The organism is Ruegeria sp. A3M17 (assembly GCF_003318255.1).
Taxonomy (GTDB): domain Bacteria; phylum Pseudomonadota; class Alphaproteobacteria; order Rhodobacterales; family Rhodobacteraceae; genus Ruegeria.
The window spans coordinates 1-184,931 of the sequence record NZ_QOCF01000013.1 but is presented as its reverse complement, the minus strand read 5'-3'; the positions used below and the strand labels follow the sequence as shown (position 1 = coordinate 184,931).

The window sequence follows — 184,931 nt, the reverse complement described above, 5'->3', positions numbered from 1 at the left end:
AGTAAGCAAACGCCGCGAGGCGCACCTACTCCTCCCAATCGGTGCTATCGCGCAGGGCAGGTCGAAAGACCTGCCCTTTCTTTGTTGGTGGAGCGTCTTCTAGGTGCGCGTCTTGACCACAGTTCGCCCTTGGTTGCGAAACGCCGTCCGGTGCAGTAAGCCACCTATTCAGTGTACACCGAGACCCATCCATGACCGCATCGTCAAACCCTGTTTTAAAGCGCCGGTCGGCTTCAACAGGCCTTGTCACCAAGGCCGCGAGGCTGTCGGTTGCACCCATGATGGATTGGACAGACCGGCATTGCCGATTTGTGCACCGACTGCTGAGCCAGCAGACGCTTCTATACACGGAAATGGTAACCGCCCCGGCGTTGGTGCGAGGTGGCGCATTGCATTTGTTGGACTTCAGTTCGCAGGAACACCCCGTCGCGCTGCAATTGGGCGGTTCTGACCCAAAGGAACTGTCGCAGGCGGCCCGGCTGGGCGCGCAAGCGGGGTATGATGAGATCAACCTGAACTGCGGTTGTCCCTCGGATCGGGTGCAATCGGGTACATTCGGGGCTGTTTTGATGCAAGACCCCGCCCGTGTTGCTGATTGCGTTGCCGCAATGCGCGATGCTGTTGATGTCGACGTGACGGTCAAATGCCGTATTGGGGTCGATGATCAGGATCCGGAACAGGTCCTGCCTGAATTTCTGCAAGCCATTCATGCGGCCGGATGCCGACGCGTAACAATTCACGCGCGCAAAGCATGGCTGCAAGGGCTTAGCCCCAAGGAAAACAGGGATATCCCGCCCTTGGACTATGATCTTGTGCATCGGATGAAAGCGGCGTTCCCGGACCTGCATGTCTCGATCAATGGCGGAATCACGTCTCTGGAACAAGCAAAGACGCAACTGGACGCCGGGCTGGACGGTGTCATGGTTGGCCGCGCGGCCTATCACCAACCCACGGATATTCTGGCCCAGGCGGATGCCATGATCTTCGGCAGCGGGCAGGTGGCTGATCCTATTGATGTCGTTCACAAAATGGTGCCCTATGTCGAAAACCACCTTGCCGGGGGCGGTCGTCTGCACCAGATCACGCGTCACATGCTGGGCCTGTTTGCCGGTCGTCCCGGTGCGCGCGCGTGGAGGCGGTCCCTGTCCGAGGGAGCGGTTCACGACGGGGCAGGCCCCGAGGTGATGCTGCGGGCGCTGGACAGCATCGCGCCTTTGGCAGAGGTTTGACAGCAACAGGATACGGCCAGTTGGCCGGTTTGGGGGGATGATGCCCGAGACGATGTTACTGGCCCAGATGCTGGGCCTTTTGCTTGTAATCGGGGCGCTGGCCGGTGTCTTGGCCGGAATGCTGGGTGTCGGTGGCGGTATCGTTCTGGTGCCCGCGTTTTTCTATGCGTTCCAAACACTTGGATACGGCGGCCCGCAATTGATGCAGTTGTGTCTTGCGACCTCGCTGGCAACTATCATCATCACCTCACTGCGATCCGTCTTAGCGCATAACAAGAAAGGCGCGGTGGACTGGGATATCCTGCGCGGCTGGGGGCCAGGAATTGCAGTGGGGGCCATTGTCGGCGTGCTGGTCGCCTCGGCGCTACGAACCGAAGCGTTGCAGGCGTTGTTCGGAGTGTTGGGTATGGTCATCGGCGCTTACCTGGGCTTAGGCAAATCGGAATGGCGGCTTGGTGATGTGATGCCAAAAGGCGTGAAGCGGGCCGTTTTGTCGCCCTCGGTCGGGTTCCTCTCTGTTCTGATGGGCATTGGCGGCGGCAGCTTTGGCGTGCCGCTGATGAGCCTGTTCAACACACCCATCCACAGGGCGGTTGCAACGGCGGCCGGGTTTGGCGTGATCATCGCCGTGCCTTCAGTTCTGGGCTTCCTATTCTTGGACATAGCACCAGAACACCGCCCACCATTCACAATTGGCGCTGTTAATTTGATAGCATTTGCAATTGTCGTGACCATGACCATGATTACCGCGCCGTGGGGTGTGAAACTGGCGCATGCGATGGACCCCAAGCCATTGAAGCGCGTGTTTGCGGTGTTTCTGACGCTGGTCGCCCTGAACATGCTTCGCAAGGCGCTGGGGCTATGACCGATTTTTGGGACAAGGGCTGGATCAGGTTTCCACACGATCCGACACTTGCCCAATGGGTCGAACACGCTTTGCCGCAAGCCCGCGCCTCGGTCACAGATCCAACCTATGCGGAATGGCTGGATTGCGAAGGCACGTGGTTCATCGGTGTGGATGCGCTGGATAACGATCCAGAGGGCAGGGTGGGGCAATCAGACCTTTTGTCAGGTCAGGCCATAGACTTTATCGCCGAACATTACGGGCGGTTGCCGCTGCACAAGGGGCAGGTCTCGGTCGTTTATCCCGGTTATCCCCGCCCGCGTCGTGGCGAAAACGAAGCCGCCAGCAGATACCGGCGAAACCGTGACGCGGCGCATGTGGACGGGTTACGGCCTATGGGGCCGGATCGCCGACGCCGGGTGGATGAGCCACACGCATGGATTCTGGGCATCCCGTTGACCGAGGCCAGTGCGGATGCCGCGCCGATGGTTCTGTGGGAGGGCAGCCACAAGATACTGGGGGCAGCCTTTGCGCGTGCCATGGAAGGCCAGCCCAAGGACAGCCTTCACCAGATCGACATCACCGATATTTATCAGACCGCCCGTCGAGAGGTGTTTGAAACCTGCCCCCGTATCGAGCTGCCAGCGAAGCCGGGTGAAGCCTACCTGCTGCATCGCCACTGCCTGCACGGTGTCGCACCCTGGGCCAAAGCGGCGACCGCCGGGCCGGATGGACGGATGATCGCCTATTTTCGTCCGGAATGCGCGGGGGGAGTAGCCGTGTGGGTCGAATCCCCGTAACCTGTTGCCATTATTCAGGTTTGGAGGTTTTCGATGATTACGGTTCATACGCATTCTGACGGGGCCCAGATTGAGGTCGAGCTGTCCGGTGAAGTGACGAGTAAAGATTACAGCGAGACATTGGTCCCTGCGATCGAAGCGGCGTTAGAAGCTCATGATGCGGTGCGTCTGTTGGCAATCGTGCAGCCAGAGTTCAAAGGCTACGACCTTGGGGCGGCATGGTCCGATACCAAGCTGGGCCTCAGTCATTGGCGCGGGTTTGACCGTATCGCGGTTGCGGCTGATCAGGGCTGGGTGCAGACCAGCATCCGTCTGGCCGCGCCGATCCTGCCATGCCCCGTTCAGGTGTTCGAACTTTCGGAACTTGAGGCCGCGCGCCGTTGGATGCGCGAGTCGCTGGGGGCCATCCATGTGACCGATCTGGGTGGACCCTGCGTGCAGATCAGCCTGATGGGCAAACTGGACCCCGAAGAATACCAGCAGGCTGAGCGTGATCTGGATACCTTGCTAAGCTCGAAGAACGGGTTCCGTCTGTTGATCGACTTGCGCGAGTTTGACGGTTGGCAGGGGCTGACCGCACTGGCCGCGCATTTCCGCCTGGCCCGAGGGCATGTAGGAATGCTTGATCGCGCCGCCATCGTCGGGGATAAAGCGTGGCAGCATATGGCCCAGCGTGTCGCCAGTCATGTTCTGGGTGCTCGCACGCAGTTCTTCCCGTCTGAGGATTTCGAAAACGCAAAATCCTGGCTTGCAGCGGGGTAGGGAGACCCTGATCAAGACGTCAGTTCTCGCCTGACTTAACCATTACGTAAGGTTAATTTACCGACCGTTCAATTTTTCTTGATCGGTTGGTCAAAAAACGCTTAAACCTGTGTTGTTCTTCCGCCTGACCACGTCGGAAGACCATTTTGCTGAAAGGCGCTGCTGTGGGTTGCCACTCACTTACGCATGTCTTCGAACTTGATCCCCCCTCGGAGTTCAGACCAACCCGCAGCGGCGCGAATTCAGCCTAAAAGCCAGAAGTGGATATCAGGATTTGTTCAAACGCGCAGCCCGTCCACCGCGCCGTTTGGCGAGGCGAGGTTTGCGCGCAGGCAGATCTTCCATGATTTCAGCGCGCTCAATGCTATCCATTTTCGACCAGCGCGTAATCTCATCAATGGTTCGATAACAGCCGGTGCAGATGCGCTCGGTCGGGTGCACGACGCATATCTGGATGCAAGGGCTTTCGACCTCGTTCCTTTTCCAGACCATGTTTGTCATCGGTGTACCCCGTTGCCCTTAAAGAAAGCGCAGCCTATCCAGCGCCCCTTGTAGAATATAGCCTGCCGCAACGTGATCGATAACCTGTCCGCGACGTTTTCGTGACGTATCCGCCTCAAGAAGTGCCTTTTCCGCCGCGACTGTGCTTAGCCGTTCGTCCCAGAAGCTGATTGAAACCTCGGTCAGGCGTGACAGGTTTCGGGCAAAAGCGCGGGTCGATTGGCAGCGGGGGCCTTCGGTGCCGTCCATGTTTTTGGGTAGGCCGAGTATGATGCCACCAAGCTCTCGGTCCGCGATTATTTCCAGCAGGCGGGCCGAGTCTAAGGTGAATTTCTTGCGCCGCACGGTCACAAGCGGGCTTGCCACGCCGCGCATCCGGTCGGACACGGCCACGCCGATGGTCTTTTCGCCCAGATCCAGCCCCATCAAGGCGGTCATGGGGGATAATGCAGCGGCGAAGTCTTCGAACTCGTCGTAAATCATTGCGCAATACCTGCCTGAAGTGCGGCAGCGTCGATGATCTCCAGCGCATCGGCGTTTCCGGCAAAGACTGCCATAGCTTCGTTCCTGATGTCGATGGCGCGCTGTCCTTCGCCCAGAACGCCCAGTGCCGCGATCAGACGGGCCCAATCCTCGGGCGCGCCACCTTCGGTGGCCAGCCGGTCTGAAAGCTGGTTGACCATGCCTCGGATCATCTCTTGTCGTTCTTCCGGGGTCAGCGCAGCGGCGGCTTCGACGTCATCCTGGCTTGGGCCGGGTCCAGTGGGGGCCGCAACCTCGGGCGCGTTGAACACCCCTGCGCGGAAGGCCAGCTCATCCAGTTGCGCCAGAATTGCGTCGACCCATGGCGCGCCGGCTGGTGCGTTGCGCAATGCGTCGGTCCAGATGCGATACCCTATGTCGGGGCGCCCGACCTGCACCATCATTTGGCCCAGATAATACAGTGCCGGGCCATGTCGCGGATCGCGTTTCAACGCTTCGCGCAATGCAGCTTCGGCTTCGGGGGACACATATCCACCCGCCGACAAGATCATCATTTCAGCCAGATGCGAATAAGCATCTGCTGGGACAGCGTCACCGGACAGGTCGATCACACGTTGTTGGGCCTTGTATGCGGCCGGAAAGTTGCCTGCGTTCGCTTCGTGTTGCGCCAATAGGATATGGCCTTGCAGGTCATCAGGGCGCGCTTCGACGGTTTCACGCAACTGCTCCAAAAGCGCCGCATAGCTCTCTTCCAGCTGCGGCAGGGGGGCTGGTGTTGTGGTGGCTTCGAATTCAGCCTGGCTGGGGCGTTCCGCGCGCAAGTTTTCCGCCTGCGCAATACGCAGCGACAGGGGTTGGTCCGGCAGCCCCGCCGCACCCATCCGATCGTACATCCAGGCCGCACCGCCGACCAGGATAAGACCCACGGCTGCGATCGCGGTGGCCGAGGCCCAAAGTGGCGGTCCCGGTCGGGTCGACCGTGCCTGCATTTGGGCGTCTGCGGCCAGAATACGGCGCGAAATCTCGGTGCGAACACGCTCGGCATCGGCTTCGCCGATGACACCTCGGGCCAGATCCTTGTCGACACTCGCCAGCTGTTCGCGATAAACGCGCAGGTCATAGGCCGCTGCGGGTTCGCGTGCGTCGCGCGTTCGCAGGATGGAATAGCCTAGGAACACTGCAGTCACGGCAGCTGTTAGGATGATCAGGGCCCAGAACGACATGGTTTCTCCGATTTGGCTGCCCTGACTTAGACCTCTCGGCGGGCCGACAAAAGGGACAAATGGCCGCTGGCCGACTTCGTGTCGCAATAATGGGGCCTATGTCGCAATAGTGCGATATTACGGCGTTGAGCGGCAGGGGCGCGCTGGCGTTACGCGGCATATCTTCGCGCAATCACCGAACCGGATGGATTCGCCTATGAAACACTATTCAGCCTTTGCTGTAGCGCGCGAAGCACTGCGCTATCACACCGGATGGGAACGCGCCTGGCGTTCGCCCGAACCCAAGAAAAAATACGACGTGATCATCGTCGGTGCGGGCGGTCATGGTCTGGCCACGGCCTATTATCTGGGTAAGAACTACGGCATCCAGAATGTCGCCGTGATCGAAAAAGGCTGGCTGGGCGGTGGTAACACCGGTCGGAACACGACCATCATCCGCTCGAACTACCTGCAGGACCCTTCCGCAGCGATCTACGAAAAAGCGCGTAGCTTGTACGAGGATCTGAGTCAGGACCTGAACTATAACATCATGTTCAGCCCCCGTGGCGTTATGATGCTGGCCCAGACGCATCACGAAATTCGCGGCTATCAGCGCACGGCACATGCCAACGCTTTGCAAGGTGTTCAGACCGAATGGATCACCCCTGAACGCGTCAAAGAGCTGGTGCCGATCATCAATATCGACGGCCCGCGCTATCCGGTTCTGGGCGCATTGTGGCAGGAACGCGGCGGCACAGCGCGTCACGACGCTGTCGCCTGGGGCTATGCGCGCGCCTGTTCCGCGATGGGCATGGACATCATCCAGCAATGCGAAGTCAAAGGCGTCCGGTCCGAGAATGGCCGCGTTGTCGGTGTCGATACCACCAAAGGTTCGATTGACTGTGACAAGCTAGGTATGGTGGTTGCGGGCCATTCCGGTCAGCTGGCCGAGATGGCGGGCTTCCGTTTGCCGCTTGAGGCGATTGCCTTGCAGGCGTTGGTATCCGAGCCGATCAAACCCTGCATGGACGTGGTGGTGATGGCCAACACCGTGCATGGCTATATGTCTCAGTCCGACAAGGGCGAGATGGTGATCGGCGGCGGCACTGACGCCTTCAACAACTACACGCAGCGCGGCAGCTTCCATCATATCGAGGAAACCGTTCGCGCACTGGTCGAAACCTTCCCGATGATCTCGCGCCTGAAGATGCTGCGCCAGTGGGGCGGGATTGTGGACATGACCGGTGACCGGTCTCCGATCCTGTCGAAAACGCCACTGGGCGGTTGCTTTATCAACTGCGGCTGGGGCACCGGTGGCTTCAAGTCGATCCCTGGATCGGGATGGGGCATGGCGCAGCTGATGGCCACAGGTCACTCACCGCTGACCGAAGCCTTTTCGCTGGACCGCTTCAAAGAGGGCCGCTTCATCGACGAAAGCGTCGCGGCCGGGGTGGCACACTGATGTCAGTCGCCCCAATGTGCCCCATGAATCGTTTCGGAACTATTCGGGCTGTCAGATCTTGGTTTGATGGTTTTCGTTTCCTCGGATCGGAAAATGAAAAAGGCGATCAGGCCAAAGAAGACGAGCGTGCCGACTACGGTCAATACAATGGTCAAAATATCCATGCCTACAATCTGGGCGTGTGGTCCAAAGAATTCAAGCGAGGAGTAGCCTCATGCTGATCCTGAACTGCCCGTATTGCGGCGTCGACGCCGAAGAATCTGAACTGTCCGGCGGAGGTGAGGCGCATCTGAAACGCTTCGGTCCCGGCTCGTCGGATGGCGAATTCCACGACTACCTGTTCATGCGTGAAAACCCCAAAGGCGTTCATTTCGAACGCTGGCGCCACAGCAACGGCTGCGGCAAGTGGTTCCACGCCGCACGCTGCACGCAAACGCTCGAAGTGTTCGGAACCTATTCCGCCCAGACCACCGAGCCGCCGAAAGAACTCAAGGACGCGATCACTGCAAAGCGCCCTGGCTGGACGTGGAGAGAGTACGAATGATCCGCGCCGCCATCCCTAATTCCGCCTGCGAAAGGTTCGCAACATGAGCACCCGTCTCGCAAAACAAGGCCGGCTGATTGACCGGTCGAAACAGGTCACATTCAACTTCAACGGCACTTCGATGCAGGGGTACGAGGGCGACACGCTTGCCTCGGCCCTGCTGGCCAATGATCAGATGATGATGGGCCGGTCGTTCAAATACCACCGCCCGCGCGGTGTTGTGGCCAGCGGCGCGGAAGAGCCGAACGCTCTGGTCGGCCTGGGGCAGGGCAACCGATTCGAGCCGAACCAGCGCGCCACCACGACCGAGCTGTTCAACGGTCTGACCTCAATTTCACAGAACCACTGGCCGAACCTGGAATTCGACATCGGTGCGGTGAACACTGCACTGGCGCGGTTCCTGCCAGCGGGCTTCTATTACAAGACGTTCATCCACCCCAAGCCATTCTGGAAACACGTCTACGAGCCGATCATCCGGCGGTCGGCCGGTCTGGGTAAAGCACCCGACAAGGACAACCGCGACGCAGATACCTATGAGCACTTCTATGCCTTCACCGACGTTCTGGTGATCGGTGGCGGTGTCGCCGGGTTGCAGGCGGCTAAGGCGGCGGCCGAGACCGGCGCCAAGGTTCTGCTGATCGAGCAAACCGCGCATTGGGGTGGGCGCGCTCCGGTTGATGGCGGGACCATCAATGATGAACCTGTGGATAAGTTCGTGGAACAATTGGTTTCCAAACTGGAAACAATGGACAACGTTATCATGCGCAACCGCTGCATGGGCGCGGGCGTCTACGACCATGGTTATGTGCTGGGGTATGAGCGTCTGAACGACCATAAACCGGGCACACAAGGTCCACGCCATCGCCTGTGGCGTATCCGGGCCAAGCAGGTCGTCACCGCGACAGGCGCAATCGAACGCCCCCTGTCTTTTGCGGGCAACGATGTTCCGGGCGTCATGCTGGCCGCGGCCATGCGCGACTATGTGGTGAATTGGGGCGTCACCCCGGGCGAACGTGTGATCGTTGCGACCAACAATGACGACGCTTATCGCACAGCGATCATCCTCAAACAGGCAGGTGTTGATGTTCTGCGTGTGATCGATGCGCGCGCTGCAGCCGGACCGCTGGCCGAAGAGGCGCGACAGCTTGGCATCCGGGTCGACCCCGGCAAGGCCATTGCCAAAGTTAAAGGCGGCAAGCGCGTCAAAAAGGTCGAGATCAGCAATCAGGAAGGCATCGGTGGCGCTCGCGAAGAAGTTGAGTGTGACGCGATTGCCATGTCGGGCGGCTGGTCTCCGGTTGTTCACATGTGGTCGCATTGCGGTGGCAAGTTGATCTGGGACGACGCAAACGCACATTTCCGCCCCGATCCTGCGCGCCCTCCGCTGGGCGCGAATGGCGAAGGGTTTGTTGTGGCCGCAGGTGCCTCAAATGGCCCATTGGCGCTGGGTGATGTGCTAACTGACGCACATGCCGCAGGCAAAGCGGCTGCCAAGGCGGCTGGCTTCAAGCCCAAAAACACCAAGGCTCCGGTTGGTGAGACCACGCAAGAGGCTGCTATGGAAGCGGTCTGGTTGATGCCCGCGAACGCCGATGTGCAGCTGCGCATGAAATCGTGGCTGGATTTCCAGAATGACGTCAAGGTCTCGGACGTGCAGCTGGCTGCGCGCGAAGGCTATGAAAGCGTCGAACATACAAAGCGTTACACCACGCTGGGCATGGCGACGGATCAGGGTAAATTGAGCAACATCAATGGTCTGGCGATCCTGGCTGATGCGTTGGATTCGGAAATCCCGAAGGTTGGCACCACCACCTTCCGCCCGCCCTATACCCCCATCTCGATGGGTGCGATTGGCGGCGAAGCGCGGGGTGAGGTGTTTCAGCCGATCCGCCAAACACCGATGCATGGCTGGCACGACAAGAACGGCGCCGATTGGGAACCGGTTGGTCACTGGCGCCGGACCTATGCCTATGTGCGACCCGATGAATCCGTGCACGATGCAGTGAACCGCGAGGTGAAGAACACCCGCGACAATCTCGGTTTGCTGGATGCCTCGACACTTGGCAAATTGATCGTCAAAGGCCCCGATGCCGGCAAATTCCTGGACATGATGTACACCAACATGATGTCCACGCTGAAGATCGGCAAATGCCGTTATGGCCTGATGTGTTCGGAAAACGGGTTCCTGATCGACGACGGCGTTGTCGCCCGCATCGACGAGGACACCTGGCTGTGCCACACAACCACCGGCGGAGCGGAACGCATCCATGCCCATATGGAGGAATGGCTGCAGACCGAGTGGTGGGACTGGAAGGTCTACGTCGCCAACGTGACCGAGCAATACGCTCAGGTGGCAGTGGTCGGCCCCAACGCTCGGAAGGTGCTTGAAAAGTTGGGCGGCATGGATGTCAGCCCCGAGGCACTGCCCTTTATGGAGTGGCGCGACGGGCAGATCGGTGGTTTCGATTGCCGAGTCTACCGGATTTCATTCTCAGGTGAACTGAGCTGCGAAATCTCGGTTCCGGCCAGCCAGGGGCAAGCCTTCTGGACCGCTCTGATGGAGGCAGGTAAGGAATTCGGAGTGATGCCGTACGGCACCGAATGTCTGCACATCCTGCGGGCCGAGAAGGGCTTTATCATGATCGGGGACGAAACCGACGGCACCGTGATCCCACAGGATCTGGGGCTGCACTGGGCGCTTTCGAAAAAGAAAGAGGACTACCTTGGCAAACGTGCCCATTCGCGCAGCCACATGGCCGATCCGGACCGCTGGAAACTGGTCGGGCTTGAGACTGTGGATGGTTCTGTCATCCCTGACGGAGCTTACGCAGTCGGCGAGGGCGTCAACGCCAATGGTCAACGCAACATGATCGGGCGCGTGACCTCGACCTATTACTCGGCCAATCTGGGTAAGGGCATCGCCATGGGTCTGATCAAGCACGGTCCCGACCGCATGGGCGAGATCGTCGAGTTCCCGGGCACCGATGGCAAAACCTACAAAGCTAAGATCGTGGACCCGATCTTCTTCGATAAGGACGGGGAGAAGCAGAATGTCTGAACCCATTAGCGCACTGAACCACGCAAGCTATGACGGCATTGCCAAGGTCCAGGAATGTGGCCTGCAGGGCATGATTACCTTGCGCGGCGACCTGTCCGATAAGGTGTTGGCAAAAGTGGTCAAGGACGCAACGGGTCAGAAGATGCCCGGTCAGCGCGAAGCTTTGGTCGACGGTGAGTCCGGCGTCTGCTGGATGTCCACCGATGAATTGCTGGTGCTTGTTCCCTACGCCGAGGTTGAGGCCAAACTGGCCGCAATGACCAACGCGCTGAGCGGTACACACGCGTTGGCCGTCAACGTCTCGGACGCCCGCGCGGTGTTCAGTATCTCGGGCAGCAATGCGCGTGAGGTTCTGGGCAAACTTGCCCCGGTCGAGCTGTCGGCTGAGGAATTTCAGCCAGGTCAAATCCGCCGCTCGCGCCTGGCGCAGGTGGCCGGGGCATTCTGGATGGATGACGCCGAAACCTTCCGCGTTGTCTGCTTCCGGTCGGCCGCTGACTACGTGTTCACGCTGCTTAAAGTTGCGGCGCAGCCCGGCAGTGAAGTTGGGGTTTACTGAACCGAAGTGAACAGAAAAGCCCCGGCTAAGCCGGGGCTTTCTTTACCCGGTGAATACGCTGCAAACTCCAGATCCATAAGGTTTGTTGGCAGCGCTTGTATGCGCAAAACTGGCGCGAACTTTGACAGTGTTTTTTGCTGAATTAAGATTTGCCTGATATTTCATGCGCAGATTTTGCCCTTCGCTTGACCGGAGGGTGACGTTCCAAAGCATGCGATATTCGCCACTTTTTTTCACTTTGAGTTGAGCGCTGGTCCAATCGTGATGACCGCTGACAACTTTGGCCTCACGTGTGTCAGTATCTACTTGAAAATAATACTCGGGCGCGATCCAACCATGGCCATCCGGCTTCGTGATTTCACATTTGTATTCGACGGTACCAGCCAAAACTGATTGCGCGGAAACGATCATCGCAGCAATCGCCGTAAGCGAAGCTTTCATTTTTGTTATCCTTCAAACTATTCCGTGGGTGCACTTCAGCAAGCTCACGCTTGGGTTGCAAGCGGGGAAACACCTACTTCGACAGGGCTAATGGCCGCATTCTATCCAGTAAACAAAATCGTACGGTACCGTGTCATTTCCGTTGGGCTGAGCGCTTTCTGAACATCCAGCGGGCGCCCGGTTTCGTCGGTAATTTCAGAATAAAAGGAGAGACTGTTCAGCAGGTCCGATGTCCGTTGGTACCTGTCCTCTTCGGCTAAAAGAGGCGAATGGAGCGAGAGATACAGAGTAGGTCGTGTCCGTTTCAACCAGGGCAGGATCGTCGGCAGCACAAAAAACTCAGCCCCCTCAATATCCATTTTGACCAGAGATACACCCGATAGGTCATTCGCGGCCTCGAACTGGTCCCATGCGATCGTCAAGGCGTCGTTGCCATGTGTTCCGTCATGCAAAAGTGAACTGGTGGAATCGCCCGGCTCGCCGCGCACTGACGCCATGCGGGCCACTCCGAACTGGTCCGACAACGCAACGCCAAAGGCCGAAACGTTGTGGATGTTGTTCAGGTCGAGGTTCCAGGCCAGATGCCGAAAAGCCGTCGGGTCCGGTTCGAAACACCAGACGTGCCGCGCCTTGCGGGCACCGTACAGGACCGTGGGGCCGATCCACGCGCCGATGTCCAGATAATCCCGATCTGCCGACAGATACCGGTCGAGTACCGCGAAGGTTTCAGGCTCCCACTTGCCATCAGACGCCTTGCGCCAAAATTTCGAATGATAAGGGTCCAGCCGAAACGGCTCGCCATTCAACTGGCCCGCATAGTATCCGCGGGCGCGGTAAAACATCTTGCGCGCCTGTGTAAGCATCGCCTGCCTCCGGGTTTTCTTGTCTCGGCTCTTGACCTGCGGCGGCTGCCAAAGCATTTAACCTTGGGAACCGCAACTTACATTTTTAACAGGGGGCCGATATGGCTTTTGAACTTCCTGATCTTCCTTATGCACATGACGCGCTGGCAGCCAAGGGTATGTCCGCGGAAACACTGGAATATCACCACGACCTGCACCACAAGGCCTATGTCGACAACGGCAACAAGCTGATCGCCGGCACCGAGTGGGACGGCAAGTCGCTGGAAGAGATCATCGTTGGCACCTACGACGCAAATGCCGTCGCGCAAAACGGCATCTTCAACAACATCAGCCAGCTGTGGAACCACAACCAGTTTTGGGAAATGATGGGCCCCGGCGGCAACGCAATGCCCGGTGAGCTGGAAAAAGCCCTGACTGAAAGCTTTGGCTCGGTTGACGAGTTCAAGTCGCAATTCAGCGCTGCTGGTGCCGGTCAGTTCGGCTCGGGCTGGGCATGGCTGGTCAAGAACGCAGATGGTTCGCTGGCTGTGACCAAGACCGAAAACGGCGTCAACCCGCTGTGCTTTGGTCAAACCGCTCTGCTGGGTTGCGACGTGTGGGAGCACTCCTACTACATCGATTTCCGCAACAAGCGTCCGGCTTACCTGTCGAACTTCCTCGACAATCTGGTGAACTGGGAAAACGTTGCATCGCGGATGTGATTGTTAACCCGATAAGGGTTTATCAGGGCCTGCTGGCGGTGACGCTGGCAGGTCTTTTCTGTTTGGCTGGGTGTTTCTAGTACCTGTTTCGCGCTTGCAACCAACATCGAACGATTGGTTGGAACGCAAAGTGTATGATGCTGCGATGCTCATAAAAGATTGTTTTGACGTTGAAAGATCTCAATAAGAGCGCTGAAGTACTTTCGACATATTGACGCTGCCCTTTGTGCAATCCTGCGACCAAAGTTCATAACGAATACCAATTTGTGCAAGCGCCAGAAATACTCGGTGTGGGTTGATGCCTGTGGCTTCGCGATCAAAGATCAGGACGCGGCCATCGGTCAAATGAAGCTCGAAGCGTTGGCTGGTTTCGGTGTACTCACCATCGCTGTCTCTACCCGTACGGCTCGTTTCCAAACGCAGCGCCTTCACAATACACCCGAGTGCGACATCCATCGGTAAATTCTCGCAAGGTATGGCTGCATCCCACATTAGCCTGCCTCCGCCGATTGTGACTTTCCAATTGCCCGGTGTGTTGAAAACGCGCCAAATTCTTCGGCCTGCGCGCATTGCAATAGCACCACTCGCCAAAGCGCAAAGAGCGAACAATGCTTTGATAAATGTCCCGATATGGTCAGCGGGGTGAATTGCGAAAATGTAAAGTAAAGGCCAAATTAGTCCCAAGCAGGTCCACACGATAGGCATGCTGGCGACGCGTAGCTTCGATGATTGGATGACGGTTTGTTCTATCACAATCTTACGCTTGCACGGAACTGTATCAAAAATATGACAAAACCTCCGTTAGATTGAGGGGTATTCGCCCTAACCGAATTAGATACCTGTCATTCTTCGCAACACCCGAAATAGCACCTCTGTTCGGATAGCTGACTTCAGTGGAACAGTGCCATTCGATGTTCCTTATTCGGCCTTGTGACGCCACCGGTGGAAATCTGCCCATACGTCAACTTTCGAATTGAGACCTATTGTACGCCGCCCCGCAATACCTAGCTAAAGTATGCGGAGGGAGAGAACCGCAAACCACTAAGAAGACGGTCAGGCAACGCGCTGAAAGACTTCGGCGCGTCTAGGGTAAGCTGTGCCTGACGCATGAGGGATGGCCAAAAAAACGCCATTACAGGAGAACAAAATGGTCGAACTTGCACAGGGAACATGGGTTGTCATCGCTGACGGGGAAAAGGCGCTGTTCATGGAGAATATAACCGACGCTGAAGATCCCAATCTGGTTGTCGTATCCGTAGAAGAAAGCGACGGACCAAGGACCAAGCCTTCGGACCGGGCCGGTCGCCGTTTTGACACGGCGCCACATCAGAAATCGGCCGTGGAAGAGAGCAAGTGGAAATCCCACGCGAAATCCCTGTTCGTGCAGGATGTCGCCAACCTGTTGAACCGTAAAGGTTTGAAAGGGGCTTATAAACGTCTGGTCCTGGTGGCCAGCCCGCATGTTCTGGGGTTGCTGCGTCGGCGGTTGCACAGCGAAGTGCTGGGAAAAGTGGTTGCCGAGGTTGATAAAACCCTGACCAATCATCCGCTTCATAAAGTCGAACAGGTGTTGCGACAACGCCTTGCCCCTGCGACTTGAATTCGGCGAAAACAAACGGGCGGTCGTGACCGCCCGTATACCGGCCAACCTAAGTGAGAACTTTCCTGAGCTCTGACATTGCAGCGTCAGGGCCATCGACCCACGTGATGAAGTCCGACAGCGATGCGTCTGCAAAGCCTTGGCCGATGACCTGTTGCAACAGCGCGTGCAGCGTATCCCAATAGCCATCCACATTCATGACCAGAATGGGCTTGTCGTGCAGGCCCAACTGCCGCCAGGTGAGCGCCTCGAACAACTCGTCAAGCGACCCAGGGCCGCCGGGCAGGACAATGACCGCATCGGCGTTCATGATCATGACCTTCTTGCGTTCGTGCATCGTCTCGGTGACCACGAAACGGGTCAGGTCCGTTTTGCCGACTTCGCGTTGCAGAAGGTGCACTGGGATGACGCCGAACGTGTCACCACCGGCGGCTTGCGCGGCCCTTGCGACCTCGCCCATTAGCCCCACATCCCCGGCCCCGTAGACCAGCCGCCAGCCTTCTTTGGCCAAAAGGGTTCCGAAGTGTTGCGCCGCGTCGGAATAGGCCGGATTCGCGCCATTTCGTGACCCGCAATACACACAGACAGATTTCTGAGACATGGGATGGCTTCTCCGGGCTTGTATATGGTGTTTTGACCCGTGATAGCGGGATTGATAGATTGGCTCAACCGTCAGGCAGAATGTGTTATACTCAAAGCACTTGCGCTGCGGAGCGAAAGGAAAAGAATGGACTCCAATTCGGGAAGCGAAAGCTCCGGGACATTCACCTGGGGGGTGATCGCCGGCATCGTTGCATTGGTCGGGGCGGGCGGGTTGTACCTGTCTGGCGTCTTCGGGACGGGTCCTCAGGAGGCCTCACCGCAGCAAGACACCGCCGTTCAAACCACGGAAGAGGCCAGTTCGGTTTCCACCCCGGCCGAGGATCAGACCACGGCAATTGAGAAACCGGAAACCGCCGACCCATCTGATTCCGCGGCCGCACCAGCGACGGAAACGGCCGAGGCCGACCCGGGTGCCGCGCCACCGACTCTGGACCAGATCTTTGTTGAGCCGGACGGCAATACCGTTCTTTCCGGAAATGCAGAGCCAGGCACGGATGTTCGTGTCCTGTTGGATGGTGAGCAAGTGCACAGCTTTACCGTCGACAACACCGGTCAGTTTGCCGAGTTCCTTTCGATTCCATTCTCAGACGATGCTCGCGGGCTTACGCTGGAGACTGCGGGCCAGGATCAACCCGTTCGTTCCGACGATTATTTGATTGCAGCCTTGCCTGAACCGGAACCGACGACCGAGCAGATCGCCGCCGCCGAAACAGATGACGCCGCGCCCACCAGTGATGGATCGGCAGAGACGCAAGACACATCCTCGTCAGAGCCAACAGATGAAGCGACAACCACAGGTGATGTTGAAACGGCGGATGCAACTGCGGAACCGTCTGCGGATCAGTCTCAAGAAACCACTGAAGAAGACGCTGAAAGTCAACAGGTTGCCATTCTGCGTTCGGGTGAGGACGGGGTTGAACTGGTTCAATCCCCAACTGCCGAACCCAACACCTCGGACGAGGTGGCTTTGGACACGATCGGCTATTCCGACGTTGGTGACGTAGAGCTTACCGGCAGGGTCCCGGACGGGTCTGCGGTACGGCTGTATCTGGACAACCAGCTTGTCGCCGATCTGCCGCTGGTTGATGGTGGTAAATGGCGCAGCGAGTTGGAAGGGATTGACCCCGGGATCTACACCCTGCGTGTGGATGAGATCGCCACGGATGGCACCGTGGTCAGCCGGCTGGAAACGCCGTTCAAGCGCGAACCGCTGGAAGTACTGCGCGCGGCAGAGTCCAGTGATGAGCCCGAGGGCGAAACAGTTACGCCCCCGATCCGCGCGGTCACCGTGCAGGAAGGCGACACGCTTTGGGCCATTTCGCGCGATCGGTTCGGTGATGGTATCCTGTACGTGAAGCTGTTCGAGGCCAACCGCGACGCGATCCGCGATCCTGATTTGATTTATCCCGGTCAGATATTCACCATCCCGGAATGAACTATTGCTGCTGGCCCTTGGTGGGCCAGCGGTCTATCTCTGACCGCAGATCAGGTACGTGATGAGACGAGCAGCGCCAATGACCTCAGCCGATACGCCCACGCCCGACGACCGCCGCTCTGGCTGGCGCACGATCCGGAAGGTTGCGCCTTATATGTGGCCCGAGGACGAGCCTTGGGTAAAACGACGCGTTGTTCTGGCCATGGGCATGCTGGTGCTGGCCAAGCTGATCGCCGTCTATACCCCTATCCTTTATAAGGGCGCTGTCGATGGGCTGGCGGGCGAGGGTGTTCCGCCTCTGGCCTTGGGCGCTGTTGGCCTGACCGTGGCTTATGGCGTCGCACGTATGATGACCGTTGGTTTCCAGCAGTTACGCGATGCGGCCTTTGCCCCGGTAGGGCAGCGGGCCTTGCGCGCACTGGCATTGGAGACCTTCCAGCACATCCACCAGCTGTCCATGCGTTACCACGTAACGCGCCGCACCGGGGGGCTGAGCCGGATCATCGAGCGCGGGGTGAAAGGCGTGGAATTCCTGCTGCGCTTTTTGTTGTTTTCCATCGGTCCGTTGATCCTGGAACTGCTGCTGGTCGCGATCATTTTGATGTGGCTGTTCGACGTCTGGTATCTGGTTGTCGTTGCTGTCACCATCGCGCTTTACATCTGGTTCACTTTTGCGGTGACGGAATGGCGCGTGAAGCTGCGCCGTGAGATGAACGATCAGGATACCGAGGCCAACCAACGCGCCATCGACAGCCTGCTGAATTTCGAAACCGTCAAGTATTTCAATGCTGAATCGCGCGAGGCGGCACGGTACGACGTGTCGATGAAGGCCTATGCCGGAGCAGCGCTTAAGACGGCGTATTCGCTGGCATTCCTGAATTTTGGTCAGTCCCTTCTGATCACTTGCGGGCTGATCGGCGTGATGGTTCTGGCGGCTATGGGGGTGCAGCAGGGTACGCTGACTGTCGGCGATTTCGTCATGGTCAACGCCTATATGATCCAGATCACCGTGCCGCTGAATTTTCTGGGCACCGTCTACCGGGAAATCCGCCAATCGCTGGTGGATATGGGACAGATGTTCGACCTGCTGGAACAACCGACCGAGGTGCAGGACAAACCCGGCGCGCCAGATCTGGTGGTCAGAGGTGGTGAAGTGACATTGGACAATGTGCGCTTTGGCTATGATGAGGACCGCGAGATTCTCAAAGGTGTATCGCTGACGGTACCTGCTGGCCAGACTGTTGCAATTGTCGGTGCCACAGGTTCGGGTAAGTCAACGATAGGCCGCTTGCTGTTCCGGTTCTACGATGTCACCGGGGGCGCGTTGAAGATCGACGGGCAGGACGTGCGCGACGTGACCCTGAACAGCCTGCACGCGGCCATTGGCGTCGTTCCGCAGGACACAGTGCTGTTCAATGATACCATCCGGTACAACATCGCCTATGGCCGAGACGGGGCCACTCAGGAAGATGTCGAAACTGCTGCCAAAGCTGCGCAGATCCATGATTTTATCGTGACGTTGCCAGAAGGCTATGACACCACGGTTGGAGAGCGGGGCCTGAAGCTGTCGGGTGGTGAGAAACAACGGGTGGGCATTGCGCGTACCCTTCTGAAGAACCCGCCGATCCTGCTGTTGGACGAGGCGACCTCGGCGTTGGACACGGATACCGAACAGGACATCAAGGACGCATTGGCGCGGGCTGGTGAGGGACGGACCGTGCTCACGATCGCGCACCGTCTTAGCACCATTGCCGAAGCGGACCGCATTGTTGTTCTGGAACGCGGTGAAATCCTTGAACAAGGTACCCATGACCAGCTTTTGCAACGCGAGGGCCGTTACGCGCAGCTTTGGAGTCGTCAGCAAGCGGACGCCGCCTGATCCCGTCATGAGGGTAACTCCTGAGACCAGGCAGAACAGCACTGCAAAAATACGTTCATTCCTCCAAGTTTAATTTGACGTTCATTTTCCTTGGTGACAAATCACCTAAAGTCACGGTGCCAGGTTCTTTGGCCGGACCTTATTTTAAGGAATATCTAATGAAAATGCGTGCAGCAGCAGCCTTGGCCGCAACTGTTCTTACGGCGACTTCGGCATTTGCCGAGGATCTTGAATTTCTGGTTGTGAATGAATCCAGCGCCGATTTGGTCGAGTTCAATGTCTCACCTGCATCTTCCGGCAGCTGGGAGGGGAACCTGCTAGGCGGTGGCTATGTCGCGCCCGATTATGAAATCGATGTTGTCATCGCGGATGGTCTGACCACATGTGTCTACGATATTCGGGGGGCGTTCGACGATGGATCGTCGGCTGAAGACTTCGGCCTGAATCTGTGTGATTTGGGTGAATATGTATTCACCGACTAAGTCTTAGAAAAGAAAAATGGCGAACCCTGGGGTTCGCCATTTATGTTACTCAGCCGCCTTGAGGGGCGATTTCGGTGGGTGATCGGGACGTTCATCCTTGTCTGCATCCGGTGCGGTCGCGGTCGGCGTCTCATCACCCCAGACAACCTCGGTGGCCTGTACCTGACGGGCAGCGTGACCAACGGCCATATCCTGGGCGATTTGACTGGAACGGCCTGCAGTGGCCCGAGCTATCGCCTTGGCCAGCCGTACCGCATATATGGTGACCCACACCCGCAACGCCAGGAACGATGGCGTCACGATCAGGGTCAGAACAGTTGCAATACCCAGCCCGAACACAACCGCCGTCGCCAGCTGTTTCCACCACAGCGCAGTTGGGCTGTCGATGGAATAACCGCCATTGATGAAGTCCAGCGACAATCCGAACATCATCGGCGTCAGACCGGCCATCGTGGTCAAGGTGGTCAGCAGAACCGGCCGGATACGCGCCTCAGCCGTGCGGATGATCGCTTCGATCCGGGGCATATACCGGCTGTATTCCTGATAGGTGTCGATCAGAACAATGTTGTTGTTCACCACGATCCCCGCCAAGGCTACAATCCCTGTCCCTGTCATGATGATCGAGAACGGCTGCTGCATGACCATCATCCCGATCAGAACGCCGGTGGTCGAAAGCACAACAGCCAGCAGAACCAGCACCGAGTTGTAGAACGAGTTGAACTGCGCCAGCAGGATCACGAACATCAAACCCAGTGCACCGGCAAAGGCGTTGACGAGGAACGCACCGGACTCAGCCTGATCTTCCTGATCCCCGGTCCATTCCCAACTGACGGTGTTGCCGAAGGGATTGGTTTCAAGCCATTCGGTCAGCACCGCAATGCGTTCGTTGGGGTTGATCAGGCTGATCCGGGCGTCGCCGGATTCAATATCAGACCGCATGACGTCGACGTTTTCTGCGCCTGTCAGCGTCACCAGCTCATAGATATTGCCTGTCGGGGCGGTTAGCGTCGCGCCGGTAGGTTCGGCCCCGTCGACAACCTCGCGCACGATTGCCAGCCGTTGCTCGGTGCCATCTGCATTGTCTACCACAACTTTGCTCAAGCCTGCCTCAACATCCGCTTTCACATCGTAATAGCGCTGTTGGTTGATCCGGTTGATCTCGGCCAGTTTGGCCACCGGCTTGCGCGTGACAAAATTCGACAAAGGCACCAGCCCATCTGGTGTACGCACCTTGAGCGTATCCAGTGTCGACAAAACCCGGTCTTCATCGGGGAGGCGAACGCGGATTTCGATTTCCTCGTCCACACTGTCGGGCCGCATTTCGCCCAGCAGCAGCCCGCGCGTGACCAGCTGCACCATCGCGCCGACGGTTGCCACGTCCGCGCCGAAACGACCCGCTTTGGCAACATCCACGTCGATCTGCCAGTCGATGCCAGGCAAGGGCAGGGTGTCTTCGATCTTGATCAGGCCGGGTGTTTCATCGAACATCTCACGGGCCGCAGCAGTGGCAGAGTTCAGTTCTTCCCAGCCATCCGCCTTGATGCGCAAATGAACGGGTTTGGCCGAGGCCGGACCTTGTTCCAGCGGCAGGATTTCCACGATGAAGCCCGGAATCTTCGCAAGTTCGGCGTTCAGCTGTTCCAGCACGAAGTCACCGTCATATTCCGGGGCAACCGTTTCACGGTCGATCAACCCGCCGAAGATCGGTTCGGACACGTTGGGCCGGTCTTCCCACGGGATGATTTCGAACTGGACGCGACCGACGGTGTCTGCCGGTGCTTGTGCGCCCCCATTGTTTTGGTTCAGCCCGCCTTCTCCGGCAAAGGAAAACACGTTCACGACTGCGGGATGTGCGCTGATAATTTCTTCGGCCGCCAGTACCATCTGGTCCTTTTCGACCAGCGATATGTTGCCGCGTGCACGAACATAGGCCGTGGCTTGCTCGGGTTCGCTTTCGACGAAGAACTCTACACCCCGATTGTTGTTCCCAAATGCGGTCATGACAGACATCACCGCGAAGCCAATGACGACAATCGAAACAATCGGCATGATCGGGTTGCCGACCAGGAATTTGATGACATAGCCAAAGGGTGTGTGTTCGCGCGCCGTATGCACATGCTGATCGGGCGCGCGTTCTATTTTGGCGGCACTTAACGTAACGGAACCGGCAAATGCCCCAAAAATGAACAGGAAGGCACCAAGCAGAACTGCACCGAATGCGCCTTCGGGCAACAGATATGTCGGATTCAGCAGTTGCATCGCACCAAGGAAGATCAGGTACAGCGATGGCGGCACCATAACCGCACGAACCCACCACCGGGTGCGCGCGCGCAGCCAGTCGGATGTGCGGTCAAAGACCCGGCTCAGGCGGCCCGAAACACCACCCATGACAGGTAGATAGATCAAGGCGACGATCAAAGAGGCGGACAGAACGAAGATCAGCGTGACGGGCAGCATGCCCATGAATTCGCCCGGGACACCCGGCCAAAACAGCATGGGCAGGAAGGCACATAGGGTTGTGGCCGTGGATGACACGATAGGCCAGAACATACGCTGCGCAGCCTCGACATAGGCGTGCATCGGGCCAACGCCCTCTTTAATGCGCCGGTCCGCGTATTCCACGACAACAATGGCCCCGTCGACGAGCATACCCACCGCAAGGATCAGGCCGAACATCACGATGTTCGAGATGCTGATGCCCATGACTGCCAGGAACGCAAAACACAGCAGGAATGAGGTCGGGATCGCAAAACCCACCAGCAATGCGGCGCGTGTGCCCAAAGAGGCCAAAACAACGATCATCACCAGCGCGATGGCCGTCAGAACCGAGCCTTCCAACTGGCTGACCATCGAGCCGACGATGCGGCTTTGGTCGTTCGAGGTGCCTAGCTGGATTGCAGCCTGCATCTCGGGCGGCCATTTGGCCTGCGCAGCGGCAATGGTTTGTTTCACGCCCTCGACTGTGTCGATCAGGTTGTAGCCCTTGCGCTTGACCACCTGCAACGCGACGGTTTGTTCGCCGTTGAAACGGGCGGTGCCTTCGCGGTCCTCAAAGGTATAGTTGATCTGCGCCAATTCCCCCAGGGTGACGACCCGGTCGCCGTTCACTTTGACCGGCAGGCCATAAACATCCTGCGCGGTTTTGAAGGAAGAGGGGATCTTGACCGAGAATGTGCCCTGTGCGGTTTCAACCTCACCGGCAGCGATCAGCTGATTGTTGTTGCGCACCACATCGATAAGCTCGGCAGCGGTGACATTGTAGGCCTCAAGCCGAAGAGGGTCGATGATGACCTCAAGCAGTTCGTCGCGGTTGCCCGCGATACCGGCCTCGAGCACCGAATCCATCGCCTCAAGGTCGTCCTGCAAAGCCTTGGCGACCCGCGCCATAGTGCGCTCAGGGACTGCACCCGTCAGGTTGACGATGACGATTGGGAATTCTGAGAAATTGATCTCGGTCAGCGAGTATTGCTCGGCCCCGTCGGGGAAATCGGCTTGCGCGCTGTTCATCGCGTCGCGCACATCAGCCATGATCGCGGTCTTGTCCCAGCCAAAATCGAACTCCAGCGCCACGCCCGCATACCCTTCGGCGGCGGTCGAGGTCATCTCTTTCAGCCCATCAAGGTCCGCAAGCTCGGTCTCCATTGGTTTGACCAACAGATTTTCCGAGTCCTCGGCTGAGATGCCCGGAAACTGAACCGAGACAAACAGGGCAGGGATTTCAATGTCTGGCTCGCCTTCTTTCGGTAGGCTGACATAGGCAAAGCCACCAATCACCAATGAGATGGCGATGAAGGCCAGAACCATTCTGGCCCGGCCGGCGGCCCAACTGACGATTCCGGTCATTTCGAAGCTTCCCGATATGTGGGTTCAACTGTGACGCCGCGGGTCACGAACTCTTGCCCGATGACGATGATGTCCACAGTTTCCGGCAGGCCACCGACCCAAACGCCTTCGGCGGTATCACGCAGAAGAACGACGGGCTGGAAATCGACCACGTTACTCTGGCCAATGGTGCGGACACCGAGTTGACCGTTATTGCTCAGGGTCATTGCCGATTGCGGCAGGAAATGCGCCTTGGCACCGGCGGCCGAAATGCGGATGTCGGCGGTTTGACCGTCCCGAATAGCCAGTTCCGTGTTTGGAACAGTGATTTCGACCTCAAACGTGCGGGTTGTTTCATCGGCTGAACGGCTCAGGAATGTCACACGACCAGAAACCTGCAGGCCAGTGACCAACTGCGCTGTGGCTTCGGACCCGACAATGATGCGGTTCACCTCGGTTTCGGGCACAAAACCGACCAGCTTGATCGGATCCAGTTGGATAACGGTCGCGCATAGCGCACCGGGCTGCATCAGGCTGCCCAATTCTGCGGTATCGCTTTCCAACAACCCTTTGAAGGGCGCTTTGATGGTCTGGCGGTCGATTTCGCGTTCCGCGGCTTTGACCTCGGCGGTTGCGGCTTCGATCCCGGCGCGGGTGGCCTCAAGACCGGCTTCGGCGGTCTTGATGCCAGCCTCGGCGGTTCTCATCGCAGCCTCGCTTGAGATTCTGCGTGTCTCTGATCCAAACCCGGAGTCAGACAGTTTATTCGCAGCCGTCAGGTTGATCTCGGCCTCGGCGACACGCGCATGTGCTTCTTCCAGGCGGGCTTCGGCTTCTGGAATGCGGCTTTGGGCTTCTAACTTGGCAGCCTTCGCTTCGGCCAAACTGGCGGGGCGGGTGCCTGGGTCAAGCTCGCACAGAAGATCGCCGGCTTCGACGAACGTGCCTTTGCGCTTAGGCTCTGAGACGACGGTCGATGTGGTTTCGGCCAGTACTTCGACTTGACGATTGGCCTTTGTCTGGCCCCGCAACAACACGGCGCTGTCAATTTCACGTGCAGTTGACCTGACGGCAACGACGCCAATCGTCGCCTGATCCACGTCCGCGACTTCGCCAGATTCGCTGGCAACCTCAGGGCTGGCCTCGGCCTCCGCGCGCCCGGCGAAAGAGAACAGGCTGTCCCGTTCGAAAACCAAAAAAAACAAAACAACAATAACCAAAGCGGCGTTTACTAATGAAATCAATCGCATGCAGGACTACTCCCAGAATTCTGCGCCACATTTTTTTTGCGGTCATGCTAGAAAGTGGGGACGATTATGTATCGTTTCCACACTAAACTGAATAGTTCGGTTTATTTTTTTCTACAAGAGGGCAGGCGACCGGCGGGATTGTAAAAAATCGGGCTCTTGGCTTGGCGATTGCGCCGGGGTATGACATGGCACCATACACCAAGGATGCAGCCCCGGAGGGCAGGGATGAGCGACGTCGACAGTTTTATTGATGAGGTGACCGAAGAGGTGCGCCGGGACCGCCTGTTCTTGCTATTGCGCAGATGGGGTTGGGTCGGTGTGCTTGTGGTTGTCCTGATCGTGGGCGGTGCTGCGTTCAATGAAGTCCGCAAGTCGCGCGCAACCAGTCAGGCGCAGGATTTGGGTGATTCAATCCTGACGGCGCTGGCACAGAATCAGTCGGAAGACCGTGCCGCCAGTCTTGCCGCCGTCGAAACGCAATCGCCGGGTGGGGATGCGGTTCTTAACATGCTATTGTCGGCCTCTCAGTCTGAGGCCGGATCGGAACAGGATGCGGTCGCCAGCCTGAATGCCATTGCGTCCCAAGGGGATCTGCCAGAAATCTACCGCGCGATCGCGGCCTTCAAGGCGCTGCTGTTGCAGAGCGACACTCTGCCTGCGGCCGATCGCCGTCTTCAGTTCGAAGCGCTGGCTGCACCGGGTGCTCCGTTGCGGTTGCTGGCCGAAGAACAGTTGGCTCTGATCGATGTGTCCGAGGGCAATATTGACGCGGCCATCACGCGGCTTCAAGCCTTGCGTCAGGACGCAGAAGTTAGCGTGGATCAGCAACAGCGTGCGGCTCAGTTGATTGTAGCGCTGGGTGGCGAACCAGAGCCGTTGATCGCCCGGCAGGGCTGATCCTGTGGCGGCAGGAAAACTTACAGGCGAGTTCAGAACATCATGGTAGCAAGTCTATTCTCCCGCATTGGATTGCCGATGGCAGCCCTTTCATTGACCCTGGTCGTCGCCTGCCGGGAACCCGAGGTTATCTTGCCAGGGCCGCGAGAAGATATCCGGCCCACTGCCGATACCGAAACGGTGGAAACCCGGGGCTCAAAACCGATCAGCCTGCCGGCGCAAAGAGCCAACACGAGTTGGCCGCAAAGCCCGGGCACGTCCGCGTTCCGGACGACCAATGCACAGTTGCGGGCAACGCCGCAGCGCGTCTGGTCCGCATCAATCGGTCAGGGTGACTCGCGCAAACAGCGGATCACGGCTGATCCCGTGGTTGCGGGCGGGTTGATCTATACGCTTGATGCCGGAGCAACGGTGTCTGCCGTGTCGCCGCAAGGGCAGGTCGTTTGGAACACCGATCTTATTCCGCCAAGTGATGGCGACTCGGATGCCACGGGTGGTGGCATGGCCTATGACAACGGTGTGCTTTATGTGTCTTCCGGTTATGGCCGCCTGACAGCACTGAATGCAAAGACTGGTGCAGTTCGTTGGCAAAAAAGGTTGAACGCGACCGGTAGCGGCGCGCCTTTGGTCAGTAACGGGCTGCTGTATCTGGTGGCCGGTGACGAAACCGGTTGGGCGGTCAACACCAAGGACGGCCGCATTGCCTGGCAAATTCAGGGCACCCCAAGCGTTGGAAACGTTCTGGGTGCGCCTGCGCCAGTGATTGCATCAGATTTCTCCGTATTCGCCTTCGGCTCAGGTGATGTCGCAGCGACGTTCCGTCGAGGGGGTATTCGCCGCTGGAACGCTTCAGTGGCCGGGGGACGTCGCGGTCGGGCGGCAGCGCAGATCGTCGATGTAACCGGTGGACCAATGGTTGCGGGCGATAAGATCTATATCGGCAACCATTCTGGGCGCACAGTCGCGTTTGACGCCAACTCCGGCGAACGGATATGGACCGCAGACGAAGGGGCCGTCGATACGGTTTGGGCCGCTGGCAACAGTATTTTCCTGATCAGCGACCGCAGCCAACTGGTGCGGCTGGACGCTGCGACCGGAGCGATCGTCTGGGCGCAGGACCTGCCGGGTTTTGTCAAGGATAAGCCGGGACGCCGCGGTCCGGTCTACGCGCATTATGGTCCGATCATGGCGGGTGGGCGCATCGTTATCGCCTCGAATGATGGCTATGTTCGGTTCTTCAGCCCTGTTGACGGAGCACTGGTGAACCGTGTCGAAGTGCCGGGTGGCGCGACCACGGCGCCGGTTGTGGCGGGTCAAACACTGTACGTCGTGTCGACCAAAGGTGATTTGCACGCTTTCCGTTGACCACAAGATGCGCTAAAGGGCGCGTCTGAGTCTTGAAAGTTGAGTATCATGTCGCTGACCCTCGCCATCGTGGGGCGCCCGAATGTGGGCAAATCCACCCTGTTCAATCGCCTTGTGGGCAAACGTCTGGCTTTGGTCGATGACCAGCCCGGCGTGACGCGCGATTTGCGCGAAGGCCAAGGGCGTTTGGGGGATCTGCGCTTTACCGTGATCGACACTGCGGGGCTTGAAGACGCAACCGACGACAGCCTTGAGGGTCGCATGCGCCGCCTGACCGAGCGTGCGGTGGACATGGCAGATGTCTGTCTGTTCATGCTTGACGCGCGCGTCGGGGTCACGCCAACCGATGAGATGTTTGCCGAGATTCTACGCAAACGTTCCAAACACGTGATCCTTGCGGCCAACAAGGCCGAAGGAAACGCGGCGGATGCGGGTGTGCTTGAAGCCTATAACCTTGGTCTGGGTGAGCCGGTGCGCCTGTCGGGCGAGCATGGCGAGGGGATGACCGATCTTTATTCCCAGCTTATGCCATTGGCCGATGCCGCCGAGGAACAGGCGGTCGAGGAAGCGCCGGAAACCGATATCGAACTGGATGAAGACGGTGAGGGCGAGACGCCAATGATCACCGCCGAAAAGCCGTTGCAGGTGGCAGTTGTTGGCCGCCCGAATGCGGGCAAATCCACATTGATCAATAAGATCATTGGGGAAGACCGCCTGCTGACAGGGCCAGAGGCTGGTATTACGCGCGATGCCATCAGTCTGCGGATCGATTGGGCCGACCCGGACGGGGACAGCACGCCGATGCGTATCTTTGATACGGCCGGTATGCGTAAAAAAGCCAAAGTGCAGGAAAAGCTTGAAAAGCTTTCAGTCTCGGATGGTCTGCGTGCTGTGAAATTTGCTGAAGTGGTGGTGGTTCTGCTGGATGCTGCCATCCCCTTCGAACAGCAGGACCTGCGTATTGCCGATCTGGCCGAGCGTGAGGGTCGTGCCGTTGTTGTCGCCATCAACAAATGGGATATCGAAGAAGACAAACAGGAAAAGCTGCGGGATCTGAAAGAATCGTTTGAGCGATTGCTTCCGCAACTGCGTGGCGCACCGCTGGTGACGGTCTCGGCAAAGACAGGCCGGGGGCTGGAGCGCCTGCGTGCCGCTATTCTGCGAGCTCATGACATTTGGAACCGCCGTGTGCCGACGGCCGCGTTGAACCGCTGGCTGACAGCCATGTTGGAGCAGCACCCGCCGCCAGCCCCGCAGGGTCGTCGGATCAAGCTGCGGTATATGACGCAGGTCAAAACCCGCCCGCCGGGCTTTGTCGTCATGTGTTCGCACCCAGACAAGATGCCAGCCAGTTACACCCGGTATCTGGTCAACGGTCTGCGCGAATCTTTTGACATGCCCGGTACTCCGATCCGCCTGACTTTGCGCGGACAGGGGGACAAGAACCCGTACAAGGGACGCCGTAAGAAAAACGCGGGCGCCTTGGCCAAACATCTCAAGGGTCGCGCGTAACTGCGCCAATTTTCAGCATTTTCGGCTGAGGGGCGTGACAGCCCCATTTCCCCGCGCTAGCATTCACTGGCGTGCATCTGTTTTTGTGTGCGCGTAATTTCACGCGGAGCTTCCGCACCAGTTTTTGATAACCATTGGACCTAACCAACGTGAGGAGCGGCTGGATGGATCTGAGGGAATACACTCGGCAATACGCGGTTCAGGACAACAGATTGGCCGCGCTGAGCTATTTTGGAACCTTCGCGATGTACTTCACATCGCTGGCGCTGGCGGTCATCTATGTGGATCGCTGGTATGTCATGATCCCGGCCGGGGTCGTCTTTGCCTTTTCGGCGGTGCGCCTGTACGTGCTTCAGCACGATTGCGGGCATCACTCGCTGTTTGAGACACGTCGCCAAAACGAGTGGGCGGGCCACGGGCTTTCGCCATTCACCTTTGCGCCCTTCGAGGTGATGAAACAGAATCACAACTTGCACCACGCCGGAATCGGCAATCTCGAGCACCGCGAGACGGGCGAAATCCACACAATGACCGTGCGGGAATGGAACAAGGCAGATTGGAAAGGGCGCCTGTATTACAGGCTCTACCGAAATCCCTTCATCCTGGTTCCGGCTGGGGCGCTGTTTACGTATTTCATCCGCTATCGGTGGCCCAAGAACACAGTTAGATTTGGCGCGAAGGGTGTATTGCTGCACAACTTGTCGATCATCGTCTTTCTTGGCCTTCTTTACTTGATAGCTGGCACCACGGGTATTCTAGTCTGGTTGGTATTTTCGCTTTTGGGCGGGATGCTGGGTGTTTTTCTTGTCTACCTGCAGCACAATTTCGAGGACACGTATTGGGACCGTCGTCCGGATCTGGACCCGCAACTAGCGGCGCTGCAGGGATCATCGGCGCTGGATTTCGGGTGGTGGTTCGACAATGCGGTTGCCTGCATCACGCTGCACGACATCCATCATTTCAATGCGCGCATTCCGTCTTATCGGCTGCGTGCATGCCACTATAACCTACCGCCTGAATTCACGCCCCGCCGGATCAAATTCCCCGAGGCTGTTGCCGCTTTGAACCTGAAACTGTGGGACGAAGACGCCAAGCGGCTAGTTCCGTTTCCCGGAAAGGATCAATCCGGTAACCTTGCACACAGTAGTTGACACAAATGACCTGCATCTCTGGGCACTGGCTTGTGAGAGCGTTTATCTGGTATACATAAGATAATGCAGGGAAAATCGGAAAGGACAAAGAATGACCGCAGTGACCGCAATAAAAGGCGTTGGAGAGGGGCTAGGAAAGTCACTTACCGCCAACGGTTTCAAAACCGCTGAAGCCGTTGCCAAGGCAACCCCCGCTGCACTGGTCAAAGTTCCTCGTATCGGCAAAGCCCGCGCAGCCGTTTTGATCGCCACCGCGAAAGAGGCGATTGCGGCGAAACCGGCAGCCGCCAAACCCGCCGCGGTGAAACCAGCCGCCAAACGCCCTGCTGCGAAAACAAGTACGCGCCGCGCGCCTGTCAAAAAGCCCGCAGCGCGCCGAACAGCGCCCCGCAAGACCATCGCCGCCGCCGCTGCCGAGAAGCGGGCGGAAGAGGCTGCGCGCAAAGCGGCTGAGGAAAAGGCCGCAGCCGAACTGGCAGAAGCCAAGGCAAAAAAGAAGGCTAAGGCCAAAGCCAAGGCTGAAAAGGCCGCTAAAAAGCTTGAGGAAATGGAAGCCGTCTTTTCAAAAGCCAAGGACAAGGTGAAGGCCAAGGCGAAGAAAGATAAGAAGAAAGACAAAAAGAAAAAGGCCGACAAGACGGACAAGAAGAAAGATAAGAAAAAAGATAAAAAGAAGGATAAGAAAAAGGCGAAGAAGTAAGCCTTCTCCGCCCTTAAGCCTCTTGAACCGGCGCCCTGTTGGCCGCCGGTTTTCTTATGCCAGCGTGCCGTCCAGTTGCAGCGTCAGCTTACCACCCAGATAGGGGGCCAGAACCTCGGGCAGGGTGACGGTGCCGTCTGCGTTCTGGCCGTTTTCCAGCACGGCGATCAGGCAGCGCCCAACAGCCAGACCCGATCCGTTCAGCGTGTGAACGTATTCCGGTTTGCCCCCTGCCTCGGGACGGAAGCGCGCGTTCATCCGGCGCGCCTGAAAATCACCACAAGTCGAGACTGAACTGATCTCACGGTACGTATCCTGACCCGGCAGCCATGCTTCGATGTCAAAGGTACGGCGCGCGCCAAAGCCCATGTCGCCTGTGCACAGGATCACGGTGCGATAGGGGATGCCCAGCTTTTCCAGAATACCCTCGGCACAGCGCAGCATGCGTTTTTGCTCATCATCCGACTTGACGGGATGGGTGACCGAGACCATTTCGACCTTTTCGAACTGGTGCTGGCGCAACATGCCGCGCGTGTCCCTGCCAGCCGATCCGGCCTCAGACCGGAAGCACAGGGAATGCGCGGTGTAGCGGCGGGGCAGGTAGCTTTCTTCAATCATCGTGTCGTTGACGATATTGGTCAGCGACACCTCGGACGTCGGGATCAGCCACCAGCCTTCGCGGGTCTGATAGCTGTCTTCGCCAAACTTCGGCAATTGGCCTGTGCCCTGCATCATCTCGGACAGAACCAGAACCGGAGCATTCACTTCGGTCAGTTCGTTTTCGTTGATGTGCGTGTCCAGCATGAACTGCGCCAGTGCGCGGTGAACGCGGGCGACGCCGCCGGACAACAGGACAAAGCGCGAGCCGGACAGCTTTGCCGCCGTTTCAAAATCCATGCCGTTCTGAACGGCCTCGATTTCAAAATGCTCTTTCGGGGCAAAATCCAACTCACGCGGAGTGCCCCAGCGGTTGACCTCGACATTGTCGTTCTCGTCCGCACCTTCTGGTGCGTCCTCGGCTGGCAGGTTCGGGATGCGGATCAGCTGATCAGTTAGCAGCGCGTCCAGATCCTTGGCCTCGGTCTGCATCCGGGCGATTTCGGCCTTTTTCTCGGCGACCAGTGCGCGCAGGCGTTGGAATTCATCCTCGTCGCCGCGTGCCTTGGCGGCACCGACTTCTTTGCTGGCCTTGTTCTGTTCGGCTTGTGCCGTTTCTGCGGACTGAATCTTGGCTCGGCGGCTTTCGTCCAGTCTCAGCAAATCTGACGACACCGGCGCGTCCCCACGGCGCGCAAGTGCGGCGTCGAAGGCGGCGGGGTTTTCGCGAATGGCGCGGATGTCGTGCATGGTTCAGATCCTTAAATGCGTGAATCACTGAAACTGCTTATGCACCATCTGAAAGGCGGGGTGTAGCGCCGGTTACGACTTATCGGCATCCTCGTGTGTTTCATGCGCCAGATGGCCATCCCAATGCTCGGCAGGGATCTTCGGTTCGGGCGGATCAGCCATGTAAGAGGGCGTCATGATCTGCACACTGTTTTCATTGAACACGGCGACGATATTGCGATGCAGGTCCGACCGGATCTTCGGAATGATGCTGCCACGGGTCGTATAGCCGTTGATCTGGTAGTTGATGGCGTAATCCGCCAATGCGGTCCACAAAACAAAGGGTTCAGGCTTGGCCTTGATGCCTTTGGTTCGGTTGGCGGCCTCAATCAGCATCGCCTCGACCTTCTCGGGCGGTTCTTCGTAGCCGATGCCAACCGTAGTGTGCAGCAGCAGCCCGCTCCCATCGGTTCTCTTCGAGAAATTCACTACATCCGAATTCATCAGTTGCGCATTAGGGATCGAGATCAGTTCGTTCTTGATGGATTTCAGATGCGTCTCCATCAGTTTGATCTGAACCACATCGCCGATGTGGTCGCCAATCTGAATCCGGTCACCGATCGAGGTTGACCGGCGGTAAATCACGAAAAGGCCGGCCAGCATGTTGGAGACGACAGAATTTGCACCCAGCGACAGCATGGCACCCACCAGGATCGTCAACCCCTGGAACGCGGCCGAGTCGGACCCGGGGATGTAGGGAACGGCAAAGACCAGGGCGATCATGATCACCACAACACGGGCAATGTTGAAGGTTGGGCTGACCCAGTGCTTTTCGAAATCGCCCATGTCGAATGAACCCGCTTCGACCGCGTCAAAGAACACCCGCATCCCCTTGATAATGTACAAGTTGATCCAAGTTATCAGGCTCAGCATAATCAGATTGGGGAGATAGCTGAGTATGCCCTTGAATATCAACAGCACGGGTTCGGTCAGATAGGTAAGCAGAAGTTGTGCGAAATACCGTGTTTCTGCAAAGGCCAGCAGTACAAACGAGAGGTAGTAGTAAAACCCGAGAAAGAAGATGATTAGGAGAACGAAGTTCAGCCCATAGCGTACCAGCGCGGCAATCGCTTCGGCCTGAACGCTTTTGGCTGTGACAGTTTCCACGTCCTTAAGATGGCGCGAGACAAGTTGTAGTGTCTTTCGCCGAATCCTACGGTGCAGCCAAAGGATCATCAGCACGAAAGCGGCAAAGCCAATGGTCCATGCTGCGGCCTCAATCGCACCGGACACACGCGCCTGCTCGGTGCGATTGGATCGATAGGCGAGGATAGCTTCTTCGATGGCCTGACCATGGAGGAAACTGAGAACGTCCAGCTCCATCTGGTCCAGCTCGGCGTCTGCAACAGTCACAATTGATACGATCACATCGTCGGCACGGATGCGTATGCCCAAATCGGTGTCTTCGAAGGAGATATCGACCGTGGGGTTCTCCGAGGCTTCGGCCACCTCAATGATCTTGTTCTGAACGCTTTCTGCCCGTTCCGGCGCAGGTAGGGCGCTGGAGCCACGCAGGAAGAACAGCATGTCACCGTCCACAATAACGGGTGCTTTGAAACTGTCCGTTTCTTCTGCTTCGGGCTTGGCGATTTCAGCGGGTGATTCCTGTGCCCAAAGTGGCGTTGCCAGACACAGGGCTAAGGCCAGTAGAGACAGCAAAAGCGTCAACGATTGGAATGGTTTGTAACGAGCTCTCATTGTCCCTCCTGATGCGTGACTATAGCCAAATAAAGACATCTGCATAGGACATATCTGCAACGATTGGTTGGTTGTTGTTGCACCTGTGTCAGGTTCCTGTGGGACACATCAACGCCTTTGCTTGCAAACAGACATTTCAAAGCATAGGTTCCGGCCAAATTTGCGGAACGGTGCCGCAAGGTCTGAACAAAGGAATATCCCATGGAAGGTGGCGCAATCGCCCAGTTTCTCCCGCTGATCCTGATCTTCGCGATCATGTATTTTCTGCTGATCCGTCCGCAGCAAAAAAAGATGAAGCAACATCAGGCCATGGTCGAAGCGGTGCGTCGCGGCGATCAGGTCGTCACCCAGGGTGGAATGATCGGCAAGGTGTCCAAGGTCAAGGAAGGCGACAACGAGATCGAAGTTGAAATCGCCGAGGGTGTGAAGGTTCGTGTGGTCAAGTCGACCATCGCGCAGGTTCTGAACAAGACTGAACCAGCGAAGTAACTTCGCGCTACAATTCCTTGAAAAGGCAGGGTAATGCTGCAAATTGATACCTGGAAGCGGGTTCTGATCTGGCTGGTCTGCGTGATCGGTCTGATCCTTGCCCTTCCGAATGCGTTTTATACGCGCGTCGAGCAATCCAACGATGCCAAGGCTGCAATTGAGCTTGGCATCGACACTCCCGAAATGCAGGCTGAGGCGGCGCAATGGCCGAATTGGCTGCCGTCATCGCTGGTCAATCTGGGCCTCGATCTGCGCGGTGGTGCGCATCTGTTGGCCGAAGTTCAGGTCGGCGATGTGTACGAATCCCGGATGGAGGCCATGTGGCCCGAAATCCGTGATGCATTGCGGGATGAACGCGCCACCGTAGGCACCATCCGCAAACAAGAGTCGGCTCCGGATGAGATTCGGGTGCGCATCAGCCAGCCCGAGGGGATGTCGCGCGCGCTTGAAGTTGTGCGCGGCCTGGCCCGTCAGGTGCAAACCCTGACCGGGGTAGGTGCGACCGATATCGAGGCACGGTCTGAGGGCGACACAATCGTCGTTCAGTTGTCCGAGGCGGAAAAACTTGCCACAGACGACCGCACTGTGCGCCAGTCGCTTGAGATTGTGCGCCGCCGGATTGATGAGGTCGGAACGCGTGAACCCACGATCCAGCGCCAGGGTGCGGATCGTATCCTAATACAGGTGCCGGGTATTGGCAGTGCTGGCGAACTGAAAGAGATAATCGGCACCACTGCTCAACTGACTTTCAATCCCGTTGTGGGGCGGGGCACCAACCCGGACGCAGTGCCAGGGATTGGCGAAAAGGTCCTCCCCTCCATCGACGAAACCGGTTTGTTTTACACAGTCGAGTCGGCCCCAGTCGTCACCGGTGAAGAGCTGGTAGACGCGCAGCCAGCCTTCGACCAGAACGGTCGCCCAGCGGTCAGCTTCCGGTTCAACACATCGGGAGCACGCAAATTCGGCGACTATACGCTGGAAAACATCGGCCAGCCGTTCGCCATCATTCTTGATGATGAGGTCATCTCGGCCCCTGTCATTCAAAGCCACATTCCCGGCGGTTCGGGCATCATCACCGGCAACTTCACCGTTGAGGAAAGCACCAATCTGGCCGTTCTGTTGCGTGCAGGCGCGCTGCCTGCCGGGCTGGAATTCCTCGAAGAGCGTACCATCGGCCCCGAACTGGGGCAGGACAGCATCGACGCGGGTAAGGTCGCAACTATTGTGGCCTTTGTCGCGGTACTGGCCTTTATGGCGCTCAGCTATGGATTGTTTGGTCTCTTTGCCAACATCGCCCTGATCATCAACGTCGGCCTGCTGTTTGGTCTGTTGTCCCTGATCGGCGCCACCCTGACACTGCCCGGTATTGCCGGTATCGTGCTGACGGTTGGTATGGCGGTGGATGCCAACGTGCTGATCTTTGAGCGTATCCGCGAAGAACTGAAATCCGCCAGAGGCCCGGCGCGCGCAATCGAACTGGGTTATGAAAAGGCGTTGTCGGCCATTCTGGACGCAAACGTGACCACATTCATCACCGCTGTTATCCTGTTTGCGATGGGCAGCGGTCCGGTGCGCGGTTTTGCCATCACGCTGGGTCTGGGCATTCTGACCTCGGTCTTCACCGCGATCTTCGTGACGCGCCTGATGATCGTGATCTGGTTTGAACGCCGCCGCCCGAAAACGATCGAGGTTTGACATGAGACTGAAACTCGTACCCCAGAATACCTCGTTCGATTTCTTCAGCCGATGGAAAATCTGGCTGGGTATCTCGGCCTTGATGATGATCGTGGCGTTCACGTCCTTCATGCTACAGGGGCTGAACTTCGGCATCGACTTCCGCGGTGGCACAACGATCCGGACGCAAAGCACCCAAGAGATTGATGTCGGAGTCTATCGTGACGCCCTTGCCCCGTTGGAATTGGGGGATGTGACAATCACAGAGATCTTCGATCCAAACTTTGGACCGGATGAGAATGTCGCGATGATCCGTATCCAGGCGCAAGAAGACGCCGAGGCAGTTACATCGGACGTGATCACTCAGGTCGGTGAAGTGCTTGCCGCTGCTGATCCGGGCCTCAAATTGCCATTTGAAAGCGTTGAATCCGTCGGCCCCAAAGTCTCGGGTGAGCTGATCCAAACTGCCGTTATCGCGGTGGTATTGGCGATCGGCGCGGTGCTGGTCTACATCTGGCTGCGCTTTGAGTGGCAGTTCGCCTTGGGCGCGGTGGCCGCATTGGTCCACGACGTAATCCTCACCATCGGCATCTTCTCGGAACTACAAATCCGGTTTGATCTGGCCATCATTGCCGCGTTGCTGACCATCGTGGGGTATTCGCTGAACGACACCGTGGTCGTGTTTGACCGTGTTCGCGAGAACCTGCGGAAGTACAAGAAAAAGGACCTGAAAGAGGTTCTGAACATCTCGATCAACGAAACGCTCAGCCGGACGGTGATGACCTCGGTCACCACGCTGCTGGCGCTGATCTCGCTTTACATACTGGGCGGGGACGTGATCCGCGGCTTTGTTTTCGCGATGATCTGGGGTGTGATTGTAGGGACGTATTCCTCAGTCTTTGTGGCCTCAACCATCCTGCTGTGGCTGGGCGTCAAGCGCGACTGGTCGAAGCCGTCCAACAACGCGGGCAACCAGTTCGCAAATGTGGATGCCTGATCTGCTCGGCCAGTCCCCCACGGGACTGGCCGTTATCTTTTTTGCAGCGACGCTAGGCGGCATCGTACGCGGGTTTTCCGGCTTTGGGACCGCGCTGATTTTTCTGCCTCTGGCCACACCGTTCCTCGGCCCGTTTGGGGCGCTGATCGGATTGACGATCATGGATATCTTCGGGCCACTTCCCAACCTGCGACGGGCGTGGCGCGCCGTGGACCGCGGCGACCTGGCACGGTTGCTGCTGGGCTGCGCTTTGATTTTGCCTGTTGGCTTGAGGGTCCTCACGCAGGTCGAGCCTGAGGTTTTTCGATACGCGGTCAGCTTCCTGGCTCTGTTCATGCTCGCAATCCTGATCCTCGGATTACGCTACCAAGGCCGCGTGCGGCGCGCGATGGTGACCGCGATCGGTGGCGCTGCGGGTTTTCTCGGCGGCGTTGCGGGGTTGCCTGGACCGGCGGTGATCTTGTTCTACATGTCGCGCCCGCTTCCTGTCGAAGTCATTCGGGCCACGATCCTGTTGTTCCTTTTCGGATTCGACTTTCTCATCTTTGGCTTCCTGTCCGGTATGGGGCGTGTGACCCTCGACAGTGTCGTTCTGGGTTTGGCCCTGTCGGTCCCGAATTTTCTGGGAAATTGGTTGGGCGGCTGGCTATTCAATCCGGAAAAAGAAAAGCTCTACCGCGCTGCGGCCTATGTGGTGATCGCGCTGGCCGCCTTGTCGGGCCTGCCGCTTTGGGGCATAGAAGATATCCATGCGGCTGAATGAGATCACATATAACAACGCAACACCGGTCGATGGCTACGGGCCCGGCTTTTTCCGTATTGGTGGTCAGGTCTACGGAGGTGCGGTTCTAACTGGCCCCTCCGGCACCGCCGGTTGGGGCGGGTACGACGATCAATCCTCTTTGCTTGCACTGGCTGGGCATGTGGATGTCCTGTTGATCGGAACGGGCGCTGATCTGGCCCACATCCCCTCTGACCTGCGAGCGGCGCTCGAGCAGGCCGGCATGGGGGTTGAGATCATGAACTCACCCGCAGCCTGCCGTACCTACAATGTACTGCTATCCGAAGGCCGCCGCATCGCGCTGGCTTTGCTTCCCACCTGACGGGATCCGCTTCATCTGGCCAAAATATCCCGGGGAGCGCGAGGGGCTGGCCCCTCGTTTCGATGCTTATCCCAAAGCGGGTCGGGTATTGCCCTGCGGCAAATCCCGCCTTTTGCCCCTATGCGCAATAAGATAAGCGGGACCGTATGACACTGACCGTAACCGATCTTGCCATCACCCGCGGGGGCATCCCCGTGCTCGAGGGGCTGAACTTCTCGCTTCAACCCGGGCATGCACTGATCCTGCGTGGGCCAAACGGGATCGGCAAAACGACCTTGCTGCGTACACTGGCGGGGTTGCAGCCGGCATTGAGCGGAACCATTGACGGGGCCGAGGATCAAATTGCCTACGCCTCTCATTCCGATGGGTTGAAGCCAACGTTGACGGTTGTGGAAAACCTGGCCTTCTGGGCCTCGGTCTTTGGGACAGATGACATCCAACCCGCATTGGATGCCTTTGCGTTGAACGAGCTGTCGGACCGCCATGCGGGAAATCTGTCCGCCGGTCAGAAACGCCGCCTTGGACTGGCCCGGATGCTGGTCACCGGACGGCCGATCTGGATGCTGGACGAACCGACCGTGTCTTTGGACAAGGACGCCGTACAGATGTTCGCAGATGCCGTTCGTGCCCATCTGGGGCAGGGCGGCTCGGCCTTGATCGCTACTCATATCGACCTTGGTCTGGACGGCGAGATTATGGATGTGGGTTCCAACAAAGCCAAACCAAAACCCATCGACGACTTTGACGGAGGCTTCCTGTGATCGCCCTGCTGCTGCGCGACCTGAAACTGGCCTTCCGCGCGGGCGGGGGTTTTGGCCTTGGCCTTGCATTCTTTCTGATTGTGACCGTTCTGGTGCCGTTCTCAGTCGGCCCGCAATCCTCGCTGCTGTCGACCATTGCGCCGGGTGTGCTTTGGCTGGGCGCGCTCTTGGCTTGCCTTTTGTCACTCGACCGCCTGCTTGCACTGGATTGGGAAGACGGATCGCTTGACCTGGTGGCCACCGCGCCCTTGCCGCTTGAGGCGGTTGTGTCGATCAAGGCGCTGGCCCACTGGCTGACGACGGGTTTGCCGCTGGTTCTGGCTGCGCCGTTTCTGGGTGTGCTACTGAACTTGCCGGTGCCAGGCTTTTTCTGGCTGGTGATCTCACTTTTGGTCGGCACCCCGGCCATGAGTGTGATCGGGACCTTCGGCGCAGCTCTGACAGTCGGCCTAAAGCGCGGGGGGCTATTGTTGTCATTGCTTGTTCTGCCGCTTTATGTTCCTACGCTGATCTTCGGGGCCGAGGTCGCACGCCGCGGCGCCACGGGGATGGAAACGCAGACACCGCTGTTGATGCTGGCGGGGATCACGGCGGCCACGATTGCGCTGTTGCCTTTTGCCAGCGCAGCAGTATTGCGGATCAACCTTCGGTGACGCTGTCGCAGTTTGATTGATGTCAATTGAGAACGAACACGAGTCGGACTAAATAGAGCCCATGTCTATCGCAGCCAAAGCCAATACCCTCTGGGAATACGCCAACCCGCGCAAATTCCTCGCGACCAGCGAGCGGGTCCTGCCGTTCTTCTGGATGACTTCTTTTGTGTGTCTGGTCGTTGGGCTGACCTGGGGCTTTTTCTTCACGCCGGATGATTACAAGCAGGGCTCGACGGTCAAGATCATCTACCTGCATGTGCCTGCGGCGTTGATGGCGATCAATTGCTGGCTGATGATGCTTGCCACATCTTTGGTGTGGCTGGTGCGCCGCCACCATGTCAGCGCACTCGCTGCGCGAGCGGCAGCTCCCATCGGTATCGTGATGACCCTGATCGCGTTGGTAACCGGCGCGATCTGGGGGCAACCGATGTGGGGCACGTGGTGGGCCTGGGATCCTCGCCTGACCGCGTTCCTGATCCTGTTCCTGTTCTATCTGGGCTACGTGGCGCTTTGGGAAGCGATCGAAGATTCCGACACAGCCGCCGATCTGACCTCGGTCCTGTGTCTGGTGGGGTCGGTTTTTGCCTTGCTCAGCCGCTATGCGGTGAACTTTTGGAACCAAGGCCTGCATCAGGGGGCATCCGTGATGCGCGCGGCAGCCATCACCGGCGCGGATACCGAAGAAAAAGTCAGCAACATTTATTTCTACCCGCTGTTGCTGTGCATCATCGGATTTGTGCTGCTGTTCATCGCGTTGGTTCTGTATCGCACAGGAACAGAAATCCGGGCGCGACGGATCAAGGCGCTGCTGGCGCGAGAAAGGCTAAACGGATGATCCCTGATCTTGGAAAATATGCCGACGCGGTCCTGTGGTCCTATGCGGCCTCGCTGGGGTTGCTGATTGCACTGGTCGTTCTCAGCGTAATGCGCGGGCGCAAAGTCCGGGCGGAAATGGAAAAGCTCGAACACAGGATGTCGCGCAATGGCTAAAGTCTCACCCCTGATGATTGCGCCGCCGTTGATTTTCGGCGCTTTTGCCGTTCTGGCAGGCATTGGAATGTTCCGAGATGATCCTAACGCCTTGCCATCTGCACGCGAAGGGCAGCCCGCGCCACCGGTTGTTCTGACCGAGTTTCCGGGCAAGACGATATTTGACGATGCCACGCTGCGTGATGGTGAGGTCAAGCTGGTCAACTATTGGGCCAGCTGGTGTGCCCCCTGCCGGGCCGAACATCCCAACCTTGAGGCGCTGTCCGAAGAGGGCATCCCGGTCTATGGCATTAACTACAAGGATCAATTGGCCAATGCCGAAGGTTTTCTGACCGAACTTGGTGACCCCTACAAAGCCATCGGACGGGATGAGCAAGGGCGCATGGCGCTAGACTGGGGCCTCTACGGTGTTCCGGAAACTTATGTAATCGACGGCGAGGGCACGATCATTCTGCGCTTTGCCGGTCCGATCACGCAACGCGTTATCGAAAGCACGATCCGCCCTGCCTTGGAAAAAGCTGGCCAGTGATCTGAACCGTTGCCAAGCAGAGCGTGCCTGTTGCACGCGCTCTATTTCTTATTTCTGCTAGTTGCGCTGGCATTCAAGAAAAAGCCCCGGCGCATTGGCCGGGGCTTTGTTGCTTTAATCTTCCTTGGCAAGGTTCCGCAGCACATATTGCAGCACGCCACCGTTTTCGATGTATTCGATCTCGGGCGCGGTATCGATCCGGCATTTCAGCGTGATCGTTTTCTCGGTTCCGTCGCCGAAGATGATGGTGCAGGGCACCTCTTGCAGCGGCTCGACCGAATCCAAGCCGTGGATTGAGACGGTTTCGTCGCCCGTCAGGCGCAACGTCTTGCGGGTGTCGCCGCCGGTGAACTCGAATGGGATCACGCCCATTCCAACCAGGTTGGACCGGTGGATACGCTCAAAGCTTTCGGCGATCACGGCTTTGACGCCCAGCAGGGCCGTGCCCTTGGCAGCCCAGTCGCGCGATGAGCCAGCGCCGTATTGCTCGCCACCAAAGACGACCAGCGGCAGGCCTAGTTCCTGGTAGGCCATCGAAGCATCGTAGATTGAGGCCTGTTCGCCGTCAGGGCCTTTGGTATAGCCACCTTCGACGCCGTCCAGCATCTCATTCTTGATGCGGATATTGGCGAATGTGCCACGCATCATAACCTCGTGATTGCCCCGGCGGGAACCGTAAGAGTTGAACTCGCGTGGCTGCACCTGACGTTCGATCAGATACTGACCGGCAGGCGAGGTGCTTGCAAAAGACCCTGCGGGTGAGATGTGGTCGGTCGTGACCATGTCCCCAAGAACCGCCAACACCTTGGCCCCTTCGATATTTGAGATCGTGCCCGGCTCGGCACCCATTCCCTGAAAATAGGGAGGGTTCTGGATATAGGTCGATGTCGGCGGCCAGTCATAGGTTTCCTGTTGCGGCACCTCGACGCTTTGCCATTTCTCATCGCCCTTAAAGACGTCGGCATATTTCGAAAGGAACGCTTCACGGGTAACGGTTTCCTGCACCAGCTCGGCAATTTCGCTTTGGGTTGGCCAGATGTCTTTCATGAAGACGTCATTGCCGTCCTTGTCCCGCCCAATCGGCTCGGATGTCAGATCGATATCCATCGTGCCAGCCAACGCATAGACCACGACCAGAGGCGGTGAGGCCAGATAATTTGCCCGCACGTCCGGCGAAATCCGGCCTTCAAAGTTACGGTTGCCCGAAAGAACCGAGGTTGCGACCAGATCGCCTTCGGCAATCGCTTCGCTGATCTCCCTCTGAATCGGGCCAGAGTTGCCGATGCATGTGGTGCAGCCATAACCAACCAGGTTGAACCCGATAGCATCCAGATGTTGCTGCAGGCCAGCCGCCTCAAGGTATTCCGACACCACCTGCGAGCCGGGGGCAAGCGATGTTTTGACCCAAGGTTGGCGGTTCAGGCCCAGCTCATGGGCCTTTTTCGCGACCAAGCCAGCACCAATCATCACGTAGGGGTTCGAAGTGTTGGTGCAGGAAGTGATCGAGGCGATCACGACCTTGCCCGATTCCATGCCGTATTCTTCACCTTTGACTTCGATCTGCTTACCCATCGGGCGCTTGAAGGTATCCGCCATTTCCTTGGTAAAGGCAGCCTTGGCACCGGTCAGCGCAACATAGTCCTGCGGGCGTTTCGGGCCCGAGATGGCGGGAACGATTGTGCCCATGTCCAGAGTCAGAGTGTCAGTGTAAATGGGCGCGTAATTCTCATCACGCCAAAGGCCGTTTTCCTTGGCATAGGCCTCAACCAGAGCCAGACGATCTTCGTCCCGGCCGGTGTTACGCATATAGCGTAGGGTCTCGCCGTCAATCGGGAAGAAGCCGCAGGTTGCGCCGTATTCAGGTGCCATATTGGCAATGGTTGCGCGGTCGGCCAGCGGCAGACGGTCCAGACCGCTTCCGTAGAACTCGACGAATTTGCCCACCACGCCTTTCGCGCGCAGCATCTCGACGACCTTCAGAACAAGGTCAGTGCCAGTGGTGCCCTCGAGCATCGCTCCGGTCAGCTCAAAACCTACAACCTCGGGGATCAGCATCGAGATCGGCTGGCCCAGCATCGCGGCTTCGGCTTCGATCCCGCCAACACCCCAGCCCAGAACGGCCATACCGTTGACCATTGTGGTGTGGCTGTCAGTACCAACCAGCGTGTCGGGGTAGGCGACTTCGTCGCCATTCTGGTCGGTGTCGGTCCAGACGGTCTGGGCCAGATATTCCAGGTTCACCTGATGGCAGATGCCGGTTCCAGGGGGAACAACACGGAAGTTGTTAAAGGCCGACTGTCCCCATTTCAGGAACTGGTAACGCTCCATGTTGCGTTCATATTCGCGATCCACGTTCATCTGGAACGCGCGGGGGTTGCCGAATTCATCAATCATGACCGAGTGGTCGATGACCAGATCAACCGGGTTCAGCGGGTTGATCTTCTGCGCATCGCCACCCAGCCCCTTGATGCCATCGCGCATCGCAGCCAGATCGACAACGGCCGGAACGCCAGTAAAGTCCTGCATCAACACGCGGGCAGGGCGATACGCAATCTCGCGCGGGTTCTTGCCGCCATTGCGTGCCCATTCGCCAAAGGCTTTGATATCGTCGACCGCGACGGAAAAGCCCTCGTCCTCGAACCGCAGCATGTTTTCCAGAACCACTTTCAGCGCGGCGGGAAGCTTGGAAAAATCACCCAGACCGGCCTCTTGCGCGGCAGGGATCGAGTAATATGAAATGGATTTGCCATTCACGCTAAGGTTGCGGCGTGTTTTGGCGGTATCTTGTCCGACTTTGATGGGCATCTGTGGCCTCCCTCTGAAATGACTTAGATCCCGGGATTCGCTAATAGTTATCTGCATCACCAAAGCCTTTGATTCAAGGGCCAAGGAGGTGAGTTTGTCGAGTTATGTATACCATTGCACACAAAATTTAAGGGTCGCGATGGTCGCATGTCTCAAGAAACGTTGATTGGAGGTTGAACGGGCTTGCGTTTAAACCGGGCAGTACATCCAGCTAAATGTCCGAGATCCATAATGTTCAGATCCATTCGCGCAACAGCGCTAGTTTCCTTGTTTCTATCCACAGCAGCCCTGGCCGAGGGCGATCCGGTTGTGGTTGAACTGTTCACATCTCAGGGCTGTTCGTCCTGTCCGCCTGCCGACCGGATCATGCATGATTTGGCCAAACGCGACGATGTGATCGGCCTGGCACTGCATGTGGATTACTGGGACTACATCGGGTGGAAGGACGAATATGCCGACCCGGACCACACTCTGCGCCAGCGCACTTATGCGCGGGAAGGGGGGCGGTCGATGATATATACGCCTCAGATGGTGGTGAATGGGCAGCAGGATGTGGTCGGGGCGCAATCACGGGAATTGGATCGCCTGATAAATGCGCATCTAAAGGCAGCCCCGCAAGCGTCCGTGACGGCCGTGCGCTCGGGTGATGATGTGACCGTGGATGTGACGCCAGTCGAACTGCCGGCCGGAGAAACTTATGACATCCGGGTCATTCAGTATTCACCTGTGCGCCATGCCTCGATCCGGCGCGGAGAGCTGGCCGGCCGCGATCTGGACTATGCCAATGTCGTCGAGGCCTGGCATATCGCGGGTCAATGGGACGGCGTCGCGCCTCAGGCGTTTTCGGTAACCGTCGACGCAGATTTTCCGGCAGTTGTACTGGTGCAAAGGGCAGGGCACGGCCCGATTGTGGCAGCCGCGCGGGTCAAGTAATCAGGGCATATCCTCCGGCTGAACCCCCAAACCGTTCCAGGCTTTCCAACGCCGGTGGATCCAGAACCACTGGCCCATATGCTGTCTCACCATGGCCTCAAGATCGTCATTGGTGAACTGGGTCATGGTCCTGGGGTCTGTATGCGGCACCGGGTCGTGCAGCACGATTTCAAAGTCCACGCCGTTTGGTTGCCGCACCGCATAACACGGGATCAGTACGGCGTTGTATTTCATTGCCAGTTCTGCATTCAGGACTGAGGTCACGGCGGGCTTGCCAAAAAATGTCAGCTCTTCACCGCCATGGGCGTGCAGATCGGACACGATCGCGATAATCCCACTTTTCTTGAGGGAACGAACCATCTCGACCATTCCGCGGCGGCCCTGTTCGAACATCGGCGAGCCGGTCTTATGGAAGGCCTCGACATACATGTCATTGAAGTAAGGATTCGCCATGCGGCGATAGAGGCACCCAATTGGTTTACCGCTGCGTTCCTGCAGGGCGATGCGTGCTGCCAGATAGTGACCAAAATGCGCGGTGATCATCATGATCGGTCGCCCTTCGGCCACGGCTGAGTCAAATGCAGCGACACCCGAACCGCTTACCTTTGCCGTGCGCTGACGTTCGGTGAACCCTTCGGGCGAAAAATGCTCCATAATCGCGCGACCGGCATTATCCGGAACGGCGCTGCAAATTCTGTTGACGTCGGCCTCTGACAGGTCAGGGCGGGTCAATTTCAAGTTGCTGCGCACGCGTTTGGTAAAGCCGATCAAGGGCGAAAGCCCACGTGCGATTGCGCCCATGGTCGCCAGGCGTGTTTCATAGGGCAACAACCGCAAGGTCCCGATCACGCCCTTCATGAACAATCCAGTGATGTAGTATTTTCTAAGCTCTGTGCGGCTTAGTTCCGACTTTTCGACGGGCATGAATAGGTCTCACCGGCTGTTGCGATTTGCCGGGCAAGACATACAAGGCGGAAACCGCAACCACAAGCGCTGCAAACCAAAGCCTTGATCCGACATACCGGATCGGGCTTGCCCGTCACTCTTCGCTATCCTCTTCGGTCAACGCAATTGCGCCTTCGTCGACAAGCCCGCGAATTGCGCCAATGACTAAAGTCATCGCTTCTTCGGCTTCGGACAGTTTCACCTTGCCGCGTTCAGTGATTTCCTCGCGCAGGTTATCCGCCATACGCGTCGACATGTTGGACAGCAGAAACTCGACTGCGGTTTTGTCATCTTCGCCCTGGGCTCCGGCCAGGGCGGTGACGAGATCAGCCTGATCCAATCCACGCAGAATCGCAGGCACGTCCTTTAGCAGGATGCGGGCCGGGATATGGGCGAAGGTGAATATCGATTGGCGCACCAGAGATGCGAAGTCGGTGTCTTCCTCGTCCAGGGCCGTCAAAAGCCCGTCGCGCGTTGCTGCGGCTGATTGGTTCAGAATCGCACCGACCCGCGCGCCGGGGCCATCCAAAAAGGCCGTGGCGGGGCGTCGATCAAGTTGCGCCGCCAGCGACCAGCCAATCCGTTCAACCGCCTCGGGTGTGATGTTGGCCGTTTTGGACACGGCATAGGTGATGCGCCGCGCGACCGGGCCGGGCAGGTGACCCAGAAGTTGCGCGGCATTCGCAGTTTCCAGCTTGGACAACATGACCGCTGCAATTTCAGTGCTTTCGGCCAGAGCGATGGTGGCCAAATCTCCTGTCGGGATTTCGTGCAGCCGTTGCCACGGATCGCCGATCTGGCGCACCCCGGCTTCCTTCCGCAACCTGGCCGCTGTTGCCGGCGTAATCTTGTCGCTGACCGCATCCAGAGCGCCGGCCAGCCCATGTGGAAAGGACAGGCCGACACTGTCCAGCGCTTCGGCAAATTCATGTGCGACGGATGCTAGCGTGATGCGATCCACAAGGCCCATCTGACCCAGCTGGTGTGTCAGCTTTTCCTGCAAATCGTCGGGAAGCTCTTCCAGGGGGATATCTGCGCCCTCATTCAACAAAAGGCGCACAACGACGGCGGCTTTTTGTCGGCTGCTCAGCGCCTTGGGGACGACGCGGGGAGCGTCGTTCTGGGCGTCGGCTGTGGGTGTTGATGTCCCCGGTGCCAGTTGAACCAAAGAGTTTGTGTCCTGCATCTGCCTGTGGTGCCAAGATTCTGTTCCACAGGCAGATTACGGAGAGTCGGGTAAAGAAAGGCTGAAGTTTAGTAGTTGTAAGTCAGCCCGGTGCGGATCGCCTCGCGCAGGGATGCCTCGGCCCAGGTGCCTTCACCGCCGCGCGCCTTGATCTCGCGCCACTGGACGATGGCAAGATCGGTTTTGCCCTCGGTGACAAAGCCCTGACCCATATAGCTGCGCGCCAGTATGTTGTCGGGATTTGCTTCAATGGCGTTCGAATAGAAGGCATTCGCCAGATCAAGCTCACCCATTTTGCGGTAGGTGAAACCCCAGTAGGTCAACACGCGATCATCATCCTGATCCATGATGCGCAGGATGTCCTGTGCATTTTCGAACTGTCCGTCATAGGCCAGTTCGCGCACGGCGTCATACAGCTCTTCTTCAGTAAAGTTGGTCTTGTCCGGCTTTACGCACCGTCCGGCGTCTTTGTCATAGACGCGACCGAAGAAACACTTCTTGGTCGTGTTGGTCGGTTTTGGCGGGCTGCTGTCACCGCCAGCGGCGATCGCGACCGGCGCGAATGCAAAGGCCTGAAGGGCGATGGCTGAAGCGAGTACTAGGCGCATTTTCCTACTCCGTTGTCTGGGCTACTTACAGAAAGCATAGTGCGTTTCTCTCAAAAGCTAACAACCGAAGGCTCGCGTTTATTCACGAATAAGGAATTTTTTTCTCAGCTATTCACAATTTTGGCGCAGGTTTGGGCTTCTGCATCCCAATATGTGCCCGGCGCGCAGGACTGGGTCTGCTTGGAATGGCCACTACAGGCCAAGGCAACGGAGGCTGAACAACTAAGGGCCAAAGCGCAAATCAAAGTGCGGATCATCGTGTTTCTCCTGTCCGGACATACGCGGGCATCATAGCCGGTTTTGGCCTGTCTGGCAAAAGAGCAGGGCCCGGATCGCGTGGTGCGAACCGGGCCCTGTGAACCAATTGATCAATCGTGGTTTATTCGCCGAACACGCGGGCGAAGATCGTATCAACGTGTTTGGTATGATAGCCGAGATCGAATTTCTCTTCGATTTCTTCAGGGCTCAGCGCGGCGGTGACGTCCGCGTCTGCCAGCAGTTCCTCTTTGAAATCGGTGCGGTGTTCCCAGACTTTCAGCGCGTTGCGCTGCACCATGGCATAGGCATCTTCGCGGCTGACACCTGCTTGGGTCAACGCCAGCAGAACCCGCTGGCTCATCACAAGACCGGGGAACTTGTTCATGTTCTCAAGCATGTTCTCGGGGAAGATCAACATCTTGTCGATCACGCCTGTCAGTCGCGCCAGTGCAAAATCCAGTGTGATCGTGGCATCCGGCCCGATCATGCGTTCGACCGAGGAATGCGAGATATCGCGCTCGTGCCAGAGCGCCACGTTTTCCATCGCCGGGATCACTGCCGCGCGCACCATGCGGGCCAACCCGGTCAGGTTCTCAGTCAGGATCGGGTTTTTCTTGTGTGGCATGGCCGAAGAGCCTTTCTGACCCATCGAGAAGAACTCGGCCCCCTCAAGCACCTCGGTGCGCTGCATGTGGCGGATTTCGATGGCGACGTTCTCGATGCTGCTGGCAATGATGCCCAGCGTGGCAAAGAACGCAGCATGGCGGTCGCGCGGGATGACCTGAGTGCTAATCGGCTCGGGCACCAGACCCAGCTGGTCGCAGACATGCTCTTCCACACGCGGGTCAACATTGGCGAATGTGCCGACCGCGCCGCTGATCGCGCCCGTGGCGATTTCAGCGCGGGCGTCGCGCATGCGGGACAGGTTGCGGTCCATCTCGGCGTAGAAACGCGCGAAAGTCAGGCCCATGGTGGTGGGTTCCGCATGGATACCGTGGCTGCGGCCGATGCGAACCGTGTCCTTGTGTTCGATCGCGCGGCGTTTCAAGGCAGCCAGCAGACCTTCTAGATCTGCGATCAACAGGTCGGCGGCGCGGGTCAGTTGAACGTTGAAACATGTGTCGAGGACGTCCGAGCTGGTCATGCCCTGATGGACAAAACGCGCCTCTTCACTGCCGACATGTTCGGACAAATGGGTCAGGAAAGCGATGACGTCGTGCTTGGTAACCGCTTCGATTTCGTCGATGCGCGCCACGTCGAATTCCACGTCTTTGGCTTTCCAGACAGCCTCGGCATTCTCGCGCGGGATCACACCCAGATCAGCCATGGCGTCGCAGGCATGAGCCTCGATCTCGTACCAGATGCGGAACTTGGATTCGGGCGACCAGATGGCGACCATATCGGGGCGGGAATAGCGTGGAATCATTGGCAGCGGCACCTTATTGTGATTTGGCAGGAGGCGTTGCGGCGGGGTTTAAACCCGCGCAGACAAAGGAACAAGGCGCGAGTGCGAATATGAGACGGTTTGCCCTGATTTTGGCCCTTTGGCCCGGTTTTCTGGCGGCTGAGGAGTTCAGAACGCTGACGGGGGATGAAGTTCTGTCAGCATTGACCGGACAGAAACTCGATTACGGGGAAGGTATCTGGCAGACCTTCGAGGATAAGATGCTGACACAGTATTTTTCGGGCGGACCTAGCGCCGGGCGGTGGGCGGTGCGCGGGGATCGCTATTGCTCGGTCTGGCCGCCTTCGGATTTTTGGGCCTGCTATGATGTCCAGCAAAGTGGCAAAGTGATCCGGTTCGTTGATGATAACGGTGCCACGACCGACGGGACACTCGCCGAATGAGCCTGCCGCGCAGACTGTCGGATTTCGAAGGTCGTTGGGCCTTGACCCGGACCATTCTGGACGCGCAGGCGGGGCAGGTGGTGCAGGCCGATGGTCACGCGGTCCTGAGCCCGACCGAGGACGGCTTGATATACGACGAAGAAGTCACGCTGCGTGTGCCGGGGCAAGCCGAGATGAAAGGCACGCGCAGGTACCTGTGGCACGCGGCGGGTGAGGCGATTGCCATACATTTTGACGACGGCCGCTATTTTCACCGGCTGGCCTTGGGTCAGGCACATGCGTCTGACCACCACGATTGCCCGCCCGACAGCTACGATGCTGTCTACGATTTTTCGGCCTGGCCAGTCTGGTCAGTGCGCTGGATCGTCTCGGGACCCAGAAAATCTTATGAAATGAGCACCGATTATCGGTTAAGATAGCGTAATCATGTTGCAGTCAGAGCTCTAAGCGGGCATTTCTGCGGTTGAAAATAGGTGGAGACATAAGAATGAATGCGAATGTACTGGCCAATGCGATTGGCCCGCGCGAAGGCACCGCGCTGCGCGTCAAACAGGTTGTGCTGGTCGCTCTGGGTATTCTGGCGCTGGCAATTGCTGCCAAGATCAAGGTTCCGATGTGGCCTGTCCCGATCACAATGGGCACCTTTGCCGTGCTGACCATCGGCACCGCCTACGGCACGCGTTTGGGTCTGGTCACCATGCTAGGTTACCTGCTGATCGGCGCGTTGGGCTTTGACGTGTTCGCGGGCTCTTCGGCTGAGAAATTCGGTTTGACCTACATGATGGGCGGCACCGGTGGCTATCTGGTCGGCTACCTTCTGGCAACCGTTCTGCTGGGCGCACTGGCCGCGCGTGGTTGGGATCGCTCGGTTGGAAAAATGGCACTGGCGCTGGTTCTGGCCAACGTCGTGATCTACGTCCCCGGTCTTGTGTGGCTGGGTCAGCTTTATGGCTGGGACCAACCGATCCTGCAGTGGGGCCTGACACCATTCCTGGTGGGTGACGTGATCAAGCTGGCGCTGGCAGCGATGCTGATCCCTGCGCTGTGGAAACTGGTCGGCGACGCTCGTTCGTAAGGTTCGGCCAATCTAAGTCTGACGAAACCGCGCCCGGAGATATCCCGGCGCGGTTTTTTTGTGCCCTCACATCGGGATGCTGGACAAAAGGGGCCACTACAGGCCAATCTGCACTCAATGAAATCATCAGGTTATTGATATATGCGTATTCAATTAGCTTCGGCACTCGCGGTTTGTGCCTCGCTTTTGCTGAGCGGCGGGGCGGCATCCGCTGATACTCCGGTCACGTATACGGACAACGGGCGTGCACTGTTCGGCTTTTCTGTACCCGACTTCTGGGCGCTGCGCACCGGTGGCCCGCGCGAAATTGAGGATACTGAGCTGGGCGATGCACGTGCCGTTGCCCGGGTCATGGGGATGCGGCCAGTCACGGACGATAATGTCTGGATGGGCTTTGTGTCGCCTATAGGTGTGGCCTCGATCGAGGGCGGTCTTCGGTATCTTGAAGATATCGACAGGTTTCTGGTCAAGGATCCAACAGTGTCCGAGACCACCACGACGCGCATTGGCGGGTTGCCCGCGCGTGTTATTCGCGGGACCGGCAGTCGCGAAGGGCACGGCGTGAACTTCACTGTTTCCGTGATTGACTTGGCGAAGGGGCGCGTGGCCATCGCCGTTGCGATCCTGCGGGACGGCGCCGATCCGGCTTATGTGGACGATCTGAACGCCGTGTTCGCGTCGTTCCGGTCCCTGCAGTGAGGAGGCGCACATGACCCGCAAACTGATCAAACGCGCAGCCCTTGCCCTTGGATTGGGGGCAGCAAGCCTGACGCTTTCGGCCTGTGACGGCGTAACCGTCGGGGTAGGTTACGGGTATGACCCGTTCTACGACTCGATGCTGTGGAATGACTATTATCATGACGTAGACGTGGATATTGACATCGACCGGCCGGATCGCCCCAGACCGCCAGATGGTCGCCCACCGGCGCGCCCTGTTCCACCTATCGCCAAGCCACCGAGCAGACCACCGGTGTCGCGGCCGCCGAACCGGCCACGACCACCGGTTGCGCGGCCACCGGCGGCCCGGCCCCCCATTCACCGTCCCGCAGGGCGGCGGTGAGCTGAGGGGTCAGTCCAGTAATTCAGTTGTGATCTGGGCTGACCCTTCCAAGGTTCTGTGGACCGGGCATTTGTCCGCGATCTCCAGCAAACGAGTGCGCTGCTCAGCCGTCAGCGGACCTTCAAGGCGGATCTTGCGGCGGAACTGATCGACTTTTCCTTCGTTGGCTAGCCCGGCATCTTGTGCATGGACCTTGTTGTGGCACACATCGACTGAAACGGTTTTCAGCGGCCAGCGTTTGCGCCGCGCATACATGCGGATGGTCATCGACGTGCAAGCCCCCAGTCCAGATGACACGAACCCGTAGGGCGACATGCCACGGTCGGTGCCACCGTATGAGGCGGGCTCGTCCGCGACAGCGTGGTGTCGGGGACCGGATTGTATGTCCTGCAGGAACCCCTCCGGATCAGCTTCGGTCACACGTACGACACCTTCGGGCGCGCCGGGTGGCGGCGCGGGCGGGCAGAGCTTGACGTAGCGCGTCACCCACGCGGTGATCACGTCTGCCGCGTATTCCGCGTCGGATGCGCGGGTAATCAGGTGATCGGCATCGTCGAGGGTCACAAAGCTTTTGGGATGTTTGGCGGCCAGGAAGATTGTGCTGGCGTTGTCGATGCTTACGGTCTCGTCCCGAGGTGCGTGCAAGATCAGCAACGCGGCCTTCAGGTCTGCAATAGCAGGCATCAGAGCTGCTTCGGAAATGTCATCCACAAACGCTTTGCCAATGCGGAAGGGTCGCCCGCCCAACATCACGTCTGCTGACCCCGCCTGCGTGATTTCAGGCAATGCATCCTCAAAGTGATGGGCGACGTGTCCCGGATCTGCAGGTGCCCCCAGAGTGACCACGGCCTTGACGCTGGGAATGCCAGCACGGGCGCGCAACACAGCCGCACCACCCAGCGAATGGCCGATGAGCAATGCCGGAGCCATGTTGCGGCCAGCCAAATAATGCGAGGCCGCGATCAGGTCTTCGACATTGGAGGTAAAGGTTGTGTTGGCAAATTCCCCACCGGAATGCCCCAGCCCGGTAAAGTCAAATCGCAGAACGGCGATGCCCATCGCCGCCAGTCGGGCGGCAATCCTGCGCGCGGCCGGGATGTCTTTGGAACAGGTGAAACAATGCGCAAATAGGGCTGTCGCCAGGACCGGACCGTCCGGCAAATCCAGGCGCGCGGCCAATTGGTTGCCGTCGTGACCGGCAAAGGTAATGCGTTCGGTGGGCATGGCAGTTCCTTGTTCGTCGGGATGACTAATAGTGTGTGCTTCCGACTGGCCGCTCAACCCCATTGTAAGAAGCGTCACGGGAAGGTGAGTACGGTGAACAGATTGCGCGCAAATCTTTGTCCGCCCTGTGATCCCATATCATCAATTTTTGTGAAGCATACCTTAAAAAATATTCGTTTTACTAATTTATATCACCTCCCCATCTTACGACCATCGCACACGTGCAACCCAGGAGGTTCAAATGGCACATACTGCAATGGATCCAAGGGGCGTGGTTCTACGCCCGGGTATATTGGCCGTGATTGCCCTGACCGGCGTGATCGGATTTGCGCTTGGTCAAACCTTGCCGCCGGTGGTATCTGCTGAGGCGCAGGTTTTTAATCCCGTGTCCGAAGACTGGCACGGAAATGTCAGGCGGTCACATTGGTCGAACTGAAACGTCAGCTCAACCCCATGAGCTGCGGATCAAATGGATAAGTGGTCAGGTTCTCATATCCGTATTCGGTGATCAGAACCTGATCCTCCAGCTTGATCGAGAAATTTCCGCCAACCTCTCCAACGGCAGCCTCGACACACAGGACCATGCCGGGCTCGAGCGCGTAGTCGTATGAGCCCGCCACTGCCTTGTCCGGATAAGCAACCAGAGGCCACTCATCGCACAAGCCGACGCCGTGCATCAGGCATCCGTATTTCTGTGCCAGGAACTTGTCGTCCAACTTGTGTGCATTGGCCGTCAGTTCCGGGATCATCACGCCGGGCTTCAGCATCTCCATATTGGTCATGATATGCTCATGCGCGTGCTGCATGGCATAGACCATGTCGGGCCGGGGTTTTTCGTCGCCGATCCACCATGTGCGCGAGATGTCGATGCAGATGCCATAGGATCCGATCAGGTCGGTATCAAAGGCGATGATCTCATTCTGTTGCGTGATCCGGGGACCGCATTCCTGAAACCATGGATTGGTGCGCTGACCCGAAGCCAGCAGGCGGGTTTCGATCCACTCGCCGCCGCGCCGGATGTTTTCGGCATGCAGAACCGCCCAAATGTCGTCTTCCGAGGTTTTGCCGTCACCCACATTGGCGCGCGCGAATTTCTCCATTTCAGCCACGGCGGATTCGCAGGCATGGTTGGCGCAGCGCATGGCAAGGATTTCGTCCGGGCCTTTTATGGCGCGGGTCTTTTCCGTAGCCTCTTCGCCTTCCATGATTTCGAACCCTTGCGCCTCAAGCGCGCGCAGGCCGTGCAGCATGATCTTGTCCACGCCGAGGCGCTTGTTGCCGCCACCATGTTCGTCGATCAGAACGCGCACCTCGTTTGAGAACACGTCCGCGGCCACGTCGACTTTGTCACCGCGGTCAAAGTAGAACAGATCAGCTCCGGATCGCTGCTCGCGCACCAATGGGTTAAACGTGGAAAGGAACGGAGAGTTCTTATAGTCCCAGATCACCATGTAGCCATCGGCGCACAGCAGAACTGCGCGGAACGGGTTATGCGTGTTCCACAACTGCATGTTGGTGCTGTCGGTGGCGTAACGAATGTTCAGCGGATCGAACATCAGCAACCCGCCATAGCCGCGGTCGACAATGGCTTGCGTCAGTCGTTGCCACCGGTGTTCGCGCATCCGGGCTAGATCGGGCAGGGCAAGGCCGGCTTTTTCCCATTCCGAGAACGCAAGCTGCGTCGGGCCAATCTCGATCCGGTCGTTTTCGTTCGGGGTGCCATCACCAAGGGTCGTACCTTTGGTCGGGTCGATCTTGCGGCTATCGCGGTAGTGTCGGTTCATGGTGGGTCTCCCTGCCTGTACTTTGAGCGTGAAGAATCAATCGTCCGACGTCTTGAAGGTTTGCGACTGTGCGTTCGTCGCTTTTTGACCGACAAGCGGAAATTCTGATGATACGTCAAATTCATGACGACCATTCTTCAGACTTCAATTCCGTATGACCCGCTGGACAAGCGCCCCTTGCCAGGCATTCAGCCAGCAAGCATGAACAACTGGCTGCACCGCGATGATGCGTTCGCCGCCCAGATGCAAAGACGCGAGGACCTGTTGGTCAGTCATCGTTCGGATGTTCTGGCGATGGATGCAGGCGCTAAACCCGCTGCGCAGGAGTTGTTGGATCTTGTCCTGAACCAAGTCTATCCCGAGTGCACAGATCACGTCGCCCGCCCGGATGGGACAGGTGTTACGATCGATCAGGATCAGCCATTGGATACGCTGTGCCGATTGGTGCAGGAAGATTTCTGCATCCTGCAAAAGCAGGGGGATGAACACGTGCTCTCCGGAGCCATCCTGTGTTTTCCTGCCAGTTGGCGTTTATCCGAGAAATTCATGCGGCCTCTGATCGATATCCATCTGCCTGTTGACAGCTACAACTCCGACATCGCCCGGCGCGTTCAGCGATTGTTTGACGGGATACAACCGGGACGCCCTCTGTGGCGGTTCAATGCGCTGTGGTATGAGGACGCCGAGTTGCATCAACCCCGCAGTGCAAACGACCGACGGGCCCCGCAAAAGCCAGGACACGCGCGGTTCCTGCGAAGTGAGCGGCAGACGCTGTTACGACTACCTGAGACGCAGGCCGTGGTTTTCTCGATTCATACATATGTGCTGGCGGCAGAGCAGGTGCCAAAAATGGAAAACCCCGCCTGACGGCGGGGCCTCCAAGGAGGGTCATTTCATACCAGGCTACATGCCCAGCGCGCTGGCTGCGCCCGCAAGTGCCCCGCTTGTGCTGAGAGCGGAGATCGCGACCGAATATACCAGCACCTGAGTATTGAGGCGGAAGTCTTCGCCCCTAATCAGGTTCACAGCGGCCAAAGAGGCCGCAATCGGGACAGACACGCTTGCCACGGCACCCGTCAATCCCCAACTGGTCAGTCGGAGGATATCGCTGGGTTGCTCGTGGACGAGGGGGGGCGTGTCGTCCCGATCGGTAGGCTGCTCGATAGGTTCTGTCCGAAAAGCGATGCTGAGCAACTGCTCATCCGACAGCTGGATTGGCCGGGCTACTGGGGTCAGTGCCTTTTTTTGTGGCTCATCCAGGTCTTCTGCGTCAGTGACATTCAGTCCGGCAAACGGGCCTGTCACTGCCTCGAAAATCTGTTTTCTGTCACGCGGCCTGCTTGGGGTCAGCGTGTCAAATGCACTCATGAATTGTTCGATGGTCAAAACGGTATTGGGCGACAGCCATTCGACCCGCTGGGTCGCGCAGACGTCAACCATTCTGTAAAGGATCACGACCAGCATCAGCTCGGAAACTTCGCTGTCATCCAATAGGGGGGAAACCGGGGTCACAGTGATCGTCAGCCGGTTACTCGGCAGGGTGACGATGGGTCTCTGGATTGTCTTCAGACCTGCGGCGCGGTTGAGGCGCTCGAACCGGTCCTCGGTTTCGGCGACCTTAGTATCCAGCGTCAGGCGCACCAGATACTGACTGGACACAATGCTGGCTTCGGTGTCGTTCAGCAGAGACTTGCGCTCGACCAGGTGACCATAGTCCGCAAGGGTCTTGGCAACGATGTCGCTGAACCGCTCGATCGCGTCTTCGGTCTTACCGTCGAATTGCAGACCACCGTGATAGCTGTGCTTCGGAGTCACTGCGCTGTCCTTTGTCGCATCCTGTGTTTGGAAACAATCTAGCAAGCGATCTGGGGCAGATTTGGGCAAAAATGGAAAAAAATGAGAAATCGGGCAGATTGATTACGCTATGGAAACCTAGGCATTTTAAGGGCCTTTTGACGTCTGTGGCGACAATGTGGCCAAAATCGGGTGTTAAGCCCGGAATCCCAAGCCAGCTTCAACCGTCGATTCGGGCAGCCATTATTGCAATGGATTGTTGGTAAACCGAGGCAGCATTCCACTGTTGAATGACTGCAAAGTTTGGCTGACCCTGTTGATAGCCCCGACCGGGTTTCCAGCCCTTCTTACGCAGAAAATTGGCAGTTGAGGCCAATGCATCGGTCATATTGTAAAAGTCGACCTGACCGTCGCCGGTGGCATCAACCCCGTATTGCATGGCATTGCCTGGTAGGAACTGGGTGTGCCCAAGTTCGCCATGTTTTGCCCCTTTTGTCGCTGTCGTAATGCTGCCTTGATCGACCAGCTTCAGCGCCCCGATCGCGTGAGGAATGAAAAACTCGGACCTGCGGCAGTCATAGGCCAGTGTTGTGATTGCGGAAACAACCTGACTGTCCCCCATGAAGTTTCCGAACCCGGTTTCCATTCCGTGAATGGCGATCAGCACCCCGGCCGGTACGCCGTATTGACGTTCGAGTGCCGCATAGAATTGTGGGTTGCGCGCTTTGCGTTTGCGCCCTTGCGCCACGATGGTGTCTGCCCCTCGGACGCGCATGAACTTGTCTAACGAGTATTTAAAGCTCTTTTGATTGCGGTCCGCCGCAATGGTTCGCGTGGCGTATTGGGATTGGGCTAGTGCCTGCAATCCTTTCTTTTTGACACCCGCGCGTTTCGCCTGTCTGGCAAAGTCTACTTTCCATACCTCAAAGCCGCTACTTGTGTTGCCGCAAGGAGCAGCGACGCTGATTGCTGGCAGGGTGACGGCAATGACAAACGAAATGGCAAGGCATCGCATGAATATTTCCTTCGATGGGTTTAAGCACAACCGGTAATAAGTAGAACGCGGTCTACAAAGCACGCTGTAAGTCTTCAGAAGTTAAGACAGGCTGGATCTCAATATTGGCGTCCAGAGCCGCGAACAGCGGTTCGTTGATGGCTGGCATGCGCGCTTGATCACTTTCCTCAAAGATGACGATCCCCATGCGTTTTCCATGCTCTAGTGCGAAATACGCGGCCTCGGCATTCACGTCTTTCACCAGCGCTTCGATTGCTGGCCTAAGGGTTCCGTCCCGCTCTGCCTGATTGCCCTTTTCAACTGGTATCGTGAATTTCAACATCAGGCGCATCGTTCTCTCCCAAAAATGCATAAGCTAATATGTCAGAGAAAGGCTCTGACGTTCCTGCGCCTCAGTCAAGGTAGTTGGAGGGTGACGGTGAGAAACGACAAAAGGGCGCCCACTGGACGCCCTTCCGTTCGATCTTTCGCTAACCCGCAGCTTAGCAGCTGTAGTACATGCCGTATTCAACCGGGTGCGGGGTGTGCTCGTAGGTTTCGACTTCTTCCATCTTCAGTGCGATGTAGCCGTCTATCTGGTCTTTGGTGAACACGTCGCCCTGCAGCAGGAAGTCGTGATCCGATGCCAGAGCTTCCAGAGCTTCGCGCAAGCTGCCGCAGACGGTCGGGATGTCGGCCAGTTCTTCGGCAGGCAGGTCGTAGAGGTTCTTGTCCATGGCTTCGCCCGGATCGATCTTGTTCTTGATGCCGTCCAGACCGGCCATCAACAGCGCGGCAAAGCACAGGTAGGGGTTTGCTGCCGGATCGGGGAAACGGGCCTCGACGCGCTTGGCTTTCGGGCTTTCGGTCCACGGAATACGGACGCAACCCGAACGGTTACGGGCCGAATAAGCGCGCAGAACGGGGGCCTCAAAGCCCGGGATCAGACGCTTGTAGCTGTTGGTCGCCGGGTTGGTGAAGGCGTTCAGCGTCTTGGCGTGCTTCAGGATGCCGCCGATGAAGTACAGTGCCTCATCCGACAGGTCGGCGTATTTGTCGCCAGCAAAGAGCGGCTTGCCGTCTTTCCAGATCGACATGTTCACGTGCATGCCGGTGCCGTTGTCACCTGCGATCGGCTTCGGCATGAAGGTGGCCGATTTGCCGTAGGCGTGCGCGACATTGTGGATGATGTACTTGTACTTCTGCAGCTCGTCAGCCTGTTTGGTCAGGCTGCCGAAGATCAGGCCCAGCTCGTGCTGGCACGACGCAACCTCGTGGTGGTGCTTGTCGACCTTCATGCCCAGGCGTTTCATCGTCGACAGCATTTCCGAACGCAGATCCTGCGCTTCGTCGATCGGGTTCACCGGGAAGTAGCCGCCCTTGACGCCCGGACGATGGCCCATGTTGCCCATCTCGTATTCGGTATCGGTGTTCCACGACGCGTCAGTTGCATCAACTTCGTAGGATACCTTATTGATGCTGTTCGAGAATCGGACGTCATCAAACAGGAAGAATTCCGCTTCAGGGCCCATGTAGGCCACATCGCCAATACCAGAGGCTTTCAGATAGGCTTCGGCTTTCTGGGCGGTGCCACGCGGGTCACGCTCATAGGCTTCGCCAGTGTCGGGCTCAACAACCGAGCAGTGCACGCAGATGGTTTTTTCGGCGTAGAACGGATCGACATAGGCGCTCTCGGTGTCGAGCATCAGCTTCATGTCTGATGCTTCGATCGACTTCCAGCCCGCAATGGACGAACCGTCGAACATAAAGCCTTCTTCCAGGAAGTCCTCGTCAACCTGGTCAGCCATCAGCGTGACGTGCTGAAGCTTGCCGCGGGGATCAGTGAAGCGAACGTCGACGTATTCGGCGTCCTCGTCTTTGATCAGCTGAAGAACTGCGTCCTTGCTCATAACTATATATTCCTCTGCTTTGAGTTTGTTCTGTTACAGTGCATCCGGGCCGGTTTCCCCGGTCCGGATGCGAATGGCTTGTTCAACGGGCGAGACAAAGATCTTGCCGTCGCCGATCTTGTCGGTTTTCGCTGCCGAGACGATGGCGTCGATGGCCGCGTCGACCTGATCGTCGTCCAGCACAACCTCGACTTTCACCTTGGGCAGGAAATCGACGACATATTCCGCGCCGCGATACAATTCAGTGTGGCCCTTCTGACGGCCAAAGCCCTTAACCTCGATCACGCTGAGACCCTGGACGCCGACATCCTGCAGCGCCTCTTTAACCTCATCGAGTTTGAACGGCTTGATGATCGCTTCGATCTTCTTCATTCCGGGCTCCTGTTAACTCTTGTCAGCTTGGCACTGACCACGTCTAAATTCGGGCGGCAATGTGATAGCGATATCGGCCCGAGCCGGGCGCTGAGAAAATGGGCGTCGGGTCAATTTTTGATCAACTTGCACAAAAAGTAAGCGAAACTGAATCGCCAGAGGATTTGAGATGACGGAATTGCTAACAGCGGCGCAGATGCGAGCAATTGAAACAGCGGCGATTGAGTCCGGTCAGGTGACCGGTCTGGAACTGATGGAGCGCGCCGGTCGCGGGGTTGTCGAGGCGATTTTTGAGGAATGGCCTGAACTGTCGAAAACGTCTGGCGCTGCCGTGGTTTTGTGCGGTCCCGGCAATAATGGTGGTGATGGGTTCGTCGTTGCGCGCCTGTTGAAAGAGTGGGGCTGGGAAGTCGAGGTTTTTCTGTATGGGGACGCCGACAAGCTGCCAGCAGATGCGCAAGTGAACTATGATCGGTGGCAGGAGTTGGGGGAGGTTGTTCCGCTGACTGAGCAGGACATGCGCAAGTGTGGTTCTGTCGATCTTTACGTTGACGCTCTGTTTGGGACGGGACTGAAACGCGGCTTGGACGGTGAACTGTTCAAGGTTGTTCGGCATCTTTCTGGTGTGAATGGGGACCATTACACCGACCGCCTGGTCAGCATAGATGCCCCATCTGGTTTGTGTTTGGACAGCGGGCGGGTGTTGCATCAAGAGCCATTGAACCTAAAGCCTCGCGAATTTCTGGACGGTTTGCCCGCAGAGATGCGAAACAAGGTTGCTACTGCGGGCGGCGCGCGTCCATTGCATGACCGTTTTGCTTGGTTGACCGTGTGTTTCGATAGCCCAAAGCCCGGGCATTTTCTGGCGCAAGGGCCGGATTTGTGTGGCAAGCTCGTTGTTAAAGACATAGGCATTTCCACGCAGCGTTGCCGCTTTAACGGTGAACCATATGACGATGCTTTCACGTTAGGACCAAAGCCTTTTCGCAGGGCGAGCCGACCTGCTTTTCTAACCCTTGCCGAGGCACCTGGCCGCGTGAAGGACGAGCGAACATGGATTGGGTTGCCGCTTTATCGCTTGCCCAAATTCAAACAACAACACAAGTATTCCCATGGCCACGCCCTCATCTTATCGGGCGGTTCCGGCAAATCCGGCGCGGCGCGATTGGCAGCGCGCGGTGCTTTGCGGATTGGGGCCGGGTTGGTAACATTGGGGGTTCCCCCGGCGGCGCAGATGGAGGTTGCGGCGCAGGTGATGGCAATCATGCTGCAACGGGTTGAGGGTGGCGACGGGTTGTCCGATGTTCTCAACGATGAGCGGTTGAATGCGCTTTGTCTTGGCCCCGGTCTGGGATTGGAGCGTGCGCGGGATCTGGTGCCGGTTGCTCTGGCGGCAAATCGGGCGACGGTTTTGGATGCCGACGCTTTGACCGCGTATGCGGATGACCCTGCGACTCTGTTTGACCAATTGCACGATAAATGCGTTCTCACACCGCATGGTGGAGAGTTCGCACGCCTGTTCCCTGACATATCTGAAAAGTTCAAGGCTGTTCCCACCAAAGGCCCGGCCTATTCCAAGGTCGACGCAACGCGTGAGGCGGCCAAGCGGGCAGGGTGTGTGGTTCTGTTCAAGGGGCCGGACACGGTGATTGCCGCGCCGGATGGGCGCTGTGCGATCAATTCGGCCCATTATGAGCGTTCGGCACCGTGGTTGGCGACGGCTGGCTCTGGCGACGTGCTCGCCGGGTTTATCACCGGGTTGTTGGCGCGAGGGTTCGCCCCAATGCAGGCTGCGGAAACGGGTGCGTGGCTGCATGTGGAATGCGCGCGCCATTTCGGCCCCGGGTTGATTGCCGAGGATCTGCCCGAGCAACTACCTGCGGTCTTTCGGCATCTGGCCAAATGACGCATGGGCGGAAATTAGCCGCTTTTTTCAGCGTTCGGCAAGAAATGGCCGCACGTATCCGCATCAATGCATGTCATTCCTTTTGAAAGACATCAGACAGAGTGGCAGACTTGTACCTAGATTTTCCTGCCTACGAAATCTTGGTGGCCAAATCTTTGATATGATTAAAATTTACTTTCTGCCGATTTGAGCCGTAAGGCAGAAATCCTAAACACGACTAACTCGGTTCCTTGCGGAGTGGGCTGCCTCATCGGTTTTTCTTTTGACGGTTCCCACAAACGAAACGTTCAAGGTGAATAAAATGACAGTGAATTTGAAACTCCCCTCGGTTGCCGCTGTTCTGGCGATGACCACGGCGATACCTGCCGCCGCTGAATTGAAGTACGAAAACAACAGCGGCGGTTACGTGGTACTGTACGGTCAGCTCGATCCGGTGATCGTATCGGTCGATGACGGCCAGGAGACCGAGACCCGGTTGCTGGACAATGACCTGTCCAACAGCCGCGTGGGTTTGCGCGTCATGCAGCCCTATGGCAGCAATGAGTTCATGTTCCGGTTCGAAACGGGTCTGGGTCTGCCAAGTACCGGGACAGCCAACCAGGATGGCACCAACACCAACGGTTGGAGCCGTGAAGATATCCGCCACGTCGATTTCTCGCTCAAGGGTGGATACGGTAAGTTCTCTGCAGGTCAGGGCAGTATGGCCTCGGACGGGGCCGCCGAGACTGATTTGTCCTACGTCGGGACGGCTTTGTATTCTTTTACAAACGATGAAAACGGCGCGTTTTTCTACCGCGGAGCAGACGGTATCCTGAGTGGCATCACCGTTGGCGACTCGGCTAGCAACTTTGATGGCGCACGTCGGGGCAGGGTGCGGTATGACACACCCGATTTCAACGGTTTCTCAGCGGCGATTGCTTATGGTCAGAACATCCTTTCCAGCAGCGATGACGACGATTATTACGATCTCGCGGTCAAGTACCGGAACACGTTCACCAACGGTGTCGAGTTCGCAGCGAGCATTGCCTACGCAGTAAGGGACTTCGACGGCCAACCCGGCGAGCGCAAGGATACTATCGGGTCCGCGTCGGTCCTGTTGCCCAGCGGGTTCAGCTTTACTGCGGCCCTCGGCACGCGGGACGATACCTCTACCGGCGCCAGCGACCCGGATTACTGGTACACCAAACTTGCCTATGAAGGGGATTGGGTGTCCTGGGGTAAAACCGGCGTTGGTATCGACTATTTCGACGGTTCTGATTTCGAAAATCAAGGGTCCAGCACCAAGTCCTGGGGTATTGCCGTTGTTCAGCGGATCGACGCGATCAACACGGACGCCTACCTGAAATACCGTAACCACGACTTCGACGACACGGTCGACTTTGACAAGAACGAAGCCTGGGTGCTGGGTGCACTCTGGAAGTTCTGACGACGTTTCCCCGGAGCTAACGGCGCCCCGGTCTGACTGGGGCGTTCTTTTTGTTCAAATCGGCGGCAAAACAAGGCTGATCCGGCCATTGCCTCTTGCACGTAAGCGGCTGGGCAAATAGAAGGCGTCAAATTTGTCCGGCGCGCCGTTTTGCGCGCCCCGAATCCTATGGGGACTACCATAATGCAGGTTACCGAGACGCTGAACGAAGGTCTGAAACGCGGCTACAATATCGTCGTATCCGCAGCCGAGCTGAACGACAAAGTTAACGAGAAACTGGTCGAAGCGCAGCCGGAAGTCGAGATGAAGGGTTTCCGCAAAGGCAAAGTGCCGATGGCGCTGCTGAAAAAGCAGTTCGGTCAGCGTCTGTTGGGCGAAGCGATGCAGGAAACCATCGATGGTGCGATGAACCAGCACTTTGAGGACAGCGGCGAGCGCCCTGCACTGCAGCCCGACGTCAAAATGACAAACGAAGACTGGAAAGAAGGCGACGATGTCGAAGTCGCAATGTCCTATGAGGCACTGCCTGCGATCCCCGAAGTTGACCTGAAATCGGTTGAGCTGGAAAAGCTGGTTGTCAAAGCGGACGACGCAGCCATCGAAGAAGCGCTGAACAGCCTGGCAGAAACCGCGCAGGACTTCAAAGCACGCCGCAAGGGTTCGAAAGCCAAGGACGGCGATCAGGTTGTGATCGACTTTGTTGGCAAAGTTGACGGCGAAGAATTCGAAGGCGGTTCGGCTGAGGACTATCCGCTGGTTCTGGGTTCCAACAGCTTCATCCCCGGCTTCGAAGAGCAGCTGGTTGGCGTGAAGGCCGAAGAAGAAAAAGACGTCAACGTTTCCTTCCCCGAGGAATACGGCGCAGAACATCTGGCCGGCAAAGACGCCGTATTCACCTGCACCATCAAAGAGGTGAAGGAACCTGTTGCTGCAGAAGTAAACGACGAGCTGGCAACCAAGTTTGGCGCAGAAGATCTGGCCGCGCTGAAAGGTCAAATCGCCGAGCGTCTGGAAGCGGAGTATTCCGGTGCATCGCGCGCGGTCATGAAGCGTGGCCTGTTGGATGCGCTGGACGAGAAAGTCTCGTTCGACCTGCCTCCGTCGCTGGTTGAAGCCGAAGCCAAGCAGATCGCACATCAGCTGTGGCACGAGGAAAACCCGGAAGTGGAAGGCCACGACCACGCCGAGATCGAGCCCACAGACGAGCACAACAAGCTGGCCGAACGCCGCGTGCGTCTGGGCCTGCTGTTGGCTGAACTGGGCCAGAAGGCCGAAGTTGAGGTCACCGATTCCGAGATGACCCAGGCGATCATGAACCAGGCACGTCAGTACCCTGGTCAGGAACGTCAGTTCTTTGAGTTCGTTCAGCAGAACGCTCAGATGCAGCAACAGCTGCGCGCGCCGATCTTCGAAGACAAAGTCATCGACTATGTTTTTGAACTGGCTCAGGTCGCGGACAAAGAAGTCAGCAAAGACGATCTGCAGAAAGCCGTTGAGGCACTGGACGAGGAGTAATCCTCGTCCGCCCATCCCCATGGGCGTAAAAAAATACGGAGCCGTCTGAAAAAAGACGGCTCCGCTTGGGTGGCTTTAACTTATGAGGTGAGGGGGTCAGGCCTCATGAGCAAAAGCACGGGGGGTTCTTAACAGAGCGGTTTTCTGCTCTGGCGTAAAGCGGTCTGAAAGCGCCTCGATCAGCTTCAGGACAGACTCGACTTCGGTTTTCGATGTTGCCGAACTCATTTGTTCGACAAAATACTTTTCCAATTGAGTCAGCGGCTGGTGGTCGTAGTTTGCGGCACTTTGCTTGGCCTTTGCGCCTTCAAACAGCTCCAGTGCCTGTTCTTCGGTCAGGAAGACATCGTGTTCAATGCCTGCATAGTCCCGAACACCCGAGATCCGTTCATCCGAACAGTCCATAAGGGCGGCCATGGCCACAACCTTGCCCATTGGCTTGGCAGTTCCAAGATAGTCATAAGGCGCGTTGCCGGACCGTTGCAGGACGCGGTTCATCACAGGGTCAATCACGGCAATCGAGTCCAATACGCCGGCCATCTTGGCATATTCGAACGAGCCGATCATGATCTCGCTGGTGACATAGGATACCGAGTTTTCCCCGCGTCCTCGCCCAAGCTTTTTGGTGTCAACGCAAAACCGGGTTGCTTCCCAGACTTGCGCACTGCGGATCGGCGGTTCGCCGTCCAGGATTGAATAAAAAACGTCCGAAAGCATGTGTGGCCCGGTCGTTTGCAGTAGTCTCATGCACCCAACAACGTCCCCCTCGTCGTCGATGCTAACTACATGTGCTGGATGAAGGTCGTCAAAATGGTCGCGTTCGCGCCCATCGACAATGTTTACATCCCAACCAAGGCGATCGCCGAAAACACGCGCACGCAGTTTATACATCTCGTCCAAGACATGCTTAAACTTATTCTGGTTAATACCATCAATTACGATGATCATTTCCATCCCCCTACAGTCTGGTTACCGTAAGGATGACGTTAACTAAGATTTGAGCTAAGACTATTGGGGGTTTCCCGTATTTTTTATCTTTTTTGATTATCCTGGGGCGATTAAGCCCAGTCCGATAGCCCTTCCAATGGCTTGCGGCGTTGTCAATGCACCCAGTTTTTCACGGCCGGACCGCATGTGAACTTCGACAGTACGGTGTGAAATTGACAAAATATCGCCGATATCCTGTTGAGATTTGCCGCCAGCGACCCATTGTAGGATCTCTTTCTCTCGGGTCGAAAGGGCTGGTAGATACAGCGCTTTGGCCAGCAGACCGGACTGCATCACAGTATCATGTGCCGTAACTGCAGCCATCTGCAGGTCCCCCATCACATGTTTCTTCAACTTCTCCCACTCGGAATCCGAGCATTTTCGGGTCACATTCAGCAGGCCGCATTCCCCGTACGGTCCCCGTACCGGTACTGTTAACCCACGGGACGAAATGCCAAAATCATGCGCATCCCGAAAAACCGAATGGAACTTTTCGTCACGATTAAATCTGCCCCAGTCTACCGGAGCGATGCTGAGCGCAGATTGATATAAGGTCGGGTCGAAATGGTGGAATCCTTGGCTGCCGTAGTGAATCTTCCATTCGTCCGGGAAGTTGGCATATCCCTGAACATCACCCTTTACAGGGTTAAAAGTTGCATAAGACGCGTAGTCGAAACCCAATTCATCGCAGACAGCATTAATTATGTCGGCTGCCGACTTTTCCTCGTGGTCGATCGCGGCCAAGTCTATTAGTTTCACCTGTCCAACCCTTGCGGCGGCAAATCTTTCCCCAAAGACATGCCAAATCTGTCCAATTCACCGAATACGTTGCGTCAACTGTGGTGCCTGACGCAAGCTAATTGTGCATAACGCTTAGGCATAATGCGTGGTTCTGGCAACAGAATACCTTAGCGATTGCATAAGTCATTATTGCAACCTTTACGCTAATGACAAGCTATATCCTTACCTAACGTCACTCCGACCTTAGGCCAGTTTCAACGAGCATCCCGGCGGCCTTAGCCTCGGGGTAGTAACCTTTGGCATAAAGGAAGATGGCCCGCTTTTGGTCGCCGTCTGACAAGAGCCACGCCCCACGTAGATATTTTCCGGCGAATTCCAGATTGGTGTCTGCGTCCAACAATCCCTGTGCGTTGCCTTTGTACCCCATTGATCGTGCTGTCGCGGGCAGGATTTGCAGCAACCCGTAATAGGGGCTGTTAACGGCCCAAGGTCGGTGCGTGCTCTCCCTTATGGCGAGCTTGTGCACCAGCTCGCGTGGCAATTCATAATGGTCAGCCCACTTGTTGATTGATGCGCGCAACTCGGGGGTCTCGTTGGGGTATAGTGGCGGATCAAAAGGGGCATTACGTGAACTGTGCCTGCCATCCTGGCCGCCGCAAGCAGCCAGGGCAGGTGCGCCAAGTAGTGTAACAAGTAGAGCGCGGCGCGTGTATTGGGGCATATGTGGTCTCCGGATGGGGTTGGGCGCATGATAGTCCCGCCGGACGCAACCGCAAGCAGACAGCCAACCCGCGCGCTGATTTATGCCGTGTCTCGTCGCGTCACTTTTCGACGCCGGAGTGTTCCGTTTTGGTCGGGCCGGAAGGGCGCGTTGTCACATTTCGACCTGGAACCACAAAATGATATCGGCAAACCAGATTTTGTTCTCCGTCGCGCGAAACTGAACGGTGTTATTGATCCCTGGGTTCAGAACGGTTCCGGAGAAGGTCTCCCATAATCCACGAATGTCGCCGCCCGACATGGACGGGCCATAAATAAAGGTATCGTTTATCTCGATCTGAAAGGCCCCTCCGGACGGCGTTGCCCAGGCTTTGAAGGCAAGGATCGGTTTCGCGCGGTTGGTTCCGATGATCAGGTTGGAAGGGATCGGGTCGCTGAAGGTCTGGCTTTCACCGGGGTTTAAAGAAAAAGAACCGTCATTCACGACGATGTAGTCGCACAAGGATGCCATAATGGTTTCTCCTGCCGGATCGCGATCCGCCCAGATGCGCGATCACGCAAATTGCTAATAAATGAACTTCAAAAAAAATGCGGCTGGGGCGGCAGAGGCCGCGTGCCCCTAGGATAGCACAATTTCCATCCTAATTCGTGGTCACATCCGACGCCGCGATCTATCTTGGCCCAGGATACGAACAAAAAAAGGCCGCGCCTTTCGGCGCGGCCAATAAATCGTTCAAATGCAGCCGGATCAGGCTTTGGCTTCGTCTTCCTCAGCCGGGGCTTCTTCGGCGACCATATCGTCGTCGTCAGACGCTGCGGAACCGATATCGTCGAACAGTTCGGCGATTTCGAATTCTGCGGCTGCCTCTTCTTCGGCAGCCAATTCCTGGATCGATTTACCCGACGCCTGCAGTTCTGCTTCTTCTTGCGAACGGGCGACGTTCATCTTGATCTGGACTTCGACCTCGGGGTGCAGTTTGACTGCGACCGAGTGCACACCCAGATCTTTGATAGGTGCGATCAGGATGACCTGCTTCTTGTCGACTGTGAAACCAGCCTCGGTTGCGGCATCTGCGGCGTCACGCGGGGTGACCGAACCGTACAGAGCGCCAGCATCCGATGCCGAACGAATCACGATGAATTGCTGACCATCCAACTTTTCAGCCAGTGCTTCAGCTTCTTTCTTGGTTTCCAGGTTGCGGGCCTCAAGCTGCGCTTTCTGGGCTTCGAACGACGCGATGTTGGCGTTCGATGCGCTCAGTGCTTTGCCTTGGGGCAGCAGGAAGTTGCGGGCAAAGCCAGACTTGACGTCAACGACGTCGCCCATTTGGCCCAGTTTCGCAACGCGTTCCAGAAGAATAACTTGCATATCAGTCTCTCCTTACTTCACAGCGTAGGGCAGCAGGGCGAGGAAGCGGGCGCGCTTGATAGCACGGGCCAATTCACGCTGCTTTTTTGCCGAAACGGCGGTGATGCGCGACGGAACGATCTTGCCACGCTCAGAGATGTAGCGCTGCAGCAGACGGGTGTCTTTGTAGTCGATCTTCGGCGCGTTGTCGCCCGAGAACGGGCAGACTTTGCGGCGGCGGAAAAATGGTTTTGCGGCCATGGTATATGTCCTTTCGTCAGGCGTTGATCAGCGGCGCTCGCGGCGGCCTTCGCGCTCGTCGCGCTTCTGCATCTGGACCGAGGGGCCCTCGTTGTGCTCGTCGACCTTGATGGTCAGAACGCGCATAACATCGTCATGCAGGCGCATCAGGCGCTCCATTTCCTGAACGGCGCCAGCGGGGGCGTCGGTCTTCAGGAAGGAATAGTGACCCTTGCGGTTCTTGTTGATCTTGTAGGCCATCGTCTTGACGCCCCAGTACTCGCTTTCGACGACGTTGCCGCCGTTGTCAGCCAGAACGGTGCCGAAATGTTCGACGAGGCTTTCTGCCTGCGCGTTGGACAAGTCCTGACGCGCGATCATTACATGCTCATACAGTGGCATGTGCACTCCTGTTTCTATCAAGGCGCATTTCAAAGGCGGGGCCGGTTCGTCCTTCGCGACCCTGCCACGAGAGGCTGCGCGATTCATAACTCTTGCGAAGGATGGCCCCATATACACCATTCGCGTCGGGGGGCAAGGGCCGTCACACATGCCTTGGTGAAGTCGCGCTATTTCCTTTGCGCTGCCCAATTCCTGACGCTTTTCGGCTCAAAGTTGTTTTGCATACCGGGAACTAACCGGACAGAGCGAACCAAAGACGGCAACGTGAACTAGGGTACAGAGAAATGACCGCGATGAACACGAATACCTTCGAGAAGTCTGCGACCAGCACGACTTATGATCAATCGGTTCCAGTTCTTATCGCATTTGCGCCGAACTGGAGGGCACGCACCATTCTGGCACGCGTCGCGGGGGCGTTTTTGATCGTTGTCGCGTTTTCCATGTGGCTGATGTCGGGCGCGGTGATGGCAACGGAAGTTTGGCCGATCAAACTGGCTGCGTCGCTGACGTTCCTGCTGATCGGTGTCAGTCTGCTGACTATTCAGGTGCTCGATGCGCGCCCCGATGCCTATTTTGATCCAATCCGCCGCGAAGTGCGTGTGCTTCAAAAGAATGAGAACGGGCGTCCTCAGACGGTCCTGCGCCGCAGCTACGACACCCTGGGTGGTGCACGCTTTGATGATGATCAGGTTGAACTCTATGACGTGGACGGCAGCCTGCTGATGAAACTGCCGCTGCAATCGGCGGATGTTGGCCGAGTGCTGAAGGGCCAATTGAGCGGAAGTGTAACGATCTTCGCTTGATTTCTTCTCTGTTCATTTAAGAACAGAAAATGTGAGAGAATAAGTCTTGTGTGCCGCCCTTGGGCGGCACATTTTCTTTATCGAGCATTCCGATTGGTTTGCATTCACAACATTTTTGGAGATTTTCATGAAATCCACCCTTCTTGCTGCTGCACTGGCCGTATCGGCGACCTCGGCATTTGCCAGCGCCGAGAAATACGTTCTGGACCCCAGCCACAGCCAGGTAGTTTTCAACTATAACCACCTCGGTTTCTCTACCACCTACGGCATGTTCTCGGGCTTTGAAGGCGAGATCATGTTCGATCAGGAAAACCCGGCTGATTCCAGCGTGAGCGTTTCGATGCCCGTCGTCGAAATGATCACCGGCTGGAAGCCGCGCGAAGATCACTTCATGACCGAAGACTTCTTTGGCGTCGCCGAGGGTGACCTGATTTCGTTCACCTCGACCGGTATCGAAGTCACCGGTGACAACACCGCGAACATCACCGGCGATCTGACAATGAACGGTGTGACCAAGTCGGTGGTTCTGGACGCCAAACTGAATCAGGTCGGCGAGCATCCGATGGCGGGCAAGCCCTGGGCCGGATTTGATGCGACCACCACATTGGTTCGCAGCGAGTTTGATCTGGGTCAGTTCGCACCATTTGTGAGCGACGAGGTCGAGATTCGCATTTCGGTGGAAGCACAGAAAGCCGAATAAGCCTGCCTGATAGACAAAAAGAAACCGCCGGGACCGTCAGGCCCCGGCGGTTTTTTTGTTCGAATCACTGCTACTCAGCTTTGGTGGCCGTCAGTTCAACGGCTACTTTGACGACAAAGGCCAGCGAGTCTTCGGTGGGTTGTGACGTGCCGACGTCATAGTCCAAACGGTTCAGCTCCAACTCTCCCTGCATCTTGGCGGTCCCGTCCTGCAGGTCCAGCTCGAACGGCAGGACGACGTCCATGGTTTTGTCGCGAATGGTCAAAGTGCCGTGTGCCTCATAGGCCAGATCGGTCTTGAACAGATCTGCGGTGAAATTTGCAGTCGGGAACTGAGTGCTGTCAAAGAAATCCGCGCCAAGGGCTTGCTGTGTCACGGTGCCGATGGTCAATGAGCCTATGGCGATTGTCACATCAACAGCCCCGGCCGGTCCCGGTTCTGTCGGTTCGTCGAATGTGATTGCCGCAGTCCAGTCGGAAAACGCGCCGCTGACGGGGCTGCCCAATTGGGTGATCGTGATCGCCAGCGAACCTTCCTGCACCTGCCAGTCGGATTGTACCGCCTCCAATTCGGCTGATGCATGATCACCGGTCGGATGTGCCGAGTAGGCTCCGTCGAACCACCCGATGCTAATAGCAACGGCCCAGATCAAGACTGCTGCGACGACGGGGGCAGGTGAGTGCCATTGCGTTGGCGGTTCCGGTAAATCAACCCGTCCGGGCAGCATACGGCGCAATGTGCTGTCTTTGTCGATCACGTGGTGCTTGAGCGCGCCAACGATATGCAAACCCAGAGCACCCACCAGCACCAGCATCAGGACGAAGTGTAACCCGGCGCTTGTTTCGGCCAACGCGGGGGATTTGGGCACAAAGGGCAGGTTCTGCCCGAACGGCCAAAGGATCGGCGCAAACCCTTCGGTGGCCGCATGGTGAATCCAGCCTGTCAGGGGAACCAGAACCAGCGAGCCATACAACAGCCAGTGGACGGTTTCCGCAGCAAATGCCTCGGGCTTGTTTTCAGCATTGAGCAATCCTGGTTTGGGCTGGCTGATCGCCCACAGGATACGGGCAAGCGCCACGAAGAAGACCGTGACCCCGATAGTTTTGTGTAGCGAAAACAGCTGCGCGGCCTGTTGCAGGTCTTCCGGTGTCGTTGGAATGGCCGGGTCTTCGATTGCGTGTGCCAGTTCGTTCGCAAACCACCCAATCGGAAGAGCCGTCAGAATGAGCAAGGCCGTCAGCCAGTGGAAGGTTTTCGAAACGCCTCCATAGCTTTGGGTGGTGTTGGCAAGGGGCATGGGTTCACGACTCCGATCTGTTTGCTATGGCCACCCTAAATGCAGCGTGGGCCGACACAATAGCCTCTGACGCACAGAATACGTGTCAGGATGCAGAGCTTGTGCCGCTCGTTCACTCGGTTTACACCCCATCGCAACCTAACGTCATCCAAGAGGTTGCAATGACACGCGCGTTCGTTTTTCCGGGGCAGGGCGCCCAAACCATCGGTATGGGCAAAGCACTGGCCGAGGCCTATCCGACTGCACAGGCAGTTTTCGACGAGGTCGATGAAGCGCTTGGTGAAAAGCTGAGCACCCTGATTTGGGAAGGTGATATTGCAGAACTGACGCTGACGCAGAATGCACAGCCGGCGTTGATGGCAACCTCGATGGCCGCGATGCGCGCTTTGGAGGCCGAAGGTGTTGCCGTCACGGACGCTGCATTTGTAGCTGGGCATTCGCTGGGGGAATACTCAGCGCTTGCAGCAGCTGGTTCGCTGTCGATTGCGGATACGGCGCGTTTGTTGCGGACACGTGGTCAGGCGATGCAAAGCGCCGTTCCCGTTGGTGAAGGCGCAATGGCCGCAATTCTGGGGCTGGACCTTGAAGCGGTGCGTGCCGTCGCAGAAGAGGCTGCGCAGGGCGAGGTCTGTCAGGCGGCGAATGACAACGACCCTACACAGGTGGTTGTGTCGGGTGCGAAGGCCGCGGTGGAACGTGCTGCCGAGATTGCCAAAGAAAAAGGTGCCAAGCGCGCTGTGATGTTGCCCGTGAGCGCCCCGTTCCATTGTGCGTTGATGCAACCCGCCGCAGATGTGATGGCCGAGGCGCTGGCCGCAGTTGAAGTCAAGGCACCGGCAGTTCCGCTAATTGCGAACGTGCGCGCTGAGGCTGTTGGAGATCCGGACTTGATCCGTCAGTTGCTGGTCGACCAGGTCACAGGTTCCGTGCGCTGGCGCGAGAGCGTGCAGTACATGGCGGCACAGGGCGTGACCGAGACATGGGAGATCGGCGCAGGCAAGGCGTTGTCGGGCATGATCCGCAAGATCGACCGCGCGATTGCTGGCAAGGCTGTTGGCAGGCCGGACGACGTGCAGAATGTGGTTAAGAGCGAATCATAAGAACAACGTGCGACGCAAGTTGCGCTGCAAAGGGAAGATCGAATGTTTGATTTGACAGGTAAGAATGCGTTGATCACCGGTGCGTCCGGCGGGATTGGTGGCGAGATTGCGCGCGTGCTGCACGGTGCGGGGGCCACGGTTGCGTTGTCCGGCACACGCGTGGAACCGCTCGAGGCATTGGCCGCCGAACTGGGTGAGCGGGCGCATGTTCTGCCATGTAACCTGAGCGACGGCGAAGCTGTTTCCGCGCTGCCGAAGCAAGCTGCCGAGGCGATGGGGTCGGTTGATATTCTGGTCAACAACGCCGGGATCACCCGCGACAACCTGTTCATGCGTATGTCGGACGATGAATGGCAGAGCGTGATCGACGTGAACATGACCTCGACCGCCAAGCTGTGCAAAGGCGTGCTGCGGGGCATGATGAAGGCCCGTTGGGGCCGGATCATCAACATCTCGTCCGTGGTTGGCGCCACCGGGAACCCCGGTCAGGCAAACTATGCAGCGTCCAAGGCCGGTATGGTCGGCATGACCAAATCCCTGGCCTATGAGGTTGCCAGCCGCGGTATTACGGCAAACGCGGTTGCGCCGGGTTTCATTACCACGGCCATGACCGACAAGCTGACCGACGATCAGAAAACGGGTATTTTGGGGCAGGTTCCGGCTGGTCGCATGGGTGATGCATCGGAAATTGCGGCGGCTGTTCTGTATCTTGCCAGCCCCGAAGCCGGATATGTTACCGGAACCACCTTGCATGTTAACGGCGGTATGGCCATGTTGTGACCGCGGACAGGGGCCGGTGCGAAAGCGTTTGCCTCGCGCGTTGTCTATGCTATAGGCGGCGCATAAATGCTGGGGTCGACCAAATGGTCGGCCTTCTACTTTCCCGGTCATCCGGGACCCAACCGCCCGCACCGGGCAAATCAAAGCCAGCCTGAGCGGGCAAGGGCAGAACCGGGCACTAGGCCCTGAAAACGGAATGAGGAATAGACATGAGCGACGTCGCAGATCGCGTTAAAAAGATCGTTGTTGAGCACCTGGGTGTTGAAGAAGACAAAGTGACCGAAAACGCGTCCTTCATCGACGATCTGGGCGCAGACAGCCTGGACACTGTTGAGTTGGTTATGGCCTTCGAAGAAGAGTTCGGCATCGAAATCCCCGATGACGCAGCCGAGACCATCCAGACATTTGGCGACGCCGTCAAATTCATCTCAGAAGCTTCCTAAAGCTTCGAAATAATCAAAAAGCGGCGCTTCCGGGCAACGGAGGCGCCGTTTTTTTGTGCCTTGTTCAATTCTGCCTTGCAAGGTGCCGTATTCGTTCGCAACCTTTTGCCCGAGGCACATAATTCAAAGCGGGCAGGGCATGATACGATCCACCCCTATGATCAATACGGCCCGTTTGACGCTGTGCGCCATGCGGCCAGAAGATTTCAACCGGTTCGCCGAGATTTGGCGCAACCCATGCATCGTGCGACACATCGGCGGCAAGCCGCGGTCGCGCGGAGAGGCGTGGGATTCATTCCTTCGAAATGCCGGGCACTGGCAAATGGCCGGTTTCGGGCAATGGGCCGTGGTCCAGCAGTCGAATCGCCAGATGGTCGGTCAGGCAGGGTTCTTTTACGGTAACCGTTCGATTGGCGAGGATTTCGACAGTTTCCCCGAGGCCGGATGGATTCTGGTCCCCGAGGCACAGGGACAGGGATTGGGGCTGGAGGCCGCGCAGGCCGCGCATGATTGGTTTGACCGGATCATGCCCGGTCCGTTGGTCGCGATGGTGAATTCGGCGAACTCAGTCTCGCAAAAACTGGCGGGCAAGCTGGGCTATACCCCGATGCGCGAATGTGCGTTCAACGGCAGCGACGTCACGCTTATGCGCCGCAACGGGCCGCCGCCGCGCCACTGACAATTTGAGACTTCCCGAATGCCGCAAACCGGCCGTAGTTTGCCGATCCTGGTAATAACGGACCGATCTTCCGCGTGTATGGTACTCTGGAATTGCAGAGCGATTGAGCGGAGGAGAATGCTCATGAGGATTTACCCCACGATGGAATTGCAGAACGGCCGGTGTGTCACACTGGACAAGGGCCGTCTGGACGACGCGATGATCTGGCATGTGAATCCGGCGGAAACGGCGCGCAGCTGGTCTGCAGCCGGTGCCATGTGGATGCACCTGACGGATTTCGATGCGATCGAAGGCCGCGACACCAACGCCGAATTGGTCGAGGAAATCATCCGCACGTCCGAGATGTCGGTGCAACTGGCCGGCGGTATGCGGACGCGGGAACAGGTCGAATACTGGATCGACAAAGGCGCTGGACGGGTGGTGATTGGTACGCTTGCCGCCTGGGACCCGAATCTGGTCAAGGAACTGGCCAAGCTTTATCCGGACCAGATCGTTCTGGCTGTGGACGTCTGGCAAGGTCAGGTGATGACCGAAGGCTGGCGCAGTCAGAGTGCGTTTACGCCTGAGGCGTTTATTCAAGCGTTCGAGGGCACGCCCTTCGCGGCGATTCTGGTGACCGATATCGACAGCGACATCGAAGACGTAGATGCGCAGCTGGGTCTGATTTCGGGTCTTGCACAACTGTCGCGCACGCCGGTGATCGCCAGCGGTGTCGTTCGGACATCGGATGACATCTCGCGTCTAGCATATGTGCACAACATCTCGGGTGCATTGATTGGGCGGGCTTTGTTCCGCAAGGCGATTGACTTGGCAGACGCGCTTAACGTGGCCGAGCAGGCCCACGAACCGGTCGCTGAATTCCAGTAAGCCAGTCTTGCACGTCGTTGCCCTGGCCTTTCAATTCCTTGAAAGGGCCGGGGCAATTTGTTTTGGTACATCCCGCACAGACGGGCCGCCCGGCGAAATGGTGCCGGGTGGGAATGTGCCGTTGCTCTTGCCCCCGGACCCCGGGCCGGGGTATGAGCGGTTCTCAAATAGGAAGCAGGCAAGAGGCATTTCATGCGCAGAGTCGTTGTAACCGGTCTGGGATTGGTCACTCCTTTGGCCAGCGGGGTCGAGAAATCTTGGTCACGGCTGCTGGATGGGGAATCCGGCGCTGGCCCGATCACGAAATTTGATGCCGAAGCAAGCGGTGTCACCACGACCTATGCCTGCGAAGTTCCGCGCGGCGATGGAACTGACGGGACATTCAATCCCAACGATTGGTTGCCGCCAAAAGAGCAACGCAAGATCGAAGACTTTATCCTGTATTCGATCGCTGCCGCTGACATGGCTTGTCAGGACGCCAATTGGTTGCCTGAGGATGAAGAGGACCGACTGCGTACAGGCGTTCTGATTGGTTCGGGTATCGGCGGGCTGGGTTCTATTGCTGAAACGGCGAACCTGATCCGCGACAAGGGTCCGCGTCGTGTATCGCCGTTCTTTATCCCAGGCGCACTGATTAATCTGGCGTCCGGCCAGGTTTCGATCCGCCACGGGTTCAAGGGGCCCAACCACTCGGTCGTGACGGCTTGTTCGACAGGTGCGCATGCAATCGGCGACGCCAGCCGCATCATTCGCGCAGGCGACGCGGAAGTCATGGTTGCTGGTGGCGGCGAAGGCTGCATCTGCGAGATCGGTATCGCTGGCTTTAACGCGTGCAAGGCGCTGTCGACCAAATATGCCGACGATCCGAAGAAAGCCAGCCGCCCATATGACGTGGACCGTGACGGCTTTGTCATGGGCGAGGGCGCAGGCATCGTGGTTCTGGAAGAATACGAGCACGCCAAGGCGCGCGGTGCGAAGATCTATGCCGAAGTACTGGGTTACGGCATGTCCGGCGACGCTTATCACATCACCGCGCCGTCCGAGGATGGTGATGGCGCTGAGCGTTCCATGAAAGCCGCATTGCGCAGCGCTGGGTTGGAGCCTTCGGATCTGGACTATATCAACGCGCATGGCACATCGACCATGGCGGATACGATCGAACTGGGCGCGGTAGAGCGCCTGTTAGGGGATCACGCCAGCAAGGCCACCATGACCTCGACCAAATCGGCCACCGGTCACCTTTTGGGTGCGGCTGGCGCGATTGAGGCTATTTTCTCGATCCTGGCGATCCGGGATCAGGTGGCCCCGCCGACGATCAATCTGGATAACCCCGCCGTTGAAACCCCGATTGATCTGGCACCCAACGCCAAGCGTGAGCGTGAGATCAACGTGGCGCTGTCGAATTCGTTCGGCTTTGGCGGCACCAATGCCAGCGTGATCTTCGGAAAGGTCAGCTAAATGTTGCGGGCTCTTGCTTCGAACGCGCTGACTCTGCTGATCGTAGGCTTGTTCCTAATGGGCGGGCTGGTTGTGTGGGGGCAATCGCAATACAAGGCCGAGGGTCCGTTGGAATCCGCGATGTGCCTGCAGGTCAGAAGCGGGTCGAATATGACCCGTGTCAGCCAAGAGCTTGAAGATGACGGAGCCATCAGCAGCGCCATGATCTTTCGCATGGCTGCGGACTACACAGATAAATCGCAGCAGCTGAAGGCCGGTAGCTTTCTGGTGCGCGAAGGCGCGTCGATGGAGCAGATCATCGACGAGATCACAAGCAGCGGTGCCAGCACCTGCGGGTCTGAGATTGAATACCGTATCGGTGTCACGCGCATCCAGACGCGGGTACGCGAGTTGGACCCGGCAACGCTGGAATTTGTCGAGATCGCATCGTTTGATGTGACGGACGAGGACATCCCTGCCGAATACGGTCAAAAGCGCGAAGAGGCCGACACCCGATACCGTGTGTCCGTTGCTGAAGGCGTGACCTCTTGGCAGGTGGCGCAAGGCTTGCAGGCGATTGAACCGCTGACTGGTGAGATTGCCGAGATCCCGGCCGAAGGGATGTTGGCGCCTGACAGCTATGATTTGGCACCGGGCGATGATCGGACGGCCGTTCTGCAGGCGATGCAAGACAAGCAACAATTGCGCATCAATGCAGTGTGGGAGAACCGCCAAGGCGACCTTCCTATCAGCAGCCCAGAGGAAATGCTGATCCTTGCGTCGATCATCGAAAAGGAAACCGGTGTTCCCAATGAACGCGGGCAGGTTGCAAGCGTCTTTGTGAACCGGCTTGAGCAGGGCATGAAGCTGCAGACAGACCCGACGGTCATCTATGGCGTCACCAAGGGTCAAGGCACGCTGGGGCGCGGTCTGCGTCGCAGTGAGCTGCGCCGTGCAACGCCTTGGAATACTTATGTGATAGACGGTTTGCCGCCGACACCCATTGCCAATCCAGGTCTGGCCAGCCTTGAGGCTGCCGTTGCCCCGGAAGAGACCAACTTTGTCTTCTTTGTTGCGGATGGCACCGGCGGGCACGCATTCGCGGAAACCTTGCAGGAACACAATCGTAACGTCGCCAAGTGGCGTGAGATTGAGGCAGAGAGAAACAGCTCAAGCAACTAAGAAAAAGGCCGCGTCGAAAAACGCGGCCTTTTCTTTTTGTTATGCGGCGGGGCGTCCGCGTGGACGACGACGTTTCGAGGACGCGGGCTTCGATGTCGAATTGGCTCCCTGCGGTTTACGCCCCCGGAACCCTCCGCGATTGCGGGTTTTCTTGGGTTCGGAAAATTCGGGCATGGTGCCGCTGGCGACCGGAATTTCGATCTTCATCAGCTTCTGAATCTGACGCAGCTGATCCACCTCGTCCGGTGAGCAGAAGGCGATAGCTTCACCCTCGCGACCAGCACGGGCTGTGCGCCCGATGCGGTGGACATAGTTGTCGGGCACCTCGGGCAGGTCATAGTTGATCACATAGGCAACACCGGGAATGTCGATGCCACGCGCGGCCACGTCGGTCGCGACCAATACGTTGATCTCTCCGGCCCGGAACGCCTTGATCGCGCGGTCGCGTTGTCCCTGGCTTTTGTTGCCGTGGATCGAGGCCGCGTTGAAACCATCAGCCACAAGGCCTTTCATCAGTTTCTCGGCGCCGTGTTTGGTACGGGAAAATACCAAGGTCAGAGCTTCCATGTCAGCGGACAGAATTTCGCGCAGTTTCCGCGGTTTGCCGGCCCTGTCAACGAAATGCACAGACTGCGTGATCTTGTCAGCCGCTTTACCTGGAGGCGAGACCTGCACCCGCTGCGGGTTGGTCAGATAGGATTGGCTGAGTTCCTCCATCTGCTTCGGCATCGTGGCCGAAAACAGCATGGTTTGACGCGGCGTGCCCAGCTTGGGTGCGATTTTGCGCAGGGCGTGGATAAAGCCCATGTCCAGCATCTGGTCAGCCTCGTCCAGTACCAGATGGCGCACCGAGCCGAGGTCAACGGCACCGCGTTCCATCAGGTCGATTAAACGCCCAGGCGTGGCGACCAGAATGTCGGTGCCGCGCGACAGGAACGAAATCTGTCTGCCGATCGACTGGCCACCGACCACGGTGGCCACACGCAGCTTGGTCTTGTCGGTCAGGTTGCGCAGGCTATCCGCGATCTGGTTGACCAGCTCGCGCGTGGGGGCAAGGATCAGCGCCTTGGCGGTTTTGGGCGCGGGTTTGCCGGACTGCGCCAGCAAGTGGTCGATCAGCGGCAGACCGAAGGCCAGCGTCTTTCCGGTGCCGGTCTGCGCCAGGCCCAGGATGTCGTGACCGTTCAGCGCCAGCGGTATGGCCTGGTTCTGAATAGGGGTCGGTTGTGAGAAATTGGCACGTTTCAGTGCATCGTTGAGGGCTGGTGCAAGACCCAGCATGTCGAAGTCGAACAAATAACTATCCTTTGTAATCCGCAAGGCGATAGCCGTACGGACAAGACGTGTCTGGCCACGCAGCGCGTGACCGGCAGAGTTTCCGCTAAACCTCGGGACGTGCAGGCGAACCCTGCGCCATCTGGCGTCGCGTCAAGAACCCTGCGTGAATGGGAACTAGGAGATGTAGTGATGCGCTGTTGGGGCCAATAGAGGCCACGAATGCTCACGCGTCAGCGCTGACTTATGGGGCACATGAGGCTTAAGCGCCGTTTTGTCAAGCTTTAGCCGGTTTTGCTGCTAGATGTTCTGACGCAGTTGCAAACTTGTCCGCATTCTATCGATGGTCTGGCGAACCTCGGGCAGGTTTCTGTCGTTCTGATGCGTCACTAGCCACTGGCCGTAGGGCAACTCCGGAATGATCTGGCCTGCGCGCAAGAGCGAGTCGTGCGTGTCCCCAATGAATGTTGGCAAAACAGCAATGCCCAAACCCGCCAAAGCGAGATCCAGACTGCTGCGGGGAGAGTCAACTTCGCATACGGCATTGCTGCCAATCCGCTTGTCCAACCAGCGCGCCGAAGGTGTGTCAGCCAGTACCTTGATCCATTGGTCAGGGGTCGAGGTGGTGGCATAGGGCGCGAACTGGACGTTTGCCAGCCGTTGAACTCGGACTATGGTGGACACCCAGGCCGTACTCTCACCGTCTTTACGCCATTGTGAAGGTAGGGGCCGAAGTTGGCCATTTGCGCTCGCATCAGCGGAAACAGTTCCTCTCTCGGCAAAGCATCAACTGCCTTGGGCACAAGTTGGTACTCCAAGAAGTGTTCACTCTTCATGTTTCGAAATCTGATTATCCATAATCCGTTGCCCTTTTGTGTGCATACAGAGCAAATGTTCCTGATCTGGAAACGTATCGTTAAACGCGGAGTCACAGAGTATAGAATTCTTAGGCAGCACTTCTGTCTGGGGTTGACGCACGTTCGTTAGTCATTGTTTCTTATCAGAAATTTCCACCAAGGAGTATGTTGTATGAACATGAGAGTTTCTGACGCGCAGATTGATCTAAAGGATGAGCGGTCAATCATAGGTCAGCTAAAGGCTGAGGCCGTTCAAAGTTCAGATGAAGCTTACGCGCGTAAGAAAAGCATGCTTGGCATAGCAAAAACTCAACGGAATTTAGGCTGGGCTTCTCTCGTAATGACTGTGCCGGGCCTGCTGCTGTTTATCTTGCCAGGAATTTTCATGTTTGGCCTAGCCATCTTCTCGTTTCTAAGCGCTTCCAAAAAGAAGACCGCAATAATCAGGGCCTTCGATAGATTTCATGAGGAAACCGGTATTCCTGCCGTCTGACATCTTCGATGTGTACAAAGCACCCCCAACCAAATGGCTGGGGGTTCATGGTGGCACAGGCGCACGTATTTTGTTTCTGCTTCTCGACCTGCCGGCGCGGATCAGAGAATTGATCCGCAGAAAAAATTGACATTGGAGATTTGTTACAAACAGATGCGCGGTCATCCATTTTTTGAGCGGGCAGAAAACTAAGAATCAGTAAAGCTTGCGCGGTCTCCGTTGCATGAATGTTGCGTAAGTCGTTGACATTGCGCTCTTTAATTCATATGAATTGTGTCATGCTAGAAGAGGTGGGCGACGGCCCCGGGGCGACCCGGTGGCCGTTTTTCGTTTCTCTCGTGCGGAGATCACTCACGCATGAGGTCACAGGCACACATGACTTTGATTACCCCGGAAGAGCGGATGTCCCAGACGGCTGATTTGTTGCAGTCGCTTGAGAGATCCATTCGCGATCTGCGCCAAGCAGCGGAAGAACTGCGCAAACAGATCGGTGCCGGGGAGGATGCAGATCTTGCTGGTTCAGCCAAGCAACTCGGGCAGTTAGAGGGGCTGATCCGAAGTTGTCAGAAAGTGGAGACAAGCTTTGTCGAACAACATCACAGACAAACCGGAATTGCCCAAGGGGGGTATGCGCTCGACCTTGAGCGCGCTCGATTTGAGGTTGGGTGCAGGTTGGCTCGCCTCCGCGCCTGCTGCGGTTCGGGACAGATTTCTGAGTGAGATCGGGGAGGGGGGGCTGTGCGCCCTCCCTTTCCTGTTCGAGTTCTGGGCGCTGCCGCATCAGTTGCCGCCGGAAGGCGCCTGGCGGTCCTGGGTGATCATGGGGGGGCGTGGGGCTGGTAAGACGCGGGCCGGGGCCGAATGGGTGCGACAGGTGGTCGAGGGATCTCTGCCGCTGGATCGCGGCGAAGCGCGTCGTGTGGCGTTGGTGGGTGAGACATTCGATCAGGTGCGCGATGTGATGATCTTTGGCGATAGCGGGATATTACAGTGTTCGCCGCCGGATCGGCGACCTGTCTGGAAGGCGTCCGAACGGAAACTGATCTGGCCAAACGGAGCTGAGGCGCAGGCGTTTTCAGCGCATGATCCCGAAGGGTTGCGCGGGCCTCAGTTCGATGCAGCCTGGGTGGATGAGTTGGCTAAGTGGAAGAAGGCTGGCGAGACCTGGGATATGTTGCAATTTGCGTTGCGGTTGGGTGAGCGGCCTCGGGTCTGTGTGACGACCACACCTAGAAATGTGAAGGTATTGAAGGAATTGCTGGCATCTCCGTCCACCGTGCAGACCCATGCGCCGACCGAGGCGAACCGCGCCAATCTGGCGGATTCGTTTCTGGAAGAGGTACGCGCGCGCTATGCGGGCACGCGACTGGGGCGGCAGGAGTTGGACGGCGCGCTGCTGTCGGATGCCGAGGGGGCGTTGTGGACCGGGTCAATGCTGGATGCGGCGCGAGTTGAGAAAGTGCCAGAGTTGGACCGTTTAGTAGTGGCGCTAGACCCGGCGGTGACGGCGGGAACGGATGCGGATGCCTGCGGGATCGTGGTGGTCGGCGCTCAGGTGCAGGGGCCGCCCGAGGAGTGGCGCGCCTATGTGCTGGCCGATCGCACGGTGCAGGGCGTAGGTCCGGCGGGCTGGGCGCAGGCGGCAATTGACGCGATGGATGAATTCGGGGCCGAGCGGCTGGTGGCCGAGGTCAATCAGGGCGGGCAACTGGTGGAAGAGGTCGTGCGGCAGGTGGACCCTTTGGTCCCTTATCGCGCGGTGCGGGCATCACGCGGCAAGGTGGCGGGGGCCGAGCCTGTGGCGGCACTGTATGAGCAGGGGCGAGTTGCTCATGTGGCCGGGCTGGACGCGCTGGAAGAGCAGATGAGCCAGATGACCGCGCGGGGTTTCGAGGGGCAGGGCTCCCCCGACCGGGTCGACGCGCTGGTCTGGGCGTTACATGAGTTGGTTGTGGGGCCAGCGGGGGCGTATCGGCGGCCGAGGGTGCGAAGTTTGTAGAACCGAGCCAACAAGAGATGGATACACAGAAAATAGTCTAAAACTTATGCTTGAGCGAGCGTAAGCGATTGATATAGATAAATTGTATTGCTTAAGGTGATGGCAGCCATAAGTGAGGCTGTTGGATATGGGTTTGTCGTTTTGAAACAATGTTATACTAAACTGACTCATATAGTCCTCTCTTCGATATTCGTCGTATGCGCTGCGGGAGCAGCCACCGCCTGCAGCGGCGCTCCAAGCTTATCGGAAACTGAGCGAGAACTTCGCTTGTTGATCGAAACTTCCGACCACGTTGTAATCGGAAGAGTTTCACATGTGCTGCGTCGCCGATGGAATGAAGACGACACACCGCCAAAATTTCCTGCTAGCTGGATTGAACTGGCCGAGAAAAGCAAAGCTGGTGAAGCGGTCGGTTCCCAACAGTATTTAGCTAATTTGGTCGAATTTTCAGAAGCAACGGCATACCTTGAAATTGAGCATGAGTTGTTTTGGACCGGTCTTGGAGGCGGACGGCGCATCTTTGGGAAAACAGAGCTGGTACCGATTGATCTTTTACGGCCATATTCAGTCGCAGGTCATGGGCCATGTAATAGTTTTCCACAAACTTGCCCTTGGGATATTCAACCCGGCGAATTAGTTGCGCTGGCAATCAAAGAAAGTACTTTTGGAGCCGCCAGCGCATTGGTTTGCAGCAGAGTTCCGCGCCCTAATCGCAAAGACGCGGAGAAAATTCGTCAAAACAGCAAATTCGTTACAAAGTATGATGCGCTGCTTCCTTTCCTTGAACAGTTTCCAAACCTTCAAGAAGTAGATGAAACCATCCTTCGGTAAAACGGCACCACAGACTGGGAAGTAGCAATCGCCGACCCGTTGCCCACCCCCCGTACGCCCCATTCCCATGCCCTAAACTTCTTTCCGTCATAACTCCTTTCAACAAGCCGGGCAGAGCGGCGGCAGAAAGGAGCACAGATGGTATTCGATTTCTTGCGTCGTGGAACGGCTGGTGAGGCGCCTGAGGCGAAGGCGAGCGCGGCGGGGCCTGTGGTGGCGTGGCAGACCGGTGGGCGCGTGGCGTGGAGCCCCAGGGATGCGGTGTCGTTGACGCGGACGGGGTTTTCGGGGAACCCGGTGGGGTTTCGCTCGGTCAAGCTGATTGCCGAGGCGGCGGCGGCTTTGCCTCTGGTGCTGCAGGATCAGACGCAGCGCTATGATGTGCATCCGATCATATCCCTGATGCGCCGTCCGAATGCGGCGCAGGGGCGGGCGGAGTTGATGGAGGCTTTGTTCGGGCAATTGTTGCTGTCGGGGAACGCCTATGTCGAGGCGGCACAGGCCGAGGATGGATTGCCGATTGAACTGCACGTCTTGCGCTCTGACCGGATGAGTGTGGTGCCGGGGGCGGATGGGTGGCCCAAGGCGTATGACTATACGGCGGGCGGCAAGACGCATCGTTTCCCGGCTAATGCGATCTGTCATATCAAGTCATTCCACCCCCAAGACGATCACTATGGGTTCTCGCCAATGCAAGCTGCGGCGATGGCGATCGATGTGCATAACAGTGCATCGCGGTGGTCGAAATCTCTGCTGGACAATGCCGCGCGGCCTTCGGGGGCGCTGGTGTGGAAGGGCGGCGATGGCCATGGGGTGATGGCCGAGGATCAGTTCCGCCGCCTGTCCGATGAGATTGAGCAGAACTATCGCGGGGCGCGCAATGCCGGGCGACCGATGGTTCTGGAAGGGGGGCTGGATTGGAAGCCGATGGGTTTCTCACCCTCGGACATGGAGTTTCAAAAGACCAAGGAAGCCGCCGCCCGCGAGATCGCACTGGCCTTTGGGGTCCCGCCGATGCTGCTGGGGATCCAAGGCGACGCGACCTATTCGAACTATCAGGAGGCCAACCGGGCGTTCTATCGCCTGACCGTTCTGCCCCTGGTGACGCGGGTGGCGGCGGCGGTGTCAGAATGGCTAGTGGGCTTTACTGGCGAAGAACTGGTGTTGAAACCCGACCTGGATCAGGTACCAGCGCTGTCGGCGGAGCGGGATGCGCAATGGGCGCGGGTCAACGGCGCCGAGTTCCTGACAGATGCCGAGAAACGCGTGATGCTGGGGCTGCCGGAGCGTGCCGATGGCTGAGGGGTATCCGCCATTTGACTGTGCGCCGGGCCTGCGTCTGGCTGCGCATGAACGGGTGGCCGAGATCCAGCACGCACATCTATGCAGGCGGCTGGATCAGATCGAAGAGATGATGGAGCGGCTGGAGAAACGGCTGTGGCTGACGGTCTATGGGGTCGTAGCGGTGATCCTGGCGCAAGCGCTTCAGTCAATTCTGGTGGTGTCGCCATGAATTCAAAGGCTTATGAGGAGGTGTTCATGGATTTGGAGCACAAGTTCGCGCGGTTTAGCGATGGATTGTCGGTGACCGAGGATGCGGTGATCGAGGGCTATGCCAGCCTGTTTGGGCAGGTCGATCAAGGGAGCGATGTGGTGCAGAAAGGCGCATACCGCAGGTCGTTGGCCGGGCTGAAAGCGGCAGGTCAGCGGGTCAAGATGCTGTGGCAGCACGACCCGGCGCAGCCCATCGGTGTCTGGGACGACGTGCGCGAGGATGCGCGCGGGCTTTGGGTCAAGGGACGTATGTTGGAAAGCACGCAGAAAGGCCGTGAAGCCGCGGAATTGATCCGGGCCGGGGCCATTGACGGGCTGTCGATCGGCTATCGAACCAAGCGAGCCGTAAAAAATGAAAAGGGCCATCGGGTCCTGACCGAACTGGAGCTGTGGGAGGTGTCGCTTGTGACTTTTCCGATGCTGCCCAGTGCGCGGGTGGCGGCAAAGGGGACGACCCCAGATGCCGAGGACACCCTGCGCAGTATTGCCGAGGTGTTTGATCACGCCCGGCAGGAGCTGGCGCGAACCTAGCGCGCCTCAATCCCACCCAAACAAGGAAGTTCTGATGAGCAAGACCGAGACCCCGGCCTTGACCGGAGAGGGTGTGCCCCTGGTTCAGGAGGTGAAGCGGGCGATGACTGGATTCATGAACGAATTCAATGGCCTGAAGGCTGAAATTAAAACAAAACTGCAACAGACAGAAGAGCGACTGACCATGCTGGATCGTAAATCAATCACCGCGGCGCGACCGCATCTTGCGGCATCAATCGAGGACGGTGCGCCGCATCAGAAGGCTTTCGACGCCTATGTACGATGTGGTGATGATGACGGCCTGCGTGGCCTTGATATGGAAGCTAAATCGCTGTCCAGCGCCGTGAACAGCGATGGCGGCTATCTGGTCGACCCGCAAACCGCCGAGATGATCAAGTCGGTGCTGAAATCCACGGCCTCGATCCGTTCGATCGCTTCGGTGGTGAATGTCGAGGCAAACTCGTTCGACGTGTTGATCGACCACACCGACGTGGGCGCGGGCTGGGCGGATGAGAGTTCAGCGGCCACCGAGACAGCGACCCCGTCGATTGATCGCATCTCGATTGCCTTGCACGAGTTGAGCGCGCTGCCCAAGGCGTCGCAGCGTTTGCTGGATGACAGCGCGTTTGATGTCGAGGGATGGCTAGCCGGTCGTATTGCCGATAAGTTTGCCCGTGCCGAAGCGGCGGCGTTCATCTCGGGCGATGGCGCGGACAAACCCAACGGCATTCTGAACCATGCCAAGGTCGACAATGATGTCTGGACCTGGGGCAATCTGGGCTATGTCCCGACTGGCATTGACGGTGGTGTCGATGCGGATGCGATTGTCGATGTGGTCTATGCGCTGGGCGCTCAGTACCGGGTCAATGGCACCTTCGTGATGAATTCAAAAACTGCCGGTGTGATCCGCAAGCTGAAAGACAGCGATGGTCGCTTCCTGTGGTCAGACGGTCTGGCCGCAGGTGAGCCTGCGCGCCTGATGGGGTATCCGGTGCTAATTGCCGAGGATATGCCAGATGCGGGCACCGATAGCTTCTCGATCGCATTCGGTGACTTCCAGGCCGGCTACACCATTGCCGAGCGCCCTGATCTGCGCGTCTTGCGCGATCCGTTCAGCGCCAAGCCGCATGTCCTGTTCTACGCGACCAAACGTGTGGGCGGCGACGTGAGCGACTTTGCCGCGATCAAGCTAGTGAAATTCGGCACCGCCTAAGCGGTGACGGATCCGGGGGGCCATTGGCCCCTCGGGTGCGGGCGCGGGCCGGGGTGAGATCCCCTGCGTTGTCTAGCTGCTCCCCTCCGTCCGAGCAACGTGGGGCGGCGCGTGCCCGTCATTTTCTTGAGTGAGGCCCCCGGAGGGGTCCGAGATTGCGGAGTAAATGGATGATGTTGATCGAAGAAACCGCCATCGCGGATGCGGCGCTGCCGGTGGATCAGTTTAAGGCGCATCTGCGGCTGGGCACGGGCTTTGCCGAAGACAGCGTACAGGATGATGTGCTGAAAGGATTTCTGCGCGCAGCCGTTGCGGCAATCGAAGCGCGCACCGGCAAGGTTCTGATCGAGCGCGATTTTTCCTGGAGCCTGACCGCCTGGCGAGATCAGTCGGGAGAGGTGCTGCCGGTGGCTCCGGTCACCGAGCTCAAAAGTGTGACGCTGGCAGACGCAGACGGTGCAGAGACTGTTGTCACGCCGGATAGATACCGGTTGGAAAAAGATACTCAGCGCCCCCGGCTTAGGCCAATGGGGTCATTGATGCCGAAGATGCCAAAGGGTGGTTCTGTCAGGATCGTCTTTGCCGCAGGGATGGCAATGGATTGGGGCGGGTTGCCCGCCGATCTGGGGCAGGCGGTGCTGCTGCTGGCCGCGCACTACTACGAATACCGCGACGAGACAGCGTTGGGTGCTGGGTGCATGCCTTTTGGCGTCACCAGTCTGATCCAACGCTATCGCACAGTTCGGTTTGGCGCTGGGGTGATGCAATGAAAGCGCCGAGGTTGCACAGAACGCTGGTGCTGGAGGCGCCGGTACGCGTGGCCGATGGGTCAGGCGGATACACCGAAACCTGGGTGCCGCTGGGCACGGTATGGGCCGAGGTGACCGCGCGCAGCGGGTCCGAGCGGCAGGTGGCTGGCGTCCCGATATCGCGGGTCGGCTATCGCATCGTGGTCCGGGGTGCGCCCACAGGTTCGACCATGCGGCCATCGCCGGATCAGCGCTTTGCAGAGGGCACACGTCGCTTTGTCATCCGCGCTGTAGCTGAGCGTGATCCACGCGGCCAATACCTGACATGTTTCGCGGATGAGGAGGTGGCAGCATGAGCTATGGCGTTTCAGCCGCCCTGCAAGCAGCGGTTTTCCAGCAGCTGTCCGGTGACACGCGAGTAAACGATCTGTCAGGAGGCGCGATTTATGACGCAGTTCCCGTCGGTGCAGTACCACAGACCTACGTAGCCCTGGGGCCCGAGGAAGTTCGTGATGCCTCTGACCGATCGGGTGGGGGTGCGGTGCACCGGTTCACGGTTTCGGTCGTGTCCGAAGCCGCAGGGTTCGGGGCCGCCAAGACCCTGGCCGGTGCGGTGTGTGACGCGCTGGACGGTGCCATGCCCAGCCTTGATCGCGGGTGTCTGGTGGGCCTGTGGTTCGAGCGCGCCTCGGCCCGGCGCGCCGGGACCGGTGGAGCGGTCCGCCAGATCGACCTGAAATTCCGCGCCCGCGTGGAAGATGACTAACCAATCAACGGAGAGAGCATATGGGTGCCCAGAACGGCAAGGACCTGTTGGTCAAAGTGGATATGAACGGCAGCGGTCTGTTCGAAACTATCGTGGGATTGCGCGCTACGCGCGTCAGTTTCAACGCGGAAAGCGTGGATGTCACTAGTTTGGAAAGTCAGGGTGGCTGGCGCGAACTTCTATCGGGTGCTGGGGTCAAATCGGCGTCGATATCCGGTTCAGGCGTGTTCAAGGATGCCGGGACCGATGAACGCGCGCGGCAATTGTTCTTTGACGGCGAAACACCGGATTTTCAGGTCATCATCCCCGATTTCGGCATTGTCGACGGGCCGTTTCTGGTCACAGGTGTCGAATATGCGGGCTCGCACAACGGCGAGGCGACCTATGAGATGAGTTTGGCCAGCGCCGGCGCGCTGAGCTTTACGGCGCTGTAAGTCGATGGCCAATCCGTGGACGGGCGAGGTGGCTTTGACCATCGATGGAGAGCGGTGGGTGCTCAAGCTGACGCTGGGCGCTTTGGCGGAATTGGAACAAGAGCTGGGTGCCGGTTCGCTGGTGGAACTCGTGCAACGGTTCGAAAGCGGAGCTTTTTCCAGTGGTGACGTATTGGCTCTGATCGTGGCCGGGTTGCGTGGCGGTAGCGGCGACGTCAACCGCGCCGATCTGCTGAGCGCCGAAATCGAGGGTGGCCCGATGGCAGCTGCGCGTGCGGCAGCCGAGTTGTTGGCGCGGGCCTTCATGGTGCCGGATCCGGCATGAGCGGGTTCAATTGGCCCGCCTTGATGCGGGCCGCGCTTGTCGGTCTGCGTCTGACGCCGGATCAGTTCTGGCGACTGACCCCGGCCGAATTGCAACTGATGTTGGGGCAGGGCGCAGGGATGCCGTCGATGAACCGGGCTGGCCTGGATGCGTTGCTGAAGGCTTACCCGGACAAATTACAAGGAGAGCGTGATGACGGATCGTGACGGGTATGATGACCTGCAGGAGCGCGGCGATGCGCTGGGCGACTCGCTGGGCGACGCGGCATCTATGGCGGCTGCTTTTGACGGCCAGATGAAACGGATCAGCGCGGCGTTTGAGGAAACCGGCAAGGATGTCGCGACGCTGGAACGCGGCATGTCCAGCGGGTTGCGCAAAGCCTTCGATGGCGTGGTGCTGGATGGGATGAACCTGTCCGATGCGCTGGACGTTTTGAAGAACTCAATGATCCGCACGGCGTATTCGGCGGCGATCAAGCCGGTGACGGATCACTTTGGCGGGATGCTGGCCGGAACCGTTGGCGGTCTGGTGCAGGGGCTTTTGCCATTTGCCGACGGCGGCAGCTTTTCGCAAGGGCGGGTGATGCCCTTCGCCAATGGCGGCGTTGTCAGCGGCCCAACCACATTTCCCATGCGCGGCGGAACCGGGTTGATGGGGGAAGCCGGCCCCGAAGCGATCATGCCTTTGGCGCGCGGGTCGGACGGTAAACTTGGGGTGCGCACCTCGGGCAGTGGGCGTGCCGTCAATGTCGTGATGAACATCACCACCCCGGACGTACAGGGGTTCCGTCGCAGTCAAAGCCAGATTGCGGCGCAGATGAGCCGCGCGCTGGGGCGCGGCAATCGCAACAGGTAACTTGAGGGAGCAGGCCATGAATTTCCATGAGGTTAGATTTCCCGCCAGCCTGAGCTTTGGTTCGGTAGGCGGCCCCGAGCGGCGCACAGATATCGTGACGCTGGCCAATGGGTTTGAAGAACGTAACACGCCCTGGGCCCATTCAAGGCGACGCTATGATGCCGGGCTGGGGATGCGCTCGTTGGATAATATCGAAGCGCTGATTTCGTTCTTCGAGGCGCGGCAGGGGCAGATGTTCGGATTTCGGTGGAAAGATTGGTCTGACTTCAAGTCGGGCGCAGCAACGGCTGAGGTAGAGAATGCCGATCAGGTCATCGCGCGTGGCGACGGCAAGACGACCGAGTTCCAATTGGTGAAAACCTACAGCTCTGGCGGGTTCAAATACGTCCGACCAATCATCAAACCAGTTCTCGGGACAGTCAAACTTGGTCTTGAACAGGACGAAATGCGCGAAGGCGTGGATTTCGAGGTGGATCTGGCGCGGGGCCGGGTCACGTTCACGATCGCACCTCCGCAAGATGTGGAAATAACGGCCGGGTTCGAGTTTGACGTGCCTGTTCGGTTCGACACCGACATGATCCAGACCAGCGTGGCCAGCTTTCAGGCAGGCGACGTGCCCAACGTTCCGGTGGTCGAGGTGCGGGTCTGATGGGGGGTAATGCACAGGGATTGCAGGAGCATCTGCAAAGCGGGGTGACCACCACCTGTCGGTGTTGGGCAATTACCCGCACGGATGGGCAGGTCTATGGGTTTACCGATCATGATATGGAGTTGCGCTTTGACGGGCTGACATTCAAAGCAAGCTCTGGCCTGACCGCAGCTGCGATCGAACAGGCAACCGGGCTTTCGATTGACAACTCTGAAGCGATGGGTGCGCTGTCTGATGCGGCAATCAGGGAAGAGGACATTGAGGCCGGGCGGTTTGACGGTGCTCAGGTTCGGGCTTGGTTGGTGAACTGGGCAGACCCTGAACAAAGAACTCTACAGTTTCGTGGTTCGATTGGGGAAATGCGTCGTGGTGGCGGGGCGTTTCATGCTGAGCTGCGAGGGCTGACGGATCTGCTGAACCGGCCCTTGGGGCGGATTTACCAAAAACCTTGCACCGCAGTGCTGGGCGACGGCGCTTGCCGATTCAACGCGGCAGCACCTGGTTTTCAGGCAGAGGCTGAGATCGTCAGCCTGTCGGCGGGCAGTGTGCTGCAGCTGAAAGGCGCGGACGCGCCGGATATGGCATGGTTCGAACGTGGCCGCCTGGATGTGATTTCCGGCACGGCCTCGGGTCTTTGGGCGTCGGTCAAACAGGATAAGCGTGTCTCGGGTGGGCGCAATGTCACCTTATGGACGGGGATCAGTGGCGGACTGACAGTCGGTGATCGTGTCCGGCTGACGGCCGGGTGCGACAAGCGCATGGAGACCTGCCGAAGAAAATTCAACAACCTCATCAATTTTCAAGGTTTTCCGGACTTGCCGGGTGAGGATTGGGTGATGGCTGTTCCCAAGAAAGACAAACCGAACAAAGGGGGCAGCAGACGATGACAGTAGACCGGCAGGACATAGTTGCAGAAGCGCGGCGTTGGCTAGGCACGCCGTACGTGCATCAGGCGTCCGTCAGGGGCGCGGGGGCGGATTGTTTGGGATTGCTACGCGGCATCTGGCGCGCGTTGTACGGAGCTGAGCCGGAGTCCGTGCCGAGCTACAGCATGGACTGGTCAGAGCCGCAGGGTGATGAACGCATGTGGGATGCCGCCCGCCGAAATTTGACATCAAAGCGGCCCTCGGAACTGGCAACAGGCGACGTATTGCTGTTCCGCATGCGCGATGGCGGCATCGCCAAACATGTGGGTGTTGCCAGCGAAATCGGCGCGGTCCCGCGGTTCATTCACGCATATTCCGGGCACGGCGTTGTAGAAAACGCCCTGAGCGACCCTTGGCGTCGCCGGGTTGTCGCCTGTTTCGCATTTCCGCTGGAGGTCAAGTAAATGGCTACGATTGTTCTTTCCGCAGCCGGGGCTGCCCTAGGCGGTTCGATCGGTGGCTCTGTCGCGGGTCTTTCCACGGCAATCATTGGCCGGGCCGTCGGCGCGACCTTGGGGCGGGTCATCGACCAGCGGTTGATGAGCCAATCTGTGATGGGTGGCGGCAGCGAAGTCGTCGAAACCGGCCGTCTGGATCGTTTCCGTCTGACCGAAACCGGCGAGGGGGCTTCGGTCACTACAGTGTTCGGCCGTATGCGTGTTGGCGGGCAGATCATCTGGGCATCGGACTTCCTGGAAACCCGCAGTACCAGCACGACCACCCAATCTACGCGGGGCGGGAAAGGGTCGCGTCGGCCAAGTTCGGCCACAACAACCACGACCACGCATACCTACAGCTATTCGATCTCGCTGGCGATTTCGGTGGGCGCTGGGCAGATCTCTGACATCTCGCGTATCTGGGCCGATGGTGAAGAGCTTGAGCGCGCGGGGCTGAATATGCGCCTGTATAACGGTACTGACGATCAGTTGCCTGATCCGCTGATCGAGGCCGTCGAGGGCACCGGGCAGGTCCCTGCGTACCGGGGCACGGCCTATGTGGTGATCGAGGACCTTCAACTTGCCGCGTTCGGCAACCGCGTCCCGCAGTTTTCCTTTGAGGTTGTCCGACAGGAACAGCCGGGGCTGCCAGACACGCCCGGTGCCGTTTCCCGGATCGTGCGCGGCGTGGCGATGATCCCGGGTACGGGTGAATACTCACTGGCCAGCAGGCAGGTGAACTATTCCAAAGGGCAGGGGCAAAGCTGGGCTGCGAACGTGCATTCGGCTTCGGGCGTTTCCGATCTGGTCACCTCAACTCACGCGCTGAATGCTGAATTGCCCGCCTGCGAAGCTGTGTCGCTTGTCGTGTCGTGGTTTGGCGACGATCTGCGGTGCGGTCAGTGCAAGGTGCAGCCAAAGGTCCTGCACAAAGAGTTTGATGGCGAGAACATGCCGTGGAGCGTATCAGGCGTATCCCGGGCAGCTGCCCAGGTTGTTCAGATCGAAAATGATCGACCAGTTTATGGGGCGACACCTGCGGATGCGTCGGTGGTCGAAGCGATCCGGCATCTGAACACATCCGGCAAGCGAGTGATGTTCTATCCGTTCATCCTGATGGACCAGTTGCGCGGCAACGGCCTGCCCGATCCTTGGTCTGACGCCGCCGATCAGCCGCACCTGCCATGGCGCGGGCGGATCACGCTGAGCGAGGCACCGGGGCGCAACGGATCCCCGGACAAGACAGCCGGGGCTGACACTCAGATTGCGCAATTCTTTGGCCAGGCCCGCGCAAGTGACTTTGTCGTCGGCGATGGCACCGTCACCTATACCGGCCCGCAGGAATGGGGTTTGTTCCGGTTCATTCTGCACTATGCGGCGCTCTGCAAGGCAGCCGGTGGTGTGGCGTCGTTCTGCATCGCATCTGAGATGCGCGGCCTGACGCAGATCAGGGGTGCGAACGGGTTTCCGGCCGTGGCGCAGATGCAAATCCTCACGGCGGAAGTGCGCAAAATCCTCGGGTCGGACACCAAAATCGGCTACGCCGCCGACTGGAGCGAGTATTTCGGTTACAAACCCGTCGATGCTGGCAGCGACCGGTACTTTCATCTGGATCCGCTTTGGGCCGATGACAATATCGACTTCGTTGGTATCGACAATTACATGCCCCTGTCCGATTGGCGGGACGGAGAAGATCACGTCGACACCAAAGCTGGCGTAGATGCGATCTATGATCTGGACTACTTGCGCGGTAATGTTGAAGGCGGGGAAGGCTACGATTGGTACTATGCCTCGACCGAGGAATCCAAAGCGCAGATCCGGTCTGCGATCGAAGATCAGGCGCATGATGAGGCCTGGATCTGGCGATACAAGGATATACGCAACTGGTGGTCGCAGCCGCATCACGAACGGATCGGAGGCGTGCGTCAAGCTAATCGGACCGCATGGGTGCCCATGTCCAAGCCGATCTGGTTCACGGAACTGGGCTGTGCGGCCATCGACAAAGGCACCAATCAGCCGAACAAATTTCTGGACCCGAAATCCTCGGAATCCAAGCTGCCGCGCTATTCCAACGGTCTGCGGGATGATTTCATTCAGGTTCAGTATCTCAAGGCGATTTTGGGCTATTGGTCCCAGGCAAAAAACAACCCGGTTTCCAATACTTACGGCGGCCACATGATTGATCTGTCCAACGCCTATGTTTGGGCCTGGGATGCGCGACCATATCCAACCTTCCCGAACCTGCAAAGCCAGTGGAGTGATGGTGAGAATTTCGCGCGAGGGCATTGGTTGAACGGGCGGTCGGGGTCGCGCACGCTGGCGTCAGTGGTGACCGAGATTTGTCACGGGGCTGGCGTGACCGACATCGACACTTCGCGTCTTTATGGTGTGGTGCGCGGCTATGCTATCGAACAGGTCTCGGACGCGCGATCCGCCTTGCAGCCGTTGATGCTGCGCTACGGTTTCGATGCGATCGAGAGGGATGGCGTATTGCGGTTTCAGATGCGCAATGGGCAACGCGCCATCGCGCTGGATCAGGAACATCTGGCGCTCAGCTCTGATATTGAAGCCGGTATCGAACATCGCCGCGAAGCCGAGGCTGAAATGACTGGCCGGGTGCGCTTGCGCTTTGTCCAATCGGATGGGGATCATGACATCGTCGCGGAAGAGGCCGTTCTGCCCGACACGCGGACCCATTCGGTGTCTGTCAACGAGATGCCCCTGTCAATGACACGTGCCGAAGGTCGCCAGACGGCGGAACGATGGCTTAGCGAGGCGCGGGTGTCCCGCGAAACCGTGCGCTTTGCGCTGCCGCCTTCGTTGGGGCACATCGGCGCGGGGGATGTCATCAGCCTGGATGAGGGCGGGCAGGGTGCGCGTTTCAGGATCGATCGACTGGAGCAAGCCGAGATGCAATTGGCGGATGCCGTTCGGATCGAACCGGGAATATACGCGCCGTCTGACCTGCCTGATGACATAGTCTCGACCAAGCCCTTCGTCGCCCCGGTTCCGGTTCTGCCGGTGTTCATGGATCTGCCGCTGATAACCGGCTCAGAGGTGCCGCATGCGCCTTACCTGGCTGTGTCCGCCGACCCCTGGCCAGGAAGCGCCGTAGTATTTTCGGCCGTGAATGATGAGGATTATACCTTGCAAGAGGTTATCTCGGCACAGGCCGTCATCGGGTTTACCCAAACACCTCTGCGGCGGGCCGGCATAGGGATTTGGGACGACGGTGCGCCGCTGCGCGTCAGGCTGGTCGATGGCTTGCTGGAATCGCGCCCGCGCGACGCTTTGTTGAATGGTGCCAATCTGGCCGCATTAGGGGACGGGACGCCCGGCAACTGGGAACTGTTCCAGTTCGCCAGCGCCGAACTTGTGGGTCAGGGGACCTATGCCCTGTCGGGGCGCCTGCGCGGGCAATTGGGGACGGACAGTGTCATGCCCGACACCTGGCCTGAAGGTTCAACTTTTGTCTTGCTGGATGAACGAGTGTTCCAAACCGGGCTGCTGCGGTCTGAACGGCGGGTGGCGAAACATTATCGCATTGGGCCGGGAACGCGTGCCTATGACGATCCTTCTTTCCTCCACCAGCTTCACGCCTTCGACGGAAACGGATTGCGGCCTTACGCTCCGGTGCATGTCAAATTGGCGAAAACCGGAGCGGGTGACGAAATCTCGTGGATCCGTCGAACCCGGCTGGACGGCGATGACTGGGGTGGATTTGACGTGCCGCTAGGGGAAGAGACTGAAGCCTATCTGGTGAAAATCAGGATAAACGGGTCAGTAATACGCGAACAGGTTACGTCAGAGCCGCGCTGGACATACCCATCAACGATGAAAGCCGCCGATGGCGTAACCGGCACTTACGAGGTTGATATTGCACAGATCTCTGCCAGCTATGGGCCGGGTCCCGCCGCACGCCTTCTGGTTGGGTAAGGCAAGCATGCGTCCTGTTCTTCATGGTGATGTGAGTTCCGCGGCGCGGGCGTTACTAAACGCGGCGCCTGCCGACCGGGAACGCCTGTGCACCAGAATGATCAACGAAGCTGAACTGGCCGACATTTATGTCGGCCAAACAGGCCGGTTACACCCGCTGTTTGGCAATGGATCATTGATGGCAGCGGCCCGAACCCGGTCATTGGTCGACGAGCCAAGCTTTGACGATTTTCAATATTGCCAGTGTTTTGAGATGGTTCTGCGATGCCTGGTTCAATTCCGCGTTACCCGGATGCGCAGCTGACGCACTTGCTGGCCGCTGGGTCAAGGTTCAGGCGACCCTCCGGAATCTCTTCGCCGCAATCCTCGCAATAGCCGAATTCACCATCTTTGATCCGGGTCAGGGCCACTAACAATCGGCGTGTTTCGATATCCCGATTTGCTTGCTGAGCCTTGGCCATGGCCTGATTTTGCAGGGCGTCCATCCGGCTGAGCCGCCCGACGGCCTGTTGGTCCAGTTCAACAACTGCCTGTGCCTCGGTTCCAAGCGCAGAGTGCTCGGCCAATTCGTCCAATCGCGCGTGGATACGGGCTTCGAAATCCTCTAACTGGGTTTCATTCATTTTCGTTGCCCTGCAGATCACGGGTTTGCGTTTGGTGATTTTCCAACTAAATGGCATTCTAGGCGCAGCAAAGGATGAAAAGCCATGTTCGAAACGCGCAGTCACGTGACCACCGTAGACCCTGTTTGGGATCGCATCACGATCGAAGCTCAGACGGCCGTCGAAATCGAGCCTTTGATGGGCGGGCTAGTGCATGCCTGTATTTTGCACCACCGCAGCCTGGAACGGGCGCTGTCCTACCGGATTGCAGCCAAGCTGTGCTCGAACGAAATGTCGATGATGGTACTGCGCGAGATCGTGGACGAAGCCTATGCCAACGACGCCACGCTGATCGAGGCCGCGCGCGCGGATCTGATGGCCGTCTATGAACGCGATCCGGCTTGCCACCGTCTGTTGCAGCCAATCCTGTACTTCAAAGGGTATCAGGCCATGCAAGCCTATCGCGTGGGGCACTGGTTGTGGCGCAAAGGGCGGCATGATCTGGCGTATTTCTTCCAGATGCGCTCGTCCGAGATTTTCGGGATCGATATCCACCCTGCGGCTAAGATCGGCAAGGGGATCATGATTGACCATGCGCATTCGATCGTGATTGGTGAAACGGCGATTGTCGGCGACAACGTCTCGATGTTGCATTCGGTGACCCTTGGCGGGACCGGAAAAGAAGAAGAAAAGCGCCACCCCACAATTGGCGACGGTGTGCTGATCGGCGCGGGTGCCAAGGTCCTGGGGAATATCTTAGTCGGCCATTGCAGCCGTATCGCTGCGGGTTCCGTGGTGCTACAGGAAGTTCCTGCGTGCAAAACCGTGGCTGGTATTCCGGCGAAAATCGTCGGAGAGGCCGGGTGCGATCAGCCGTCGATCTCGATGGACCACATGCTGGGCAAGGACCAGTAACTCAAATCAGTTCAAGCGATTGTTCTTTTCGATCAATCGCTTGCGACGCCGTTCTTCACGCCTCATTTTCCGCTCTTTTTTCCGTTTGGCGCGCTCGGCTTCGCGCTTGGCAGTTTCGACCGGGTCAGAGCTGAAGGCAGAATGTTCACCCAAATAGCTGTTGGGCTTTGCATAGGTGCCGGTTGGTACAGCGATCGCAATGGCTGCGACCAGCAAGAGTTTTGTCGAATGGTCGGAGAACATGGCGCACCAGTGTTTGAAGTTCCTGTACAAACAAGCTGGGTACTGCGTGTGATTGCGCAACAAATGCGTTGATCACAAACGCTCACGTTACAGTTGTGAACGGGGTGGGCCGCGCTGGTGGTTTTCAGCGCGGCCCGCTTAATTTCAGGCCAGCATGACCATCGGGTTTTCCAGATTGTCCACGATGGCCTTGAGCAGTTCAGCCCCAAGGGCACCGTCGATGACCCGGTGATCAACCGACATGGTGACGGACATCACGGTCGCTACGGCCAGCTCTCCGTCATCTCCGACGATCGGTTTTTTGACACCTGTTCCAACCGCGAGGATGCCCGCATGCGGCGGGTTCACGATGGCGTCGAAATTGTCGATTCCGAACATGCCGAGGTTCGAGACCGCGAACGTACCCCCCTGGTATTCATGCGGGGCCAGCTTGCGCTCACGCGCGCGACCGGCGAGGTCCTTCATTTCAGCCGAGAGCGCGGACAGCGACTTGGTATCGGCATCCTGCAGGACCGGTGTGAACAGGCCGCCTTCGATGGCAACCGCGACCGCTACGTCCGAGGGTTTCAATTGCAGAACCCGGTCACCGGCCCAGACAGCATTGCAGGCGGGAACCTGTTGCAGCGCGTTGGCGACGGCCTTGATGATGAAGTCGTTGACGCTCAGCTTTACGCCACGGCTTTCCAGCTGCTTGTTCAGCTGGCTGCGGAACTTGAGCAACGCGTCCAGCTTGATATCGCGGCGCAGGTAGAAATGCGGGATCGTCTGCTTGGCTTCGGACAGGCGGGCGGCAATGGTCTTGCGCATCCCGTCCAGCTTGATCTCTTCGTACGCGCGGCCCTCGTACATCCGGGCAACGGCATCCGCAGATGGTCCGGCAGGCGCGGCAGCAGCCGGGGCAGGTGCTGGCGCAGCAGCCGGAGCTGGAGCAGCGGCAGTTGCCGTGGCGCCTTCGACATCGGCCTTCACAATCCGTCCATGCGGGCCGGAGCCGGTGATTTGCGTCAGGTCCAGACCTTTTTGGGCTGCAATGCGACGGGCCAACGGTGACGCAAAGATGCGACCGCCATCCGCCTTGGCCGGAGCAGCCGGGGCAGGCGCCTCGGACGCCGCTGGCGCGGCAACCTCGTTGCCCGCGGCGGCTGCGGGCGCAGCCGCGGGTGTTGCAGCTAGTGTGGCCGCGATGTCACTGGCGCTCTCGCCCTCTTCCAGCAGCAACGCGATCGCGGTGTTGACCTTGACCCCTTCGGTGCCTTCAGAGATCAGGATCTTGCCGATTGTGCCTTCGTCGACGGCCTCGAATTCCATCGTGGCTTTGTCGGTTTCAATCTCGGCCAGCAGGTCGCCGGACGAGACGGTGTCGCCTTCCTTGACCAGCCATTTGGCAAGGGTGCCTTCCTCCATGGTCGGTGACAGGGCGGGCATCAGAATTTCCGTGGGCATCTGTCTGTCGCTCCTTACCGGTAGGTCACTTGTTTGACGGCTGCGATCACTTCTTCGGTTGTGATCAGGGCCAGTTTTTCCAGATTTGCGGCATAAGGCATCGGAACATCTTTGCCGGTGCAGTTGATGACCGGCGCGTCAAGGTAATCGAACGCTTCCTGCATCACCACGGATGAGATGTAGCCGCCGACCGAGCCTTGCGGCCAGCCTTCTTCGACGGTCACCAGACGGTTGGTCTTCATCACCGAGTTGATAATCGCGCCGGTGTCCATTGGCCGGATGGTGCGCAGGTCGATCACCTCGGCACTGATACCGTCCTCGGCCAGTTTATCAGCGGCTTCCAGCGCATATTGCATGCCGATGCCAAAGCTGACGATGGTGACGTCCGAACCTTCGCGCCAGATACGCGCCTTGCCCAGCGGGACCGTCAGATCATCCACCTGCGGCATGTCAAAAGAACGACCGTAAAGGATTTCGTTTTCCAGGAACACGACCGGGTTGGGATCGCGGATCGCTGATTTCAACAGACCTTTGGCGTCAGCCGCCGAATAGGGCATCACAACTTTCAGGCCGGGCACTTGCATATACCACGCAGCGTAGTCCTGGCTGTGCTGCGCACCGACGCGAGCAGCGGCACCGTTGGGGCCACGGAACACGATGGGGCAACCCATCTGACCACCGGACATATAGAGCGTCTTGGCTGCCGAGTTGATGATCTGGTCAATCGCCTGCATGGCGAAGTTGAAGGTCATAAACTCGACAATCGGTTTCAGTCCGGCCATGGCGGATCCGACGGCGATGCCGGCAAACCCGTGTTCGGTAATCGGGGTGTCGATCACGCGCTTGCTGCCGAACTCGTCCAGCATGCCCTGGCTGATTTTGTAGGCGCCCTGATATTCTGCGACTTCTTCGCCCATCAGGTAAACGTCTTCGTCACTGCGCATTTCTTCGGCCATCGCGTCACGCAGCGCTTCGCGCACGGTTTGCTGGACCATTGGTGCATCCGCTGGCCAGTCCGGGGAAAGATCCACCTTGGGTGCCGCAGGTGCGGTTGCAGCAGGGGCGGGGGCCTCTGCTGCCACGGGGGCAGCCTCGACCGCCGCCGCGCCTGCGGGCGCAGCCGCCGGAATGGCCGAGGCGTCTTCGCCTTCTTCAATCAGCACTGCGATGGGGGTGTTGACCTTGACCCCTTCGGTGCCTTCGGCGATCAGGATCTTGCCGACGATGCCTTCATCGACGGCTTCGAACTCCATTGTCGCCTTGTCGGTTTCGATCTCGGCCATGATGTCGCCGCTGGATACGGTGTCGCCTTCCTTGATCAGCCACTTGGCCAATGTGCCCTCTTCCATTGTGGGCGAAAGGGCGGGCATGAGAATTTCGGTTGCCATGTCTTAGTCGTCCTCTCAGGCGTAAATGTCGGTCCAGAGCTCTTCGACGGAAGGCTCGGGGCTTTCTTTCGAGAATTCGGCGGCTTGATTGACGATCTCTTTGATCTCTTTGTCGATCGCCTTCAGATCATCCTCGGTCGCATGTTTGCCGGTCAGCAGCAGCTCGCGCACATGTTCGATCGGGTCACTTTGCTCGCGAACTTTCTGAACTTCTTCGCGGGTGCGATACTTGGCCGGGTCGGACATCGAGTGGCCGCGGTAGCGGTAGGTCTTGATCTCGAGGATATAGGGGCCTTTGCCCGCGCGACAGTGTGCGACAGCCTTTTCCCCTGCGGCTTTGACAGCCAGCACATCCATGCCGTTGACGATCTCACCGGGGATGCCGAACGCTTCACCGCGGTGGTAGATATCCTTGGTCGAGGTCGAGCGCGCCTGCGCCGTACCCATGGCGTATTGGTTGTTCTCGATCACGAACACTACGGGCAGGTCCCAAAGGGCGGCCATGTTGAATGTCTCATAGACCTGGCCCTGGTTTGCTGCACCGTCACCGAAATAGGTAAAGGTCACACGACCGTTGCCCTTGTATTTGTCGGCAAATGCCAGGCCCGCACCCAGCGGAACCTGTGCGCCAACGATGCCGTGGCCGCCATAGAAATGCTTCTCTTTCGAGAACATGTGCATAGAGCCGCCCTTGCCTTTGGACAGACCACCAATCCGCCCGGTCAGTTCGGCCATCACACCGCCCGGTTCCATGCCGCAAGCCAGCATGTGACCGTGGTCGCGGTAAGAGGTAATACGCTTGTCACCTTCTTCAGTCGCAGCCTCAAGGCCGACGACAACGGCCTCTTGGCCGATATAGAGGTGGCAGAAACCGCCAATCAGACCCATGCCATAGAGCTGACCGGCCTTTTCTTCGAATCGGCGGATCAACAACATTTCACGGTAATATTCGGTAAGTTCTTCCGCAGAAACGTTTGGTTTCTTTGTGGTTTTTCGCGCAGCCATGTTGGCGATCTCCCCCTCTCGGCAAGATAGTTTAGCGTTAAACTATTTCATAAAGCATTTCCTGCTTTCTGGCGAGTGGAAATGTGACGCAGCATAGGGACAATCAGGGCGCGCCTAGATACATGGACTGGCATGTAAAAATCGCTGGATTTGTCGACGAAAACCCGGCCGCCGGGTCAGCGGATGACGATCTCATCCGAGCGGATCATGCCCAGCACGGACCGCGCCTGCTGATCCAGAAGATCCAGATCCAGGTAATTGTCCGACAGGCGGCGCGTCAGGTTTTCCATTTCCGTGATCTCGGCGTCAAGCTTGGTAAGGTCGCGCGACAGGGCGTCCCGTTCCGCTGCAATCTCGACCCGTCGGAACAGGCCATAGTCGCCCTGCACGGCGGCGAAGGTGAAATAAACACCCAGCGTTAAAGCCACCATGAAGAATACAACTGAGCCCAAACCGGGCCGATGGGAACGGGACACTCTGTTTACCGCCGTATGAAGTCTGCCTCAAAAACGTGCCCTTTTCGGGCATCTGCTTGCACTATGTCACAGGTGATTCGGCTTGTGAATCCCTCGATTCGCAATTTTTGAAGATCAGCAGAAAAAATATGTTCGCATGATGAATTTGTCTGGCGTGAAATGCGGTTATCGCCAGGCTTCAAGCGCTTGATTGCGCTGCAGGGTTTGTTCTTCCATGCAGGCCCAATAGAACATGGGGGCCGCGCTACCGTCGCTTTCCAGCTCAAGGTCACAGGTCGCGTCACGGCGTTTCAGCCAGGCGCGTTGCTCGGTCAGCAGGGTTTGGCCATCACCGCGTGTGTCCGATGCGGGTTTGACCTCGGACCAAAGGCGGTTCAACTCTTGATCTGCAACTTCCCATTTCTCTTTGGCGCAGAAATTGAGATCGAGCTGTGTGTGCCCTTCGCAGTGGGATTGAGCGAACGCGGCAGAAGGCAGAAGCATAGCGGTAAGGGCGGCAACGGCTTTCATGGCAGATCTCCCGGTTTAAGGGATAGTGTACCATGAACGCCGATTACCAGACAAAAGGGGCGTTACTGATCCAACGCGGCAACGCCGGGCAGCGTTTTGCCTTCCATCCATTCCAGGAATGCGCCACCGGCGGTCGAGATGTAGGAAAAGTCCCGGGCAGCACCGGACGCATTCAGCGCAGCGACCGTGTCACCACCGCCTGCGACCGACACAAGCTGTCCGGACCGTGTCAGCTCAGCTGCTTTCAGGGCGGCTGCATTGGTGGCGGCATCGAATGGTTCAATCTCGAATGCGCCCAGAGGGCCGTTCCAGATGAGCGTCCGGCTCTTGTCGAAAATCGCAGTGATTTCCGCGACGGTTTCCGGACCAGCATCAAGGATCATGCTGTCTTCGGGGCATTGATCAGCTGGCAGGATCTGATTGGGGGCGTGGGCTTCGAACTTTTCGGCGACCACGACATCGCGGGGCAGGACAATCTGACAGCCGGTTGTCTCGGCCTTGGTCAGAATCTCGACAGCGGTGTCTTTCATCGCCGTTTCAGCCAGCGATTTGCCGACGTTTACGCCTTGGGCAACGAGGAAGGTGTTCGCCATGCCACCGCCAATGATCAAGTAATCCACTTTTTCGATCAGGTTGCCCAACAGGTCCAACTTGGTCGAAACCTTGGCACCGCCTACGACGGCTGTGACAGGACGCTTTGGGGCTCCCAAAGCTGCTTCCAGCGCGCTCAGCTCTTGCTGCATCAGACGGCCAGCACAGGCGGGTAGCAACCGGGCCAGCGCCTCGGTCGAGCTATGCGCACGGTGTGCGGCCGAGAAGGCATCGTTGCAGTACACATCGCCCATCTTTGCCATGCCGGCAGCCAGTTCAGGGCTGTTCTTTGTTTCTGCAGCGTGAAAGCGCGTGTTTTCCAACAAAAGCACCTCGCCTGCGCCCAGGTTTGCCGCAGCGGTTTCTGCCTCGATCCCGACACAGTCATCGCCGAACCTCACCTTGGTGCCAAAGGCCGTCTCCAGCGTCGGAACAAGCTGCTTCAGCGACAGGTTCTGGCGGCGCTCTCCGCCCGGGCGTCCGAAATGCGCCAGCAGGATGGGCTTGCCGCCAGCGGCCAAGATGTCCTTAACGGTCGGCACGATGCGTTCGATACGGGTGGCGTCGGTCACGACCCCGTCGACCACCGGCACGTTGATATCCACGCGCACCAGAACGCGTTTGCCGTTCAGGTCCATGTCGTCCAGTGTTTTCCAGCCCATCGCGCAATCCTCGACAAATGTGAAAGTGACTTAGGCGGTTCTTTTCCTGCATTTTGCCCTCAGGTCAATGCGTCACTTGGCATTCGCGCGCCCTGCGCATAGGTATTTGCGCAAGATAAAACGACAGGAGGGCCTCATGGCCGAGATCAAGGATCCCGAAAACACAATCATCGTCGAACTCAAAGGCGGCAATGTCGTCATTGAGTTGCTGCCTGACGTGGCACCGCAGCACAGCGCCCGCATGAAGGAACTGGCGCGCAATGGCGAATATGACAACGTGGCCTTCCACCGTGTGATCGACGGGTTCATGGCGCAAACCGGCGACGTGCAGCATGGCGACATGGAAGACGGGTTCAACCTGCGCATGGCGGGCACCGGCGGGTCGTCTCTGCCGAACGTTCCGGCCGAGTTCTCGAAACTGCCCCATGATCGTGGCACTTTGGGCGCGGCCCGCTCGCAGAACCCGGATTCGGCCAACTCGCAGTTCTTCATCAACTTCGGCGACAACCATTTCCTGAACGGCCAGTACACCGTTTATGGCCGTGTCATCGACGGAATGGAGCATGTGGACGCCATCGTACGAGGCGAGCCGCCAGCGAGCCCTGACCGCATGATCAGCGTCAAGGTGGCGGCTGATGTATAAGCTGGCCGCCGCTTTTGCCTTGCTGGCCAGCCCTGCGCTGGCCACGGGTCTTGAGGTCGAGATCGAAGGTGAGGGGGCCAATGGCACAGTCACCATCGACCTGTTCGATGATATTGCGCCGAAACATGTTGAGCAGATCGCAGCTCTGGCCAATGAAGGCAAATACGATGGCGTGGTGTTTCACCGCGTGATTGACGGCTTCATGGCGCAGACCGGCGACGTGGAACATGGCCGTCTGGGTGGCGACATGCGCCGCGCCGGAACCGGTGGTTCCGACCGTGCAGACCTTCCGGCCGAGTTTTCGGATTTCGAATTCGACCGGGGCGTGGTTGGCATGGCGCGGGCGCAAGACCCCAACAGCGCCAACTCGCAATTCTTCATCATGTTCGAACCGGGCCCGTTCCTGAACGGCCAGTACACGGTTGTTGGTCAGGTGACCGACGGCATGGACGTGGTTGACGCGATCAAACGCGGTGAGGGCCAGAACGGCGCCATTATCGGTCAGCCGGACGTGATGAAAAAAGTCACCGTCACCGAATAATCCTTGAACCCGGCGCTGGCACCAGCGCCGGGTTTTTTGTTATTGGTCGATGAATCCCCTGATCGCTTGCGTATATGCATCAGAGTCTTGAAACGATGCGAAGTGACTGACGTCTTTCAAAATCAGCAGATCAGCATCAGGGATCGCCTCGGCAATCGCTTGCGAGTGTTCGGTAAGGATGGCCTCGTCATGTTCGCTCTGCACGACCAGAGTGGGCACAGTTACCGATTGCAGCCCCTCAAGCCCGCCGGGCTTTTCCGTGGCCCACATGGCCGCGACACCGCCCAGAAACGCATCAAACCCGTCCGGGGTGGGGGACATGGCGGCATAGTCCCCGGCCATCATGCCAACATAAGCCCCGAAGACTTCGTTGGTTTCGACTGAGGGATCGATCCCATCCAGCGTGACATTGCCCGCATGGGCGAAATGGCTGGCCAGACGGTCAGGCGCCGTGGTCGAAATCGTGTAGCCAATGTTGGCACCATCCGACCAACCGACCAGATGCACCTGTTCGACATTCAGATGATCCAGCAGCGCCAAATAGTCCTGCGCCAGCAATTCATAGCTGTAGGTGCTGCCGTCATTGGTTGACCGGCCATGCCCTCGGGTATCTGCCACAATCACGCTGTGGTCACTGGCCAGATCAGCCACTTGCGCTGCCCAGATATCGCCATGCGCCAGACCGCCATGGATCAGCAGCACGGGTGTGCCCTCTGCCGATCCATAGGTGGCGTAATACATGTCGATGCCATTCACGCTGGCGGTACCACTGGACGCGGCCTGGGGCATGGCGGGCGTTTCGGGGATTGTCAGCCAGGCATCCTGTGCCAGTCCCGCTGTCGCGGTCAACGTCATCGCAGTGACCATCAGTGTTCGAAACATGTCTACCTCCCTGGTTTCGCGTCGTCTCGTCAGGGATGATAGCTTAGGAAGAGGAAAGCGGGGGAAATAATCCCCCGCTTGGCCTTTAGTCGTCTGTTGTCATCGCCTTCCAGATCAGTGCGCCGATTGCGCCACCGATCAGCGGTGCGACCCAGAACAGCCAGAGCTGCCCAAGGGCAGGCGCGTCCGCGAATAACGCAACCCCTGTGGACCGGGCCGGGTTCACGGAAGTGTTGGTCACCGGGATCGAGATCAGGTGGATCAGGGTCAATCCCAGCCCGATGGCGATGGGGCCGAACCCGGCAGGAGCGCCGCTGGAAGTGGCCCCCAGGATGATGATGATGAAGAACGCGGTCATGACGATCTCGATCACCAGAGCGGACATCAGTGAATAACCCTCGGGTGATGCCTCACCATAGCCGTTCGAGGCAAACCCACCCACGCCTTCAAAGCCAGGCGCGCCACTGACGATCAGATACAAGACCGCAGCTGCAGCAATCGCGCCGATAACCTGAGCGATCCAATAGGGGATAAGGTCCTTGGCCGGAAACCGCCCCCCGATCATCAGCCCAAGGCTGACTGCAGGGTTGAAATGGCCGCCCGAGATATGCCCGACGGCATAGGCCATTGTCAGAACGGTGAGGCCGAAGGCAAAGGAAACGCCCAGCCAGCCGATGCCCACATCGGCGACCCCGGCGGCCAGAACGGCGCTGCCGCAACCGCCCAGAACCAACCAGAACGTACCGAAGAACTCGGCCATGAGTTTTGATGACATGAAAAATCCTCCTGAAAACACTAATTTAAGACTAATTCGAAAATGATGTTTTGTGAAATGATTGGATAAGGGGAAATTTCACTGGCAAAGGTCAGGAGTGAGGCGGTGGGAGCCTCTACACGCCTAAGCCCAGGTAACCGGGTCCAGTCGGAACAGTTTGGCAAGTTGGTCATAGACCTCTGGTGCTTCGGATTTGAGGTCGCGGGGTTTTTCAAAGAACACCTCGACGGAAACGGCAAAGAACTCTTCATGGCCGGTTGCACCATAGGCGTCGATTACCGTGCGCCGCCCGCTTTCGACGGCGCGGACAAGGGTGTCATAGGCAGTCAGAAAGACACGCTCCCACTCGGCAAAGCTTTGCCCGTCGCTCAGGATCGGAACACCGTTGGTGCCACCGGACAGATCGTCTATCTGGTGGGCAAACTCATGCAGGACGACGTTCTGCCCGTCATGGTCGTTCAGCGCGCCCAGCTTGCTGTGGGTCCAAGACAAAATGACTGGCCCACGGTCCCAGCTTTCCCCGGTGCGCACGATCTCTTTCTCGCTGACGACGTATCCTTCCTGTCGGCGCTGCCGAGATTTAAAAGCGTTCGGGTAGATCAGGATCGTTGTCAGGTGATCGTACCAGAGGTCGCTGTTTACAATAAGCAGACAGGCCTGCGCGGCGATGGCCAGTTCCATCTCTTCGGTTACGTCCAGCCCGTCGCAACCAAAGAAACGAACCTGATCCAGAAACAGATTCACCTTGCCGTCCAGTTTGACACGCAGATCAAGGGGCAGGCGGCGGATCAACGGCACTTGCTGCTCGATGAGGATGCGTTGGTGGTCTGTCAGGGGCGTGGACAATAACTGTTGGCGCGCCTGGGACTTGGACCAGTAGCGATACAGGAGAAAACCGGCGATAAGCGCCAAGGCGGTGAAAAAGAACAACATAGAGGTCACTATAAGGACGCGCCGGGCGGTTGGAACCGGAAAACCCAATCGTCCCCGTCAAATGAAAAACGCCGCAGGTTTCCCCACGGCGTTCTAAGCTTTAGAAGGTGGTCCGCGCTACTGTTTGACCTCGGCCGCCGGGTTGGCACCCGCCTTGCCGTTGCGGCCCGGGTTCAGAGGGTCGTCCTGACGCTGAACCGATCCTTCGAAATGCGCGCCGCTTTCGATCGCGATGGTCTTGTGGATGATGTCGCCTTCGACACGTGCGGACGAGGTCAGGCGTACCTTCAGACCACGGACGCGGCCCACGATACGACCGTTGATCACGACGTCATCGGCGGTCACTTCGCCTTTGATGGTAGCGGTCTCACCGATTGTCAGCAGATGCGCACGAATGTCGCCTTCGACAGTGCCTTCGACCTGGATATCGCCCGAGGTCTTCAGGTTGCCCGTGATGTGCAGGTCCGAAGATAGAACCGATGCCGGTGGCTTGGGCTTGGGCGCGGTGCTGGCCTTGTTTTCTGCCGGTGCAGGGGCCGCCGGTGTCGCCGGTGCAGCGGGTTTTGCCGCCTCGGGTGCAGTGGACGAGGGCTCGTTGATTTTGCTCTTAGAAAACATTTCTCGCAGCCTTGATGTAAGTCATTGGGTTAACAGGTTTTCCGTTCACGCGAACCTCATAGTGCAGATGCGTGCCGGTCGACCGTCCGGTGCTACCCATATCAGCAATATGATCCCCGCGCGAGACCCTTTGACCAACCTTCACGCGTATCTTCGTGTTATGGGCATAAAGTGTCTCAATTCCGAACGCGTGTTTGATTTTTACCAGCCGTCCAAACCCGGACTGCCAGCCGGCATGGGTGACCACACCGTCGGCGGTGGCAAAAATGTCGGTGCCATGGGCACCTGCGAAATCAGCGCCGTTATGCATGCGGCGACCACCTGTCTTGGGGTCTCGACGCGTCCCGTAACCGCTCGTGAAACGTACGACGGAATTGACGGGGCTTGCAAACGGCGCTTTCTCTGCTGCAATTCGATACAGGTTCAACTGATCCATCTGTTGCAACAGAGTATTTGCGCGGATCTCGTCGGGGGTCAGTTCCTCACCGCGCGTGCTGAAAGAAATAGGGGTTAGGGGGCCGCCCATGCCGCTATAGCCGCGGCGGACTTCTTCGATGATGCGGTCGGTGGGCATACCGGCCTGACGGAACATCTTGTCCAGTGGTTCGACCGAGATCACCATCGCCTCTTCCAACTGGCGGAAGATCTCGTCGCTGCGTTCCTGCATCAGCCGGATTTCCAACTCAAGATCGTCACGCTGTTCCAGCGCGTCCTTGGCATTGGCGGCAATCTGGTCGCGTTCCTCGGCGGTGCGGGACAGCGCTTCGGTCATAAAGTTCATCTGTTCGGGGTTGGCGACGGCGGCCATGTACATGTCGCCTTCGCCCGCTTCCTGCTGAAGCGTGACCAGTTCTGTACGTGCTTCTTCGCGCTGTTTCATGGTGGCGCGCAGCGTCGTCTGGATAACTTCGATCCCGGTCTCAAGTTCGCGGCGGCGGTTTTCTGAAGCCAGCAGTTGCGACTGCATGGCCGAAATCCGATCGAGCGCGGCGTTGAACCGGTCCTGCGCGGCCAGGGCCTCGTGCGCACGCACGTCTCGCTCTGCGGACATGATGTTCAGGCGTTCCTGATAGGTTGCCTGATCGCGCTTGGCCTGTTCCCGGAAGTTGCCCGATCCGATGCTGTCCATCAGAAGGATCGCAGTCGCAACGGCTGTCCAACCCACGAACAGTGCAACGCCAGCGACGGCGACAACTTGCGTTTCCGAGCTTAGCCGAATGAAACGCGTATCATTGTCTGATTTAAGAAAGACACGGCGTTCGGGAAAATGCCGCTCAAACAGTGAGTGTAATTTGATTGCCAGACGTGTTCTCACGCGTCTCACCTCTCCATCCCCATGATCGGGAGCGGTCGTGAGTGATAGCCGTCCCTTGGGCGAAGTGCATAAAGCGGCATTTTGTTTTGGGCAAGTTTGTTAACTTACCGACCCTGCGTTACTGGTTTTTGCCGCCGATTCTAGGCGAGAAATTGCCGATATCGTCAACTTAAGCCCGTTATTGCGTCTGTCCTGGCAATGGCAAGTCCTCCGTCAGAGGCCAATAGAAATCCGGCGGCAGCCCAGCCTCGGCCCGTTTTTCTTCATTAAACGGGGGTTTCAGGACGCCATGGAAATACTGGCGCACCAATTGATGAAACACATCCTTGGGATCCGCGTTTTCACGCCCACACAGGAAGTGGAACCATTTTGAACCATAAGCCACGTGGCCCACTTCTTCGGCATAGATGACCTCGAGCGCGGCAATTGCCTGCTCGGCTTTGGCCTTGCGGAATATGTCGATCATGCCGGGTGTCACGTCCAACCCGCGCGCCTCAAGCACCATAGGGACAACCGCCAATCGTCCCATCAGATCTTCGGCGGTGTCTTCAGCGGCGCGCCACATCCCGGCATGTGCGGGTAGGGCGCCATAGTGGCTGCCCATGCTTTCCAGACAATCGCAGACCATCTCAAAATGCCGCGATTCTTCTTCGGCGCATTTGACCCAGTCATCGTAGAACCCGATCGGCATCGGCACGTGGCCAAATCGCGCGATGATGTCCCAATGCAGATCCACGGCGTTCAGCTCGATATGCGCAACTGCGTGAAGCAGGGCGATACGCCCGGCCTCGGTTCCGGGCTTGCGCTTTGGAACCTCACGCGGTGACAGCAGCTCGGGCTTTTCCGGGCGGGCAGGGCTCAGCGGCGGCGTTGCGGTTCCCACCTCAATCTCGGGCGCGTCGCCCTTGCGCGATGCGAACCAGGCGGCGGCATGGCGTTTGGACAGGGTGGTCTTTTCACGGCCATCCGCTGTTGTCAGGACTTCGGTCGCCATCTGAGTCAGTGTTTTGGACACCGCGTTGTCTCCGCTGATTGAGGTGGACGGCTCTTAAGCCGGATGGCGGCCGTGGTCGAGAGGGTTACAGGGCGTGCACCGCCGCAAGCACCTCGTCCACATGGCCGGGGACTTTGACCTTGCGCCAGACGTTGGCGATCTTGCCTTCGCCGTCGATCAGGAAGGTCGAGCGCTGAATTCCCATGGATTTCTTGCCGTACATGTTCTTTTCAACCCAGACGCCATAGTCCTCGCAGACCGAAGATCCTTCATCCGACAGAAGCGGAGTCGTCAGACTGTGTTTGGCGACAAATTTATCGTGCTTGGCGATGCTGTCCCGCGAGATGCCGAAAACTTGAGCCCCCGCATCGGCAAAGGCCTGAAGTTGTTCCGAGAAACCGATGGATTCCTTGGTGCAGCCCGGCGTATCATCGCGGGGATAGAAAAACAGAACGACGGCACCGCCGCGCAGGTCCGAAAGGGTCACTTCGCCACCGCCGTCGCGGGGTAATGTGAAATCAGGGGCGATGTCTGTCACGTCGGGCATTGGAAACTCCGCTAAAGGATTTTAAGTGCTGCCCGGCATAATAGGGCGACGCGAGCGGGTTGAAAGACTTGGATAAAAAATTGGCTCAGCACGAAGACGCAAGTGGCGACCGGCCCGAGACGCCTGTCCGCCGCCGGTCACGCCGTCGTATCGCCGCACGCTGGAGCATTGGAACCTTGTTTTTAATGTGCCTGCTGGTCGGAGCGGGCTGGTTCTTTCTGATCGGAAAACAGCTGCACGCGCCGGAATGGGTAACCAAGAAGGTAGAAGCGCGTCTTGAACGCAGCCTTGGCGGTTTGAAATTCACCTTTGGGGACGCCAGCTTTATCGTCAACGATAAGTGGCGCCCGCGAATCCGGTTAACGGATGTGACCATCAGCGATGCGGCGGGTCATCAGATCGCTCAGATATCGGATTTGCGGACACGCCTGTCGATGCGCGAATTGCTGCGCGGCAAGATCAGACCGCGGCGGATCACTATGCTGGGCGCGCAGATTGCTTTGACCCGTGGTGAGGACGGTGCGCTGTCGCTAACGGTTGGGTCGGGCAGTGCCCCGGTGCAAAAAGCTCCGACGCTGGCACAGCTGATCGAAGAATCGGATGATGTGTTCCTGTCCCCGTTTCTGTCAGGTTTGCGGGCGGTCGATCTGGAATCGCTGACGCTGGATTATCAGGATCTGCGGTTGGGGCGGGCCTGGGTGTTTGACGGTGGGCATATCTCGATCATCCGGGACGGGGATGAAATGCGGCTGGCGACCGGATTTTCGGTTCTGACCGGGCGCGATTACGCCAGCACGATCGAGGCGAACTATACCAGCGTGCTTGGTACCCCTCAGGCGAGTTTTGGGGTTTCGATCACCGATCTACCCTCGGAAGACATTGCCACTCAAAGCGTTGCACTGGCGTGGTTGCAGGTGCTCAATGCTCCAATTTCCGGCGCGTTACGGGGCAGTGTCGATGGGCAGGCCGCGCTGGGTCCGCTCTTTGCGACGTTGAACCTGGGCGAGGGTGTCTTGCAGCCCAGGCCCGAGACGCGCCCGATCGGATTCGAATCCGCGCGCGCCTATTTCACCTATGATCCCGCGCGTCATGTTCTGGAATTCAACGAGGCCTCGGTCGTGTCCGACGTGGGGGCCGTGCAGGCCGAAGGCAAAGCCTATTTGAACGGGGTCGAAAACGGTGTTCTTGAAAGCCTGACATCACAGCTGACCCTGAACAGTATCGATATCTACCCTGGTGGTCTGTTCCCGGAATCGCTGGAAACCGCGCGGGCGGATGTGGATTTTCAACTCAAGCTGGCTCCGTTCGAGCTGCAGCTGGGGCAGTTGACCATCACCGATGCCCTGCATGAATTGCACGCAACAGGCAGGTTGATCGGCCAGCCCGACGGCTGGGATGCCGCGTTTGATGCGCAACTGGACAAGATGGCGTCCGAGAACCTGTTGCGATACTGGCCCGAAAGACTGGCACCGAACCCGCGGAAATGGGTGTCGGAAAACCTGTTCGAAGGTCAGTTTTCGGATGTCGAATTTTCACTGCGCTTGCATCCGGGCAGTAAGCCGGACCTCTATCTGGGCCTTGGTTTCGATGAGGCCAAGATCAGGTTTGCCAAGACCTTGCCGCTGATCCAGGACGGGCAAGGCCGGCTTAGTCTGTTGAAAGACCGCTTTACCGTCACGGCTGAAAAAGGGGTTGTCATCGCCGATCAGGGTGGCGCGGTGGATGCCTCGGGAACCTCGTTCATTATCCCGGATACAACTGCCAAGGGCGGAACGCCTGCGATTGCTCGGATCGAGGCGAGCGGCAGCGTCGAGGCGGCTCTGTCGCTGCTGGACCGACCACCACTAAGCCTGATGTCCAAAGCCAACTTGCCGGTTGATCTGGCGGCTGGTGACGTAGGCTTGTCAGGCACCTTGTCATTGCCGCTGAAAAAGGGGCTGAAGTTTCACGACACCGAATTCCACTACACCGGCGAAATCGACAATGTGCAAAGCGACAAGCTTGTACCTGGCTATTCGGTCAGCGCTGACCTTTTGAACCTGTCCGGCAATCAGACCGAGGTAGAGATCGACGGCTACGGCTCGTTCGGCCAGGTGCCTATGCAGGTCGCGTGGCGCCAGCCCATTGGCGGAGACGGGCCTCAACGCAGCGAACTGACGGGCCAGATCGAACTGTCGCCTTTGCTGATGAGTGAACTGAAGGTGCCGCTGCCGCCGGGCATGCTGACTGGAAAAGGCACAGCGGATATCACCGTTGGAATCGGCGCGGATGAACCCGTCACACTCTCTGTGACCTCGGACCTTGCAGGGGTCGGGATGGCGATTCCTGAACTTGGTTGGCGCAAAGGGACGGGGGCGACCGGAAAGATGACACTGGACGCCACGCTGGGTGAAAAGCCCAAAGTGGATGATCTGACGCTTGATGTCGCGGGGCTGCGCACTAAAGCCTCGATCTTCTTCCGGGACGGGGGTGCCTTTGACCGGATTCGGTTCAGTTCGTTTGATCTGGGCAACTGGCTGGCGGTGCCGGCCGAACTGATCAACACCGGCGGTCCGGTTCCCAATATTGTCGTTCAGGGCGGTGTCATGAATCTGGGTCGCGCAACCTTCGGCGAGGGCGGTGGCGGAGGAGGGTCAGGCCCCGGTCCAAGGATCGATGTTCTGTTGGACCGCCTGCAGGTGACCGAAGACATTGCACTGACAGGCTTCCGGGGCGCGTTTCAAACCACAGGCGGGGTGAACGGCTCCTTTACGGCCAACGTAAACGGCGGCACGGCGGTCGGCGGCCAAGTGAGCCCGCGCGACAGCGGCAGCGCCGTGAACATAAAGTCGAAGGACGCGGGGGCCGTCCTGCGGTCAGCTGGTGTGATCACCCAGGCGCGTGGTGGCAGTTTGGATCTGCAACTGGAACCGGTCAGCGCGCCGGGGAATTATGATGTGATCCTCAAGATCTTAAACACACGCATTACCGACGCACCGGCAATGGCCGCGCTATTGGACGCGATCAGTCTAGTCGGACTTTTGGACGAGATGACCGGGCAGGGGATCTTTTTCTCGACCATCGACAGCCGCATGCGGATCACCCCGACCGAAATCAAGGTTCTCAGCGGCAGTGCCGTTGGCCCGTCTATCGGCTTGTCCTTTGACGGCACGATCGACACGGTTGCGGGCATGCTGAACCTGCGTGGCGCGATCTCTCCGATCTACCTGGTGAACGCAATCGGAAGTGTGTTTACGAAAAAAGGCGAGGGGGTCATCGGGTTCAACTACAGCCTGACCGGGCCGCTTACGAAGCCAAAGGTTTCCGTAAATCCGCTGTCTGGCCTTGCGCCACTGTTCCTACGAAATTTACTGCGCGCACCGGCCCCGACTGTCTCAGATGGCCCCAACGCGCTGCCGAGAAAGCCGGATGAGCCCAAAAAGACCTTTGGTTCCCCGCCCCGGGACAATTGACCCGGATGGGCTGTTGCTGATTCCGATGCGGAATTGTATGGCGCGGCTATGAAACTCCGCGATTTTGATTTCCATCTGCCCGAAGACCGGATTGCCACACGTCCCGCCAGCCCGCGCTCATCCGCGCGCCTGTTGGTGGCCGAAGGTGACGCGATCTCGGATGCGCATGTTTTTGATCTACCCGACTGGTTGCGGCCGGGTGACAGATTGGTGCTAAACGACACGCGCGTCATCCCCGCGCGTCTGAACGGACGGCGCCATCGCGACAGTGCACAAGGGCCGGTGTCTGCCGCGATCGAAGCCACATTGTTGGACCCGCAGGCTGATGGTACATGGGCAGCCCTGATCAAACCGCTGAAGAAAGTGAGGCTGGGCGAAGACATTCAATTCTCGGATCAACTGAGCGCCACGCTGGAGCGGGTTGAGGACGGGCAAGCCTATCTGCAGTTCAATCTGTCGGGCGACGATTTTGATGCTGCTCTGGAGCAGGCCGGTGCAATGCCTCTGCCGCCTTACATCGCGGCCAAGCGGCCTGCGGATGAACAGGACAAGACGGATTACCAAACAATCTGGGCCCGCAATTCCGGTGCGGTTGCCGCCCCAACGGCGTCGCTGCATTTTGATGAGGCGTTGATGCAGGCGCTGGGCGCGCGCGGCGTCGCAGTCACTCATGTCACGTTGCATGTGGGCGCGGGCACCTTTCTGCCGGTCAAGGTCGAGGACGTGACGACCCATAAGATGCATGCAGAGTGGGGCAGCGTCAGCAACGCCGCCGCGCAAGAGATCCGCGAGACCAAAGCCGCAGGTGGCAGGGTCATCCCGGTGGGCACAACGGCGTTACGGCTGATCGAAAGCGCCAGCCGGTCGGGCCAGATCGAACCATGGGAAGGTGAGACCGATATCTTCATATATCCCGGCTTTCAGTTCCACGTGACCGACGCGTTGATGACCAATTTCCACCTGCCGAAATCCACCTTATTGATGTTGGTGTCGGCCCTGATGGGGCAAGAACGCATGCGACAGGTGTACGCGCATGCGATTGAACAGAAATATCGGTTCTTCTCTTACGGGGATGCGTCGCTTTTGATCCCGTAAGGGACGCGTTGTCGGGATCGAATCTTTCCAATGTCGTAGACAAGCATGACCAAAGCCGTTTTTGATTGCAAAACGGTGTCACAGTCTAGGTCGGAATTTTTCGGAGGCCCCAATGATTCAGGTCCTTTCCAGCGCATGGGCGCTATTGCTTGGTATGGGCCTGTTGATGGTCGGAAACGGCCTTCAGGGGACAATCCTGGGTGTTCGGGGCGAGATCGAGGGGTTTTCGACCCTTCAGATGTCATTCGTGATGTCGGCCTATTTCGTCGGATTTCTTGGCGGGTCACGCCTTGCACCCGAAATGATCCGGCGTGTCGGACATGTGCGGGTCTTCGCGGCGCTGGCATCGTTCATTTCTGCCGTGATGATCATGTATCCGTTGATGACCGACCCGGTTATCTGGATTCTGGGCCGTGTCGTGATCGGGTTCTGTTTCTCCGGAGTGTACGTCACTGCGGAAAGCTGGCTCAACAACGCGGCCAGCAACGAGAACCGCGGCCAGGCGCTGTCTCTTTACATGATCTTCCAGATGACAGGCATCATCAGCGCACAAGGGTTGGTTCTGTTGGGCGACCCGGCCGGGTTCGATACCTTTGTAATCGCCTCCATTCTGGTTTCGGTCTCTTTTGCGCCGATTCTCCTGTCGATTTCACCGACACCTGCGTTTGACACAACCAAACCGATGACTTTGCGCGAATTGTTCGGGTATTCGCCTTTGGGCTGTGTTGGCATGTTTCTTTTGGGCGGCGTGTTCTCTGCACAGTTCGGGATGGCGTCGGTATACGGTGCCCGCGCGGGCCTGACACTGGTCGAGATTTCGACTTTTATTGCCACATTCTATATCGGTGCTCTGGTCTTGCAGTATCCATTGGGATGGATGTCCGACCGCATGGATCGCCGTTTCTTGATTATGCTTGTTGCAGGGGTCGGCAGCTGCGCGGCATTTGTGGGCTTGGTGTTCGGGGTGACGTTTCCAATCCTGCTGGGCGCGGCCTTTGTGATCGGCGGTATGTCGAACCCGCTTTACTCATTGTTGATCGCGCACGCGAATGACTTTCTGGAACACGAAGACATGGCCGCAGCGTCAGGGGGGCTCTTGTTCATCAACGGCATGGGGGCCATTGCGGGCCCGTTGATCACCGGTTGGCTCATGGGGGATGCGGTCTTTGGTCCTCCGGGCTTTTTCCTTTTCATCGCAGTCCTGCTGGTCGTTATGGCGGGCTATGCGCTCTACCGTATGACCCAGCGGGCAGCGATCCCGGTCGACGAAACGGGCACCATGTCGCCGCTCTATCCAACGGCGTCCCCAGTTGTGATGGAATTGGCGCAGGAGGTGGCCATTGAGGCCGCAGAAGCCGAGCAGGAAACGCAAGATGTTGCCTAGAACACGAAATTATGTCGCAAGTGTTGCAATAATTTACTGTTACAATTCTGTAAAACACACTTAAATGAATTTAAGTCCCTTGGGGGGGAAACACGACGGAGTTAAGGGCATGGCAAGTCCTGAAGATGTATTGAGTTTTTGGTTAGATGAGGTTGGTCCCAAGGGTTGGTATCTGCAGGATGACGCATTGGATGCGGAAATCCGCGACAGGTTCCTGACCACATGGGAGGCTGCGAGTGAAGGCAAGTTCTCTCTCTGGCTGACCTATCCCAGCGGTGCATTGGCGTACATCATCCTGATGGATCAGTTTCCACGCAACATGTTCCGAGGAAGCGCTGAGGCCTTCGCCTCAGACCGCGTAGCGTTGTCAGCAGCGAAATGTGCGGTGGACAAAGGGTGGGATATGAAGATCGACGAACCGGCCCGCCAGTTCTTTTATCTTCCATTGATGCATTCGGAAAACCTGTGTGACCAGGAGCGCTGTGTGCGCCTGATGTGTCAAAACATGACCGATGGCGACGACGGCAACCTGTTGCACGCAAGGGCGCATCGCGAAGTGATCCGCAAGTTCGGTCGGTTCCCATACCGCAACGACGCTCTCTCGCGGCCCATGACCGAGCACGAGGCCGCGTATGTCGACATGGGCGGATATGGCGCGACTGTGCGCGAGCTGCAGACAGCCGGCTAGGACGCCGGCTCGCAGCCTCGGATTGCAATGATCCGGTCGGCAACAATGTCGGCCGAATTTTCAATTGCAGTGTTGATTAACTGGTCCGGGGCCTCGGTCAACTCGGCTATTCTCGCCTGCGCAGCTTGCAGGTTACTCTCCAAATCATTCAGCCTTTCCAAAGCTTCAGACAGATTTCGGGCGGTGGCACTATCGGCTGCTGTTCCGCTAAGCTGAAGGGATGACAGGTCGCTGCGCAACGCTGTCAGTTCACCGCGTATCCCTTGAACGTCTTCCTTCAGAGGCGCTACGATCTGGACCTTCTCGGCAAACTTGACGGTAATGTCGTCGACTGTAGAAGCCAGCTGCCACCCCAGAAACAGGCATAGTGCAATTAGGATAAGCGTCGCATTCAGCAATGCAAGCAACAGATCTTTAAGTGTCTTGGCCATGGTAAGCCTTTCGAATGACTTGGGTTTCACAGAGTCCGGACGGGCCCGGTGCGTATCTTCTAGCCATAGGTTCGCGCGCGGTATAGGCTGAAAACAGCGCATACCGCGCCAGTTTACCCTGCGTCTGTTTTGTCGCGGGAGCAATATATTGATGCATTCATGAAATTAGTTTAATGGTAAACTAATTTCTGAATCGACCTGCGCCGAGAGGGAAACATGGCAGCACAATCTTTTGATCTGATCGTAATTGGTGCCGGTCCCGGTGGTTATGTGGCCGCAATACGTGCGGCTCAGCTGGGCCTGAAGACCGCCGTGGTCGAACGCGAGCATTTGGGCGGTATCTGTCTGAACTGGGGCTGTATCCCGACCAAGGCGCTGCTGCGAACCTCCGAAGTGTTCCATCTGATGGAGCGGGCCAAGGATTTCGGCCTGAGCGCTGACAAGATTGGTTTTGATTTGGATGCGGTCGTCAAGCGTTCGCGCGGCGTTGCGGCTCAGTTGTCGGGTGGCATTGGTCATCTGTTGAAGAAGAACAAAGTGACCGTCGTCATGGGCGCGGCAACGATCCCTGCAAAAGGCAAGGTCACCGTCAAAACCGACAAGGGCACCGAGGAGTTGACCGCCAAGAACATCGTTCTGGCTACCGGTGCGCGGGCGCGGGAACTGCCGGGGCTTGAAGCTGACGGTGATCTAGTCTGGACCTACAAGCACGCGCTCCAGCCACCGCGGATGCCAAAAAAGCTGTTGGTTATCGGGTCTGGCGCAATCGGAATCGAATTCGCCAGTTTCTATAATACGCTGGGCGCAGACACGACCGTGGTCGAGGTCATGGACCGGGTCCTGCCGGTCGAGGACGCTGAAATCAGCACGCTGGCCAAGATGGCCTTTACCAAACAAGGCATGACCATCATGGAAAAGGCGATGGTCAAGCAACTGGACCGCGCCAAGGGTAAGGTCACGGCGCATATTGAGGTTAAGGGCAAGGTTCAAAAGCACGACTTTGACACCGTGATCTCGGCAGTCGGGATTGTCGGTAACGTCGAAAACCTTGGACTCGAGGCCTTGGGCGTCAAGATTGACCGCACCCATGTCGTCACGGATGAATTCTGTCGCACGGGTGTCGACGGCCTTTACGCAATTGGTGATATCGCGGGCGCGCCCTGGCTGGCGCATAAAGCCAGCCATGAAGGTGTCATGGTTGCAGAATTGATTGCCGGTAAACACGCTCATCCAGTGAAACCCGAAAGCATCGCCGGCTGCACCTACTGTCAGCCTCAGGTCGCATCGGTTGGGTACACCGAAGCCAAGGCGAAAGAGCTTGGCTATGACATCAAGGTCGGCAAGTTCCCGTTCATTGGCAACGGCAAAGCCATTGCGTTAGGTGAGCCCGAAGGCCTGATCAAAACGATTTTCGACGCCAAGACAGGTGAACTACTGGGCGCACACATGATCGGCGCAGAAGTTACTGAGTTGATTCAGGGCTACGTAGTGGGACGGCAATTGGAGACTACTGAGGAAGACCTGATGAACACTGTCTTCCCACACCCGACCCTGTCGGAAATGATGCACGAAAGCGTGCTGGATGCCTATGGCCGTGTGATCCACATGTAAGAATGGGGGCTCTGCCCCCGTCGCCCGTACCGGGCGACTCCCCCGGGATATTTTTAGCCAGATGAAGCAAGGATCTTTAATTCATCTGGCCTTTAAATATCCCGGAGCGCGAGGCAGAGCCTCGCAAGTATCTTATTTATTCAATGCGTCCAGTATGCGCGCCCACGAGCGAATGCCCTTATGGAAACTTTTCACGTCATACTTTTCGTTCGGTGAGTGGATGGCGTCGTCGTCATTGGCATAGCCGACCAGCATCGAGTCCAATCCCAGAACCGAATCAAAATAGCCAACCACCGGGATCGAACCGCCCATGCCGGTAAAGACCGCTTCGCGGTTCCATTCATCTGATAGTGCGCCGCGCGCGGCCTCGAATTCTGGGCGGTCAAGGTTCATCACCGATGCCGGAGCCCCTTCGAGATCGTTGTCCCAGACGACTTTTGCGTCGGGTGAAAGGCGGTCTTCGACGTGTTTGCGGATTTTGTCGCGCAGGCTGTCAGGATCCATATCCCCAACCAGGCGGCAGGTGATCTTGCAGTGCGCTTCGGACGGGATCACGGTTTTTGATCCTGCACCGTTATAACCGCCCCACAAACCGTTCACTTCCAGCGTTGGACGTGCCCATTGCTGTTCCAGTGTGGAATAGCCCTTTTCACCATGCGGTTGCGAGTAACCTACAGAGTTCAGGTATTCCGCCTCATCAAAACCGCAATTTTCCCATTGGCGGAGCTGCTCTGCGGGAACTTCGTGTACACCTTCGTAAAACCCGTCAACGGCCACGCGACCGGTTTCGTCGTCGTAGAACGAGGCGACGATCTTCGACAACTCACGCAGCGGGTTCAGGCCCGGGCCGCCATAGTGACCGGAATGCAGATCGATGCGCGGACCGACGATGGTGAATTCATCCTTGAGCATGCCCCGCAGTTGCGAGGCTATGGATGGCACACCCCGCGAAACCATTGAGGTGTCGCAAACCAGCGCAAGATCGGCTTTCAGCTCGTCCTTATTGGCTTCGAGGAACGGTACCAATGAAGGTGATCCGGATTCCTCTTCTCCTTCGAAGAAGAACGTAATGCGGCAGGGCAGGGTGCCGTGGATCGCCTTCCATGCGCGGCAGGCCTCAACAAAGGTCATCAACTGGCCTTTGTCATCCGAGGACCCTCGGCCACGGATCACCTGTCCATTTTCGGTTTCTTCCAATGCTGGGTCAAACGGATCGCGGTTCCAAAGCTCCAGCGGATCAACGGGTTGCACGTCATAGTGACCGTAAAACAGAACGTGCGGGCCGTCGTTGTTCTCGCCCACATGGCCAACGACCATCGGGTGGCCGGGGGTTTCGCGTTTTTCGGCCGCAATGCCTATGCTTTGCAGATCGGCGACTAGCCAGTCGGCGGCCTGATCGACCTGCTCTTTATAGGCTGGGTCGGTTGAGATCGACGGGATGCGCAGAAATTCCATCAATCGGTCGATGGACGTGGACAGATCGGTGTCGATCCTGCTCAGAACAGCGTCTAGCGACATGAGCTTCTCCTGAATGGCGTGAACTGCTGCGGAACCTATCAGCACCGGCGGCGCCGTCCAGTGCGTATCGGCAGGATTTGCAGTATACTGGAGGAAACAGAATGTGTGGCAGGGTTATCGCCTGCGTCGTTTCCTCGCGTCTTATGGCCGTAACTTTACTTGTCGGGGGGCGTGAACAGGGATAATTGATACAGATCAATGCTGCGACTCCTGCAATGCCACTAGGCAAGGTACTCAAGGGGAAGCAAACCGCGGGGACGACTTGATCCGTCATCCGGGGAAATAACGGGTTCGACAAACAGCACGTCTATGTCGGGCACAGAAGGAGATACTGGTGGACTATACTGCTCAGCTCGATTCAGCGATTGCCAGGCTGCATGACGAAGGCCGCTATCGGACCTTTATTGATATCGAACGCCAGAACGGTCATTTCCCGCATGCAGTACGGACGCGTCCGGACGGCTCGCAGCAGAATATCACGGTGTGGTGTGGAAACGACTATCTGGGTATGGGCCAGAACCCGGTTGTTCTGAATGCTATGCATGATGCCGTTGATGCTGCTGGTGCAGGTTCGGGCGGAACGCGCAACATCTCGGGCACTACTGTCTATCACAAGCAACTTGAGGCTGAACTGGCGGATTTACACGGCAAAGAGGCGGCGTTGCTGTTCACCAGTGCGTATATCGCGAATGACGCGACACTCAGCACGTTGCCGAAACTTTTCCCCGGTCTGATCATTTATTCCGATGCGCTGAACCATGCTTCGATGATCGAAGGCGTGCGCCGCAATGGCGGCGACAAGCGTATCTTCCGCCACAACGATGTCGCGCATTTGCGTGAACTGCTTGAGGCCGACGATCCCACAACCCCTAAGCTGATCGCGTTCGAGTCCGTCTATTCGATGGACGGTGACTTCGGCCCAATTGAAGAGATATGTGATCTGGCCGACGAATTTGGCGCGCTGACCTACATCGACGAGGTGCACGCGGTTGGCATGTACGGCCCGCGCGGTGGTGGCGTGACCGAGCGTGATCGTCTGGCGCATCGCATCGACATCATCAACGGGACCCTTGCTAAGGCCTATGGCGTGATGGGGGGCTATATCGCCGCCAGCGAGAAAATGTGTGACGCTGTGCGCTCTTACGCGCCAGGCTTCATCTTCACGACGTCGCTGCCTCCGGCCGTTGCCGCCGGTGCTGCCGCTTCGGTGGCGTATCTGAAAGGTGCGTCAGAGTTGCGTGAGCAGCATCAGACACAGGCCAAGGTGCTTAAGCTGCGCCTGAAAGGAATGGGCCTGCCGTTGATCGATCACGGCAGCCACATCGTACCTGTGATCGTCGGCAACCCGGTACACACCAAAATCCTGAGTGACAGGCTGCTGGATGACCATGGAATTTACGTCCAGCCGATCAATTTCCCGACTGTGCCGCGCGGCACAGAGCGCCTGCGCTTTACCCCGTCTCCGATACATGGACCGGGTGAAATGAACCGATTGATCCAGGCGATGGACGAACTTTGGTCACATTGTGCGCTAAATCGCGCCGAACTTGCCGGATAACCTCACGCCAAAGTGTGCAATGCGTTTGTCGCGTGTTAAGCTTACGCTAACAAAAGAAACGCACGAATCGTTAAGTAGGCGATTCGCCGTTGGCGTGTAACACGCGCAAGGCAGAATGGGGCAGCAGGGATGATTGGGCGCAGATCACAGCGCGATTCCGAAGAAAACACGGACGTCAGGCCGAAGGGCTTTGACGACTATGAGGTGCGACTTGGCGACAGGATGCGCGGCGAACGCGCGACCATGGGTAAGTCTCTTCTGGATGTTCAGCGCGAACTGCGGATCAAGGCCAACTACATAGCTGCAATCGAAGACGCTGATCCTGATGCGTTTGACACACCCGGCTTCATCGCCGGGTATGTGCGTTCCTATGCACGCTATCTGGGCATGAACCCGGATGATACCTTTGCCACGTTCTGCGCCGAAAGCGGGTTCGAAGTGGCCCATGGCATGTCGGCCGAGGCTTCGGTTGTGCGCAAACCATCTGGCGGGTTGCCCGCGCGGGGCCCGATGGGGCGCGATCCGTTCATCTCGCCGAATACACCTTACATCCCGGGCAGGGAAACTCTGGTCAGCCAGATTGAGCCGCGCGCCATTGGCTCGTCTCTGGTCCTGCTGGCGGTGATTGGTGGCATTGGCTATGGCGGCTGGGCGGTTCTGAACAAAATCCAACAGGTTCAGGTTAGCCCGGTTGAACAGGCCCCGGTTGTTCTGTCTGATCTCGATCCACTGGATGCGGTACGCGCGCCGGTTGAAATTGCCGAAGCAGCAGAATCCACAGCACCGACCCCCGAGGCGCTGGATCGTCTTTATCGCCCACAGGCGCTGGATGTTCCGGTTCTTGTGGCACGTGACGCGCCGATTGCCACATTGGACCCTCGCACTGTCGGAACGTTCCGCCCGCCAGAGGCGCCCCGGATCGAAGTGGCCGAGGTGCACACTGTTGAACGCCTCGCATTGCCGCAGGTGGTCGAACAGGTTGATACCGCGCTGAAAATCGTGGCCGTAGCACCATCGTGGATGCGTATTCGCGCCGCTGATGGAAGCGTTTTGTTCGAAGGCACATTGGGCACGGTCGAGCAGGGCAATACATTCGAAATTCCGTTGACCGAAGAACCGCCGCAACTGCGCGCAGGGGCTTCGGGTTCCGTCTATTTTTCGATGAATGGTGAACATTTCGGGCCTGTTGGCGCGCCTGGCACAGTGACGAAAGGTGTTCTGCTGTCCAAGGACGCGGTTGCCGAACGCTATGAGATCGCCGATCTGGAATCCGAACAGAACAGCGCCCTCAAACAATTGGTGGCCGAACTTCAGGCGGAAGTACCTGAAACGCCGGCTGAGTGATCTGGCCATTGCGGTGGCCGGGTAGGCGGACTATTTAAAGACGCAACTCAGGCAGCTTTGGACCCGTCCTCATGTCCCTTAATCACGTCCGCCCGTGGCGAAACATCTATCGCCGCAAATCCCGCCAGATCATGGTTGGAAATGTTCCGGTCGGGGGCGACGCACCCATTGCTGTCCAGACGATGACGAACACCCTGACAACGGATGTTGCCGGGACCGTTGCGCAGGTTCAGGCCGCAGCAGAGGCGGGTGCCGATATCGTGCGGATTTCCGTCCCTGATGAGGCGTCATCGAAAGCACTGAAAGAGATCGTGCGCGAAAGCCCGGTTCCTATCGTGGCCGACATTCACTTTCACTATCGTCGGGGCATCGAAGCTGCCGAGGCGGGGGCCGCATGCCTGCGCATCAACCCGGGCAATATCGGCGATGAAAAGCGTGTGAAAGAGGTTATCAAGGCCGCACAGGACCATAATTGTTCGATCCGGATCGGCGTGAACGCCGGTAGTCTGGAAAAGCACTTGCTTGAGAAATATGGCGAACCGTGCCCCGAGGCGATGGTTGAAAGCGGGTTGGAGCATATTCGTATCCTGCAGGACAACGACTTTCACGAGTTCAAGATCAGTGTGAAGGCCAGCGACGTCTTCCTGTCGGCTGCGGCCTATCAGGGCATTGCCGAGGCCACGGACGCGCCGATCCACCTAGGCATCACCGAAGCTGGCGGACTGGTGTCTGGCACCATCAAATCGGCCATCGGGCTGGGTAATCTGCTGTGGATGGGCATCGGCGACACGATCCGTGTCAGCCTGTCCGCTGACCCGGTTGAAGAGGTAAAGGTGGGCTTCGAGATTCTGAAATCTCTGGGCCTGCGCCATCGCGGCGTGAACATAATCTCGTGCCCGTCTTGCGCGCGGCAGGGGTTCGACGTGATCAAAACGGTCGAGGCGCTGGAACAGCGGCTGGAACACATCAAAACGCCGATGAGCCTGTCGATCATCGGCTGCGTGGTAAACGGCCCCGGTGAGGCGCTGATGACCGATGTCGGTTTCACCGGAGGTGGCGCTGGATCGGGCATGGTTTATCTGGCAGGTAAGGCCAGCCACAAGATGTCGAACGACCAGATGATTGATCACATCGTCGAAGAGGTCGAGAAGAAGGCCGCTGAACTGGACGCCGTGGCTGAGGCGGCGGAGTGAACCGAAAAAAGTGTTTGCGGTCTACGCTTCTGGATACCCTCAGAAATGTGACCCTCGCTTTTCTGATAGGTTCTTGACCATGCTAAATAAATCCCACGCGCTGATGGCATTGATGCTGTTGGCACAACCCAATCTCGGCTCGGCAAGGGACTATCCTACTCTTGTTGGGGATACGATTCATCAGGAATGCCAAACGGCGAAAGAGATCGCAGACTGGGCGTATCGGTCGACCCTTCCTGATATTATGTGGCCGGATTTTGCTCCGGCGGACTCAAATGCGCAGATTGTTCTGTCCCGGCTAAACGACTTTGATGACAGGTCTGGTCCGCTTATCAGTGGCGGATACACGATGTACGACCCGGGGTTCTTCGAGAGAAAAGAACCAGAAGAAAACCCTAGAAAATATGATGAGTATTATTGGCAACGCGAGCCGCAGAACGGTAAGCGACTCGTGATTTGGTCCTCAAACCACAGCTGGAGAGGAAACTGGTTTTATCTCTATTACTTAGAACAGGATCAGAGTTTTGAAGAGTTTTATGAAACCTTATGGCTTTCACCGCGTGGCGAAATTAACGTGCCATCCCTCCTGGAAAAAGACCAATGGGATGCCCCAACGGTATTGAAACGCGCGACGGTCGCAGGGGCTTCGCTGTGGGTAATCAATCAGAGGAAACAACATGCAAAATGGGGCATCTGGGACGTCCTGATTCCTGTGGCTGAAGAGATGGTTCAGCCTTGCTGGATCGACTTCACGCCAAACCTCCCAACTGGCCTTGACGCTTTGCCCACTGCAGTCAAGCGTTTTGCCAAATTGGCAGACGAGGCTTTGGGTCCTGGAACAGGCGAAGGTACGCTTGCACCGACCTCACGTATTCGCGCGGGGGTCGCAAGGAAATGGACGCTGATCAGCGAACGACCCTGGGCGCTGACCCGATCCTTGTACAATACGCGCAAAGAGGTTGAGGGCGGTCTGGAGGTTTGGGCCAGGCAGATGCCCGCAAGGGCGATCGTTTATCGCAAGCTGAAACGCGAATACGACAAGGCAGTGCCACAGCTTGCAGATTTCCTTAGGACCCGTTTCGAAATTGATCCGGGGCAGGCAGACAAATACAGCGCGTTTGCAATGGATTACATGTTACGCAGCTACTTTGTCTTCCACAGTCCAAATGGTGCAAGAACCTCAACTTTCACAAATCCGTGGCCCGAGGCAATACGTTAGATCCAGCAGAGCGCATTTTGACGAATGTGAAGGGCAGGGGCGGCCAAAACCGCCCCCTTCATTCACCCCTGTTCTGCGCGCACACCGTCCGCAATCTGCTTCATCTGATCCGCTGGCAGGAAGCCGCGCAGCATTTCGGTGCCCAGAACAAATGAAGGCGTTCCCGAAATTTGCATACGCTGCGCCAGCGCACGGGTCTGACCGATTTCATCCGTAACCTGCTCGCTGTCCATGGCCGCAATGATCGCATCGCTGTCCAGGCCCAGGCCATCCGAGATCCGGCGCAGGGAGACTTCGGAAGGCTCTCCACCGAATTCCATCAGCGCGTCATGGACCTGTTTGTAAGCGTCAGCGCCGGCCACATGTTTCGTAGCTACCGCAAAGCGCGAAGACAGGACCGAGGCGTCGCCCAAGATCGGGAATTCCTTGATTACAAGGCGGATGTTGCCATCTTCGGCCAACAGGCTCGCGACTTCGGGCACGGCGCGGCGACAGTAGCCGCAGCGGTAATCCATGAATTCGACCAGCGTGATATCGCCATCCGGGTTGCCGCCAACCCAGCTATAGCCGTCGTTGAACAGCTCGTCCGCATTCGCGGCGACCAGTTCCTTGTCAGCAGAAGCTTCGGCCACAGCGTTGCGCTGTTCAAGAATGTTGATCGCTTCGATGATCACTTCGGGGTTTTCCAGAAGGTACTCGCGCACCTGCACACCGAACTGCTCGCGTTCGGCATCGCTCATGGTGCTCAGGTCCAGGGCCTGCGCGGGGCCGGTGATCAGGGAAAGCCCGAGAAGGGCGGGTGCAGCATGTCTGAGGATCATTTCCGGTTCCTTTTCTTTTTCTTCGCTCGTTCCGAGGCAATCAACACATCCTGTGCCCGTTGCCAACCAGGTGAACCTTCGGGCAATTGCCCGACGGCGCGTTTTGCGTGAATGCCTGCATCGACCAGGCGGCCTTGCAGGGCATAGCGTTCTGCGGTCACAGCCGAGGCCATGCCGTTATTTCCGACCTTGGCATAAGCCATTCCAAGATCCTGCATCAGTCGTGCATTGCGATAGTCCCGCGCGCGCGCCTTTTCAAGAACCTTCAGGGCGTCGGTCGTCTGCCCATCTGCCAGCAAGGCGCGCCCGTACCCCGCCAGAAGCAATGGATCATTCGGAGACATCTCAACTGCCTGTCCATAAGCTTTAATTGCGTCGGATAATTTTCTGTTTTCCAATAGAATCTGCCCTTTTAACTCATAAAAGAACGGATCATCGGGCCGGATTTCCAGCGCGCCGTCGATCGCTGCCCTTGCGCGGGCCAGATCGCGGTTCTGATGATGGGCGGCAGCTTCGCGCATCAGGCGTATGTCCTGCGCGCTTTCCTCTTTCAACCGGCGCAAGGTCCAGCCCGGTGAACGCAGGAAGGCCGATAGCTTGCCCTTGACCCGCGCGAACCAGTAGTCGGCGTTGGGGTTTGGTGACGCATGATCGCTGAACTCCCCCACAAACGCCTCAGCGGCGCGCAGCCGTTCGCGGCTGGTGGGGTGGGATCGCATATAGGGGTCTTGGTTGGCGGTGTTCAGCAACTCCTGACCTGCAAACTTTTGGTGAAGGGCAACCATTCCGTTGGGTGAGATCCCCGCCGCGCGCAGGTAGCTGGCCGAACTGCGGTCGGCTGATGCCTCTTCTGCCCGTGTGTGCCCCAGGAAACTGCGCAGGGCAGACGCGGATGTGCCTGCGGCGATTCCCGCTGCGGCCTCGCCACCACCTGCGGCTGCGGCGATTAGGGCCAGCGCAGTACCCAGCTGGGCTTTGCGCTGCGCTGCGCGCATATTTTCAACCCGTCTGGCCAGATGGCCATTGGCGATATGGGCCGCCTCATGTGCGATCACGGCCTGCAGCATCTCGGGGCTTTCGACGGTCAGGATTAGTCCGTAATTCACGTATATTGCGTTGTAATCAATGACAAATGCGTTGAATGTACTGTCATTGATGACCAGAATTTTCACCCGGTTGGTGTTTAGCCCGGCGGCCCGCAGGATGGGAAAGGCCAGTTCGCGCAGCCCGTGCTCGATATCGGGGTCGCGGATCAGGCTTTGAGCGCTGGACTGAAACGCACTGCCCATCCATGTCACTGCAATCAGCAACAGGGCCGGGATTGACGCCAGCCTGGATAAGCGTTCAAAAGCCATGGCTGCAACATGGGAGATGGGCATGAGAAACTCAACCCGATCCGGGGTCGATCCCTTCATCGTGATGGACGTGATGGAGGCCGCGCGCCGCGCTGAAGAGGCCGGGCGGCACATCATCCATATGGAGGTCGGCCAGCCGGGAACGGGCGCGCCCAAGGGGGCCGTTCAGGCCTTGGCCAAAGAAATGGACCAAGGCCCGCTGGGCTATACCGTGGCTTTGGGCCTGCCCGCGCTGCGGCAACGGATCGCAAGCCTGTACGGTGAGTGGTATAACATCGATCTCAACCCCGACCGCGTCGTGGTCACACCCGGGTCGTCCGGCGGGTTTCTGCTGGCTTTCACTGCCCTGTTCGATAGCGGCGACCGCGTCGGTATCGGCGCGCCGGGCTATCCGTCTTACCGGCAGATTCTGAAAGCGTTAGGTCTGGTTCCTGTCGATCTGCCCACTGCACCTGAGAACCGACTGCAACCCGTGCCATCCGATTTCGCAGGGCTCGACCTGCAAGGCCTGATGGTTGCCTCGCCTGCGAACCCCACGGGCACGATGCTGGATCACAGAGCCATGGGCGCGCTTATTGACGCCGCGCAGGGGCAGGGCGCTTCGTTCATCAGCGATGAGATTTACCATGGGCTGGAATATGAGGCCAAAGCCGTCACCGCGCTGGAACTGACGGATGAATGCTATGTGATCAACTCGTTTTCCAAGTATTTCTCGATGACCGGCTGGCGCGTTGGCTGGATGGTGGTTCCCGAAGATCAGGTGAGGGTGGTTGAGCGGATCGCCCAGAACATGTTCATCTGTGCGCCGCACGCCAGCCAAGTGGCTGCGCTGGCGGCAATGGATTGCAACGATGAATTGCAGACCAATCTGGATGTTTATCGTCGCAACCGCCAATTGATGCTGGAAGGGCTGCCCAAGGCAGGTTTCACCAATATCGCGCCGCCGGATGGGGCGTTCTATGTCTACGCCGACGTCTCGGACCTGACCGACGACAGCCGCGCTTTTGCGGCCGAGGTGTTAGAAAAGGCGGGGGTAGCCGTCACGCCGGGGCTGGATTTCGACCCGCTGCGCGGTCATAAGACGCTGCGGTTTTCATACGCGCGCTCGACGGCGGACATCGAAGAGGGTCTGCAGCGACTGCACCGCTTTATGGCGGATCGCGGTGCGATCACGGAACAGGCCTGAGCCGTTCACAACGGGCCCCGGATGCGATAGAGTGCCAGACAAACGATCTCGGGAAAACTTGAGGCTATGAGCAGGATCATTTATGCCATTGCGCTGTTTTGGGCGCTGTCGACTGCCGCAGTCGCGCATGACTTCAGCGCGCTTGCGCGCGTGTTACCGGATGACAGTCGCATTGTGGACGAAGGTCGCGCAGGGGTGAGGGTCGATCTGGGCCTCAGCCAGGGCGTTCCTTACCGCGTATTCACATTGCAAGATCCCTATCGCATGGTACTTGATTTTCAAGAGGTTGACTGGACCGGACTTGACCGCGAAGCGCTTCTGCAAACCGATCGTATCAGCGGTGTTCAGTTCGGAGCATACGTTCCCGGTTGGTCTCGGATGGTTCTGGAACTTGGAGCGCCCTTGGCCGTCGACCGCGCCGAGATGAAAATTGATCAAACGGCTGGAGGCGCGCAACTGTCGTTGCTTCTGCAAGGAACCGATTTCGATTCATTCGCTGCGGGCGCAGGCGCACCCCGTCAACAAGGTTGGGATTTGCCCGAACCCGCAGTGACACCGGCCCAGCCGCGACGGGGCGGGGCAGGCGCGTTGCGGGTCATGCTGGACCCAGGCCATGGTGGCATCGACCCGGGGGCCGAGGCGGACGGCTTGGACGAAAAGACCCTGATGCTGACCTTCGCGCGCGAACTTCGCGAGCATTTGTTGCGGACCGAAGGGTTCGAAGTGGTGATGACGCGGGTTGATGATCAATTCGTCTCGCTCGAAAGGCGCATCGCGCTGGCACATCGGGCCGGTGCAGATGTGTTTGTCTCATTGCATGCGGATATCCTGTCCGAAGGGCGGGCGCATGGGGCCGCAGTTTATACACTGTCAGACGAAGCATCAGATGTGGCCAGTGACAAGCTGGCCGAACGTCATGACCGGGGTGACCTGATCTCGGGGATCGATTTGAGCGGTGCGGACGATCAGGTGGCCGATATCCTGCTGGATATCGCGCGGCAGGAAACCAAGCCCCGAACTGATGCGCTGGCCCGTGCGCTGGCTGATGGCATGACACAACAGGGCGGCCCGATGAACAGCAGGCCGATCCGCACGGCGTCCTTCTCGGTTCTCAAAGCAGCGGATATTCCCTCGGTTCTGGTCGAGCTTGGATTTCTGTCCAGCCCCCGGGACCTGCAGAATATTAGGAACCCGGAATGGCGCATTGGAATGGCGCAGGGCATTGTTGATGGTCTGCAGAAGTGGCGGCAGGACGACCTGATCAAAAGATCCCTGATTGGTCAGTGACCCTGCGACGTAAACCGGCTATTATTGGCCATCGTGTTTTGACCCTGCGCCGGGCCATCACTATATAGGCGTCACCGCGAGTAAAAGGCAGTAACGTGATCCGTTTCATTCTTTCGATTTTCGGGGCGATCTTCAGCCTCGTGACATTGGGTATCTTCATGGCCGCGCTGGTCGTCGGCGCGATCTTCTGGATGTATGGCCGCGACCTGCCCAGCCATGAATCGTTGGCGCAGTACAAACCGCCCACGATCAGCCGAATCTATTCCGGCGAAGGTCAGTTGATCGACGAGTTCGCGCAGGAACGCCGTTTGTTCACGCCGTCCGAAGAGATTCCTGATCTGGTTAAGCAGGCCTTTATTTCGGCGGAAGACAAGAATTTCTACAGCCATCAGGGCTATGATCCGCGCGGCATCATCGCTGCCGGTGTTGAGGCGGTGAAATCCAAGGGGGAAACCCTTCGTGGTGCATCGACCATTACACAGCAGGTGATGAAGAATTTCCTGTTGTCGGGCGACAAGCGCGTTGAGCGAAAGATTCAAGAAATCATCCTCGCCACCCGGCTTGAGGATACGCTGGACAAGGAACAGATCCTCGAACTTTACATGAACGAGATCTTTCTAGGTCAGAACTCTTATGGTGTGACCGCAGCGGCACAAACCTATTTCAACAAGACTCTGCAGGAACTGGCTCCACATGAGGCTGCGACGCTGGCCTCCATGCCCAAAGCTCCATCGAAGTATCACCCTGTTCTGCAAAAAGAACGTCTGCTGAACCGCCGCAACTATGTGCTGCGGGAAATGCGGCAGAACGGCTATATCGATCAGGCGACCTATGACGTCGAAGTGGATATGCCTCTGCGGTCTGTGCAAAACGGCGACTTTGAAAGCTTCCGCACCGCGCTGCCGCCGCGTGATTATTTCACCGACGAAATTCGCCGCCAGCTGAGCGACGATTTCGGCGAGGGTGAATTCTTTACCGGCGGCTTTGCTGTCCGCGCCTCGGTTGACGAGGAAATGCAGCTTGAGGCCGCCAAGGCCTTGCGTACCGCACTGCAAAAGTATGACCGCTCGCGCGGGAAATGGCGCGGGACGGGTGAGGTTATTGCGGAAGAAAAACTGACCGACGAAACTCAGTGGCGCGAAGCATTGGCCATCATAGAAATACCCCGTGACGTTGTGCTTCCGACGCAGTGGTATCCGGCTGTTGTGATGAACGTCGGTGAACAGCAATTGACCGTGGGGATCGAGGACGGCCCGGCCGACGGCATCATCCCACGTTCCGATATCAAGTGGATGCAGGGTGATTTCGCGGCGAACTTCAAACGTGGCGACGTTATTCTGGTCATGGCCGGGGAAGAGGGCCAGTGGTCTGCACGTCAGGTGCCCGAAGTGCAGGGTGGCTTTGTAGCAATGGACGTGAACTCGGGCCGTGTTCTGGCGATGCAGGGTGGGTTCTCGTATCAGGATTCGGTGTTCAACCGCGCCACGCAGGCGCAGCGCCAACCCGGTTCCAGCTTTAAGCCTTTCGTCTACGCGGCTGCACTGGACAGCGGCTATAGCCCCGCAACCATCGTTGTGGATGCACCGATTGAGGTGAACACGCCGCAAGGTCTGTGGCGGCCCAAAAACTCTTCGAACAAATTCTACGGCCCAACACCGCTGCGTACGGGGATCGAACAGTCGCGGAACCTGATGACCATCCGTCTTGCGCAAGAGGTGACCATGCCAGTTGTCGCGGGCTATGCCGAACGGTTCGGTGTTTATGACCGTATGGGTGCGTTCCTTGCGAACTCGCTGGGGTCGGAAGAAACAACGCTGTACAAAATGGTCGCCGCCTACGCGATGTTCGCCAACGGCGGCGAACGGGTGGAGCCCACTCTTGTCGACCGTATTCAGGACCGGTTCGGCAAGACGATCTATCGCCATGACGACCGGCAATGTCTGGATTGTAACTCGGCCTGGCTTGAGCCGGACGAGTCGCCCACTATTGAGACGAACCGCTCTCAGGTCATGGATGCGATCACCGCGTATCAGCTGACGTCGATGATGAAAGGTGTGGTGGATCGTGGGACTGCGTCCAGTGTCGTCAATCTGCCGGTGCCGACTGCGGGTAAAACGGGAACGACGAACGAATCCAAGGATGCATGGTTCATTGGCTTTACCTCGAACATCGTTGCTGGTTGCTATATCGGTTATGACCGCCCGCGTCCGATGGGGCGGGGGGCCTATGGGGGCACGTTGTGCGGACCAGTGTTCCAAAGCTTCATGGAGAAAGCGGTCGAGAAATACGGTGGCGGTCCGTTTGATGTGCCCGAAGGTGGCCACTTCATCAAGATCGACCGCTTCAGTGGCGCGCGCCTGCCTGCCGATGCTTCCGGTGACTATGTCGTGGCTGAATATTTCCGCGATGGCGTCGACGGCTTTATCGACCGTGTCTATGACGGTGGCTTTGCGATGGGCTCTGACCTGCCTCTGTTCGAAGAGGCCAACTCGGGCCGTCAGGTTACCACGTCGACTGGCAACACAATCACTGTTGGCCCCAACGCCAGCCAGGGTGATCTGCAGGGCGGCGGTCTTTACTGATCCGCTGCCTGCAGGAGGAGGTTCAACAGGTCTTCTTCCGGGTCATTTGTGACCGTGCCATCTACGCGCCAGAAGATCGACAGAGCACATTTTGCGGCTGCCCATTTGGCAAGTCGCTTTTTGTCAACCCGCAAGGCGGTCGCGTATAGCGTCAGGCCAGATTCAATCTGTTCGGGTCGCCGAACCAACTCTGGCATGCCTTTGGGGTGGCGCAGGGCATTGGCCAGCTCAAAAGCCGGATCGCCGATGTACCCTTTGGCGTCAAAGACCCGAGGCCCGGCGGGTGTCGCGATCACGTTGTCATGATGCAGATCTCCGTGCAGCGGAACAAGCGTATCCTGCGTGTCCAGAAGGTGACGGCCAATGCTGATCGCTTGCATCATGTCGTGCCTTAGCCCAGTCGGGCAATCGTCTGAGAATTGGCAGTCGAAAACTGGCGCGAAGACTTCCTGAAGCGGTTTCAGCCCGGTCGCGTTGATGGTGGGGCTTTGGTGCAGTTGATCCGCTGCCGTCGCCAGACCGCGTATCGCATCATCCGGGCGGCCTGACCGCGCGATGTCCCCAAGCGATGGTCCTTCAAGCCATTCCGTCAAAACGGCGTTGGGGGCCTCGGCCAGTATGTGCACAGCGCCCCGGTTACGCCACAGATGCATCAGGTGCGGACCAGCTGTTTCATTGCCACGGTTTGGACGGCGATAGATCTTGAGGGCGGCAAGCGTGTTGTCCAAAGTTCGGACCTTCCACACATGTGCATGCCCGGTATTTGCGACGGGCTGTGCGTCTTCCAATTCCCATCTGGTCAGAAACTCGTTTAGCGCGTTTTGCATTCCCGTGTCGCCCGTCTTGTGGTGGCCCGCGCCTCTTGCTATCACGCAGGCCTGATTGAGCAAGTTGGGACAAGACCATGCGCGCCGAAACCCAGAACACCGTGGCGGAAATCGAAAAGTCACTGGAGCTGCTGGCGCAGCGTATGGACTATGAGACCGCCCCTCATCGTCTTGAGGAATTCAATGCGCGCGTTGAGGATCCTAACCTGTGGGATAACCCTGAGAATGCGCAGAAACTGATGCGCGAGCGTCAGATGTTGGTCGATGCCATTGAGACCTACGAATCCATTAAGACCGATCTGAGCGACAATATCGAGCTGATCGAACTTGGTGAGGTGGAAGAGGACGAAGAGGTCGTCAACGACGCCGAGGACGCTATCAAAAAGCTGGGGGCGAAGGCCGCCAAGAAAGAGCTTGAGGCGTTGCTGGATGGTGAGGCCGATGGCAACGACACCTTCCTTGAAATTAACTCGGGCGCTGGTGGTACGGAAAGCTGCGACTGGGCCTCGATGCTGGCACGGATGTATGTCCGCTGGGCTGAGAAGAAGGGGTACACCGTCGAGCTGCAATCCGAGACCTCGGGTGAAGAGGCGGGCATCAAATCGGCTGCGTACAAGATTTCCGGCCATAACGCCTATGGTTGGTTGAAATCCGAGAGCGGCGTGCATCGTCTGGTGCGCATTTCGCCATTTGACTCGGCGGCCAAGCGGCACACATCCTTCAGTTCGGTCTGGGTCTATCCGGTGGTCGACGACAATATCGAGATTGAGGTGAACCCGTCCGAAATTCGCATCGACACATATCGGTCTTCGGGCGCGGGCGGTCAGCACGTGAACACCACGGACTCGGCGGTTCGGATTACGCACATACCGACCGGGATCGTCGTGACCAGTTCTGAGAAGTCGCAACACCAGAACCGCGATATTGCCATGAAGGCCCTGAAATCGCGCCTGTATCAGCAGGAATTGGACCGCCGCAACGCGGACATTAACGCGGCACACGAGGCCAAGGGTGATGCGGGCTGGGGCAACCAAATCCGGTCTTATGTTTTGCAGCCGTATCAGATGGTCAAGGATCTGCGTACCAACCATGAGACGTCTGACACCAAAGGTGTATTGGATGGCGATCTGGATGGGTTCATGGCTGCCACCCTTGCGATGGATGTGTCGGGCAAGAGCCGCTCCGAAGCGCAAGGCGACGGCTGAGACGCCGCAAGGGGGCGCTGCCCCCGTCTCCGCAGGCGGAGACTCCCCCGGGATATTTTTGGCCAGATGAAGCGGATCCGTACGCTGTGGTACGTAAGGTAAAAGATATATGTAAAACACGGGTTTAAATGGGGTTGTGGCCTCGTTAGGCTGATCGCGACTTGGTAACACTGAATGCGATGGGTCCCGGATGGATTTAAGTCAGACAACTGCAACTGCCTTATTGGCGTCGCTTTCGACCCGGCGTCTTTCTGCCGCTGATTTGATGCGTGAAACCTTGGATCGCATTGCGGCGGTCAACCCGCCTCTGAATGCGATTGTTGCGCTGCGCGATGAAGAGGCGCTGATGGCCGAGGCGCGTGCGCTGGATGCGGGACCAGTGACAGGCCCGTTATATGGGCTGCCGATCGCGGTCAAAGACCTGGTGAATGTCGCTGGAGTAGTCTCGTCGCAGGGATCACCGCTGTATCGCGATCATGTGCCAGAAAGGGACGATCTGATAGCGGCACGAATGCGGGCGGCCGGCGCAATCCTGATCGGTAAAACAAATACGCCGGAGTTTGGCTTGGGTTCGCACACGTTCAATCCCGTTTATGGCGCCACACGTAACCCATATGACCACTCTAAGACATGCGGTGGATCGTCGGGCGGGGCAGCGGTTGCGCTGGCCACCGGGATGGTTGCGCTGGCGGATGGCTCTGACATGATGGGCAGCCTGCGCAATCCGGCGGCCTGGAACAATGTCTATGGGTTTCGCCCAAGTTGGGGACGTGTGCCGCCTGAACCGGTGGGCGACGTATTCCTTCACCAACTGTCCACGCTTGGCCCAATGGCACGAGCCCCGGAAGATCTGGGTGTGTTGTTGGACGTGATTTCAGGGCCTGACCCGCGGCATCCTTCAACCCCGCACAATGCTGCAATGTCCCCGGTTCAGGCGGCCGATCTGTCCGGAATGCGGATTGGTTGGCTGGGCGACTGGGGCGGGGCGTTCCCGTTTGAGGATGGTATTTTGGACCTGTGCCAGGATGCGCTGTCCGTTTTCGCACAGCAAGGGGCGCAGGTCGAAGCTGTTGCGCCGCCCTTTGATGCGGAACGCATATTCGAAAGCTGGTCAATCTTACGATCCTGGAGCGTGGCGGCCAGTCTGGCCCCGCAGTCTGAACAGCGGGCGCAGTTGAAGGACACGGCACAATGGGAGCTTGACCAGGGGCAAGCCCTGACGGCGATGCAGGTGCATAAGGCGAGTGTTGTACGGTCGGATTGGTTCCGGCGCGCGGCTGCACTGTTCGAAGAGTTCGATGCGCTGATCCTGCCATCCACTCAGGTCTGGCCGTTTGAACTTGAGCTTCCGTATCCCACCGAGATTGCCGGTAAAAGCATGGATACCTATCACCGCTGGATGCAGGTTATGATTCCGGTCAGTCTGATTGGCTTGCCGTGTCTGTCGGTGCCGGTGGGGTTTGGGGCAGGCGGGTTGCCGATGGGCATGCAGGTCTTTGGCCCGCGCGGCGCGGATGCGGATATATTGTCAATCGGGGCCGCGTATCACGACGCGACCGGGTGGCCACAAAACCGACCGGCTTGAGGAGAGCGCCGGAAACAGGAGGAGAGACAGAGCATGGAAAAACCCTTTGGGGTTCCGGAAATGGGACCTGTGGATACCGGAATGCTGCGCGAGGCATTGCGCCGTGCCTGGGCTGATTTTCGTCGGGCACCTGTTTTTGGCCTGTTGTTCGGTGGGTTCTATGTGTTGGCTGGCTTGGCCATGGCGTGGGTCACGGTGCAGACGCAGACGTCATTCTGGCTGGTGCTGGCCACCATAGGATTCCCATTGCTCGGCCCCTTTGCGGCGGTGGGGTTGTATGAAGTGTCTCACCGGCTGGAACAGGGCGAACCCTTGAAGTTCAGAGAGGTTTTTGGCGTGATCCTGCAGCAGAGCCGTCGTCAATTGCCATCCATCTGCGCGATCATCGTGGTGGTTTTCCTGTTCTGGTTTTTCCTGGGTCATATGATCTTTGCGTTGTTCATGGGGCTGTCGACCATGACCAACGTCTCCAGTTCGCTAGAGGTCTTTATGACGCCCAATGGCCTGACTATGCTGGCCGTTGGCAGCGTCGTGGGGGCCATTTTCGCGCTTATTCTATACATGATCACCGTCCTTTCGATCCCGATGTTGCTGGACCGGGAACTGGACTTCGTGACTGCGATGATCGCCAGTTTCAGCTATGTACGGTCGAACCCGAAGATCATGCTGGGGTGGGGTGTGTTCGTGGCCGTCGTGACATTCGTGGCCATGATCCCGTGGTTCTTGGGGCTGTTGATCGTCTTGCCGTTGCTGGGGCATGCCAGTTGGCACCTGTATCGTCTGATCACTTTGACAGGGACCAGGAAAGACGCCTGAAGAGCCTATGCTGCGCTTTGCTTGAGCCGCTTGGCAGCGCGCGCTGCAGGCAGGGCGGCCTTTGCCTGAGTGCCCAGATAGTTCAGCGAAATCCGGCGCATTGTGGTCGCCTGAGCGTTGGTCTTGGACAGGCAAATTGCAATGCCACGCCATCGCTCGGAGTTTTCTTCAGCGCCGCGCGTTACAAGGTAGATGCGACTGTTTTGGGCCGCGCGGCTGGACATAAGGATAAAAATCTGCCGCCCGGCGCAGGCCGCGATACCCTGTACTTCACGTCTGGTGGTGTCGGCCGGTATCCCCTCATTTTCGGGCTCATAGCTGCGCACCAGCGTGCATTGCGGCAAACGGCGCGTGTGGATCAGCCGGTGTCTGGTCATGGGAGATCCGTCCAGTCCCGTTTCCGTCGCATAATAAAAGCCCGCCGGCAGCAGGTTTTCGGTCAGCGTTGAGGGGCCGGACCCCAGGAATTCAGACAGGGCCGAAGCAGCCGGATGTTCCGGAGGTGTTTCAATTTCCTCCAGAGGCCGCAACAAGATACGGGCGTCGACCTCGAAAAAACGGCACATGCGATCCAGAACATCGGGGCGGGGAAAGCTTTCACCCGCCAGATATCTGTTGAATTGGGTCCTGTTGATGCCCAGTTGACGGCACAGCTCGGACACGGACGAATATTGCCGCGACAATTGTCGCAGATTGGCACCGAACATCCGGCGCAATTCATCAGGACTGCGGATACTCATGGTCATTTCTGTCCCAGGTTCCAGAGTGTCATTCCAAAAAGTGCGACGCACCCGACCTTTTGGTCGTTCGTGCATTCTCAATCGTACTGGTGACCCTAGCTGGCGCATCCCAACACCACGCTACGCCTCCGAAGTTAACGTCGGGGCAGGTAAAGGCAATAGGCTTTACGTCAATTTGTATGATCTTTTTGGGTAACCATGCTCATAAGTGACATACAGCGAAATTGTTTGAACATGTCCTGGGACTGCGCCTCGCCCCGGTACCCAAAGGGGGGGGCGAGGCGAAAAAGTCAGTCGCCGCGCAGCAGGGCGGCCACGCCGGTGCGTGCAATCTCGACAAGGCCTAGCGGACGCATCAGATCGGCAAAGGCGTCGATTTTGTCCGGGGCACCGGTGAGCTCGAAGATGAACGAATTCAACGTGCTATCGACGACGCTGGCGCGAAAGATATCGGCCAGACGCAGCGCCTCGACCCGCTTGTCGCCCGCGCCGACAACCTTGATGATCGCCAGTTCCCGCTCGACCGAGGCGCCTTCGACAGTCAGATCGTGAACCTCGTGCACCGGAACGATACGGCCCAATTGGGCTTTGATCTGTTCGATCACCTGAGGGGTGCCGGTGGTGACGATGGTGATACGACTTAGGTGGCCGGTGTGATCCACCTCGGCGACGGTCAGGCTTTCGATGTTGTAACCCCGGCCCGAAAACAGTCCGATCACGCGGGCCAGAACACCCGGTTCGTTTTCGACCAAAACCGCAATCGTATGGCGTTCTTGCACGTCCGAAAACGTGGGGCGTAGGTTATAGGCGGAATGGCGCGTTGCACCTTTTTTGATATGCAGGGCAGACATTTATGTCCCTTTCATAATCCTGTGATGGTCGGGTGCCAGTGCACCCGACAAAATCCGTCGAATTGTGTCAGACCAGAACCGAGCCTTTGGAATCGATCACGCCCTGCGTCTCGGCTTCGCCCAACAGCATTTCGTTGTGCGCCTTGCCCGACGGGATCATGGGGAAGCAGTTCTCGTGCTTTTCGACCAGACAGTCAAAGATCACCGGACCGTCATAGTTGATCATCTCCATGATGGCGTCATCCAGATCGGCCGGATCGGAACACAGGATGCCCTTGGCACCAAATGCCTCGGCGAGTTTGACGAAATCGGGCAGGGCCTCGGACCAGGAATGCGAGTACCGCTCGCCATGCAGCAGTTCCTGCCACTGACGCACCATGCCAAGGCGTTCATTGTTCAGAATGAACTGTTTCACCGGCAGGCGATACTGCGCCGCGGTTCCCATTTCCTGCATGTTCATCAGCCACGAGGCCTCGCCCGCGACGTTGATGACCAGCGCGTCAGGGTGCGCCATCTGCACGCCGATGGAGGCTGGGAAACCGTAGCCCATCGTGCCCAATCCGCCCGACGTCATCCAGCGGTTCGGATCTTCAAAGTTGAGGTATTGCGCGGCCCACATCTGGTGCTGACCTACCTCGGTGGTGATGTAGCGGTCGTGCTTTTTGGTCAGTTCTTCAAGACGTTCAAGCGCGTATTGCGGTTTGATCGTCTTTTCACTGTTGGTGTAGGCCAGACAGTTCACTTTGCGCCATTCGGTGATCTGATCCTGCCACTTGGCAACCGACGCCTCATCGGTTTTGCGGCCACGCGCTTTCCAAACCTTCAGGATGTCCTCCAGCACATGTGCAACATCACCAACAATCGGGATGTCCACGCGGATCACCTTGTTGATCGAGGAGGGGTCGATGTCGATATGCGCCTTTTTCGAGTTGGGCGAGAACGCATCGATCCGCCCAGTGATCCGGTCATCGAACCGCGCACCAATGTTGATCATCAGGTCGCAGTCATGCATCGCCAGATTGGCTTCATACAGACCATGCATTCCCAGCATGCCCAGCCAGTTTTTGCCCGACGCCGGGTAGGCGCCCAGACCCATCAAGGTAGACGTGATCGGGAAGCCGGTCGCATCAACCAGTTCGCGCAGCAATTGGCTGGCCGCCGTGCCGGAATTGATGACGCCGCCGCCGGTGTAAAAGACGGGTTTCTTGGCGGTCTCAATTGCGGCGACCAGTTCGGTGATCTCCTCCAAATCGCCCTTCACTATCGGTTGGTAGTGCGAGGTCGAGGGCTTTGGAGCGCTATAGTCACCGGTTGCGAACTGAACGTCCTTGGGGATATCGACCAGAACCGGACCAGGGCGGCCCGAGGTGGCGACATGGAATGCCTCGTGCATCGTGTCGGACAGCGAGTCCGTGTCCTTGACCAGCCAGTTATGCTTGGTGCAGGGGCGGGTGATGCCGACGGTGTCCGCTTCTTGGAACGCGTCCGAGCCAATCATGAACGTCGGAACCTGTCCGGTCAAAACCACAATCGGGATCGAATCCAAAAGCGCATCCGTCAGGCCGGTCACAGCGTTTGTCGCGCCGGGGCCAGAGGTCACAAGGGCAACGCCGGGCTTGCCGGTCGAGCGGGCATAACCTTCGGCTGCGTGAACCGCGCCTTGTTCATGCCGCACCAGAATGTGACGAATATCGTTTTGCAGAAAAATCTCATCATAAATCGGTAGCACAGCACCGCCGGGGTATCCGAATACCGTGTCCACGCCCTGATCCTTGAGGGCTTGAACTACCATCTTTGCGCCGGTCATCTCACGTGTCATCTGCTTTGCTCCGTTCGCGACATGTGTCTTGCGTTTAGCATAAAAAAAGCCCCCGAGATTTTCGGAGGCGCATGGGTTCGATTATGGTTTACCGTTACCGGCCCATGCGCGTGGTTCCTACGATTACGACTAGCGTTCTCATCGCCAGAGGCTCCTTCTTTGCGTGCAGGGACATTATGAGCCGGGGGAAGAGGCGTCAACAGGCTTTTGCACCAATTTTCTAACTCTGAGGGTGAATTTTGCGACATTTTATTGCGCAGATTGACGCATGCAGGGAATATTCAGGAAAAATACCCCCTTTGACCTCCAAATTTCTGCCTTGAGGGTAGTCAAAAAGCGGCATCGCGATGTCCGAAACAAGCATGATGAGCAGTTTTGACTGCGGCACGCTGAGATTGACCGAACAAGGAAGGGAGGCGGAGGATGATCCATGATCTGGTTGATCTGGGGCGGTATCCGATCGATTGCCCGGACTCGCGCGCTTATGAACGACTGATCGGTGATCTGCGCCGCGAGTTGGATCAGGACGGCTGCGCCGTTTTGCCCGGTTTTGTCCACCCCGAAGGTTTGGCGCAGCTATTGAAAGAGGCGGATGCCGTGGCCGACCGGGCGCACCGCTCTTTCAACCGCACCAACGCTTATTTCTCAAAGGACGATCCCCGGTTGGACCTGAATCACCCAATACGCAGATTCTATGACCGGTCGAACGCCTTCGTTCCGGCAGACAACTTTCCCAAATCGGGTCCACTGCGCCGAATCTATGAATTCGAGGGTTTTTTGCCGTTCATACGCGATGGGCTGGATGAGCCGGAGGATCGGTTCTTTCGCTATGACGACCCGCTGGCGGATGTGATCGTCAACGTGGTCGAAGAAGGGCAGGGCTTTCCCTGGCATTTCGATACCAACAACTACACCGTGACACTGGCCATCCAGAATGGCGAGGCGGGTGGGGCCTTTGAATATGTGCCGAACCTGCGCAGTACCGAGGACGAGAATTTCTCGTCCGTGGCTTCGGTGCTGGACGGAAACCGGGCACAGGTCAGGGCGTTGGAGCTGCAGCCCGGGGATCTTCAGATCTTCAAGGGCAGATACGCGTTGCACCGGGTCGCCCCGGTCAAAGGGGCGCGCAGCCGATATGTCGGCATCTTTTCCTTTGTCGAAGCCGAAGGCATGTGTGGTGGGGTTGAACGCACCAGGCAACTTTATGGACGGGTTCTGCCGCATCATCACCAGCGTGCTGGATTACGCAAGGATCAGTTGTTGGATTGACCGGCCATGGGTTACAATCGAGAGCAGGGGCTACCGTCGGAGGGGCACATGCCGGAATTGCTACAGCTCACGCCATTTGTTCTGTGTTCGTCACTGCAAAAGCAGATTGATTTTTATTGCAACCGGTTGGGATTTACCTGCGGTTTTAGGCAGGACAATTACGCCTTCTTGTCGCGTGGCAAGGTCGCCATTCGGTTGCTTGAATGTCCGCCGCGCGAGGATGGGCGTGATCTGGGGGATGATCAGTCCTTTTATATTGATGTGGACGGGATTGATGATCTGTATGAAACCCTAAAGACAGGGTTGGCGGATTTACCAGAGGGGCGAGTGCGCCCGCCGTTTGATCAGCCGTATCAACAACGCGAATTTCACGTCCTGGATGAGGACGGAACACTGGTGTTTTTTGGCGAAGGTTTGCGAGCAAAGTCCTGAGTTGAAAAGCTCCCGCCCGTTGTCCATGCGCCTTCGGCGCACGTCCTCAGGTTGGGCCGGGCAGCGCGTTCCGCACTGCGGGATCAGAAGCCGGGGCTTGTGCCCTGCAGTACACCATGTTCAAGCGCATAGCGGGTCAGGCCGGCGGTGGATGAAATCCCAAGTTTGCGCCGGATGTTCTTGCGGTGCGTTTCAACGGTTCGGACCGAGATATCCAGCGCGGCGGCGACTTCCTTGTTGGATTTGCCCTGCGCCAGTTCCAGCAGAATTGTCTGTTCACGCCCGGTCAGCGCCTCGCGGGCGCTATCGCCTTTGGGCTGAAGCGATCCGCTGGCCCCGGTACACAAGTACTGCTCACCACGCATCACGGCGTCGATGGCCTGTTTGATCTCATCCGTCGGCACGTCCTTGAGCACGTATCCGCTGGCGCCATGGCTGAGCGCGGTCGAAATGTATTCGGGGCTGTCATGCATGGACAGGATCAAGATGCGTGTTCGGGGTCGGCGTTCCAGAATGATCTCGGTCGCGCTGAGCCCGCCTAGTCCGGGCATGTTCAGATCCATCAGGATCACGTCGGGCGCAAGATCGGTTGCCTGATCCACGGCCTCTTGCCCGCTGCCCAGTGTTCCGACCACCTCGATCTCATCATAGCTTTCAAGGATCGACTGAATCCCTTCGGCGACCATGGGGTGGTCGTCAACGATAAGAACCCGGATTGTCTGATCGCTCATGTACCGGCCTTTCGGTTAGGCGTTGCGTCTTCCTGTGGCGGCAGCATGTGGCTGAGAGGCAGGCTGACCTCAATCACCGTGCCGCTGCGTGGGGCGCGTGATGACAGAATGCGCAGCGATCCGTCAAGCTGTTCGATACGTTCCTGCATGTTGCGCAGGCCGATACCGGGGTTGGCAGGATCAGGTGTGGTGCGTAACCCACGGCCATTGTCGGTGATCCGCATTGTCGCGCCTTTCTTGTGGCCGCGCAGGTCGATTGTAACACGGGTCGCCCCTGAATGGCGCTCGATATTGGTCAGCGCCTCTTGGGCGATGCGGTACAGGGCGATCTTGCTGTCCTGATCCAGCCGGTTGCGGAACACCACGGTTGAGAATTCGGTCTCGATCCCCGTGCGCTCGCAGAAATCGTCGGTCAGGGCCTTGAGGGCAGGGCCGAGGCCCAGATCGTCCAGAACACCAGGCCGCAGGTCGCGGCTGATGCGGCGAACTTCGGTAATGGCTGCGCCCAGCGTGTCGATGCCTTTGTCCAGCGGATCGCGCGCGCCATCGTCATCGCCGCGCGACAAGCGGCGGCGCGCATTGTCCAACGTATAACGCACACCCACAAGGATCTGGCTGATGCCGTCATGAAGCTCGCGCGCCACGCGGCCGCGCTCTTCTTCTTGCGCATCAAAAACCCGCTGCGTCAGTTCCTTGAGTTTGGCATCTGCCAGACGGCGCTCGCGGACGTTCAGCAACATGCCCGAAGTGAAGACAACCAACACAGCGGCAAGAACGATTGCGCCAATATACGAGAATGTCCGCTGCACGCGCTCCTCGACCTCGGCCCGCGCGGTGGCGACCGTCGCGACAATGTCGTCGATGAACACCCCGGTGCCGACAGCCCAACGCCAATCCTGCAGGCCGACCACGTAGGCGATCATCTGCGCCTCTTCCCCGGTCGAGGGTTTCTGCCACATGAAACTGTGCCAGCCTGCACCCTGACGGGCGAGGCTGATGAATTCGTCCACAATTGGGGTGCCATCACTGTCGGTCAGACCCACCCAGTTTTGGTTGATGAATTCGGTCTGGCGCGGGCTGACAAGGTTGTTGCCGTCATAGTCATAGACGAAAAAGAAACCGTCTTTGCCGTAGATCATCGCCGACAGGATTTGCGTCACAAGGTTCTGTGCCACCTTGTCTTCAGTCGATGCGCGCCCATAGATATAGGCAAACCCGTTTCGAGCCTGCGTGACATAGTTCTTAAGTTCTTCTTTCTTGGCCTCGATCAGTCGCCGCTCAAGCGCTTCAATTTCACGTTCGGCGGTTGCCCGGGATTCATGAACCACGAAGAACGCAATCGCGGCCACTGCGACGACCAGAGGGATCGCCGCCACAAGCGACAATTTCTGGCCATAGGTCAGTGAAATCAGATTACGGAATCCCCTCATAGGCGAATCGATACGCAAGCAGGCGGCAAATTGCAAAATTTTTGGTGAATTGGCGCATATGAGAGGGCCGGCGCGCAGAATTATTTTGCATTTGTCACGGTTTGCACTCGGGAAAACATCAAAAACGCGATCCCCTACGTAGTACTAGGTATTCACATTCACATCGTGGTCATTAGGCTGACGCGCACTGAAAACGACTACGCCCGGCAATTGCCCGGGTTTTGAATATGTAGGGGAGGAACACTCATATGGATCGTCGTTCATTTCTAAAAACATCTGCTCTGGGCGGCTCGGCAGCTGCAGCCACCACGCTGGCGGCACCGGCGTATGCGCAAGGCAAGCGCACGCTGACCATGGTAACCTCGTGGGGTCGCGGCCTGGCGGGTGTTTTCGACAGCGCACAGCGCTGCGCCGACAGCATCACTGCGATGTCGGACGGCAACCTGACCGTTGACATCAAGGCTGCCGGTGAATTGGTTGGCGCATTCGAAGTCTTTGACGCGGTTTCGTCGGGTCAGGCCGACATGTATCACGCGGCGGACTACTACTTTGTTGGCCAGCACCCGGGCTATGCCTTCTTCACCGCTGTTCCGTTCGGCATGACCGCTCAGGAAATGGTGAACTGGTACTATCAGGACGGCGGCATGGAGCTGCATGACGAGCTGGGCCAGATCTTTGGTCTGAAATCGTTCCTGGCAGGTAACACCGGCGCGCAAGCGGGTGGCTGGTATTCGAAAGAGATCAACGGTCCAGAAGACTTCCAGGGTTTGAAATTCCGTATGCCCGGTCTGGGTGGTCAAGCTCTGGGTAAACTGGGTGCCTCGGTGCAGAACATTCCGGGTTCGGAAGTGTATCAGGCGCTGTCGTCCGGCGCGATCGACGGTACCGAGTGGATCGGTCCGTGGGCCGACGAAAAGGCCGGTTTCCAGGAAATCACCAAGGTTTACTACACCGCTGGTTTCCACGAGCCGAATGCAGGCCTGTCGCTGGCAACCAACCGCGACGTGTTCGATAGCCTGACACCTGCTCAGCAGAAGATCATCGAGATTGCCGCAGGCGAAGCACACCAGTGGAATCTGGCGCAATTCCTGGCCAACAACGGTGCGGCCCTGCAGCGTCTGCAGTCGGGCGGCGTCAAGGTCATGGAATTCCCCGACAGCGTCTGGGATGCGTTCGGCCAAGCCAGCCAGGAAGTGCTGGACGAAAACATGGGCGACGAGCTGTTCAAGAAGATCCACGACAGCGCCATGGCGTCGTCGGCGTCGTCGGCCGGCTGGCAGGGCCTGTCGTCGGGTGTTTACACAACACAGCGTAACCGCGTTCGCGGCTAAACGATTTCCAAACGAACAATTGGTTTCCCCGCAATCGCGGGGAAACCTTTTCCTGTTGCGTATGCGCGGACCCATCAAACCGCTATAATCAGCAGTGCAACTGATACGACCTGGGGACAACATGCAGGACGAAAACGGTATCTCGTTCTTCGGCGCCCTGTGGAACGGACTTGTGTGGTTCGTTCAAAACATTGCCGAAGCCTTCTATAATTTCGGATACGCCATCTCGCATCCGCAACTCTGGCTGAACTGGTCGGACAAAGAAGCGATCATGCGCTTTGTCTATTACGGTGGATCGGTCGAGTTCTTCTTTGTGGTTTTCACACTCTTTCTGGTTCTGACGGCCATCGGGCTGTACTACCGGAATTTCATGTGGGGCATGGTGCGGGGCCTGGAAGGGTTCGCCAACACCGCCGGGCGATTCTTTGCCTGGGCCGGTCTGTTGATGGTCATTCAGCAGATCGTCATCGTGTTCATGCAGCGCGTGTTTACCCGCCCGGATATGTCCTTTGGCCTGGGTATCCCGTTTCAGATGGATATCAGCTGGTTCGCGGAAGAGCTGAAACTCTACAACGCGATGGTTGTCTGTCTGTGCTGTACCTACACATTCGTGCAAGGCGGTCACGTACGTGTTGACCTAATCTACGCCGGTATCAGCCATCGCGCCAAACGCGTGGTCGACATGCTGGGTGCGGTTTTCTTCATGATGCCGATGGCGGTGCTGACATGGATGTATGGCTGGTATTTCATGTGGCGGCACCTGATCGTGCCGAAACCGTCGGCCAGTGACACGCTGGATCGTCTGGTGATGAAATCCCGCGCGCTGCGCTGGAATGTCGAAACCATCGGGTTCAGCCCAAATGGGTTCAACGGATACTTCCTGTTCAAGATACTGCTGGTGGCCTTTGCCGCGATGGTATTCCTGCACGCGATCGCATTCCTGTACCGCTCGTATCTGGAATACGTGGAAGGGCCGGACAGCATTGGAAAATACCTCGACAAGGACAGCCTTGGCGAGGGTGAAGAAGCCTACGAAGGCGCACATTAGGGACGGAGACCCAGACTATGTTATTCGGACTTGATGGCGTCGAGATAGGCCTCATTATCGTATTCTTCTGCCTCTTTGGGGGTATCCTTTCCGGATTCCCGGTGGCCTTTGCCATCGGCGGGGCCGGTATCATCTCATTCGGGATCATCGCCGCGCTGGACAGTGCCGGACTGCTGATCCATCAGGCCATCGACACCGGCTCAACAGCCTATCGTGATCTGGTGAATTCCGGGGTCAAACCGGATGCCGTATCCATATTCCGATACCCGGAATTACCAAGGGTAGGCGAGGCGGTCTTCCCCGCAGGTTGGGAAACCGCGCTGGATCGCAACGTCTCGTTCATCGTGAACCGCATGAACGAACGTGTACTGGCGGGTCAGTCAATTGAGACATTGCTGGCCGTGTTGATGTTCGTTCTGATGGGCATCACGCTGGAGCGTTCGAAGATCGCGAACGATCTGCTGACAACAATGGCGCGTGTCTTTGGACCGCTGCCGGGTGGTCTGGCTGTGTCGATCGTGGTCGTGGGGGCATTCCTGGCGGCCTCGACCGGTATTGTTGGTGCAACCGTGGTAACCATGGGCCTGCTGGCGCTGCCGACCATGTTGCGCAACAACTACTCGCCTGAACTGGCGACGGGTGTGATTGCAGCTTCGGGCACGTTGGGGCAGATCATTCCGCCGTCCATTGTGATCGTTCTGTTGGGCACCTTGGCGGGTGATCTCTATTCGACCGCACAGGAGACACGCGCTCAGGACGCAGGCTGTACCGATGCGCTGACCTATCTGGGGGAACCGGCTGTGGTTTCGGTCGGTACGCTGTTTCAGGCCGCCCTGTTGCCTGGGATCATGCTGGCCTTGCTCTACGCGATTTATGCATTTTGCTATGCACTGCTGAACCCTGATAAGGCACCAGCGGTGCCGATGTCCGGCGGCAGTGGTGAGCCGATCACGCGCAGTGAAGGCCTGACATGGTTGCTTGGCGCACCTGTCGCCTTGATCGTTGGCGCAGTTCTGCTGGGCAGCTCGGGGGTCATTGGTAGCCAGAACATCAACGTCTCGGCGTTCTCGGATATCGGTGCGGGCGCGTCGCTGCGCACCAATGTGTCCGAGCAGTGCAAGGTGTCGATGATCGAACTGCACGGGCAATCCGCTTGGGATCAGGCCGTATCCGAGCAGGAAACGATTGATGCTGCAGGCGGTGTCACCAACGCCGAACGACTGAGCGAAGAGGCGCTGGTCGCGGCACGCGAGGCCAAGATCGCCGCTGCGGCGCCGATTGGCACTGGTGTTGCGGTGATTGTGGTTCTGTTGGGTCTGACACTGGTCATGGGCCGCGGCATTGCGCCGTCCAAACCGACGCAGCCGTTGATTCTGGGGGCTATCGGTCTGCTGCTGATGTTGCTGGTTGATGTTCTGTTGATTGCACCAACAACGTCTTCGGGGTTGACCTTTGTCCTTCTGGCTTTGCCCTTTGCCTTGGCAATGTACGGCTGCAAGGAGGCGGCAGCCCGATGTGCCACGAACGATCTGATCCGGGTGGTCTTTCCGCCATTGGTTCTGATCATCGCAGTACTTGGTTCAATCCTGGGCGGTGTGACCAACCCAACACCCGCGGCAGCACTTGGGGCGGGCGGAGCGATCATGCTGGCAGCCTATCGCAAGCTGCAGGATCAAGAACGCTCGGGCAAGGTGATCATCTGGGCCACTTTTGCCGTGATCATCGCGCTGCTGATGGGCGTGAATTTTGATCTGCGCATCAATCAGAGCAATGTAAACTTTGAGACCTGGGTCGCCTTCATAATTGCTTACGGTGCTTATCTGTATGCCCTGTTCGGTCTGCTGTTTGGGTGCTGGGTTCTGTTTACCAGCGGCGTTCTGACGCCGGTGGTGCGCGAAACGGCCAAGGTGACCTCGATGGTGTTCACCATCCTGATCGGATCGCAATTGCTGAACCTGGTGGTGATCTCGTTCGGAGGTGAGCACTATATTCAGCAGTTCCTGCGCAGCTTTGACAACGAGTTCACGGTCTTCCTGATCGTGATGCTGGTGCTGTTCATTCTGGGCTTCGTGCTGGACTTCCTTGAGATCATTTACATCGTGATCCCCATCGTGGGACCGGTGATCTATGGAGGCTCGTTCGATCCGAAATGGGTGACGATCATGGTGGCGGTGAACCTTCAGACGTCGTTCCTGACGCCGCCGTTCGGGTTTGCGCTGTTCTACCTCAGGGGTGTTGCACCCAAAGAGGTCACAACAGGCCACATCTATCGTGGGATCATTCCATTCGTGATCATTCAGGTGGTCGGGATTGCGATCCTGTGGTTCTTCCCGTCGATCGTGACCATCGTTCCGGATCTGATTCCGAATTGATGCGACGTTCATAACCAAATTGAAAAGGGGGCCTTTGGGCCCCCTTTGCTTTGGTGCTTGGGGGAAGGGGCGCTGCCCCTTCTTGGTCTGCGACCAATTCAACCCCGGGATATTTTTTGCCAGATGAAGTGCGGATCAGGTAAACTGGATCAGATCCCAGCGATTGCCGAACGGGTCGCGCCAGACGGCCACGATGCCATAGGGTTCATTGCGTGGGTCTTCTTCGAAATGGACGCCTGCTGTGACCATTGCGTTGTGGTCACGTTGGAAATTATCCGTTTGAAGGAAAAAGCCGACGCGCCCGCCGGTTTGGTTTCCAACTGCAGCGGTCTGGCTTGGGCCATCTGCCTTGGCCAGTAGCAGAGATGCGTCGCTCGAACCCGGCGGGGCAACCCGGACCCAGCGTTTGCCACCGCCGAGATCAACATCCTGCAGCAGGGTGAAACTGAGTGTTTGGGTATAGAAGGCGATCGCGTGGTCGTAGTCCGGCACCACGAGGGTGACGGCGAAGAGACTTTGGGGCATGGGATATCAGCCTTTGGTAGGGTGGCGGTCGGGCAGTTGGATGCTGGCAACCTGTTCCGCGATTGGCGCGGTGGACAAAGGGTGGCGGCTGGAATCCGTCAGTTCAGATGGGTTGTTTACGCTTATCCATTCGCCCTGGTAATAGGCCTCAAGCCCTGAGAAGCGCGCTTTATAGCCCATCTTGGGGCTGCCCGGCACCCAGTATCCGAGGTAGACATATGGCAACCCGGCTTCGCGCGCGATGTCGATGTGGTCGAGGATCATATACGTGCCCAGCGAGTTCTGCGGTTGCTGGGGAGTATAGAACGAGTAGACCATGCTGAGGCCGTCATCCAGGACATCCGTCAGGCTGACGCCGATCAGATCCCCGGTTTTGGGGTCGGCATATTCCACGACCCGGCTGCGGATCGGCGTTTCTTCGATCATCGCGGCGAATTCGAAAACGTCCATATCGGCCATTCCACCATCCGCGTGGCGGGTATCCAGGTAGCGGCGGAAGAGTTCGTATTGCTCGTCCGTGGCCCAGGGTGAGTTCGCCCGGCGTTGCAGGTACGCGTTGCGTTTTGCCGCGCGTTTCTGACTTTTGCTTGGGCGGAACGCCGTCACGTCGATCCGGGCCGACAGACAGGCCGCGCAATCGGAGCAGGACGGGCGGTACAACACGTTTTGCGATCGGCGAAACCCTTGTTGGGACAATGAGTTATTCAGCTGATCCGCACCTTCTCCCTGAAGGGCAGTGAACAATTTACGCTCCATCCTGCCCTCAAGGTAAGGGCAAGGCTGTGGGGCCGTCACATAGAATTGTGGCGCGATTGGCAGCGTGTGTCGCATGAACGTTCCGTGTTTCCTTGGACCGGATGATAACAACCGATCCTAAAACCGCCAAGTGATTCACGTCGTTGAATTTTTTACGCGCGCTGGTTGATCATGACAGTTGCAAGGAACGCATCGGTAAGTCCCTGGCCACGTGCGCTGGTCAGCATCATGATGACTGAGATGATTTGTATGACCGGAAAGGCCATGCTGACAAAATAACCGGCCGTGTGGGCCACTGCTTTGCCCAAATCCATCCGGGATCCGAATGAATCGCGCAGTTCGATCCCCATAAAGCGCATGCCCAGTGTGGCCGAGCCGTTGGCGATGGTAATCACACGATAGACGAAACTGACAACGGCATAGATCAGGGCCAGAAGGAAAAAGCCCAGACCAAAGGTCAGCAGGATGGCCACCGTACACAACAGCGAGATAAAGGCGATGTCGAACAGCCAGGCGATAAAACGCTTGGTCGCGACAGACTGGTAAAATTCTGGCTGTCGGTCTGGGTCGGGCAGGTGGGTCATATTCTGATTTCCGGCTGAGAATTTAGGACACCCTGTCCCGAATGTCGGGACAGGGCAAGGTCGGCTTAGGCGCGTTCGCCGTTTTCAGCCTCATCGTTGTTTTCACGGGCGCGTTCGTCCATGAACTGGTCAAACTCAGCCTTGTCCTTGGCATCGCGCAGGCGTCGCAGGAAAGACTCGAATTCCTGTTGTTCGCGCTCGAGCCGGGCCAGGGTGTCGGACTTGTAGGCGTCAAACGCGCTATTGCCGGATGGCTTCATCGCACTCATGTGGCTGTGCCAGGATTTGCGACGGCTGCAGGATTTGCTGAACATGCGTTTGCTCCAGATCATATAGGCAAGAAGAGCCAGGCCAACGGGCCAGAAAAAGATGAAACCAAGGACCATGGCGGCGATCCAGGCCCCTTTGCCCTTGTCATCCATCCAGGCTTCGGCACGAGAGAGCCACCCCGGATTTTGTGGGACGGCGTGGTCGGACAATGCGGTCATTTGGGTTCTCCGGGTTTGATGTAAATTGCGTTCACATTGTCTAGATGGGGACTGAAGCGGGGGTTGCAAGGGGTCGATGTAAAAATGATTTACATTTTGTAATTTGCGGTGGTTGACCTTGCTGTGGAACGGGCGCACTTTCCGCCTATGCAACATGTTGAAAATACGACACCTCCGACGCTGGATGAAATTCTAAACCTGGAAAAGCAGGTTTGGACCGCCCTGATGGAAGGCAATGCGGCCGCAGACCGGGCCTTGCTGAGCCCGGATTTCATGGGGGTTTATCCGACAGGGTTTGCGAACCGGGATGATCATGTGGGGCAGTTTGCCGACGCGCCGACGATGGCGCGCTATGAGCTAAGCGACACCCGGTTGCGGGTTTTGACGTCAGACATTGTTCTGCTGTCATACCGTGCCGAATATCAGCGACCCAAGGCTGAGGGTTGGGAGGCGATGCTAATCTCGTCGCTTTGGGAACGGCGGCATGACGTCTGGGTCAACAGTTTCAGTCAGGATACGCCCCTGGAGGGGAAATGACTGGGCCTCTTTCCATTCAGCGCCTGCCACGTGCATTCGATCAGTCGCTTGGCGATGATGCGCGCACGGCGGTCAGCGGCATTACATCCGAACAGGGCGAGTTGATCGCAGGGGCAGCAGGGTCCAGCCCTTATCTGAAAAACTTGATTGATCACGAAAACGATTGGTTGGCCCCAGCGCTGCAACACCCCGATCAAGCGCTGGCCGACGTTTTGCAGGCTGCGCGAATGCTCCCGCCGGATCAGTTGAAACCGGGGCTGCGGCTGGCCAAGCGTCGGATGGCGTTGCTGACCGCTCTGGCCGATCTGGCGGGCGCGTGGCCATTGGAAAAGGTGACCGCGGCGCTTACGGATTTTGGCGCGTTGGCGGCGGATGTGGCGGCCAAGGCCGAGATCGCCAACTTGATCCGACGCGGCAAGCTACCGGGCATGGGGCCGGACGACGTCGAAACCGCCGCGGGGATGATTATCCTGGCGATGGGCAAGATGGGTGCGTACGAGTTGAATTACAGTTCGGACATCGACCTGATCGTCCTGTTCGATGAGACCCGGTTTGATCCCAATGACTTCTACGAAGCGCGACAAGGCATGGTGCGAGCGACACGCAATTTCTGCGCCACGCTCAGCGACAAGACGGCGGATGGATATGTATTCCGCACTGATCTGCGCCTGCGCCCGGACCCAGCGGTAACGCCGGTCTGCATGGCGGCTGAGGCGGCCGAGCGGTACTATGAAAGCCTGGGCCGCACGTGGGAGCGCGCGGCCTATATAAAAGCACGCCCATGCGCTGGCGATATTGCGGCAGGACAATGGTTTCTGGATATGCTGCGGCCGTTTGTATGGCGACGACATCTGGATTTTGCTGCCATTCAGGACGCTCACGACATGCGCCTGCGCATACGTGAAAATAAGGGAACCGGCGGGGCACTGACCATTCCGGGTCATGACATGAAACTGGGGCAAGGCGGTATTCGCGAGATCGAATTCTTTACCCAGACCCGCCAGTTGATTGCCGGTGGGCGTGACCCTGACCTGCGCGTGCGCGGTACGGTGCCCGGATTGGCGGCGCTTGCCGAAAAAGGCTGGGTCCCGCAGGACGTGGCAGACAAGCTGACTGATCATTACCGCGCCCATCGTGAGGTCGAACACCGTATCCAGATGATCCATGACGCTCAGACCCACAAGGTTCCGCAATCGCCGGACGGTATCGAGCGCGTCGCTTGCCTGATGGGGGTCGACGTCGACGAACTGACCCGTGACCTGACCCACAGGCTGACCGAAGTGCACGAGCTGACCGAAGGCTTTTTTGCGCCCGGTTCCTCGACGCGCGCGCCAGTTGGCGAGGTGGATTTTGACCAGAACGTTCTGGCCCGCTGGACGACATATCCCGCACTGCGATCGCAACGCGGCGCGCGGATATTTGAACGTCTCAAGCCCGAGCTGCTATCGCGTTTGGCAAGAACGGCGCAACCGGACGAGGCGCTGCGGGCGCTGGATGGTTTTCTGTCAGGCTTGCCCGCCGGCGTTCAGCTGTTTTCACTGTTTGAGGCCAACCCCCAACTGATCGACCTGCTGATTGATATTGTCGGGACATCCCACGCACTGGCGGCGCATCTGTCGCGCAATGCATCGGTGTTTGATGCGGTGATCGGCGGGAGTTTCTTTAGCGACTGGCCGTGGCAGGCCACGCTGCAGGCGGATCTGCATCAGGCCCTTTCGGAAGAAGCGGATTACGAAAGCCAACTCGATCTGGCCCGCCGCTGGTGCAAAGAATGGCATTTCCGCGTGGGCGTTCATCACTTGCGTGGGCTGATTGATGGCGAACAGGCAGGGCAGCAATACGCTCAGCTTGCAAGTGCAGTCATTGCCGCGATCCTGCCGCGTGTGTCCGAACAGTTCGCCGGTAAACACGGTCCTGCACCGGGGCGCGGTGCAACCGTGCTGGGCATGGGGTCACTTGGGGCTGGGCGGATCAACTCGCAGTCCGATCTGGATATGATCGTGATCTATGACCCTCTGGATCAGGATATGTCCGAGGGGCCACGCCCATTGGCCACTCGCACTTATTACGCACGGTTTACGCAGGCGCTGATCACGGCCCTATCAGCGCCGATGTCGCAAGGGCGGCTGTATGAGGTCGATATGCGCCTGCGTCCGTCAGGCAATCAGGGGCCGGTGGCGACAAGTTGGGCCAGCTTTACCAACTATCAGCAGAACGAGGCCTGGGTCTGGGAACATCTCGCCTTGACGCGGGCCCGCGTGATCGCCGGAGACGATGGTCTGGCCAAAGATATCGAGGCGTTCCGCACAGACCTGCTGTCGCAACCGCGTGACCAGCAGAAGGCCCTGCGCGAAGTGGCCGAGATGCGCGCCCGCTTGGCCGCAGCCAAATCACCAGCGGGGATATGGGACGCCAAGAACGGCCCCGGCCGGATGATGGATATCGAGCTGATGGCTGAAACCGGGGCGCTGTTGTCAGGTGTGGTGCAACGCGATGTGCATTCCGGTTTAGACGGCGCCGCCGCTGCTGGTTTGTTGGACGTCGCTCAGGCGCAAACGCTGAAGGACTGCTACGACCTATGCTGGTCCGTACAATGCGCGGCGCGCTTGTTGTCCGGCAAGGTCATCGAAGCTGACAAGGTCGGCGAAGGCGGGTCTGCCTTCCTGTGCCGCGCGACTGGGTTTGAACAGGTTGAACAGCTGCAAAGCGCGCTGCAAGACAACTACAGCACGGCCGCTGAGATTATTGGCGGCGTGATCAGGGGCGAAGATGATGGCGCAGAGTAAAGATCCAAATGATCACAAAGGGTTGATCCGCGAAGCGTACCGGATCGAAGGCATCACATTGCCTGAATGCCGCAGCATTTTTCTGGACTGGGCGCTCAGCCTGCCTCCTGAACGGGACCAATCCCAGGCGTTGGTCGATCTTCATGCCGCCTATTCCGAGCAGGACGCTGATCACCCGATGACGCAAGTGCTGGCAGAGGGATTACAATCTGCCCAAGCGCCCAAGCGGCGGGGCGGTTGGCGGTCTCGCGACCGCTAGGGCTTTTCCCCAGTGGCGTTCGCGACTATGAGGGCGTCATGACCCAATCTGCCGATCATCCCCGTATCCGCCTGAAACCCAAAGCCAACGCACGTGGCCTGCGCCACGGTTTTCCTTGGGTATACGCCAATGACATCGTGACGGACCGTCGGACACGCAAGATCCCGGCAGGGGCACTGGCGGTGCTTGAGGATGACAAACGCGCGCCCATCGCGCTGGTTGCCGTGAACCCGGACTCCAAAATCATGTGCCGCGTTCTGGATCGCAATATTGAAGCCCAGCTCGACGTCGCGTGGTTCGAAACCCGCCTGCGCCGTGCGCTTGAGATGCGCGAACGTCTGTTCGAGGCACCCTATTATCGCCTGATCCACGCCGAAGCGGACGGCTTTCCCGGTGTCATCATCGACCGGTTTGGCGATGCCTGTGTGATCCAGCCCAACGCCGCGTGGGCCGAGGCGCATCTGGAAACTCTGACCGAAGCTCTGGTCACTGTCACCGGCGTGACAACCGTGCTCAAAAACGCCTCGGGCCGGACTCGAGGGTTGGAAGGTTTGGACGATGTGAACGTTACATTGCGCGGTACCGCGCCCGATGCGCCGTTGCCAGTGCCGATGAACGGCGCCACGTATATGGCCGATCTGACAGGCGGCCAAAAAACCGGTCTGTTCTATGATCAACGCCCGAACCATGCCTTCGCGGCGCGACTGGTCCAACCTGGCGCGCTGGTATTGGACGTCTTCAGCCACGTGGGTGGCTTCGGACTGGCCATGTTGGCCGGTGGCGCGGGGCAGGCGCTGTCCGTAGATGGATCTGCAGCCGCGCTGGACCTCGCGACCAAAGGGGCCGACGCCTCTGGTTTTGCTGACACGTTCCAAACCCGCCAAGGCGACGCCTTCGAGGTCCTGACCCAGTTAGGCGAAGAAGGTGCGCAATTCGACGTCGTCATCTGCGATCCGCCCGCCTTTGCCCCTTCCAGACAAGCGCTGGACGCGGGACTGCGCGCCTATGAACGTGTGTCCCGCTTGGCGGCAGCTTTGGTCAAACCCGGCGGCTATCTGGGCCTGTGCTCGTGTTCACACGCGGCCGATCTGGGCCGGTTCCGCGACGCGTCGTCTCGTGGGATTGGTCGGGCAGGGCGACAGGCGCAACTGATCCATACGGGCTTTGCCGGACCCGACCATCCACAACTCCCGCAACTGGCCGAAAGCGGCTATCTCAAAGCTGTGTTCTACCGGCTGTGAGAGCAGTTCTGGATACCTGCGTCATCTACCCCACGGTGATGCGAGAGATGCTGCTCGGCGCTGCCAAAATAGGCCATTTCACCCCCGTTTGGTCGGCGCGCATCCTCGAGGAATGGGCGCGCGCGGCCCGTAAGCTGGGCCCAACAGGCGAGGCTCAGGCCCGCGCCGAAATCGCACTGGCGCGAGCCAATTGGCCCAAAGCCGAGTTTCCTGCGGCAACCAATGTCGAACAGCGGCTCTGGCTGCCGGACAGCGCGGATATCCACGTTCTGGCAACGGCTGTTGCATCCTCGGCGGACGTGATCGTCACCGTTAATGCTAAGGATTTTCCCCGAAACATCCTATCCGAGGAAGGGCTGGACCGCCGCGATCCAGACGGTCTGCTGCACAGCTTCTGGCAATCCGATCCCGACGGTATGAGCGACACAGCCAACCGTGTCCTGGCCGAGGCCAACCGCCTGTCGGGCGACCAATGGACCCTGCGCCCGCTTATGAAAAAAGCCCGCCTCCCACGCTTGGGCAAAGCGCTCGCCGCGTAACCGGGATCCAGCTTCATCTGGCTAAAAATATCCCGGAGAGCGCGATAGGCTGGCCTCTCGCTGCCCATACATCAGCCACGATTCCAACGCTGCTCCAATGCCTCCAAAGCCGCGATCCGTTCGTCTGTTTTTGGATGGCTCATCAACCAGACGGGCACAACGCCTGCACGCTGCTGCGTCAGGTCTTCTAGCTTGTGAAACAGCGACTTCTGTGGCCCGATCCCGATCCCGGCTTTGGTCAGCAAAGCGGCGGCATATTCATCAGCCTCATATTCATCAGTGCGCGACAGGCGCGACGCCAACAGGTGTGTCAGCATATTGGCGATCCACGCGCCGATGAACGGGATAAAGCGGTTCAGCAGCATCATCAAAGCGGCCCGCAGCGCATTCTGCCCGGAAAAGTCGATCATCCGGCGGCGCGCATGCCCCAGTGCCACATGACCCAATTCATGCGCGATGACGCTGGCCATTTCCTCGGCGGAAACCTCGCCACTGCGAAATTTTCGGTAGAAGCCACGCGTGATGAAAATCCGTCCGTCCGGTGCCGCCAGACCGTTCACCGGGTCAATCTCATAGATGTAGACCGGCACCCGGTCGATCTCTAACGCTGCAGCCAGCCGGTCGGTCATGCGTTTCAAGGCAGGGTCGGCCAGTTCAGTTGATTTTGCATCCAGGTCCCTATGGGTGCGCCAGACGGAAATCCGGTACATCACAATGGCATAGGCAATCGCCAGCAGGATCGGGGTCAGACGTAGCATATTACAAATATGGTTCCCGGCAGGGGATTAAGCAACTGGCCCAGTGTCATTATCACCGGGTTGAACAACAGGATTGATGTCCGATGTTTCCAACGGCCCACAGGGCAACAGAAAATTGCAGCTGGCAACCCGTTTGAAGGCGATCAATCTGAGGTGAACAGGTGAAACACAGCGGCGGCCAGGCTTGCAGCAGGGCAGGTTGCGCCATAGCTTTTAATTTATGTGGTCATTTGCCGATATCCGCCCGGCCTATAGCAGGGCTGAACGTGTCAGTGATGGTGTTGTTCATGTCCTTGGCGTTGCAGCGGCTATTGTTGCCGTTCCGGCGCTGATCGCGTTGACCGCCTTATACCGGACCGAGCCTGCCGCTGTTCTTGGGGTCTCGGTCTACGGCTTCACGCTCATCCTGATGCTGTCGTTTTCGGCTTTGTACAATATGGTTCAGTCTGACCGATGGGGTGAGCTGCTGCGCCGCCTCGATCACTCGGGGATTTACGTCAAAATTGCAGGTACTTACACGCCGTTCATCTTGCTTTCCGGTGCCCCAATGACTGGGCTCATGATCGGTCTTTGGTCATCTGCGACCCTTGGATCAATCCTGAAAATGATCGACCCGCACCGGTTCCGTTGGTTCGGTTTGGCGCTGTATGTGTTGATGGGATGGGCGTCCGTTTGGGCAGGTCAATCACTACTCGCAGACTTGTCGCAACCAGTTGTGGCGCTGATGATCACCGGAGGCATCGTCTATACCGCGGGCATCGCCTTTTATCTTCTGGATTGGTTGCCGTTCCACAACACAATCTGGCATGTCTTCGTTCTGACAGGCAGCGTGTTGTTTTTCCTTGCGGTTTCGTTCCGCATTGCCTGGGCGCCGGTCCTGCAGATCTGACGGTCAGCGGGTCAGTTCCCGCATCCCCTGTTCCAAACCGGCCAGCGTCATCGGCACCATGCGGTCCTCGAAAACCTCGCGGATCATGCCGATGGAATGGGTGTATTCCCAGTACTTTTCCGGCACCGGGTTGATCCACAGATTTGATGTCCACTGCTCGCGTGCACGTTGCAGCCAGACCTGACCGGCTTCTTTGTTCCAATGTTCGTTCGCGCCGCCAGGATAGGCGATCTCATAAGGGCTCATCGAGGCGTCGCCGACGAAGATGCACTTGTAGTCTGAACCATAGGTGCGCAGTACTTCGTGGGTCGAGGTCTGCTGATCCCATCGGCGGTGATTGTCGCGCCAGACGCCTTCATACAGGCAGTTGTGAAAGTAGTAATATTCCAGATGCTTGAACTCGGTTCTTGCAGCGGAAAACAGCTCTTCGACAACCTTGATATGTGGGTCCATCGAGCCGCCCACATCCAGAAACAGCAGCACCTTGACTGCGTTATGGCGCTCGGGGCGGGTTTTGACGTCCAGATAGCCATGTTCGGCGGTGGCGCGGATGGTGCCGTCCAGATCTAGTTCCTCAGCCGCACCTTCGCGGGCCCAACGACGCAGGCGTTTCAGCGCGACCTTGATATTGCGCGTGCCCAGTTCAACCGTGTCGTCCAGGTTCTTGAATTCACGCTTGTCCCAGACCTTAACCGCGCGCTGATGGCGGCTTTCCTTCTGGCCGATCCGCACCCCTTCGGGGTTATAGCCATAGGCCCCGAAGGGCGATGTCCCGGCGGTGCCGATCCATTTGTTGCCACCCTGGTGACGACCTTCCTGATCCTTGAGACGCTCACGCAGCGTTTCCATCAGTTTTTCAAAGCCGCCCATGGCCTCGATCTCGGCTTTTTCTTCGTTCGACAGGTGTTTCTCGGCCATCTTGGCCAGCCATTCGGCAGGGATATCGACGGCTTCGAGTACCTGATCAAAGCTAATCTCTTCCAGACCTTTGAAGCTGGCGGCAAAGGCCTGGTCGAACTTGTCGATATTGCGCTCGTCCTTCACCATCGAAACGCGGGCGAGGTAGTAGAACGCCTCGACATCATAGGTGACCAGACCCTTTTTCATGCCTTCCAGAAAAGTCAGATACTCGCGCAGTGATACGGGAATGCCAGCTTTGCGGAGGTTTTCGAAAAAGGGCAGAAACATGCGTTAACCCACCAAACGAACCAGGATCAGGGATAGCACCAGACCTACAATGGCAAATGCGATGCCGTAACCGGCTGCATATTGGGCGATATCCGCGCCGCTGCCATTGCGTTTGCGAGCCTTCATCGCGCCAAGGATCGCCCCTAATAACGCCATTCCCAAAACTACGACCATGCGTTACCCGCCTCTGTTGTTGGTGGACGGACCTTCGGCAACTTCCTGCATCAGCGACCGGACCACGACTTTCGAGCCAAAGCCGTATCGCGCCCATGCCAGACTGTCCAGTCTGACGGTACGTGCCTGTTTCGGACGTCCGGCCTGATTGAGCGCTTCGGATTTCAACAGTAACAGAGTTGCCAATTGAGAGGCGTTTTCGGCCCGCGACATGACTGCAATTGCCTTGTCCAATTCGGGCAGGATCTCTGGTCCTTTTCCCTGCGAAAGCGCGAAGGCCGCGGTTTGCGTGGTCACATAAGCTTGATGAATTTCAGTTCCCGGAGCTGAGCGCAGAAATTGCATGGCAATTTCGTAGTGTCGGATCGCTTCTTGCGGATTGTCGAATTGCGCCATTCGGCCAAGAATATAATGCGGATATGCTCGCCGATGGTCGGTCCAGCCCTGTTCCTGTCCGATCTGAACCGCTCTTTCCGCGGCTTTCACGCGGTTGCGGGTGTTTGGCCTTGATCCAAGCGATTTTTGGACGGCGTTGATCCACTCACGCGGCGTGTCCGAAACAGGTTGCGCGGGCAAAGTGTCGCCGTGCGGATTCAGCCGGCTAAAAATGCCGGGCAGGACGGCCTGGACCTGTTCGCGCGTCATGCCGCTGCGCAGTTGGGGCGAGTAAGCCGTACGCAGGATCAGCATGTCAAAGCCGGTCAGAATGGTGTGGATGTTGTCGTCGTTGAACACAGAATCCGGCAGATGGTACAGATCATTCAGCGGCCCCAGTGCCTGCGCCAGTTCCTCGTGCAGGCAGTCGCGCTTTTCCTGCGGGCTGACGTCATAGGGAATGAAAATGCCCAGCCGTTCGCGGCTGCGCAGAGCCGTCCAGCTGCTTTTTCGCTTGCGACGGTCCTTACGGTATTCCTCAAAGCTGGACGCGTTGGGAACCACGAAGCACGCCGCCTGCGGCAGTATGCGCTGGATCTGCTCCTGGCTGACGGCCTCGATGGTGATATTGGCCTGGCCATCCGTTATTTGGCGAATGTCGATCTTGGCCTCGCGTTGCAGACGCGTCAACAACCGGGTCAGATCGCGCTGCATTGACGGTGTGGGCGATCCCGTAAGCCGAACGGTGACGGGACCCTCGAACCGGGTGAATACGGGCAGGGTGGCGCCGCCTTCTAGCGCGAAGTGCAGGGAAAGGAAATCGGACGCAATATTAGCGTTCGACCTAGCGGGTGGTCTTGGTCGGGTTGACGTGAACGCTTTGGCGGGCGGCAGGTTTGCCTCTATCGCCTTAACGCGTGTTGGCGGTTCAGGGGTGGTGACCGCGGTGCATCCGGCAACGGCAAAGCCAAACAGGACCGCAGCGACCCTGATCATGGGCGTTGATACCGGATAAAGGGCGTTTGCTTGCCAATCCGATCATAGAGCTTGCGCGCTGTGTGATTGAACTCTTGCGTCAGCCAATAGACGGACGGCGCGCCTCGCCGGTCTGCCTCGTCATAAACTGCCTGTATCAAGGCGCGACCAACGCCGGTTCCGCGCGCCTCGGGCCGGGCGAACAGGTCTTGCAGATAGCAAACGCTTTCCTCTTTCCACGCATGGCGGTGAAACAGGTAATGGGTCAGACCAATAAGATGCCCATCCGCTTCGGCCACGAAACAGGAAAAATCATTGAGATCATCCCCAAGCAACCGTGCGAAGGTGCTGTCAAATGTCTGCTCTGGCACTGTCGTTTCATAGAACGCCAGATAGTCGCGCCACATTCCGGCCCATTCGGCGCGGTCCTCGGGCTGCAACGCTCGGATATTGAGGGCGTCAGGCAAGCAATGGCTCCTATGTCGTCAGGTCGGAATGCCCGACAACGCCGGACGGTCTTATAACCAATGCTGACACCCGGCCCCCCGCATGGCAAGCGGGGATCACCAAGTGTTCAATATTCTCAGCGTTTGCTGCGCGCCATGAAGGCGAGACGTTCAAATAGGTGAACATCCTGTTCGTTTTTGAGCAGCGCGCCGTGCAACTTGGGCAACGCATTGGCCCCATCACGTTTGAGGTCCTCGGCGGTCAGGTCTTCGGCCAGCAACAGCTTGAGCCAGTCCAACACTTCCGAGGTCGACGGTTTCTTCTTCAACCCCTGCGTTTCACGGATTTCGTAAAACTGGGTCAGCGCTGTGGTCAGCAATGCATCCTTGATGCCCGGGTGGTGCACGTCGACGATCCGGCGCATGGTCGCCTCATCCGGGAAGCGGATGTAATGGAAGAAACAGCGCCGCAGGAACGCGTCGGGCAGTTCCTTTTCGTTGTTCGACGTAATGATCACAATCGGTCGGATTTTGGCTTTGATGGTGTCACCGGTTTCGTAGACGTGGAACTCCATCTTATCGAGCTCTTGCAGCAGGTCGTTGGGAAACTCGATATCGGCCTTGTCGATCTCGTCGATCAGCAGCACGACTTTCTCATCAGCTTCAAAGGCCTGCCACAGTTTGCCCTTGCGGATATAGTTCGACACGTCATGCACGCGCTCGTCGCCCAACTGGCTGTCGCGCAGTCGGCTAACCGCGTCATATTCATACAAGCCCTGCTGCGCGCGGGTGGTGGACTTGACGTTCCACTCGATCATCTTCAACCCCAGTGCGCCGGCGACCTGCTTGGCCAGTTCGGTCTTGCCGGTTCCGGGTTCACCCTTGACCAGCAGGGGACGTTCCAGCGTAACGGCGGCATTCACCGCAATTGTCAGGTCATCGGTGGCAACATATTCAGCTGTACCTTGGAAACGTGCGGTCATGGGCCCCTCATTCAATATCGCGCGGCATGTGTCCTTGGGGTTATAGCGGGGCGAAAAATTTGACAAGACAGGTCGCTGCGTCGCGCAGGGCGAAATTGATGTGCGACTCCAATGCCTTTGGTTGATTCGGGCGCTAACATAGGGCGCGACAATTTTGAGAGCGCCCCAAAAAAGCCTGCCAATTTTCACAGAAAAACAAGGATTTGTTGTTTTAAGTCTCATATTTAGACGACCTGAAACAGCACGCAGCCGGGCTAAGTTTCCATAGTGACATTCCCCCCGCTGTCGGATAAACGCTCCGCAGAAGGGGATTGCCGCATGTCAGGTGAAGCAAAGGTGACCGGCGTTGCAGGCCACACCGAGGGAGCAAAAATGAAGCAGGAAGTATTTCTGCCAGAGGATTATCGTCCAGCCGAAGACGAACCATTCATGAACGACAAGCAGTTAGAATATTTTCGTCGTAAGCTGCTGGATTGGAAAACCGAACTTTTGGCAGGCAGCCGCGATACGATCGAAGGGCTGCAGGACAACACTCGTAACATTCCGGACGTCGCAGACCGCGCAAGCGAGGAAACTGACCGTGCGCTGGAATTGCGGACACGTGATCGCCAGCGCAAGCTGGTGGCCAAGATTGACTCGGCCCTGCGTCGGATCGACGAAGGCGAATACGGATATTGCGAGAAGACGGGCGACCCGATTTCGCTGAAACGTCTTGATGCGCGCCCGATTGCGACCATGACGCTAGAGGCGCAGGAACGCCACGAGCGCCGCGAAAAGGTCCACCGCGACGATTGATCGCTGGAAAAATCAGAATTCTCAACCGCCGGGGCCTTTTGCTCCGGCGTTTTTGCTTTAAGCCAGTGATATGAATATCAACGGTCTGAAATTTGGCATCATCGGCGGTGGTATAGGTGGGATCGCTGCCGCTCTGGCGTTGCGGCAGCGCGGCGCTCAGGTCGTGGTTTTTGAGCAGGCCGCCGAATTGACCGAGGTCGGCGCGGGTTTGCAGATCAGCGCCAACGGAATGGTCGTACTGCGTGCCCTAAACGTTGTTGGTGAAACGCCCGAGGCGGGCCAGCGGTCCCACGGAACGGTGCTGCGGGACTATCGGGCAGGGCGGCCTGTCAGCGAGATACCGGCCCCAGCCGCTGGACCTACCTACTACTACCATCGTGCTGACCTGCTGGGATTGCTGCACAAAGCAGCGCTTCGGGACGGTGTCGAGTTTCGACTGGACGCACGAGTTGCCCAGGTGCGCAAACATCCCTCCGAAGCCGAGATTGTTCTGGAAGATGGTACAAACCTGCGCGTTGATTGTGCGATTGCCGCCGACGGTGGGCGAAGCACGATCCGCGCAGACCTGAACGGGCCCGAAGCGCCGGTATTCACGCATCAGGTGGCTTGGCGAGCGACGATTCCTTGGGCGCGTCGCGATCACAAACCCTGCGCCGTTCTGACCATGGGGCCGGGCCGGCATGTTGTAACGTATCCTCTGCGCGACCACACACTGATGAACATTGTTGCGATCGAGGAACGATCCGACTGGCAGGAAGAGGGGTGGCGCCGACGCGGTGACCCCGAGGAACTGCGCGCTCGATTTTCCGACTTTGGCGGCGCGGTCGGGGAAATTCTGGGGCAGATACAGGAACCCCACATCTGGGCGTTGTTTCTGCGACCCGTCGCAGAACGCTGGCAGAACGGGCGCGTTGCTTTGTTGGGGGATGCGGCCCACCCGACACTGCCCTTTATAGCGCAGGGTGCATGTCTTGCGCTTGAAGATGCGTGGGTCCTGGCCCGATCTTTTGATGACCAATCCGGGATAGAGCAGGCGCTGTCCACCTATGAAACCCGCCGTCACCGAAGGGCGCAGCGTGTGATTGCTGCAGCCGGGGCCAATGCCCGAAATTTCCACCTGCGCGGCCCGATGCGGCTGGCCGCACAGGCGGCTCTGATGGCGATAGGGCCACGATTGTCCCGGAAATACGATTGGATTTACAGCTACGACGCGACAGCTTGACCTTTTAAAGATCCAGATCGATCCAGACCGGGACATGGTCCGAGGGCTTTTCGTGCCCGCGTATCTCGGCATCAATCCTGCAATCGCGCAGCAAATCGGCGGCCTGCGGCGTGAGCAGGAAATGGTCGATACGAATCCCGTCATTGCGGTTCCATGCGCCGGCTTGGTAATCCCAGAACGAATAATGCTCGGGGCCTTGGGTTACGGCGCGGAACGCTTCGGTAAATCCAAGGTTCAGGATCTTGCGAAACGCCGCACGGCTTTCTGGCCGAAACAGAGCGTCCTCGCGCCACGCATCTGGACGTCTGGCGTCTTCGGCTTGGGGAATGATGTTATAGTCGCCGGCCATCAGCGCGGGCTCTTCGCTCGCCAGCAAATCGCGCGCGCGGTCATATAGTCGCTCCATCCAAGACAGCTTGTATTCGTATTTCGGACCCGGCACCGGGTTACCGTTCGGCAGGTACAGACCGCAGATCCGAAGGGCTTTTTTGCCAATGATGGTCGCCTCAATCCAACGGGCCTGCTCGTCCTCGTCGTCACCAGGAAGGCCCCGAGACACATCCTCAAGTGGCAGCTTGGACAGGATCGCCACACCGTTGAAGCTCTTTTGCCCGTGGGTTTCAACGCTATAGCCCCGCTCTTCAAACAGCTCGCGTGGGAAGTTTTCGTCGACCGACTTGATCTCTTGCAACAGCACCACATCCGGCTGGGCTTCATCCAGCCATCGGGGCAATGCCTCGGCCCGCGCTTTGATACCGTTGATGTTGAACGTGGCGATTTTCATGCGCGATCCTCCGAAGCCTTACGGCAACCTATCGCGCAGAACTGGCCCAGCGGCAAGGAGGATGGCGGGCTAGCGAGGCTCTGCCTCGCGCTCCGGGATATTTTTAGCCAGATGAAGATACGGATTTTTAACCAAATCGCGAGACAACACTCTTGCGGTACAGGCGGGGACGCCGATGATCGCGCCAGGTGAAGCTCTTCGGCCATTGCGTCGGAGAGCGGATCCCTTCTTCATCTGGCCAAAAATATCCTGGGGGTGTGGGGGCAAAGCCCCCATTGCCTGTTACATCGAAAACGAGGTTCCGCAGCCACACGAGGAAGTGGCGTTCGGATTTTCAATTACAAATCGCGCGCCGATCAGTTCTTGCGTAAAATCGATCACAGCATTTTCAAGAAACGGCAGTGAAACCGCGTCCACGATCACTTTTTGACCATTGCCTTCCAGGATCAGGTCGTCCGCTTTGGGCTCGTCAAGCGCAATTTCGTATTGAAATCCGGAACATCCGCCGCCTTCCACTGCGACGCGCAGGGCTTGCCCCTGATCGGCTGCACCGATCTCGGCGAGACGTTCAAAGGCGCGTTCTGTAACTGTGGGGGGCAGATTCATGCCAAACTCCAAAGGTTTATTTCCTTTACGCCTTACAATATAGAAAGTGCAAGGACAGGCGACAAGGACAAGGCCTTTGAACATAGCGGGTTTTGCCTCGAACCCAGGCCGCGCCAGGGGGCGGCTTGTGCCAGAGGAAGAAAGCAGTTTCCGGTCATGCTTTCAACGCGACAGGGACCGGATCATTCACGCCAGCGCGTTTCGGCGGCTTAAGCACAAGACACAAGTGTTTGTTGAGCACGAGGGCGACAGCTATCGCACGCGCCTGACCCATTCCATCGAAGTTGCACAGGTCGCACGAACAATCGCCGGGGCTTTGGGCTTGAACGGTGAACTGACCGAGGCCGTGGCGTTGGCGCATGATCTGGGACACACACCGTTCGGACATACGGGCGAAGATGCCCTACATGTGCTCATGGAGCCTTACGGCGGATTTGACCACAACGCACAGGCCATTCGCATCGTCACTAAGCTGGAACGCCACTATGCCGAGTTTGACGGATGCAACCTGACATGGGAGTGCCTAGAGGGGATTGCCAAGCATAACGGGCCGGTCACCGGTGATTTGCCGTGGGCGCTGGCCGAGTGCAACGCGGGTTTCGATCTGGAGCTGTACACTCATGCCAGTGCCGAAGCACAAGTTGCCGCCCTTTCGGATGATATAGCCTATAACAACCATGACCTGTTGGACGGGTTGAGGGCGGGTCTGTTCACGGATGATGAAATCGGGCAATTGCCTATCGTCGGTGACTGCTATGCCGAGGTGGATCGGAGATATCCGGGTTTGGATTCTTATCGGCGCCGGCATGAGGCGCTGCGCCGTGTTTTTGGCGTTATGGTTTCCGATGTGATTGTCACGTCGCGTGGGCTGATCACGAGTTCGGGCGCGGAGACCGTCGAGGAAATTCGCAATCTTGGTTATCCGGTGATCCAGTTCTCGGGTGGATTGTGGGCGCAACTCAGGGAAATCCGCGCCTTTTTGTTCAAGCAGATGTACCGCGCGCCCAGCGTCATGGATGTGCGCGCCGAGGTCAGCAAGATCGTCGAAGATCTGTTCCCAATCTATCTGAACAATCCGAAGCAGATGCCCACCCGGTGGCATGACGATATTGAGGCAGCCAGAGATGAAACCGCGCTGGCGCGGATCGTCTCGGATTACATTGCGGGTATGACCGACCGATTTGCCCTGCAGGATCATGCAAGGCTGGCTGGTGCTTGATCACTCGACCCCGATGTAAGCCAACGCCCAGACCTGCTGGCCCGACTGTTCGGCGGCCAAGTCGGGGTCATCGGTCGGGGGGAAGACGATCATAGTGGGTCCATAGCCGCCAACGCCCATCGGTGAGCCGTCGGCATGGGTCGCGACAATGGGTTGATGGGCGGTGATGCTGTCCCAAGGAATTTCAGACTGATAGCCATCCATGGCCATTGGCTTGGCGGTTTTTCCTTCAGCCCCGGCCATGATCAACAGGTCCGACAGGCGTGGCCCGGAAAAGGCGATGTCACGCTGATTGTCTTCCGGGCCGTAAGGAATAGTGATTTCAACCTGTTCCAGACCGTCCAGCATGGATGCGTCAAACCCTGCCGCGCCGTCGTGCTGAACCTCCAAGTATCCCAGCAGACCGCCATCGTTTTCGCCGCGGGCTGGCAGGTTGGTTTCCGTGACCGCTCCGCCAAGGGTCAAAAGTACATGGCCTTGCGGTTCAGGCATGTCGGCCCAAAGCGGCAGGGCAGAGGTCAGAACAAAAGCGAGGGGCAGGGCAAGGCGCATGGGGGGTGTCTCCGGCTTGAATTTCCACCGACGTTAGCTGAGTCTGCCGCTAATCCAAGCCCAAACTGATCGCTTCCATTGACCTTGCCGCTTTGCGTGGTAAACCGCCGAGCAAGCAAAAGGACATCCGAAATGAACCTGTTTTCCGAGATCCGCGGCCTCGTGCTGGACGCGCTGGCACAGATGCAGTCCGAAGGCGCATTGCCCGAGGGGCTGAGTTTTGACAACGTGGCAGTCGAACCGCCGCGCGATGCGGCGCATGGCGACATGGCAACCAACGCCGCAATGGTGTTGGCGAAACCGGCCAAGATGAAACCGCGCGACATTGCCGATGTGCTGGCCGGGAAATTGGCCGCGGATGATCGGATCACCAGTGCCGAAGTTGCCGGACCGGGCTTTTTGAACCTGCGGCTTGCAGCATCGGTGTGGCAGGGTGTGTTGGCAGCGGTGTTGGAACAGGGCACTGATTATGGCCGCTCGTCCATGGGGCATGGCCAGAAGGTCAACGTGGAGTACGTGTCCGCGAACCCCACTGGGCCACTTCATGTGGGCCATACACGTGGTGCCGTGTTTGGTGACGCTCTGGCGAGCCTGTTGGCGTATTCGGGCCATGACGTGACCCGTGAATATTACATCAACGACGGGGGCGCGCAGGTGGATGTACTGGCGCGGTCCGCGTATGAGCGCTATCGCGAGGCCAACGGTCTGAGCCCCGAGATCGCCGAGGGGCTGTACCCCGGTGACTATCTGATCCCGATTGGTGAGGCGCTGAAAGAGAAATACGGCGACAGCCTGATCGACAAGCCGGAAAGCGACTGGCTGGAAGACCTGCGCGAGTTTTCGACCGACGCAATGATGGATCTGATCCGCGCCGACCTGAAGGCGTTGGGTGTCGAGATGGACGTGTTCTATTCCGAAAAATCGCTTTATGGCACCGGTAAGATCGAGGCTGCGCTTAAGTCCCTGACCGATAAGGGCCTGATCTACGAAGGCGTGCTGGAACCACCCAAAGGCAAAAAGCCCGAGGATTGGGAGCCGCGCGAACAGACCTTGTTCAAATCGACCGAACATGGCGATGACGTCGACCGCCCGGTTAAGAAATCGGATGGTAGCTGGACCTATTTCGCCCCCGATATCGCCTATCACTATGACAAGGTGACCCGTGGCTTTGATGCACTGATCGACGTGTTCGGCGCGGATCACGGTGGTTATGTCAAGCGGATGAAAGCGGCTGTTTCAGCTCTGTCCGATGGAAAGGTGCCACTTGATATCAAGCTGACCCAGTTGGTGAAGCTATGGAAGAATGGCGAGCCGTTCAAGATGTCCAAGCGGGCAGGGAACTTTGTCACCCTGCGCGATGTGGTAGATCAGGTTGGCCCGGACGTGACTCGGTTCGTGATGCTGACCCGCAAGAACGACGCGCCGTTGGATTTCGATTTCGACAAGGTGTTGGAACAAAGCCGCGAGAATCCTGTGTTCTACGTGCAATACGCCCATGCCCGTGTCATGAGCGTGCTGCGCCGTGCCGCTGAGGCGGATATCACTACGGATGACGCGACCCTCAAAGGTGCTGACCTGGGCAAGATCGACCATGCCTCAGAGCTGACGGTGGCCAAAAAGCTGGCCGAATGGCCGCGTCTGATCGAAATTGCCGCACGTACCAATGAACCGCATCGGGTTGCCTTTTACCTGTATGAGCTGGCGGGTGACTTCCACGCGCTATGGAATAAGGGCAACGATGAAACGCAACTGCGATTCATTCAGGATGGCGATGTTGCCACAAGCCAATCAAAAATCGCATTGGCCCGGGCCGTTTCTGTTGTGATTTCAGCGGGCTTGGGTATTCTTGGCGTCACTCCGGCGCAGGAGATGCGGTAACTAACACCGCCCGACGCGCCGGTACGAGGTAGGCAAGAAATGACCCGCGCGCCACTTTTTAGGGCGCAATCGGGCGGTGAGGCGGACATGGCAAGTTACGATTACTCGGGGCAGATGCGCCCCGAGGAGATGCATTACACGAATCAGCCACATCCTGAGGATGGGTATGAGTATCCCGATGAATCCTATGGCTATGAACAGGCTCCGCGAGGGGCTGGATTAGGCCGTATCGTCAACGTCATGGGTGCAGTAGCGTCGCTGGCATTGGTCGCCGGGATCGGCGTCTGGGGCTTCAAACTGGTGATGCGCGACGTTAGTGGCGTGCCTGTTGTTCGCGCCATCGAGGGGCCAATGCGCATTCAGCCGGAAAACCCCGGCGGCACCCCGGCCGATCACCAGGGTTTGGCCGTCAATGCCGTGGCCGCCGTTGGAACGGCAGCGCCGCCAGCAGATCGCTTGATCCTCGCGCCGCGCCCGGTTTCGCTTACAGACGAAGACACGCCTGTTGAGCCGCTGAAGCCGACGCAGGCCGTGCATGTCGTCGAAGAAGAGATCTCGGATCAAGAGGCCGCGCAGCTGCGCCAAAATACGGTCGATGCCCTGGTTGCAGAATTGGCCGGTGGGTCGGTGAAAGCGGATGAACCGGCAGAGCAGGGCTTGCAACTCGCCTCGTTGGCACTGCCCGAGGAAGAGCCCGCCATTGATCCTGCTGATCTGGCCGCACAATTGCCGGACCCGGAACTGGCGGCACTGCCCGGTGTCCGCCGGTCCCTTCGTCCGTCCACGCGCCCAGCCCGGGCGACGCCAAGCGGGATTTCATCCAACAGCGGTACCGAAGCTGCGATCAACGCCGCTGTCAAAGCTGCCGTTGGGGTGGACGTGGATCCGAATACCCTGTCCAAAGGCACGCGCATGGCCCAGCTGGGTGCGTATGAAAGCTCGGATGTGGCCCGCGCGGAATGGGATCGCATGAATGGTCGTTTTGACGAGTATATGGATGGAAAACAACGTGTTATCCAGAAAACCTCAAGCGGTGGGCGGACATTCTATCGTCTGCGTGTTCTTGGCTTTGATGACCTGAGCGACTCGCGTCAGTTCTGTGCCGCTCTGGTCGCACAAGGTGCAGACTGTATCCCGGTTGCCGTTCGGTGACATTCGGCGCTGCGATCACCGATGCCGTAGGGCTGCGCCTGACGTCAGAGGAAAAGAGACTATTCCAGCAGATGAACCCATTCGGGTTCATTCTGTTTGCGCGAAACATTGATACAGCTGAACAAGTTCGTGCCCTTTGCGATGACTTTCGTGATGCCGTAGGGCGCAATTGCCCTATCACCATCGATCAGGAAGGTGGCCGTGTACAGCGTCTGCGCGCGCCATTGGCACGCGAATGGATGCCGCCCCTGGATCATGCAGGCCGCGCCGGGGATCAAGCAGAACGCGCCATGTATCTGCGGTATCGACTGATCGCAAAAGAGCTGTTCGAGCTTGGCATTGACAGCAACTGCGCCCCGATGGTCGATTTAGCGCGCGACGATACCCATGCGTTTTTGAAAAACCGCTGTTATGGCTCTGATCCTAAACGGGTTTCGGTTCTTGGGCGCGCGGTTGCCAAGGGGCATCTGGACGGGGGTGTTCTGCCGGTGCTCAAGCATATGCCGGGGCATGGTTTGGCAATACTGGACAGCCACCACGACCTGCCGCATGTGGACCTGACCCAAGACCAGTTGGAGCAGGCAGATTTCGAGCCGTTTCGGGGGCTGAACGATCTGCCGATGGGGATGACCGCGCATCTGGTCTATGACCGGATTGATCCGCAACCGGCCACGATTTCATCTGCGATGATCGGACTGATCCGCGACAAAATCGGTTTTGATGGATTGATCATGACCGACGATATCTCGATGAAAGCTCTGAGTGGCGCGCCCGAAGACATTGCGCGTCAGTCACTGGCCGCGGGGTGCGACGTAGTTCTGCACTGCAACGGAACGTTCGACGCGCGCGCCAAGGTGCTGGAAGCCGCCGGAGAAATGACCACGCAAGCACAAAAACGCGCGGAAAGGGCGTTGTCGATGCGACAAAAGCCTGTGGAACTTGACATCCAAGCGGCCGAAGCGGAACTATCTGCCCTAATGGGCGGGCAGGTATATGAACGATAATCTCTTCAGCGAAGACCCGGCCTCGGTCGCGGATCGTCTTGCGGCAGAGGCGCTGATTGTTGATGTCGACGGGTTCGAAGGCCCGTTGGATGTATTGTTGACCCTGTCGCGAACCCAAAAGGTCGACCTGCGGAAAATCTCGGTACTGGCGCTGGCGCAGCAGTATCTGTCCTTTGTGGAAAAGGCGCGCGCGCTGCGGATTGAACTGGCGGCGGATTATCTGGTCATGGCCGCCTGGCTGGCCTTCCTTAAATCCCGGCTTTTGTTGCCGCCAGACCCGGATGACGATGGTCCTTCGGGCGAGGAACTTGCCGCGCACCTAGCGTTCCAGTTGGAACGCTTGCAGGCTATGCGCGATTCTGCCGCGCGTCTGATGGCGCGTGACCAGCTGGGGCGCGATTTCTTCAAACGCGGGCAGGGCGAGGATATCACCCGTATCCGCACCGTGACGTACTCTGCCACGCTGTTGGATCTGATGCAGGGATACGCCCGTATCCGAACACGCGACGAGTTCCGCCCCTTTGTCATGGACCGCGATTCAGTATTCACGATGGAACAGGCGCTAGAGCGGATGCGCCCGCTGATCGGGTTTGCCGGGGCTTGGACGGATATGGAATCTTATCTGCCCGAGGGCTGGGACGCTGACCCGGTGCGTCGCCGCTCGGCCACGGCGGCGACCTTTGCCGCCTCGCTAGAGCTGGTGAAAGAAGGACATATGGAGATGAAGCAGACCGAGACGTTTGCTCCGATCCATTTGCGCAAAAGGACTGACACACGTGACTGAAGAACTGCAAGACGAAGGCACCGGCACTCTGTTCGAAGCGCCACCCCTGGCGGAACAGGAACGCATGGTCGAGGCCGTGCTGTTCGCGAGTTCCGAGCCGGTAACAATCGCTGATCTTGAGGCGCGTATGCCCCATGGCAGCGACGCGGCGCAAGCGGTTGAAATTCTGCAGAAACGATATGAAGGCCGCGGTATCCATGTCGTCCGCGTGGGCGAATCCTGGGCTATTCGCACCGCCCCCGATCTGGGCTTTCTGATGCAAAAGGAAACGGTCGAGACCCGCAAGCTGAGCCGTGCAGCCATCGAAACGCTGGCCATCGTGGCCTATCATCAGCCCTGCACACGGGCTGAAATCGAAGAGATCCGGGGTGTCTCGGTTTCGCGCGGAACAATCGACCAACTGTTGGAAATGGAGTGGATCCGTCTGGGCCGCCGCCGGATGACACCAGGCCGTCCGGTCACCTTTGTTGTGACGCCACAGTTTCTGGATCATTTCGGGTTGGAAAATGCCCGCGATCTTCCGGGGCTAAAGGAATTGCGGGCTGCTGGGTTGCTGGAAAACCGGCCGCCCCCGGGCACGATCCCCTTGGGCGAGGGGCGTGATGACAACGAAGATGAGGATCAGACCGAACTGTTCGAGGAAGAGTGATCACTTGGCCCTTTTGTTGCCGTTGGAATCACCTATGTTGTGGCCAAGCTGAGGAGTTGAGCAATGAATATGAATCGCATCATCGACATGATCATCCGCCAGATCATGCGGCGGGTCGTCAACAAAGGAATCGACAAGGGTTTTGATGTGGCGGGCCGGATGGGAAAGCCGAAACAAAGATCGGCTGTGCCTCATGACTCGGGCACAAATGACGACAGCAATCGTCAAGCCTAGCAGGTAAGCCCGGCGCAGCGCGTGGCCCACATGTGCGCCAGGTCAAGTAGTGTTAGCCAACAGCCTTGAAGTGTTTGGACAGTTTCAGCCCTTGTCCCTGATAGTTTGACGCGATGCCTGCTCCGTAAAGCTGTGTCGGCATTTCGGCCATCTTCTCATAGACCAGCCTCCCGACGACCTGCCCGTGTTCCAGAACAAAGGGGGCTTCGTGGCAGCGTACTTCCAGCACGCCACGTGATCCCGCTCCGCCCGCTGCGGCGTGACCGAAGCCGGGGTCAAAAAATCCGGCATAGTGCACCCGGAATTCGCCTACCATTGCAAGGTAGGGGGCCATTTCAGCCGCATACATGGGGGGAATATGGACCGCCTCGCGGCTGACCAGGATATAGAATGCGCCGGGGTCCAGGATGATGCGGCCATCGGTGGTGCGCACCTCTTCCCAGTATTCTTGCGGGTCATATTCGCCAATCCGGTCCAGATCAATCACACCGGTATGCGGTTTGGCCCGATAGCCAACCAGATCAGTGTCGGGCAATTGCAGGTCGACCGAGAATCCCAGCCCGTCCTGAATGACTGCCGGTCCGTCGACCAATGGCGAGTCGTTGTGCAGCGCGGTCAGTTCCACATCGCTGAGCACTGCTTGACCCTGACGAAAGCGAATCTGGTTCAGCCGCATGCCCGGCCGCACCAGAACCGAGAATGAGCGTGGACAGATCTCGGCAAAAAGCGGCCCGGTATAACCTGCTGGTACCCGGTCAAACTCGGTGCCACCATCTGTGATCGTGCGGGTCAGAAGATCCAACCGCCCGGTCGAGCTTTTGGCATTTGCCACCGCGCTTGTATCGGCGGGCAGGGACAGTGATTCCATCAGCGGCACCAGATAGACGCAGCCTTTTTCCAGAACGGCTCCGTCGGTGATGTCGATGCGGTGCATCTCAAACTCGGCCAAACGATCTGCGACCGTGCGTCCTTCGCCGGACAGAAACGAGGCACGGACCCGGTAAGCAACTGTACCTAAACGTAAATCAAGGCTGGCGGGTTGAATTTGCGCCGGGATAACCTCGGGGCTGGCGGTGATCTCACCGCGGCCGATCATCGCCTCGATCTGTTGGTTTGGGCATACACCTGTCATTCCGATCCCCTCTGTTGCCAGAGCGGGATCTGGCCAGTCTGCCATAAACGTCGGTGTGATTTGGTCGGGCTAGCAGGACTCGAACCTGCGACCTTCCGTCCCCCAGACGGACGCGCTACCAGGCTGCGCCATAGCCCGACGTTGAGGTGTTCATAAAGACTTTCCCGGCAGGGGCAAGAGGAAATCATCGCCTTTTTTCTTATCCTGCCGACCGGTTCTCAATTCGGTTGATGACAGCGCGCAAGTCTTTGGCGATAGGCGCGATCCGGCGCAGAAGATCGTCGTCAAACTCGGTCCGTTCCCACGCTTGTGTGGCGATGCCGCCCATCAAGGGGGATTCATCCAGATACTCGGGCGCAGGCTGTGGTGGCTCTGCTTGTGGTTGCTGCGGGGCAGGCGTGGGCGTGTCGGCCTGAGGGGCTTGTTCCGCTGGCGCGGTCGCCTCGGCCGCCGGGGCCGGTTCGCCAAGATCCAGATCTATCTGATCGCTGGGCGTCGCAGGCTTGGCGGAAAAGGGCACGACAACGGTGTCGTCTGCCGGGGCGCTTTCAGGTGCAGCGGGCTCATCCAAGCTGGGCGACAGCGAGGACACATAGGCCACGCCTTGTTCGCGCAGGATGCGCTGGACACCTTTGATGGTGATCCCGTCCTCGTGCAGCAGTTTCTTGATACCGCCCAAAAGGCGCATATCGTTTGGCCGGTAATACCTGCGGCCACCCGCGCGTTTGACGGGTTTGACCTGGCTGAAACGGCTTTCCCAGAAGCGCAGGACATGAGCTTGAACGCCCAACCAGTCCGCAACTTCACTTATTGTGCGAAAGGCGTCGGGGGACTTGCTCATGACCGTTTCGCCCCGAACTTACTTGCGATTCCCTGCGGCGACGCGATCCTTCATCAGGTGCGACGGGCGGAATGTCAGGACACGTCGAGGCTGAATTGGTACCTCTTCGCCGGTTTTGGGATTACGACCGATGCGGGCCGTTTTGTCCCGAACACTGAACGTACCAAACGATGATATCTTGACCTGTTCACCTTGGACCAGTGCGTCCGACATGTGGTTCAAGACGCTTTCGACAAGCTGCGCACTTTCATTACGTGAAAGGCCAACCTCGCGGAAAACAGCCTCGCTCAGATCCATTCGCGTCAGTGTTTTTTCGCCCATACCATTTCCCCTGTTGATGTTAGAGAATATGGTGATGGCAAATTCGCTGTCAATATCAATGAATTGCACGAGGCTGTGTAAGCCGTTTTGCGCCGGTTACCAGCGCAGAACCACCGCGCCCCAAGCCAAGCCGCCACCGATAGCCTCGGTCACGATCAGATCGCCGGTCTTGATCTGGCCCCGTTGTTTGCCCACTGACAGCGCCAGGGGAATCGATGCGGCAGACGTGTTGCCGTGATCCTGAACCGTCACGACGACGTTTTCCATCGGCAGGCCCATTTTCTTGGCAGTACCCTGAATGATGCGGATGTTGGCCTGATGTGGCACGATCCAATCGACGTCCGCGTTGCTCAGACCGGCACGCCCCAGGGCGGTTTCAGCAGTCTTCGCAAGCTTTTCGACTGCATGACGGAACACCTGATTGCCCTGCATTCTTAGATGCCCGGTCGATTGGGTCGACACACCGCCGTCGACATAGAGCAAATCCTTGTAGCGCCCGTCAGAATTCAGGTCGGTCGACAGAATGCCGCGATCCTGTGCGGTTCCTTCGCTGTCCTGCAGCTCAAGAATCAATGCACCGGCACCGTCGCCAAACAGCACACAAGTGGAGCGATCAGTCCAATCCATGATGCGCGAAAACGTCTCGGCGCCGATGACCAGCACACGTTTGGCCTGACCGGACACGATCAAAGCGTTGGCGTTGCTGAGGGCAAAGACAAAGCCTGCACAGACGGCTTGCACGTCAAACGCAAACCCATGGGTCATGCCCAGGCGCGCCTGCACCATCGTCGCGGCAGAAGGGAAAGTCAGGTCAGCCGTTGATGTCGCCAGAATGATGGCGTCGATATCCTCGGCCTTCAGGCCAGCATCGACCAGGGCGGCCAGGGCAGCGTTGGTCGCCAGATCGGACGTGGTTTCGCCATCGGCGGCAAAGTGGCGGCGTTCGATTCCCGAGCGAGCTTTGATCCACTCGTCCGACGTATCTAGCGTCTCTTCAAATTCGGAATTCGGAACGATGCGCTCTGGCAAATAGTGTCCGACACCTACAACAACTGAACGGCCTGCCATTTGGGGGTACTGCCTTTATTGTTATTCGCCCGCCTTTGGCGGTACGTGCGCGGCATCTTGTGCAAGCTGGGCTGTTGATGCAACCCGTGCCGCCAATTTTTCGGCAAAACCCGACTCGGCCAGAGTAAAGGCCAGTTTGATCGCTGCCGAAACTCCGGTGGCATCTGCGCCACCATGTGATTTGACCACGGTTCCGTTGAGGCCAAGGAAGACACCGCCATTCACTTGGCGTGGGTCGATGCGTTTCTTCAATCGTTGCAGCGAGGTGATGGCCAGAACCGATGCGAGCCGAGACAGGGGGGAATATTTGAAGGCCTCGCGCAGCAGATCACCGATCAGGCTGGCCGTGCCTTCACCGGTTTTGATCGCGACGTTTCCGGTAAAGCCATCGGTAACAATGACATCCGCCTTGTCACCGGGAATGTCGCTGCCTTCCACGAAACCCGCGAAGTCAAAATTCGCCTGTTCTGCGAATTCTGCGATCATCGTATGGGCTTCTTTCAGTTCGGCCCGGCCCTTGTGTTCCTCGGTGCCGACATTCAGCAAGCCGATCCGGGGCCGATCCAGCGCCATGCCGTTGCGGGCATAAGAGGCCCCCATTAGCGCAAATTGTAGCAGATCCTTGGCGTCGGCCCGCACATCAGCGCCGACATCCAGCATCACGTTAAAGCCCTGGGGGTTGCGCGACGGCCACAGAATCGCGATGGCCGGGCGGTTCACGCCCGGCAATTTGCGCAAACGCATCATCGACAGCGCCATCAGTGCGCCGGTATTGCCACAGGAAACAGCCCCATGGGCTTCGCCTTTGCGTACCGATTCCAGCGTTGACCACATCGACGTCTGCTTGCCGTTGCGAACGACCTGGCTGGGCTTGTCCTCCATCGTGACCACGTCGGGGCAATCACGAAAAACGACGCGTCCCTGCAGGACACGCCGTTTGGCGACAAGTTTGCGCAACTTTTGCTCGTGCCCGTGCAGAACGAAGGCGATATCGGGGTTCTTGTTTGCCGATTTGGCAATGCCCGCAACAACAGTCGCGGGCCCCGAATCTCCGCCCATAGCGTCAACCGAGATGGTAATCCGTCCGGCTTTCGTGGGCTGTTCCGTCATGCCTTGGCCTACGAGTTATGAGGCTTAGGCCGCGTCTTCGTCCAGGTCGATTTCGTCGGCCTGAGCGACGACTTCGCGGTCATCATAATGGCCGCAGGACGCGCAGACGTGGTGCGGACGCTTCAGTTCGCCGCAGTTCGCGCACTCGTTCGGGTTTGCAGCAACCAGAGCGTCATGTGCGCGGCGGTTGTTGCGGCGCGACTTGGAAACTTTGTTCTGTTGGACAGCCATGGTCTCAACCTTTGTCTATTAAGGGTCAGCAGATTCGCTGCTGGCCGGGTTTCATTCTTCGTTTTTCTAGTGGTTTGACGCGCGTTTAGGGGACGGGCCCCGCAATGTCTAACCCAAATTCCGATGAGCGCGCGAAAATACTGCGATTCTCAGCATGTTCAAGCGATTTTTCTGGAGGCCTGCTATGACAGGAAATCAGACCTATGTCACTCGTCTTTTTTCAAAGCATCGCGCAAATTCGCCAGTCCTGCAAACGGCTTTGCGTCTTCGTCCGTCATCGCCTGTTTGCCCGGCTCAGTATAGCCGGTCTGTTCCAACTCCGCACCGTCTTTCCGCGGGTATTGGGGCAGGGCAAGCGACAGCGCCTCAACCATCACCGATGCGGGGTCGATTTCCGTGCCCAATGCTTCGGTCTCATCGCCTTCAGGGATTTCGAATTCAGGCTCGTCGGGGTTTTGCCAGTCTTTCAGATAGAACCGTGACACAGGGATATCGATGCGCGTGGTCACGGGTTCAAGTGTCACGACACAGGGTTGAATCACCGTCGCCCCCAGTTTTCCGGCAAGAATCCAATCGCGTTTGCCTTGTGCCCTTACGTCACCCACAAAGCTGAGCTTGCGCAGGCCCAACAATCCCAGTTCGGTTTTGATCGCGTCCAGGCCCTTGCTATCGGGGCGCAGATCAAACGGTGTGGGCGCGTTTTGGGGCAGGTCGGCCACCCGCAGAGATGTATTAGTCGTCATTCGTGACCCTTTCGTGTGTTGAACCGGGGCTGCGGTTTATGTAATCGGATAGGGTCCGCAAGGTCCCAAGGCAAGAGGATGTAAATGTTGAAGGTTGTGAACAGGTTGAAACCGGCGTCCAAAAGGCTTGTCTTTGCGGCCTGTTTGGTTGCGGCTGGCGCTTGCACGCCAATCTTCAAGAATCACGGATACGTCCCGCCGGCTGACCAACTGGCTGAGATCAAAGTGGGCGTCGATACCCGCGACAGTGTTGTTGAAACCATCGGAGCGCCCAGCTCGGCCGGACTGGTGAAGGATTCGGGTTTTTACTATGTCCGCTCTCGCGTGCGCCATTACGGTCCTAAGCGCCCTGAAGTGGTGTCGCGCGAACTGGTTGCGATCAGCTTTGACCAGCGTGGTGTTGTGCGGAATATCGAACGTTTTGGTCTTGAGGATGGATATGTGGTGGTACTGGACCGCCGCGTGACCGAATCCAGTGTTCAGAACCGTGGCTTCCTGCGCCAGCTGCTGGGCAATATCGGAAACTTCAACCCTGCGAACATTCCGGGCACGAATTAAGTCTGCACCGCCTCTTGCTACGGTCACAGGACAGTCACATGTTCTGTGGTAGAACCGCTGCAACATGAAGCAGGTCAGCAACCGCGGAGGATGCGACCATGGCATTATTGCTGGGCAAGGGCAGATACCGGGCTCGTTTGGCGCAGTCCCCACAGGATGTGGAGGCGGCGCAGAAACTGCGAACCCTGGCATTTGGGACGGATCAGATTGACCGGGATGAATTTGATACGGTCTGCGCGCATATCCTCGTTGAGGATTCGCGCGCCGGTGGACAGTTGGTGTGTTGTTTCAGGTTGCTGACAATGGAGCACGGGGCCGAGGTTGACCGCAGTTATTCTGCCCAGTTCTATGACCTGTCTGCACTCAAAGGGTTCGACGGCCGCATGGTCGAAATGGGGCGTTTCTGCATTCACCCGGAATGGACAGACCCGGATATCCTGCGGGTCGCCTGGGGTGCGATGACCAATTACGTGGACCAGAATAACGTCAAGATGTTGTTCGGCTGTTCATCCTTTGCAGGAACCGAAACCGTCGAGTATCTGGACGCCTTTGCCATGTTAAAGCAACGGCATCTGGCGCCAAAGCGTTGGTTGCCGCGGGTCAAGGCCCCCGATGTATTCAAGTTTGCCTCTCGCCTGCGGCGCAGGCCCGATGTGAAAAAGGCGATGTTGCGGATGCCCCCCTTGTTGCGCACCTATCTGATGATGGGCGGCTGGGTCAGCGATCATGCGGTGGTGGATCGGCACATGAATACGCTGCACGTGTTCACCGGGCTTGAGATCGGAGCGATTCCCCCGGCCCGCAAAAGGCTGCTGCGCGCGCCGGTCCGGTAGATTGAGTATTTTCGAAAAGGTGAAGCAGGGGCGTTGACGCTTTGTGTCCACCGGTTTAGCTGGCGGCATGGCGAGAATTCCTTTGTTGCAGATGTCCGGCATTTCCCTGACTTTCGGGGGTGATCCGGTGTTTTCGGGGCTGGACCTGGTGGTTCAGCCGGGCGACCGCGTCGCGTTGGTTGGGCGAAACGGGTCAGGAAAGTCGACCCTGATGAAAGTCATGGCCGGTCTGGTTGAGCCTGATCAGGGTGACATCGTGGTACCGCCGGGAAAATCTGTTGGGTACATGGAGCAGGATCCCGGCATGGAAGGGTTCGCGACACTGGGCGATTACGCGTCCAGCGAGTTGGAGCCGGGTGAGCTGTACAAGGTCGAACGCGCGGGCGAGGGGCTGAAGTTCGATCCCTCCCGCCCCATTGAAACCGCTTCGGGTGGCGAGCGTCGCAGGGCCGCATTGGCCAAGCTGATGGCCGAAGCGCCAGACCTGATGCTGCTGGACGAGCCGACGAACCATCTGGATATCGAAGCAATTGCTTGGCTCGAACGCGAACTGGGCTCGACCCGCGCAGCCTTCGTTCTGATTTCACATGACCGTGCGTTTTTGCGCGCTTTGACCCGCGCGACGTTGTGGATTGACCGGGGCATGGTACGGCGGCAGGAGCAAGGGTTTGAGGCTTTTGAAACCTGGCGCGACAAGATTTGGGAAGAAGAGGATCAACAGCGCCACAAGCTGAATCGTCTGATCAAGTCCGAAGCCAAATGGGCAGTCGAAGGGATCAGTGCACGACGCAAGCGGAATCAAGGCCGGGTGCGGGCTTTGCAGGCTTTGCGAGCGGAAAAGTCCGCGCAGATCAAACGTCAGGGATCAGCGGCGATGTCGCTGGAAGGCGGGCCAAAATCCGGGCGAAAAGTGATTGAAGCCAAGGGCTTATCAAAGTCTTATGGTGCGCAGCAGATCGTTCTGAACTTTGATTTGTTGGCACAGCGTGGGGATCGGGTTGCCTTTGTCGGACCGAATGGTGTGGGCAAGACAACCCTGCTCAAGATGTTGCTGGGTCAGGAACAGCCCGACGAGGGAACAGTGACGCTGGGCACCAACCTTGAGGTCGCGGTGTTTGATCAGGCTCGCGCGCAGCTGGATCCCGAAATGACCCTGTGGGACAGCCTGACCGGGGATCCCGAGATGCGGGTCTCGGGCAAGGCGGATCAGGTGATGGTTGGGGGTCAGCCTAAGCACGTGGTTGGTTATCTCAAGGAATTCCTGTTTGATGACGCTCAGGCAAGAGCAGCCGTTAAGTCGTTGTCTGGTGGCGAAAAAGCGCGTTTGCTGTTGGCGAAACTGATGGCCAAATCCTCGAACCTTTTGGTGCTGGACGAACCGACCAACGATCTGGATGTCGAAACGCTGGACCTGTTGCAGGAGCTGTTGGACGACTATGACGGCACTGTCCTGCTGGTCAGTCACGACCGGGACTTTCTGGACCGGGTTGCCACCACGACGATTGCGATGGAAGGCAATGGCCGGGCGACCGTCTATGCGGGCGGGTGGTCGGATTACATCGCGCAACGGGGTGATGTAGCGGAAAATAAAACTGAAAAAGCAAAGACTTCGAAGTCAAAGCAAAGGCAGGAAGCGCAACCGAAATCCGGGCTATCTTTCTCGGAAAAGCATCGGCTTGAAAAATTGCCTGCCGAGATTGCCCGCCTGGAGGCCGAGATTGGCAAGCTGGAAGAGCTTATGTCTGATCCTGAGTTGTTCACCCGTGAACCGGTCAAGTTCCAGAAGGCGACTGATGCGCTGGTCGAACGGCATGAGAAACTGGCCGCCGCCGAAGAAGAGTGGCTGGTACTTGAGGAGAAGGCTGAAGAGACCTAAGCGCGGTCCAGTGGTCGGGCAGGGTTGCCGACGACCGTTTCTCCGGCCGCGACGTCTTTGGTCACAACGCTGCCTGCGCCAATAATGGCGTTGTCGCCGATGGTGACGCCGGGCATCACGATGGCACCTCCGCCAACCCAGACGTTTCGGCCAATGGTCACCGGTATCCCGATTTCCAAACCTTGTGCGCGTTCTGCCGGGTCTTTGGCGTGCTGAGCACAGTAGATCTGGGCATGCGGGCCGAACATCGTGTCATCGCCGATCTGAACCTGTGCGGTGTCCAGAACGACGCAGCCGGCGTTGAAATAGACCCGCGCGCCGAGGTGGATGTTAAGCCCGTAGGCGCAATGAAACGGAGCCTCAAGTAAGCAATCCTGCCCGACGCATGCGAACAACGCCTGCAACTCGGGTGCCATGGCACCCCGGGCATCTGGCGGGCAGGTGTTATGTGCGTGGACTGCGTGCCGGGCACGGGTACGCATCGTTTCAAGTTCCGGGTCCAGGCAGCAATACCACTGCCCGGACTGCATCTTTTCCCGCTCTGTCATGGGACAGGCTTAACGCATACGAAGGGCTCCGTCGATGCGGATGACTTCTCCGTTCAAGTAGCCCATTTCGACAATGAAACCGGCCAGCCGCCCGTATTCGCGCGGGTCGCCAAGGCGAGCAGGGTTGGGGACATCTGCCGCCAGTTGTTGTTGAACCTCTTCGGGCAGACCGGCCAGCATCGGTGTCATGAAAATCCCCGGAGCGATGGTCATCACGCGAACGCCGGACGAGGCCAGATCGCGCGCCATTGGCAGCGTCATCCCCACGACACCGCCTTTTGAAGCGGCATAGGCGGCTTGTCCCTTTTGTCCATCGAAAGCCGCGATTGAGGCGGTATTGATGATCACCCCGCGCGCGCCGTCCGGCTCGGGTTCGTTCTTTGCCATCTCAGCTGCGGCCAGGCGCGAGACATTGAACGTTCCCACCAGATTGATGTCGATTGTGCGCTGAAACGCGTCCAAAGGGTGGGGGCCATCCTTGCCGACTGTCTTGATCCCATAGGCGATCCCGGCGCAGTTCACAGTGGCCGTGATACGGCCCATCTTGCTCTTTGCGTGCTCGATTGCCGCCGCCACTGAGTTTTCATCTGTCACATCGGTCTGTGCGAAATGCCCGCCGATGTCTTCGGCAACCTTAGGGCCACGCTCGGCGTCGCGATCCAGGATTGTAACCTGTGCACCGTGTTCGGCGAAATGACGGGCGGTGGCCTCGCCCAGACCCGAAGCGCCACCTGTGATGACTGCGGCAGTGGTCGATAGTTGCATTATGGGTATCTCTCCAAGATTTTGACACTTTTTCGCCACTTTTTATAAAGTGGTCGGGATAGATCTTGTATATTGGGCGTATAGAACCGTCACAACTGGTGTCGAGTTTGATTGTAATGAGTGGTGACGAGCCTTTGTTAACGCATCTTCAGCAGGTCCTTACCTGCGCTTCATCTGCGGCTCTCACTTTGTAACCGAAGACCCTGACGCACTTGGGTGTTAAGGCGCAAGGAGTTAAGTGATGCGAGTTAAACAGAAATCCAGCGTTTCTTTGTTGGTGGTTTCCCCGTTTGTTGGAGCGCTGATGGTGACCACAGCGCATGCTGCGCCGGAAGTCTGCAACGGAAGAACGGCACGAATTGCGGCGAATGCGGGCGACTATCAGACGCTCTGTGACTGCAAGCAAGTGACACCGAGTTTTCTGGAGCGACTACAAAGGCGGTCTGATTTCGAATCGACGCTGGCTGTAACGGGTCAACAATGCCCAGGATTGGCCGCATTGTTGACAGACTTTTCCACGGCTTCAATCGGGGCGGTAGTGGCCCGAGGCGGCGAAGATAGCGACAACGATCAAGTTAACGGAGCAAGCTCGACCCCGGGCGGTGAGACCGGATCCGGCGACAACGGCGGCGGCGG

190 protein-coding genes, 1 tRNA gene and 1 pseudogene are annotated in these 184,931 nt (G+C 58.1%); 110 read left to right on the top strand and 82 right to left on the bottom strand.

The features are described from left to right. Nucleotides 1-191: 191 nt before the first annotated feature. Genes dusA through DS906_RS07475 form a run of 4 tightly spaced genes read left to right on the top strand, consistent with a single transcriptional unit; the run spans nucleotide 192 to nucleotide 3,635 of the window. On the top strand, nucleotides 192-1,229 hold the full coding sequence (gene dusA / locus DS906_RS07490; protein ID WP_113789576.1) for a tRNA dihydrouridine(20/20a) synthase DusA: 1,038 nt from the start codon (nucleotides 192-194) through the stop codon (nucleotides 1,227-1,229). 40 nt (nucleotides 1,230-1,269) lie between these two features. After that, nucleotides 1,270-2,094: a sulfite exporter TauE/SafE family protein gene (locus DS906_RS07485; protein WP_113789591.1), complete on the top strand. Its 825-nt coding sequence runs from the start codon at nucleotides 1,270-1,272 to the stop codon at nucleotides 2,092-2,094. Beyond that, on the top strand, nucleotides 2,091-2,873 hold the full coding sequence (locus DS906_RS07480) for a hypothetical protein (RefSeq protein ID WP_113789575.1): 783 nt from the start codon (nucleotides 2,091-2,093) through the stop codon (nucleotides 2,871-2,873). Before DS906_RS07485 ends, DS906_RS07480 begins: the two co-directional genes overlap by 4 nt. A gap of 33 nt (nucleotides 2,874-2,906) precedes the next feature. Further along, nucleotides 2,907-3,635, top strand: coding sequence for an STAS/SEC14 domain-containing protein (locus DS906_RS07475; protein ID WP_113789574.1), 729 nt, complete (start codon nucleotides 2,907-2,909; stop codon nucleotides 3,633-3,635). A 267-nt stretch (nucleotides 3,636-3,902) separates the two neighbouring features. Here the strand turns inward: DS906_RS07475 and DS906_RS07470 are convergent, their stop codons facing one another. Genes DS906_RS07470 through ccmI form a run of 3 tightly spaced genes read right to left on the bottom strand, consistent with a single transcriptional unit; the run spans nucleotide 3,903 to nucleotide 5,842 of the window. Then, nucleotides 3,903-4,136, bottom strand: a complete 234-nt coding sequence (locus DS906_RS07470) for a DUF1289 domain-containing protein (protein ID WP_113789573.1) — start codon at nucleotides 4,134-4,136, stop codon at nucleotides 3,903-3,905. An 18-nt stretch (nucleotides 4,137-4,154) separates the two neighbouring features. Beyond that, a complete protein-coding gene (ruvX, locus tag DS906_RS07465) occupies nucleotides 4,155-4,619 on the bottom strand; it encodes a Holliday junction resolvase RuvX (RefSeq protein ID WP_113789572.1) in 465 nt (154 codons plus the stop codon). Continuing rightward, nucleotides 4,616-5,842: a c-type cytochrome biogenesis protein CcmI gene (gene ccmI / locus DS906_RS07460; RefSeq protein ID WP_113789571.1), complete on the bottom strand. Its 1,227-nt coding sequence runs from the start codon at nucleotides 5,840-5,842 to the stop codon at nucleotides 4,616-4,618. The genes ruvX and ccmI overlap by 4 nt, the downstream gene beginning before the upstream one ends. 196 nt (nucleotides 5,843-6,038) lie before the next feature. On the opposite strand from ccmI, the gene DS906_RS07455 reads away from it, so the two are divergent. Beyond that, complete coding sequence (locus DS906_RS07455) at nucleotides 6,039-7,283, top strand: sarcosine oxidase subunit beta family protein (RefSeq protein ID WP_113789590.1); 1,245 nt, start codon at nucleotides 6,039-6,041, stop codon at nucleotides 7,281-7,283. A 2-nt stretch (nucleotides 7,284-7,285) separates the two neighbouring features. Here DS906_RS07455 and DS906_RS22465 read toward each other — a convergent pair whose 3' ends face one another. After that, nucleotides 7,286-7,447, bottom strand: coding sequence for a hypothetical protein (locus DS906_RS22465; protein WP_233494721.1), 162 nt, complete (start codon nucleotides 7,445-7,447; stop codon nucleotides 7,286-7,288). 50 nt (nucleotides 7,448-7,497) lie between these two features. On the opposite strand from DS906_RS22465, the gene DS906_RS07450 reads away from it, so the two are divergent. The 3 genes from DS906_RS07450 to DS906_RS07440 are packed head-to-tail and all read left to right on the top strand — an operon-like array spanning nucleotide 7,498 to nucleotide 11,444. Continuing rightward, on the top strand, nucleotides 7,498-7,827 hold the full coding sequence (locus DS906_RS07450) for a sarcosine oxidase subunit delta (RefSeq protein WP_113789570.1): 330 nt from the start codon (nucleotides 7,498-7,500) through the stop codon (nucleotides 7,825-7,827). A 43-nt stretch (nucleotides 7,828-7,870) separates the two neighbouring features. Beyond that, nucleotides 7,871-10,885: a sarcosine oxidase subunit alpha family protein gene (locus tag DS906_RS07445; protein WP_113789569.1), complete on the top strand. Its 3,015-nt coding sequence runs from the start codon at nucleotides 7,871-7,873 to the stop codon at nucleotides 10,883-10,885. Further along, nucleotides 10,878-11,444: a sarcosine oxidase subunit gamma gene (locus DS906_RS07440; protein WP_113789568.1), complete on the top strand. Its 567-nt coding sequence runs from the start codon at nucleotides 10,878-10,880 to the stop codon at nucleotides 11,442-11,444. Before DS906_RS07445 ends, DS906_RS07440 begins: the two co-directional genes overlap by 8 nt. A gap of 42 nt (nucleotides 11,445-11,486) precedes the next feature. Here DS906_RS07440 and DS906_RS07435 read toward each other — a convergent pair whose 3' ends face one another. Beyond that, nucleotides 11,487-11,885: a hypothetical protein gene (locus DS906_RS07435; RefSeq protein WP_113789567.1), complete on the bottom strand. Its 399-nt coding sequence runs from the start codon at nucleotides 11,883-11,885 to the stop codon at nucleotides 11,487-11,489. Between the two features lie 101 nt (nucleotides 11,886-11,986). Then, nucleotides 11,987-12,748: an FkbM family methyltransferase gene (locus DS906_RS07430; RefSeq protein ID WP_113789566.1), complete on the bottom strand. Its 762-nt coding sequence runs from the start codon at nucleotides 12,746-12,748 to the stop codon at nucleotides 11,987-11,989. A gap of 101 nt (nucleotides 12,749-12,849) precedes the next feature. On the opposite strand from DS906_RS07430, the gene DS906_RS07425 reads away from it, so the two are divergent. Continuing rightward, on the top strand, nucleotides 12,850-13,449 hold the full coding sequence (locus tag DS906_RS07425) for a superoxide dismutase (protein ID WP_113789565.1): 600 nt from the start codon (nucleotides 12,850-12,852) through the stop codon (nucleotides 13,447-13,449). A 180-nt stretch (nucleotides 13,450-13,629) separates the two neighbouring features. Here DS906_RS07425 and DS906_RS22460 read toward each other — a convergent pair whose 3' ends face one another. Next, a complete protein-coding gene (locus tag DS906_RS22460) occupies nucleotides 13,630-13,941 on the bottom strand; it encodes a hypothetical protein (RefSeq protein ID WP_233494720.1) in 312 nt (103 codons plus the stop codon). A 655-nt stretch (nucleotides 13,942-14,596) separates the two neighbouring features. Here DS906_RS22460 and DS906_RS07415 point away from each other — a divergent pair. Next, nucleotides 14,597-15,049 carry a host attachment protein gene (locus tag DS906_RS07415; protein ID WP_113789588.1) on the top strand — a complete coding sequence of 151 codons (453 nt, stop codon included), beginning with the start codon at nucleotides 14,597-14,599 and terminating at the stop codon, nucleotides 15,047-15,049. Between the two features lie 49 nt (nucleotides 15,050-15,098). On the opposite strand, the gene DS906_RS07410 is transcribed toward DS906_RS07415, so the two are convergent. Then, nucleotides 15,099-15,650: a TIGR00730 family Rossman fold protein gene (locus DS906_RS07410; RefSeq protein ID WP_113789564.1), complete on the bottom strand. Its 552-nt coding sequence runs from the start codon at nucleotides 15,648-15,650 to the stop codon at nucleotides 15,099-15,101. A gap of 126 nt (nucleotides 15,651-15,776) precedes the next feature. Here DS906_RS07410 and DS906_RS07405 point away from each other — a divergent pair, with 126 nt between their 5' ends. The 3 genes from DS906_RS07405 to DS906_RS07395 all read left to right on the top strand — a co-directional run bounded on the left by DS906_RS07405 (nucleotide 15,777) and on the right by DS906_RS07395 (nucleotide 19,448). Beyond that, on the top strand, nucleotides 15,777-17,087 hold the full coding sequence (locus DS906_RS07405) for a LysM peptidoglycan-binding domain-containing protein (RefSeq protein WP_113789563.1): 1,311 nt from the start codon (nucleotides 15,777-15,779) through the stop codon (nucleotides 17,085-17,087). A gap of 79 nt (nucleotides 17,088-17,166) precedes the next feature. After that, on the top strand, nucleotides 17,167-18,966 hold the full coding sequence (locus DS906_RS07400) for an ABC transporter ATP-binding protein/permease (RefSeq protein ID WP_113789562.1): 1,800 nt from the start codon (nucleotides 17,167-17,169) through the stop codon (nucleotides 18,964-18,966). Between the two features lie 158 nt (nucleotides 18,967-19,124). Further along, the gene (locus DS906_RS07395) at nucleotides 19,125-19,448 is read left to right on the top strand and encodes a hypothetical protein (protein ID WP_113789561.1); all 324 of its coding nucleotides are present in this window, start codon (nucleotides 19,125-19,127) and stop codon (nucleotides 19,446-19,448) included. A gap of 45 nt (nucleotides 19,449-19,493) precedes the next feature. On the opposite strand, the gene DS906_RS07390 is transcribed toward DS906_RS07395, so the two are convergent. Beyond that, nucleotides 19,494-23,291 (bottom strand): efflux RND transporter permease subunit, encoded by a 3,798-nt coding sequence (locus DS906_RS07390; RefSeq protein ID WP_113789560.1) that lies wholly within the window; start codon nucleotides 23,289-23,291, stop codon nucleotides 19,494-19,496. Continuing rightward, a complete protein-coding gene (locus tag DS906_RS07385) occupies nucleotides 23,288-24,520 on the bottom strand; it encodes an efflux RND transporter periplasmic adaptor subunit (protein ID WP_113789559.1) in 1,233 nt (410 codons plus the stop codon). Before DS906_RS07385 ends, DS906_RS07390 begins: the two co-directional genes overlap by 4 nt. Before the next feature lie 225 nt (nucleotides 24,521-24,745). On the opposite strand from DS906_RS07385, the gene DS906_RS07380 reads away from it, so the two are divergent. The 6 genes and pseudogenes from DS906_RS07380 to DS906_RS07360 all read left to right on the top strand — a co-directional run bounded on the left by DS906_RS07380 (nucleotide 24,746) and on the right by DS906_RS07360 (nucleotide 30,145). After that, a complete protein-coding gene (locus DS906_RS07380; protein ID WP_113789558.1) occupies nucleotides 24,746-25,417 on the top strand; it encodes a hypothetical protein in 672 nt (223 codons plus the stop codon). 78 nt (nucleotides 25,418-25,495) lie between these two features. Then, nucleotides 25,496-26,782, top strand: a complete 1,287-nt coding sequence (locus DS906_RS07375) for a PQQ-binding-like beta-propeller repeat protein (protein WP_233494719.1) — start codon at nucleotides 25,496-25,498, stop codon at nucleotides 26,780-26,782. Between the two features lie 48 nt (nucleotides 26,783-26,830). After that, nucleotides 26,831-28,294: a ribosome biogenesis GTPase Der gene (gene der / locus DS906_RS07370; RefSeq protein ID WP_113789556.1), complete on the top strand. Its 1,464-nt coding sequence runs from the start codon at nucleotides 26,831-26,833 to the stop codon at nucleotides 28,292-28,294. Between the two features lie 164 nt (nucleotides 28,295-28,458). Next, the gene (locus DS906_RS07365; RefSeq protein WP_113789555.1) at nucleotides 28,459-29,445 is read left to right on the top strand and encodes a fatty acid desaturase; all 987 of its coding nucleotides are present in this window, start codon (nucleotides 28,459-28,461) and stop codon (nucleotides 29,443-29,445) included. Between the two features lie 91 nt (nucleotides 29,446-29,536). Beyond that, nucleotides 29,537-29,695, top strand: a pseudogene (locus DS906_RS22455) (helix-hairpin-helix domain-containing protein); the annotation flags it as partial. Nucleotides 29,696-29,746: 51 nt separating this feature from the next. Continuing rightward, the gene (locus DS906_RS07360) at nucleotides 29,747-30,145 is read left to right on the top strand and encodes a hypothetical protein (protein ID WP_233494724.1); all 399 of its coding nucleotides are present in this window, start codon (nucleotides 29,747-29,749) and stop codon (nucleotides 30,143-30,145) included. A 54-nt stretch (nucleotides 30,146-30,199) separates the two neighbouring features. Here the strand turns inward: DS906_RS07360 and serS are convergent, their stop codons facing one another. Both serS and DS906_RS07350 read right to left on the bottom strand, forming a co-directional pair. Further along, nucleotides 30,200-31,492 (bottom strand): serine--tRNA ligase, encoded by a 1,293-nt coding sequence (gene serS, locus DS906_RS07355; RefSeq protein WP_113789553.1) that lies wholly within the window; start codon nucleotides 31,490-31,492, stop codon nucleotides 30,200-30,202. 72 nt (nucleotides 31,493-31,564) lie between these two features. Next, nucleotides 31,565-33,229 (bottom strand): mechanosensitive ion channel family protein, encoded by a 1,665-nt coding sequence (locus DS906_RS07350; protein WP_113789552.1) that lies wholly within the window; start codon nucleotides 33,227-33,229, stop codon nucleotides 31,565-31,567. A 201-nt stretch (nucleotides 33,230-33,430) separates the two neighbouring features. Here DS906_RS07350 and yajC point away from each other — a divergent pair, with 201 nt between their 5' ends. The 10 genes from yajC (at nucleotide 33,431) to DS906_RS07300 (ending at nucleotide 40,425) form a co-directional block, all read left to right on the top strand. Then, nucleotides 33,431-33,718: a preprotein translocase subunit YajC gene (gene yajC / locus DS906_RS07345; RefSeq protein ID WP_058274044.1), complete on the top strand. Its 288-nt coding sequence runs from the start codon at nucleotides 33,431-33,433 to the stop codon at nucleotides 33,716-33,718. Nucleotides 33,719-33,751: 33 nt separating this feature from the next. Further along, nucleotides 33,752-35,413, top strand: coding sequence for a protein translocase subunit SecD (secD, locus tag DS906_RS07340; RefSeq protein ID WP_113789551.1), 1,662 nt, complete (start codon nucleotides 33,752-33,754; stop codon nucleotides 35,411-35,413). A gap of 1 nt (nucleotide 35,414) precedes the next feature. Next, nucleotides 35,415-36,389, top strand: coding sequence for a protein translocase subunit SecF (gene secF / locus DS906_RS07335; RefSeq protein WP_113789550.1), 975 nt, complete (start codon nucleotides 35,415-35,417; stop codon nucleotides 36,387-36,389). Then, complete coding sequence (locus DS906_RS07330; RefSeq protein WP_113789549.1) at nucleotides 36,382-37,152, top strand: sulfite exporter TauE/SafE family protein; 771 nt, start codon at nucleotides 36,382-36,384, stop codon at nucleotides 37,150-37,152. Before secF ends, DS906_RS07330 begins: the two co-directional genes overlap by 8 nt. After that, complete coding sequence (locus DS906_RS07325) at nucleotides 37,139-37,492, top strand: Mth938-like domain-containing protein (protein ID WP_113789548.1); 354 nt, start codon at nucleotides 37,139-37,141, stop codon at nucleotides 37,490-37,492. The genes DS906_RS07330 and DS906_RS07325 overlap by 14 nt, the downstream gene beginning before the upstream one ends. 146 nt (nucleotides 37,493-37,638) lie before the next feature. After that, nucleotides 37,639-38,253, top strand: a complete 615-nt coding sequence (ccmA, locus tag DS906_RS07320; protein ID WP_113789547.1) for a heme ABC exporter ATP-binding protein CcmA — start codon at nucleotides 37,639-37,641, stop codon at nucleotides 38,251-38,253. After that, on the top strand, nucleotides 38,250-38,906 hold the full coding sequence (gene ccmB / locus DS906_RS07315) for a heme exporter protein CcmB (protein WP_113789546.1): 657 nt from the start codon (nucleotides 38,250-38,252) through the stop codon (nucleotides 38,904-38,906). The genes ccmA and ccmB overlap by 4 nt, the downstream gene beginning before the upstream one ends. Before the next feature lie 61 nt (nucleotides 38,907-38,967). Continuing rightward, nucleotides 38,968-39,741: a heme ABC transporter permease gene (locus tag DS906_RS07310; RefSeq protein ID WP_113789545.1), complete on the top strand. Its 774-nt coding sequence runs from the start codon at nucleotides 38,968-38,970 to the stop codon at nucleotides 39,739-39,741. Next, complete coding sequence (ccmD, locus tag DS906_RS07305; protein ID WP_186437450.1) at nucleotides 39,738-39,896, top strand: heme exporter protein CcmD; 159 nt, start codon at nucleotides 39,738-39,740, stop codon at nucleotides 39,894-39,896. The genes DS906_RS07310 and ccmD overlap by 4 nt, the downstream gene beginning before the upstream one ends. After that, the gene (locus tag DS906_RS07300) at nucleotides 39,889-40,425 is read left to right on the top strand and encodes a DsbE family thiol:disulfide interchange protein (protein ID WP_113789544.1); all 537 of its coding nucleotides are present in this window, start codon (nucleotides 39,889-39,891) and stop codon (nucleotides 40,423-40,425) included. The genes ccmD and DS906_RS07300 overlap by 8 nt, the downstream gene beginning before the upstream one ends. A 114-nt stretch (nucleotides 40,426-40,539) precedes the next feature. Here the strand turns inward: DS906_RS07300 and acnA are convergent, their stop codons facing one another. After that, entirely contained in the window at nucleotides 40,540-43,230 is a 2,691-nt protein-coding gene (gene acnA, locus DS906_RS07295) for an aconitate hydratase AcnA (RefSeq protein WP_113789543.1), read from the bottom strand. Nucleotides 43,231-43,461: 231 nt separating this feature from the next. Between acnA and DS906_RS07290 the strand changes: the two genes are divergently transcribed. Continuing rightward, the gene (locus tag DS906_RS07290; protein WP_113789542.1) at nucleotides 43,462-44,163 is read left to right on the top strand and encodes a thioredoxin family protein; all 702 of its coding nucleotides are present in this window, start codon (nucleotides 43,462-43,464) and stop codon (nucleotides 44,161-44,163) included. Here DS906_RS07290 and DS906_RS07285 read toward each other — a convergent pair whose 3' ends face one another. From DS906_RS07285 to purB, 4 genes are all read right to left on the bottom strand, one after another. Next, nucleotides 44,164-45,087 carry a lysophospholipid acyltransferase family protein gene (locus tag DS906_RS07285; protein ID WP_113789541.1) on the bottom strand — a complete coding sequence of 308 codons (924 nt, stop codon included), beginning with the start codon at nucleotides 45,085-45,087 and terminating at the stop codon, nucleotides 44,164-44,166. 115 nt (nucleotides 45,088-45,202) lie between these two features. Further along, entirely contained in the window at nucleotides 45,203-46,294 is a 1,092-nt protein-coding gene (locus DS906_RS07280; RefSeq protein WP_113789540.1) for a flagellar motor switch protein FliG, read from the bottom strand. Between the two features lie 68 nt (nucleotides 46,295-46,362). Further along, entirely contained in the window at nucleotides 46,363-46,902 is a 540-nt protein-coding gene (locus tag DS906_RS07275) for a hypothetical protein (RefSeq protein WP_113789539.1), read from the bottom strand. A gap of 379 nt (nucleotides 46,903-47,281) precedes the next feature. Then, entirely contained in the window at nucleotides 47,282-48,586 is a 1,305-nt protein-coding gene (purB, locus tag DS906_RS07270; RefSeq protein WP_113789538.1) for an adenylosuccinate lyase, read from the bottom strand. A gap of 89 nt (nucleotides 48,587-48,675) precedes the next feature. Between purB and DS906_RS07265 the strand changes: the two genes are divergently transcribed. From DS906_RS07265 to DS906_RS07245, 5 genes are all read left to right on the top strand, one after another. After that, entirely contained in the window at nucleotides 48,676-49,008 is a 333-nt protein-coding gene (locus tag DS906_RS07265) for a hypothetical protein (RefSeq protein ID WP_147235198.1), read from the top strand. Then, a complete protein-coding gene (locus DS906_RS07260; protein WP_113789536.1) occupies nucleotides 49,005-49,427 on the top strand; it encodes a DUF6314 family protein in 423 nt (140 codons plus the stop codon). The genes DS906_RS07265 and DS906_RS07260 overlap by 4 nt, the downstream gene beginning before the upstream one ends. A 68-nt stretch (nucleotides 49,428-49,495) precedes the next feature. Continuing rightward, on the top strand, nucleotides 49,496-50,083 hold the full coding sequence (locus tag DS906_RS07255; protein ID WP_113789535.1) for a biotin transporter BioY: 588 nt from the start codon (nucleotides 49,496-49,498) through the stop codon (nucleotides 50,081-50,083). A 141-nt stretch (nucleotides 50,084-50,224) separates the two neighbouring features. After that, entirely contained in the window at nucleotides 50,225-50,782 is a 558-nt protein-coding gene (locus DS906_RS07250) for a hypothetical protein (protein ID WP_113789534.1), read from the top strand. Nucleotides 50,783-50,792: 10 nt separating this feature from the next. Further along, complete coding sequence (locus DS906_RS07245) at nucleotides 50,793-51,143, top strand: hypothetical protein (RefSeq protein ID WP_113789533.1); 351 nt, start codon at nucleotides 50,793-50,795, stop codon at nucleotides 51,141-51,143. 9 nt (nucleotides 51,144-51,152) lie between these two features. Here DS906_RS07245 and DS906_RS07240 read toward each other — a convergent pair whose 3' ends face one another. Continuing rightward, entirely contained in the window at nucleotides 51,153-52,367 is a 1,215-nt protein-coding gene (locus DS906_RS07240; RefSeq protein WP_113789532.1) for a bifunctional alpha/beta hydrolase/OsmC family protein, read from the bottom strand. A gap of 241 nt (nucleotides 52,368-52,608) precedes the next feature. Here DS906_RS07240 and DS906_RS07235 point away from each other — a divergent pair, with 241 nt between their 5' ends. Next, nucleotides 52,609-52,803, top strand: coding sequence for a hypothetical protein (locus DS906_RS07235; protein WP_113789531.1), 195 nt, complete (start codon nucleotides 52,609-52,611; stop codon nucleotides 52,801-52,803). Nucleotides 52,804-52,807: 4 nt separating this feature from the next. On the opposite strand, the gene dddP is transcribed toward DS906_RS07235, so the two are convergent. Further along, nucleotides 52,808-54,151, bottom strand: coding sequence for a dimethylsulfonioproprionate lyase DddP (gene dddP, locus DS906_RS07230; protein ID WP_113789530.1), 1,344 nt, complete (start codon nucleotides 54,149-54,151; stop codon nucleotides 52,808-52,810). Between the two features lie 123 nt (nucleotides 54,152-54,274). Between dddP and DS906_RS07225 the strand changes: the two genes are divergently transcribed. After that, nucleotides 54,275-55,018 (top strand): DUF3445 domain-containing protein, encoded by a 744-nt coding sequence (locus tag DS906_RS07225; protein WP_113789529.1) that lies wholly within the window; start codon nucleotides 54,275-54,277, stop codon nucleotides 55,016-55,018. Nucleotides 55,019-55,054: 36 nt separating this feature from the next. Here the strand turns inward: DS906_RS07225 and DS906_RS07220 are convergent, their stop codons facing one another. The 5 genes from DS906_RS07220 to DS906_RS07200 all read right to left on the bottom strand — a co-directional run bounded on the left by DS906_RS07220 (nucleotide 55,055) and on the right by DS906_RS07200 (nucleotide 59,221). Continuing rightward, nucleotides 55,055-55,966 carry a hypothetical protein gene (locus DS906_RS07220; protein ID WP_233494718.1) on the bottom strand — a complete coding sequence of 304 codons (912 nt, stop codon included), beginning with the start codon at nucleotides 55,964-55,966 and terminating at the stop codon, nucleotides 55,055-55,057. A gap of 199 nt (nucleotides 55,967-56,165) precedes the next feature. Then, a complete protein-coding gene (locus tag DS906_RS07215) occupies nucleotides 56,166-56,960 on the bottom strand; it encodes a lytic transglycosylase domain-containing protein (protein WP_113789527.1) in 795 nt (264 codons plus the stop codon). Between the two features lie 52 nt (nucleotides 56,961-57,012). Further along, nucleotides 57,013-57,291, bottom strand: coding sequence for a hypothetical protein (locus DS906_RS07210; RefSeq protein WP_113789526.1), 279 nt, complete (start codon nucleotides 57,289-57,291; stop codon nucleotides 57,013-57,015). 151 nt (nucleotides 57,292-57,442) lie between these two features. Further along, complete coding sequence (glnA, locus tag DS906_RS07205) at nucleotides 57,443-58,849, bottom strand: type I glutamate--ammonia ligase (RefSeq protein WP_113789525.1); 1,407 nt, start codon at nucleotides 58,847-58,849, stop codon at nucleotides 57,443-57,445. A gap of 33 nt (nucleotides 58,850-58,882) precedes the next feature. Continuing rightward, on the bottom strand, nucleotides 58,883-59,221 hold the full coding sequence (locus DS906_RS07200) for a P-II family nitrogen regulator (protein WP_113789524.1): 339 nt from the start codon (nucleotides 59,219-59,221) through the stop codon (nucleotides 58,883-58,885). Between the two features lie 169 nt (nucleotides 59,222-59,390). Between DS906_RS07200 and DS906_RS07195 the strand changes: the two genes are divergently transcribed. From DS906_RS07195 to tig, 3 genes are all read left to right on the top strand, one after another. Further along, on the top strand, nucleotides 59,391-61,127 hold the full coding sequence (locus DS906_RS07195) for an NAD(P)H-hydrate dehydratase (RefSeq protein WP_113789523.1): 1,737 nt from the start codon (nucleotides 59,391-59,393) through the stop codon (nucleotides 61,125-61,127). A gap of 301 nt (nucleotides 61,128-61,428) precedes the next feature. Beyond that, the gene (locus tag DS906_RS07190; RefSeq protein WP_113789522.1) at nucleotides 61,429-62,553 is read left to right on the top strand and encodes a porin; all 1,125 of its coding nucleotides are present in this window, start codon (nucleotides 61,429-61,431) and stop codon (nucleotides 62,551-62,553) included. Between the two features lie 183 nt (nucleotides 62,554-62,736). Further along, on the top strand, nucleotides 62,737-64,068 hold the full coding sequence (tig, locus tag DS906_RS07185; RefSeq protein ID WP_113789521.1) for a trigger factor: 1,332 nt from the start codon (nucleotides 62,737-62,739) through the stop codon (nucleotides 64,066-64,068). A 96-nt stretch (nucleotides 64,069-64,164) separates the two neighbouring features. Here the strand turns inward: tig and DS906_RS07180 are convergent, their stop codons facing one another. The 7 genes from DS906_RS07180 to rpsF form a co-directional block, all read right to left on the bottom strand. Further along, on the bottom strand, nucleotides 64,165-65,016 hold the full coding sequence (locus DS906_RS07180) for an acyl-homoserine-lactone synthase (protein ID WP_113789587.1): 852 nt from the start codon (nucleotides 65,014-65,016) through the stop codon (nucleotides 64,165-64,167). Nucleotides 65,017-65,112: 96 nt separating this feature from the next. Next, nucleotides 65,113-65,814: a LuxR family transcriptional regulator gene (locus DS906_RS07175; RefSeq protein ID WP_199528503.1), complete on the bottom strand. Its 702-nt coding sequence runs from the start codon at nucleotides 65,812-65,814 to the stop codon at nucleotides 65,113-65,115. A 214-nt stretch (nucleotides 65,815-66,028) separates the two neighbouring features. Continuing rightward, nucleotides 66,029-66,517 carry a lytic transglycosylase domain-containing protein gene (locus tag DS906_RS07170; protein WP_113789519.1) on the bottom strand — a complete coding sequence of 163 codons (489 nt, stop codon included), beginning with the start codon at nucleotides 66,515-66,517 and terminating at the stop codon, nucleotides 66,029-66,031. 153 nt (nucleotides 66,518-66,670) lie between these two features. Beyond that, nucleotides 66,671-67,027 carry a hypothetical protein gene (locus DS906_RS07165; RefSeq protein ID WP_113789518.1) on the bottom strand — a complete coding sequence of 119 codons (357 nt, stop codon included), beginning with the start codon at nucleotides 67,025-67,027 and terminating at the stop codon, nucleotides 66,671-66,673. Between the two features lie 237 nt (nucleotides 67,028-67,264). Beyond that, nucleotides 67,265-67,885, bottom strand: coding sequence for a 50S ribosomal protein L9 (rplI, locus tag DS906_RS07160; RefSeq protein ID WP_113789517.1), 621 nt, complete (start codon nucleotides 67,883-67,885; stop codon nucleotides 67,265-67,267). A 12-nt stretch (nucleotides 67,886-67,897) separates the two neighbouring features. Next, nucleotides 67,898-68,125, bottom strand: a complete 228-nt coding sequence (gene rpsR / locus DS906_RS07155; RefSeq protein WP_005982441.1) for a 30S ribosomal protein S18 — start codon at nucleotides 68,123-68,125, stop codon at nucleotides 67,898-67,900. Between the two features lie 27 nt (nucleotides 68,126-68,152). Further along, the gene (rpsF, locus tag DS906_RS07150; RefSeq protein ID WP_082637099.1) at nucleotides 68,153-68,506 is read right to left on the bottom strand and encodes a 30S ribosomal protein S6; all 354 of its coding nucleotides are present in this window, start codon (nucleotides 68,504-68,506) and stop codon (nucleotides 68,153-68,155) included. A 284-nt stretch (nucleotides 68,507-68,790) separates the two neighbouring features. Here rpsF and DS906_RS07145 point away from each other — a divergent pair, with 284 nt between their 5' ends. Next, nucleotides 68,791-69,309 carry a hypothetical protein gene (locus DS906_RS07145; protein ID WP_113789516.1) on the top strand — a complete coding sequence of 173 codons (519 nt, stop codon included), beginning with the start codon at nucleotides 68,791-68,793 and terminating at the stop codon, nucleotides 69,307-69,309. Nucleotides 69,310-69,436: 127 nt separating this feature from the next. Continuing rightward, complete coding sequence (locus DS906_RS07140; RefSeq protein WP_113789586.1) at nucleotides 69,437-70,009, top strand: YceI family protein; 573 nt, start codon at nucleotides 69,437-69,439, stop codon at nucleotides 70,007-70,009. 70 nt (nucleotides 70,010-70,079) lie between these two features. Here the strand turns inward: DS906_RS07140 and DS906_RS07135 are convergent, their stop codons facing one another. Next, on the bottom strand, nucleotides 70,080-71,306 hold the full coding sequence (locus DS906_RS07135; protein ID WP_113789515.1) for a cytochrome b/b6 domain-containing protein: 1,227 nt from the start codon (nucleotides 71,304-71,306) through the stop codon (nucleotides 70,080-70,082). A 161-nt stretch (nucleotides 71,307-71,467) separates the two neighbouring features. Between DS906_RS07135 and fabD the strand changes: the two genes are divergently transcribed. The 7 genes from fabD (at nucleotide 71,468) to mltG (ending at nucleotide 77,794) form a co-directional block, all read left to right on the top strand. Beyond that, complete coding sequence (fabD, locus tag DS906_RS07130; RefSeq protein WP_113789514.1) at nucleotides 71,468-72,406, top strand: ACP S-malonyltransferase; 939 nt, start codon at nucleotides 71,468-71,470, stop codon at nucleotides 72,404-72,406. Nucleotides 72,407-72,448: 42 nt separating this feature from the next. Then, nucleotides 72,449-73,186: a 3-oxoacyl-[acyl-carrier-protein] reductase gene (fabG, locus tag DS906_RS07125; RefSeq protein ID WP_113789513.1), complete on the top strand. Its 738-nt coding sequence runs from the start codon at nucleotides 72,449-72,451 to the stop codon at nucleotides 73,184-73,186. Nucleotides 73,187-73,395: 209 nt separating this feature from the next. After that, on the top strand, nucleotides 73,396-73,629 hold the full coding sequence (locus DS906_RS07120) for an acyl carrier protein (RefSeq protein WP_005982462.1): 234 nt from the start codon (nucleotides 73,396-73,398) through the stop codon (nucleotides 73,627-73,629). A 139-nt stretch (nucleotides 73,630-73,768) separates the two neighbouring features. Further along, entirely contained in the window at nucleotides 73,769-74,308 is a 540-nt protein-coding gene (locus tag DS906_RS07115; protein ID WP_113789512.1) for a GNAT family N-acetyltransferase, read from the top strand. A 123-nt stretch (nucleotides 74,309-74,431) separates the two neighbouring features. Continuing rightward, the gene (locus DS906_RS07110) at nucleotides 74,432-75,175 is read left to right on the top strand and encodes a HisA/HisF-related TIM barrel protein (protein WP_113789511.1); all 744 of its coding nucleotides are present in this window, start codon (nucleotides 74,432-74,434) and stop codon (nucleotides 75,173-75,175) included. A gap of 192 nt (nucleotides 75,176-75,367) precedes the next feature. Next, a complete protein-coding gene (gene fabF / locus DS906_RS07105) occupies nucleotides 75,368-76,633 on the top strand; it encodes a beta-ketoacyl-ACP synthase II (protein ID WP_113789510.1) in 1,266 nt (421 codons plus the stop codon). Continuing rightward, a complete protein-coding gene (mltG, locus tag DS906_RS07100; protein ID WP_113789509.1) occupies nucleotides 76,634-77,794 on the top strand; it encodes an endolytic transglycosylase MltG in 1,161 nt (386 codons plus the stop codon). It abuts the gene before it with no gap. 39 nt (nucleotides 77,795-77,833) lie between these two features. Here the strand turns inward: mltG and DS906_RS07095 are convergent, their stop codons facing one another. Continuing rightward, the gene (locus DS906_RS07095) at nucleotides 77,834-79,090 is read right to left on the bottom strand and encodes a DEAD/DEAH box helicase (protein ID WP_113789508.1); all 1,257 of its coding nucleotides are present in this window, start codon (nucleotides 79,088-79,090) and stop codon (nucleotides 77,834-77,836) included. Between the two features lie 279 nt (nucleotides 79,091-79,369). Next, nucleotides 79,370-79,753, bottom strand: a complete 384-nt coding sequence (locus DS906_RS07090) for a LysR substrate-binding domain-containing protein (protein ID WP_113789507.1) — start codon at nucleotides 79,751-79,753, stop codon at nucleotides 79,370-79,372. Nucleotides 79,754-80,098: 345 nt separating this feature from the next. Here DS906_RS07090 and DS906_RS07085 point away from each other — a divergent pair, with 345 nt between their 5' ends. The 19 genes from DS906_RS07085 to DS906_RS06990 all read left to right on the top strand — a co-directional run bounded on the left by DS906_RS07085 (nucleotide 80,099) and on the right by DS906_RS06990 (nucleotide 95,928). Next, the gene (locus tag DS906_RS07085) at nucleotides 80,099-80,419 is read left to right on the top strand and encodes a hypothetical protein (RefSeq protein WP_113789506.1); all 321 of its coding nucleotides are present in this window, start codon (nucleotides 80,099-80,101) and stop codon (nucleotides 80,417-80,419) included. Nucleotides 80,420-81,047: 628 nt separating this feature from the next. Further along, nucleotides 81,048-82,418, top strand: a complete 1,371-nt coding sequence (locus DS906_RS07075) for a DNA-packaging protein (RefSeq protein ID WP_233494723.1) — start codon at nucleotides 81,048-81,050, stop codon at nucleotides 82,416-82,418. 99 nt (nucleotides 82,419-82,517) lie between these two features. Then, nucleotides 82,518-83,249: a hypothetical protein gene (locus tag DS906_RS07070; RefSeq protein ID WP_158541294.1), complete on the top strand. Its 732-nt coding sequence runs from the start codon at nucleotides 82,518-82,520 to the stop codon at nucleotides 83,247-83,249. Between the two features lie 138 nt (nucleotides 83,250-83,387). Continuing rightward, nucleotides 83,388-84,551 carry a phage portal protein gene (locus DS906_RS07065; protein ID WP_113789504.1) on the top strand — a complete coding sequence of 388 codons (1,164 nt, stop codon included), beginning with the start codon at nucleotides 83,388-83,390 and terminating at the stop codon, nucleotides 84,549-84,551. Beyond that, entirely contained in the window at nucleotides 84,544-84,762 is a 219-nt protein-coding gene (locus tag DS906_RS07060; RefSeq protein WP_113789503.1) for a hypothetical protein, read from the top strand. The genes DS906_RS07065 and DS906_RS07060 overlap by 8 nt, the downstream gene beginning before the upstream one ends. A gap of 26 nt (nucleotides 84,763-84,788) precedes the next feature. After that, nucleotides 84,789-85,334: an HK97 family phage prohead protease gene (locus DS906_RS07055; protein ID WP_113789583.1), complete on the top strand. Its 546-nt coding sequence runs from the start codon at nucleotides 84,789-84,791 to the stop codon at nucleotides 85,332-85,334. A 34-nt stretch (nucleotides 85,335-85,368) separates the two neighbouring features. Continuing rightward, nucleotides 85,369-86,547: a phage major capsid protein gene (locus tag DS906_RS07050; protein WP_113789502.1), complete on the top strand. Its 1,179-nt coding sequence runs from the start codon at nucleotides 85,369-85,371 to the stop codon at nucleotides 86,545-86,547. A gap of 170 nt (nucleotides 86,548-86,717) precedes the next feature. Next, nucleotides 86,718-87,317 (top strand): head-tail connector protein, encoded by a 600-nt coding sequence (locus tag DS906_RS07045; RefSeq protein WP_113789501.1) that lies wholly within the window; start codon nucleotides 86,718-86,720, stop codon nucleotides 87,315-87,317. Further along, nucleotides 87,314-87,652: a phage head closure protein gene (locus tag DS906_RS07040; RefSeq protein WP_113789500.1), complete on the top strand. Its 339-nt coding sequence runs from the start codon at nucleotides 87,314-87,316 to the stop codon at nucleotides 87,650-87,652. The genes DS906_RS07045 and DS906_RS07040 overlap by 4 nt, the downstream gene beginning before the upstream one ends. Beyond that, complete coding sequence (locus DS906_RS07035; protein ID WP_113789499.1) at nucleotides 87,649-88,062, top strand: DUF3168 domain-containing protein; 414 nt, start codon at nucleotides 87,649-87,651, stop codon at nucleotides 88,060-88,062. Before DS906_RS07040 ends, DS906_RS07035 begins: the two co-directional genes overlap by 4 nt. 20 nt (nucleotides 88,063-88,082) lie before the next feature. Then, on the top strand, nucleotides 88,083-88,496 hold the full coding sequence (locus tag DS906_RS07030) for a phage major tail protein, TP901-1 family (RefSeq protein WP_113789498.1): 414 nt from the start codon (nucleotides 88,083-88,085) through the stop codon (nucleotides 88,494-88,496). Nucleotides 88,497-88,500: 4 nt separating this feature from the next. Further along, nucleotides 88,501-88,821: a gene transfer agent family protein gene (locus DS906_RS07025; RefSeq protein WP_113789497.1), complete on the top strand. Its 321-nt coding sequence runs from the start codon at nucleotides 88,501-88,503 to the stop codon at nucleotides 88,819-88,821. Further along, nucleotides 88,818-89,027: a rcc01693 family protein gene (locus DS906_RS07020; protein ID WP_113789496.1), complete on the top strand. Its 210-nt coding sequence runs from the start codon at nucleotides 88,818-88,820 to the stop codon at nucleotides 89,025-89,027. Before DS906_RS07025 ends, DS906_RS07020 begins: the two co-directional genes overlap by 4 nt. Continuing rightward, nucleotides 89,014-89,676 (top strand): phage tail tape measure protein, encoded by a 663-nt coding sequence (locus tag DS906_RS07015; protein WP_113789495.1) that lies wholly within the window; start codon nucleotides 89,014-89,016, stop codon nucleotides 89,674-89,676. Before DS906_RS07020 ends, DS906_RS07015 begins: the two co-directional genes overlap by 14 nt. Before the next feature lie 16 nt (nucleotides 89,677-89,692). Further along, entirely contained in the window at nucleotides 89,693-90,325 is a 633-nt protein-coding gene (locus tag DS906_RS07010; protein WP_113789494.1) for a DUF2460 domain-containing protein, read from the top strand. Further along, nucleotides 90,325-91,212: a DUF2163 domain-containing protein gene (locus DS906_RS07005; protein ID WP_113789493.1), complete on the top strand. Its 888-nt coding sequence runs from the start codon at nucleotides 90,325-90,327 to the stop codon at nucleotides 91,210-91,212. Before DS906_RS07010 ends, DS906_RS07005 begins: the two co-directional genes overlap by 1 nt. Beyond that, on the top strand, nucleotides 91,209-91,655 hold the full coding sequence (locus DS906_RS07000; RefSeq protein WP_113789492.1) for an NlpC/P60 family protein: 447 nt from the start codon (nucleotides 91,209-91,211) through the stop codon (nucleotides 91,653-91,655). The genes DS906_RS07005 and DS906_RS07000 overlap by 4 nt, the downstream gene beginning before the upstream one ends. Continuing rightward, entirely contained in the window at nucleotides 91,656-95,624 is a 3,969-nt protein-coding gene (locus DS906_RS06995) for a glycoside hydrolase/phage tail family protein (protein ID WP_113789491.1), read from the top strand. 7 nt (nucleotides 95,625-95,631) lie between these two features. Then, the gene (locus DS906_RS06990) at nucleotides 95,632-95,928 is read left to right on the top strand and encodes a hypothetical protein (protein ID WP_113789490.1); all 297 of its coding nucleotides are present in this window, start codon (nucleotides 95,632-95,634) and stop codon (nucleotides 95,926-95,928) included. Here the strand turns inward: DS906_RS06990 and DS906_RS06985 are convergent. Then, on the bottom strand, nucleotides 95,909-96,247 hold the full coding sequence (locus DS906_RS06985) for a TraR/DksA C4-type zinc finger protein (RefSeq protein ID WP_113789489.1): 339 nt from the start codon (nucleotides 96,245-96,247) through the stop codon (nucleotides 95,909-95,911). The genes DS906_RS06990 and DS906_RS06985 overlap by 20 nt on opposite strands. An 84-nt stretch (nucleotides 96,248-96,331) precedes the next feature. Here DS906_RS06985 and cysE point away from each other — a divergent pair, with 84 nt between their 5' ends. Then, nucleotides 96,332-97,141: a serine O-acetyltransferase gene (gene cysE, locus DS906_RS06980; RefSeq protein WP_113789488.1), complete on the top strand. Its 810-nt coding sequence runs from the start codon at nucleotides 96,332-96,334 to the stop codon at nucleotides 97,139-97,141. Nucleotides 97,142-97,147: 6 nt separating this feature from the next. Here the strand turns inward: cysE and DS906_RS06975 are convergent, their stop codons facing one another. From DS906_RS06975 to pgk, 7 genes are all read right to left on the bottom strand, one after another. Next, nucleotides 97,148-97,384 (bottom strand): hypothetical protein, encoded by a 237-nt coding sequence (locus DS906_RS06975; protein WP_113789487.1) that lies wholly within the window; start codon nucleotides 97,382-97,384, stop codon nucleotides 97,148-97,150. Nucleotides 97,385-97,528: 144 nt separating this feature from the next. Beyond that, nucleotides 97,529-98,827: a pyruvate dehydrogenase complex dihydrolipoamide acetyltransferase gene (locus DS906_RS06970; protein ID WP_113789486.1), complete on the bottom strand. Its 1,299-nt coding sequence runs from the start codon at nucleotides 98,825-98,827 to the stop codon at nucleotides 97,529-97,531. Between the two features lie 14 nt (nucleotides 98,828-98,841). Beyond that, nucleotides 98,842-100,215, bottom strand: coding sequence for a pyruvate dehydrogenase complex E1 component subunit beta (locus DS906_RS06965; protein WP_113789485.1), 1,374 nt, complete (start codon nucleotides 100,213-100,215; stop codon nucleotides 98,842-98,844). 15 nt (nucleotides 100,216-100,230) lie between these two features. Next, the gene (gene pdhA / locus DS906_RS06960) at nucleotides 100,231-101,220 is read right to left on the bottom strand and encodes a pyruvate dehydrogenase (acetyl-transferring) E1 component subunit alpha (RefSeq protein ID WP_113789484.1); all 990 of its coding nucleotides are present in this window, start codon (nucleotides 101,218-101,220) and stop codon (nucleotides 100,231-100,233) included. A 176-nt stretch (nucleotides 101,221-101,396) separates the two neighbouring features. Further along, entirely contained in the window at nucleotides 101,397-101,696 is a 300-nt protein-coding gene (locus tag DS906_RS06955; RefSeq protein ID WP_199528501.1) for a septum formation initiator family protein, read from the bottom strand. Between the two features lie 165 nt (nucleotides 101,697-101,861). Then, a complete protein-coding gene (locus DS906_RS06950) occupies nucleotides 101,862-102,206 on the bottom strand; it encodes a lysozyme inhibitor LprI family protein (protein ID WP_113789483.1) in 345 nt (114 codons plus the stop codon). 62 nt (nucleotides 102,207-102,268) lie between these two features. After that, nucleotides 102,269-103,459, bottom strand: coding sequence for a phosphoglycerate kinase (gene pgk / locus DS906_RS06945; RefSeq protein WP_113789482.1), 1,191 nt, complete (start codon nucleotides 103,457-103,459; stop codon nucleotides 102,269-102,271). Nucleotides 103,460-103,595: 136 nt separating this feature from the next. On the opposite strand from pgk, the gene DS906_RS06940 reads away from it, so the two are divergent. Further along, entirely contained in the window at nucleotides 103,596-104,102 is a 507-nt protein-coding gene (locus DS906_RS06940; protein ID WP_108860369.1) for a peptidylprolyl isomerase, read from the top strand. After that, nucleotides 104,095-104,643 carry a peptidylprolyl isomerase gene (locus DS906_RS06935; RefSeq protein WP_109311395.1) on the top strand — a complete coding sequence of 183 codons (549 nt, stop codon included), beginning with the start codon at nucleotides 104,095-104,097 and terminating at the stop codon, nucleotides 104,641-104,643. Before DS906_RS06940 ends, DS906_RS06935 begins: the two co-directional genes overlap by 8 nt. A gap of 39 nt (nucleotides 104,644-104,682) precedes the next feature. On the opposite strand, the gene DS906_RS06930 is transcribed toward DS906_RS06935, so the two are convergent. From DS906_RS06930 to DS906_RS06900, 7 genes are all read right to left on the bottom strand, one after another. Beyond that, on the bottom strand, nucleotides 104,683-105,525 hold the full coding sequence (locus DS906_RS06930; RefSeq protein WP_113789481.1) for an alpha/beta fold hydrolase: 843 nt from the start codon (nucleotides 105,523-105,525) through the stop codon (nucleotides 104,683-104,685). An 85-nt stretch (nucleotides 105,526-105,610) separates the two neighbouring features. Then, a complete protein-coding gene (gene aqpZ / locus DS906_RS06925; RefSeq protein WP_113789480.1) occupies nucleotides 105,611-106,300 on the bottom strand; it encodes an aquaporin Z in 690 nt (229 codons plus the stop codon). 123 nt (nucleotides 106,301-106,423) lie between these two features. Then, nucleotides 106,424-107,233: a zinc-dependent peptidase gene (locus tag DS906_RS06920; RefSeq protein ID WP_113789479.1), complete on the bottom strand. Its 810-nt coding sequence runs from the start codon at nucleotides 107,231-107,233 to the stop codon at nucleotides 106,424-106,426. 117 nt (nucleotides 107,234-107,350) lie between these two features. Further along, nucleotides 107,351-107,851 carry a polymer-forming cytoskeletal protein gene (locus DS906_RS06915; protein ID WP_113789478.1) on the bottom strand — a complete coding sequence of 167 codons (501 nt, stop codon included), beginning with the start codon at nucleotides 107,849-107,851 and terminating at the stop codon, nucleotides 107,351-107,353. Next, entirely contained in the window at nucleotides 107,841-109,166 is a 1,326-nt protein-coding gene (locus tag DS906_RS06910; RefSeq protein ID WP_113789477.1) for a M23 family metallopeptidase, read from the bottom strand. Before DS906_RS06910 ends, DS906_RS06915 begins: the two co-directional genes overlap by 11 nt. Nucleotides 109,167-109,344: 178 nt before the next feature. Continuing rightward, nucleotides 109,345-110,160, bottom strand: a complete 816-nt coding sequence (locus tag DS906_RS06905; protein ID WP_113789476.1) for a ferritin-like domain-containing protein — start codon at nucleotides 110,158-110,160, stop codon at nucleotides 109,345-109,347. An 85-nt stretch (nucleotides 110,161-110,245) separates the two neighbouring features. After that, nucleotides 110,246-110,707, bottom strand: a complete 462-nt coding sequence (locus DS906_RS06900; protein ID WP_113789475.1) for a peroxiredoxin — start codon at nucleotides 110,705-110,707, stop codon at nucleotides 110,246-110,248. A gap of 68 nt (nucleotides 110,708-110,775) precedes the next feature. Here DS906_RS06900 and DS906_RS06895 point away from each other — a divergent pair, with 68 nt between their 5' ends. The 4 genes from DS906_RS06895 to DS906_RS06880 all read left to right on the top strand — a co-directional run bounded on the left by DS906_RS06895 (nucleotide 110,776) and on the right by DS906_RS06880 (nucleotide 117,326). After that, nucleotides 110,776-114,159, top strand: coding sequence for a DUF3971 domain-containing protein (locus DS906_RS06895; protein WP_233494717.1), 3,384 nt, complete (start codon nucleotides 110,776-110,778; stop codon nucleotides 114,157-114,159). 48 nt (nucleotides 114,160-114,207) lie between these two features. Continuing rightward, a complete protein-coding gene (gene queA / locus DS906_RS06890) occupies nucleotides 114,208-115,254 on the top strand; it encodes a tRNA preQ1(34) S-adenosylmethionine ribosyltransferase-isomerase QueA (RefSeq protein ID WP_113789474.1) in 1,047 nt (348 codons plus the stop codon). Between the two features lie 112 nt (nucleotides 115,255-115,366). Then, entirely contained in the window at nucleotides 115,367-116,638 is a 1,272-nt protein-coding gene (locus DS906_RS06885; RefSeq protein WP_113789473.1) for an MFS transporter, read from the top strand. 109 nt (nucleotides 116,639-116,747) lie between these two features. Next, nucleotides 116,748-117,326: a DUF924 family protein gene (locus tag DS906_RS06880; RefSeq protein ID WP_113789472.1), complete on the top strand. Its 579-nt coding sequence runs from the start codon at nucleotides 116,748-116,750 to the stop codon at nucleotides 117,324-117,326. Here the strand turns inward: DS906_RS06880 and DS906_RS06875 are convergent. Continuing rightward, nucleotides 117,323-117,757 carry a hypothetical protein gene (locus DS906_RS06875; protein ID WP_113789471.1) on the bottom strand — a complete coding sequence of 145 codons (435 nt, stop codon included), beginning with the start codon at nucleotides 117,755-117,757 and terminating at the stop codon, nucleotides 117,323-117,325. The genes DS906_RS06880 and DS906_RS06875 overlap by 4 nt on opposite strands. A gap of 216 nt (nucleotides 117,758-117,973) precedes the next feature. Between DS906_RS06875 and lpdA the strand changes: the two genes are divergently transcribed. Then, nucleotides 117,974-119,368, top strand: coding sequence for a dihydrolipoyl dehydrogenase (lpdA, locus tag DS906_RS06870; RefSeq protein WP_113789470.1), 1,395 nt, complete (start codon nucleotides 117,974-117,976; stop codon nucleotides 119,366-119,368). Between the two features lie 132 nt (nucleotides 119,369-119,500). Here the strand turns inward: lpdA and DS906_RS06865 are convergent, their stop codons facing one another. After that, nucleotides 119,501-120,886 (bottom strand): dipeptidase, encoded by a 1,386-nt coding sequence (locus DS906_RS06865; RefSeq protein ID WP_113789469.1) that lies wholly within the window; start codon nucleotides 120,884-120,886, stop codon nucleotides 119,501-119,503. 334 nt (nucleotides 120,887-121,220) lie between these two features. Between DS906_RS06865 and hemA the strand changes: the two genes are divergently transcribed. The 4 genes from hemA to DS906_RS06845 all read left to right on the top strand — a co-directional run bounded on the left by hemA (nucleotide 121,221) and on the right by DS906_RS06845 (nucleotide 126,200). Continuing rightward, nucleotides 121,221-122,444: a 5-aminolevulinate synthase gene (gene hemA, locus DS906_RS06860; RefSeq protein ID WP_113789468.1), complete on the top strand. Its 1,224-nt coding sequence runs from the start codon at nucleotides 121,221-121,223 to the stop codon at nucleotides 122,442-122,444. 129 nt (nucleotides 122,445-122,573) lie between these two features. Then, nucleotides 122,574-123,788: a helix-turn-helix domain-containing protein gene (locus tag DS906_RS06855; RefSeq protein ID WP_113789467.1), complete on the top strand. Its 1,215-nt coding sequence runs from the start codon at nucleotides 122,574-122,576 to the stop codon at nucleotides 123,786-123,788. A gap of 71 nt (nucleotides 123,789-123,859) precedes the next feature. Beyond that, nucleotides 123,860-124,981 carry a flavodoxin-dependent (E)-4-hydroxy-3-methylbut-2-enyl-diphosphate synthase gene (gene ispG, locus DS906_RS06850; protein ID WP_113789466.1) on the top strand — a complete coding sequence of 374 codons (1,122 nt, stop codon included), beginning with the start codon at nucleotides 123,860-123,862 and terminating at the stop codon, nucleotides 124,979-124,981. Nucleotides 124,982-125,084: 103 nt separating this feature from the next. Next, entirely contained in the window at nucleotides 125,085-126,200 is a 1,116-nt protein-coding gene (locus DS906_RS06845) for a hypothetical protein (protein WP_147235194.1), read from the top strand. Nucleotides 126,201-126,262: 62 nt separating this feature from the next. Here the strand turns inward: DS906_RS06845 and DS906_RS06840 are convergent, their stop codons facing one another. Both DS906_RS06840 and DS906_RS06835 read right to left on the bottom strand, forming a co-directional pair. Continuing rightward, on the bottom strand, nucleotides 126,263-127,021 hold the full coding sequence (locus DS906_RS06840) for a DsbA family protein (protein ID WP_108860388.1): 759 nt from the start codon (nucleotides 127,019-127,021) through the stop codon (nucleotides 126,263-126,265). Next, nucleotides 127,018-128,400 carry a M48 family metalloprotease gene (locus DS906_RS06835; RefSeq protein ID WP_113789464.1) on the bottom strand — a complete coding sequence of 461 codons (1,383 nt, stop codon included), beginning with the start codon at nucleotides 128,398-128,400 and terminating at the stop codon, nucleotides 127,018-127,020. The genes DS906_RS06840 and DS906_RS06835 overlap by 4 nt, the downstream gene beginning before the upstream one ends. Here DS906_RS06835 and DS906_RS06830 point away from each other — a divergent pair. From DS906_RS06830 to DS906_RS06820, 3 genes are all read left to right on the top strand, one after another. Further along, the gene (locus DS906_RS06830; RefSeq protein ID WP_113789463.1) at nucleotides 128,399-129,562 is read left to right on the top strand and encodes a pyridoxal phosphate-dependent aminotransferase; all 1,164 of its coding nucleotides are present in this window, start codon (nucleotides 128,399-128,401) and stop codon (nucleotides 129,560-129,562) included. The genes DS906_RS06835 and DS906_RS06830 overlap by 2 nt on opposite strands. Before the next feature lie 66 nt (nucleotides 129,563-129,628). Beyond that, a complete protein-coding gene (locus DS906_RS06825; RefSeq protein WP_113789462.1) occupies nucleotides 129,629-130,849 on the top strand; it encodes an N-acetylmuramoyl-L-alanine amidase in 1,221 nt (406 codons plus the stop codon). A gap of 95 nt (nucleotides 130,850-130,944) precedes the next feature. Continuing rightward, complete coding sequence (locus DS906_RS06820) at nucleotides 130,945-133,431, top strand: penicillin-binding protein 1A (RefSeq protein ID WP_113789461.1); 2,487 nt, start codon at nucleotides 130,945-130,947, stop codon at nucleotides 133,429-133,431. Here the strand turns inward: DS906_RS06820 and DS906_RS06815 are convergent. Further along, on the bottom strand, nucleotides 133,425-134,258 hold the full coding sequence (locus DS906_RS06815) for an aminoglycoside phosphotransferase family protein (protein WP_113789460.1): 834 nt from the start codon (nucleotides 134,256-134,258) through the stop codon (nucleotides 133,425-133,427). The two genes, DS906_RS06820 and DS906_RS06815, sit on opposite strands and share 7 nt — an antisense overlap. A gap of 77 nt (nucleotides 134,259-134,335) precedes the next feature. Here DS906_RS06815 and prfB point away from each other — a divergent pair, with 77 nt between their 5' ends. From prfB to DS906_RS06800, 3 genes are all read left to right on the top strand, one after another. After that, nucleotides 134,336-135,463: a peptide chain release factor 2 gene (gene prfB / locus DS906_RS06810; protein ID WP_113789459.1), complete on the top strand. Its 1,128-nt coding sequence runs from the start codon at nucleotides 134,336-134,338 to the stop codon at nucleotides 135,461-135,463. 190 nt (nucleotides 135,464-135,653) lie between these two features. Beyond that, nucleotides 135,654-137,048 (top strand): amidase, encoded by a 1,395-nt coding sequence (locus DS906_RS06805; protein ID WP_113789458.1) that lies wholly within the window; start codon nucleotides 135,654-135,656, stop codon nucleotides 137,046-137,048. 33 nt (nucleotides 137,049-137,081) lie between these two features. Further along, nucleotides 137,082-137,864: a DUF2189 domain-containing protein gene (locus DS906_RS06800; RefSeq protein WP_113789457.1), complete on the top strand. Its 783-nt coding sequence runs from the start codon at nucleotides 137,082-137,084 to the stop codon at nucleotides 137,862-137,864. 5 nt (nucleotides 137,865-137,869) lie between these two features. On the opposite strand, the gene DS906_RS06795 is transcribed toward DS906_RS06800, so the two are convergent. The 3 genes from DS906_RS06795 to DS906_RS06785 all read right to left on the bottom strand — a co-directional run bounded on the left by DS906_RS06795 (nucleotide 137,870) and on the right by DS906_RS06785 (nucleotide 141,274). Further along, entirely contained in the window at nucleotides 137,870-138,604 is a 735-nt protein-coding gene (locus tag DS906_RS06795) for a helix-turn-helix domain-containing protein (RefSeq protein ID WP_233494716.1), read from the bottom strand. Between the two features lie 290 nt (nucleotides 138,605-138,894). Then, a complete protein-coding gene (ilvN, locus tag DS906_RS06790) occupies nucleotides 138,895-139,455 on the bottom strand; it encodes an acetolactate synthase small subunit (RefSeq protein WP_113789456.1) in 561 nt (186 codons plus the stop codon). Between the two features lie 67 nt (nucleotides 139,456-139,522). After that, nucleotides 139,523-141,274 carry an acetolactate synthase 3 large subunit gene (locus DS906_RS06785; RefSeq protein ID WP_113789455.1) on the bottom strand — a complete coding sequence of 584 codons (1,752 nt, stop codon included), beginning with the start codon at nucleotides 141,272-141,274 and terminating at the stop codon, nucleotides 139,523-139,525. A 423-nt stretch (nucleotides 141,275-141,697) separates the two neighbouring features. On the opposite strand from DS906_RS06785, the gene DS906_RS06780 reads away from it, so the two are divergent. Together DS906_RS06780 and DS906_RS06775 are read left to right on the top strand one after the other, a co-directional pair. After that, on the top strand, nucleotides 141,698-142,543 hold the full coding sequence (locus DS906_RS06780; RefSeq protein ID WP_113789454.1) for a hypothetical protein: 846 nt from the start codon (nucleotides 141,698-141,700) through the stop codon (nucleotides 142,541-142,543). A gap of 48 nt (nucleotides 142,544-142,591) precedes the next feature. After that, entirely contained in the window at nucleotides 142,592-142,975 is a 384-nt protein-coding gene (locus DS906_RS06775) for a VOC family protein (RefSeq protein WP_113789453.1), read from the top strand. An 83-nt stretch (nucleotides 142,976-143,058) separates the two neighbouring features. Here the strand turns inward: DS906_RS06775 and DS906_RS06770 are convergent, their stop codons facing one another. Next, complete coding sequence (locus DS906_RS06770) at nucleotides 143,059-143,706, bottom strand: response regulator transcription factor (RefSeq protein ID WP_113789452.1); 648 nt, start codon at nucleotides 143,704-143,706, stop codon at nucleotides 143,059-143,061. After that, entirely contained in the window at nucleotides 143,703-145,136 is a 1,434-nt protein-coding gene (locus DS906_RS06765; RefSeq protein WP_113789451.1) for a cache domain-containing protein, read from the bottom strand. Before DS906_RS06765 ends, DS906_RS06770 begins: the two co-directional genes overlap by 4 nt. A gap of 248 nt (nucleotides 145,137-145,384) precedes the next feature. Here DS906_RS06765 and DS906_RS06760 point away from each other — a divergent pair, with 248 nt between their 5' ends. The 3 genes from DS906_RS06760 (at nucleotide 145,385) to DS906_RS06750 (ending at nucleotide 149,887) form a co-directional block, all read left to right on the top strand. Continuing rightward, nucleotides 145,385-146,467, top strand: coding sequence for a TRAP transporter substrate-binding protein (locus DS906_RS06760; RefSeq protein ID WP_113789450.1), 1,083 nt, complete (start codon nucleotides 145,385-145,387; stop codon nucleotides 146,465-146,467). A 121-nt stretch (nucleotides 146,468-146,588) separates the two neighbouring features. Beyond that, complete coding sequence (locus DS906_RS06755) at nucleotides 146,589-147,515, top strand: TRAP transporter small permease subunit (RefSeq protein ID WP_113789449.1); 927 nt, start codon at nucleotides 146,589-146,591, stop codon at nucleotides 147,513-147,515. A 17-nt stretch (nucleotides 147,516-147,532) separates the two neighbouring features. Further along, the gene (locus tag DS906_RS06750; RefSeq protein WP_113789448.1) at nucleotides 147,533-149,887 is read left to right on the top strand and encodes a TRAP transporter large permease subunit; all 2,355 of its coding nucleotides are present in this window, start codon (nucleotides 147,533-147,535) and stop codon (nucleotides 149,885-149,887) included. A 135-nt stretch (nucleotides 149,888-150,022) separates the two neighbouring features. Here the strand turns inward: DS906_RS06750 and DS906_RS06745 are convergent, their stop codons facing one another. From DS906_RS06745 to DS906_RS06730, 4 genes are all read right to left on the bottom strand, one after another. Next, nucleotides 150,023-150,412 (bottom strand): VOC family protein, encoded by a 390-nt coding sequence (locus DS906_RS06745; RefSeq protein ID WP_113789447.1) that lies wholly within the window; start codon nucleotides 150,410-150,412, stop codon nucleotides 150,023-150,025. A gap of 6 nt (nucleotides 150,413-150,418) precedes the next feature. Then, nucleotides 150,419-151,243, bottom strand: a complete 825-nt coding sequence (locus tag DS906_RS06740) for an arginyltransferase (RefSeq protein ID WP_113789446.1) — start codon at nucleotides 151,241-151,243, stop codon at nucleotides 150,419-150,421. Nucleotides 151,244-151,320: 77 nt separating this feature from the next. Next, entirely contained in the window at nucleotides 151,321-151,752 is a 432-nt protein-coding gene (locus DS906_RS06735) for an RDD family protein (protein WP_113789445.1), read from the bottom strand. Between the two features lie 65 nt (nucleotides 151,753-151,817). Further along, complete coding sequence (locus tag DS906_RS06730; protein ID WP_108858373.1) at nucleotides 151,818-152,240, bottom strand: DUF2852 domain-containing protein; 423 nt, start codon at nucleotides 152,238-152,240, stop codon at nucleotides 151,818-151,820. Between the two features lie 147 nt (nucleotides 152,241-152,387). Between DS906_RS06730 and DS906_RS06725 the strand changes: the two genes are divergently transcribed. From DS906_RS06725 to DS906_RS06705, 5 genes are read left to right on the top strand one after another with little or no spacing between them, the layout of a single operon-like run. After that, the gene (locus DS906_RS06725) at nucleotides 152,388-152,777 is read left to right on the top strand and encodes a nuclear transport factor 2 family protein (RefSeq protein WP_233494715.1); all 390 of its coding nucleotides are present in this window, start codon (nucleotides 152,388-152,390) and stop codon (nucleotides 152,775-152,777) included. Continuing rightward, nucleotides 152,774-155,563, top strand: a complete 2,790-nt coding sequence (locus DS906_RS06720; protein ID WP_113789443.1) for a glutamine-synthetase adenylyltransferase — start codon at nucleotides 152,774-152,776, stop codon at nucleotides 155,561-155,563. Before DS906_RS06725 ends, DS906_RS06720 begins: the two co-directional genes overlap by 4 nt. Next, nucleotides 155,550-155,822, top strand: a complete 273-nt coding sequence (locus tag DS906_RS06715; RefSeq protein WP_113789442.1) for a hypothetical protein — start codon at nucleotides 155,550-155,552, stop codon at nucleotides 155,820-155,822. The genes DS906_RS06720 and DS906_RS06715 overlap by 14 nt, the downstream gene beginning before the upstream one ends. Nucleotides 155,823-155,860: 38 nt before the next feature. Continuing rightward, nucleotides 155,861-157,063, top strand: coding sequence for an RSP_2647 family RNA methyltransferase (locus DS906_RS06710; RefSeq protein WP_113789441.1), 1,203 nt, complete (start codon nucleotides 155,861-155,863; stop codon nucleotides 157,061-157,063). Continuing rightward, nucleotides 157,060-157,602, top strand: coding sequence for an RSP_2648 family PIN domain-containing protein (locus DS906_RS06705; protein WP_113789440.1), 543 nt, complete (start codon nucleotides 157,060-157,062; stop codon nucleotides 157,600-157,602). Before DS906_RS06710 ends, DS906_RS06705 begins: the two co-directional genes overlap by 4 nt. Before the next feature lie 71 nt (nucleotides 157,603-157,673). Here DS906_RS06705 and DS906_RS06700 read toward each other — a convergent pair whose 3' ends face one another. Beyond that, on the bottom strand, nucleotides 157,674-158,360 hold the full coding sequence (locus DS906_RS06700) for a M48 family metallopeptidase (protein ID WP_113789439.1): 687 nt from the start codon (nucleotides 158,358-158,360) through the stop codon (nucleotides 157,674-157,676). Between the two features lie 220 nt (nucleotides 158,361-158,580). Between DS906_RS06700 and DS906_RS06695 the strand changes: the two genes are divergently transcribed. Further along, nucleotides 158,581-159,249: a hemolysin III family protein gene (locus tag DS906_RS06695; RefSeq protein ID WP_113789438.1), complete on the top strand. Its 669-nt coding sequence runs from the start codon at nucleotides 158,581-158,583 to the stop codon at nucleotides 159,247-159,249. Nucleotides 159,250-159,252: 3 nt separating this feature from the next. Here the strand turns inward: DS906_RS06695 and DS906_RS06690 are convergent, their stop codons facing one another. The 5 genes from DS906_RS06690 to DS906_RS06675 all read right to left on the bottom strand — a co-directional run bounded on the left by DS906_RS06690 (nucleotide 159,253) and on the right by DS906_RS06675 (nucleotide 163,390). Beyond that, on the bottom strand, nucleotides 159,253-160,437 hold the full coding sequence (locus DS906_RS06690) for a VWA domain-containing protein (RefSeq protein WP_113789437.1): 1,185 nt from the start codon (nucleotides 160,435-160,437) through the stop codon (nucleotides 159,253-159,255). Between the two features lie 3 nt (nucleotides 160,438-160,440). Then, nucleotides 160,441-160,611, bottom strand: a complete 171-nt coding sequence (locus DS906_RS22275; protein WP_186437468.1) for a hypothetical protein — start codon at nucleotides 160,609-160,611, stop codon at nucleotides 160,441-160,443. 3 nt (nucleotides 160,612-160,614) lie between these two features. Next, entirely contained in the window at nucleotides 160,615-161,982 is a 1,368-nt protein-coding gene (locus tag DS906_RS06685) for a DUF2927 domain-containing protein (protein WP_113789436.1), read from the bottom strand. Then, nucleotides 161,979-162,428 (bottom strand): N-acetyltransferase family protein, encoded by a 450-nt coding sequence (locus DS906_RS06680; RefSeq protein WP_369934225.1) that lies wholly within the window; start codon nucleotides 162,426-162,428, stop codon nucleotides 161,979-161,981. The genes DS906_RS06685 and DS906_RS06680 overlap by 4 nt, the downstream gene beginning before the upstream one ends. A gap of 116 nt (nucleotides 162,429-162,544) precedes the next feature. Continuing rightward, nucleotides 162,545-163,390, bottom strand: a complete 846-nt coding sequence (locus DS906_RS06675; RefSeq protein WP_113789434.1) for a MoxR family ATPase — start codon at nucleotides 163,388-163,390, stop codon at nucleotides 162,545-162,547. A 372-nt stretch (nucleotides 163,391-163,762) separates the two neighbouring features. Here DS906_RS06675 and dksA point away from each other — a divergent pair, with 372 nt between their 5' ends. Both dksA and DS906_RS06665 read left to right on the top strand, forming a co-directional pair. Next, nucleotides 163,763-164,185, top strand: a complete 423-nt coding sequence (gene dksA / locus DS906_RS06670) for an RNA polymerase-binding protein DksA (protein ID WP_058274529.1) — start codon at nucleotides 163,763-163,765, stop codon at nucleotides 164,183-164,185. A 70-nt stretch (nucleotides 164,186-164,255) separates the two neighbouring features. Beyond that, complete coding sequence (locus DS906_RS06665) at nucleotides 164,256-165,407, top strand: FAD-dependent monooxygenase (protein ID WP_113789433.1); 1,152 nt, start codon at nucleotides 164,256-164,258, stop codon at nucleotides 165,405-165,407. Nucleotides 165,408-165,411: 4 nt separating this feature from the next. On the opposite strand, the gene xth is transcribed toward DS906_RS06665, so the two are convergent. Continuing rightward, entirely contained in the window at nucleotides 165,412-166,191 is a 780-nt protein-coding gene (xth, locus tag DS906_RS06660; protein WP_113789432.1) for an exodeoxyribonuclease III, read from the bottom strand. A gap of 282 nt (nucleotides 166,192-166,473) precedes the next feature. Next, nucleotides 166,474-166,797, bottom strand: a complete 324-nt coding sequence (locus tag DS906_RS06655; RefSeq protein ID WP_113789431.1) for an iron-sulfur cluster assembly accessory protein — start codon at nucleotides 166,795-166,797, stop codon at nucleotides 166,474-166,476. A 76-nt stretch (nucleotides 166,798-166,873) separates the two neighbouring features. Here DS906_RS06655 and DS906_RS06650 point away from each other — a divergent pair, with 76 nt between their 5' ends. Continuing rightward, nucleotides 166,874-168,016 (top strand): deoxyguanosinetriphosphate triphosphohydrolase, encoded by a 1,143-nt coding sequence (locus tag DS906_RS06650; RefSeq protein ID WP_113789430.1) that lies wholly within the window; start codon nucleotides 166,874-166,876, stop codon nucleotides 168,014-168,016. On the opposite strand, the gene DS906_RS06645 is transcribed toward DS906_RS06650, so the two are convergent. Continuing rightward, entirely contained in the window at nucleotides 168,017-168,568 is a 552-nt protein-coding gene (locus DS906_RS06645; RefSeq protein WP_113789429.1) for a hypothetical protein, read from the bottom strand. A 132-nt stretch (nucleotides 168,569-168,700) separates the two neighbouring features. On the opposite strand from DS906_RS06645, the gene argS reads away from it, so the two are divergent. The 6 genes from argS (at nucleotide 168,701) to DS906_RS22160 (ending at nucleotide 174,269) form a co-directional block, all read left to right on the top strand. Then, entirely contained in the window at nucleotides 168,701-170,446 is a 1,746-nt protein-coding gene (gene argS, locus DS906_RS06640) for an arginine--tRNA ligase (RefSeq protein WP_113789428.1), read from the top strand. A 39-nt stretch (nucleotides 170,447-170,485) separates the two neighbouring features. Next, nucleotides 170,486-171,598: an SPOR domain-containing protein gene (locus tag DS906_RS06635; RefSeq protein WP_233494714.1), complete on the top strand. Its 1,113-nt coding sequence runs from the start codon at nucleotides 170,486-170,488 to the stop codon at nucleotides 171,596-171,598. Beyond that, complete coding sequence (gene nagZ, locus DS906_RS06630) at nucleotides 171,595-172,602, top strand: beta-N-acetylhexosaminidase (protein ID WP_113789427.1); 1,008 nt, start codon at nucleotides 171,595-171,597, stop codon at nucleotides 172,600-172,602. The genes DS906_RS06635 and nagZ overlap by 4 nt, the downstream gene beginning before the upstream one ends. Continuing rightward, nucleotides 172,592-173,386 carry a ScpA family protein gene (locus tag DS906_RS06625; RefSeq protein WP_113789426.1) on the top strand — a complete coding sequence of 265 codons (795 nt, stop codon included), beginning with the start codon at nucleotides 172,592-172,594 and terminating at the stop codon, nucleotides 173,384-173,386. Before nagZ ends, DS906_RS06625 begins: the two co-directional genes overlap by 11 nt. Before the next feature lie 64 nt (nucleotides 173,387-173,450). After that, entirely contained in the window at nucleotides 173,451-174,035 is a 585-nt protein-coding gene (gene scpB / locus DS906_RS06620; protein WP_113789578.1) for an SMC-Scp complex subunit ScpB, read from the top strand. A 63-nt stretch (nucleotides 174,036-174,098) separates the two neighbouring features. Next, a complete protein-coding gene (locus tag DS906_RS22160) occupies nucleotides 174,099-174,269 on the top strand; it encodes a hypothetical protein (RefSeq protein ID WP_158541293.1) in 171 nt (56 codons plus the stop codon). A 52-nt stretch (nucleotides 174,270-174,321) separates the two neighbouring features. Here the strand turns inward: DS906_RS22160 and DS906_RS06615 are convergent, their stop codons facing one another. The 8 genes from DS906_RS06615 to DS906_RS06580 all read right to left on the bottom strand — a co-directional run bounded on the left by DS906_RS06615 (nucleotide 174,322) and on the right by DS906_RS06580 (nucleotide 179,715). Beyond that, nucleotides 174,322-175,401 (bottom strand): 2'-deoxycytidine 5'-triphosphate deaminase, encoded by a 1,080-nt coding sequence (locus tag DS906_RS06615; protein WP_113789577.1) that lies wholly within the window; start codon nucleotides 175,399-175,401, stop codon nucleotides 174,322-174,324. A 61-nt stretch (nucleotides 175,402-175,462) separates the two neighbouring features. Continuing rightward, nucleotides 175,463-175,539, bottom strand: a tRNA-Pro gene (locus DS906_RS06610). A gap of 61 nt (nucleotides 175,540-175,600) precedes the next feature. Further along, nucleotides 175,601-176,242 (bottom strand): MerR family transcriptional regulator, encoded by a 642-nt coding sequence (locus tag DS906_RS06605; RefSeq protein WP_113789425.1) that lies wholly within the window; start codon nucleotides 176,240-176,242, stop codon nucleotides 175,601-175,603. An 18-nt stretch (nucleotides 176,243-176,260) separates the two neighbouring features. Then, nucleotides 176,261-176,563, bottom strand: a complete 303-nt coding sequence (gene ihfA, locus DS906_RS06600) for an integration host factor subunit alpha (RefSeq protein WP_058274526.1) — start codon at nucleotides 176,561-176,563, stop codon at nucleotides 176,261-176,263. A gap of 96 nt (nucleotides 176,564-176,659) precedes the next feature. Further along, nucleotides 176,660-177,631, bottom strand: coding sequence for a beta-ketoacyl-ACP synthase III (locus tag DS906_RS06595; protein WP_113789424.1), 972 nt, complete (start codon nucleotides 177,629-177,631; stop codon nucleotides 176,660-176,662). Nucleotides 177,632-177,652: 21 nt separating this feature from the next. Continuing rightward, on the bottom strand, nucleotides 177,653-178,741 hold the full coding sequence (gene plsX, locus DS906_RS06590; protein ID WP_113789423.1) for a phosphate acyltransferase PlsX: 1,089 nt from the start codon (nucleotides 178,739-178,741) through the stop codon (nucleotides 177,653-177,655). 24 nt (nucleotides 178,742-178,765) lie between these two features. After that, complete coding sequence (gene rpmF / locus DS906_RS06585; protein ID WP_037316137.1) at nucleotides 178,766-178,972, bottom strand: 50S ribosomal protein L32; 207 nt, start codon at nucleotides 178,970-178,972, stop codon at nucleotides 178,766-178,768. A gap of 206 nt (nucleotides 178,973-179,178) precedes the next feature. Further along, nucleotides 179,179-179,715, bottom strand: a complete 537-nt coding sequence (locus DS906_RS06580) for a DUF177 domain-containing protein (RefSeq protein ID WP_113789422.1) — start codon at nucleotides 179,713-179,715, stop codon at nucleotides 179,179-179,181. A gap of 84 nt (nucleotides 179,716-179,799) precedes the next feature. Between DS906_RS06580 and DS906_RS06575 the strand changes: the two genes are divergently transcribed. The 3 genes from DS906_RS06575 to DS906_RS06565 all read left to right on the top strand — a co-directional run bounded on the left by DS906_RS06575 (nucleotide 179,800) and on the right by DS906_RS06565 (nucleotide 182,982). After that, nucleotides 179,800-180,273: an outer membrane protein assembly factor BamE gene (locus DS906_RS06575; protein ID WP_113789421.1), complete on the top strand. Its 474-nt coding sequence runs from the start codon at nucleotides 179,800-179,802 to the stop codon at nucleotides 180,271-180,273. Between the two features lie 98 nt (nucleotides 180,274-180,371). Continuing rightward, nucleotides 180,372-181,106 (top strand): GNAT family N-acetyltransferase, encoded by a 735-nt coding sequence (locus DS906_RS06570; protein ID WP_113789420.1) that lies wholly within the window; start codon nucleotides 180,372-180,374, stop codon nucleotides 181,104-181,106. Between the two features lie 91 nt (nucleotides 181,107-181,197). Next, nucleotides 181,198-182,982, top strand: coding sequence for an ABC-F family ATP-binding cassette domain-containing protein (locus DS906_RS06565; protein ID WP_199528505.1), 1,785 nt, complete (start codon nucleotides 181,198-181,200; stop codon nucleotides 182,980-182,982). On the opposite strand, the gene DS906_RS06560 is transcribed toward DS906_RS06565, so the two are convergent. Beyond that, nucleotides 182,979-183,530: a sugar O-acetyltransferase gene (locus tag DS906_RS06560; RefSeq protein ID WP_113789418.1), complete on the bottom strand. Its 552-nt coding sequence runs from the start codon at nucleotides 183,528-183,530 to the stop codon at nucleotides 182,979-182,981. The genes DS906_RS06565 and DS906_RS06560 overlap by 4 nt on opposite strands. Before the next feature lie 9 nt (nucleotides 183,531-183,539). Next, nucleotides 183,540-184,295, bottom strand: coding sequence for a 3-hydroxyacyl-CoA dehydrogenase (locus DS906_RS06555; RefSeq protein ID WP_113789417.1), 756 nt, complete (start codon nucleotides 184,293-184,295; stop codon nucleotides 183,540-183,542). Nucleotides 184,296-184,536: 241 nt separating this feature from the next. Here DS906_RS06555 and DS906_RS06550 point away from each other — a divergent pair. Then, a partial coding sequence (locus DS906_RS06550; RefSeq protein WP_199528497.1) for a hypothetical protein occupies nucleotides 184,537-184,931 on the top strand: 395 nt, incomplete at its 3' end.

Bases quoted from the DNA above. Each gene is read 5' to 3' on its own strand.
- dusA (WP_113789576.1), top strand. From the start codon at position 192: ATGACCGCATCGTCAAACCCTGTTTTAAAGCGCCGGTCGGCTTCAACA.
- DS906_RS07485 (WP_113789591.1), top strand. From the start codon at position 1,270: ATGCCCGAGACGATGTTACTGGCCCAGATGCTGGGCCTTTTGCTTGTA.
- DS906_RS07480 (WP_113789575.1), top strand. From the start codon at position 2,091: ATGACCGATTTTTGGGACAAGGGCTGGATCAGGTTTCCACACGATCCG.
- DS906_RS07475 (WP_113789574.1), top strand. From the start codon at position 2,907: ATGATTACGGTTCATACGCATTCTGACGGGGCCCAGATTGAGGTCGAG.
- DS906_RS07470 (WP_113789573.1), bottom strand. From the start codon at position 4,136: ATGACAAACATGGTCTGGAAAAGGAACGAGGTCGAAAGCCCTTGCATC.
- ruvX (WP_113789572.1), bottom strand. From the start codon at position 4,619: ATGATTTACGACGAGTTCGAAGACTTCGCCGCTGCATTATCCCCCATG.
- ccmI (WP_113789571.1), bottom strand. From the start codon at position 5,842: ATGTCGTTCTGGGCCCTGATCATCCTAACAGCTGCCGTGACTGCAGTG.
- DS906_RS07455 (WP_113789590.1), top strand. From the start codon at position 6,039: ATGAAACACTATTCAGCCTTTGCTGTAGCGCGCGAAGCACTGCGCTAT.
- DS906_RS22465 (WP_233494721.1), bottom strand. From the start codon at position 7,447: ATGGATATTTTGACCATTGTATTGACCGTAGTCGGCACGCTCGTCTTC.
- DS906_RS07450 (WP_113789570.1), top strand. From the start codon at position 7,498: ATGCTGATCCTGAACTGCCCGTATTGCGGCGTCGACGCCGAAGAATCT.
- DS906_RS07445 (WP_113789569.1), top strand. From the start codon at position 7,871: ATGAGCACCCGTCTCGCAAAACAAGGCCGGCTGATTGACCGGTCGAAA.
- DS906_RS07440 (WP_113789568.1), top strand. From the start codon at position 10,878: ATGTCTGAACCCATTAGCGCACTGAACCACGCAAGCTATGACGGCATT.
- DS906_RS07435 (WP_113789567.1), bottom strand. From the start codon at position 11,885: ATGAAAGCTTCGCTTACGGCGATTGCTGCGATGATCGTTTCCGCGCAA.
- DS906_RS07430 (WP_113789566.1), bottom strand. From the start codon at position 12,748: ATGCTTACACAGGCGCGCAAGATGTTTTACCGCGCCCGCGGATACTAT.
- DS906_RS07425 (WP_113789565.1), top strand. From the start codon at position 12,850: ATGGCTTTTGAACTTCCTGATCTTCCTTATGCACATGACGCGCTGGCA.
- DS906_RS22460 (WP_233494720.1), bottom strand. From the start codon at position 13,941: ATGTGGGATGCAGCCATACCTTGCGAGAATTTACCGATGGATGTCGCA.
- DS906_RS07415 (WP_113789588.1), top strand. From the start codon at position 14,597: ATGGTCGAACTTGCACAGGGAACATGGGTTGTCATCGCTGACGGGGAA.
- DS906_RS07410 (WP_113789564.1), bottom strand. From the start codon at position 15,650: ATGTCTCAGAAATCTGTCTGTGTGTATTGCGGGTCACGAAATGGCGCG.
- DS906_RS07405 (WP_113789563.1), top strand. From the start codon at position 15,777: ATGGACTCCAATTCGGGAAGCGAAAGCTCCGGGACATTCACCTGGGGG.
- DS906_RS07400 (WP_113789562.1), top strand. From the start codon at position 17,167: ATGACCTCAGCCGATACGCCCACGCCCGACGACCGCCGCTCTGGCTGG.
- DS906_RS07395 (WP_113789561.1), top strand. From the start codon at position 19,125: ATGAAAATGCGTGCAGCAGCAGCCTTGGCCGCAACTGTTCTTACGGCG.
- DS906_RS07390 (WP_113789560.1), bottom strand. From the start codon at position 23,291: ATGACCGGAATCGTCAGTTGGGCCGCCGGCCGGGCCAGAATGGTTCTG.
- DS906_RS07385 (WP_113789559.1), bottom strand. From the start codon at position 24,520: ATGCGATTGATTTCATTAGTAAACGCCGCTTTGGTTATTGTTGTTTTG.
- DS906_RS07380 (WP_113789558.1), top strand. From the start codon at position 24,746: ATGAGCGACGTCGACAGTTTTATTGATGAGGTGACCGAAGAGGTGCGC.
- DS906_RS07375 (WP_233494719.1), top strand. From the start codon at position 25,496: ATGGCAGCCCTTTCATTGACCCTGGTCGTCGCCTGCCGGGAACCCGAG.
- der (WP_113789556.1), top strand. From the start codon at position 26,831: ATGTCGCTGACCCTCGCCATCGTGGGGCGCCCGAATGTGGGCAAATCC.
- DS906_RS07365 (WP_113789555.1), top strand. From the start codon at position 28,459: ATGGATCTGAGGGAATACACTCGGCAATACGCGGTTCAGGACAACAGA.
- serS (WP_113789553.1), bottom strand. From the start codon at position 31,492: ATGCACGACATCCGCGCCATTCGCGAAAACCCCGCCGCCTTCGACGCC.
- DS906_RS07350 (WP_113789552.1), bottom strand. From the start codon at position 33,229: ATGAGAGCTCGTTACAAACCATTCCAATCGTTGACGCTTTTGCTGTCT.
- yajC (WP_058274044.1), top strand. From the start codon at position 33,431: ATGGAAGGTGGCGCAATCGCCCAGTTTCTCCCGCTGATCCTGATCTTC.
- secD (WP_113789551.1), top strand. From the start codon at position 33,752: ATGCTGCAAATTGATACCTGGAAGCGGGTTCTGATCTGGCTGGTCTGC.
- secF (WP_113789550.1), top strand. From the start codon at position 35,415: ATGAGACTGAAACTCGTACCCCAGAATACCTCGTTCGATTTCTTCAGC.
- DS906_RS07330 (WP_113789549.1), top strand. From the start codon at position 36,382: ATGCCTGATCTGCTCGGCCAGTCCCCCACGGGACTGGCCGTTATCTTT.
- DS906_RS07325 (WP_113789548.1), top strand. From the start codon at position 37,139: ATGCGGCTGAATGAGATCACATATAACAACGCAACACCGGTCGATGGC.
- ccmA (WP_113789547.1), top strand. From the start codon at position 37,639: ATGACACTGACCGTAACCGATCTTGCCATCACCCGCGGGGGCATCCCC.
- DS906_RS07310 (WP_113789545.1), top strand. From the start codon at position 38,968: ATGTCTATCGCAGCCAAAGCCAATACCCTCTGGGAATACGCCAACCCG.
- ccmD (WP_186437450.1), top strand. From the start codon at position 39,738: ATGATCCCTGATCTTGGAAAATATGCCGACGCGGTCCTGTGGTCCTAT.
- DS906_RS07300 (WP_113789544.1), top strand. From the start codon at position 39,889: ATGGCTAAAGTCTCACCCCTGATGATTGCGCCGCCGTTGATTTTCGGC.
- acnA (WP_113789543.1), bottom strand. From the start codon at position 43,230: ATGCCCATCAAAGTCGGACAAGATACCGCCAAAACACGCCGCAACCTT.
- DS906_RS07290 (WP_113789542.1), top strand. From the start codon at position 43,462: ATGTTCAGATCCATTCGCGCAACAGCGCTAGTTTCCTTGTTTCTATCC.
- DS906_RS07285 (WP_113789541.1), bottom strand. From the start codon at position 45,087: ATGCCCGTCGAAAAGTCGGAACTAAGCCGCACAGAGCTTAGAAAATAC.
- DS906_RS07280 (WP_113789540.1), bottom strand. From the start codon at position 46,294: ATGCAGGACACAAACTCTTTGGTTCAACTGGCACCGGGGACATCAACA.
- DS906_RS07275 (WP_113789539.1), bottom strand. From the start codon at position 46,902: ATGCGCCTAGTACTCGCTTCAGCCATCGCCCTTCAGGCCTTTGCATTC.
- purB (WP_113789538.1), bottom strand. From the start codon at position 48,586: ATGATTCCACGCTATTCCCGCCCCGATATGGTCGCCATCTGGTCGCCC.
- DS906_RS07265 (WP_147235198.1), top strand. From the start codon at position 48,676: ATGAGACGGTTTGCCCTGATTTTGGCCCTTTGGCCCGGTTTTCTGGCG.
- DS906_RS07260 (WP_113789536.1), top strand. From the start codon at position 49,005: ATGAGCCTGCCGCGCAGACTGTCGGATTTCGAAGGTCGTTGGGCCTTG.
- DS906_RS07255 (WP_113789535.1), top strand. From the start codon at position 49,496: ATGAATGCGAATGTACTGGCCAATGCGATTGGCCCGCGCGAAGGCACC.
- DS906_RS07250 (WP_113789534.1), top strand. From the start codon at position 50,225: ATGCGTATTCAATTAGCTTCGGCACTCGCGGTTTGTGCCTCGCTTTTG.
- DS906_RS07245 (WP_113789533.1), top strand. From the start codon at position 50,793: ATGACCCGCAAACTGATCAAACGCGCAGCCCTTGCCCTTGGATTGGGG.
- DS906_RS07240 (WP_113789532.1), bottom strand. From the start codon at position 52,367: ATGCCCACCGAACGCATTACCTTTGCCGGTCACGACGGCAACCAATTG.
- DS906_RS07235 (WP_113789531.1), top strand. From the start codon at position 52,609: ATGGCACATACTGCAATGGATCCAAGGGGCGTGGTTCTACGCCCGGGT.
- dddP (WP_113789530.1), bottom strand. From the start codon at position 54,151: ATGAACCGACACTACCGCGATAGCCGCAAGATCGACCCGACCAAAGGT.
- DS906_RS07225 (WP_113789529.1), top strand. From the start codon at position 54,275: ATGACGACCATTCTTCAGACTTCAATTCCGTATGACCCGCTGGACAAG.
- DS906_RS07215 (WP_113789527.1), bottom strand. From the start codon at position 56,960: ATGCGATGCCTTGCCATTTCGTTTGTCATTGCCGTCACCCTGCCAGCA.
- DS906_RS07210 (WP_113789526.1), bottom strand. From the start codon at position 57,291: ATGCGCCTGATGTTGAAATTCACGATACCAGTTGAAAAGGGCAATCAG.
- glnA (WP_113789525.1), bottom strand. From the start codon at position 58,849: ATGAGCAAGGACGCAGTTCTTCAGCTGATCAAAGACGAGGACGCCGAA.
- DS906_RS07200 (WP_113789524.1), bottom strand. From the start codon at position 59,221: ATGAAGAAGATCGAAGCGATCATCAAGCCGTTCAAACTCGATGAGGTT.
- DS906_RS07195 (WP_113789523.1), top strand. From the start codon at position 59,391: ATGACGGAATTGCTAACAGCGGCGCAGATGCGAGCAATTGAAACAGCG.
- DS906_RS07190 (WP_113789522.1), top strand. From the start codon at position 61,429: ATGACAGTGAATTTGAAACTCCCCTCGGTTGCCGCTGTTCTGGCGATG.
- tig (WP_113789521.1), top strand. From the start codon at position 62,737: ATGCAGGTTACCGAGACGCTGAACGAAGGTCTGAAACGCGGCTACAAT.
- DS906_RS07180 (WP_113789587.1), bottom strand. From the start codon at position 65,016: ATGATCATCGTAATTGATGGTATTAACCAGAATAAGTTTAAGCATGTC.
- DS906_RS07170 (WP_113789519.1), bottom strand. From the start codon at position 66,517: ATGCCCCAATACACGCGCCGCGCTCTACTTGTTACACTACTTGGCGCA.
- DS906_RS07165 (WP_113789518.1), bottom strand. From the start codon at position 67,027: ATGGCATCCTTGTGCGACTACATCGTCGTGAATGACGGTTCTTTTTCT.
- rplI (WP_113789517.1), bottom strand. From the start codon at position 67,885: ATGCAAGTTATTCTTCTGGAACGCGTTGCGAAACTGGGCCAAATGGGC.
- rpsR (WP_005982441.1), bottom strand. From the start codon at position 68,125: ATGGCCGCAAAACCATTTTTCCGCCGCCGCAAAGTCTGCCCGTTCTCG.
- rpsF (WP_082637099.1), bottom strand. From the start codon at position 68,506: ATGCCACTGTATGAGCATGTAATGATCGCGCGTCAGGACTTGTCCAAC.
- DS906_RS07145 (WP_113789516.1), top strand. From the start codon at position 68,791: ATGACCGCGATGAACACGAATACCTTCGAGAAGTCTGCGACCAGCACG.
- DS906_RS07140 (WP_113789586.1), top strand. From the start codon at position 69,437: ATGAAATCCACCCTTCTTGCTGCTGCACTGGCCGTATCGGCGACCTCG.
- DS906_RS07135 (WP_113789515.1), bottom strand. From the start codon at position 71,306: ATGCCCCTTGCCAACACCACCCAAAGCTATGGAGGCGTTTCGAAAACC.
- fabD (WP_113789514.1), top strand. From the start codon at position 71,468: ATGACACGCGCGTTCGTTTTTCCGGGGCAGGGCGCCCAAACCATCGGT.
- fabG (WP_113789513.1), top strand. From the start codon at position 72,449: ATGTTTGATTTGACAGGTAAGAATGCGTTGATCACCGGTGCGTCCGGC.
- DS906_RS07120 (WP_005982462.1), top strand. From the start codon at position 73,396: ATGAGCGACGTCGCAGATCGCGTTAAAAAGATCGTTGTTGAGCACCTG.
- DS906_RS07115 (WP_113789512.1), top strand. From the start codon at position 73,769: ATGATACGATCCACCCCTATGATCAATACGGCCCGTTTGACGCTGTGC.
- DS906_RS07110 (WP_113789511.1), top strand. From the start codon at position 74,432: ATGAGGATTTACCCCACGATGGAATTGCAGAACGGCCGGTGTGTCACA.
- fabF (WP_113789510.1), top strand. From the start codon at position 75,368: ATGCGCAGAGTCGTTGTAACCGGTCTGGGATTGGTCACTCCTTTGGCC.
- mltG (WP_113789509.1), top strand. From the start codon at position 76,634: ATGTTGCGGGCTCTTGCTTCGAACGCGCTGACTCTGCTGATCGTAGGC.
- DS906_RS07085 (WP_113789506.1), top strand. From the start codon at position 80,099: ATGAACATGAGAGTTTCTGACGCGCAGATTGATCTAAAGGATGAGCGG.
- DS906_RS07075 (WP_233494723.1), top strand. From the start codon at position 81,048: ATGCGCTCGACCTTGAGCGCGCTCGATTTGAGGTTGGGTGCAGGTTGG.
- DS906_RS07070 (WP_158541294.1), top strand. From the start codon at position 82,518: ATGGCAGCCATAAGTGAGGCTGTTGGATATGGGTTTGTCGTTTTGAAA.
- DS906_RS07065 (WP_113789504.1), top strand. From the start codon at position 83,388: ATGGTATTCGATTTCTTGCGTCGTGGAACGGCTGGTGAGGCGCCTGAG.
- DS906_RS07060 (WP_113789503.1), top strand. From the start codon at position 84,544: ATGGCTGAGGGGTATCCGCCATTTGACTGTGCGCCGGGCCTGCGTCTG.
- DS906_RS07055 (WP_113789583.1), top strand. From the start codon at position 84,789: ATGGATTTGGAGCACAAGTTCGCGCGGTTTAGCGATGGATTGTCGGTG.
- DS906_RS07050 (WP_113789502.1), top strand. From the start codon at position 85,369: ATGAGCAAGACCGAGACCCCGGCCTTGACCGGAGAGGGTGTGCCCCTG.
- DS906_RS07045 (WP_113789501.1), top strand. From the start codon at position 86,718: ATGATGTTGATCGAAGAAACCGCCATCGCGGATGCGGCGCTGCCGGTG.
- DS906_RS07040 (WP_113789500.1), top strand. From the start codon at position 87,314: ATGAAAGCGCCGAGGTTGCACAGAACGCTGGTGCTGGAGGCGCCGGTA.
- DS906_RS07035 (WP_113789499.1), top strand. From the start codon at position 87,649: ATGAGCTATGGCGTTTCAGCCGCCCTGCAAGCAGCGGTTTTCCAGCAG.
- DS906_RS07030 (WP_113789498.1), top strand. From the start codon at position 88,083: ATGGGTGCCCAGAACGGCAAGGACCTGTTGGTCAAAGTGGATATGAAC.
- DS906_RS07025 (WP_113789497.1), top strand. From the start codon at position 88,501: ATGGCCAATCCGTGGACGGGCGAGGTGGCTTTGACCATCGATGGAGAG.
- DS906_RS07020 (WP_113789496.1), top strand. From the start codon at position 88,818: ATGAGCGGGTTCAATTGGCCCGCCTTGATGCGGGCCGCGCTTGTCGGT.
- DS906_RS07015 (WP_113789495.1), top strand. From the start codon at position 89,014: ATGACGGATCGTGACGGGTATGATGACCTGCAGGAGCGCGGCGATGCG.
- DS906_RS07010 (WP_113789494.1), top strand. From the start codon at position 89,693: ATGAATTTCCATGAGGTTAGATTTCCCGCCAGCCTGAGCTTTGGTTCG.
- DS906_RS07005 (WP_113789493.1), top strand. From the start codon at position 90,325: ATGGGGGGTAATGCACAGGGATTGCAGGAGCATCTGCAAAGCGGGGTG.
- DS906_RS07000 (WP_113789492.1), top strand. From the start codon at position 91,209: ATGACAGTAGACCGGCAGGACATAGTTGCAGAAGCGCGGCGTTGGCTA.
- DS906_RS06995 (WP_113789491.1), top strand. From the start codon at position 91,656: ATGGCTACGATTGTTCTTTCCGCAGCCGGGGCTGCCCTAGGCGGTTCG.
- DS906_RS06990 (WP_113789490.1), top strand. From the start codon at position 95,632: ATGCGTCCTGTTCTTCATGGTGATGTGAGTTCCGCGGCGCGGGCGTTA.
- DS906_RS06985 (WP_113789489.1), bottom strand. From the start codon at position 96,247: ATGAATGAAACCCAGTTAGAGGATTTCGAAGCCCGTATCCACGCGCGA.
- cysE (WP_113789488.1), top strand. From the start codon at position 96,332: ATGTTCGAAACGCGCAGTCACGTGACCACCGTAGACCCTGTTTGGGAT.
- DS906_RS06975 (WP_113789487.1), bottom strand. From the start codon at position 97,384: ATGTTCTCCGACCATTCGACAAAACTCTTGCTGGTCGCAGCCATTGCG.
- DS906_RS06970 (WP_113789486.1), bottom strand. From the start codon at position 98,827: ATGCCCACGGAAATTCTGATGCCCGCCCTGTCACCGACCATGGAGGAA.
- DS906_RS06965 (WP_113789485.1), bottom strand. From the start codon at position 100,215: ATGGCAACCGAAATTCTCATGCCCGCCCTTTCGCCCACAATGGAAGAG.
- pdhA (WP_113789484.1), bottom strand. From the start codon at position 101,220: ATGGCTGCGCGAAAAACCACAAAGAAACCAAACGTTTCTGCGGAAGAA.
- DS906_RS06950 (WP_113789483.1), bottom strand. From the start codon at position 102,206: ATGAAAGCCGTTGCCGCCCTTACCGCTATGCTTCTGCCTTCTGCCGCG.
- pgk (WP_113789482.1), bottom strand. From the start codon at position 103,459: ATGGGCTGGAAAACACTGGACGACATGGACCTGAACGGCAAACGCGTT.
- DS906_RS06940 (WP_108860369.1), top strand. From the start codon at position 103,596: ATGGCCGAGATCAAGGATCCCGAAAACACAATCATCGTCGAACTCAAA.
- DS906_RS06935 (WP_109311395.1), top strand. From the start codon at position 104,095: ATGTATAAGCTGGCCGCCGCTTTTGCCTTGCTGGCCAGCCCTGCGCTG.
- DS906_RS06930 (WP_113789481.1), bottom strand. From the start codon at position 105,525: ATGTTTCGAACACTGATGGTCACTGCGATGACGTTGACCGCGACAGCG.
- aqpZ (WP_113789480.1), bottom strand. From the start codon at position 106,300: ATGTCATCAAAACTCATGGCCGAGTTCTTCGGTACGTTCTGGTTGGTT.
- DS906_RS06920 (WP_113789479.1), bottom strand. From the start codon at position 107,233: ATGTTGTTCTTTTTCACCGCCTTGGCGCTTATCGCCGGTTTTCTCCTG.
- DS906_RS06915 (WP_113789478.1), bottom strand. From the start codon at position 107,851: ATGTTTTCTAAGAGCAAAATCAACGAGCCCTCGTCCACTGCACCCGAG.
- DS906_RS06905 (WP_113789476.1), bottom strand. From the start codon at position 110,160: ATGGCGACCGAAGTCCTGACAACAGCGGATGGCCGTGAAAAGACCACC.
- DS906_RS06900 (WP_113789475.1), bottom strand. From the start codon at position 110,707: ATGCCCGACGTGACAGACATCGCCCCTGATTTCACATTACCCCGCGAC.
- queA (WP_113789474.1), top strand. From the start codon at position 114,208: ATGAAACTCCGCGATTTTGATTTCCATCTGCCCGAAGACCGGATTGCC.
- DS906_RS06885 (WP_113789473.1), top strand. From the start codon at position 115,367: ATGATTCAGGTCCTTTCCAGCGCATGGGCGCTATTGCTTGGTATGGGC.
- DS906_RS06880 (WP_113789472.1), top strand. From the start codon at position 116,748: ATGGCAAGTCCTGAAGATGTATTGAGTTTTTGGTTAGATGAGGTTGGT.
- DS906_RS06875 (WP_113789471.1), bottom strand. From the start codon at position 117,757: ATGGCCAAGACACTTAAAGATCTGTTGCTTGCATTGCTGAATGCGACG.
- lpdA (WP_113789470.1), top strand. From the start codon at position 117,974: ATGGCAGCACAATCTTTTGATCTGATCGTAATTGGTGCCGGTCCCGGT.
- DS906_RS06865 (WP_113789469.1), bottom strand. From the start codon at position 120,886: ATGTCGCTAGACGCTGTTCTGAGCAGGATCGACACCGATCTGTCCACG.
- DS906_RS06855 (WP_113789467.1), top strand. From the start codon at position 122,574: ATGATTGGGCGCAGATCACAGCGCGATTCCGAAGAAAACACGGACGTC.
- ispG (WP_113789466.1), top strand. From the start codon at position 123,860: ATGTCCCTTAATCACGTCCGCCCGTGGCGAAACATCTATCGCCGCAAA.
- DS906_RS06845 (WP_147235194.1), top strand. From the start codon at position 125,085: ATGGCATTGATGCTGTTGGCACAACCCAATCTCGGCTCGGCAAGGGAC.
- DS906_RS06840 (WP_108860388.1), bottom strand. From the start codon at position 127,021: ATGATCCTCAGACATGCTGCACCCGCCCTTCTCGGGCTTTCCCTGATC.
- DS906_RS06830 (WP_113789463.1), top strand. From the start codon at position 128,399: ATGAGAAACTCAACCCGATCCGGGGTCGATCCCTTCATCGTGATGGAC.
- DS906_RS06835 (WP_113789464.1), bottom strand. From the start codon at position 128,400: ATGCCCATCTCCCATGTTGCAGCCATGGCTTTTGAACGCTTATCCAGG.
- DS906_RS06825 (WP_113789462.1), top strand. From the start codon at position 129,629: ATGAGCAGGATCATTTATGCCATTGCGCTGTTTTGGGCGCTGTCGACT.
- DS906_RS06815 (WP_113789460.1), bottom strand. From the start codon at position 134,258: ATGCAAAACGCGCTAAACGAGTTTCTGACCAGATGGGAATTGGAAGAC.
- prfB (WP_113789459.1), top strand. From the start codon at position 134,336: ATGCGCGCCGAAACCCAGAACACCGTGGCGGAAATCGAAAAGTCACTG.
- DS906_RS06805 (WP_113789458.1), top strand. From the start codon at position 135,654: ATGGATTTAAGTCAGACAACTGCAACTGCCTTATTGGCGTCGCTTTCG.
- DS906_RS06800 (WP_113789457.1), top strand. From the start codon at position 137,082: ATGGAAAAACCCTTTGGGGTTCCGGAAATGGGACCTGTGGATACCGGA.
- DS906_RS06795 (WP_233494716.1), bottom strand. From the start codon at position 138,604: ATGAGTATCCGCAGTCCTGATGAATTGCGCCGGATGTTCGGTGCCAAT.
- ilvN (WP_113789456.1), bottom strand. From the start codon at position 139,455: ATGTCTGCCCTGCATATCAAAAAAGGTGCAACGCGCCATTCCGCCTAT.
- DS906_RS06785 (WP_113789455.1), bottom strand. From the start codon at position 141,274: ATGACACGTGAGATGACCGGCGCAAAGATGGTAGTTCAAGCCCTCAAG.
- DS906_RS06780 (WP_113789454.1), top strand. From the start codon at position 141,698: ATGATCCATGATCTGGTTGATCTGGGGCGGTATCCGATCGATTGCCCG.
- DS906_RS06775 (WP_113789453.1), top strand. From the start codon at position 142,592: ATGCCGGAATTGCTACAGCTCACGCCATTTGTTCTGTGTTCGTCACTG.
- DS906_RS06770 (WP_113789452.1), bottom strand. From the start codon at position 143,706: ATGAGCGATCAGACAATCCGGGTTCTTATCGTTGACGACCACCCCATG.
- DS906_RS06765 (WP_113789451.1), bottom strand. From the start codon at position 145,136: ATGAGGGGATTCCGTAATCTGATTTCACTGACCTATGGCCAGAAATTG.
- DS906_RS06760 (WP_113789450.1), top strand. From the start codon at position 145,385: ATGGATCGTCGTTCATTTCTAAAAACATCTGCTCTGGGCGGCTCGGCA.
- DS906_RS06755 (WP_113789449.1), top strand. From the start codon at position 146,589: ATGCAGGACGAAAACGGTATCTCGTTCTTCGGCGCCCTGTGGAACGGA.
- DS906_RS06750 (WP_113789448.1), top strand. From the start codon at position 147,533: ATGTTATTCGGACTTGATGGCGTCGAGATAGGCCTCATTATCGTATTC.
- DS906_RS06745 (WP_113789447.1), bottom strand. From the start codon at position 150,412: ATGCCCCAAAGTCTCTTCGCCGTCACCCTCGTGGTGCCGGACTACGAC.
- DS906_RS06740 (WP_113789446.1), bottom strand. From the start codon at position 151,243: ATGCGACACACGCTGCCAATCGCGCCACAATTCTATGTGACGGCCCCA.
- DS906_RS06735 (WP_113789445.1), bottom strand. From the start codon at position 151,752: ATGACCCACCTGCCCGACCCAGACCGACAGCCAGAATTTTACCAGTCT.
- DS906_RS06730 (WP_108858373.1), bottom strand. From the start codon at position 152,240: ATGACCGCATTGTCCGACCACGCCGTCCCACAAAATCCGGGGTGGCTC.
- DS906_RS06725 (WP_233494715.1), top strand. From the start codon at position 152,388: ATGCAACATGTTGAAAATACGACACCTCCGACGCTGGATGAAATTCTA.
- DS906_RS06720 (WP_113789443.1), top strand. From the start codon at position 152,774: ATGACTGGGCCTCTTTCCATTCAGCGCCTGCCACGTGCATTCGATCAG.
- DS906_RS06715 (WP_113789442.1), top strand. From the start codon at position 155,550: ATGGCGCAGAGTAAAGATCCAAATGATCACAAAGGGTTGATCCGCGAA.
- DS906_RS06710 (WP_113789441.1), top strand. From the start codon at position 155,861: ATGACCCAATCTGCCGATCATCCCCGTATCCGCCTGAAACCCAAAGCC.
- DS906_RS06700 (WP_113789439.1), bottom strand. From the start codon at position 158,360: ATGCTACGTCTGACCCCGATCCTGCTGGCGATTGCCTATGCCATTGTG.
- DS906_RS06695 (WP_113789438.1), top strand. From the start codon at position 158,581: ATGTGGTCATTTGCCGATATCCGCCCGGCCTATAGCAGGGCTGAACGT.
- DS906_RS06690 (WP_113789437.1), bottom strand. From the start codon at position 160,437: ATGTTTCTGCCCTTTTTCGAAAACCTCCGCAAAGCTGGCATTCCCGTA.
- DS906_RS22275 (WP_186437468.1), bottom strand. From the start codon at position 160,611: ATGGTCGTAGTTTTGGGAATGGCGTTATTAGGGGCGATCCTTGGCGCG.
- DS906_RS06685 (WP_113789436.1), bottom strand. From the start codon at position 161,982: ATGATCAGGGTCGCTGCGGTCCTGTTTGGCTTTGCCGTTGCCGGATGC.
- DS906_RS06675 (WP_113789434.1), bottom strand. From the start codon at position 163,390: ATGACCGCACGTTTCCAAGGTACAGCTGAATATGTTGCCACCGATGAC.
- dksA (WP_058274529.1), top strand. From the start codon at position 163,763: ATGAAGCAGGAAGTATTTCTGCCAGAGGATTATCGTCCAGCCGAAGAC.
- DS906_RS06665 (WP_113789433.1), top strand. From the start codon at position 164,256: ATGAATATCAACGGTCTGAAATTTGGCATCATCGGCGGTGGTATAGGT.
- xth (WP_113789432.1), bottom strand. From the start codon at position 166,191: ATGAAAATCGCCACGTTCAACATCAACGGTATCAAAGCGCGGGCCGAG.
- DS906_RS06655 (WP_113789431.1), bottom strand. From the start codon at position 166,797: ATGAATCTGCCCCCCACAGTTACAGAACGCGCCTTTGAACGTCTCGCC.
- DS906_RS06645 (WP_113789429.1), bottom strand. From the start codon at position 168,568: ATGCGCCTTGCCCTGCCCCTCGCTTTTGTTCTGACCTCTGCCCTGCCG.
- argS (WP_113789428.1), top strand. From the start codon at position 168,701: ATGAACCTGTTTTCCGAGATCCGCGGCCTCGTGCTGGACGCGCTGGCA.
- DS906_RS06635 (WP_233494714.1), top strand. From the start codon at position 170,486: ATGACCCGCGCGCCACTTTTTAGGGCGCAATCGGGCGGTGAGGCGGAC.
- DS906_RS06625 (WP_113789426.1), top strand. From the start codon at position 172,592: ATGAACGATAATCTCTTCAGCGAAGACCCGGCCTCGGTCGCGGATCGT.
- scpB (WP_113789578.1), top strand. From the start codon at position 173,451: ATGGTCGAGGCCGTGCTGTTCGCGAGTTCCGAGCCGGTAACAATCGCT.
- DS906_RS22160 (WP_158541293.1), top strand. From the start codon at position 174,099: ATGAATATGAATCGCATCATCGACATGATCATCCGCCAGATCATGCGG.
- DS906_RS06615 (WP_113789577.1), bottom strand. From the start codon at position 175,401: ATGACAGGTGTATGCCCAAACCAACAGATCGAGGCGATGATCGGCCGC.
- DS906_RS06605 (WP_113789425.1), bottom strand. From the start codon at position 176,242: ATGAGCAAGTCCCCCGACGCCTTTCGCACAATAAGTGAAGTTGCGGAC.
- ihfA (WP_058274526.1), bottom strand. From the start codon at position 176,563: ATGGGCGAAAAAACACTGACGCGAATGGATCTGAGCGAGGCTGTTTTC.
- DS906_RS06595 (WP_113789424.1), bottom strand. From the start codon at position 177,631: ATGGCAGGCCGTTCAGTTGTTGTAGGTGTCGGACACTATTTGCCAGAG.
- plsX (WP_113789423.1), bottom strand. From the start codon at position 178,741: ATGACGGAACAGCCCACGAAAGCCGGACGGATTACCATCTCGGTTGAC.
- rpmF (WP_037316137.1), bottom strand. From the start codon at position 178,972: ATGGCTGTCCAACAGAACAAAGTTTCCAAGTCGCGCCGCAACAACCGC.
- DS906_RS06580 (WP_113789422.1), bottom strand. From the start codon at position 179,715: ATGACGACTAATACATCTCTGCGGGTGGCCGACCTGCCCCAAAACGCG.
- DS906_RS06575 (WP_113789421.1), top strand. From the start codon at position 179,800: ATGTTGAAGGTTGTGAACAGGTTGAAACCGGCGTCCAAAAGGCTTGTC.
- DS906_RS06570 (WP_113789420.1), top strand. From the start codon at position 180,372: ATGGCATTATTGCTGGGCAAGGGCAGATACCGGGCTCGTTTGGCGCAG.
- DS906_RS06565 (WP_199528505.1), top strand. From the start codon at position 181,198: ATGTCCGGCATTTCCCTGACTTTCGGGGGTGATCCGGTGTTTTCGGGG.
- DS906_RS06560 (WP_113789418.1), bottom strand. From the start codon at position 183,530: ATGACAGAGCGGGAAAAGATGCAGTCCGGGCAGTGGTATTGCTGCCTG.
- DS906_RS06555 (WP_113789417.1), bottom strand. From the start codon at position 184,295: ATGCAACTATCGACCACTGCCGCAGTCATCACAGGTGGCGCTTCGGGT.